Source organism: Streptomyces sp. NPDC046887 (assembly GCF_040644755.1).
Classification (GTDB): Bacteria; Actinomycetota; Actinomycetes; order Streptomycetales; family Streptomycetaceae; genus Streptomyces; species Streptomyces lichenis.
The window spans coordinates 1-230,686 of record NZ_JBEYXH010000004.1 but is presented as its reverse complement, the minus strand read 5'-3'; the positions used below and the strand labels follow the sequence as shown (position 1 = coordinate 230,686).

At 74.0% G+C, this 230,686-nt stretch carries 159 protein-coding genes, 2 tRNA genes, 6 pseudogenes and 1 riboswitch (1 of these 168 cut by a window edge); of the genes and pseudogenes, 88 read left to right on the top strand and 79 right to left on the bottom strand.

Annotated elements, in window-relative coordinates:
• The 15 genes from ABZ945_RS07020 to ABZ945_RS06950 form a co-directional block, all read left to right on the top strand.
• On the top strand, positions 1 to 305 hold the 3' portion of the coding sequence (locus ABZ945_RS07020; RefSeq protein ID WP_361265137.1) for an iron-containing alcohol dehydrogenase family protein. Its footprint begins 757 nt before the window's first position; the window shows 305 of its 1,062 coding nt (coding positions 758-1,062); its start codon lies beyond the left edge, outside the window; it ends in the stop codon at positions 303 to 305.
• Entirely contained in the window at positions 283 to 1,062 is a 780-nt protein-coding gene (locus ABZ945_RS07015; protein WP_361265134.1) for a CDP-alcohol phosphatidyltransferase family protein, read from the top strand. The genes ABZ945_RS07020 and ABZ945_RS07015 overlap by 23 nt, the downstream gene beginning before the upstream one ends.
• Positions 1,063 to 1,070: 8 nt before the next feature.
• Positions 1,071 to 1,964: a glycosyltransferase gene (locus ABZ945_RS07010; protein ID WP_361265131.1), complete on the top strand. Its 894-nt coding sequence runs from the start codon at positions 1,071 to 1,073 to the stop codon at positions 1,962 to 1,964.
• Between the two features lie 95 nt (positions 1,965 to 2,059).
• Entirely contained in the window at positions 2,060 to 2,989 is a 930-nt protein-coding gene (locus ABZ945_RS07005; RefSeq protein WP_361265128.1) for an ABC transporter permease, read from the top strand.
• Positions 2,982 to 3,791, top strand: coding sequence for an ABC transporter ATP-binding protein (locus ABZ945_RS07000; protein ID WP_361265125.1), 810 nt, complete (start codon positions 2,982 to 2,984; stop codon positions 3,789 to 3,791). Before ABZ945_RS07005 ends, ABZ945_RS07000 begins: the two co-directional genes overlap by 8 nt.
• 258 nt (positions 3,792 to 4,049) lie before the next feature.
• Positions 4,050 to 4,964 carry a squalene synthase HpnC gene (hpnC, locus tag ABZ945_RS06995; protein ID WP_361265122.1) on the top strand — a complete coding sequence of 305 codons (915 nt, stop codon included), beginning with the start codon at positions 4,050 to 4,052 and terminating at the stop codon, positions 4,962 to 4,964.
• Between the two features lie 8 nt (positions 4,965 to 4,972).
• The gene (gene hpnD, locus ABZ945_RS06990; protein ID WP_361265119.1) at positions 4,973 to 5,914 is read left to right on the top strand and encodes a presqualene diphosphate synthase HpnD; all 942 of its coding nucleotides are present in this window, start codon (positions 4,973 to 4,975) and stop codon (positions 5,912 to 5,914) included.
• 79 nt (positions 5,915 to 5,993) lie between these two features.
• On the top strand, positions 5,994 to 7,427 hold the full coding sequence (hpnE, locus tag ABZ945_RS06985) for a hydroxysqualene dehydroxylase HpnE (RefSeq protein ID WP_361265116.1): 1,434 nt from the start codon (positions 5,994 to 5,996) through the stop codon (positions 7,425 to 7,427).
• On the top strand, positions 7,424 to 8,524 hold the full coding sequence (locus tag ABZ945_RS06980) for a polyprenyl synthetase family protein (RefSeq protein WP_361265114.1): 1,101 nt from the start codon (positions 7,424 to 7,426) through the stop codon (positions 8,522 to 8,524). The genes hpnE and ABZ945_RS06980 overlap by 4 nt, the downstream gene beginning before the upstream one ends.
• Positions 8,525 to 8,682: 158 nt before the next feature.
• Positions 8,683 to 10,692 (top strand): squalene--hopene cyclase, encoded by a 2,010-nt coding sequence (gene shc / locus ABZ945_RS06975; protein WP_361265111.1) that lies wholly within the window; start codon positions 8,683 to 8,685, stop codon positions 10,690 to 10,692.
• Positions 10,689 to 11,360, top strand: a complete 672-nt coding sequence (locus ABZ945_RS06970) for a 1-hydroxy-2-methyl-2-butenyl 4-diphosphate reductase (RefSeq protein WP_361265109.1) — start codon at positions 10,689 to 10,691, stop codon at positions 11,358 to 11,360. Before shc ends, ABZ945_RS06970 begins: the two co-directional genes overlap by 4 nt.
• Positions 11,361 to 11,365: 5 nt before the next feature.
• Positions 11,366 to 12,382, top strand: a complete 1,017-nt coding sequence (gene hpnH, locus ABZ945_RS06965; RefSeq protein ID WP_361265106.1) for an adenosyl-hopene transferase HpnH — start codon at positions 11,366 to 11,368, stop codon at positions 12,380 to 12,382.
• Positions 12,383 to 12,390: 8 nt separating this feature from the next.
• The gene (locus ABZ945_RS06960; RefSeq protein ID WP_361265291.1) at positions 12,391 to 13,773 is read left to right on the top strand and encodes an aspartate aminotransferase family protein; all 1,383 of its coding nucleotides are present in this window, start codon (positions 12,391 to 12,393) and stop codon (positions 13,771 to 13,773) included.
• 73 nt (positions 13,774 to 13,846) lie between these two features.
• On the top strand, positions 13,847 to 14,476 hold the full coding sequence (locus ABZ945_RS06955) for an XRE family transcriptional regulator (protein ID WP_361265103.1): 630 nt from the start codon (positions 13,847 to 13,849) through the stop codon (positions 14,474 to 14,476).
• Between the two features lie 30 nt (positions 14,477 to 14,506).
• Positions 14,507 to 14,716 (top strand): DUF6126 family protein, encoded by a 210-nt coding sequence (locus ABZ945_RS06950; protein ID WP_361265100.1) that lies wholly within the window; start codon positions 14,507 to 14,509, stop codon positions 14,714 to 14,716.
• 6 nt (positions 14,717 to 14,722) lie between these two features.
• Here the strand turns inward: ABZ945_RS06950 and ABZ945_RS06945 are convergent, their stop codons facing one another.
• Complete coding sequence (locus ABZ945_RS06945) at positions 14,723 to 15,556, bottom strand: tyrosine-protein phosphatase (RefSeq protein ID WP_361265097.1); 834 nt, start codon at positions 15,554 to 15,556, stop codon at positions 14,723 to 14,725.
• A 580-nt stretch (positions 15,557 to 16,136) separates the two neighbouring features.
• Positions 16,137 to 16,291: riboswitch (cyclic di-AMP (ydaO/yuaA leader) on the top strand.
• Positions 16,292 to 16,294: 3 nt separating this feature from the next.
• Between ABZ945_RS06945 and ABZ945_RS06940 the strand changes: the two genes are divergently transcribed.
• The 4 genes from ABZ945_RS06940 (at position 16,295) to ABZ945_RS06925 (ending at position 22,103) form a co-directional block, all read left to right on the top strand.
• A complete protein-coding gene (locus tag ABZ945_RS06940; RefSeq protein ID WP_361265094.1) occupies positions 16,295 to 17,200 on the top strand; it encodes a LysM peptidoglycan-binding domain-containing M23 family metallopeptidase in 906 nt (301 codons plus the stop codon).
• A 220-nt stretch (positions 17,201 to 17,420) separates the two neighbouring features.
• Entirely contained in the window at positions 17,421 to 18,215 is a 795-nt protein-coding gene (locus ABZ945_RS06935; protein ID WP_361265091.1) for an SGNH/GDSL hydrolase family protein, read from the top strand.
• A gap of 292 nt (positions 18,216 to 18,507) precedes the next feature.
• Positions 18,508 to 19,719 (top strand): MBL fold metallo-hydrolase, encoded by a 1,212-nt coding sequence (locus ABZ945_RS06930; protein WP_361265088.1) that lies wholly within the window; start codon positions 18,508 to 18,510, stop codon positions 19,717 to 19,719.
• 203 nt (positions 19,720 to 19,922) lie between these two features.
• Positions 19,923 to 22,103 carry an NB-ARC domain-containing protein gene (locus ABZ945_RS06925; protein WP_361265085.1) on the top strand — a complete coding sequence of 727 codons (2,181 nt, stop codon included), beginning with the start codon at positions 19,923 to 19,925 and terminating at the stop codon, positions 22,101 to 22,103.
• On the opposite strand, the gene ABZ945_RS06920 is transcribed toward ABZ945_RS06925, so the two are convergent.
• The 3 genes from ABZ945_RS06920 to ABZ945_RS06910 all read right to left on the bottom strand — a co-directional run bounded on the left by ABZ945_RS06920 (position 22,039) and on the right by ABZ945_RS06910 (position 25,033).
• Complete coding sequence (locus ABZ945_RS06920; protein ID WP_361265082.1) at positions 22,039 to 23,808, bottom strand: CDP-glycerol glycerophosphotransferase family protein; 1,770 nt, start codon at positions 23,806 to 23,808, stop codon at positions 22,039 to 22,041. The genes ABZ945_RS06925 and ABZ945_RS06920 overlap by 65 nt on opposite strands.
• A gap of 209 nt (positions 23,809 to 24,017) precedes the next feature.
• Positions 24,018 to 24,428 (bottom strand): hypothetical protein, encoded by a 411-nt coding sequence (locus tag ABZ945_RS06915; RefSeq protein ID WP_361265079.1) that lies wholly within the window; start codon positions 24,426 to 24,428, stop codon positions 24,018 to 24,020.
• Positions 24,429 to 24,538: 110 nt separating this feature from the next.
• Positions 24,539 to 25,033 carry a hypothetical protein gene (locus tag ABZ945_RS06910; protein ID WP_361265076.1) on the bottom strand — a complete coding sequence of 165 codons (495 nt, stop codon included), beginning with the start codon at positions 25,031 to 25,033 and terminating at the stop codon, positions 24,539 to 24,541.
• A 159-nt stretch (positions 25,034 to 25,192) separates the two neighbouring features.
• Here ABZ945_RS06910 and ABZ945_RS06905 point away from each other — a divergent pair, with 159 nt between their 5' ends.
• Together ABZ945_RS06905 and ABZ945_RS06900 are read left to right on the top strand one after the other, a co-directional pair.
• A complete protein-coding gene (locus tag ABZ945_RS06905; protein WP_361265288.1) occupies positions 25,193 to 25,546 on the top strand; it encodes an ANTAR domain-containing protein in 354 nt (117 codons plus the stop codon).
• Positions 25,547 to 25,718: 172 nt separating this feature from the next.
• On the top strand, positions 25,719 to 27,383 hold the full coding sequence (locus tag ABZ945_RS06900; protein ID WP_361265073.1) for an alpha/beta hydrolase: 1,665 nt from the start codon (positions 25,719 to 25,721) through the stop codon (positions 27,381 to 27,383).
• Positions 27,384 to 27,446: 63 nt separating this feature from the next.
• Here the strand turns inward: ABZ945_RS06900 and ABZ945_RS06895 are convergent, their stop codons facing one another.
• The 6 genes from ABZ945_RS06895 to ABZ945_RS06870 form a co-directional block, all read right to left on the bottom strand.
• Positions 27,447 to 28,112 carry a response regulator transcription factor gene (locus ABZ945_RS06895; RefSeq protein WP_361265070.1) on the bottom strand — a complete coding sequence of 222 codons (666 nt, stop codon included), beginning with the start codon at positions 28,110 to 28,112 and terminating at the stop codon, positions 27,447 to 27,449.
• A complete protein-coding gene (locus tag ABZ945_RS06890) occupies positions 28,109 to 29,437 on the bottom strand; it encodes a histidine kinase (protein WP_361265067.1) in 1,329 nt (442 codons plus the stop codon). The genes ABZ945_RS06895 and ABZ945_RS06890 overlap by 4 nt, the downstream gene beginning before the upstream one ends.
• A complete protein-coding gene (locus ABZ945_RS06885) occupies positions 29,434 to 30,396 on the bottom strand; it encodes a hypothetical protein (protein WP_361265063.1) in 963 nt (320 codons plus the stop codon). Before ABZ945_RS06885 ends, ABZ945_RS06890 begins: the two co-directional genes overlap by 4 nt.
• 126 nt (positions 30,397 to 30,522) lie before the next feature.
• Positions 30,523 to 31,533, bottom strand: a complete 1,011-nt coding sequence (meaB, locus tag ABZ945_RS06880; protein ID WP_361265060.1) for a methylmalonyl Co-A mutase-associated GTPase MeaB — start codon at positions 31,531 to 31,533, stop codon at positions 30,523 to 30,525.
• A 14-nt stretch (positions 31,534 to 31,547) separates the two neighbouring features.
• Positions 31,548 to 33,800 carry a methylmalonyl-CoA mutase gene (gene scpA, locus ABZ945_RS06875; RefSeq protein ID WP_361265057.1) on the bottom strand — a complete coding sequence of 751 codons (2,253 nt, stop codon included), beginning with the start codon at positions 33,798 to 33,800 and terminating at the stop codon, positions 31,548 to 31,550.
• Entirely contained in the window at positions 33,800 to 35,638 is a 1,839-nt protein-coding gene (locus ABZ945_RS06870; protein WP_361265054.1) for a methylmalonyl-CoA mutase family protein, read from the bottom strand. Before ABZ945_RS06870 ends, scpA begins: the two co-directional genes overlap by 1 nt.
• A gap of 406 nt (positions 35,639 to 36,044) precedes the next feature.
• On the opposite strand from ABZ945_RS06870, the gene ABZ945_RS06865 reads away from it, so the two are divergent.
• Together ABZ945_RS06865 and ABZ945_RS06860 are read left to right on the top strand one after the other, a co-directional pair.
• Positions 36,045 to 36,824 (top strand): response regulator transcription factor, encoded by a 780-nt coding sequence (locus ABZ945_RS06865; protein ID WP_361265052.1) that lies wholly within the window; start codon positions 36,045 to 36,047, stop codon positions 36,822 to 36,824.
• Positions 36,825 to 37,098: 274 nt separating this feature from the next.
• Entirely contained in the window at positions 37,099 to 38,787 is a 1,689-nt protein-coding gene (locus tag ABZ945_RS06860) for a GAF domain-containing sensor histidine kinase (RefSeq protein WP_361265285.1), read from the top strand.
• Positions 38,788 to 38,802: 15 nt separating this feature from the next.
• Here the strand turns inward: ABZ945_RS06860 and ABZ945_RS06855 are convergent, their stop codons facing one another.
• Both ABZ945_RS06855 and ABZ945_RS06850 read right to left on the bottom strand, forming a co-directional pair.
• Positions 38,803 to 39,378 carry a pyridoxamine 5'-phosphate oxidase family protein gene (locus tag ABZ945_RS06855; protein WP_361265049.1) on the bottom strand — a complete coding sequence of 192 codons (576 nt, stop codon included), beginning with the start codon at positions 39,376 to 39,378 and terminating at the stop codon, positions 38,803 to 38,805.
• Between the two features lie 125 nt (positions 39,379 to 39,503).
• Positions 39,504 to 39,839, bottom strand: a complete 336-nt coding sequence (locus ABZ945_RS06850) for an STAS domain-containing protein (protein WP_361265046.1) — start codon at positions 39,837 to 39,839, stop codon at positions 39,504 to 39,506.
• A 393-nt stretch (positions 39,840 to 40,232) separates the two neighbouring features.
• Here ABZ945_RS06850 and ABZ945_RS06845 point away from each other — a divergent pair, with 393 nt between their 5' ends.
• Positions 40,233 to 42,614, top strand: coding sequence for a phosphoketolase family protein (locus ABZ945_RS06845; protein WP_361265043.1), 2,382 nt, complete (start codon positions 40,233 to 40,235; stop codon positions 42,612 to 42,614).
• A gap of 94 nt (positions 42,615 to 42,708) precedes the next feature.
• Here the strand turns inward: ABZ945_RS06845 and ABZ945_RS06840 are convergent, their stop codons facing one another.
• Both ABZ945_RS06840 and ABZ945_RS06835 read right to left on the bottom strand, forming a co-directional pair.
• The gene (locus tag ABZ945_RS06840) at positions 42,709 to 42,972 is read right to left on the bottom strand and encodes a GlsB/YeaQ/YmgE family stress response membrane protein (RefSeq protein ID WP_361265040.1); all 264 of its coding nucleotides are present in this window, start codon (positions 42,970 to 42,972) and stop codon (positions 42,709 to 42,711) included.
• Between the two features lie 95 nt (positions 42,973 to 43,067).
• Positions 43,068 to 44,777, bottom strand: coding sequence for an allantoin permease (locus ABZ945_RS06835; RefSeq protein WP_361265037.1), 1,710 nt, complete (start codon positions 44,775 to 44,777; stop codon positions 43,068 to 43,070).
• Positions 44,778 to 45,322: 545 nt separating this feature from the next.
• Here ABZ945_RS06835 and ABZ945_RS06830 point away from each other — a divergent pair.
• The 5 genes from ABZ945_RS06830 to ABZ945_RS06810 are packed head-to-tail and all read left to right on the top strand — an operon-like array spanning position 45,323 to position 49,336.
• Complete coding sequence (locus ABZ945_RS06830; RefSeq protein ID WP_361265034.1) at positions 45,323 to 47,296, top strand: ATP-binding protein; 1,974 nt, start codon at positions 45,323 to 45,325, stop codon at positions 47,294 to 47,296.
• 7 nt (positions 47,297 to 47,303) lie between these two features.
• On the top strand, positions 47,304 to 47,738 hold the full coding sequence (locus ABZ945_RS06825; RefSeq protein WP_361265032.1) for a roadblock/LC7 domain-containing protein: 435 nt from the start codon (positions 47,304 to 47,306) through the stop codon (positions 47,736 to 47,738).
• 2 nt (positions 47,739 to 47,740) lie between these two features.
• Positions 47,741 to 48,112, top strand: coding sequence for a DUF742 domain-containing protein (locus ABZ945_RS06820; RefSeq protein ID WP_361265029.1), 372 nt, complete (start codon positions 47,741 to 47,743; stop codon positions 48,110 to 48,112).
• The gene (locus ABZ945_RS06815; protein WP_361265026.1) at positions 48,090 to 48,767 is read left to right on the top strand and encodes an ATP/GTP-binding protein; all 678 of its coding nucleotides are present in this window, start codon (positions 48,090 to 48,092) and stop codon (positions 48,765 to 48,767) included. The genes ABZ945_RS06820 and ABZ945_RS06815 overlap by 23 nt, the downstream gene beginning before the upstream one ends.
• Positions 48,764 to 49,336, top strand: coding sequence for a GAF domain-containing protein (locus tag ABZ945_RS06810; protein ID WP_248633676.1), 573 nt, complete (start codon positions 48,764 to 48,766; stop codon positions 49,334 to 49,336). Before ABZ945_RS06815 ends, ABZ945_RS06810 begins: the two co-directional genes overlap by 4 nt.
• A 78-nt stretch (positions 49,337 to 49,414) precedes the next feature.
• Here ABZ945_RS06810 and ABZ945_RS06805 read toward each other — a convergent pair whose 3' ends face one another.
• Entirely contained in the window at positions 49,415 to 50,611 is a 1,197-nt protein-coding gene (locus tag ABZ945_RS06805; protein ID WP_361265022.1) for an acyl-CoA dehydrogenase family protein, read from the bottom strand.
• Positions 50,612 to 51,221: 610 nt separating this feature from the next.
• Between ABZ945_RS06805 and ABZ945_RS06800 the strand changes: the two genes are divergently transcribed.
• Positions 51,222 to 51,295: transfer RNA gene (locus tag ABZ945_RS06800), tRNA-Pro, on the top strand.
• 100 nt (positions 51,296 to 51,395) lie between these two features.
• Here ABZ945_RS06800 and ABZ945_RS06795 read toward each other — a convergent pair.
• Both ABZ945_RS06795 and ABZ945_RS06790 read right to left on the bottom strand, forming a co-directional pair.
• Positions 51,396 to 51,747, bottom strand: a pseudogene (locus ABZ945_RS06795) (site-specific integrase); the annotation flags it as partial.
• Between the two features lie 190 nt (positions 51,748 to 51,937).
• On the bottom strand, positions 51,938 to 52,363 hold the full coding sequence (locus ABZ945_RS06790) for a hypothetical protein (RefSeq protein ID WP_361265020.1): 426 nt from the start codon (positions 52,361 to 52,363) through the stop codon (positions 51,938 to 51,940).
• A gap of 372 nt (positions 52,364 to 52,735) precedes the next feature.
• On the opposite strand from ABZ945_RS06790, the gene ABZ945_RS06785 reads away from it, so the two are divergent.
• Positions 52,736 to 53,329 carry a hypothetical protein gene (locus ABZ945_RS06785; RefSeq protein ID WP_361265018.1) on the top strand — a complete coding sequence of 198 codons (594 nt, stop codon included), beginning with the start codon at positions 52,736 to 52,738 and terminating at the stop codon, positions 53,327 to 53,329.
• Between the two features lie 453 nt (positions 53,330 to 53,782).
• Here the strand turns inward: ABZ945_RS06785 and ABZ945_RS06780 are convergent.
• Positions 53,783 to 54,353: pseudogene (locus ABZ945_RS06780) on the bottom strand (LysR substrate-binding domain-containing protein); the annotation flags it as partial.
• 104 nt (positions 54,354 to 54,457) lie between these two features.
• On the opposite strand from ABZ945_RS06780, the gene ABZ945_RS06775 reads away from it, so the two are divergent.
• From ABZ945_RS06775 to ABZ945_RS06745, 7 genes and pseudogenes are all read left to right on the top strand, one after another.
• Positions 54,458 to 55,354, top strand: a complete 897-nt coding sequence (locus ABZ945_RS06775) for a LysR family transcriptional regulator (protein ID WP_361265015.1) — start codon at positions 54,458 to 54,460, stop codon at positions 55,352 to 55,354.
• Between the two features lie 198 nt (positions 55,355 to 55,552).
• Positions 55,553 to 56,746 carry a CoA transferase gene (locus ABZ945_RS06770; RefSeq protein ID WP_361265012.1) on the top strand — a complete coding sequence of 398 codons (1,194 nt, stop codon included), beginning with the start codon at positions 55,553 to 55,555 and terminating at the stop codon, positions 56,744 to 56,746.
• Positions 56,743 to 57,564 (top strand): crotonase/enoyl-CoA hydratase family protein, encoded by an 822-nt coding sequence (locus tag ABZ945_RS06765; protein WP_361265009.1) that lies wholly within the window; start codon positions 56,743 to 56,745, stop codon positions 57,562 to 57,564. The genes ABZ945_RS06770 and ABZ945_RS06765 overlap by 4 nt, the downstream gene beginning before the upstream one ends.
• Before the next feature lie 12 nt (positions 57,565 to 57,576).
• On the top strand, positions 57,577 to 58,311 hold the full coding sequence (locus tag ABZ945_RS06760; protein WP_361265007.1) for an acetoacetate decarboxylase: 735 nt from the start codon (positions 57,577 to 57,579) through the stop codon (positions 58,309 to 58,311).
• 25 nt (positions 58,312 to 58,336) lie between these two features.
• Positions 58,337 to 59,281 (top strand): 3-hydroxyacyl-CoA dehydrogenase NAD-binding domain-containing protein, encoded by a 945-nt coding sequence (locus ABZ945_RS06755; RefSeq protein ID WP_361265005.1) that lies wholly within the window; start codon positions 58,337 to 58,339, stop codon positions 59,279 to 59,281.
• Between the two features lie 53 nt (positions 59,282 to 59,334).
• Positions 59,335 to 60,525, top strand: coding sequence for an acyl-CoA dehydrogenase family protein (locus ABZ945_RS06750; RefSeq protein ID WP_361265002.1), 1,191 nt, complete (start codon positions 59,335 to 59,337; stop codon positions 60,523 to 60,525).
• A 158-nt stretch (positions 60,526 to 60,683) separates the two neighbouring features.
• Positions 60,684 to 60,851, top strand: a pseudogene (locus ABZ945_RS06745) (IS5/IS1182 family transposase); the annotation flags it as partial.
• 78 nt (positions 60,852 to 60,929) lie between these two features.
• Here the strand turns inward: ABZ945_RS06745 and ABZ945_RS06740 are convergent.
• From ABZ945_RS06740 to ABZ945_RS06690, 11 genes are all read right to left on the bottom strand, one after another.
• Positions 60,930 to 61,430, bottom strand: a complete 501-nt coding sequence (locus tag ABZ945_RS06740) for an NADPH-dependent FMN reductase (protein ID WP_361264998.1) — start codon at positions 61,428 to 61,430, stop codon at positions 60,930 to 60,932.
• A 26-nt stretch (positions 61,431 to 61,456) separates the two neighbouring features.
• Positions 61,457 to 62,515, bottom strand: a complete 1,059-nt coding sequence (locus ABZ945_RS06735; RefSeq protein ID WP_361264994.1) for an SDR family oxidoreductase — start codon at positions 62,513 to 62,515, stop codon at positions 61,457 to 61,459.
• 19 nt (positions 62,516 to 62,534) lie between these two features.
• A complete protein-coding gene (locus ABZ945_RS06730; protein ID WP_361264991.1) occupies positions 62,535 to 63,791 on the bottom strand; it encodes a beta-ketoacyl-[acyl-carrier-protein] synthase family protein in 1,257 nt (418 codons plus the stop codon).
• Complete coding sequence (locus ABZ945_RS06725; protein ID WP_361264988.1) at positions 63,788 to 64,111, bottom strand: acyl carrier protein; 324 nt, start codon at positions 64,109 to 64,111, stop codon at positions 63,788 to 63,790. Before ABZ945_RS06725 ends, ABZ945_RS06730 begins: the two co-directional genes overlap by 4 nt.
• Before the next feature lie 75 nt (positions 64,112 to 64,186).
• A complete protein-coding gene (locus tag ABZ945_RS06720) occupies positions 64,187 to 65,446 on the bottom strand; it encodes an aspartate aminotransferase family protein (protein WP_361264985.1) in 1,260 nt (419 codons plus the stop codon).
• A gap of 47 nt (positions 65,447 to 65,493) precedes the next feature.
• Entirely contained in the window at positions 65,494 to 65,979 is a 486-nt protein-coding gene (locus ABZ945_RS06715; protein WP_361264982.1) for an SRPBCC family protein, read from the bottom strand.
• A 62-nt stretch (positions 65,980 to 66,041) separates the two neighbouring features.
• Entirely contained in the window at positions 66,042 to 67,220 is a 1,179-nt protein-coding gene (locus ABZ945_RS06710) for a GNAT family N-acetyltransferase (protein ID WP_361264979.1), read from the bottom strand.
• Positions 67,210 to 68,343, bottom strand: a complete 1,134-nt coding sequence (locus tag ABZ945_RS06705) for an acyl-CoA dehydrogenase family protein (protein ID WP_361264975.1) — start codon at positions 68,341 to 68,343, stop codon at positions 67,210 to 67,212. Before ABZ945_RS06705 ends, ABZ945_RS06710 begins: the two co-directional genes overlap by 11 nt.
• Before the next feature lie 170 nt (positions 68,344 to 68,513).
• A complete protein-coding gene (locus ABZ945_RS06700; protein WP_361264971.1) occupies positions 68,514 to 69,758 on the bottom strand; it encodes a cytochrome P450 in 1,245 nt (414 codons plus the stop codon).
• Positions 69,759 to 69,975: 217 nt separating this feature from the next.
• Entirely contained in the window at positions 69,976 to 73,035 is a 3,060-nt protein-coding gene (locus tag ABZ945_RS06695) for a BTAD domain-containing putative transcriptional regulator (RefSeq protein WP_361264968.1), read from the bottom strand.
• 582 nt (positions 73,036 to 73,617) lie between these two features.
• On the bottom strand, positions 73,618 to 75,678 hold the full coding sequence (locus ABZ945_RS06690; RefSeq protein WP_361264965.1) for a BTAD domain-containing putative transcriptional regulator: 2,061 nt from the start codon (positions 75,676 to 75,678) through the stop codon (positions 73,618 to 73,620).
• A gap of 377 nt (positions 75,679 to 76,055) precedes the next feature.
• Between ABZ945_RS06690 and ABZ945_RS06685 the strand changes: the two are divergent.
• Positions 76,056 to 76,175: pseudogene (locus tag ABZ945_RS06685) on the top strand (Imm49 family immunity protein); the annotation flags it as partial.
• Between the two features lie 315 nt (positions 76,176 to 76,490).
• Here ABZ945_RS06685 and ABZ945_RS06680 read toward each other — a convergent pair.
• Positions 76,491 to 77,273, bottom strand: a complete 783-nt coding sequence (locus tag ABZ945_RS06680) for an MBL fold metallo-hydrolase (RefSeq protein WP_361264962.1) — start codon at positions 77,271 to 77,273, stop codon at positions 76,491 to 76,493.
• A 91-nt stretch (positions 77,274 to 77,364) separates the two neighbouring features.
• Between ABZ945_RS06680 and ABZ945_RS06675 the strand changes: the two genes are divergently transcribed.
• Positions 77,365 to 77,967 carry a TetR/AcrR family transcriptional regulator gene (locus ABZ945_RS06675; RefSeq protein ID WP_361264959.1) on the top strand — a complete coding sequence of 201 codons (603 nt, stop codon included), beginning with the start codon at positions 77,365 to 77,367 and terminating at the stop codon, positions 77,965 to 77,967.
• A gap of 253 nt (positions 77,968 to 78,220) precedes the next feature.
• Here the strand turns inward: ABZ945_RS06675 and ABZ945_RS06670 are convergent, their stop codons facing one another.
• From ABZ945_RS06670 to ABZ945_RS06660, 3 genes are all read right to left on the bottom strand, one after another.
• Positions 78,221 to 78,796: a thioredoxin domain-containing protein gene (locus tag ABZ945_RS06670; RefSeq protein WP_361265282.1), complete on the bottom strand. Its 576-nt coding sequence runs from the start codon at positions 78,794 to 78,796 to the stop codon at positions 78,221 to 78,223.
• A complete protein-coding gene (locus ABZ945_RS06665; protein ID WP_361264956.1) occupies positions 78,793 to 79,281 on the bottom strand; it encodes a peptidylprolyl isomerase in 489 nt (162 codons plus the stop codon). Before ABZ945_RS06665 ends, ABZ945_RS06670 begins: the two co-directional genes overlap by 4 nt.
• A gap of 247 nt (positions 79,282 to 79,528) precedes the next feature.
• On the bottom strand, positions 79,529 to 80,377 hold the full coding sequence (locus ABZ945_RS06660) for a LysR family transcriptional regulator substrate-binding protein (RefSeq protein WP_361264953.1): 849 nt from the start codon (positions 80,375 to 80,377) through the stop codon (positions 79,529 to 79,531).
• Between the two features lie 60 nt (positions 80,378 to 80,437).
• Between ABZ945_RS06660 and ABZ945_RS06655 the strand changes: the two genes are divergently transcribed.
• On the top strand, positions 80,438 to 80,842 hold the full coding sequence (locus ABZ945_RS06655; RefSeq protein WP_361264950.1) for a DUF5997 family protein: 405 nt from the start codon (positions 80,438 to 80,440) through the stop codon (positions 80,840 to 80,842).
• Between the two features lie 219 nt (positions 80,843 to 81,061).
• Entirely contained in the window at positions 81,062 to 83,233 is a 2,172-nt protein-coding gene (locus ABZ945_RS06650; protein ID WP_361264947.1) for an FUSC family protein, read from the top strand.
• On the opposite strand, the gene ABZ945_RS06645 is transcribed toward ABZ945_RS06650, so the two are convergent.
• Together ABZ945_RS06645 and ABZ945_RS06640 are read right to left on the bottom strand one after the other, a co-directional pair.
• Positions 83,226 to 84,167 carry a carbohydrate kinase gene (locus tag ABZ945_RS06645; RefSeq protein ID WP_361264944.1) on the bottom strand — a complete coding sequence of 314 codons (942 nt, stop codon included), beginning with the start codon at positions 84,165 to 84,167 and terminating at the stop codon, positions 83,226 to 83,228. The genes ABZ945_RS06650 and ABZ945_RS06645 overlap by 8 nt on opposite strands.
• A gap of 205 nt (positions 84,168 to 84,372) precedes the next feature.
• Positions 84,373 to 84,600, bottom strand: coding sequence for a hypothetical protein (locus tag ABZ945_RS06640; RefSeq protein ID WP_361264941.1), 228 nt, complete (start codon positions 84,598 to 84,600; stop codon positions 84,373 to 84,375).
• 294 nt (positions 84,601 to 84,894) lie between these two features.
• Here ABZ945_RS06640 and ABZ945_RS06635 point away from each other — a divergent pair, with 294 nt between their 5' ends.
• Entirely contained in the window at positions 84,895 to 86,256 is a 1,362-nt protein-coding gene (locus ABZ945_RS06635) for an alpha-lytic protease prodomain-containing protein (protein WP_361264938.1), read from the top strand.
• Here the strand turns inward: ABZ945_RS06635 and ABZ945_RS06630 are convergent.
• A complete protein-coding gene (locus ABZ945_RS06630) occupies positions 86,178 to 87,257 on the bottom strand; it encodes a DMT family transporter (RefSeq protein WP_361264935.1) in 1,080 nt (359 codons plus the stop codon). The genes ABZ945_RS06635 and ABZ945_RS06630 overlap by 79 nt on opposite strands.
• The gene (locus ABZ945_RS06625) at positions 87,254 to 88,120 is read right to left on the bottom strand and encodes a phosphatase PAP2 family protein (protein WP_361264932.1); all 867 of its coding nucleotides are present in this window, start codon (positions 88,118 to 88,120) and stop codon (positions 87,254 to 87,256) included. Before ABZ945_RS06625 ends, ABZ945_RS06630 begins: the two co-directional genes overlap by 4 nt.
• A 214-nt stretch (positions 88,121 to 88,334) precedes the next feature.
• Between ABZ945_RS06625 and ABZ945_RS06620 the strand changes: the two genes are divergently transcribed.
• Positions 88,335 to 88,985: a TetR/AcrR family transcriptional regulator gene (locus ABZ945_RS06620; protein WP_361264929.1), complete on the top strand. Its 651-nt coding sequence runs from the start codon at positions 88,335 to 88,337 to the stop codon at positions 88,983 to 88,985.
• A gap of 75 nt (positions 88,986 to 89,060) precedes the next feature.
• Here ABZ945_RS06620 and ABZ945_RS06615 read toward each other — a convergent pair whose 3' ends face one another.
• Positions 89,061 to 89,555, bottom strand: a complete 495-nt coding sequence (locus ABZ945_RS06615) for a DUF309 domain-containing protein (protein WP_361264926.1) — start codon at positions 89,553 to 89,555, stop codon at positions 89,061 to 89,063.
• 114 nt (positions 89,556 to 89,669) lie between these two features.
• Between ABZ945_RS06615 and ABZ945_RS06610 the strand changes: the two genes are divergently transcribed.
• Positions 89,670 to 89,743, top strand: a tRNA-Pro gene (locus ABZ945_RS06610).
• Positions 89,744 to 89,840: 97 nt separating this feature from the next.
• Here the strand turns inward: ABZ945_RS06610 and ABZ945_RS06605 are convergent.
• Together ABZ945_RS06605 and ABZ945_RS06600 are read right to left on the bottom strand one after the other, a co-directional pair.
• Positions 89,841 to 90,338 carry a tyrosine-type recombinase/integrase gene (locus tag ABZ945_RS06605; RefSeq protein WP_361265279.1) on the bottom strand — a complete coding sequence of 166 codons (498 nt, stop codon included), beginning with the start codon at positions 90,336 to 90,338 and terminating at the stop codon, positions 89,841 to 89,843.
• Between the two features lie 29 nt (positions 90,339 to 90,367).
• Positions 90,368 to 90,700, bottom strand: coding sequence for a hypothetical protein (locus ABZ945_RS06600; RefSeq protein WP_361264923.1), 333 nt, complete (start codon positions 90,698 to 90,700; stop codon positions 90,368 to 90,370).
• 621 nt (positions 90,701 to 91,321) lie between these two features.
• On the opposite strand from ABZ945_RS06600, the gene ABZ945_RS06595 reads away from it, so the two are divergent.
• Positions 91,322 to 93,511, top strand: coding sequence for a hypothetical protein (locus ABZ945_RS06595; protein WP_361264920.1), 2,190 nt, complete (start codon positions 91,322 to 91,324; stop codon positions 93,509 to 93,511).
• A gap of 293 nt (positions 93,512 to 93,804) precedes the next feature.
• Here the strand turns inward: ABZ945_RS06595 and ABZ945_RS06590 are convergent, their stop codons facing one another.
• Positions 93,805 to 94,938 carry a helix-turn-helix transcriptional regulator gene (locus ABZ945_RS06590; protein ID WP_361264917.1) on the bottom strand — a complete coding sequence of 378 codons (1,134 nt, stop codon included), beginning with the start codon at positions 94,936 to 94,938 and terminating at the stop codon, positions 93,805 to 93,807.
• A 161-nt stretch (positions 94,939 to 95,099) separates the two neighbouring features.
• On the opposite strand from ABZ945_RS06590, the gene ABZ945_RS06585 reads away from it, so the two are divergent.
• Entirely contained in the window at positions 95,100 to 95,516 is a 417-nt protein-coding gene (locus ABZ945_RS06585; RefSeq protein WP_361264914.1) for an ATP-binding protein, read from the top strand.
• A 422-nt stretch (positions 95,517 to 95,938) separates the two neighbouring features.
• Here the strand turns inward: ABZ945_RS06585 and ABZ945_RS06580 are convergent, their stop codons facing one another.
• Both ABZ945_RS06580 and ABZ945_RS06575 read right to left on the bottom strand, forming a co-directional pair.
• Positions 95,939 to 97,060: an epoxide hydrolase family protein gene (locus tag ABZ945_RS06580; protein WP_361264911.1), complete on the bottom strand. Its 1,122-nt coding sequence runs from the start codon at positions 97,058 to 97,060 to the stop codon at positions 95,939 to 95,941.
• Positions 97,061 to 97,112: 52 nt separating this feature from the next.
• A complete protein-coding gene (locus tag ABZ945_RS06575) occupies positions 97,113 to 98,570 on the bottom strand; it encodes an MFS transporter (RefSeq protein ID WP_361264908.1) in 1,458 nt (485 codons plus the stop codon).
• 78 nt (positions 98,571 to 98,648) lie between these two features.
• Between ABZ945_RS06575 and ABZ945_RS06570 the strand changes: the two genes are divergently transcribed.
• The 4 genes from ABZ945_RS06570 to ABZ945_RS06555 all read left to right on the top strand — a co-directional run bounded on the left by ABZ945_RS06570 (position 98,649) and on the right by ABZ945_RS06555 (position 101,927).
• Positions 98,649 to 99,206, top strand: coding sequence for a CGNR zinc finger domain-containing protein (locus ABZ945_RS06570; RefSeq protein WP_361264905.1), 558 nt, complete (start codon positions 98,649 to 98,651; stop codon positions 99,204 to 99,206).
• 191 nt (positions 99,207 to 99,397) lie between these two features.
• Positions 99,398 to 100,294 carry an ABC transporter substrate-binding protein gene (locus ABZ945_RS06565; RefSeq protein WP_361264902.1) on the top strand — a complete coding sequence of 299 codons (897 nt, stop codon included), beginning with the start codon at positions 99,398 to 99,400 and terminating at the stop codon, positions 100,292 to 100,294.
• Positions 100,291 to 101,178, top strand: a complete 888-nt coding sequence (locus ABZ945_RS06560) for an amino acid ABC transporter permease (protein ID WP_361264899.1) — start codon at positions 100,291 to 100,293, stop codon at positions 101,176 to 101,178. The genes ABZ945_RS06565 and ABZ945_RS06560 overlap by 4 nt, the downstream gene beginning before the upstream one ends.
• Entirely contained in the window at positions 101,175 to 101,927 is a 753-nt protein-coding gene (locus ABZ945_RS06555; RefSeq protein ID WP_361264895.1) for an amino acid ABC transporter ATP-binding protein, read from the top strand. Before ABZ945_RS06560 ends, ABZ945_RS06555 begins: the two co-directional genes overlap by 4 nt.
• A 58-nt stretch (positions 101,928 to 101,985) precedes the next feature.
• On the opposite strand, the gene ABZ945_RS06550 is transcribed toward ABZ945_RS06555, so the two are convergent.
• Positions 101,986 to 102,597, bottom strand: coding sequence for a TetR/AcrR family transcriptional regulator (locus ABZ945_RS06550; protein ID WP_361264892.1), 612 nt, complete (start codon positions 102,595 to 102,597; stop codon positions 101,986 to 101,988).
• 123 nt (positions 102,598 to 102,720) lie between these two features.
• Here ABZ945_RS06550 and ABZ945_RS06545 point away from each other — a divergent pair, with 123 nt between their 5' ends.
• The 8 genes from ABZ945_RS06545 (at position 102,721) to ABZ945_RS06510 (ending at position 109,688) form a co-directional block, all read left to right on the top strand.
• Positions 102,721 to 103,677, top strand: a complete 957-nt coding sequence (locus ABZ945_RS06545; RefSeq protein WP_361264889.1) for an alpha/beta hydrolase — start codon at positions 102,721 to 102,723, stop codon at positions 103,675 to 103,677.
• A gap of 182 nt (positions 103,678 to 103,859) precedes the next feature.
• Positions 103,860 to 104,873: a beta-ketoacyl-ACP synthase 3 gene (locus ABZ945_RS06540; protein WP_361264886.1), complete on the top strand. Its 1,014-nt coding sequence runs from the start codon at positions 103,860 to 103,862 to the stop codon at positions 104,871 to 104,873.
• 16 nt (positions 104,874 to 104,889) lie between these two features.
• Positions 104,890 to 105,195 carry an acyl carrier protein gene (locus tag ABZ945_RS06535; protein WP_361264883.1) on the top strand — a complete coding sequence of 102 codons (306 nt, stop codon included), beginning with the start codon at positions 104,890 to 104,892 and terminating at the stop codon, positions 105,193 to 105,195.
• Between the two features lie 52 nt (positions 105,196 to 105,247).
• Positions 105,248 to 106,147 (top strand): alpha/beta fold hydrolase, encoded by a 900-nt coding sequence (locus tag ABZ945_RS06530; protein WP_361264880.1) that lies wholly within the window; start codon positions 105,248 to 105,250, stop codon positions 106,145 to 106,147.
• Positions 106,148 to 106,184: 37 nt separating this feature from the next.
• Entirely contained in the window at positions 106,185 to 107,177 is a 993-nt protein-coding gene (locus ABZ945_RS06525; protein WP_361264877.1) for a ketoacyl-ACP synthase III, read from the top strand.
• 65 nt (positions 107,178 to 107,242) lie between these two features.
• On the top strand, positions 107,243 to 107,488 hold the full coding sequence (locus tag ABZ945_RS06520; RefSeq protein ID WP_361264874.1) for an acyl carrier protein: 246 nt from the start codon (positions 107,243 to 107,245) through the stop codon (positions 107,486 to 107,488).
• Positions 107,485 to 108,429 (top strand): alpha/beta hydrolase, encoded by a 945-nt coding sequence (locus ABZ945_RS06515; protein WP_361264871.1) that lies wholly within the window; start codon positions 107,485 to 107,487, stop codon positions 108,427 to 108,429. Before ABZ945_RS06520 ends, ABZ945_RS06515 begins: the two co-directional genes overlap by 4 nt.
• A gap of 32 nt (positions 108,430 to 108,461) precedes the next feature.
• Complete coding sequence (locus tag ABZ945_RS06510) at positions 108,462 to 109,688, top strand: glycosyltransferase (RefSeq protein WP_361264868.1); 1,227 nt, start codon at positions 108,462 to 108,464, stop codon at positions 109,686 to 109,688.
• Positions 109,689 to 109,761: 73 nt separating this feature from the next.
• Here the strand turns inward: ABZ945_RS06510 and ABZ945_RS06505 are convergent.
• Together ABZ945_RS06505 and ABZ945_RS06500 are read right to left on the bottom strand one after the other, a co-directional pair.
• Positions 109,762 to 110,718 (bottom strand): annotated as a pseudogene (locus ABZ945_RS06505) (M28 family metallopeptidase); the annotation flags it as partial.
• A 225-nt stretch (positions 110,719 to 110,943) separates the two neighbouring features.
• A complete protein-coding gene (locus ABZ945_RS06500) occupies positions 110,944 to 112,536 on the bottom strand; it encodes a M4 family metallopeptidase (protein WP_361264865.1) in 1,593 nt (530 codons plus the stop codon).
• Between the two features lie 606 nt (positions 112,537 to 113,142).
• Between ABZ945_RS06500 and ABZ945_RS06495 the strand changes: the two genes are divergently transcribed.
• Positions 113,143 to 114,462, top strand: a complete 1,320-nt coding sequence (locus ABZ945_RS06495; protein ID WP_361265276.1) for a hypothetical protein — start codon at positions 113,143 to 113,145, stop codon at positions 114,460 to 114,462.
• 103 nt (positions 114,463 to 114,565) lie between these two features.
• Here the strand turns inward: ABZ945_RS06495 and ABZ945_RS06490 are convergent, their stop codons facing one another.
• A complete protein-coding gene (locus ABZ945_RS06490; protein WP_361264862.1) occupies positions 114,566 to 114,907 on the bottom strand; it encodes a CU044_2847 family protein in 342 nt (113 codons plus the stop codon).
• A 232-nt stretch (positions 114,908 to 115,139) separates the two neighbouring features.
• On the opposite strand from ABZ945_RS06490, the gene fxsT reads away from it, so the two are divergent.
• A complete protein-coding gene (gene fxsT / locus ABZ945_RS06485) occupies positions 115,140 to 118,256 on the top strand; it encodes an FxSxx-COOH system tetratricopeptide repeat protein (RefSeq protein ID WP_361264859.1) in 3,117 nt (1,038 codons plus the stop codon).
• A 9-nt stretch (positions 118,257 to 118,265) separates the two neighbouring features.
• Here the strand turns inward: fxsT and ABZ945_RS06480 are convergent, their stop codons facing one another.
• The 8 genes from ABZ945_RS06480 to ABZ945_RS06445 form a co-directional block, all read right to left on the bottom strand.
• Positions 118,266 to 119,504 carry an MFS transporter gene (locus ABZ945_RS06480; protein WP_361264856.1) on the bottom strand — a complete coding sequence of 413 codons (1,239 nt, stop codon included), beginning with the start codon at positions 119,502 to 119,504 and terminating at the stop codon, positions 118,266 to 118,268.
• A 109-nt stretch (positions 119,505 to 119,613) separates the two neighbouring features.
• Entirely contained in the window at positions 119,614 to 120,375 is a 762-nt protein-coding gene (locus ABZ945_RS06475) for a glucose 1-dehydrogenase (RefSeq protein ID WP_361264853.1), read from the bottom strand.
• A complete protein-coding gene (locus ABZ945_RS06470) occupies positions 120,372 to 120,629 on the bottom strand; it encodes an acyl carrier protein (RefSeq protein ID WP_361264850.1) in 258 nt (85 codons plus the stop codon). Before ABZ945_RS06470 ends, ABZ945_RS06475 begins: the two co-directional genes overlap by 4 nt.
• 30 nt (positions 120,630 to 120,659) lie before the next feature.
• Entirely contained in the window at positions 120,660 to 121,907 is a 1,248-nt protein-coding gene (locus tag ABZ945_RS06465) for a pyridoxal phosphate-dependent aminotransferase family protein (RefSeq protein ID WP_361264847.1), read from the bottom strand.
• Entirely contained in the window at positions 121,904 to 123,820 is a 1,917-nt protein-coding gene (locus ABZ945_RS06460) for a condensation domain-containing protein (protein ID WP_361264843.1), read from the bottom strand. The genes ABZ945_RS06465 and ABZ945_RS06460 overlap by 4 nt, the downstream gene beginning before the upstream one ends.
• A gap of 10 nt (positions 123,821 to 123,830) precedes the next feature.
• Positions 123,831 to 125,093, bottom strand: a complete 1,263-nt coding sequence (gene fabF / locus ABZ945_RS06455) for a beta-ketoacyl-ACP synthase II (RefSeq protein WP_361264840.1) — start codon at positions 125,091 to 125,093, stop codon at positions 123,831 to 123,833.
• A complete protein-coding gene (locus ABZ945_RS06450; RefSeq protein WP_361264837.1) occupies positions 125,090 to 126,784 on the bottom strand; it encodes a thiamine pyrophosphate-binding protein in 1,695 nt (564 codons plus the stop codon). The genes fabF and ABZ945_RS06450 overlap by 4 nt, the downstream gene beginning before the upstream one ends.
• Complete coding sequence (locus ABZ945_RS06445) at positions 126,781 to 129,396, bottom strand: aldehyde dehydrogenase family protein (RefSeq protein ID WP_361264834.1); 2,616 nt, start codon at positions 129,394 to 129,396, stop codon at positions 126,781 to 126,783. Before ABZ945_RS06445 ends, ABZ945_RS06450 begins: the two co-directional genes overlap by 4 nt.
• Positions 129,397 to 130,038: 642 nt before the next feature.
• Here ABZ945_RS06445 and ABZ945_RS06440 point away from each other — a divergent pair.
• A complete protein-coding gene (locus tag ABZ945_RS06440; RefSeq protein WP_361264831.1) occupies positions 130,039 to 140,403 on the top strand; it encodes a hypothetical protein in 10,365 nt (3,454 codons plus the stop codon).
• Positions 140,404 to 140,527: 124 nt separating this feature from the next.
• Here ABZ945_RS06440 and ABZ945_RS06435 read toward each other — a convergent pair whose 3' ends face one another.
• The gene (locus ABZ945_RS06435; RefSeq protein ID WP_361264828.1) at positions 140,528 to 143,836 is read right to left on the bottom strand and encodes a right-handed parallel beta-helix repeat-containing protein; all 3,309 of its coding nucleotides are present in this window, start codon (positions 143,834 to 143,836) and stop codon (positions 140,528 to 140,530) included.
• A 199-nt stretch (positions 143,837 to 144,035) separates the two neighbouring features.
• Here ABZ945_RS06435 and ABZ945_RS06430 point away from each other — a divergent pair, with 199 nt between their 5' ends.
• On the top strand, positions 144,036 to 145,241 hold the full coding sequence (locus ABZ945_RS06430; protein ID WP_361264825.1) for a S8 family serine peptidase: 1,206 nt from the start codon (positions 144,036 to 144,038) through the stop codon (positions 145,239 to 145,241).
• Positions 145,242 to 145,314: 73 nt separating this feature from the next.
• On the opposite strand, the gene eccCa is transcribed toward ABZ945_RS06430, so the two are convergent.
• Positions 145,315 to 149,283, bottom strand: a complete 3,969-nt coding sequence (gene eccCa, locus ABZ945_RS06425) for a type VII secretion protein EccCa (RefSeq protein ID WP_361265273.1) — start codon at positions 149,281 to 149,283, stop codon at positions 145,315 to 145,317.
• Positions 149,284 to 149,507: 224 nt separating this feature from the next.
• On the opposite strand from eccCa, the gene eccD reads away from it, so the two are divergent.
• The 11 genes from eccD to ABZ945_RS06370 all read left to right on the top strand — a co-directional run bounded on the left by eccD (position 149,508) and on the right by ABZ945_RS06370 (position 189,113).
• The gene (eccD, locus tag ABZ945_RS06420) at positions 149,508 to 150,908 is read left to right on the top strand and encodes a type VII secretion integral membrane protein EccD (RefSeq protein ID WP_361264822.1); all 1,401 of its coding nucleotides are present in this window, start codon (positions 149,508 to 149,510) and stop codon (positions 150,906 to 150,908) included.
• A 29-nt stretch (positions 150,909 to 150,937) separates the two neighbouring features.
• The gene (eccB, locus tag ABZ945_RS06415; RefSeq protein WP_361264819.1) at positions 150,938 to 152,437 is read left to right on the top strand and encodes a type VII secretion protein EccB; all 1,500 of its coding nucleotides are present in this window, start codon (positions 150,938 to 150,940) and stop codon (positions 152,435 to 152,437) included.
• A 273-nt stretch (positions 152,438 to 152,710) separates the two neighbouring features.
• Positions 152,711 to 153,046: a hypothetical protein gene (locus ABZ945_RS06410; RefSeq protein WP_248633740.1), complete on the top strand. Its 336-nt coding sequence runs from the start codon at positions 152,711 to 152,713 to the stop codon at positions 153,044 to 153,046.
• Between the two features lie 82 nt (positions 153,047 to 153,128).
• On the top strand, positions 153,129 to 153,452 hold the full coding sequence (locus ABZ945_RS06405; RefSeq protein WP_248633741.1) for a WXG100 family type VII secretion target: 324 nt from the start codon (positions 153,129 to 153,131) through the stop codon (positions 153,450 to 153,452).
• 179 nt (positions 153,453 to 153,631) lie between these two features.
• The gene (locus tag ABZ945_RS06400) at positions 153,632 to 154,102 is read left to right on the top strand and encodes a type VII secretion system-associated protein (protein ID WP_361264814.1); all 471 of its coding nucleotides are present in this window, start codon (positions 153,632 to 153,634) and stop codon (positions 154,100 to 154,102) included.
• Between the two features lie 91 nt (positions 154,103 to 154,193).
• Complete coding sequence (locus tag ABZ945_RS06395) at positions 154,194 to 157,724, top strand: AAWKG family protein (RefSeq protein WP_361264811.1); 3,531 nt, start codon at positions 154,194 to 154,196, stop codon at positions 157,722 to 157,724.
• A gap of 58 nt (positions 157,725 to 157,782) precedes the next feature.
• Positions 157,783 to 158,259, top strand: coding sequence for a YbaB/EbfC family nucleoid-associated protein (locus tag ABZ945_RS06390; protein ID WP_361264808.1), 477 nt, complete (start codon positions 157,783 to 157,785; stop codon positions 158,257 to 158,259).
• Positions 158,256 to 158,636: a hypothetical protein gene (locus ABZ945_RS06385; RefSeq protein WP_361264805.1), complete on the top strand. Its 381-nt coding sequence runs from the start codon at positions 158,256 to 158,258 to the stop codon at positions 158,634 to 158,636. The genes ABZ945_RS06390 and ABZ945_RS06385 overlap by 4 nt, the downstream gene beginning before the upstream one ends.
• A gap of 127 nt (positions 158,637 to 158,763) precedes the next feature.
• Positions 158,764 to 184,209 carry a hypothetical protein gene (locus ABZ945_RS06380; RefSeq protein WP_361264802.1) on the top strand — a complete coding sequence of 8,482 codons (25,446 nt, stop codon included), beginning with the start codon at positions 158,764 to 158,766 and terminating at the stop codon, positions 184,207 to 184,209.
• A 211-nt stretch (positions 184,210 to 184,420) separates the two neighbouring features.
• A complete protein-coding gene (locus ABZ945_RS06375) occupies positions 184,421 to 187,192 on the top strand; it encodes a hypothetical protein (protein ID WP_361264799.1) in 2,772 nt (923 codons plus the stop codon).
• Positions 187,193 to 187,601: 409 nt separating this feature from the next.
• A complete protein-coding gene (locus ABZ945_RS06370) occupies positions 187,602 to 189,113 on the top strand; it encodes an RICIN domain-containing protein (protein WP_361264796.1) in 1,512 nt (503 codons plus the stop codon).
• 98 nt (positions 189,114 to 189,211) lie between these two features.
• Here the strand turns inward: ABZ945_RS06370 and ABZ945_RS06365 are convergent, their stop codons facing one another.
• The 7 genes from ABZ945_RS06365 to ABZ945_RS06335 all read right to left on the bottom strand — a co-directional run bounded on the left by ABZ945_RS06365 (position 189,212) and on the right by ABZ945_RS06335 (position 202,751).
• Positions 189,212 to 190,927: an acyl-CoA dehydrogenase family protein gene (locus ABZ945_RS06365; RefSeq protein WP_361264793.1), complete on the bottom strand. Its 1,716-nt coding sequence runs from the start codon at positions 190,925 to 190,927 to the stop codon at positions 189,212 to 189,214.
• A gap of 46 nt (positions 190,928 to 190,973) precedes the next feature.
• Positions 190,974 to 191,540 carry a PadR family transcriptional regulator gene (locus ABZ945_RS06360; RefSeq protein ID WP_361264790.1) on the bottom strand — a complete coding sequence of 189 codons (567 nt, stop codon included), beginning with the start codon at positions 191,538 to 191,540 and terminating at the stop codon, positions 190,974 to 190,976.
• A 394-nt stretch (positions 191,541 to 191,934) separates the two neighbouring features.
• Entirely contained in the window at positions 191,935 to 192,855 is a 921-nt protein-coding gene (locus ABZ945_RS06355; RefSeq protein ID WP_361264787.1) for a DMT family transporter, read from the bottom strand.
• A 244-nt stretch (positions 192,856 to 193,099) separates the two neighbouring features.
• The gene (locus ABZ945_RS06350; protein WP_361264784.1) at positions 193,100 to 195,319 is read right to left on the bottom strand and encodes an NADP-dependent isocitrate dehydrogenase; all 2,220 of its coding nucleotides are present in this window, start codon (positions 195,317 to 195,319) and stop codon (positions 193,100 to 193,102) included.
• 138 nt (positions 195,320 to 195,457) lie between these two features.
• Positions 195,458 to 200,026: a thioester reductase domain-containing protein gene (locus ABZ945_RS06345; RefSeq protein ID WP_361264782.1), complete on the bottom strand. Its 4,569-nt coding sequence runs from the start codon at positions 200,024 to 200,026 to the stop codon at positions 195,458 to 195,460.
• Positions 200,023 to 201,690, bottom strand: a complete 1,668-nt coding sequence (locus tag ABZ945_RS06340; RefSeq protein WP_361264779.1) for an amino acid adenylation domain-containing protein — start codon at positions 201,688 to 201,690, stop codon at positions 200,023 to 200,025. Before ABZ945_RS06340 ends, ABZ945_RS06345 begins: the two co-directional genes overlap by 4 nt.
• Before the next feature lie 779 nt (positions 201,691 to 202,469).
• Positions 202,470 to 202,751 carry an acyl carrier protein gene (locus ABZ945_RS06335; RefSeq protein WP_361264775.1) on the bottom strand — a complete coding sequence of 94 codons (282 nt, stop codon included), beginning with the start codon at positions 202,749 to 202,751 and terminating at the stop codon, positions 202,470 to 202,472.
• Positions 202,752 to 203,050: 299 nt separating this feature from the next.
• Between ABZ945_RS06335 and ABZ945_RS06330 the strand changes: the two genes are divergently transcribed.
• Complete coding sequence (locus tag ABZ945_RS06330; protein WP_361264773.1) at positions 203,051 to 203,767, top strand: CAP domain-containing protein; 717 nt, start codon at positions 203,051 to 203,053, stop codon at positions 203,765 to 203,767.
• Between the two features lie 46 nt (positions 203,768 to 203,813).
• Here ABZ945_RS06330 and ABZ945_RS06325 read toward each other — a convergent pair whose 3' ends face one another.
• Positions 203,814 to 204,575, bottom strand: a complete 762-nt coding sequence (locus ABZ945_RS06325; RefSeq protein ID WP_361264770.1) for a peptidoglycan recognition protein — start codon at positions 204,573 to 204,575, stop codon at positions 203,814 to 203,816.
• 189 nt (positions 204,576 to 204,764) lie between these two features.
• Between ABZ945_RS06325 and ABZ945_RS06320 the strand changes: the two genes are divergently transcribed.
• Entirely contained in the window at positions 204,765 to 206,201 is a 1,437-nt protein-coding gene (locus ABZ945_RS06320; RefSeq protein WP_361264766.1) for a WGR domain-containing protein, read from the top strand.
• Positions 206,202 to 206,238: 37 nt separating this feature from the next.
• A complete protein-coding gene (locus tag ABZ945_RS06315) occupies positions 206,239 to 206,709 on the top strand; it encodes a hypothetical protein (protein ID WP_361264763.1) in 471 nt (156 codons plus the stop codon).
• 39 nt (positions 206,710 to 206,748) lie between these two features.
• Here ABZ945_RS06315 and ABZ945_RS06310 read toward each other — a convergent pair whose 3' ends face one another.
• Positions 206,749 to 207,171 carry a DUF350 domain-containing protein gene (locus ABZ945_RS06310; RefSeq protein ID WP_248633883.1) on the bottom strand — a complete coding sequence of 141 codons (423 nt, stop codon included), beginning with the start codon at positions 207,169 to 207,171 and terminating at the stop codon, positions 206,749 to 206,751.
• A 239-nt stretch (positions 207,172 to 207,410) separates the two neighbouring features.
• On the opposite strand from ABZ945_RS06310, the gene ABZ945_RS06305 reads away from it, so the two are divergent.
• From ABZ945_RS06305 to ABZ945_RS06280, 6 genes are all read left to right on the top strand, one after another.
• Positions 207,411 to 207,953, top strand: coding sequence for a DoxX family membrane protein (locus tag ABZ945_RS06305; RefSeq protein ID WP_361264759.1), 543 nt, complete (start codon positions 207,411 to 207,413; stop codon positions 207,951 to 207,953).
• Positions 207,954 to 208,746: 793 nt separating this feature from the next.
• Positions 208,747 to 210,021 (top strand): NAD(P)/FAD-dependent oxidoreductase, encoded by a 1,275-nt coding sequence (locus tag ABZ945_RS06300; protein WP_361264756.1) that lies wholly within the window; start codon positions 208,747 to 208,749, stop codon positions 210,019 to 210,021.
• A gap of 134 nt (positions 210,022 to 210,155) precedes the next feature.
• Complete coding sequence (locus tag ABZ945_RS06295; RefSeq protein WP_361264753.1) at positions 210,156 to 211,379, top strand: lycopene cyclase family protein; 1,224 nt, start codon at positions 210,156 to 210,158, stop codon at positions 211,377 to 211,379.
• Entirely contained in the window at positions 211,376 to 212,146 is a 771-nt protein-coding gene (locus tag ABZ945_RS06290) for a methyltransferase domain-containing protein (protein WP_361264750.1), read from the top strand. Before ABZ945_RS06295 ends, ABZ945_RS06290 begins: the two co-directional genes overlap by 4 nt.
• An 11-nt stretch (positions 212,147 to 212,157) precedes the next feature.
• On the top strand, positions 212,158 to 213,705 hold the full coding sequence (locus ABZ945_RS06285; protein ID WP_361264747.1) for an FAD-dependent oxidoreductase: 1,548 nt from the start codon (positions 212,158 to 212,160) through the stop codon (positions 213,703 to 213,705).
• A 35-nt stretch (positions 213,706 to 213,740) separates the two neighbouring features.
• On the top strand, positions 213,741 to 214,136 hold the full coding sequence (locus ABZ945_RS06280; protein ID WP_361264744.1) for a hypothetical protein: 396 nt from the start codon (positions 213,741 to 213,743) through the stop codon (positions 214,134 to 214,136).
• 14 nt (positions 214,137 to 214,150) lie between these two features.
• Here ABZ945_RS06280 and ABZ945_RS06275 read toward each other — a convergent pair whose 3' ends face one another.
• The 6 genes from ABZ945_RS06275 to ABZ945_RS06250 form a co-directional block, all read right to left on the bottom strand.
• Entirely contained in the window at positions 214,151 to 215,176 is a 1,026-nt protein-coding gene (locus ABZ945_RS06275) for a DUF5914 domain-containing protein (RefSeq protein WP_361264742.1), read from the bottom strand.
• On the bottom strand, positions 215,173 to 216,150 hold the full coding sequence (locus tag ABZ945_RS06270) for a phytoene/squalene synthase family protein (RefSeq protein ID WP_361264739.1): 978 nt from the start codon (positions 216,148 to 216,150) through the stop codon (positions 215,173 to 215,175). The genes ABZ945_RS06275 and ABZ945_RS06270 overlap by 4 nt, the downstream gene beginning before the upstream one ends.
• Positions 216,147 to 217,775, bottom strand: coding sequence for a phytoene desaturase family protein (gene crtI, locus ABZ945_RS06265; protein WP_361264736.1), 1,629 nt, complete (start codon positions 217,773 to 217,775; stop codon positions 216,147 to 216,149). The genes ABZ945_RS06270 and crtI overlap by 4 nt, the downstream gene beginning before the upstream one ends.
• Complete coding sequence (locus ABZ945_RS06260) at positions 217,772 to 219,100, bottom strand: polyprenyl synthetase family protein (protein WP_361264733.1); 1,329 nt, start codon at positions 219,098 to 219,100, stop codon at positions 217,772 to 217,774. The genes crtI and ABZ945_RS06260 overlap by 4 nt, the downstream gene beginning before the upstream one ends.
• 137 nt (positions 219,101 to 219,237) lie before the next feature.
• Entirely contained in the window at positions 219,238 to 219,855 is a 618-nt protein-coding gene (locus tag ABZ945_RS06255; protein WP_361264730.1) for a GNAT family N-acetyltransferase, read from the bottom strand.
• Positions 219,856 to 219,902: 47 nt separating this feature from the next.
• Entirely contained in the window at positions 219,903 to 222,014 is a 2,112-nt protein-coding gene (locus tag ABZ945_RS06250) for an MMPL family transporter (RefSeq protein ID WP_361265270.1), read from the bottom strand.
• A 101-nt stretch (positions 222,015 to 222,115) separates the two neighbouring features.
• Here ABZ945_RS06250 and ABZ945_RS06245 point away from each other — a divergent pair, with 101 nt between their 5' ends.
• From ABZ945_RS06245 to ABZ945_RS06235, 3 genes are all read left to right on the top strand, one after another.
• On the top strand, positions 222,116 to 222,634 hold the full coding sequence (locus ABZ945_RS06245) for a MarR family winged helix-turn-helix transcriptional regulator (protein WP_361264726.1): 519 nt from the start codon (positions 222,116 to 222,118) through the stop codon (positions 222,632 to 222,634).
• A gap of 90 nt (positions 222,635 to 222,724) precedes the next feature.
• Complete coding sequence (locus ABZ945_RS06240) at positions 222,725 to 222,973, top strand: DUF2945 domain-containing protein (protein ID WP_361264723.1); 249 nt, start codon at positions 222,725 to 222,727, stop codon at positions 222,971 to 222,973.
• Positions 222,970 to 223,314, top strand: a complete 345-nt coding sequence (locus ABZ945_RS06235; RefSeq protein ID WP_361264720.1) for a DUF3140 domain-containing protein — start codon at positions 222,970 to 222,972, stop codon at positions 223,312 to 223,314. Before ABZ945_RS06240 ends, ABZ945_RS06235 begins: the two co-directional genes overlap by 4 nt.
• A 57-nt stretch (positions 223,315 to 223,371) precedes the next feature.
• Here the strand turns inward: ABZ945_RS06235 and ABZ945_RS06230 are convergent, their stop codons facing one another.
• Positions 223,372 to 223,854 carry a hypothetical protein gene (locus tag ABZ945_RS06230; protein WP_361264717.1) on the bottom strand — a complete coding sequence of 161 codons (483 nt, stop codon included), beginning with the start codon at positions 223,852 to 223,854 and terminating at the stop codon, positions 223,372 to 223,374.
• Positions 223,855 to 223,983: 129 nt separating this feature from the next.
• Between ABZ945_RS06230 and ABZ945_RS06225 the strand changes: the two genes are divergently transcribed.
• Together ABZ945_RS06225 and ABZ945_RS06220 are read left to right on the top strand one after the other, a co-directional pair.
• Entirely contained in the window at positions 223,984 to 224,700 is a 717-nt protein-coding gene (locus ABZ945_RS06225) for a DUF2470 domain-containing protein (RefSeq protein WP_361264714.1), read from the top strand.
• A complete protein-coding gene (locus ABZ945_RS06220) occupies positions 224,697 to 224,960 on the top strand; it encodes a hypothetical protein (RefSeq protein WP_361264711.1) in 264 nt (87 codons plus the stop codon). Before ABZ945_RS06225 ends, ABZ945_RS06220 begins: the two co-directional genes overlap by 4 nt.
• A 66-nt stretch (positions 224,961 to 225,026) precedes the next feature.
• Here the strand turns inward: ABZ945_RS06220 and ABZ945_RS06215 are convergent, their stop codons facing one another.
• The 6 genes and pseudogenes from ABZ945_RS06215 to ABZ945_RS06190 form a co-directional block, all read right to left on the bottom strand.
• Positions 225,027 to 225,860, bottom strand: a complete 834-nt coding sequence (locus ABZ945_RS06215) for a class I SAM-dependent methyltransferase (RefSeq protein WP_361264708.1) — start codon at positions 225,858 to 225,860, stop codon at positions 225,027 to 225,029.
• A 52-nt stretch (positions 225,861 to 225,912) separates the two neighbouring features.
• Complete coding sequence (locus tag ABZ945_RS06210; protein WP_361264705.1) at positions 225,913 to 226,536, bottom strand: isochorismatase family protein; 624 nt, start codon at positions 226,534 to 226,536, stop codon at positions 225,913 to 225,915.
• A gap of 78 nt (positions 226,537 to 226,614) precedes the next feature.
• A complete protein-coding gene (locus ABZ945_RS06205; RefSeq protein ID WP_361264702.1) occupies positions 226,615 to 228,264 on the bottom strand; it encodes a (2,3-dihydroxybenzoyl)adenylate synthase in 1,650 nt (549 codons plus the stop codon).
• On the bottom strand, positions 228,261 to 229,466 hold the full coding sequence (gene dhbC / locus ABZ945_RS06200) for an isochorismate synthase DhbC (RefSeq protein WP_361264699.1): 1,206 nt from the start codon (positions 229,464 to 229,466) through the stop codon (positions 228,261 to 228,263). Before dhbC ends, ABZ945_RS06205 begins: the two co-directional genes overlap by 4 nt.
• 155 nt (positions 229,467 to 229,621) lie before the next feature.
• Complete coding sequence (locus ABZ945_RS06195; RefSeq protein ID WP_361264697.1) at positions 229,622 to 230,437, bottom strand: 2,3-dihydro-2,3-dihydroxybenzoate dehydrogenase; 816 nt, start codon at positions 230,435 to 230,437, stop codon at positions 229,622 to 229,624.
• 23 nt (positions 230,438 to 230,460) lie between these two features.
• A pseudogene (locus tag ABZ945_RS06190) lies at positions 230,461 to 230,686 on the bottom strand (hypothetical protein); the annotation flags it as partial.

Sequence of the window (230,686 nt, the reverse complement as noted above, 5' to 3'; positions counted from 1 at the left end):
CCTTCGACCTGCTCTTCCCCGAGCGCCGGGGGCTGCACGGCGAACAGGTCGGCCTCGGCGCCGCCTTCGCCATGCAGCTGCGCGGCGCCACCGAGCAGTCCGCGCACTTCGCCGAGGTACTGCGCCGGCACGGGCTGCCGGTGCTGCCCGAGGAGATCGGCTTCACCCCGGACGAGTTCGTCCGCGCCGTGGAGTACGCCCCGAACACCCGCCCCGGGCGCTACACCGTCCTGGAGCACCTCGACCTGTCCACCGACCAGATCAGGGACGCGTACGCCGACTATGCCAAGACCATCCGTAGCTGAACTCCGCCCGGTCGTGCACCCCGCCGGAGTCAAGGACCGACGCAGCGGAGAGCACTGGGGCGGCCGCCTGTACATGCGGGAGATCTCGCTGCGGATCACCCGTCTCCTGGTGGGCACCAAGGTCACCCCCAACCAGCTCACCTATGTCATGACGGTGGCCGGCGTGCTCGCCGCGCCCGCGCTCCTCGTCCCCGGCATCGTGGGCCCGGTCCTCGCCGTGATCGCCGTCCAGCTGTATCTGCTGCTGGACTGCGTGGACGGTGAGGTGGCCCGCTGGAAGAAGCAGTACTCGCTGGCCGGGGTCTACCTGGACCGGGTCGGCGCCTACCTCTGCGACGCCGCCGTGCTGGTCGGCTTCGGGCTGCGCGCCGCCGATCTGTGGGGGAGCGGCCGCATCGACTGGCTGTGGGCCTTCCTCGGCACCCTGGCCGCGCTCGGCGCCATCCTGATCAAGGCCGAGACCGACCTGGTCGGCGTCGCCCGCCACCAGGCCGGGATGCCGGTGGTCAAGGACGCCGCCGCCGAGCCGCGCTCCTCCGGCATGGCGCTGGCCCGCCGGGCCGCCGCCGCGCTGAAGTTCCACCGCCTGGTGCTCGGCATCGAGGCGTCCCTGCTGATCCTGGTGCTCGCCGTGCTGGACACCGTCCGCGGCGACCTGTTCTTCAGCCGCCTCGGCGTCGCCGTACTGGCCGGCATCGCCCTGCTGCAGACCCTGCTGCACCTGGTGTCGATCCTCGTCTCCAGCCGGCTGAGGTGAACGGAGCCATGACCGAAACCGCACCGCCGCTCAAGCTCGGCGCCGTCGTCATCACCATGGGCAACCGCCCCGACGACCTGCGCGCCCTGATCGACTCCGTCGCCAAGCAGGACGGCGACCCGATCGAGGTCGTCGTCGTCGGCAACGGCGCCCCCGTCACCGGCGTCCCCGACGGCGTCCGCACCATCGACCTCCCGGAGAACCTGGGCATCCCCGGCGGCCGCAACGTCGGCATCGAGGCCTTCGGCCCCGGCGGCACTGAGGTGGACGTGCTGCTCTTCCTGGACGACGACGGCCTGCTGGAGCGCGCCGACACCGCCGAACTGCTGCGCGAGGCGTTCACCGCCGACCCGCAGCTCGGCATCGTCAGCTTCCGGATCGCCGACCCCGAGACCGGGGTCACCCAGCGCCGCCACGTGCCCCGGCTGCGCGCCTCCGACCCGATGCGCTCCTCCCGGGTCACCACCTTCCTCGGCGGCGCCAACGCGGTGCGCACCGCGGTCTTCGAGCAGGTCGGCGGGCTCCCCGAGGCGTTCTTCTACGCGCATGAGGAGACCGACCTGGCCTGGCGGGCCCTGGACGCCGGCTGGATGATCGACTACCGGGCCGACATGGTGCTGCTGCACCCCACCACCGAGCCCTCCCGGCACGCGGCCTACGCCCGCAACGTGGCCCGCAACCGGGTCTGGCTGGCCCGCCGCAACCTGCCCGCCCCGCTGGTCCCGGTCTACCTCGGGGTGTGGCTGCTGCTCACCCTGGCCCGCCGCCCCTCGGCGGCCGCGCTGAAGGCCTGGCTGGGCGGCTTCCGGGCCGGCTGGAGCACCGACTGCGGTCCCCGGCGGCCCATGCGGTGGCGTACGGTGTGGCGTCTGACCGCACTGGGCCGGCCGCCCGTCATCTGACAAGCTCGTCTCCGTCACCACGGGCACCCGGGTCCTGTCCGCCAGCGCGTCCCGCGCCCGATTCACCGCGCACGTGAACACGAAAGTTTTCCCTCATGAGTGAGCAGACCCATGACGGAGCGGTCGCCGTGACCGCCCCGCCATCCCCGGACGCGGGCCTGTCCCGGGCGGAGCTGGCCGCCAAGTACGGACTCTCGGTCAGCGGCGCCCGGCCGAGCCTGGCCGCCTATGTGCGGCAGCTGTGGGGCCGCCGCCACTTCATCCTGGCGTTCTCGCAGGCCAAGCTCACCGCCCAGTACAGCCAGGCCAAGCTCGGCCAGCTGTGGCAGGTGGCCACCCCGCTGCTCAACGCGGCGGTCTACTTCCTCATCTTCGGCCTGATCCTGAACGCCGGGCGCGGCATGGACAAGGACGTCTACATCCCCTTCCTGGTGACCGGCGTCTTCGTCTTCACCTTCACCCAGACCTCGGTGATGGCCGGGGTCCGGGCGATCGCCGGCAATCTGGGGCTGGTGCGGGCCCTGCACTTCCCGCGCGCCTCGCTGCCGATCTCCTTCGCGCTCCAGCAGCTCCAGCAGCTGCTGGTGTCGATGATCGTGCTCTTCGCCATCGCCATCGCCTTCGGCAGCTACCCCTCCGGGAGCTGGCTGCTGATCGTCCCGACGCTGGCCCTGCAGTTCGTCTTCAACGTCGGACTGTCGCTGATCATGGCCCGGCTCGGCAGCAAGACCCCGGACCTGGCCCAGCTGATGCCGTTCGTGATGCGGACCTGGATGTACGCCTCGGGCGTGATGTTCTCCATCCCGATCATGCTCAAGGACAAGCCGGCCTGGATCGCCGACATCCTCATGTACAACCCGGCCGCGATCTACATGGACCTGATCCGGTTCTCGCTGATCGACGGCTACACCGCGAGCAATCTGCCCGACCACGTCTGGTTCGCGGCCCTGCTGTGGGCCGTCCTCGCCGGCGCCGCCGGGTTCGTGTACTTCTGGAAGGCGGAGGAGCGGTACGGCCGTGGCTGAGCGCATCGACAACCCCACCGGGCCCGGCGCGGACGCCGCACGGGTGCCCACCGTCATCGCCGACGAGGTGCACATCGTCTACCGGGTCAACGGCGGCGCCGGCGGCAAGGGCAGCGCCACCGCCGCGCTCAGCCGCATCCTGCGACCCGGCAAGGGCGAGGAGCGCGGGGTGCGCAAGGTGCACGCCGTGCGCGGCGTCTCCTTCACCGCGTACCGCGGCGAGGCCATCGGCCTGATCGGCACCAACGGCTCGGGCAAGTCCACCCTGCTGCGGGCCATCGCCGGGCTGCTGCCCACCGAGAGCGGCAAGGTCTACACCGACGGCCAGCCCTCGCTGCTGGGCGTCAACGCGGCGCTGATGGGCGACCTGACCGGCGAGCGCAACGTCATCCTCGGCGGGCTGGCCATGGGCATGTCCCGCGAGGAGATCCGCGCCCGCTACCAGGACATCGTCGACTTCTCCGGCATCAACGAGAAGGGCGACTTCATCACCCTGCCGATGCGCACCTACTCCTCCGGCATGGGCGCCCGGCTCCGCTTCGCCATCGCCGCCGCCAAGGACCACGACGTGCTGATGATCGACGAGGCGCTGGCCACCGGCGACCGCAAGTTCCAGATCCGCTCCGAGGAGCGCATCCGCGAGCTCCGCAAGGAGGCCGGCACCGTCTTCCTGGTCAGCCACAGCAACAAGTCCATCCGCGACACCTGCGACCGGGTGCTCTGGCTGGAGAAGGGCGAACTGCTGATGGACGGCCCCACCGACGAGGTGCTGAAGGCCTACGAGAAGGAGACCGGCCGGTAGGTCTTCACGGGTGCCCGGGCGCGCCGGGCACCCCCACGCCGTCCCGGACGTTGTGCACACGTAGGCTGTCCCGGTGCCGTTTCGCGGCAAGTGTGGGTATTTCCCGGCTCCACCGGTGGAAACGCCCGCGCGGGCCGGTTCGGCGTGTCCGAAATGAGATGTATTGGGTTGGCAGTGTAGAACGGGAGACGTGACGGCATTGACGGTTGATCTCCAGCTTCGCAAGAGTCCCGCCGTCCCCGCGCCGGGCAGCCCGCGATGACGGACCGCGGCCGGAGCACCACCGGCACCACCGCCCGCGCCACCCTCGACAAGGCGGCCCACGAGAACTTCCCCGTGGCGCCCTTCTTCCTGCCCCGCGCCTGGCGCGAGGACCTGATGGCGATCTACGGCTACGCCCGCCTGGTGGACGACATCGGCGACGGCGACCTTGCCCCCGGCGGCGCCGACGCCCGCCTGCTGGGCGTCGCCCCCGAGCAGACCGACGACCGGCTCGCCGTACTCGACGCCTTCGAGGCCGATCTGCGGCGGGTCTTCGACGGCGTCCCCGCCCACCCGCTGCTGCGCGCCCTCCAGCCGGTCGTCCGGCGCCACCGGCTCGCCCCCGAACCGTTCCTCGCACTGATCGAGGCCAACCGGCAGGACCAGCTGGTACGGCGCTACGAGACCTGGGACGACCTGCTCGCCTACTGCGAGCTCTCCGCCAACCCGGTCGGCCGCCTGGTGCTCGGCGTCACCGGCACCACCACCCCCGAGCGGGTCCGCCGCTCCGACGCCGTCTGCACCGCCCTCCAGATCGCCGAGCACCTCCAGGACGTCGCCGAGGACCTCGGACGCGACCGGATCTACCTGCCGGCCCAGGACAGGAAACGCTTCTGCGTCAGCGAGGACGACCTCGCCCGGCCCACCGCCGGCGCCTCGGTCCGCGCGCTGATCGCCTACGAGGCCGACCGCGCCCGCCGGCTGCTGGACGAGGGCGGCGCCCCGCTCGTCGGAAGCGTCCGCGGCCGGCTCCGGCTGCTGCTGGCCGGCTTCACCGCCGGCGGGCACGCCGCGCTCGACGCCGTCACGGCCGCCGGCTACGACGTGCTGCCCGGACCGCCCCGGCCCACCGGACCGAACCTGCTGCGCCAGATCGCCAACGTGCTGCGCGCGGCCCGCACAGAAGGGTGAGCGGGACCATGGACGCGCACAGCCCGGCCTCCCCCCAGGTGGCGGCCGCCTACAGCTACTGCGAGGCCGTCACCGGCGGACAGGCCCGCAACTTCGCCTACGGCATCCGGCTGCTCCCGGCCGGAAAGCGGCAGGCCATGTCCGCCCTGTACGCCTTCTCCCGGCGGGTGGACGACATCGGCGACGGCCCGCTCGCCCCCGACGCCAAGCAGCAGCGCCTGGAGGCCGCCCGCGCCCTGCTGGACCGGGTGCGCCGCGGCGAGGTCGAGCCGGACGACACCGACCCGGTGGCCGTCGCCCTCGCCGACACCGCCCGCCGCTTCCCGCTGCCGCTGGACGGACTGGACGAGCTGATCGACGGCGTGCTGATGGACGTGCGCGGCGAGACGTACCAGAGCTGGGACGAGCTGAAGGTCTACTGCCGCTGCGTGGCCGGCGCCATCGGCCGGCTCTCGCTGGGCATCTTCGGCACCGCCCCGGGCGCCCGGGAGGCCGCCCGCGCCCCCGAGTACGCCGACACCCTCGGCCTGGCCCTCCAGCTCACCAACATCCTGCGCGACCTGCGCGAGGACGCCCTGGAGGGGCGCACCTACCTGCCCGCCGAGGACCTTGCCAAGTTCGGCTGCTCGGCCGGCTTCCGCGACCCGCACCTGCTCGCCGACGCCGACTTCGCCGGGCTGGTCCACCACGAGGTGCAGCGCGCCCGCGCCCTGTTCGCCGAGGGCTACCGGCTGCTGCCGATGCTCGACCGGCGCAGCGGCGCCTGCGTGGCCGCGATGGCCGGCATCTACCGGCGCCTGCTGGACCGCATCGAGCGCGAGCCGGAGGCGGTGCTGCGCGGCCGGGTCGCGCTGCCCGGCCGGGAGAAGGCGTACGTGGCCGTCCGCGGGCTGTCCGGACTGGACACCCGGTTGGTCGCCCGGCCCCGCGACCCCGGGCGCGGCAGATGACCCGCCCGGCCCGGCCCGAGGCAACCAGGCGGCGCGCTCCGGCGTCCTCCACCACCGTGATCACCCGACAGGAGCCCGTATGAGCGAGCAGACCGACCGGCGGCGCCACGCCGTCGTGGTCGGCGGCGGACTCGCCGGCACCGCCGCCGCGCTGCGGCTGGCCGACTCCGGGCTGCGGGTCACCCTGCTGGAGGGCCGCCCCCGGCTCGGCGGACTGGCCTTCTCCTTCCGCCGGGGCGAGCTGACCGTCGACAACGGCCAGCATGTCTATCTGCGCTGCTGCACCGCGTACCGCTGGTTCCTGGACCGGGTCGGCGGCGCGGACCTCGCCCCGCTCCAGGACCGGCTGGATGTGCCCGTGCTGGACGTCGCGCACCCGCGCGGGCCCCGGCTCGGCCGGCTGCGCCGCACCGCGCTGCCGGTGCCGCTGCACCTGGCCGCTGGGCTGGCCGGCTATCCGCACCTCTCGCCCGCCGAGCGGCTCTCGGTGGCCCGCGCCGGGCTCGCCCTGAAGAAGCTCGACCCGGCCGACCCGGCGCTGGACGCCCAGGACTTCGGCTCCTGGCTGGCCCGGCACGGCCAGTCCCCGCGTACCGTCGAGGCGCTGTGGGACCTGGTCGGCGTCGCCACCCTCAACGCCCCCGCCCCCGCCGCCTCGCTCCAGCTGGCCGCCATGGTCTTCCGCACCGGGCTGCTGAGCGAGCCCGGCGCCGCCGACATCGGCTGGGCCCGGGTACCGCTCGGCGAGTTGCACGACACCCTGGCCGGCCGGGCGCTGGCCACCGCCGGGGTGCGGGTGGAGACCCGCGCCAAGGTCACCGCCGTGCTGCCGAACGGCCCCGGCGGCTGGAGCGTGGACATCCCCGGCGAGCGGATCGAGGCCGACACGGTCGTGCTGGCCGTACCGCAGCGCGAGGCGCACGGACTGCTGCCCGACGGCGCTCTGGACCGCCCCGGCGACCTGCTGGAGCTGGGCACCGCGCCGATCCTCAACATCCATGTGCTGTACGACCGCAGGGTGCTGCGGCAACCTTTCTTCACCGCGCTGGGCTCCCCGGTCCAGTGGGTCTTCGACCGCACCGAGGCGTCGGGATTGTCGAGGGGCGGGCCCGAAGGACCCTCGCACAAGGGTGGTGGCGGGCGACGGGTGGGCCAATACCTGGCGCTCTCCCAGTCCGCGGCGCAGGAGGAGATCGACGCGCCGGTGGCCGAGCTGCGCGAGCGGTATCTGCCGGAGCTGGAGCGGCTGCTGCCCGCCGCGCGCGGCGCGCAGGTCCGGGACTTCTTCGTCACCCGGGAGCGCACCGCGACCTTCGACCCCGCCCCCGGCAACGGCCGGCTGCGGCCCGGCACCCGCACCCGCGCCCCCGGCCTGCTGCTGGCGGGCGCGTGGACCGCCACCGGCTGGCCCGCCACCATGGAAGGAGCGGTCCGCAGCGGCCTCACCGCCGCCGACGCCGCTCTCACGGCCCTCGGCCGCCCCCGTGTACGACCGCTTGAGGAGGCCGCATGAGCCTGAGCACCCACACCCAAGGAGAGACCGTGCCGACAGTGCCCCCGGCCGACCCGGCCGTCGACACCGCGGAGGTCACCGCGCTGCTGGAGCGGGGCCGCACCCTGACCACGCCCGTCCTCAAGGCGGCCGTGGACCGGCTGGCGCCCCCCATGGACACCGTGGCCGCCTACCACTTCGGCTGGATCGACGCCCTCGGCAACCCGGCCGACGGCGACGGCGGCAAGGCGGTGCGCCCCGCGCTCGCCCTGCTGTCCGCCGAGGCCGCCGGGATGCCGCCGGAGACCGGGGTGCCCGGCGCCGTCGCGGTCGAGCTGGTGCACAACTTCTCGCTGCTCCACGACGACCTGATGGACGGCGACGAGCAGCGCCGCCACCGCGACACGGTGTGGAAGGTGCACGGCCCGGCGCAGGCCATCCTGGTCGGCGACGCCCTGTTCGCCCTCGCCAACGAGCTTTTGCTGGAGCTGGGCACCGTGGAGGCCGGCCGCGCCACCCGCCGGCTCACCGCCGCCAGCCGCAAGCTGATCGACGGCCAGGCCCAGGACATCTCCTACGAGCACCGCGAGCGGGTCACCGTCGAGGAGTGCCTGGCCATGGAGGGCAACAAGACCGGCGCCCTGCTGGCCTGTGCCTGCTCCATCGGCGCGGTCCTCGGCGGCGCCGACGAGCGCACCGCCGACACCCTGGAGGCCTACGGCTACCACCTGGGCCTCGCCTTCCAGGCCGTGGACGACCTGCTGGGCATCTGGGGCGACCCGGAGTCCACCGGCAAGCAGACCTGGAGCGACCTGCGCCAGCGCAAGAAGTCGCTGCCGGTGGTCGCCGCCCTCGCGGCCGGCGGGCCCGCCTCCGAGAAGCTCGGCGAACTGCTCGCCGCCGACGCCAAGAGCCCCGACTTCGACGCCTTCTCCGAGGAGGAGTTCGCCACCCGGGCCGCCCTCATCGAGGAGGCCGGCGGCCGCGAGTGGACCGCCCAGGAGGCCCGCCGCCAGCACGCCGTCGCCATCGAGGCGCTGCACCGCGTCGAGATGCCGCAGCGGGTCCGCGACCAGCTCACCGCGCTTGCCGACTTCGTGGTGGTCCGCCGCCGCTGACCCGTACCCCCGTTCACCGCCCCGGACGCCCCCTTCGGATCCCTCCTCGGATGATGACGACCTTCCTGATATGACGCGCCGTCGCCGGCCGGTGCCCCCGCGCACCGGCCGGTGGCCCTCCCGTATGAGCAGCACACCGACTGCACCGAGGGGAAGCCATGACAGCGAAAACCGAAGGAAGCACCGGGGCACCGGTGGCCGCCGCCACCGCACAGCCGGCCGCCGGAGCCGCCGAGGAGGTACGGCAGTCCGCGGCCCGCGCCGCCGAACGCTCCGTCGCCCATCTGCTCGGCCGCCAGGACGCCGAGGGCTGGTGGAAGGGCGACCTGGAGACCAATGTCACCATGGACGCCGAGGACCTGCTGCTGCGGCAGTTCCTCGGCATCCTGGACGAGGACACCCTGCGCGCCGCCGCCCTGCACATCCGCGGTGAGCAGCGCGAGGACGGCACCTGGGCCACCTTCTACGGCGGTCCCGGCGAGCTGTCCGCCACCGTCGAGGCGTACGTCGCGCTGCGGCTGGCCGGGGACCTGCCCGACGAGCCGCACATGGAGCGGGCCGCCGACTGGGTCAGACGGCACGGCGGGATCGCCGCCGCCCGGGTCTTCACCCGGATCTGGCTGGCCCTGTTCGGCTGGTGGCGCTGGGAGGACCTGCCCGAACTCCCGCCCGAGATCATCTTCCTGCCGTCCTGGTTCCCGCTGAACATCCACGACTTCGGCTGCTGGGCCCGGCAGACCATCGTGCCGATGAGCGTGGTGCTCGCCAAGCGGCCGGTGCGGCCCGGCCCGTTCACCCTGGACGAGCTGCACACCGACCCCCGCTGCCCCAACCCGCCCCGGCCGCTCGCCCCGCTCGCCAGCTGGGACGGCGCCTTCCAGCGGATCGACAAGGCGGTACGCGCCTACCGGCGGATCGCGCCGAAGACGCTCCGCCGCGCCGCCCTGCGCTCGGCCGCCCGCTGGATCATCGAGCGGCAGGAGAACGACGGCTGCTGGGGCGGCATCCAGCCGCCGGCCGTCTACTCGCTGATCGCCCTGCACCTGCTCGGCTACGACCTCGGCCACCCGGTGATGCGGGCCGGCCTTGCGTCCCTGGACCGGTTCGCCGTGGTCCGCGAGGACGGCGCCCGGATGATCGAGGCCTGCCAGTCGCCGGTCTGGGACACCTGCCTCGCGGTGATCGCGCTCGCCGACGCCGGGGTGCCCGCCGACCACCCCGCGCTGGTCCGGGCGGCCGACTGGATGCTCGGCGAGGAGATCGTCCGCCCCGGCGACTGGGCCGTACGCCGCCCCGAACTCACCCCCGGCGGTTGGGCGTTCGAGTTCCACAACGACAACTACCCGGACATCGACGACACCGCCGAGGTGCTGCTCGCGCTGCGCCGGGTGAAGCACCCCGACCCCGCCCAGATCGAGGCAGCCGTGCGGCGCGGCGCCCGCTGGACCGCCGGGATGCAGTGCGGGGACGGCGGCTGGGGCGCCTTCGACGCCGACAACACCAGCCCCTTCCCCAACCGGCTGCCGTTCTGCGACTTCGGCGAGGTGATCGACCCGCCGTCCGCCGATGTCACCGCCCATGTGGTGGAGATGCTCGCCTGGGAGGGCAAGGCCCGCCACCCGCGCACCCGGCGCGGCGTCGACTGGCTGCTGGAGCACCAGGAGGAGGACGGCTCCTGGTTCGGCCGCTGGGGCGTCAACCATGTCTACGGCACCGGCGCGGTCGTCCCCGCCCTGGTCGCCGCCGGACTGCCCGGCAGCCACCCGGCGATCCGCCGCGCCGTCGACTGGCTGGCCTCGGTGCAGAACGAGGACGGCGGCTGGGGCGAGGACCTGCGCTCCTACCGCGAGCCCCGCTGGGTCGGCCGGGGCGCCTCCACCGCCTCCCAGACCGGCTGGGCGCTGCTCGCCCTGCTCTCCGCCGGGGGGCGGGACTCCGAGGCCGCCGGGCGCGGGGTGCGCTGGCTGGTGACGTCCCAGCGGGAGGACGGCTCCTGGGACGAGCCGTACTTCACCGGCACCGGCTTCCCCTGGGACTTCTCCATCAACTACCACCTGTACCGGCAGGTGTTCCCGCTCACCGCGCTCGGCCGCTATGTGCACGGCGAGCCGCGCCCGGTCCACCTCTCCGCACCCGTACGGGCCGAGGCCGCCGGGGCCCGCCGGTGACGGCAGCCCCGCCGTCCGGCACGGGGGAGCCGCCGGCGCCCGCGCCGCTGCTGGTCGCCTGCGCCCTGGGCATCGAGCAGCTCGCCCTGCGCAGCGCCCGCCGGCCCGGCGCGGCCGCCCCGGGCCCGTACACCGTGCTCCGTACCGGCATGGGGCCCGACAACGCCCGGCGCGCGGTGTCCGGGGCGCTCGGCGACCCGGCGCTGGCCGGCGCCGCGGTGCTGGCCTCCGGCTTCTGCGCCGGGCTGCGGCCCGGGATGCACCCCGGGGACCTGGTGGTCGCCGAGGAGACCCGCGGCCCCGAGGGGAGCACCCGCTGTGTCGGTACGGAGGCCCTGGTCGCCGCCCTGGAGCGGGCCGCCCCCGGCCGCAGCGTGCACACCGGCCCGCTGATCGGCTCCGACCACGTCGTCCGCGGCCAGGAACGCGCGCTGCTGCGAGCCCGCGGCGCCCTCGCCGTCGACATGGAGTCCGCCGCCACCCTGCGGGCCGCGCTCGCCACCGGACCGCGGCCGGTTGCCGCCGTCCGGGTGGTCGTGGACGCCCCCGAGCACGAACTGGTGCGGATCGGCACGGTCACCGGGGGAATATCGGCCTTTCGCGTGCTCCGCTCGGTCATGCCCGCGTTCCTCGAATGGCACCGTTTCTCGCTGCTCCCCCGGAGGTGAGCCAGATGGCCATGCCGCTCCGCCAGACCATCAGGGTCGGGACGTATCTCTTCGAACAGAAGCTCCGCAGGCGGGAGAAGTTCCCGCTCATCGTGGAGCTGGAGCCGCTGTACGCGTGCAACCTCAAATGCGAGGGCTGCGGCAAGATCCAGCACCCGGCAGGGGTGCTCAAGCAGCGCATGCCGGTCGCCCAGGCGGTCGGCGCGGTGCTGGAGTCCGGCGCCCCGATGGTCTCCATCGCCGGCGGAGAACCGCTGATGCACCCGCAGATCCACGAGATCGCCCGGCAGCTGGTGGAGAAGAAGAAGTACGTCTTCCTCTGCACCAACGCCCTGCTGCTGCGCAAGAAGATCGAGAACTTCACCCCCTCCCCGTACTTCGCCTTCGCCGTGCACATCGACGGGCTGCGCGAGCGGCACGACGAGTCGGTCGCCAAGGAGGGCGTGTTCGACGAGGCAGTGGAGGCGATCAAGGAGGCCAAGCGGCGCGGCTTCCGGGTGACCACCAACTCCACCTTCTTCAACACCGACACCCCGCAGACCGTGATCGAGGTGCTCAACTACCTCAACGACGACCTCAAGGTGGACGAGATGATGATCTCGCCCGCCTACGCCTACGAGAAGGCCCCCGACCAGGAGCACTTCCTCGGCGTGGAGCAGACCCGCGAGCTGTTCCGCAAGGCGTTCTCCGGCGGCAACCGGGGCCGCTGGCGGCTCAACCACTCGCCGCTCTTCCTGGACTTCCTGGAGGGCAAGGCCGACTTCCCCTGCACCGCCTGGGCGATCCCCAACTACTCGCTGTTCGGCTGGCAGCGGCCCTGCTATCTGATGGCCGACGGCTATGTCCCCACCTACCGCCAGCTCATCGAGGAGACCGACTGGGAGAAGTACGGCCGCGGCAAGGACCCGCGCTGCGCCAACTGCATGGCGCACTGCGGCTACGAACCCACCGCCGTGCTCGCCACCATGGGCTCGCTGAAGGAGTCGCTGCGGGCGGCCCGTGCCTCCGCCTCGGCCAAGTGAGCACCCGCGTGGGCACCTTCGATCTGACGGCGCTGCTCGCCGCGCGCGGCGGTGAGCGCTACGAGCTGCACGGCCGCCACATCAACCCGCAGCTGCCGCGGATGCTGCGCACCATCGGCTTCGACAGGTTCTACGAGCGGGCCGAGGGCGCCTACTTCTACGACGCCGACGGTGACGACTACCTGGACATGCTCTCCGGCTTCGGGGTGATGGGCCTGGGCCGGCACCACCCGGTGGTCCGGCAGGCGCTGCACGATGTGCTCGACGCCCAGCTCGCCGACCTCACCCGCTTCGACGCCCCGCCGCTGCCCGGACTGCTCGCCGAGCGGCTGCTCGTCCACTCGCCCCATCTGACGCGGGTCTTCTTCTCCAACAGCGGCACCGAGGCGGTGGAGACCGCGCTGAAGTTCGCCCGCTACGCCACCGGCCGGCCGCGCGTGCTGTACTGCGCGCACGCCTTCCACGGGCTGACCGCGGGCTCCCTCTCGGTCAACGGCGAGCACTGCTTCCGGGACGGCTTCGCCCCGCTGCTGCCGGACACGGCCGTCCCGCTCGGCGACCTGGACGCGCTGGAGCGCGAGCTGCGCAAGGGCGATGTGGCCGCGCTGATCGTGGAGCCGATCCAGGGCAAGGGCGTCCACGAGGCCCCGCCCGGCTATCTGCGCGCCGCCCAGGAGCTGCTGCACCGCCACAAGGGGGTGCTGATCGCCGACGAGGTGCAGACCGGGCTCGGCCGCACCGGGGACTTCTACGCCTACCAGCACGACGACGGGGTGGAACCGGACCTGGTCTGCGTGGCCAAGTCCCTCTCCGGCGGCTATGTCCCGGTCGGCGCCACCCTCGGCAAGGAGTGGATCTTCAAGAAGGTCTTCTCCTCCATGGACCGGGTGGTGGTCCACTCGGCGAGCTTCGGCTCCAACGCCCAAGCCATGGCCGCCGGTCTGGCCGTGCTCGCCGTACTGGAGGACGAGCAGATCGTCGCCAACGCCCGGCGCACCGGCGAGGATCTGAAGAACCGGCTGGCCGCGCTGGCCGACCGCTACGAGCTGCTGCACCAGGTGCGCGGGCGCGGACTGATGATCGGCATCGAGTTCGGCCGCCCGTCCTCCCTGGGGCTGCGCGGCCGCTGGACCATGCTCCAGGCCGCCCGCAAGGGGCTCTTCGCCCAGATGGTGGTGGTCCCGCTGCTCCAGCGCCACCGCATCCTCACCCAGGTCTCCGGCGACCGGCTGGAGGTGATCAAACTGATCCCGCCGCTGATCATCGGTGAGCGGGAGGTGGAGCGGTTCGTCTCCGCGTTCACCTCGGTGATGGACGAGGCGCACAGCGGCGGCGGGCTGATGTGGGACTTCGGCCGCACCCTGGTCAAGCAGGCCGTGGCCCAGCGCTGAGCCTGCCTTCGCTGCGTATTGCCTCTGAGGTAAGAAATTTGCCTCAGAGGGAAGACGGTGGCGCAATGGTGCCATGAGCACCCCGGCCGATCCGCCCGGCCTTTCCGACGAGTCCGACCCGGCGCTGCCGGATGTGGCGCCCCAGCTGAGGGCGCTGCGCCGGCGCCGGGGACTCACCCTGGAGGCCGCCGCCCGGCGGGCCGGGCTCTCACCCGCCCATCTCTCCCGGCTGGAGACCGGCCGCCGCCAGCCCTCGCTGCCGATGCTGCTCGGGCTCGCCCGCATCTACGGTACGACCGTCTCGGAGCTGCTGGGGGAGAGCGCCCCGGAGCGCGACCCGGTGCTGCGGGGCGACCGGGCCGAGCCGACCGAGGCCGACGGCTGGATCTACCGCCGGGCCGGCGCCCGGGGCCGCGCCATGCAGGCGCTGCGGGTGGAGGTCCCGTACGCGACCCCGGCCGACCTGGTGCGGGTGCACCCCGGCGAGGAGTGGCTGTACGTCCTCGGCGGCCGGGTCCGGCTCACCCTGGGCGAGACGGCGCACGTCCTGGACCCGGGTGACTCCGCCCACTTCGACTCGCTGACCCCGCACCGTATCGCCGCGGCCACCGCCGGCGGGGCGGAGCTGCTGTTCGTCCACACCCTGATGCAGAGCCCCGCCGCCGAGCTGTGCCTCGGCGGCGGCACCGTCCGGGCCCGCTGAGCGGCCCGGCGCCGAGAGGAGCGATCCACCATGATCCAGGAACCGGCCGCGGACCGCGGCGAGACCTCGGGGACCCCCGCCCCGGCGCCCGGGCGGGCGGGAAAGGACAGCCGGGCGGACCGCGAGGAGCGGCGCTTCCCGACCGGCATCCTGGTCCGGCTCTTCGCCTACCTCATCGCCGGCCACCTCTTCGCGGCCTTCCTCTATCTGCTCTTCGTGCTCGGCGGCCAGAACCAGTAGCAGCCGTCAGACCCTCTCGACGCCGTCCCCGGAGTCGTCGAGCAGCCGCTCCCGCAGCCGCTCCCGGGTCTCCGGGGCCAGGCGCAGGCCCTCGGCCAGATAGCGGTCGGTGGTGCCCCAGGTGGCCTCGATGGTGTCGAAGGCCGTCCGCAGATACTCGATCCGGGCCTCGAACAGCGGGTTGAGCAGCTCCATCACCTCGGCGGACATCCCCGTCGCCGAGGTGTCGGTGCGGCGCACCTTGTAGCGGCGGCTCGGCTCGTTGGACTTCAGATAGTCCTCCTCGATCGCCTCCCGCTCCACCCCGAGGGCGAGCAGGGTGACCGCGACCGACAGCCCGGCCCGGTCCTTGCCGGCGGCGCAGTGCATCAGCGCCGGCACGCTCTCCTCGGCGAGGGCGTGCAGCACCCGGCTGTGCTCGCCGGTGCGGTCCGTGATGATCGAGCGGTACGAGGCGATCATCCGGTTCGCGCCCTTGCCGTCGTCCAGGATGGCGCGCAGCTGGTCGAGGTCGCCGTCCCGGACCATGGTCCAGAACTCGGCGCCGTCGGCCGGGTCGGAGAGCGGGATGTTCACGTTCCGCACGCCCGGCAGCGCGATGTCCGGCCCCTCCAGCTTCTGGTCGGCGGAGTTGCGGAAGTCGAAGACGGTGTGCAGCCCCAGCGTGGCGAGGAAGGCGGCGTCCTCCCCGGTGGCGTGTGCGAGGTGGCCGCTGCGGTAGAGCGTGCCCTGCCGCACCCGCCGGCCGTCCACCGTGGGCAGCCCGCCGACATCCCGGAAGTTGCGGACCCCGGTCAGCTCGGGCTCGGTGGACGGTGCCTGCGGCAGCTGCTGGGTCACGAAGGTCTCCTCCGCGTCTGCCGTCGGCGCCGGCCGCCGACGAGGTCGCGGCTCCGACGATACGGCACGGTCACGGCGTACCAGGAGGGGCCGTACGACCCCGGACCTGCGCGGACCCGCCGCGCGCGGGCTCGGCGCCCCGGGGAGCCCCCGGTCCGGATCGGCGACCCCTTTGTCCGTTTCGGCACCCATGCACGTAAGGCCCGTTGTGTCGGTGCGAAGTGCGTTCTCCGGTGCCCCAGGGGCTGACATGACCGTATCGACTCGCCCCTGACTGGGAGCATCTGTCCGAATTGCTTGTTTGGCTATGTTCCGGGCCAACCTGCCCTGGTCGTGGGGTAAATGGGCCGGAGCGCGTGAGCAGCGTCATAACCGTGACGGTCCGTGCCCGCCAAGGGCTCCCAATTGCCGTGCTGGGGACGGGAACTCATGATCCGTAATCCACACAGGGTGACCGCGATTCCGCTCCGTTCGCACCCCTAGGAATACCCACCGGAAAGCCGCGGCTTGTTCGCGCCGACTCCGCTCGCTTAAGTTCACGGCAATCCGGCCGGACCGCCGAATCCTGCCACCGGCCCGGAATTCACACTCACCCACGCGTGGCAGGAGCGGGGGACCCAGGTAGTACGCCGAACCCCGGGAGGGGCCCGGCTCGGGGTGAAGCCGTGTCAGTACACGGCCGGACATCTCCAGTCCGAACCCGACAGCTCACCTCGTAGGCGCCGGAGAGGATTCGCCATGCCCGGCAAGGGTAAGCACCGCCGTCCCAAGTCCAGCACCCTCACCCGCGGCTTCGTCGCCGCCGGCACCGGTGGCGCCGCCATCGCGCTGCCGCTGTTCGCCGCGAGCGGCGCCCACGCCGCCGAGCAGAGCGCCCCGGCCGCCGCCGCCCAGACCGCCGCCGTGCAGCAGGCCGCGCACAGCGCCGCGAAGGCCGCGCCCCGCAGCTACACCGTGGTCGCCGGCGACTACCTCGCCAAGATCGCCCACAACAAGAACGTCAAGGGCGGCTGGCAGAAGCTGTACGAGGACAACCGGAAGGTCGTCGGCGAGGACCCGGCGCTGATCATCCCGGGCATGAAGCTGACCCTCGGCGCCAAGTCCGGTGGAGCCGAGGCGGCTCCGGCCAAGCCGAAGGCCGACGCGGACCGCGCCTCCCGGAGCACCGCCCGCTCCGAGGCCCCCAAGCCCGAGGCCCCTGCCGCCGAGGCGCCCGCCTCCTCCGCCTCGACCAGCGGCTCGGGCTTCGTCGCCCCGGTCGACGGCGGCATCGGCACCCCGTACCACCAGTCCGGCTCCATGTGGTCCTCCGGCTACCACACCGGCGTCGACTTCGCCGCCTCCACCGGCACCCCGATCAAGGCGGTCGGCCCGGGCACCGTGGTCTCCGCCCAGTCGGGCGGCGCGTACGGCAACGAGATCGTCATCAAGCACGAGGACGGCAACTACTCGCAGTACGCCCACCTCTCCTCCCTCGGGGTGTCCGCCGGCCAGACCGTGAGCGCCGGCCAGCAGATCGGCCTGTCGGGCGCCACCGGCAACGTCACCGGCCCGCACCTGCACTTCGAGATCCGCACCAGCCCCAGCTACGGCTCGGACATCGACCCGCTGGCCTACCTCCGCAGCCACGGCGTCGGCATCTGATCCCTCTCGGCCTCTCCGCCGCCGCCTCCGCCCGGCACCCGCACACGGTGCCGGGCGGAGGCGCGTCCACTGCCTCCACCCCCCCCGCAATTCCGCCCCGTTTTTCCGCACCCCGCTTATTCCGCGCTTGGGGGAAAATTGACCGGTGGCAAACATCACGCCCCGTCAACCCCTCCTTACGGTCGCGTAGGTCACATCCCGCGTAGAAGGATGACCTGCCGTGGCAGACCATTCGACCTTCAGTGAACGTGACGTATGCGGGTCGTACGCGGCGATCGGTGACAGTTTCACCGAGGGCGTCGGGGACCCGGGGCCCGGTGGGGCCTTCGTCGGCTGGGCGGACCGCCTCGCGGTGCTCCTCGCGGACCGGCTGCCGGAACCCGAGTCGTTCCGGTACGCCAACCTCGCCGTACGCGGACGGCTGCTCGACCAGGTGGTGGCCGAGCAGATCCCCCGAGCCCGGGAACTCGCCCCCGACCTGGTGACCTTCTGCGCCGGCGGCAACGACATCATCCGCCCCGGCAGCGATCCGGACGATGTGGCCGAACGCTTCGAGCGGGCGGTCGCCGCGCTGGCCCCGGTGGTCGGCACGGTCCTGGTGACGACGGGCTTCGACACCCGGGGCGTCCCGGTACTGCGCCATCTGCGCGGCAAGATCGCCACCTACAACGGCCATGTCCGGGCGATCGCCGACCGGTACGGCTGCCCGGTGCTGGACCTGTGGTCACTGCGCACCGTGCAGGACCGGCGGGCCTGGGACCTGGACCGGCTCCATCTGTCGCCCGAGGGTCACACCCGGGTCGCCCTGCGCGCCGGGCAGGTGCTCGGCCTGCCGGTCCCCGCCGACCCGGACCAGCCCTGGCCGCCGCTCCCTCCGCGCCGCACCCTGGAGGGCCGCCGGGACGACATCAACTGGGCCCGCGAGTACCTCGTCCCCTGGATCGGCCGCCGGCTGCGCGGCCAGTCCTCCGGCGACCACGTCTCCGCGAAGCGCCCCGACCTGCTGCCGCTCTGAGGCGGGGGGCGGCGGCCCTGGGCTGGGGTCTGCGGTGCCGGGCTACGGCCCTGGGGGCTGGGGGCTGTGGTGCCGGGCTGCGGCCCTGGGCTGGGGCCTGTGTTTCCGGGCTACGGCCCTGGGGGCTGCGGTGCCGGGCTGGGGCTGCGTTTCCGGGGCCGGGCTGCGGCCCTGAGGCCGGGACCTGCGTTTCCGGGGCCGGGCCGCCCGGGGCCGCCCTCGCCGAGGGTGCCGCCTGCCCGCTGTCAGAGCCGCCTCCCATAATGGAAAGCCCCTCACCCGTGGAGGTCCTGTGACCGGCTCCCTGCCCCGCCCGGGGTCCCCCCTCCCGCCGCGCGCCCGGCTTCGCGCGATACGCCCGGCCGCCTTCGGCGCGGACGCCGGCGGGGAGCGCTGGGCACGCGTCCAGGCCTCGCCGAACTTCGCGGACGGCGTGTTCCGGAACCCGGTGGGCACCCGCCACCGGCCCTCGGGCTCGTCCCTGGAGTTCGCCCGGACGTACTTCGAGAAGGAGTCGAAGGCCCGCCGGGCCCCGGCCGGGCGGATCCCCGTGCACCCCACCACCGTCGCGGACCTCGCCCGGCCAGCGGCCACCGGCCTGCGCATCACCTGGCTCGGCCACTCCAGCGTGCTCGCCGAGATCGACGGCGTCCGGGTCCTGTTCGACCCGGTCTGGGGCGAGCGGTGCTCCCCCTTCTCCTTCGCCGGGCCCAAGCGCCTGCACCCGGTGCCGCTGCCGCTCGCCGCGCTCGGCCCGGTGGATGTCGTGGTGATCTCCCATGACCACTACGACCACCTGGACCTGCCCACCATCCGGGCCCTCGCCACCACCGACACCCTCTTCGCGGTGCCGCTGGGCGTCGGTGCCCACCTGGAGCACTGGGGCGTGCCCGTCTCCCGTCTGCGCGAGCTGGACTGGCACGAGTCGACCGAGGTCGGCGGGGTCCGGCTCACCGCCACCCCGGCCCGCCACTTCTGCGGGCGGGGACTGCGCAACCGGCAGCACACCCTGTGGGCGTCCTGGTCGCTGGCCGGCCCCGAGCACCGGATCTTCCACAGCGGCGACACCGGCTACTTCGAGGGCTTCCGCGAGATCGGCGCCGCGCACGGCCCCTTCGACGTCACCATGATCCAGCTCGGCGCCTACAGCGACTTCTGGCCCGACATCCATATGACCCCCGCCGAGGGCCTTCGCGCCCACCTGGACCTCCAAGGGGCCGCCCCCGCCGGGGTGCTGCTGCCGATCCACTGGGGCACCTTCAACCTGGCCCCGCACCCCTGGGCGGAGCCGGCGGAGTGGACGAGGGACGCGGGGGAGGAGGCCGGCCAGACCGTGGCGGCCCCCCGCCCCGGCGAGCCGTTCGAGCCCGGCGGGACGGTGCCCGTGGAGCCGTGGTGGCAGGCGGTGTCCCATCCGATCGCGCGGCCGTGGCGGGGTCGCCAGGACATGCCCGTGGTGTCTCTCGAAGGGGAGCCGAGCGCCGGGAGGACGGAAGTCGGGTGATCCGCGTGCGCGACGGCCTCGCATGATCGGCTGCTCGGAAGAGGCCGCCACGCGGGACCGGTGGCCGGCTCCGGGGAGCACGGCTCCGCGGCGTGGCGGAGCCACTCCCGTGCCCGCCTGGTGTCCAGTACGGTGGCCTTCGGTCGATCGGGAGGCACCGGCCGCGGAGCGGTGGGCGGGTGCGAGGGCGGAGGCGGTTACCCATGAGCGCGGCAGACGGCCCGGAATCCTCCGTGCGACCGGCGGTGCGCAACAGCATGGCCGGGGGCACCGTTCACGGACCGGTGGTCATGGCGGGCGCCGTCCACGGCGACATCGCCTTCAACTACCACCTCACCAACGCGTCGGGTACGAGCGATGGAAAGCCGAACCAGGTACCCCGGCCCCCGCGTCAGTACATCAACCACGAGGGCACGCTCCGCCGCGTCGACGCCTTATTCCGTTCGGGAACGGCTGAGGGGGAGTACGCCTGCCCCATCGGCGTGATCAGCGGTCTGCCCGGTGTCGGCAAGACGGCGACGGCCTCCCAGGTGGCCTACCGCAGCCGCGGGCACTTCCCCGACGGCCAGTTGTTCGTGGACTTCGCCACCGTGCGCAACGGAGCCGAGGCCGGTGTCTCGGACGCGCTGGCCATGTTCCTGCGCGCGTTGGGCGGAGAGAACACCGTCATCCCCCCGTTGCTCTCCGAACGTGCCGCCCGCTACCGCAGCCTGTCCTCGGAGAAGCGGCTGCTGGTGGTGCTGGACGACGTCAGCCGGGCCGCACAGGTCACCGCGCTCCTCCCGCACGGGCCGGGCAGCGCCGTACTCGCGACCAGCACCTCACGACTGGGTGAACTCGCCCTGGACGGCGCCGAACTGCTCCCGCTCGGCGTCCTGGACGACGAGAGTTCCGTCCGGTTGCTCGTGGCGCTCTGCGGTACGGAGAGACTCGGCAGCGACCAGGAGGCCGTCGTCGCCCTGGCCCGGCGGTGCGAAGGCCTGCCCATCGCCCTGCGGATCGTGGCGGCGCGGCTGATGACCCACCGGAGCCTGACCGTCCGGGAGCTGGTCGACGAACTGGCCGACGAGCACGGCAGGCCGAGCCGGGCGTCCGAGTCCGCCGAACCCGAGGAGCACGGCGCCATGGCAGCCCTCGACCTCGTGTACCGGGAGCTGCTCGCGGGAGCGGCCAGGCTCTACCGCGTTCTGGGCTGTCTCCCGGTGCGGACCTTCGACACCGGACTGGCGGCTGTCGCCGCCCGGCAGGAGCGGCAGGAGGTCCGGCGGCACATGGACGTGCTGCACGAGGCCGGTCTGCTCACCGCCACCGACGACGGCCGGCACCGGCTCCACACCCTCGTCGCACGGCACGCCCGTGCCGCCGCCGAGGAGAGCGAGCCCGCCGACTTCGAACGGCGCGTCGTCCAGCGGGCGGCCGGCCACTACCTGGCCCTCACCCTGCTCGCCGACCTCGCCATCCGGGAAGACCGTCTGCGCATCGTCGACGTCGCCGAAGTCCTCGGTGCTCCGGAACGGGAGCGGGGCACCAGCCCGTTCGAGCAAGGGGACAGCCCGAAGGCGGAAGCGATCAGCTGGCTGGTGGCGGAACGCCCGAACCTTATGGCGGTTCTGCGGGCGGCGGTCCGTTTCGGCCTGTACCGGCAGGCCTGGCAACTCGCGGAAGTGCTGACCGTGCTCTTCCTGCACCACCGGCACGTCGCCGACTGGCGCGAGTCCCTCGAACTGGGCATCGAGGCGGCGGCCCAGGACCGCCATCCGGCAGCGGAGGCGCGGCTGCGGAGCCTGCTCTCCCGGCCCTTGCTCGACTTCGACCAGGACGAGCCCGCGTACTCCCATCTGGAAGCCGCCGAGCGGCTCGCCGTCGAGTCCGGGCACCTGGTCCTCCAGGCATCGGTGCAGGAGTTCCTCGGGCGGTACTGGAGTCGGCATGATCCCGAGCTCGCGGTGGCGGCCTACCGGTTGTCGCTGTCCCTCAACGCCGAGGCCGGAGAGGTACGGGGCGAGGTCCTGGCCGCCTACTTCCTCGGCTGCGCGCTCAGCGCGACAGGCGATCACGGAACCGCGCTGGAAACGGTGAGCGAGGCCCGCCGCAGGTTCCTCTCCCTGGAGGACCGGCGCATGGCAGCCCGTGCGCTGGCCGATGCCGGGCGCATCCGCGGACGCCTCGGTCAGCGGGAGGAAGCACGGGACGCACTGGCCGAAGCGGCGGCCGAACTGGGCAAGCAGGAGGCTCTGGAGTACCAGGCGCAGGCCCTGGTCGATCTGGCGGAGCTCCAGGAGCGGGCAGACCGGGCGCAGGACCACCTCCGGGAGGCGCTCAGCCTGTACGAGAAGCTGGGGAGTCCCCGGGCCGCCGACGTCCGGGCACGCCTGGCCGGTTGACCGGTGAAGGCGGCGTCGTACGCAGGGTCAGGGACAGCTCCTGCCATCGCCTCCCGTGCCGCACGGCCACCCTGGCGCCATCCGGTTCCACACCGTACCGAAGGAGGCCGTACACCGCGGCCGCCGCGGCCGCCAGATCCGGGCTGCTCCCGTCGGCGGGCCGCGCCGCCACGATCCGCTGGTCCTTCAAGCGGAGCAGGCAGAGGCCGCCGACGGCCGCGGCCGCGACACGGACCCCCGGGAAGTCGGCGAAGGTGCGGTGGAGCAGGTCGGCGGCACCGTCCGGCGTCACCGCCGGCGAGGTGTGCAGCAGGACGGACGCGCCCTCGCTGAGACGGGTGTCCGGCTCGTCCAGGTCGCAGGCGAGGTGCCAGTACCGTCCTTCGCCCTCCTGTCCCTCCCGGCCCACGGAGGCGGGGAAGCGCCGCACCTCCACCCGCAGCCGCCCATCGGGACCCTCCTGCACGGAGGTCTCCACCAGGGTGGCGGTCAGGCGCTCCGCCTTCGCGGTGGGGGGACCAAAGGCCCGGGCGCCGCGCTCGCGGGCCGGCTCCTTCGGCGGGGCCAGGTCGAGCAGGTCGTAGACGAGACGGCGAAGACGCGGCATGGCGACGCCCGGTTCGGCGAACGCGCGCTCACCGATGGCCGCGAACTGTCCCGCTCGGTGCTTCTCCTCCGCCTCCTGGACCTGGGCCTCCAGTGGCGCGTCCGCGTCGAGCCAGCCGGCCGCGGAACGGAGCGCGAAGCCGGCGGTCCCCGGAACGGCCTCCGAGCCGAACGCGGCGAGAAGAACCGGCTTGTCGAGCGCCGCGGCGTACAGGGTCACCGAGCCGTTGTCCCCGATGACCAGGTCCGCGGCCGTCAGCGTCTGCTGCCAGCCGTCCGTCGGATCGATCAGCAGCAGGCCCGCCTCCATGGCGGAGCGCTGCATCGCCCGTATCTGCCAGGCGCCGTGCCCGGACCAGACATTCGGGTGCAGGACCAGCGCCACCCGTGCCTCGTCGACGGGGAGTTGCGACAGCAGCCGGTGGGGCAGGTCGGGAGTGCTCGCGATCAGCGACTCGCTGCCCCAGGTGGAGGTCACCATGATCAGGCGCTGCTCCGGACGGACGCCGAGCGCGGAGCGGTAGCGCTGCCTCCAGTGCGTACTGGCCCGCAACCGGTCGAAGCAGGGGTCGCCGATCAGCACGGTGCGGCCGGCGGTGTCCGGTCGTGCGGCGGCCAGTTGCCGCTCCTGGTCCGGGTGCGACACCGCCAGCCAGGCCCGCCGGCGTCTCAGCAGTTCGTCCGCGACCAGCCCGGACAACCGTGTGCCGAAACCGGCGGAGTCCGGTACGAGCTTCTGGAACCCCACTCCGTGCGGCAGCACCAGCACCGGGTATGTGCCCTCCGGGGCGCCGATGTTCTCACTGGCCGAGATCAGCAGGTCGGGTGCGACGTCGCCCAGTTGGTCCCAGGGGATCGTCCGGCATCGCAGGGACCGCAGCAGCTCCAGCACGCCGTCGTTGAAGGCGGAGGACGGGTCGTAGGCGAAGACCACGGCGACCCGGCCGTCGTCATGGACGATCTCCGGCACCACGTCGAGCAACCGGACCAGCGACGTGACCGTTCGTGCCGCCACCACAAGGGTGCGTTCGGTGCGGAAGGTGCGCCAGCGAGGCGCGTCCGGACCGACCGGGACGAGAACGCGCCTGTCAGACTCCACCGGGCACCTCCGCACGACCAGGTGCACTCCGACAGTCTGTCAGACAGTCTGAGGGCTCCCGGCTCCCGGCTCCCGGCTCCCGGCTCCCGGCTCCCGGCTCCCGGCTCCCGGCTCCCGGCTCCCGGCTCCCGGCTCCCGGCTCCCGGCTCCCGGCCAGTCTGCATATCGCGAATCACGTTCCTGATCAATCCTCTCGAACCCAGCGCCTCTCAGTTCGCCGGATCGGACCGCACGTTGAAGGTGAGGTTCGAGAAGTCCCGGCCCTGGACCACGGTCTCCTGCCTCCCACCGCTGATCTCGTTGTGCACCTGGCCGCCGGTGTCGACCGCTTGGGCCTCCCGCCACCAGGTGGCCAACGCGGAACCGAACTCGGCGTCCAGGGCCGCTCGTACACCGAGCGCCGTCACCAGGGCCTGCGCCCGCATCGGTTCCCCGGGCGCCTCCTGGAGGGACGCCACCTCGATCTCGCCGGTGCCGGGGCCTGCCTCGTCGGGTCCGGCCTCCCCTCGGCGGAAGGGGCGCCGGACGAGCGTCGTGAGTCCCTGCCATGCCTGGCGGCCGGCCTCTCCGCCGAGGCCTCCCGCCAGTGCCGCGAGCGCTGCCGCTGAAATCGGATCCATGGGTGAGCTCCCCGTGTCGACTGTAGGACCCACCTTAGGAGCAGCCTGCCCATCAGGGGCGGGTTGCGGGGATCTCGACGCCCCGGCCGGAGCCGTTCGACTGCTCGGGCTCACTCAGGACGGTGGCAGAGGAAGCAGCCCTCCCAGTACGGGAGCGCGCTGAGGACCCGATGCCGGGCGCAGGAGGCCACCGCGCGTTCCTCCAGCGGTGGGAAGACCCCCTCGGTGGAGGGGGTCTCGGGCGGTTCGAAGGACTCGACCATGGCGGCGAACGTCCGCAGATAGCCCGGGGCGAAGGGGGGTTCGTAGCCCAGCTCGTCCCACCGATGGCGGGTCAGCGCCAGCGCGGTGGAGCGCAGGACGAAGTCCTTCGACCGGGCACGCTCGGCCGCGGACGCGCCCCACTCGACGTCCTCCAGGTCGAAGCCGACGCCACCGCGCCCCATCATCTGCTGGTCCTGCAGGGCGAGCAGAGCGGCGAAGCGGTAGTCCCACTCGGCGTCGGCGAGATCGGACACCGCCAGCGTCAGCACGTCGACGAACACCGCGGTGCCGCCGTTGGACAGGTACAGCCTCTGTCCGCCGCCTTCGAAAACGTTCCCCATGCTCATTCACGGTAGGTGACTTCGTCGCCGCGTCGGTGGCCTTTTCCGCCGCCGCGACAGCGCCGCTCAGCGGTGCCGGCGCAGGCCTCGACGCGCAGCCCGGGGTGGTCGGGGCCATCGCCGACAAGCTCGCCTCCTGGGGCGCAGTCCTGCCCGCCCCTGAGCGGCGAGATCGCCGCCCTACGGGAGGAGATCGCCCAGCTGCGGTACGCCGCCGTCTCCCATGCCGTGATCGACCAGGCGATCGGTGTGGTGCCGGCCTATGGCGGACTGCGTTCCGACACCGGGTGGGAGGTGCTCCGCGAGGTCTCCCAGCACACCAACACCAAGCTGCGCGAGGTCGCCGAGTACCTGGTGCAGTGGCCGCACCGCGCGTGGCTGCCGCCGGAGATCCAGCACGGCCTGGACGCCGCGCTGGAGCGTCGGGGGCGGCCTCCGGACAGCGGTCGGCCGCCGTCGGGACCGGCCGGTCCCGCGGTGCCCGGCACGTACACACCGGTCAGCGGGACATGATGGTCCGAATATCGGCTTGGCAAAATCCGTGAGTGAGCACTGTCGGAGCGTCCGGGGTAGGCGAAAGGATCCCTCTGCGGTCGGCCGGGCCAGCTCGGCCGGGGCCGCGGACCCACCGCCGGACACGGCCCCCGCCGGCCGGCGGCAGACCTCACGCAGGGGGAACGACCACGTGATACGCACCGCGGCGCTGGGCAGCGCCGCCACTCTTGCCGCCGGGGCGCTCGCCGCCGGCCTGCTGCTCTCCCCGTCGGCCACCGCCGCTCCCGCCTCCCGGTCCGCCGGCGACGGGGCGCGGGAGGCCGTGGGAGTGAAGATCGCCGCGGCCCGTGCGGCCCGCGCCGGGATCGACTGGAAGGACTGCCCGGCCGACTGGGGCCTGGAGAAGCCCATCCAGTGCGGCTTCGTGAAGGTCCCCCTCGACTACGCGAAGCCCCTCGGCCGGACCATCGACATCGCCGTGGACCGGATCGGCAGCACCGGCACCAAGGACGAGCGCCAGGGCGCCCTCATCTACAACCCGGGCGGCCCCGGCGGCTCCGGACTGCGCTTCCCGCGCCGGGTCACCACCAAGAGCCCGCTGTGGACCAACACCGCCAAGGCCTATGACTTCGTCGGCTTCGACCCGCGCGGGGTGGGCCGCTCCACGCCCATCTCCTGCATCGACCCGCAGGAGTTCGTCAAGGCGCCCAAGGCCGACCCGGTGCCGGACAGCGAGGCCGACAAGCGGGCGCAGCGCAAGCTGGCGGCCGAGTACGCGGACGGCTGCAAGGAGCGCAGCGGCTGGATGCTGCCGCAGATGACCACCCCGAACACCGCACGCGACCTCGATGTCATCCGCGCGGCGCTCGGCGAGCGCAAGCTCAACTACCTGGGCGTCTCCTACGGCACCTACCTGGGCGGCGTCTACGCCACCCTCTTCCCCACCCATGTCCGCCGCATGATCGTGGACAGCGTGGTGAACCCCTCGAAGGAGAAGATCTGGTACCAGGCCAACCTGGACCAGGACGTCGCCTTCCAGACCCGCTGGAACGACTGGAAGGCCTGGGTCGCCCGGCACGACGCCGTCTTCCGCATCGGGAACACCCCGGCCAAGGTCGAGGCGAAGTACCAGGAACTGCGGGCCACCGCCAAGGCGAAGCCGATCGGCGGAGTGGTCGGCCCCGCCGAGCTCATCGGCTTCTTCCAGGGCGCCCCGTACTACGACTCCTCCTGGGTGCCGGTCGCCCAGACGTTCAGCGACTACCTCGCCGGGGACACCCAGGCCCTGGTCGACGCCATCGCCCCGGACATGTCCGACACCGCGGGCAACGCCGCCGCCGAGAACGGCAACGCCGTCTACACGGCCGTCGAGTGCGCGGACGCCAAGTGGCCCACCAGCTGGAAGCGCTGGGACCGGGACAACACCCGGCTGCACAAGGACCACCCCTTCCTCACCTGGTCCAACGCCTGGATGAACCTGCCCTGCGCCACCTGGAAGTCCACGCAGCACGAGCCGGTCGAGGTCGGCGCCAAGCGCGGGCTGCCGCCGGTGCTGATCGTGCAGTCGGAGCGGGACGCGGCCACCCCGTACGAGGGCGCGGTTGAGCTGCACCGACGGCTCGCCGGCTCGCGGCTGATCACCGAGAAGGACGCGGGCTCGCACGGCGTCACCAGCCTGGTGAACCCCTGCGTCAACACCCGGGTCGACGCCTATCTGCTCACCGGCAAGACCGACGCCCGTGATGTGACCTGCGCCCCGCACGCCACCCCGGTCCCGCCGGGCGCCACGGCGGGTAAGGCCTCGGCCCCGGCCTCCGCGCCGCTCGACCTGCCGGCCGTGCCCGCGGTGCGCTGACCCAGGTCTGATCGCATAGCGGGAACAGAGCGGCCGGCGCCCTCGCGGTAGGGCGCCGGCCGCTCACCGTACCGGGACGAATCCCGCCTCATAGGCGGCGATCACCGCCTGGGTACGGTCCCGGGCGCCGGTCTTCGCCAGCACGGCCGCCACATGGGTCTTGGTGGTCGCCGGGCTCACCTCCATCCGCCGGGCTATCTCCCCGTTGCTCAGCCCGGTCGACATCAACCGCAGCACCTCCGCCTCCCGCCCGGTCAGCCGTGCCATCCAGGCGGCCGGCGGGCCGGCCCCCCTCCGGTCGCCGTACGCGGCGGCCAGCGACCGCACAGCCGCCGGGAACAGCAGCGAGTCACTCCGCGCGACCAGCCGCACCGCCTGCACCAGCTCCTCCGCGGCGACCCGCTTCAGCAGGAAGCCGGCCGCGCCCGCGCGCAGCGCGTCATACACATAGGCGTCGTTCTCGAACGTGGTGACGACCACGATCCGCGGCAGCGGGCCGGGCCCGCGCAGGATCAGCTCGGTGGCCTGGATGCCGTCCACCCGCGGCATCCGCACATCCATCAGCACCACGTCGGGGCGCAGCTCACGCACCACCGTGACGGCCTCGTCGCCGCTGGAGGCCTCGCCGACGACGCTCAGCCCCGGCTCGGTGTCCAGGATGACCCGCAGCGCCGTACGCACCATCAGCTCGTCGTCGGCCAGGACGATGCGCACCCCCTCGCCGCTCACCGTGTCCCCGCTCCGTACGGCAGGACGACATGGAGCCGCCAGCCCGGCGGCGACCCGGCGCCGGCGGCGGTACGGGGGCCGGCCTCCATGCGGCCGCCCCAGAGCGCGGCACGCTCGGCGATCCCGCGCAGACCGCGACCACCTCCCGCCCGGGCGGCCCGCGGCGCAGGGCGCCGTTCGGCCATCGGGTTGTCCATCGTGATCTCCATTTCTCCGTCGCCTGCGGTGATCCGCAGCTCCACCGGGACCGCTCCGGCGTGCCGCAGGGCGTTGCCCAGCCCTTCCTGGACGATCCGGTACGCCTCCCGGGACACCTGCGCCGGGACCGCGAGCGGGTCCCCGGCCAGCCGGACGTCCACCGGGGCACCCCCGGCCGCCACCAGCGTGTCCAGGGAGGCCAGCGTCGGTGCCGTCGCGAGAGCCTCCGGCCCGGGCGGCCCCCCGTCGTCCTGCCGCAAAAGGCCCAGCACCGCGTCCAATTCGCCCACGGTCCGGCGGGTGGTCTCCTCGATGGCCGTCAGCGCCCGGGTGACGAAGTCCAGGTCCCGATGGCGCTCGTCCAGCATCCGCCGTGCGGCGCCCGCCTGAAGGGTCACCGCCGACAGCGCATGGCCGACCGAGTCGTGCAGCTCCCGCGCCAGGCGGTTGCGTTCGGCCAGCTCCGCGGCGCGCCGCTCGGCCGCCGCCAGCCGGTCGGCCGGGGACGGGCCGAGCAGCAGCGGCGCGCACCGGGCGAGCAGGGCTCCGGCAGCCGCGGACACCGCCACGAGCGCCATCAGCGACGCCACGCCGAGGAGCGGCAGCAGCACGGTCGTCGCGGGGAGGGAGTCAACGGCCAGATAGGCGCGGAGCCCGGGGCGGAAGGCGGCAGCCATCAGGGCGACCGCGAACGGCGGCACGGCCAGCGAGGCGCCCGCCACCGCCGCACCCACGCCCAGATGCAGGGTGAGCCAGCAGGCGGTACGCGCCCGTTCGGACCGGCCCCGGGCCGGTCCGTCGGCGAACCGCTCGGCGGGCTGCCCGCACAGGGACCGGGCCGCGGCCACCGACAGCGGGCGGGCCACGGGCAGCCGCCCCGCCACCGCGATGAGCGGCAGGGCGGCCGCGTAGGCCGCCAGCAGCAGGGTGGTGTTGCCCTCCAGGGCGTCGCGGCTGTCGGTCGCCGAGCCGATGACCACCACGCCCAGCAACCAGAACGGCATCAGCAGGGCACCACCCAGCACCAGATGGACCCAGCGCAGCCGCGCCTGCCGCCCGAACAGCGCCCGGGCCGCCGACCGGGCGGTGACGCCGGTGGTGGTGACGGTGGTGGCGGTGCTCGTCATGGGCGCCGAGCCGTCAGCACACGGGCCGGCACGCAGCTCAGCAGCAGACCGGAGATCATTTCCACAGCGTAGGCCGACACGGTCAGCGCCGAGGGCGGTTCGGCACCGCCCAGGGGTGTCAGCGCCGCGAACAGCAGCCATCCACCCCAGGCCGCCAGGGTGCTCGCGCCCACCCAGGCGGCCCCCAGCAGCGGCTTCAGCGGCAGCCTCGGCAACGGGCGGAAGACGAGGACCAGGACGCTCACCGCGGCCACGGCGGCGAACGCCGCCCGTGATCCATGCAGCGCGCCGAAGTCCGCGGTGCGCCGGGCGATCTCGTCGGCCGTCAGACCCACCGTGGAGCCCAGGGCCCAGGACAGATGCGCGGCACCGGCCAGGGTGGCGGTCACCGCCCCGGCGACCGCGCATATCCGGATGGACGGGGGAGTGGCCGCCCTGGGCAGTCCGCCGACCGTCCCGCGCCACAGATGGCCCCAGCGGCGCCCGGTGTACAGCAGGAACAGCCCGCCCAGGGCAAGGCCCTGGGCGATGAAGCCCCCGTAGACCACGGCGAAGACCCACTCGTCGAGGAACGGCCGCGAACCCCGGATGCCGCCCTCGGCCTCGGAGAAGGCGAGTTGCAGGGGATAGCCCACCATGATCGGGGTCAGCAGACCGGTCGCCGCCCAGCCGGGGAGGGTGAGCAGCCACGGTCTCACCCGAAGCCCCCATGGGCGGGTCAGCAGCAGGGCGAGCACCACCACGGTCGCGTCCATCAGCAGGGTGACCGTGTTGGCGGCGAGCAGCAGCGTCCGGTGCTCCAGCAGCACACTGCCGTCCGGGATGCCGACCCTGCCGTCCGCTATCCACACCACCTTCAGCACGACGTAGGGCAGACAGGCGGCGATCGCCACGGTACGCAGCACCACGGGCAGCCCTCTGGACGGAGCGTGGGCGGCGGACAGGGCGTCGGAGGTCATGGCACCACCCTGCCGCCGCTCACCGGCCCTGCCATCCCGCGCGAGAGCGATCCGCCTCCCCCGGGCGGGGGAGGAACCCGGACCGGGGGAGGAGCCGGGGACCATGCCCGCCCTCGCCACCCGCGGTCAGTGCGACGTACCGCCCGAGCTGCCGCCCGAACCGCCGTTCAGGGCGCGGAGGATGCGTTCGGCGGCCAGGGTCGCCGTCAGCTCGCCGTCGCGGACCCGCCGCTCCAGCTCGGGTGCCAGGGCGCGGACGGCCGGGTCGGCGCGGAGCCGGCCGAGGAGTTCGTCGCGGACCATGGTCCAGGTCCAGTCGACCTGCTGGTCCCGGCGGCGGGCCGCCAGCCGGCCGGTGGAGTCCATCAGGGTGCGGTGCTGCTCCAGCCGGTCCCAGACGGTGTCCAGGCCGGTGGTCTCCCGGGCGCTGCAACTGAGCACCGGAGGCGTCCAGAAGGCGTCCTTGCCGTGCATCAGCCGCAGGGCGCCCGCCAGTTCGCGGGCGGCGGTCTGGGCGTCGCGCTCGTGCGGGCCGTCCGCCTTGTTGACGGCGATCACATCCGCCAGCTCCAGCACGCCCTTCTTGATGCCCTGGAGCTGGTCCCCGGTGCGGGCGAGGGTGAGCAGCAGGAAGACGTCCACCATGTTGGCCACGGCCGTCTCGGACTGGCCCACGCCGACCGTCTCGACCAGCACCACGTCGTAGCCGGCGGCCTCCATCACCACGATCGACTCACGGGTGGCCTTGGCGACCCCGCCGAGCGTGCCGGAGGTGGGGGAGGGGCGGACGAACGCGGCCGGGTCCACCGCCAGCCGCTCCATCCGGGTCTTGTCGCCCAGGATGGAGCCGCCGGTCCGGGTGGAGGACGGGTCGACCGCCAGCACCGCCACCCGGTGCCCCATACCGGTCAGCATGGTGCCGAACGCGTCGATGAACGTCGACTTGCCCACGCCCGGCACACCGCTGATCCCGATCCGGCGGGCACTGCCGCTGTGCGGGAGCAGTGCGGTCAGCAACTCCTGTGCCAGCGCGCGGTGCTGGGGGCGGGTGGACTCCACCAGCGTGATGGCGCGGGCGATCAGCGCCCGCTTGCCGTCGAGCACGCCCTTGACGTACGCGTCCAGATCGATCGCCATACCGCCCCCGGCCCTCAGTCGCCCTGCCCCGCGGCGGCCTCAGCCGAACCGGTACCACCGGAACCGGCCGCGCCCAGCTCGCCGTGGCCGAGGTCGGCCGCCAGCCGGAGCACCAGGTCGTACGCCGCGTCCGGGATGACCGTACCCGGCGGGAAGACCGCCGCCGCGCCCATCTCCAGCAGGGTCGGTACATCCTGCGGCGGGATGACCCCGCCGACCACGATCATGATGTCCTCGCGCCCCTCCTCGGCCAGCTGCTCGCGCAGCGCCGGGACGAGGGTGAGGTGCCCGGCGGCCAGCGAGGAGACGCCCACGATGTGCACATCCGCCTCCACCGCCTGGCGGGCCACCTCGGCGGGCGTCTGGAACAGCGGGCCGACGTCCACGTCGAAGCCCAGGTCGGCGAAGGCGGTGGCGATCACCTTCTGGCCCCGGTCATGGCCGTCCTGGCCCATCTTGGCCACCAGGATGCGGGGACGGCGGCCCTCCTCCTCGTCGAAGGCGTCCACCAGGGCGCGGGTGCGCTCCACGGACGGGGACTCGCCTGCTTCGTTGCGGTACACACCGGAAATCGTACGGATCTGGCCGGCGTGGCGCCCGTACACCTTCTCCAGGGCGTCCGAGATCTCCCCGACGGTGGCCTTGGCGCGGGCCGCGTGCACCGCCAGCTCCAGCAGGTTGCCGTCCCCGCCGGCCGCCCGGGTCAGCGCGTCCAGCGCGTCCTGGCAGGCCCGCTCGTCGCGCTCCTCGCGCAGCCGCCGCAGCTTGGCGAGCTGCCGTTCGCGCACCGAGGAGTTGTCGACCTTGAGCACCTCGATCTGCTCGTCGGTGTCCACCCGGTACTTGTTGACCCCGATCACCGGCTGGCGCCCGGAGTCGATCCGGGCCTGGGTGCGGGCCGCGGCCTCCTCCACCCGCAGTTTGGGGATGCCCGCGTCGATGGCCTGCGCCATGCCGCCGGCCCGCTCCACCTCCTGGATGTGCTGCCAGGCCCGGCGCGCCAGGTCGTAGGTCAGCCGCTCCACATACGCGCTGCCGCCCCACGGGTCGATGGTCCGGCAGGTGCCCGACTCCTGCTGGATCAGCAGCTGGGTGTTGCGGGCGATCCGCGCGGAGAAGTCGGTGGGCAGCGCCAGCGCCTCGTCCAGCGCGTTGGTGTGCAGCGACTGGGTGTGGCCCTGGGTGGCCGCCATCGCCTCCACACACGTCCGGGTGACGTTGTTGAACACGTCCTGCGCGGTCAGCGACCAGCCGGAGGTCTGCGAATGGGTGCGCAGCGACAGCGACTTGCTGTTCTTCGGCTCGAACTGGGCCACCAGCTTGGCCCACAGCAGCCGGGCCGCCCGCAACTTGGCGATCTCCATGAAGAAGTTCATGCCGATCGCCCAGAAGAACGACAGCCGGGGGGCGAACGCGTCCACGTCCAGACCGGCGTCCCGGCCGGCCCGCAGGTACTCGACCCCGTCGGCCAGGGTGTACGCCAGCTCCAGGTCGGCCGTCGCCCCGGCCTCCTGGATGTGGTAGCCCGAGATGGAGATCGAGTTGTACCGCGGCATCCGCTGCGAGGTGAAGGCGAAGATGTCGGAGATGATCCGCATCGAGGGCTTCGGCGGATAGATGTACGTGTTGCGGACCATGAACTCCTTGAGGATGTCGTTCTGGATGGTCCCGGCCAGCTTCTCCGGCGGTACGCCCTGCTCCTCGGCGGCCACGATGTACAGCGCCAGCACCGGCAGCACCGCGCCGTTCATCGTCATCGACACCGTCATCCGGTCCAGCGGGATGCCGTCGAAGAGCTGGCGCATGTCGTAGATGGAGTCGATGGCCACCCCCGCCATGCCGACGTCACCGGTCACCCGCGGGTGGTCGCTGTCGTAGCCGCGGTGGGTGGGCAGGTCGAAGGCGACCGACAGGCCCTTCTGCCCGGCCGCCAGGTTGCGCCGGTAGAAGGCGTTGGACTCCTCGGCCGTGGAGAAGCCCGCGTACTGGCGGATGGTCCACGGCTGGTTGACGTACATCGTCGGATAGGGCCCGCGCAGATACGGGGCGATGCCCGGGAAGGTGTCCAGGAAGTCCAGACCCTCCAGGTCCTGCCCGGTGTACAGCGGCTTGACCCCGATGCCCTCCGGGGTCTCCCAGAGCAGATCGTCCCCGCCGGCGGCCCGCTTGACGGCCGTACGCCACTCGTCGGCGCCGGCGGCCGGGGACGGCGACCCCAGCTCGATCCCGGAGAAGTCGGGGACGCCTCCGCTCGGACGGTCACCCATCACGACACTCCCATACGGTCGAGGGCGGCGGTGAGCACCGCGACGGCGTCACCGCCCGCGAAGACATAGCTGTCGATCCCCTGGTACCCCTGCTCCGAGGCCGGGCGGCCGGCCAGGAACACATGTCCGGCGCCCGCCGCGCGCAGCTCCGCGGCGACCGCCTCGGCCTGCTCTCCGTACACCGTGTCGCTGGAGCAGAGGCAGGCCTCGGCCGCCCCGCTGTCGGCGAACGTCCCCTCGGTGACCGGCTCGATGCCGCCGGCCTGGAAGAGGTTGGCGGCGAAGGTCAGCCGGGCGGTGTGCGCGGCGGCCGGGCCCAGGGCGGCCAGATAGACCCGGGGTCGGGCGCCGGTGGCGGCCAGATGCGCGTCGGAACGGGCCCGCAGCGCCTCGTACGCCTCGTCGCGCCGCACCCGCGGCAGCCCGCCGGACGGGAGCTGCGGCGCCGGCTCGCGGACCACCGGCTTCTCCGCCAGATACGGGAACTCGCTGACCCCGGTGACCGGTTCGCGCCGCTTGGCCAGCTTGGCGCTCCGCTCGGCCCAGGTCGCGGCCAGCCGCTCGCCGACCATCCCGGAGCGCAGGGCGGCGCCCTGGCCCCCGGCCCGTTCGATCTCCTGGAAGAACGCCCAGCCCGCCTCGGCCAGTTCGTCGGTGAGCCGCTCCACGTAGTACGAGCCGCCGGCCGGGTCGATCACCCGCGCCAGATGCGACTCCTCCACCAGGATGGTGGCGGTGTTACGGGCGATCCGCCGCCCGAAGGCGTCGGGGAGACCGAGCGCGTGGTCGAAGGGGAGCACGGTGACCGAGTCGGCGCCGCCCACCCCGGCCGCCAGCGTGGCGACCGTGGTCCGCAGCATGTTCACCCACGGGTCCCGACGGGTCATCATCACCGGCGAGGTCACCGCGTGCTGGACCTGCGCACCCGCCCCCGGAGCCCCGCAGACCTCGGCCACCCGGGCCCAGAGGCGGCGCGCCGCACGGAGCTTGGCGATGGTCAGGAACTGGTCGGCACTGGCCGCGTACCGGAACTCCAGCTGCCGGCAGGCCTCCGCGACCCCCAGACCGGCCCCGGTCAGCTCCCGGAGGTACGCCACCCCGGTCGCCAGCGAGCAGCCCAGCTCCTGCGCCGCCGAACCGCCCGCCTCGTGGTACGGCAGGGCGTCCACGGTCAGCGCCCGCAGCGTCCCGCCCCCGGCGCCCGTGCGGCCGAAGCGCTCGGCGCACAGCCGCGCCAGGCCGGCCGCCGCCTCGAAGTCCAGCGCCCGCCCGGTACGGGCCGCGTACCCGAGCGGGTCGGCGCCGAGGTTCCCGCGCACCGCCTCGTCGGCGACGCCCCGCTCCTCGTACAGCGCCAGCAGCGCGTCCGCCGCGGCCCGCGTCTCGGCGCCGGCGTCCAGCACGATCGGCGCCAGGTCCAGATAGACGCCGTCCAGCACCCGGCCGAGCCGGTCCACCGGGATGCCGCCCTCGCCCAGGACCAGCCAGAGCGAGGTGACACCGTTCTCCAGGTCGGCCAGGACCGCGGCGCCGTCGTCCGCGGTGTGCCGCTGGCGCACGTCCCAGCCGCCCACCGTGCCGCCCTCGACCCGGCCGCCGCGGACGAACGGCGCGAAGCCGGGCAGCCCGGGGTCGGGCGCGGAGTCCCGCGCGGTGTAGAGCGGGCGGGTGGTGAGCCCGTCCTCCAGCCGGGTGGACAGGGCGTCCTCCGCCTGGTCGGCGGGCACGTCCTTGCCCGACTTCAGCAGGACGCCCGCCACCAGGCGCTGCCACTGCTCGGGGGACGCGTCGGGGAACTCGGCGGCCAGCGGAAGGCCGTCGTCAGGCAGGACCGTCATGCTCGGATGCTAGGTCAGATGCACAAAGGTGCAGCAGGGGCCGCGAGTGTGACCTTGTTCTCTTGTCGCGGCACTCAGTGCCACCTAGGGGGTGTTTGTCCGGCTGAGGGCGGTGGCGGGCCGGTCCGGAGGCCCGCCCGTTCCGTGGTCGGCTCCGCTGACCAGCCGGTTTTCCGGCGCGGGTCGGTGGTCGGGCGGGGTGGACGTCCGTCCGTCGGGCGGGCACCCGGCCGGGCGCGGCCGTCCGGGGGCCGTCCGGGCCGCTTGACGGGAGCCGGGTGGCGGGCCGGGGAGGCCGGGGGTCGGGAGTAGGGCCGACCGGCCCTGGCGCCGGTCTGCCCGGGGCGGGCAAGGTGAGCGGGGCGGCTCCGACCGCGGAGCCCACCAGGGACCACGGAGCACCTTGATGACGCGAGACGCCGACGCCGATCTGGACACCGGAGCGCACGTACGTACGGGATCCGGCGACGGGGATCGTGGGCGCGGGCCGATCAGGGTGTTCCTGCTGGACGATCACGAGGTGGTGCGTCGCGGGGTGCACGACCTGCTCGACGGCGAGCCCGATCTGACCGTGGTCGGGCAGGCGGGCACGGCCGCGCAGGCCCTCGCCCGGGTGCCCGCCCTCCGGCCCGAGGTGGCCGTCCTCGATGTGCGGCTGCCGGACGGGGACGGGGTGGGCGTCTGCCGTGAACTGCGCTCGCGGATGCCGGAGCTGGCCTGTCTGATGCTGACCTCCTTCGATGACGAGGAGGCACTGCTGGACGCCATCATGGCGGGCGCGTCCGGCTATGTGCTGAAGCAGATCACCGGCACCGACCTGGTCGCCGCGGTGCGCCGGGTCGCCTCCGGGCAGTCCCTGCTCGACCCCGGCGCCACCGCACGGGTGATGGCCCGGCTGCGGGGCGGCGAGCGGCCTGAGGAGGGGCCGCCGGGGCTCTCGACGCTCACCGGCCGGGAGCGGGAGATCCTCACCCTGGTGGGTGAAGGGCTGACCAACCGCGAGATCGGTGAGCGCCTCTACCTCGCGGAGAAGACGGTCAAGAACAACATCTCCCGGCTGCTGGCCAAGCTCGGGGTGGAGCGCCGGGTGCAGGCCGCCGTACTGGCCGCCCAACTGCCCGGGCCCGGGCAGCCGGTCCGGCCGGGTGGAGGCGGCCGCCCGGCGCGGCACGGCCGTCCGGGATAGGGCACGGGGCGGGACGGCGGCTGCCGAACGGACCCGTTCAGCGGACCCGTTCAGCGGACCTCGCGGTGGATCGGGCAGTGGATCCGTCAGGGGATCCGGCGGTGGATCCGGCGGTGGATCCGGCAGTGGATCCGCCAGGGGGATCCGGAGGCGGAATCGGCGGTGGATCTGACGGAGGGTCATGACACCGCTACGCTGCTGCCCGTACCTGGAGGGCCGGCCGCGGGAGGAAGATTCAGTGGGCGTGGAGGAGCCGTGGTCCCGGATGCCCGGGATGCGGCTGGACGAGCTGCTGGAGGAGCTGCAGGCCCGTATCAACGCCGCCCGCGGCACCCGGGACCGGGTGCACAGCCTGCTGGAGGCCGTGGTGTCGGTCGGCCGGGAGCTGGACCTGGCGCAGGTGCTGCGGCGCATCGTGGAGGCCGCCGCGCTGCTGGTGGACGCGCGGTACGGGGCGCTGGGCGTCATCGGGCCGGACGGCCGCAGCCTCTCGCGGTTCCTGACCACCGGGCTCGACGAGGCCGGGATCGCGCGGATCGGCCAGCTCCCGGCCGGCCACGGGCTGCTCGGGGAGATCATCCGCAACCCGGAGCCGCTGCGGCTGCGGGAGTTGGGCGAGCACCCCGCCTCATACGGCTTCCCGGCGCACCACCCGCCGATGCGGACCTTCCTCGGGGTGCCGATCCTGGTCCGCGACGAGATCTTCGGCAACCTCTACCTCACCGACAAGCGGGGCGGGCTGGACTTCGACGCCGAGGACGTCTCGGTGATCTCCACGCTCTCGGTGGCCGCCGGGGTGGCGATCGACAACGCCCGGCTCTACGAGAGTTCGCAGCGCCAGCAGCGGTGGTTGCAGGCCAGCGCGGAGATCACCAGCAGTCTGCTCTCCGGCAGTCCGCGGCTGAAGGTCCTGGAGTTGATCGCCCGCCGGGCCAAGGAGATCACCGGGACCCGGCTCGCCGATGTGTCGGTGCCCATGCCCGGCACCGACGAGTTGGTGGTCGAGCTGGCGCTAGGAGGGGAGGAGGAGGCGAGGCGGGGCCTGGTCATCCCGGTGGAGGGCACCCTGTCCGGGGCCGCCTACCGGGCGGGCAAGCCGGTCACCACCATGACCGTCGCCGACGACCGCCGCTTCCCGGCCGGGCCCCGGCAGTTCGCGGGGGGACTGGGACCCGCGGTCGCGGTCCCGCTGGGCACCGGCGCCGAGGACACCCGGGGGGTGCTGCTGCTGGCCCGGCCGGAGGGCGAACCGGTGTTCACGGTGGGGGAGCTGGACCCGCTGCTCGGCTTCGCCGGGCAGGCGGCCCTCGCCATGGAACTCGCCGAGCGCCGGGACGACGCCGAGCAGATCGCCCTGCTGGAGGACCGCGACCGGATCGCCCGTGATCTGCACGACCTCGCCATCCAGCGGCTGTTCGCGACCGGGATGACCCTGCAGAGCGCGGCCCGGCTGGTGGACCACCCCGGCGCGGCCGAACGGGTCGAGCGGGCGGTCGGCGACCTGGACGAGACCATCAGGATCATCCGATCGACCATCTTCGGGCTGCGGGCCCGGGACGACGACACCGGGCCCAGTCTGCGCGCCCAGGTGGCCCGTGCGGTCGGCGAGGCCGGCACCGCGCTGGGCTTCCCGCCCCGGCTGAGCATGGAGGGGCTGCTCGACACCGATGTGCCGGGCCCTATCGCGGGCCATGTGATGGCGGTGCTCACCGAGGCGCTGAGCAACGCGGCCCGGCACGCGCACGCCACCCGGCTGGAGGTCGGCCTGCGGGCCACCACCGACGAGGTCGTGCTCACCGTGGTGGACGACGGCTGCGGTATCCCCGCGCAGGGGCGCCGCAGCGGGTTGCGGAACCTCCAGGAGCGGGCGGGCGCCGCGGGCGGGGCGTTCGAGGTGGACCAGGGCCCCGACGGCGGGAGCCGCCTGGTCTGGCGCGCCCCGCTCACCCGCGACCGGCACTGAGCCGGGGCCCGGCCCTCAGCGGCAGGACGGGGAGCAGAGCGTCCCGGCTCCGCGGGCGGACCCGCAGCTCCTCGGGGCCGCCGTGGGGTCCTGCGGTGCCGGCGCCGGTGCCGCGGCTTCGCCGTCCGGTACGTGGATGGGTGCCCCGGCCGGTACCGAGGAGGCCGGTACGGGTACGGAGAAGGCCGGTACCGAGGAGGCCGGCTCCTCCTCCAGCCGGGAGCCGGTCACGATGCCGGGACGGATCCGCAGCAGATACTCGTCGGACGCCGGCGAGGGGTACGGCAGCGAGCCATGGCCCGTAGCCGGGGTGGCGCACCCCTGGGCGTATCCGGTCACCACGATGCTCCAGCCCACCCGGGTCACCGGGTCGACCAGGTCCGCCTGGTAGGCGACGACGGTGCCCGGGCCCTCGGCCGAGGCCGTGAGCGAGGCGGCGGCCGCCCGGTCGTACAGCCGTACGAGGATCTCGTCGTCGACCACCACATGGTGGCCGACCAGCACCGCGGGCAGGGCGTCACGGGTGCAGACCAGGCGCCCCAGGGTGACCCCGGCCAGCAGCTCTATCGCCTCGGCCCGCGTCGGGTGCATACGCCGGGGGCAGGGCCATCGGCTCGGCGCCGTACCCCTTGCTCCGCCGGGGGAGCGGGTCCCGTTCGTTCCGTACACTCCGTACACTTCCGGCTCCTTCATGGCCGATGCGCCTGGTGGGCGGGCTAACCGAACGAGCAGGGGATGGCCTGGTCCACGCCGAGGATCCGGAAGACTCTGCCCGTCTGCTTGGGCACGCGGCAGAGGCGCAGCTCGCCGCGGCTGTCGCCCTCGCCCGCCCGGCGCCTGCGCAGCCGGAGGAACAGCTCGGCCCCCGAGGTGTCGCAGAAGGTCACCCCGGACAGGTCGAGCAGCAGCCGTTCGTCGGTCTGTCTGGCGACCAGCGCGAGCTCCGGTTCGATGCGGGCGGAGGTGTCGAGGTCGAGCTCCCCGCTCAGGGCGAGCGCCGTCGTCCCGTTGCCGCGGGAGATAACCGTCAGGGAAATCGGGGTGGTGGTCATGCGCTGGCCTTTCCGAGGGCGGTGCGAGGTGGCGGGGAGGAAGGAGCACGGGCGGCCTGCCTCCCCGCCACCGCCAGACCACCACCTCCCCGCCGCCCGGCGACAGGACCCCCGGGCTCCCGCCGAGGGCCGAAGGTCCCGACCTTCGCCGTCCCCGCCCTCCGGACCCAACGCCGCGCGACCCGCTCGTACGCCCCGGGCGGCGCGATCCGGTCGTACGGCCCTCAGACGGCGTGCGAGGCGGCCGGACGGGAACCCGCCCGGCGCCATCCCGCCCTGCGGGACCACCCGCCGCAGGGGCCTCGCGGGCGACCACCCACGAGCGGCGGCCACCGTGCGGACCCCCGCGCGGCGGCGGATACTCACCGTGTTCGACCCGGAACGGAGAACCGCATGAGCGACGACGCACCGGCCCGCACCACGCTGGCGCCGGAGGAGGCCGACGCCCTGGACGCGCACTGGCGCGCCGCCAACTACCTCGCGGTGGGGCAGATCTACCTGATGGCCAACCCGCTGCTCCGCGAACCGCTGCGGCCGGAGCACATCAAGCCGCGGCTGCTCGGCCACTGGGGCACGTCCCCCGGCCTCAACCTGGTCCACACCCACCTCAACCGGGTGATCAAGGCCCGCGATCTGGACGCGCTCTGCGTCTGGGGGCCCGGGCACGGCGGACCCGCCGTACTGGCCAACTCCTGGCTGGAGGGCAGCTACAGCGAGGCCTATCCGGACGTCAGCCGGGACGCGCCCGGGATGGAGGCGCTGTTCCGGCAGTTCTCGTTCCCCGGTGGCGTACCGAGCCATGTGGCCCCCGAGACGCCCGGCTCCATCCACGAGGGCGGGGAGCTCGGCTACTCCCTGGCCCACGCCTACGGCGCCGCGCTGGACAACCCGGAGCTGCTGGTCGCCTGCGTCATCGGCGACGGGGAGGCGGAGACCGGGCCGCTGGCCGGGTCCTGGCACGCCAACAAGTTCCTCGACCCCGTCAATGACGGCGCCGTGCTGCCGATCCTGCACCTCAACGGCTACAAGATCGCCAACCCCACCGTCCTCGCCCGGCTGCCGCAGGACGAACTGGACCAACTGCTGCGCGGCTACGGCCATGAGCCGCTCCATGTCTCGGGCGACCGGCCGGCCGAGGTGCACCAGGCGATGGCCGCCGCGCTGGACCGGGCCCTGGACCGGATCGGGGAGATCCAGCGCGCGGCGCGGGAGCAGGGCGCCACCGAACGGGCGCGCTGGCCGGTGATCGTCCTGCGCACCCCCAAGGGCTGGACCGGTCCCGCCGAGGTGGACGGCAAGCCGGTGGAGAACACCTGGCGCGCCCACCAGGTGCCGCTGCCCGGCGTCCGGGACGATCCAGGCCATCTGGCGCAGCTGGAGGAGTGGCTGCGCTCCTACCGCCCCGAGGAGCTGTTCGACGAGGACGGCCGCCCCCGGTCGCGGGTCCTCGCCTGCGTTCCGGACGGCTCACGCCGGCTGGGCGCCACCCCGCACGCCAACGGCGGGGTGCTGCTGCGCGCCCTGCCCCTGGCGCCGCTGGAGCGCTTCGCGGTCCGGGTGGACAAGCCCGGGGCGAGCCGCCACCAGCCCACCGAGGTGCTCGGCGACCTGATCGAGCAGATCATGGCGGACACCGCCGACCGCCGGGACTTCCGGCTGGTCGGCCCGGACGAGACGGCCTCCAACCGGCTCCAGGCCGTCTACGGGGCCACCGCCAAGGTCTGGGGCGAGGAGATCCTGCCCACCGACGAGGACCTGGACCGGCACGGCCGGGTGATGGAGGTGCTGTCCGAGCACCTGTGCCAGGGCTGGCTGGAGGGCTACCTCCTGACCGGCCGGCACGGGCTGTTCTCCTGCTACGAGGCCTTTGTGCACATCGTGGACTCCATGGTCAACCAGCACATCAAATGGCTGAAGACCTCCCGCACACTGCCCTGGCGCGCCCCGATCGCCTCGCTCAACTACCTGCTCACCTCGCATGTCTGGCGACAGGACCACAACGGCTTCTCGCACCAGGATCCCGGCTTCATCGACCATGTCCTCAACAAGAGCCCCGATGTCGTACGGGTCTATCTGCCGCCGGACGCCAACACCCTGCTGTCGGTGGCCGACCACGCGCTGCGCAGCCGGGAGCACGTCAACGTCATCGTCGCCGGGAAGAACGCCGCCTTCGACTGGCTGGGCCTGGACGAGGCCCGGGCGCACTGCGCGCGCGGGGTCGGCATCTGGGACTGGGCCGGGACCGAGCGCACCGGCGACGTGCCCGATGTGGTGCTGGCGTGCGCGGGCGATGTGCCCACCCTGGAGGTGCTGGCCGCCGCCTCGCTGCTCCGCACCGAGCTGCCCGAACTGGCGGTCCGGGTGGTCAATATCGTGGACCTGGCCCGGTTGATGCCGCACGAGGAGCACCCGCACGGGATGAAGGACGCCGAGTACGACGCGCTGTTCCCGCCCGAGAAGCCGGTGATCCTCGCGTACCACGGCTACCCCTGGCTGATCCACCGGCTCGCCTACCGCCGCCGGGGCCACGGCAATCTGCATGTCCGGGGCTACAAGGAGATGGGGACCACCACCACGCCCTTCGACATGGTGGTCCGCAACGACCTGGACCGGTACCGGCTGGTGATGGACGTGATCGACCGGGTGCCCGGGCTCGCGGTCCGGGCGGCCGTGGTGCGCCAGCGGATGGAGGACGTCCGCACCCGCCACCATGACTGGATCCGCGCGCACGGCACCGATCTGCCGGAGGTCGCCGCCTGGAGCTGGCCGAGCTGACGGCCGGGCGCCCGTACGACACGACCGCCGGCCGCCGCACCCGGGAACTCCGGGGCGGCGGCCGGCGGGAGGGCGAAAAGTACGGCCGGGGGCTTCAGCGGCGGCCCTTGAGCCGTTCCAGCGCGGCCACGCCCACGGCGGCCAGCCCGATCTGGATCAGCAGCTCGATCCAGTCGATCCCGTCGCTGTCGGCCACGCCCAGCGCGGCGGCGATGGCCGTGCCCACGAGGGCCGCGAGGATGCCGACGCCGATCGTCCACAGCACGCCGATGCGCTGGCGGCCCGGCAGCACCAGCCGGCCCAGCACACCGATGACGATGCCGATCACGATGGCGCTGATGATTCCCGAGATCTCCATCCCGCTTCCCTCCACAAAGGCACCCGCCGGCGAGCGGCGGTAGTTTCGAACAGCTGACGGATGCCCCGCGCCGACACCGGCACACGCCTCCGCTTCTACAGTTTTGTAAAAGGCGGCGGCAGTACATGGTCGCCGACCGCGTCCGTGCTCAGGCAGAGCGAGCAGACCACCGCATCGTGCGTCTGGCAGGCCGCCACATCCGGCCGCTCGTACGGGCGGCGGCAGACATGGCAGTCGTACACCGTCCCGCTGGGGTTGCCCTCCGCGTCGAGCAGCGGCTCGGCGATGCCGTCCCCGGTGCGCCGCAGGTAGTAGCGGCCCCGGGTGGCGAGCGCCATCAGCGGGGTGAGGGCGAAGGCCAGGACGACCGCGGCCACCGGGGAGTACGGCTGGAGCGTGTCGCCGAACAGCCCGAAGTACAGGGCGATCGACAGCCCGGAGGAGGCGGTGAAGGCGACCACGCCCACCGGGTTGACCGCGTACAGCATGCCCCGGCGGAACTCGGGCTGCTTCGGGGACAGCCCCAGCAGGTACTTGTTGACCATGATGTCGGTGGCCACGGTGACCACCCAGGCGATCGCGGTGTTCGAGTAGAAGCCCAGAATCGTGTTGAGGAAGCTGAACATATCGGCCTCCATCAGGATCAGCGCGAAGCCCAGGTTGACCAGGACGAACACCATCCGGCCCGGATAGCGCTTGGTGACGCGAGTGAAGGAGTTCGTCCAGGCCAGCGAGCCGGAGTAGGCGTTGGTGACATTGATCTTGATCTGGCTGATCACCACCAGCACCACCGCCAGCGGGATCACCAGCCAGGACGGCATCATCGCGTCGAAGGCGGCCTGGAACTGCCGGATCGGCTCGGTCGCCGCCACCGGTCCGGCCTGGGAGAGCAGATAGACGGCGAGGAAGACCCCGATGGCCTGCTTCAGCGCGCCGAGCACCACCCAGCCGGGGCCCGCCATCACCACCGCGGTCCACCAGGAGCGCCGGTTGGCCGCGGTCTTCGGCGGCATGAAGCGCAGATAGTCGATCTGCTCGCCGATCTGCGCGATCAGGGAGAGGCACACCCCGGCGCCCAGCAGCACCGAGGCGGTGTCCACGGCCCCCTCGCCGTCGGTGCCCGCGTAGGACAGGAAGGCGTCCACCGTGCCCGGGTCGGCGGCCACCAGGTACACCAGCGGACCGACCATCAGCAGCAGCCAGACGGGTGTGGTCCACACCTGGAGCTTGCTCAACGCCTTCATCCCGTAGATCACCAGCGGGATCACCATCAGCGTGGAGACCAGATAGCCCAGCCAGAGCGGCAGCCCGAAGCCGATCAGCAGCCCCTGGGCCATGATCGAGCCCTCCAGGGCGAAGAAGATGAAGGTGAAGCTGGCGAAGATCACGCTGGTCAGCACCGAGCCGTAGTAGCCGAACCCCGAGCCGCGGGTGATCAGGTCCAGGTCGATGTTGTACCGGGCGCTGTAGTACGCGAGCGGGAAGCCGGTCACGAAGATGACCACCGCCGCCACGGCGATCGCCACCAGGGCGTTGCCGCTGCCGTGCGCCAGCGCGATCCCGGCGCCGATGGAGAAGTCCGCCATATAGGCGATCCCGCCGAGCGCGGTGGTCGCCACCACCATCGGCGTCCAGCGGCGGTAACTCCGGGGCGCGAAACGGAGGGTGTAGTCCTCCAGGGTCTCCCGCACCGCCTGGTCGCCGGCCGCGTCCGGCGGAGGCGGAGACGGTGGGGCGGTGGACGGCGACCCGGCCGCCTCGGGGACGCGGTCCGCCTCGGTCGGCTGCGACTCGGTGGTGCTCATGCCGGCCCCCTTCGGGGTGCGGTGTGCGGGCTGCGGGTGCGGTACGCGCCGGGCATCGGCCTGCCGTGCCCGCGCGGACCGGCCCGTGTGGCGTCGTCGGCAGCACGGGCGAGCGGGGGCGGGGGTGCGGCGCCGGGCCGCGGGCGCCCACCCCGGCGGGGGCGCGCCATACGGCACGGTGGGGGGCGCGACCCCCGTCCCTGGCCGGACAGGCTAGGCAGCCCGTGTTACCGGCGGGTCCCGCCCGTTTGAACGGCCCGTCACCGGAACCTCACCGCGACGGGGCCCGCGCGGGTGGGCCGCAGCTGCCGATCATCCGTCCTCCGGATATCGCTCGGCCGTGCGAGCCCTCATACCAGAGCGGGAAGCCGGGTGGGCAACTTTCCCAACTGCGCACCGCGACCGGCTTCTTGCTGACTACCGTGAGTGCCCGGTGATCAACGGTCCGCGCACCGGTGTGCCATTCCGCATGCCCGCGCACGCCGTCGAACGCCCGTCCGCTCCCCGCCCGTGCCCGCACCCAGGACCCCGTACCAAGGACGTCGATGTCTCACCTTCGCGCCCCCGCCGCGCGACCGGACCGCCGTGAGGGCGGGCGGCACGGCCGGCCAGGCACCCGTTCCCTGCCCCACCCCGGCCGGCCGCGCACCCCGTCGACCACCCCGGACACCCGTATACGCCTCCGGCTGCTGCGCGCCGCCGGACTGCCCGTCGTCGCGGTCGCCCTGGGCGCCACCGCCGTGGTGCTGGTCACCCTCCGCACCACCGGAGCCCACCCGTCCGCCGGACTCTGGGCCCTGCTCGTCGGCTTCACGGCGCTCACCGTCGGCGCCGTCGGCCTCGCCGTGCTCGCCGCCAACCGGGCCGCCGCCTCCGTCCGCGACCGCTGCGACGCCCTGCGGCTCGCCACCGGCCGCGCGCAGAACGACCTGCGCTCCCTGGTGGAGCAGCTGCGGCGCGGCGAGAAGCCCCCCGCCCGCCAGCCCGCCATCCAGCCGACGGCCCAGTCGGACGAGTTCGGCATGCTGGCGTACGAGCTGACCCGGGCCCACGAGGCGGCCGCCACCGCCGTCGTCCAGGCCTCCCGGCTCTCCAGCAGCGTGGGCAACGAGCAGAAGGTCGAGGTCTTCGTCAACCTCGCCCGGCGCCTCCAGTCCCTCGTCCACCGCGAGATCCAGCTCCTGGACGAGCTGGAGAACGAGGTCGAGGACCCCGAGCTGCTCAAGGGCCTGTTCCACATCGACCACCTGGCCACCCGGATCCGCCGCCACGCCGAGAACCTCGCGGTGCTCGGCGGTGCCATCTCCCGCCGCCAGTGGTCCAACCCGGTCACCATGACCGAGGTGCTGCGCTCCTCCATCGCCGAGGTCGAGCACTACCCCCGGGTCAAGCTGGTCCCGCCGATCGACGGCACCCTGCGCGGCCACGCCGTCGCCGACGTCATCCACCTGCTCGCCGAACTGGTCGAGAACGCCACGGTGTTCTCCGCGCCCGGCACCCCGGTGCTGCTGCGCGCCACCCATGTCACCGCCGGGCTCGCCGTCGAGGTGGAGGACCGCGGCCTGGGCATGCCGCCGATCGAGCAGCACCGGATGAACGCCCTGCTCACCGACCCCGACCAGGTCAACGTCGGCCATCTGCTCCAGGACGGCCGGATCGGGCTGTACGTGGTCTCGGCGCTGGCCCGCCGGCACGGCATCGCGGTCCGGCTCCAGTCCAACATCTACGGCGGCGTCCAGGCCGTGCTGGTCCTGCCGCAGGAACTCCTCGGCGACGAACCGGCCGAGGACGCCGACGACCGCCGGCCGGCCCTGGCCGAAGCGGGCGACACGGCCCTCGGCTACGAGCGGGCCGCCCTCGGCTATGACCAGGCGGCCGCCTCCGCCGAACCCCTCCGCCCCCCGGTGCCCGCGCCCACCCAGGCGCCGGTGGCGGTGCCGGCCCCCGTGCCGGGCAGCGACGCCCCGGTACCCCCGGCCGACAGTCCCGCCGCCGAACCGCCCGGCCGCCCACCCGCCGTACCCGTGCCCTACCCGGCGGTGACCGCGGCAGCCGACACCGGCCGCGAACCGGCACCCGTCCCCGTACCGCCGCCCGCCCTCTCCGTACCGCCGCCGTCCGGCCCCCGGTCGGCTCCGCCCGGGCGGCCCACCGACGGGTACGGCCACGAGAACCGCTACGAGAACGGCTACGAAAGCGGCGGCCTCGTGGAGACCGCGGAGCGCCCCCGGCTGCCCCGCCGCCGGGCCCAGGAGCACCTCGTCCCGGAGCTCAGGGACGCCCCCGCCCCCCGGTCCCACGCCCAGGACGAGCAGGCCCTGCACGACCCCGAGCTGATGGCCGCCTTCCGGCGCGGCATCGGACTGGCCGAGTCCATGCCCGGGGTACGGGAGACCCCGGCCGCCCCGCCCGGAACGGTGCCGTACGACCTCCCGGCCCACGGCACCCCGCCGTACGGCGTCGCCGTCCCGCACCCCGCCCCCCACCCGCCCCAGCCCCACGACGCCCACAAGGAGTAGATGCACCATGGCGAGCGATGCGCCGAACGGCCACTCACCGGACCTGGACTGGCTGCTCAGCGGTCTCATCCAGCGCGTGCCGCACACCCGGAGCGCCGTACTGCTCTCCTCCGACGGACTGGTGAAGGCGGTGCACGGGCTGGACCCCGACCGCGCCGACCATATGGCCGCCCTCGCCTCCGGGCTGTACTCGCTCGGCCGGAGCGCCGGCATCCGGTTCGGTGACGGCGACGAGGTCCGCCAGGTGGTGGTGGAACTCGACACCACCCTGCTGTTCGTCTCCACCGCCGGCTCCGGCACCTGTCTGGCCGTACTCGCCGGCCGGGAGGCCGACGCCGCGGTCCTCGGCTACGAGATGACCATGCTGGTCAAGAGCGTCCGGCCCTATCTGGTCACCCCGGCCAGACACCCGGCGGCGGCACCCGGCGGCACGAGGCGCTGACCGTGCGACGCCGACACGACGCGCCCTGGCTCGACGACGCGGCGGGCCGGCTGATCCGGCCCTACACCGTCAGCGGCGGCCGCACCCGGCCCACGGCGGCCCTCGACCTGCTCTCCCAGGTCATCGCCACCGGGTCGGCCCCGCAGCCGCACCTCGGCCCCGAGCACTGCATGGCCCTCGGGCTGTGCGCCGGACCCACCTCGGTGGCCGAGGTCGCCGCGCACTTACGGCTCCCGGCGGTCGTCACCAAGGTGCTGCTCTCCGACCTCGTGGACTGCGGGGCGCTGGCCGCCCGCGCCCCCCGGTGCCACGACGGTCCCACCGACCGCTCCCTGCTGGAGGCAGTGCTCGATGGCCTACGACGACGCCTGTGACCACACCCTTGACGACGGCCTTGACGGTGGTTTCGGCCGGGCTCCGGACGCGTCACCCGGGGCGGCGCCCGACCCCTTCCCCCACGCCCTGAAGATCCTGATCGCGGGAGGGTTCGGTGTCGGGAAGACCACCTTCGTCGGCGCGGTGAGCGAGATCGAGCCGCTGAGCACCGAGGAGGTGCTCACCACGGTGAGCGCCGCCACCGACAGCCTGGAGGGCGTCGAACGCAAGACGACCACCACCGTCGCCCTTGACTTCGGCCGCATCGGCCTGGACGACCGCCACATCCTGTACCTCTTCGGCACCCCCGGCCAGGAGCGCTTCTGGTTCATGTGGGACGAGCTGTCCGAGGGCGCCCTCGGGGCCGTGGTGCTCGCCGACACCCGCCGGCTGGAGGCCTCCTTCTCGGCGGTGGACTTCTTCGAGCGGCGCGGCATCCGGTTCGTCGTGGCGGTCAACGAGTTCGACGGCTCCTACCACTACGACCCCGAAGAGGTACGCGACGCGATCGACCTCCGGCCCGAGGTGCCGGTGGTGCTGTGCGACGCCCGGATCGCCAGTTCCGGAGTCCAGACCCTGGTCACCCTCGTCCAGCACCTGCTGGACACCAACCCGGCCCCCGCCCCGGCGCCGACCTACGGAGCACCGACATGACATACGACCCGACCGGCCATCTGCTGCTCACCCCCGCCGATCCGGAGGCCCCGCAGCGCGTGCGCCGGCTGCGCGAACTGGGGCTGGGCGACCGCCCCGACCCGGCCTTCGACGCCTTCGCCGAACGGCTCGCGCAGGTGACCGGGGCGCCGTACTCGATGGTCAACTTCATCGACGAGAACCGGCAGTTCTTCGCCGGGCTGCACACCCCGACCGGGCTGCGCACCGCCGGCGACCTGGACGCCACGACCGCCGCCAGCGGGGCGGTGGGCCGGTTCATGGACCGCGACCACGGCTACTGCCCGCATGTGGTGGTACGCCGCAAGGCGCTGGTGCTGGAGGACGTCTGCGACTACCCGCGGTTCGCCGGCAACCCCGTGGTGGACGAGATCGGCATCCGCTCCTATCTGGGCGCGCCGCTGATCGACCGCACCGGCACCGCGCTCGGCACCATCTGCGTGGTCGACACCGAGCCCCGCCCCTGGGGCCGGGCCGGACTGGAGACGATCAAGTCCCTGGCGGCCGAACTGGTCGAGCAGATCCACCGCAGGGAGGACGGCACCCGGTAGCCGCGCCCGCCCCGCTGTCCCTCCGCCCGGCCCCGGGTCTCCCGGGCCGGGCGCATGCGTGAGTCGGCATGGGAGGGCCTACCGCACCGGCTCGGCCCGTACCAGCTCCGAGAGCCGCTGCGACCACTGGCCCTTCGCGGTGCCGAGCGCCACCTCCCCCAGTCGCAGCAGCTGGACGTCGGAGGTGCCCGCGGGGGCGAAGATATGGTGCGCGTCGCGCAGATGGCGTTCGACGGGGCGGTCGGTGAACAGCCCGGCCGCCGCGTGGATCTCCATCGCGTCGCGCGCCGAGTCCAGCGCCGACTCCACATTGACCAGTTTGGCGTTCATCAGCTCCGCGTCGCACGGCAGCCCCGCGTCGAGCAGATGCACCGCGTGGTAGGCGGCCAGCCGGGAGGTCATCAGCCGGGACTGCATCCGGCCCAGCTTCAGCCGTACCGAGGGCAGTTCGTGCAGCGGCTTGCCGTAGCGCACCCGCTCCGCGCAGAAGCCGGTGGTCTCCTCCAGGACCGCCTGGTGGATGCCGAGCGACACGGCGGTCAGATTGGCCCGCCCGTACAGCACACTGGAGGAGTACGCGACCGCCAGCCCGTCGCCCTCCTCGCCCAGCCGATGCCCCGTCGGCACCCGGCAGTCCTCGAAGACCAGCTCGCCGAAGCTGAAGCCGTGCAGCCCCATCGCCTCCCGCTGCTCGGCCACCCGTAACCCGGGCCGGCCGGCCTCCACCAGGAAGGCGGTCAGCCCCCGGGAGCCCGGCCCGGTGCGCACCACCACCCCGTGCAGATCCCCCACATGGCTGTTGCCGACATACACCTTGTGGCCGTTGAGCACATAGTCGCCGCCGTCCCGTACGGCCGTCGCGGCCATGCCCAGCACATGCCCGCCCGACTCCGGCTCGGTCACCGCGATGGTCGGCAGGCACTCGCCCGCCGCCACCGCCGGCAGCCACGTCTTGCGCTGTTCCTCGCTGCCGAAGTGCACGATCTTGGCCGCCCCCAACTGCGAGGCCTGCACCATCGCTCCCATCGCGGCGCTGACCCGGGACAGCTCCTCGATGATGATGGTCTTGCCGAGGTGCCCGACGCCCATCCCGCCGTACGCCCGGCCGATGGTCGCCCCCAGCCAGCCCTGCCGCGCGATCCGGCGGGACAGCTCATGGTGGACCGACCGGGCCGACTCCATCGCCGGTATCAGCGGTCTCACCTCGTTCTCGGCGAACTCCCGCACCGTGCTGCGGAGCTCATGATGGAGTCGACTGCTGAAGTATCCGTCCATGCGCGCGCCTCCTCGCGGAACGCCTGCTGGTGGCTCGGCCGGGCAGCGGTGCGTCGGCGTGCTCCCGTGCCGGTGCCCGCCCACCCGCCCGTACGAGGTCCGCATGACCGGAAAGAGGGAGCGCGTGGATGGGGCTGTCCGTTCTTCACCGCAAGCCTTTCCCTTCGCGCTTCTTTCTGCCACATGCCAACGGCATCGCGTTGACGCCTCTTTGGCCCAGGTGCCGCCCCGGCGGCCCATCGGGTCACAGCCGCCCCACCCGCCCCACCGGTCCGCCCGTCCGGACCCCCTCCGCCACCCCGGAACCGCCGGGCCCGGCCCGCCCCCACTCCGGCCGGAATCCGGCCAGGGCACGGCGGTACGGCGCCATCGGACGCCTGGCATATGCCTCCTCCCGGCCCGGCGCCGCCCCCGCCTCGGGCGCGTGGTGGTGCCCGACGGCGCACACGGCGCCCCCACACCCCGCGCAACGCGCCCCCGGGCCCTCGAACACCACGGACGCCGTCCTGGCCGGCGGGGCCCGGGGGAAAGCGGTTCGTGATCACCCGCCGGAGTGGGGTATGGTTTTCCTGCACGCAGGGCCGAGGGAAACCGCAGGTCAGACGGGCAACGGGACGTGGCGCAGCTTGGTAGCGCACTTGACTGGGGGTCAAGGGGTCGCAGGTTCAAATCCTGTCGTCCCGACGTGAGAGAGTCGGTTATCGAGGGCCGGTTTCGGAGACATCCGAAACCGGCCCTCGGTCGTTCTCGGGGATCGGTCGGAGACCGGCGTGCCTGACCGGGGTCAGCGGGTTCTGGCAACGGGGCTGGGCAGCGAGCGCGGGGCGCGCAGTGCGCTGTCGTGTGCCGAGAGCGCCACCTCAGCCGCCGTGATCTTGTGGACGCCCGGGTGCAGGTAGCGTTGGGTGGTGGGTCAGCGACCCGTGGCCGGCGATCCTGCGGAGGACGTGCACCTGCGCCCCGGCGTCGGCGAACCAGGTCAGTGTGGTGTGCCGGAGGTCGTGGCGCCGCAGGTGCTCGTAGCCGAGCTCGGTGACCACGTGGTCCCGGTGTGTGGCGTCGCGTAGGACGGCGGTGGAGATGCGGCCGCCTCGCGGGCCGGTGAACAGGCGGGCGTCGGGATCGGGCCCAGCGGTGGCCGCCCTCCGGACGGGCCAGCAGAGCGCGCAGGGCCGGCCGAACGGAGGAGCTCCTCGCTGTCCATCCTGCCGCAGTCCTCACCGGCCGCCGCATCCACCGGATGGTGGACGCGAACGGCTCGACCGAGCCGAACTTGTCCTGCTGTCCCTGGCCTTTGTCATGTGTGCGGGGATGGTCGGGTGCGCCCTAGGCGGCGTCGAGTTGCTGGGGTAGCGCGGTCTGGCCGTCGAAGGTGAGAAAGACGTTGGTCCACCCGCGGTGAACCTCGGCGTTGGCGACGCTGGTGACCTCCCAGCTGGCGTCGACTACGCCGGGGCCGCAGGGCAGGGAGCCGACGCCGGAGGGCATGGCCAGCGGCAGGATCTGCATGGCGGTGAAGGACACGTCCACCGTGGTGCCCGTCGGTTCTGTGCAGGTGTAGGTGCCGCCGATGGTGAGGTAGCCGTTGAGGTGTGGTGGATCGGCCGGCGAGGCGGAAGCCCACTGCAGCTGTATCGACTTGACGCCCTGCTCCGTGGCGGGGGTGGCCGAGGCGGCGGGCGCGGCCGTCGCCAAGGCCGCCGCGGTAAGACAGGTCAGGGCGGAGACAGCGCGGCGAGCGAACGGTGACATGGTGACCTCCCGCGGTCGGCTGGGCGCTCACAGGCTGTCCGTCCTGTGCGGTGGGGCGGCAGTCGCATGGGGCGGCGCGTGGACGCAATGCCCGGGGCGCATGCCGGGTGGAGAGCAGGCGGAAGGGGCCGGGCGGTGGTGGGCCCGCCGAGGGCCGGCCTGGGGAGGTGACCGAGTGTGGCGTTCCAACTCGGCGTTCCAGGGACCTTGCGTATGCCCAGGCCAGAGGGCGTTTCCGCGTTCCACCGTCCCGGGTTGCCCGGAATTCCTGGCTGCGTGGAGGAAGTGCCGCACATGCTTGGGGCGTTCACACGTGACCCGTATGTACGGCATCACTTGCACCTCGACATCGGCATCTCAGGGAGTCTCTGTATGTCTCGTTCCGCCACCAACTCGCGCCGCCGCACGGCCGGCGTGGCCGCCGCAGCCTTACTGCTTCTGGGGCTGCTGACCGCGTGCGACTCCGGGTCCTCGGACGCCGGCGCGCCGCATCCCAGTGCCTCCCCGAAGGTCAGTTCGCCCACCGGCCCGCCCGACGCGGGTGCGAAGGGCTCCTCGACGCTGTCCCAGCCCGAAGGCGGCGAGCTGAAAATCCAGGAGGGCGAGGAGCTCGCCCCCCGGCAGCTCCGGCTGAGCGTCGACGGCGGCATCGACACCCTCACCGAGGTCTCCGCGATCACGCTGGACCAGCCCACCCAGCAGAACCCGGCCGACGGCCTCCGGCTCATCCCCGGAGAGCAGTCGCAGGCGGGCACGGTGACCGTGACCCGCGGTTCCGAGCAGTCCCAGCAGTTCACCGACCTGATCGACGGCAAGACCCAGCCCGGGTCGGCGTCGCTCGAACAGTTGGACTTCGCGGGCAACGTGATGAAGCAGTTCATTCTGCAAGAGCCCAGGGTCGTCAAGGTCGAGAACGGCAGCACCCAAATCGTCACCCTCCACTTCACGAGCCTGACGGTCAGCTAGGGCCTGTGGTGTCGGTGGCGTCGTCAGTCGGGGTCGAAAGCCGACCAGCGTGGTCGGCGCTGCCGGAGCTGTCGGCGCGGATCGTCGGCCACTCCTTTGGGACGACGGGTGGGCGCAGGCGGCGGCTGCCGACGGATACCGGGCGGCGCCGGTGGGGCGCTGGTCGCCTGGGGCGAGTTCTCGGTCGTGATCGCCGGTCTGGCCGCCGCCACTGAACCCCGGATCGGGTCGCCGGCCACCGCGTATGTGCTGCTGGTGCTGCTCGGCCCGCTCACCGCCCGCTGGTGGCGGCGTGCGGGCGCCGGCGGGACAGGTCTCCACGGCCGGTTCGGTGGCCGTCCCCACGACCGTCGCCACCGCTGCCGCTTGCCGGGCCGGAGGCCGGGGCGCGGCGGCTTCCCCCTCCTCGGACTTCTCGGACCCGGCCGACTCCTCGGGGGAGCCCGCGGCGACTCAGTGAGCCGCGGCGTCCGGGCCCGCGACCTCGGGCCACAGGTGTACCAGTGTGCGCACGGTCTCGGTGATGGCGGGGCGGCGGGCCGCGCCGGTGCGCCACAGGGCCCGCAGCCGCCGGCTCGGCACCGGGTCCAGCCGGACGGCCCGTACCCCCACCGCAGCGGACCTCAGCCCGACCGGGGCGCCAGGGCGATGCCGGGGCCCGCCGCGACCAGGGCGAGCTGGGTGTGGTTCTCCTCGGCGCGGTGGACGATCCGGGGCTCGCCGCCGGTCGCCCGCAGGGTGCGCACCAGCCAGTCGTGGCAGACGGTGCCCGGGGGCGGGGAGATCCACCGCTCGGCGGCCAGTCCTCCCGGCATACCGACGCCCGGTGCGCCGGCGGATGGCCGGCCGGCACCCGGAGGTCGCACAGGTCCCCCCCGATGTCGGCCGCCGCGACGCCTGGCGGGACCGGCACCGGTGCGATGTCCCCGTCATGGGCCACCGCCAGGTCGACCGCCCCGCGGGCCACCAGCTCCACCGACAGACGGGGGTCGATCTCCTGGAGGCGGGCGTCCGGCTCCGGATGGCGGCAGGAAAGGTGGCCGGCGCCTCACCGCCCCGTACGCCGGCAGTGCGTGGGCCACTTGGTCCCACCCCGCGGGTATCGGAACCTCGTGTAGGGTGCGCGCGATGGAGATCTTCCATTTGCGGTACTTCGTGGCGGTGGCCGAGAAGCTCAGCTTCACCAGGGCCGCACAGCAGCTGCATATGGCGACATCACCGCTGAGCAGGCGGATCCGGGACCTGGAACAGGACCTGGGCACGGTGCTGTTCGAGCGGGACACCCACAGCGTCCGGCTGACCCGCGCGGGTGTGGCTCTGCTGCCCATCGCGAAGAACGCCCTGTCGGCGTTCGACAGCGTCCCCTGGCGGTTGCGGGAGGCGATCGCCGAGGAGGGCCGGACGGTGGTCTCCATGGGGATAGCGCCGGGCATCCACCTGAGCGTCCGTGAGCGGCTCCAGCAGCTGCAGGAGCGCGGCTCGGGGGAGTACCTGTTCAAGCGCTGGCCGGGCGGCAGCAGTGATCTGCTGGCTTCCGTGCGCCGCGGCCGGCTCGACTTCGCCGTGGTGCACCTTCCCGTGCACGCGCCCGGCATCCAGGTGAGGCGCGTGTTCGAGGAACCGCTGGGCGCGCTCCTGCCGGCCGCCGAGTTCGGGAGCAGGACGTCGGTCTCGCTGGGTGACCTCCTGGACCTGACGTACGTCACCATGTCTCCCGGGTTCGTCCCCACGTACTTCGAGCAGATCTCCGTACGGCTGGCCGCGGCGGGCATCAACCGGAGGATCACGCTCGACAGCGCGGACTACGGCAGCGTGCGGGAGGTCATCGCCAACGGATCCTCCTTCGCCCTCACCATGCTCGACCCCGGGAACCCGATCAGGGAACTCGACAAGGGTGAGTGCGTCATCCTGCCCTTCGACGACTTCCGTCCCATGCTGGCGACGGGCCTCATCTGGCCCGAGGAGCGCGCCGCGGACGGCGGCGACCTGCGGGCGCTCGTGGCCCATATCGAGGACGTCTTCTGACGGTATCGGCGCCCCGTGCCGTGCCGCTCGCCTCCGCGCCGGCGGTGTGACCGCGCCGGTCATACCGTTCTCCCCGAGTCGGTATCACCTAATGATTGCCTGAGGCAACTGGAATTCCTAGCGTGGACGGTGAAGGCGAGAGGGCACCGCCGGACCGTCCCGGCGGGTGCCACCCGAGATTCCGCGCAAGGAGTGGTAATGGCTACGCACGAGAGCGGGACGAACGAGGAGGGGAGCGGCGGGCCGCTGGCCGGGGTCCGCGTCATCGACCTGGCCACCGTCGTCATGGGTCCCTACGCCGCGCAGGTCCTCGGAGACCTCGGCGCCGACGTCGTCAAGATCGAGTCACCCCGGGACACCGTCCACAACGGCATGACATACCGCCACCCCGGAATGACACCACTGCATCTGAACGTCAACCGCAACAAGCGCAGCATCAGCCTGAACCTCAAGGAGGAGGGCGACCGCGACCGGGCCCTGCGGCTGATCGCCCGCTCCGACATCCTGATCTGCAACATGCGCGTCGGTGCTCTGCGCCGCCTCGGCCTGGACTACGACAGCATCGCCGAAGCGAACCCGCACCTCGTCTACGTGCACGCCCAGGGCTTCCGCCCCGACTCCGACCGCGCCCGGCTCGCGGCCTACGACGAGACCGTGCAGGCCGCCTCCGGTTTGGTCGACCTGGCCGAGCGGGCCGGAGACATCGGTGTGCCGACCGTCCTGCCGAGCATCCTCGCCGACAAGGTGGCGGCGCTGACGATCGTCCACTCGGCACTCGCCGCCCTGGTCCACCAGCGCGCCACGGGCGAGGGCCAACTCGTCGAGGTCCCCATGACGGACGCCCTGCTGGCGTTCAACCTCGTCGAGCACCTGGACGGGCACACCTTCGACCCGCCGCTCGGCCCGACCGGCTTCCCCAACTCCCTGCTCAAGGGCCATGGGGCCCGGCGGACGAAGGACGGCCACGCGATGGTCATCCCGTACAGCCCGCAGGACTTCCGCACCCTCTTCCACGCGGCGGGCCGACCGGACCTCGCGGAGGACCCGCGGGTCAACGCCGAACGCCTTGACGTACGCAACGACGCCGCCGACCTCCTGGACCTCCTCGAATCCGTCACCCCGGCCCTCACCACCGACGAGTGGGCCGAGGTGTGCACCGAACACAGCATCCCCTTCGGGCCGGTACTCCGGCTGGAGGAGGCGACCGGCGACCCCTACGTCCAGGACGGCCATCTGCTCGACGTCGCCGAACACCCCACCGAGGGCAGCTACCGGGTCATCGGCATCCCGACGGCCTTCTCCGCCACCCCGGCCTCCGTCCGGCGGCACGCGCCCCGGCCCGGCCAGGACACCGACGACATCCTCAGCGAACTCGAAGGCAGCCGCTCATGAACACCTCCGGCACCACTGGCACCTCCGACCCCCGCGCCGGCGGGGAGAGCACCGCGACCGCGGCCGTCACCACCGAGCAGGCCGGATCCACGCTCGTGATCACCATCAACCGCCCCGCGGCCCGCAACGCGGTGGACGCCGCGGTCGCCCAGGGCCTCGCCGGGGCCGTCGACCGGCTGGAAGCCGACCCGGCACTGCGGGTGGGCGTGATCCAGGGCTCGGGCGGCACCTTCAGCGCCGGCATGGACCTCAAGGCCGCCGCCCGCGGCGAATCCGCCGAGATCCCCGGCAAGGGGTTCGCGGGCCTGGCCGAAACCGAGACGCACAAGCCGCTGATCGCCGCGGTGGAGGGCTTCGCCCTCGGTGGCGGCTTCGAGATCGCCCTCGCCTGCGACCTCGTCATCGCCGCCGCCGACGCCGTGTTCGCGCTCCCCGAGGTCAAGCGAGGACTGATAGCGGGCGGCGGAGGAGCCATCCGGCTGCCCCGGCGCATCCCCCACCACCTCGCCATGGAACTGCTGCTCACCGGCCGCACCGTCACCGCCGACCGCGGCGCCGAACTGGGTTTCGTCAACACCGTCACGCCACCCGGCCAGGCCCTGCCCGCCGCGCTGCGCCTGGCCGAGGAGCTCACCGGCAACGCCCCCCTCGCCCTGGCTGCCGTCAAGACCGTGGTCCGCCTCGCCGACCGGCTGGACGAACCGGCCGCGTTCGCCGCGCAGCGCGAGCAACTCGCGGCCCTGGGGCGGTCCCAGGACCTCGCCGAGGGCATCCGCGCCTTCACCGAGAAGCGCGCACCCCACTGGACCGGACGCTAGGAGGACCGCGCCATGCGCGCCGAGGACGTTCCGCAGGCGGCGATCACGCCGCTGACCCGGCCGGCGTACGCACCGGTCACCCCCCGGTTCACCGACCGGGAGTACCTCAACATCGTCTACCGCACCGACCCCGAGGCGCTGCGGGCCGTGGTGCCCGAGCCGCTGGAGATCGACGAGCCGCTCGTCCGGTTCGAGATCATGAAGATGGGCGACGCCACCTCCTTCGGCCCCTACGTCGAGGGCGGCCAGGCCATCCCCGTACGCCTCGGCCGGGAACGCGGCGAGTACCTGCACGCGATGTACCTGGACAGCTTCGCCGCCACCGCCTCGGGCCGGGAGGCCGGCGCCTACCCCAAGACCATGGCCCGGCCCGCGCTCTTCGCGGAGGAGGGCGCCCTGGTCGGAGTCCTGGACCAGGGCTCCGTCCGCGTCGCCACGGCGACCATGGGCTACAAGCACCACGCTCTCGACCTCGGTGCGGCACGCGCGCAGATCACCGTGCCGACGTACATGCTCAAGTTCGTCCTCGGCTACGACCAGCGGCCACGGGTCGCGGACCTGGTGCGCACCGAGATCTCCGACATCGTCGTCAAGGAGGCCTGGACCGGTCCGGCCCGCCTCCAGCTCTTCGCGCACGTACTCGCCCCGCTCGCCGACCTGCCGGTACGGGAGGTCGTCTCGGCCAGCCACATCATCGCCGACCTCACCCTGGCCGGCGTCCGGCCGGTCCACGACTACCTCGCCTGAGCTGCCGGAACGAGAAGGACTCATCATGAACCACCACAGCACCGCACACCCCGGCGACACCATCTCCACGGTGGCCGTGGTCGGCGCCGGAACCGTCGGACTGGGCTGGGCGGCCCTGTTCGCCGCCCACGGGCACACCGTGCGCCTCACCGACCCGCGCCCCGACCTGGCGGAGACCCTCGACGAGGCACTGCCCCTGCCGGCCGCGAGCCTGCACACGACCGCGCGGGACCTGCGCGAGCGCATCCAGGTCGTCGCGAACCTCGCCGAGGCGGTCCACGACGCCGACCTGGTGCAGGAGAACGGCCCCGAGCGGCTGGAACTCAAGCAGGAGCTCTTCGCCGACATCACCCGGCACGCGCCCGGCCACGCCGTCCTGGCCTCCTCCAGCTCCGGCATCGTCCCCTCCGCCATCGCCCGGCGGCTGCCCGACGAGGCCGCGGCCCGGATGCTGGTCGCCCACCCGTTCAACCCGCCGCAGGTCGTCCCCCTGGTGGAACTCGTGCCCGGGACGCGCACCAGCGAGCGGACCGTGGCGCGGGCCGCCGGGTTCTACCGGTCGCTGGGACGCGTCCCGGTGCGCCTGCGCAAGGAGATCGAGGGCTTCGTGGCGAACCGCCTGCAAGGCGTGGTGCTCCGGGAGGCGTTCCGCCTGGTGGCCGACGGCGTCGTCACCGCCGAAGAGCTCGACACCATCATGAAGACCTCACTGGGCGGACGCTGGGCGGTCGTCGGCCCCTTCGAGAGCTACCACCTCGGCGGCGGCCCGGGCGGCATCCGCCACATGATCGAACACCTCGGCAAGGGCCTGGACCAGGCGGACGGCACCCCCGCGATCGGCGAGGCCGCCCTCGCCCGCGTCATCGAGCAGACCGAGGCCGCCTACGGCACCGGCCCCGCCGCCTACCGCGCCCGCGCCGAACGACGCGACCGCGGGCAGCTCGCCGTGAACACGGCGGTCGCCGACTGACGCCGCCCGCCGGCACACCTTTGACGGACCCCCACACGGAGAGGGACACACCCATGGCACGGCATGTCACCACCGACCCCGACTTCTTCGGCTTCGCCGCCCTGCTCAGCGAGGCGGAGCGCGCCGAACTGGCCGACATACGCGCCTTCCTGGAGCGGGAGCTCGCGCCGCTGGCGGACGAGGCCTGGCAGAAGGCGGAGTTCCCGGACGGCGTCTTCGGGAAGTTCGCCGAACTCGACCTGGCCGGCCGGTCCTACCCGGAGTACAGCGGCACCGGCAAGAAGCGCCGCAGCGCCCTGTTCCAGGGCTTCCTCAACCTGGAGCTGAACCGCGTCGACCCCTCGTTCGCGGTGGCCGCCGGCGTCCACACCGGACTGGCGATGGGCAGCATCGACGGCGGCGGCAGCCAGGAGCAGCGCGACCGCTGGCTGCCCGACATGGTGGCCTTCCGCAAGATCGGCGCCTTCGGCCTGACCGAACCGGAAGGCGGCTCCGACGTCGCCGGCGGCATGCGCACCACCGCCCGCCGAGAGGGCGACACCTGGGTGCTCGACGGCGCCAAGCGCTGGATCGGCAACGGCACCTTCGCCGACCTGGTCGTCATCTGGGCCCGCGACGAGGCGGACGGCAACGTCAAGGGCTTCGTCGTGGAGAAGGGCACCCCCGGCTTCACCGCCGAGAAGATCGACGGCAAGATCGCCCTGCGCGCGGTGCAGAACGCCGACCTCGTACTGGACGGCGTACGGGTGCCGGAGGAGAACCGGCTGCAGCGCATCGGCAGCTTCCGGGACACCGCCGAGGTACTGCGCGCCACTCGCGGCGGTGTCGCCTGGCAGGCCCTCGCCATCGGCGTACGCGCCTACGAGCTCGCCCGCCGGTACGCCACCGAGCGCGTCCAGTTCGGCCGGCCCATCGGCGGCTTCCAGCTCGTCCAGGACCTGCTGGTGAAGATGCTCGGCAACATCACCGCCATGTTCGGGGTCGTCACCCGCCTGGCCCAGCTCGCCGACGCCGGCCAGGACACCCCCGAGCAGGCCGCACTCGCCAAGGCCTTCACCACCACCCGGATGCGCGAGGTCGTGGCCTGGGCGCGGGAGCTGTTCGGCGGCAACGGCATCGTCCTGGAGTACGGGGTCGCCAAGCTCTTCGCCGACGCCGAGGCGGTCTACTCCTTCGAGGGTTCGCGCGAGATGAACACTCTCATCGTCGGCAAGGCCATCACCGGGCAGAGCGCCTTCGTGTGACGAGACCCCCGCCCGGCCGCCTGCGGGCATCGCGCGGACCGGTTCCCAGCCGCATACCGCACCCCTGCGGCCCGTCGCTGCACGCCGGGCCGCAGGGGTACGACGACGGCATCGAAGGTTGTCCCGTAACTGATGGTCAGAGGTGAGTCGATCTAGCCGTGGCTGGTGTGGTCCCGGCGTCGGGGCCCGTGTGGACAGGTCCGTTCACCGGGCCGAGTCCGCGGCGGTTCAGCAAGCGGATCACCGCGTAGCGGCGCGAGGGAGCCGATCCGGTCCGCAAGGGCCGGCCATGGTCGCTGCCGCTCAAGGATCGGGCGCTGCTGGTGCTCACGACGCCCGGCCGGGAACCGCTCCCCGGCCGGGCGCCGCGGTGTGCGGTACGGGCCGGACCGCCGCGGGTGGGGTCAGGGGAGGCGCAGCATCGTGGCGCAGCGGTGGAGCTCGGCGGCCAGGGTCCGGCAGCGGCGGAGCAGCGGCTCGTCCGGGGTGGGCGCGCCGTGGTCGCCGGTGGTGAAGTCGGCGGGGCAGGACGCGACCTGGGTGGGCACCACCCAGCCGCCCAGCGCCTTGGCGACCGTCCGCAGGTGTTCGCAGACCACGCCGCCGGTGCGGGGGCCCGAGCCGTGGGCGAGGAGACCGACGGCGGTGTCGGCGAGCCAGTCCCCGGGCACCTCGTCGAGGGCGGACTTCAGCAGACCGGAGTAGCTGGCGTGGTGCACGGGGCTCGCCAGCACCACCGCGTCGTAGCGCCGGGGGACCTCGTGCAGCCGGGGCGCCGAGGGCGCCGCGAGTTCCAGCGTGGTCACGGTGGCACCCCGGCCGTGCAGGGCGGCCCCGACCACCGAGGCGAGCGCGGTGGTGCCGGAGGCCGTCCGGGGGCTGCCGCTGATCAGCAGGGCGTGCATGGCGGGGGTGTCCGCTCCTCGGTGGCTCACGCCGCGCCGACGCGGGTCCACGGCGCCGGGCGGCCGAGCGCCTGGCGGGGCTTGCTGTGCGCCCAGTGCCGTACGGAGGCGGCCATCACGCCGTGCGGGTCGGCCACCGTGCGGGTGGGGGTGAAGGGCTCGCTCATGCTGGTGTAGCTCTGGAACATGGCGAGCAGCCGGACGGCCTGCTGCTGGACGGGGGAGAGCCACTGCTCGGCCAGCGGCAGGAAGAACCGGTTCCAGCTGTCGGTGGAGACGGTCGGCGGGACGGCGATGGGCTCGACGCCGTGTTCGGCGCGGAAGGCGTTGAGGGTGTCGCAGGTGACGCGGACCAGTTCCGACAGCCGCATGCTGCCCTGTCCGGCGGCGATCACCTCGGTACGGGGCGTGGCGGGCGCCGGGCCGAGGGCGGCGCCGGCGACGACCTCGGCCACCTCGTCCACCGGGGCTATCTCGGCGAAGCCGTCCGGGTCGCCCACGACGACCGCCGCCAGCCCGGAGACCAGGGCCGGGAAGAGGCTGTACGGGCCGGAGAAGCGGCCGATGGCGCCGTCGGCGCGGCTGCCCAGCACCAGCGGAGGCCGGACGACGGTCACCGGCCCGCGGTGCTCGCCGGTCACGATCTCCTCGCACACGGCCTTGGACCACTCGTAGCCGTTGCGGTAGCCCTCGAACTCCTCGCCCCGCAGGTCCTCGGCGGCACGGACGCCGCCGACGTAGGCGGTGGAGACATGGACGACATGGGTGCCGGGTCCGGCCAGGCCGAGTACGGAGCGCAGGGTGCGGACGTTGGCGTCGGCGGCCTCCTCGCGGGACATCGTCCAGCGGGTGGAGGCGGCGGTGTGCACGATGACGTCCCAGGGCCGGTCGGTCAGCTCGGCGGGGGCGAGTGCGGCGCCGATGTCCCAGGCCACGGGCGCGGGTTCGGCGGCTGGTGCCGCCGCGGGCGTGGCGCGGCGGGCGGTGCGGACCAGTTCGTGGGCGCCGCCGGGGTTCGCCGCGGCGAGGCGGGCGGCGACGTCGGCGCCGACCACACCGGCGGCGCCGGTCAGAAGGATGCGCATGAGGGGGACTCCCGGTGGTTCAGGTGGCGGATCGCAGGACGAGGCAGGCGTTCTGCCCGCCGAAGCCGAAGGAGTTGGACAGCACCGGAGCGCTTCCCACCCGCCGGGGGCTCCCGGCCACGACGTCGATCCGGTCGGACTCGGAGGAGGTGGCCAGGTTGGCGACGGGCGGTACGACACCCCGTTCGGCGCAGGCCAGAGCGATGACCGCCTCCAGCGCGCCGGACCCGCCGATCAGGTGCCCGGTGACGCCCTTGACGGCGGTCACCGGGGGCGCCTGGCCGTTGAAGCAGCGGTGGATGGCGGCGGCCTCGGCACTGTCGTTGGCCTGGGTGGCGGTGCCGTGGGCGCTGATCTGGCCGATGTCCCCGGGCAGCAGCCCGGCGTCGGCGATGGCGTCCGCCATGCACGCCGCGGCGACCGCCCCGTCCGTGTGCGGGGCGACGATGTGGTGGGCGTCCGCGTTGGTGGCGTACCCGGCGATCTCGCCGAAGATCGGCGCGCCCCGGCGCAGCGCCGAGTCCAGGCGCTCCAGGACGACCATCGCGGCGCCTTCGCCCATGACGAAGCCGTCGCGGCCGGCGTCGAAGGGGCGGCTGGCCAGCAGCGGGGCGTCGTTGCGCTGGGAGACGGCCTGCATCCGGGCGAAGCCGCTGAGCATGAAGGTCGTCACGGCGGAGTCGAAGCCGCCCGCGACGGCGACGTCCAACTCCCCGTACTGGACGCGGCGGGCGGCCTCGCCGATGGCGGTGGCGCCGCTGGCGCAGGCCGTCGCGTAGGTGTTGCAGGAGCCCTGGAAGCCCCAGCGCATGGCCACCCGGGCGGCGGCCGAGTTGGCCATGGTGCGGGGCACCGAGAAGACGGGCATGGCGGTGGGCTCGGCGTCGTGGTCGCGCACCAGCCCCTCCATCGTGGGCAGTCCGCCGATGCCCGTGCCCAGGTGCACGCCGACCCGGTTCGGCGCGAGGGCGGGCAGCCCGGCCTGCTCGACCGCGTCCACGGCGGCGCACAGGGCCAGTTCGGTGGGGCGGTCGATCTGGCGCAGCTCCCGCCGGGTGATGTAGGGGGCGAGGTCGAAGTCCGGCACCCGGCAGGCGATGTGGACCGGTGACCCGGCGGCCACCAGGTCCTTCTGGACGGCCGCGGCGGTGGACCGGGCGGCGAGCACGGTCTCCATCACCTCGTCCAGGGTCAGGCCGGCCGGGCTCTTGACGCCGATGCCGGTGACCACGACCCGCGGGCGGTCCGGCCCGGACCCGGTACGGGGCCGGCTCACGACCGGCCCGCCGTACGCTCGGCGAGCAGGGCGGCTGCCTCACCCACGGTGTCGGCCCGCACCAGGTCCTCGACCGAGATCTGCACATTCAGGGAGCGTTCCAGCTGGGCACCGATCGACATCAGTTCCAGGCTGTCGATGCCGTAGTCGGCGCGCAGGTCGGTGCTCTCCACGATGGCGTCGGGGGAGGTGCCGAGCACCTCGGCGATGGTCTCGCGGAAGACCGTGAAGACGTCGTCACCGGTGCGGTCGGCTGCCGGGCCGGCGCTTTCGGACGAGGTGGGAGCGCCGGAACCGGCGGGGTCAGTGGGCTTGCTCATGGGGGTCCTCCGTGCGTGCGGTGGGGAGAGGGGGCCCGTCGCCGGGCCGGTGGCGGCTGGAGCGGGGAGGGGGTGTCAGGCGGTCAGCCCGCTCCGGGCCGCGCTGAGGGCGGAGTCGAGGATGTCCAGGGCCTCGTCCAGCTCGGCCTCGGTGGTGACCAGCGGCGGCAGCAGCCGCACGGTGGTCGGGCGGCCCAGGCAGGGCGAGACCAGCAGGCCCTTGTCGGCCAGCGCCACCACGGCCTCGCCGGCCGCGCCGGGGCCGGTGAAGTCGATCCCCCACAGCAGTCCGCGGCCGTGGTGGCCGGCCATCACCTCGTCATGGCGCTCGCCCAGGTCGCGCAGGCCGGCGGCCAGCCGGTCCGCCAGCGCGGCGCCGTGTTCGGCCAGTTCCTCCACGGCGTCCAGGGCGGCGGGCAGCGCGGCGCAGCTCAGCGGATGCCCGCCGAAGGTCGCCGAGTGCAGGAACGGGTCCTGCTCCAAGGGCCGGTACAGCTCCTCGGTGCACGCCACGGCCGACAGCGGGACCACCCCGCCGCCCAGCGGCTTGCCGACCAGCACGGCGTCCACGGGCAGGCCGTCGGCGAGGGCCACCGAGCGCTCGCCGCAGCGCCGCAGCCCGCACTGGATCTCGTCGGCGATGGCGAAGGCGCCGTGCGCGTGGGCGTCCTCGCACCACTGCCGCAGCACCTCGGTCGGCAGCGGCACCGCGCCGTTCTCGCCCTGCACGGGTTCGAAGACCACCGCGGCCACCGGCGCCCGGTCCAGCTCCGCCCGGACGGCGCCGGGGTCCCGCGGGTCGATGTGGACGGTGTCGATGTCGGCACCCCGCAGCCCGGCCCGGAACAGCGGGCTGTGCGTGAGGGAGAGGGCACCCAGCGTCTTGCCGTGGTACCCGCCGGTCACCGCCAGTACCCGGTCCCGGCCGGTGGCCAGCCGGGCGAGCTTCACCGACACCTCCACGGCGTCGGCCCCGTTGAGGCCGAAGTAGACCTTGGGCAGGGACCCGCCGAGGTAGTCGGCCAGCCGGGCCGCCGCCCGCGCCGCCACCGGGTTGGCCAGGCTGCGGGTGGAGGTGGGCATCCGGTCGAGCTGCCCGGCCACGGCGGCGACCACTCCCGGGTGGCGGTGCCCGAGGAGGGCGACGGCGTAGGAGCCGAAGTCCAGTGCCGTACGGCCGTCGGAGAGCGTGACACGGGCGCCGAGCGCGCTCGACTCCACCGCGCCCCGGCCGGCGAACTTGCCGGTGAGCGCGAGCTTGGGGGACTGGTGGCGGCGCAGCTGGTCGAACACCTCGCCGGCGTCGGACGGGGTGGTCGTGGACGGGGATGCCAAGGCAGCCTCCTGCGGGCCGGAACGGAACGGGGGTACGGGGTGGGGGCTCATGAGCCGGAGACGCCCGGGGCGCCCGTGCCAGAGGCTCCCGAGGCACCGGTGAGCCGCTGCTCCAGGGCGTGCAGCATCTGCTCCGCGTTCTCGCGCAGGGCGGTGGCGGCGACCGGGTTGAGCATCTCCGCGAGCAGCGGGATGCCGATGTCGAACTCGACGGTCAGGGAGACCAGGCTGCCGCCGTCCTCGGACGGGCGCACCCCCCAGTGGCCGACGAAGTGCGCGAGGTCGCCGCTGACCTGGTGGAAGTCGAAGCGCCGGGCGGTGTGGTCGAGCCGCTCGGCCTCCACCCACTCCAGCTGCGAGCCCTTGAGGAAGACGGACCAGGCGGTGGTCCGCTCGTCCGCGCCGGACTGCTCGACGACCGTGACCGAGCGGACGCTGTCCATGCAGCCGGGGTAGCTCTCGACATCGACGACCGCCCGCCAACTGGCTTCCGGCGGAGCGGCGATGGGGATCTCGACCTGGACGAGGGGCATGGGGCTCTCATTTCGTGTGGAGGGAAGGGAAACGCTGGGAGGGAAACGGCGGCGCGCCGGAGTCAGGACCTCGGAGCGAGCGCCTCCGCGCGGGCCTTCTCCAGGGCGGGCGGCAGCAGCCGCCGCAGCACGGCCCGGGGCAGCCGGCCGGTGTGGGTCAGCGCGTAGCTCTGCTCGACCAGTTCGCAGCCCAGCTCGCGCTTGGGCTCGTACGCGGTCTGCGCGAAGCGGATGTGCCGGCAGCCCCGGGAGATGGCCAGCTCGATCGCCGCGTAGTGCAGGTTGTGGTAGAGCCGCGCCCGGTGGGCCAGCCGGTAGTCCAGGCCGATCCGGGCGCCGACCGCGCCGTCCCCGCGGAACAGGCAGTGCAGATAGCCGACCAGCTGGTCGCCCTCGAAGCAGGCCACCAGGCGCTGTTCGGTGCCCTCCTGCTCGGCCAGCGCCCGGACGAACGCCTCGTCGAGCACGTCCAGGGTCTGGTCGGCCCGCTCCATGACCTGCCCGTACAGACGCATGATGTCGGGCACCAGCGGCAGGAAACCCGCGGGCTCCAGGACCTCCATGCGCAGCTCGGCCTCCGCCTGGAACTTGCGCAGCTTGCTGCGGGCGTTGCGGCGCGCCTTGGCGGGCAGCGCGGTCAGATACGCCTCGAAGTCCTCGTACGGGAGGGGGAGTTCGGTGTCGGGCAGCGAGGCGACGGTGAAGAATCCGGCGCGCTCCAGTTCCGGGGACAGCGCGGCCAGGCCGTCCGGGGCGAAGTCCTTGAACACCACGGTGCCCAGGCGGTGCCGCCGGGCGTAGGCCATCACCCCGTCCACCAGCAGCCGCGCCACCGGCGCGGGCAGCGGCCGGCCCCCGCTCGCCACATGCCCCTGGCCGACGAAGTTGCCGCAGAACAGCATCGGCACGCTCACCAGTCCGGGGAGGACGCGGGCCACCGGGGCCAGCAGCTTCCGCTCGGCGGGTCCCACCACCCGGTCGAGCCGCAGCCCGCGCACCGCGCTGAGCGGCAGCATCGCCACCGGCTGCCCGCCGGCGTCGCGCACCAGCAGGAAGGCGTACGCGTCCGGGCCGATCCGCGCGCGCCGCATGGCGGTGAACACCCCCCGGTCCCACATCGGGTCGTCGGCCGGCGCCAGGGCGTCCCACACCGGCCCGGGGATCGCCTCGGCCGCGTCCAGCAGCTCCACGCTCCATCCGGTGGCGGCCGGATCCGCCGCTGCCGAAGACTCAGCCGACACGGAGCGGCTCGCCGTCCAGTGCCGCGCACAGCGGTTCCGCCATCCGCCCGCGCGACGGCGGGTGGAAGGCCAGGCCCGCCGACGCCGACGCCAGATAGGCGCCCTCGTCGGAGCCGATGAACGCCATCCCGCCCAGGGCCTCCTGCGCCGCCGCGGTGGTCCGGGCGATGGCGTCCTGCGCCGCGTAGCGCGCGGTGAGCGCGCCCACCAGCAGCTCCTCACCCCAGTCCGGGGTCTCCCGCATGCTCCGGGCGACGGCCTCCACCGCGAGCATCGCGGCGTCCAGGTCGGTCACCAGGGCGGCCCGTACGGCGGCGGGGGCGCGCCCGGCCCGCAGCACCCGTTCCACCAGGGCGCTGGCCGTGCCCAGGTAGCCGGCGCTCATCAGCAGCTCGAACCAGAGGAAGCCGGCCACGTGCAGGGAGTCCAGCACCGCGTCGGCGGTGACATCGGTCAGCACGACCATCTGCGGGTCGAGCCGGACGTCCGCCAGGACCACCTCCTCGCTCTCGGCCCCGGCCAGCACCGTGCTGCGCCAGAACGGGCGGACGGAGACGCCCTCGGTCTCCGCCGGGACGATGGCCACCGCGAGGCGTTCGGTGCCGTCGTCGTCCGCCATCAGCACGGAGGCGGTCAGCAGGTCCATGGAGTGGGCCAGGCTGCACGGCTTCTTGCTGCCGTTGAGCACCACCTCGCCGCCCCGGCGCTCGGCGCGGATGGACGGGCGCAGGATGGACTGGCCGGTGTGCCCCTCGGCGAACCCGGACGCCAGCAGCATCCGTTTGCCGACGACCGCCTCCAGCAGCATCCACTCGAACCCGGCGCCGTGCTTGGCGGTCTCCACCAGGCTCGCGACGGAGAAGTGGTGCATGGTCGTGGCGACGGCCAGGGAGGGGCAGCGGGCGCCCACGGCCCGCTGGAGCCGTACCGCCTGCAGGGGGTCGGCGCCGATGCCGGTGTTCTGCCGCGGCACGAGCAGGGCGGCGCCGCCCGCCTCGCGGAACGCGGCGACCGCCGGGCTGCCGGGCTGTTCCAGTTCGGCCAGCGGGTGGCGGGCGAGTGCCGCGTCCAGCCCGGGGAGCAGTGCTTCGAGCACGGCGCGCTCGGTGTCGAGGAAAGCCATCGTCTCGGTCCTTCGCGTTCGGTCGTGGGGAGGTTCGGGGCGCGCGGGCGCGGCGCGCGGCGGGTACGGGGCGCGGGTACGGCGTCGCCACGCGGGGCGGCGCACGGGGTACGGCGCGGGTACGGGCCGCGGGCGGAGTGCGCGCGGGTACGGCGGCGCCGCGCGGGGTGTCAGGAGGCGGTCAGCGGGAGGTGCTCGTACACCCGCAGGCTGAAGGACTCGCGCCGCACCGGGGGAGCGGCCAGGGCCAGTCCCGGGAAGCGGGTGAAGACGCGGTGCAGGGCCACCGACCCCTCCAGCCGGGCCAGCGCCGCGCCGAGGCAGTAGTGCGGTCCGGCGCTGAAGCTCAGCACCCGGGTCCCGGAGCGGTGGAGGTCGAAGCGGTGCGGGTCGGGGAACTGCTCCGGATCGCGGTTGGCGGCGGCCAGCACGGTGGTGACATTGCCCCCGGCCGGGATCTCCACGCCGCCGATGACGGCGGGCGCGCCGGCGATCCGCTCAGTCATCTGCACGGGCGTGTCCCAGCGCAGCGACTCGTCCACGGCCCGCTCGGCCAGCGAGGGATCGGCCGCCACCTCCGCCCGCTGCTCCGGATGCAGCAGCAGGGCGTGCACGGCCTGGCCCAGCATCGCGGTGGTCGTCTCGAAGCCCGCGACGAACACCAGCAGCAGGGTGTCCACCAGCTCCTTGCGGGTCAGCCGGTCGCCGTCCTCCTGCGCCGCGAGCAGCACGGTGGCGAGGTCCTCGCGGGGTTCCGCCGCCCGGCGCAGCAGCAGGTCCTCGAAGTAGCCGCGCAGCGCGGTCACCGCCGTGTCGGCGCGCTGCCAGTCCTCCTCGGTGCGCACCGGCTCCAGCAGCCGGCTGGCGTCACCGCCCAGGCCGCGGAAGCGGGGCCGGTCGGCCGCCGGCACACCGATCAGCTCGCCCACCACCGCGACCGGCAGCGGATATCCCACCAGATCCTGGAAGTCGGCCGTGCCGCCGTGCGCGGTGGCGTCGGCGAAGGTGTCGAGCAGCCCGTCGGTCAGCTCCTCGACGGCGCCGCGCAGGGCCGCCACCCGCCGCGGGGTGAAACCGGCGCCGACCAGCCGCCGCAGCCGCGTATGGTCGGGCTGGTTCGCCCGGAGCATGGAGGAGTAGAAGAAGTCGGCGGCCGGGTGCTCGCGCCAGTCCGGCAGATGGTCCGCGCACCACTCCAGGTCGGGGGTGCGGAAGGCGGAGTCGGAGAGGACCGCCTGGCAGTGCGCGTAGGTGGTCAGGAAGTAGGTGTCGAGGTCCCGGTCGTGGTAGACGGGCTCGGTGGAGCGCAGCGCCTCCAGCGCTGGGAACGGGTTCTCCCGCCCCTCGGGTGTGAAGAGCGAGAACAGCAGCTCCTGGGAGGAGGGGCCGGGGTCGAGCGGGGTGTGGGGGTCCAAGGGGCAGTCCTCAGCGGATCGGCGTGCGGTCCCGGGTACCGCGGGGAGTCCGGGCCGCCGCGACGGTACGGACCGGCGGTACGGACGGGTCCGGGAACCCGTACCGGGGCGGTGCCAGGAGCCTGTCACCGCTCTGCTCGTACGAGCTCAACAGCGCGTCAACACAAGATCAACGCCGTTCGCGCACCGCCGGGACCCACCGGGCCGCACGGGTGGGTCACGGGCCGAGCCGCGCCTCCAGGTCGCCGGCCTCCGGCATGCCCAGCCGCCGGAAGATCCGCAGCGCCTGCCGGTGGTAGAAGGCCGCCTGCTCCGGGCGCCCCCGCGCCCCCACGGCGTTCCCGAACTCGGTGAGGATCCGGCCGAGCAGGTAGTCGTCGCCGTGCCGGGTGGCGAGCTCCCGGCCCCGCGCCGCGTGTTCCAGGGCCTCCTCCGGCCGGCCCGCCAGGTTGTACGCCTCGGCGAGCCCCCCGAGCACCAGCGCCTCCCGGAACGACGACCCCGTCCCGCGCCACAGGTCCAGACTGCCGTGCAGGCACCGCAGCGCCTCCTGGTGGCGCCCGGTGTGCAGCAGGACCTGGCCGAGCGCGCGCAGCGCGTTCGCCTCCCCCGCGCCGTCCCCGCAGGACCGCGCCAGCGCGACGGCCGCCCGGGCCGTGCGCACGGCCTCCGCCGCGCGGCCGGTGGCGAGCAGGGCGATGCCGAGGTACCCGAGGGCCACCGCCTCGCACGCCGGGCTCTCCGTCTCCCGGGCCAGCTCCAGCGCCTCGCCGAGGTGGCGCAGCGCGGCGGCGAAGTCCCGGTGCGCCAGGGCGCATCCGCCCAGGGCGTTCAGGGCGTGGGCGAGCAGTGCGCCGCGCCCCTCGCGCCGGAAGACCTCCGCGGCGCCCCGGAGCAGCGGCACCGCCGATCCCATCTCGAACCGCATGGCGAAGGAGCCGCCCAGCATGTACGAGGCGATGGCCCAGGCCACCGGGTCCCCGGCCCGGTCGGCCGCCGTCCGTACCGCGCGGGCCGCCCGCTCCAGCGCACGGCTGCGCGAGCTGTCCCGGCCCAGCGGGTCGGTCGCGACCAGCAGGCGCGCGCACAGGGACACCGGGACGCCGGGGGTCTCGGCGCCCTGCTCGACCAGGGCGAGATGGGCCGCGCGTTCGTCGAGCAGCCAGCCGGCGGCCGCCTCCTGGGCCGCCGCACGGTCCACCGGCGGCGCACCGGCCCCCGGACCCGGCGCCGTCTCCGCCGGGTCGTCGGCGGGGAAGGCGTCCCCGGCGGTCGCCAGCCGGTACGCGTCCCGGGCGAGCGCCGCGCAGCGGCGCAGCAGCCGCAGCAGCGCGGCCGCGCGCTCCCCGGCGGACCCGTCCGCGTCGGGGGACCGGGCGAACAGCCGCAGCAGGTCGTGGTAGCCGTACCGACCGGGAGCGGGCGACTGGAGCAGGCTGGCGTCCACCAGTTCCTCGCACAGCCCCTCCGCCACGGCCTCGGACCGCTCCAGCAGCACGGCCGCGCTCTGCCGGGAGAGCACGGGCACCTGCGGGACGGACAGCAGCCGGAAGGCGCGCAGCTGCTCCGGGCCGAGCAGCGCGGTGCCCAGCCGGAAGGTGGACTCCACCGCCGCCGCGCCGTCGTCGAGCTCGCTCAGCCGCAGCCGCTCGTCCGCCAGTGCCCGCGCCGTCTCCGCCACCGGCAGACCGGGCCGGGCGGCCAGCCGGGCCGCCACCACCCGCAGGGCCAGCGGCAGCCCGCCGCACCCGGCCACCACCTCCCGCGCGGCCGCCTCCTCCGCCCGTATCCGCTCCGGCCCCGCGATCCGGGCCAGCAGCTCCAGGGCCGGCCCCTCCGCCAGCTCCTCCAGATGCACCAGGGCGGCGCCGCCGAGCCCGGACAGCCTGGCCCGGCTGGTCACCAGGGCGCCGCACCGCGGCCCGGCCGGCAGCAGATCGCGTACGTGCTCCGCGTCCCGGGCGTTGTCGAGGACCAGCAGCATCCGGCGGTCCGCCAGCAACGAGCGGTGCAGCGCCGCGCGTTCGGCGGTGGCCGCCGGGAGGTGCGCCGCTGCCACCCCCTGCGCGCGCAGCAGTTCGCGCAGCACCTGGTGCGGGTCCGCGGGCCGCGCCTCCATCCCGCGCAGGTCCAGGTGGAGGATCCCGTCGGGGTAGTGGTCCCGTACGGCGTGGGCGACGCCCACCGCCAGCGCGGTCTTGCCGACCCCGCCCATTCCGCTGACGGCACCCAGCGCGGTGACGGTGCCGTCCACCAGAGCCCGCGTCAGCCGGGCGGCCACCGCGTCCCGGCCCACCAGGTCGGCGGGCGGCGGCGGCAGCCGCAGTGCGGCCGGCACCGGTACCGGCACGGTCCGGGCCGGGGTCCGCCGCGCGTCCCCATCGGCCGACGCGCCCGTTTCCGGCGAACGGCCCGCCGTTTCGCGGACCGGGCCGGCCTCCGCCGGGGTGGCGGCCGGGTGGGACCCGGGTGCTGCGGAGTGGGTTCCCGCCGGTCCCAAGCGGGTCCCCGTCGGTCCGGGGCAGGCCTCGGAGCCCGGATGCCCCGGGGCGTCCGGCCGGAGGGTGTCCGCCCCGTCGCCCACCCCCGGACCGGCGAGTATCCGCTCCCGGGCCCGCTCCAGCGCCGGACCCGGCCCGGACCCGCCGGCCTGGAGCAGCGCGTGCCGGGTGCGGTGGTAGACGTCGAGCGCCTCCGTCTGCCGCCCCGACTCGTACAGCGCGGTCACCAGCAGCTCCTGCGTCCGCTCGCGCCGGAGGTGGGACGGCGCCAGGGTACGGAGCTGCTCCAGGGCCGGACCGTGGGCGCCGAGCCGCAGCTGCACCGCACACCGCGCCTCCACCGCCGCCAGCCACCGTTCGCGCAGCAGGGAGCGCTGGGCGGCCGCGAACGGGCCGGGGACTCCGGCCAGCGGTTCGCCGCTCCACAGGTCCAGCGCGGTGCCGTACAGGGTGAGCGCATCCCCCAGCCGCCCCGCGCGCAGGGCGCGTTCGGCACCGCCGATGTGCCGCTCGAAGACGGTCAGGTCCAGGGCGTCCGGCAGCAGGCGCAGCGCGTAGCCGCCCGGCCGGGTGACCAGCACCCGGGCGGCGGTACGCGGAGGGCGCCCGGGCTCCAGCAGACGGCGCAGCCGGGCCACATGGCCGCGCAGGGCGGCGGGCGCCCCGTGGGGTACGGCTCCGCCCCAGACGGCGTCGATCAGCGTGGTGGTGCTGCCGGACCGGCCGTGGCGCAGCAGCAAGGCGGCGAGCAGGGCCGCGGTCTGGGGCGGTCGCACCTCGCTCTCCGCTGCTCCGGTCGCGACTCGCAGGGGGCCGAGCACGCGGAATTCCACGGTCGTCGGAGCCGTGGCGTCGGCACCCTCCGGCCCGGGGACGCGGTGCGATGACGGCATGGGGACTCCAGGTGACGGGATGACGGGAAACAGGGGGAGAAACGGGGAGACGGGAAACGGGGCCCGTCGGAGGGGCAGCGGGGCGGCGCCCGGAACGCAGGCTCCGCCGAGCGCCGAGCGCCGAGCGCCGAGCGCCGAGCGCCGAGCGCCGAGCGCCGAGTGTTGGAGGCCGGTGCCCGGCGACGGCAGGCGGTGCCGGTGGCGCCCGCCACGCGGGGGCGCGCTGCGGCGGCCTCCCGGCAGCGGCGCGGCCCGGGCGGCGTGGCCCACCCCGGGCGGAACGCGCCCGGGCCGGGCTGTTTGCGCCCGCCGGAGCCGTGCCGTGCCGTCCCACGCCGATGCTGCCGGCGGAAGGTGGTGCCGCCGCCCGACGGCGATGCCGTGCCGTCGGAGGGCGATGCCACCGTCCGACGCCGTGCTGTGCCGTGCGACGCCGTACCGTGCCGTGCGACGGTGATGCCGACGTCAGGAGGCGATGCCGTCGCCGGCGTTGTGGCGGACCGGCGGGTCCGGGGGGAACAGCGGTGTGGCGGGCAGGTCGGCGCGGGCGGGCGGCGGGGCGTCCTCCCATCGGACCGTCACGGCGAACTCCCGCAGCAGCGCGTGGACGTGGTACCGGCCGGGGGTGGGAGACTCCAGCCAGCTCAGGTCCACGAGCTGCTCGCACAGTTCGCGCGCCTGGTGCGAGCCGACCCCGAGGACCGGTGCGACCGCCAGCGGGCCGAACCGGCCGTCGGGTTCCCGGGCCAGGGCCACCCGGGCGAACACCGATCGCAGCCGCTCCGGTAGTCGCGTGTAGTCCCGGCGCAGGGCCCCCTCGACCGACAGCTCGGCGAGCGCCAGCCGGGACAGCCCGTGTCGGTCCGTCAGTTCCGCCGTGACCGCCGCGACCGCCCACGACGGCCGGGTCGCCAGTCGGGCGATCGCGACCCGCAGGGCCAGGGGCAGCCCGGCGCACCGGTCGACGAGCTGTGCGCAGGCCAGTGGCTCGGCCGCCACCCGCTCCGCCCCGAGGGCCGTCTCCAGCCAGCCGAGCGCCTCCGCGCGGGGGAGCACGCCCAGATGGACGTGGTGGGCGCCGGCCAGCGCGGTGAGCCGGGTGCCGGCCGTGACGAGCGCGGCGCAGCCCTGACCGCCCGGCAGCAGCGGGCCAAGGGCGGCGGTGTCGGCCACGTTGTCCAGCAGGACTAACACCCGGCGGGCGGCCAGTTCGGAGCGGTAGAGCGCGACCAGGTCGGCCAGGTCCTCGGGAAGCCGCCGCCCGGGGGAGGCGAGCGAGCGGAGGAAGGAACTCAGCACGGCCACCGGGTCCTTCGGGACCTCGTCGGGCCCGCGCAGGTCCGCGTACAACTGGCCGTCGGGGAAGGCGTCGCACACCCGGTGGGCGGCGTGCACGGCCAGCGTGCTCTTGCCCACCCCGGTGGTGCCCGAGACCACCACCACCGGCGCCGCATAGCCGGAGCCGGCGGTCAGCCCGTCCACCACGGAGCGGACCTCCTCGGACCGTCCGGTGAAGTCCGCGATGTCGCGCGGCAGTTGTGCCGGACGCGGAAGCCGGGTCGGCGGCGGCGCGGTGCCGTCCGCACCGGGTGGCGGTCCGTCGCCTCCGGAGGGCGTGTCCGCCGCACCGGTCGCCGTCCCCGGGCAGCCCGCTCCGTCCACCGCCGCCCACGCCTCGGCAGGCGTTCCGCACCGTGCGCCGCCCGCTGGGCCGAAGCCGGCGGCGGGACCAGGGCCGGCCGGGTAGCCGGCGCGGGTGATGCCCTCAGCCAGCGCGGACATATGGCGGCCGGGGTCGAGGCCGAACTCCGCCGCCAGCATGCGCCGGGTGCGGTCGAACACCGCCAGCGCCTGCCCCTCCCGGCCGTTCAGTACCAGGGCCCGCATCAGCAGGGCCGCCAGGCGCTCCCGCAGCGGATGGCGCTCGGCCAGTTCACGGAGCTCGCCCAGGACGGCCGCGTGCCCGCCCAGTTCCACCTCCAGCTCCAACCGCGCCTCCAGCGCGTCCAGTCGGCGCGCTACCAGCCGGGACCGCTCCTCCTCGATGCCCGGCCCGGCCAGCCCGGCCAGCGGCTCGTCGCCCCACAGGTCCAGCGCGGCGCGCAGCAGGTCCCGCGCCTCCGCCGGCCGCCCCGCGGCCCGGGCGCGGTCGGCGGAGGCCACGTCCCGCTGGAACCGGCCCAGGTCCACCGCCTCCGCGGGGACGCGCAGCGCGTACCCGCCGCGCTCCGACACCAGCAACCGCGGTGTACGCGGTGCACCTTCCGCCGTGGCATCCGGCGGCTCCAGCAGTTTGCGCAGCCGCGACACATAGGTCCGCAGGGTGCCGACGGCCCGCGCCGGCGGATCCTCGCCCCACACGGCGGCCACCAGCGTCGCCACCGGTACCCGCGCGCCCTGCCGGGCCAGCAGCAGCGCCAGCAGGGTCTGTTGCTGGCGTGAGCCCAGATCGAGTTCCCGCTCCCCGCGCCAGCCGCGCAGCCGATCGAGCAGCGCGAATCGCGGTGTGTCGGTCCCAGTGGTCATGTCGTGCCCCCTCGAGTCGTACTGCCCCACCGGTCGGGGACGGCCCGGTCACGGCCGCCCCCTCCTCCCGTGTCCCCCCACACGAGAAGGAGCGGAGCATGGCGGGGGCCCCACACGCCGGTGCGGGGTGGAGAGTTCTTGCACCGTGCCGGCGCCGAGTCTCACCGCCCCTCCGACAGGAGGCCCCTGATCAGCCATTTTCACCCATGCCAGGCGGTGACCGATCCCTGGTGCGCTGCGAACGTGCAGCCTGCACCCGGGCAAGGCCATCGACGACGTCTGGAAGACGCTCCCGGCCTGCATGACCGACCGGGCCCGACGGCGAGTACGTCTACGTCGGTGGCGGTGCCAGGGTGCCAAGGCGGGCAACCCGGCTCATGCCGCCGGCCGTGCTGCTGTCGCAGCTCGTGGAGGGCGATGAGGAGAGCTTCAACTTGGCTCTGGCCGACGCGCTCGAAGCCCACCGCGACTACTGCCGAGTCGCCGACCGCGCCGACGAACACGCCGACCGCAAGCCGTCGTGTGCCTGACCCCGGCTGACATCAAAGCGGAGCCCGACTCGCGACCAGTGGCCACCGAGCGCGGCCCCCGCGCGGGTCCACCCTTGCCGTAGCGGAGGACCCTGCTGTGCTGTCCGTCGGGAGCCAGGCCCGACTCGTCCGTCGGAGGGGGCCGGATTCTCCAGCGCCCGGGGGAGGGAGGCCGGTAGTGACCGCGACTCTCCCCGGACGCCGGCTCCCCTTCTCCGTAGCGGCTTCAGCCCCCACGCCCAGGGGCACCTCGCCGCGACTCGGCCCGTCAGCGCGGTCCGGTCATGTGGTCAGGTCCAGCCATTCGCCGATGGCCAGCACGCGTGCGCGTGGTCCGGCGTGCTTGCGCAGTTCCTTCTCCGGGTCGGAGACTTCGACGTAGCCCGCGATCTTGTCCGGCTGCTCCGGTTCGTAGTGGATCGGTACCACGTACCGGGCGTCGAGGATCTCCGCCGCCGCAGCCGCCTGCCTCGGGTCCAGCGCGGCAAGGACCGGGCTCGGTGGCTGCAGATGCGGCGCGTCGACGACGGGCCCGTTGGCGGGCAGGAACGCCGCGTGGAACGGGCTGAACCGGCGCGCGATGAGCCACCAGTACCCGTGGAACATGGTGTCGCCGCCGTGGAAGAGCTTCTGTCCGTCGGCCTCCACCACCCAGTTCACCTGTGGGTCGCCCAGCCCGTCCACGGCCGGAACGGCGGTGACACGGAACGGCCCGATCTCATGGGTGGACCAGACGTCGACGACGGTCGTCGCCAGTCCGTGCGCGGTCAGCTCGCTTTCCGCCAGCAACGTCGTCACGTTGTCCACGTCATCACCATGACCGGGAGCCGGCCGCAGCACCGGCGCCCCCGGTGTCAGCACCTCCGCGAGCGCGGGCGCGTCGGTGTGATCGCGGTGCAGGTGGGTGACCAGCGCGGTATCGACCTTCCCGGTCGGTGCCGCCAGCGATCTGCCGGGCTTCCATCCGGTGAACAGCGGCGAGAGGTCCCGCACGTAGTCGATCACCAACCGCTTGCCATCGGCCTCGATCTCCAGTCCCGCCCAGCCCAGCCGTCGCACTCGCATCTGACTACTCCCTGCTCTCGGTGATGCCGCACAACTTAGCGTACGAACGTTCTCTAAAATATAGCGGACGGCCGTACGCTATGATCGTCGTATGTCGCCACGCCGCTCAGTAGCCGAAGCGCAGGCCACCAGGGGCCGGATTCTCAGTCGTGCCGCTGAGATCGCTTCCGAGGAAGGGTTGGACGGCATTACCATCGGTCGGCTCGCCGAGGTACTGGAGATGAGCAAGTCCGGCGTGCACAAGCACTTCGGCACCAAGGAGTCGCTGCAGATCTCCACGCTGGACAAGGCGTTCGTGGACTTCTGGCATCGGGTGGTCGAGCCCGCACTGGGTGAACCCCCGGGCCTGCGGCGGCTGCGCGCGGTGTGCGCCAACTCCGTGGACTACCTGGAAGCGCCACTGCTGCCCGGCGGCTGTCTGATGACCGCGGCGCTCACGGAGTACGACGGCCGCCCCGGCCGGGTCCGCGAGGCGGTGGCCGAGGTGTGGTCGCGCTGGCAGGAACAGTTGCGGGCGGATCTGACCGCGGCGGTGGAAAACGCCGAACTGCCGGAAGGGTTCGACGTCGACCAGGCCCTTTTCGAGATCGTCGCCGCCGGGCTGGCACTGAACGCCGCCATGCAACTCCAGCACGACCGCGCGGCCGCGGGCCGGGCCCGCCTCGCGATCGAACGGGCGCTGAGCCAGCCCTGACAGCACGACAGGTGGTGCGGTCCTGCTGGACAACGGCCACGGAGGTCGTGGTGGTGTGCCCAATCGCTACTGGCGCCGTGAACGATGATCTCCTCGGCCTCCCGCCGGGCAGCGCGCTGAACCAGTGCGGCGGCGCGGAACTCATGCGCCAGACCAGTTTCAGCAACAAGGGCGCGAACCGCGGAGAGGCGCCGCACGGCCATGGGCTCACCGAGCCGGTCGGCGACCGGCGTGCCCGACCGGGGTCAGCGGGTCATGGCGAGTGGGCTCGGCGGAAGCGAGCCGGGCTGGGTGACCGCATCCCCTGGACGGTGCCGCCGGCGTACCAACGGGTCCGTGGCCGGCCGCCGGCTGAGGTGAGGCGGTGGTCGGACCACTCCTGGTCGAACAGCGAGCTGGACTGGTTTTCGGTGACCTGCCGGCCGTTGACGACGACGGTAGGGGTGCCGGGTCCGCGCGGGTTGTCACCGCCGGCTGCCTTGTGGGCATTCTCCGAGGCGGTGACGACGTCGCGGTACTTCATCGTCGTCACAGCGGAGTCGAAGGACTCACCCCGCAACCCCGCCACCTGGTTGGCCGGTTCCAGCAGTGGGGCCGTGGTGTGGCCGCCCACCTGCTCGCTCTTGGCCATGTTCGCGAACGCCACCGCGTGGTACTCGGTGAACGTGCCTTCGTTCAGCGCCGCGCGCAGGGCGTTGACCGCCCTCTTCGACCCGTCCCTCGTACAGCCGGACCGTCGTCGCCGCGGACGACCGAACGGCCCGGGGCGAGTGCGTGACGCACTCGCCCCGGGCCGTTCGACGCTGAACCGGTATCGGGGGCCGGTCAGGCCGCGGGGACGACCTCGGCGGCGGTGATGGCGACCTGCTCGCGGGGCACGTCCTGGGCACCCGTCGGGACCTTGGCGATCCGGTCCACGACGTCATGGCCCTCGATGACCTGGCCGAAGACCGCGTAGCCCCAGCCGTCCTGGCCCGGGTAGTCGAGGAAGGCGTTGTCGACCGTGTTGATGAAGAACTGCGAGCTCGCCGAATGCGGGTCCGAGGTGCGGGCCATCGCCACGGTGTACTTGAGGTTCTTCAGGCCGTTGCGGGCCTCGTTCTCCACCCGGTGCGGGGCGGGCTTCTGGCGCATGTCGGTGTCCATACCGCCGCCCTGGATCATGAAGCCGCTGATCACGCGGTGGAACACGGTGCCCGCGTAGTGGCCGCTGTTGAGGTACGTGAGGAAGTTCGCGACCGACTTCGGAGCCTTGGCCTCGTCAAGGGAAAGGACGATGTCACCCATCGTCGTCGAAAGGCGGACGTCGGTCATGACTACTCCACTCGGCGCGGCTCGGGCGCGCGGGTAACGGTCGACAGGGCAGAGGGCAGCCTACTCCAGCGGGGTGGCGCGCGACCGCCGGGGGCCACCAGTCGGGCCGGCCCGGGTGTGCGGCGGCCGTGGCCCGGGCCGTGCCGAGGCTCGGGCGCGTGCGGGGCACCGTACGGCGCGAGGCGCGGGATTCGTCGGACGGCTGCCCGCGGCACGGGCACGCTCCTCCGTCCCGGCGGCCGGACGGCTAGCCGCGGCCCCGGGGCTTGCCGCGGCCGCCGCCACCGGGCCGCCCGGCCGTCCCACGGCGGCCGCCCCCGGTGTTCCTCGCCCCGCCGGTGCCCCGGCCCGAGCTCTTGGCGCCACCGGAAGCCTTGGCGCCGCGCGAGCCCCCGGCGGCCGACGCTCCCCGGCCGCCTCGCGGCGTGTCCTGGCCCTTGCCGCCCGACGGTGCGCCGTCCCGTCGTCCGGCGGCCGGCTCCGGGCGGCGGCCCCGGCTGCTGTTGACGGTCCGGCCGCGGACGATGCCGATGAAGTCCTCGACCAGGTCGGTGGTCCGCTCCTCGGGCCAGGACAGGGCCACCCGCGACTGCGGGGCGTCCACCACCGGCCGGTAGGTCAGGTCCCTGCGGTGGTGCAGCCGGGCCAGCGACTGGGGCACCACGAGCAGCCCCACCCCGGCGGCCACCAGCTCGATCGCGTCCGCGGTGGTGGCGGGCCGCTCGATCGCCGGGCGGCCGGGCGGGCGCTCCCAGTCGAAGACGTCGTCCAGCGGGTGGAACAGCACCTCGTCGGCCAGATCCGCCAGCGAGACCCCCTCGACCGCCGCCACCAGATGGTCCTTGGGCACCACGACCACGGTCGTCTCGGTGTAGAGCGGGATGGCGCTCAGCCCGTCGCGGTCGCAGGGCAGCCGCAGCAGGCCGGCGTCGGCCTCCGCCCGGCGCAGCAGGTCCGGCGTCTCCGCGTTGGCGCTTTGCGCCAGTTCCAGCGGGACGTCCGGCTGCCGCTCCCGCCAGATCCGCACCCACTTGGCGGGTGTCACGCCGGGAACGTAGGCGAGGCGGAACGAGGGGGAAGCTTCCGAGCCTGTCACCGGGCCAGGCTACCCGGGCGCCGGACAAACCCGCGCGCTCGCCCGGGTAGCCTGGAGCCCATGACGTCAAGCAAGACCACCCAGACCATGAAGCCCGCGACCGCGGCGAAGAAGCTGGGTGTGTACCTGGAGGCCACCCCCGCCGAGTTCCGCGAGGGCACCGTCTCGCGCGAGCAGTTCAACGCCCTGCAGGCCGACCCGCCCGCCTGGCTGCGCGACCTGCGGCGCGACGGACCGCACCCGCGCCCGGTGGTCGCGGCGAAGCTGGGGATCTCCATCGCCGGACTGGCCCGCGGCGGGGTCACCGAACCCCTCACCACCGAGCAGATCGAGGCGCTGAAGCAGGAGGACCCCGAGTGGCTCGCCAAGGAGCGCGCCACCCAGGCGGAGGTCCGCAAGGAGGCCGTCCGCCTCAAGGAGCTCAAGGAGAAGCGCGCCGCCAAGGACGCCGCCGCCCGCGACTGACCCGGTCTGACTGACCCGGTGTAGGTGTCGCCGTCCCGCTCCGGGCCTACCGTCCCGCCCCGTTCGTGCTGCCGGGCGGCCGGGAGCGGTTCTACCCTGGACGGGACGGACGGGGGCGGTCGAGCCGCCGCCGTGACCACCGGGCCGGAGGTGGCTGGGGCATGGCCGTGGAGCGAGATCGGATGACGCCGGGTGCGCCCGGTGTGTCCCATGCGGCCCGTGCCTTCGTCTGACCTGCGGGCGGAGCGCGGCGCGGCCGTGCGCAAGGCGGTGCGGATCACCCTGGCCGTCTCGGCCGGTTTCTATCTGTGCCGCTATGGGCTGGACCGGCCGGTCATGGCGGTCTACGCGCTTTTCGGGGCGATCGCCCTCGGTGCGCTCTCCCGGGTGGCCGGCTCGGGGCGGGTGCGGGCTGCCACGGTGCTCGCGGCCCTGCCGGTCGGTCTGCTGCTCACCGCGCTGGGCACCCTGCTCGCCGCCCGGACCTGGTCGGCGGTGCTGGGCATGCTGGCCGTCGGCTTCGCGCTCACCTTCTTCGGCGCCGTCGCCGGCCCTCGGGCCTCCGGACCGGCCCCGGGTCTGCAACTCTGCTACATCCTGGCCTGCTTCCCGCCCTTCGCGCCCGGGCAGCTCACCGACCGCCTCGCCGGGCTCACCCTCGGCATGGTGCTGCTCGCCTGCGCCGAGCGATGGCTGTCGGAGGAGGACAGGGAGCCCGGCTACCCGGCCCGGCTGGCCCATGCCGCCCGTACGGCCGCCCGACTTGCCACCCGGCTGGCCGAGGGCCCGCCCGGGCCCGCCGCCAGGGGCCCGGATGACCTCGCGCCTGACGCACACCCGGCCGATGACACGCCCGCCCCGTCCCCGGCCGAGGTCCGGGCCGCCGCGGACGGGTTGCGGCCGGATCTGCTGCCGGCGGGGGAGCGGCCCGCCTCGCCCTCGCGGGCGGATCGGGCCTACGCCCATGCCGGGGCCTCCGCCCGGACGCTGCTGCACCAGCTGGGGCGGCCGGCGCCCGCGGTGGCCGCCCGCGCCGGGGCCGACCCGCTCTCGGTGGGGCTCCTCGGCCGGGTCGCGGAGGCCTGCGAGGAGACCGCGGCGGCCCTGGGGGAGGGGCGGGACCCGGGGCCGGATCGGCTGCATCCGGCGATTTGGCAGTTCCAGGAGGTGCGGCGGGGGGAGGGGCCCCCGGGCGGGCGGAGCGAGGACGCCCAGGTACGGGCGGCGGTGCTGGCGGCGGCCGAGTCGGCGCGCAACCTCCAGGTCGCCGTACGGGTGGCGCTGGCCGGCCGGCTGCCGGAGCCGGTGGAGCCCCGGGCGCTGTTCTGGTACGCGGGGACGCCCGCGCCCCGGCTCTGGGCCCGGCGCGTGCTCGGCCATCTCACCCCGCGCTCCGTCCTCCTCCAGAACGCCGTGCGGGTGGCCGTCGGACTGGCCGCCGCCCGGCTGGTGGCCGGGGCGTTCGACCTGGCCCACGGCTTCTGGGTGCTGCTCGCGGTGCTCACCCTGCTGCGGACCACGGCGGTGCAGACCTTCCGGGCGGTGGCCCAGGCGCTGGCCGGCACCCTGGCCGGGGCGCTGGTCGCGGCGGCGCTGCTGACCGTGCTCGGGCCGGCGACCATCGCGTACGCCGTGATCCTCCCGCCGCTGATGCTGCTGGCCTTCACCCTCGGCCCGCTGCTGGGGCTGGCCTGGGCGCAGGGCCTGTTCACCCTGCTGGTGTCGGTGGTCTTCGCCCAGCTCGCCCCGGCGACCTGGCAGCTGGACGAGGTCCGGGCGCTGGATGTGCTCACCGGGAGTGTGGTCGGGCTGGTCTGCGGGCTGCTCGCCTGGCCGCGCGGCGCCCGGCACGAACTGGGCGCCGCCATCGCCCGGTTGCTGAGGGAGAGCGGCTCCTTGGTCACCTCGGTCACCGCGTTGTTGGTGCGCGGTCGCGGCTCGGGGCCGGAGGGGGTGAAGGACGGGGTGGGGGAGCGCGGGCAGGCCGCGGCGCATGCGGCGGAGCTGGCCCAGCGGGCGTACGCCCAGTACCTCACCGAGCCCTCGGCCGGCCGCGGCGGCGATCCGGTCGACTGGCACGCGGCGCTCATGGTGGGCCAGCACACCCTGAACGGCGGCTACTGGCTGCCGCTCTACGACGCTCCGCGGCCGGAGGCCCTCGCCGAGCAGGACCGGGCGCGGGTGTCCGCCCAGGCGGCGGGGCTGGCGGGGACGCTGACCGCCGAGGCGGCGGTCGCCGCCGGTGCCGCGGTTCCCGACGGGGTCCCCGTACCGCCGCACCGTGCCGCACTGGTCCGCGCGGTGCCGGAGCTGGTCGACCTCCAGCAGTGGCTGAGCGTGCTGGACCATGACGCGGAGCTGCTACGGGCCCCGCCCGCCGCCGCTAACTGACCCCGGCGTCGGCGGCCAGTTCGGAGGCATACGGCGGCTCCGCGCCGGCCCGGGTGCAGGTGACGGCGGCCGCCCGGGCCGCGTACCCGAGGACGTCCAGCCACCGTTCCCGATCCAGCGCCGGAGCGGGGTCGAGCGCGCCATGGTGGTCGAGCCGGTGCAGCAGGGCGGCGTTCACCGTGTCGCCGGCGCCGATGGTGTCCAGCACGGGCACCCGCTGCCCGGGGACGTCGAACCGCCCGCCGGTGCGGTCCAGCACGGTCAGCCCGTCGGTGCCGCGGGTGACCACCACCGCGTACGGACCGGCCGCCAGCCACCCCTCGACGGCGGTGTCCACATCCTCGGACCCGGCCAGCCAGGCGGCGTCCTGGTCGGAGAGCTTGAGCAGGGTCACCGACGGCAGCCAGGAGCGGAAGCGGGCCCGGTAGGCGCCCGCGTCGGGGATCAACCCCGGCCGCACATTGGGGTCCAGCGCGGTGAACAGCCCCCGCCGCGCCTCCCGGTGCAGCAGCTCCTCGTAGGCGCTCGCCCCCGGTTCGAGGATCAGCGAGCAGGTGCCGAAGACGATCGCCCGGGCCTCGGCGGGCAGCGCGCCGGGCAGGGCGAACAGCCGGTCCGCGGTGCCCTCGGCATGGAAGCGGTACGCGGCCGCGCCCGAGGCGGCGATCTCGGTGACCGCGAGGGTGGTCGGCTCCGGCCCGCGCTGGACCAGGGAGGTGTCCACGCCGTCGGCGGCCAGTCCGGCCAGCAGCGCCTCGCCGAACTGGTCGGTGGAGATCCGTGAGCAGAAGGCGGTTCGTGAGCCGAGCCGGGCCAGGGCGATCGCGGTGTTGTACGGGCCGCCGCCGCGCTTGGGCAGCAGTGCGGGCAGCCCGTCCGCGACCGGCCCCTCGGGTACCAGGTCGATCAGGGCTTCACCGGCGGAGACGATCATGCTGAGGCCTTTCCCGGAGGCGGACGTCGGGCAGCGGACTTCCCTTCGGCGGCCGGCCCTTGGCTGCGGTGGCCCTTCGCTGCGGTGGCTCTGCTTCGCGGGGCCGGGGCCGAGCGTACGGCGGGCGGGCGGTGCGGACCCCGCCGGGGTCCCGGTCCCGGGCTCGGTGCCGACGGGGTTCTTCGGTCGCGGCTCCGGGCCCCGGTCAGCTTCCGGCGGGGCGGACCTGGCGGGCCTCGTACAGGCCGCCCAGACGCTCGTACGCCTCGGCGACCACGGCCTCCGCCTCTCGTACCACCACCGGTGTCCGGTGCCGGCCGTCGCCTGCTCCGGCCTGCGGGTGGCGCCGCAGCCACCAGGTCTCCGCGAGGGCGTACAACCCGGAGGCGCACACGATGAGCGGGATCGAGAGGGCAAGCAGGATGTCACCCACGGACGGGCCTCCTTCGCGACAATCGGGCTGGTGTGCCCCGTGTACCCGGCGGACGGGTGAAGATGGCGCCCGTCCGCCGGGGTAACGCCCGACCCGGCCCGGGGGTGTTGGGTGCTCCGCCTTCGAAGGCATGTCCATCGCCGGATCGGGCGTCACGAGGCGGTGCGCTGTTACGCCGCATGGCCGGTGCCCGCGCCTCGGTCGAGCCGAAGAACCGGTGAACGCACATCGCGGGACGTACCGGCGGAAACACCTCAGGTTCGCAGTCCCCATCCGAACCGAGGTGATCACCCGATGCTCCACAGACACGCCCTGGCCGCGTGCACCGCCCTGTCGGCGGTCGGCGCGTTCGCACTGGCCCAGCCGGCCGGCGCCGCACCGGCCGACCCGCCCGCAGCGACCGTCCCGGCCTCGGCTCCCTCCGTGAGCGGTCCCGCCGACACCGACGGGGCCGCCCCCGGAGTGCTGGACGCCCTGCGGCGCGATCTGGGGCTGACCGACGAGCAGGCCCGCGCCCGGCTGCGCAACGAGGCCGACGCTGGCGCCCGAGCGGGCCGGTTGCGCAACGCGCTGGGCAGCCGCTACGCCGGGGCGTGGGTGAGCGGGCAGACCGCGGCCACGCTGACCGTCGCCACTACCGACGCCACCGACTCCGCCACCATCAAGGCGGCCGGTGCCGAGACCAGGGTGGTGCGCCACGGGCTGGCCGCGCTGGAGTCCGCCAAGGCCCGGCTGGACCGGCAGTCGGCGCGGACCAAGACCGCCGAGGCGCCCGTCTGGTACGTGGACCCGCGCACCAACACCGTCACCGTGGAGGCCACCCGGGCGGCCGCCGCCGAGGTGCTGCTCGACGCCGCCGGGGTGGACCGGAGCCTGGTGCGGACCGTGGCCGTCAAGGAGCGCCCGCGCGCCCTGTACGACCTGCGCGGCGGCGACGCCTTCCACATCGGCGGCGGGCGCTGCTCGATCGGCTTCTCCGTGGTCGCCGGCAGCCGCCAGGGCTTTGTCACCGCGGGGCACTGCGGCAGCGCGGGCGACGCCACGACCGGGTTCAACAAGGTCGCCCAGGGCAGCTTCCAGGCGTCCACCTTCCCGGGCAAGGACATGGCCTGGGTCGAGGCGAACGCCGACTGGACCGCCACCCCGTACGTCAAGGGCCAGGGCGGGGCGAACGTCGAGGTCAGCGGCTCCACCGAGGCCCTGGTGGGGGCCTCGGTCTGCCGCTCGGGCTCCACCACCGGCTGGCACTGCGGCACCGTCGAGCAGCACGACACCAGCGTCTCCTACCTGGAGGGCACGGTCCGCGGGCTGACCCGCACCACGGTGTGCGCGGAGCCCGGCGACTCGGGCGGCTCCTACATCTCCGGGGCGCAGGCCCAGGGGGTCACCTCGGGCGGCTCCGGGGACTGCGTCTCCGGCGGCACCACGTACCACCAGCCGGTCAACCCGATCCTCAAGGAGTTCGGGCTCACCCTGAAGACCGGTGCGCCGGACGCCGGGGACACCGGCAAGGCGGGCACCTGGGCGGCGGGCAAGGTGTACGACACCGGCGACCAGGTCACCTACGACGGCGCCTCCTACCGCTGCCTCCAGCCGCACCAGGCCCAGTCCGGCCGGGGCCCCTCGGCCAGCCCGGCCCTCTGGCAGCACGCCTGACGGCTCGCAGTCCAGCCCTCCTGCAGCGCGCCTGACGGCTCATGCGCTCGCCGGCCGCCGTTCCCTTCAGACGGCGGCCGGTTCGCCGTCCGCGTCGGGGTGCCCCGGGACCGGGCCGGACGCGCCCGCCTCCGCCGCCCCTCGGCCGCCGTCTCCATCCCCGTACCGCCGCAGCCCGCGGCCAGCAGCAGCACCCCGCGCCCGGCCACGACCGCGGCGGCCGCCGCCACCAGCCAGCCGACCGGGCCCGCCCGGAAGGTCTCGCCCAGCAGCGCCACCCCGATGATCGCCGCGGCGGCCGGATTGGCGAGGTTGACCACGGCCAGCGGGGCGGCGAGTCCGTCCCGGAACGCGAGCTGGGACAGCAGCATGCCCCCGGTCGCGAAGACCGTCACCAGGCCGCCCACCGCCACCGTCTGCCACCAGGGCACCGGCCCGCCGGGCAGGGCGCGGGTCAGCGCGACCGTCACCGTGGGCGTCAGCGCGGAGGCCACCCCGGAGGCGACCCCGGCGGCACTGGCGTACCGCAGCCGCCCCCGCCCCGTCGGCCGGCCCCGCAGCAGCGCGGCGATGAGCAGCGCGGTCGCCGCCCCGACGACCAGCGCCTCGGCCGTCGACAGCGCCTCACCGGGCGCGGCCGGGCCCACCACGGACACCAGGGCCAGCAGCCCGCCCAGCGTCCAGAGCGCACCCCGCCACTCCGCCCGGCCCACCCGCCGCCGCTCGTAGGCGGCGCCGAGCGGCAGGGCGGCGACCAGGGTCAGCGCGCCCAGCGGCTGGACCAGGGTGAGCGGGCCGTAGTGCAGCGCCGCCACATGCAGCAGCGCGCCCAGGCCGTTGAGGCCCACCGCCCACCACCACAGCGGCTGCCGGAGCAGCCCGTGCCCGGCCGGATCCCCGGCGGCCCGTACGGCGGCCAGGCGGGACTGGACCACCGCACCCAGCGCGTATCCCGCTGCGGAGGCCAGCGACAGCACCACCGCGAACACCAGCGCCCTCATGCCGGCACCGCCCTCGGTGCCGGGACCGCCCGGGCCCCGGCCGCGCGGAGCACCAGCAGCGCGCCGCCGAGCAGCACCGCGGCGGCCAGCGCGTCCAGCCAGTAGTGGTTGGCCGTGCCGACCACCACCAGCAGGGTGAGCAGCGGGTGCAGCAGCCACAGCCACCGCAGCCGGCCGCGGGTGGCCGCGATGACACCGACGGCCACCATCAGCGCCCAGCCCACATGGAGCGAGGGCATGGCCGCGAACTGGTTGGCCAGCGAGTCGGTCTCCGGGGCGGCGCCGTACACCGAGGGGCCGTAGCGCAGCGCGGTGTCCACCAGGTGGGTGGAGGCCAGCAGCCGCGGCGGGGCCAGCGGCAGGAGCAGATGGAGCGCCAGCGCGCCCGCGGTCAGCAGGGCCAGCGCCTGCCGGGCCCAGAGGTAGTGGGCCGGCCGCCGCCAGTAGAGCCAGACCAGGAAGGCCAGGGTGGCGGGGAAGTGGACGGCCGCGTAGTACGTGTTGGCCAGGTGCACCGCGGTCTCGTCGCGCAGCAGCACCCGCTGGACCAGGCCCTCGCCGGGGAGGTGGAGGGCGCGCTCCAGGTGCCAGACGCCCTCGGCGTTGCGGAAGGCCGGCCCGGGGTGCCCGTTCGCCAGCAGCCGCCCCAGCTTGTAGACCGCGAACAGCTCGGTGACCAGCAGCAGCTCGCGCAGCAGCGGGGGCCGGCCGGTCCCCGCCGGTCCGGGGCGGGTCTTCGCCGGTCCGGGGCGGGCGGGGGCGGTGGCGGTACGGGTACGGGGTGCGGGAGCCGCCGACGTCCGGCGTATCCCTCCGATCCCTCCGATCCCTCCGGCCCCTCTCAGAGCTGACCCGGCAGCCATCTGCGGCCCTTCGACGTGCGGTCACCCGGCCTCGGTGGGGCCAGGTGAGGTCCACCGGTCGGGTGGACCACGGAAGCGTAGATCCGTTCTTATCGAGACGCAAGCGTATCGGAACGTTTGCGTCTCGATTGAGCGCCGCCTACCCTCGTACGAGCGGGCCCGGACCGGACGGGCCCCTCACGCACCCCGGCGCGGCACCCACGGGAGACGACCGATGTCCACGCAGACGGCCACCGACACCACCCCGTCCCCCACCGCACCCCTCACCCGCCGCAGCAAGATCACCCCCCAGCGGGAGCGGGAGCTCTTCGACGCGGTCCTCGACCTGCTGCGCGAGCGCGGGTACGACGCCGTCACCATGGAGGGCGTTGCCGCGCGGACCAAGTGCGGCAAGGCCACCCTCTACCGCCAGTGGAAGACCAAGTCCCAGCTGGTCACCGCCGCGCTGGACACCAACCGCTGCTCCCTGTTCACCGGCGTCGACACCGGCTCGCTGGCCGGCGACCTGCGCGCCGCGGCCCGCGCCGCGAGCGACGGGCGGGGCCGGGACACCGCCCTGATGGAAGCGGTCGGCCACGCCTACCTCCACCACCCCGACCTGCGCCAGGCCCTCCGGGAAACGGTGATCAACCCGGAGGTCGCCGCCCTGGACGCCATGCTGGGCCGAGGCGTCGAACGGGGCGAGATCACCGCCGACAACCCGGCCGCCGCCTTCGTCGCCCCCGCGTTCCTGGGCGTCCTGCGGGTCGAACGGCTCTTCGAGGACCGCTTCGCCGACCAGGACGCGCTGCCCGCCTTTGTGGAGGCGGTACTCCTCCCGGCCCTGGGGCTCGGCGACGCCCCGGAGGCGGCCCCCGGCGTCTGAGCTGCCAGGGAGGGGTGGCCACCGCCCGCGTGCCCGGCGGGTGAGGGCGCCTGAGTCTCCGCCGCCGTGGCGGGTCTACCCCCCGGTCAGCGAGGGCGCCTCCGCGCCCGGGTCCACCGCCCCGCCGGCCGGGCCGTCGTCCAGCCGTTCCGCCAGCGCCCGCGCCCACTCCGCCAGCCCGGGCACATCGAGCCCGTAGGGCGAGGGGTACGGGATGATCCGGTCGGCGCCGCGCCGCAGCAGCCGGGCCCCGCCCGTCAGGTTGCCCCGGGCCCCGTGGGTCAGCCCCACCGCCAGCTGGGCCAGCCCGCGCCACAGCTCCCGCTCCCCGGGCCGCCGCTCGGCACACCCCTTCCAGGCGTCCTCGAACACCTCGTGGGCGTGGAACGGCGCCCCCGCGTCCAGCAGCCGCTGCGCCTCGCGCACCGTCTCCTCCGGGGTCCGCTCCACCCCCTCGGGCTGCCGTTCCACCCCTCGGGCGCCGTACGGCAGCGGCCGCCCGAGTCCGTCCCGGGGCCGGGCACTGCGGGCCCGCCCCTCGGCATCCCGGTCCCTGCTGGTCCTGTCCACCCGGCCATTGTCCGCCGCCCCCGCCCCGGACCGCCGCCCTGCGTGAACCACCTCGGTGGGTGAGGTAGTGTTGGCGTGCGCGCTCACCACGGCGGACAGCCGGTCGGCGCGCATCGGGACGTGGCGCAGCTTGGTAGCGCACTTGACTGGGGGTCAAGGGGTCGCAGGTTCAAATCCTGTCGTCCCGACTTGTGAGAGTCGTGGTTCAGGGCCGGTTCGGAGACATCCGAACCGGCCCTTGATCGTTCTTGGGGGCCAGTTGGGGACCAAACCGCTCTGAGGGGATCACACGGCAGTCATTGCCGTGAGTGGCAGTGAACGAGGTGTACGGAGCACCATGAGGTGCGCAGACAATGCGGCACGCGCTGCCGTGATCTGGTCAGCGTCGGGGTGCAGGTAGCGCTGGGTGGTGGTCAGCGAACCGTGTCCGGCGATCTTGCAGAGCACATGAAGCGGGACGCCGGCGTCGGCGAACCAGGTCAGTCCGGTGTGGCGGAGGTCGTGTCGCCGGAGGTGCTTGAAGCCGAGCTCGGTTACGACGTCGTCCCAATGGGTGGCGTCGCGCAGGACTGCGGTGGAAATGCGTCCCCCGCGTGGGCCATAGAAGATCCGGGCATCGGGATCGTTGCCGACGGCTAGCAGGCGCTGGGCAACCATCGGCCGCACCTCCTCGATGAGGGGTACTGTGCGGGCACGCTTGCCCTTGGTCGCCTTGTCGACGAGACCTCCTGGGGCAGGGGTGGTCCGTCGGCGCACGGTCCAGATCCAGTTGTAGGTGTCGATGTCCCTTACGCGGACTCCGGAGACCTCGCCTATCCGGGCGGCGGTGGAGGCGGCGAGGTGACCACGTCCCCCCAGCCCTGGTATTCGCCGTGTGATCGGACTACTAGAGCCTTCGCGAGGGCCTGAAGAGGTTCCCAGTTTGGCAGGGCCAACGCTCGCGGGTCATTGAGTTCGTCCTCGACCAGCTGGTACTGGCGTTGCCAACCGCTGACCCTGGCAGGGGTGACCTTGATGAGCCCGTCTCGAACGGCTTGCTCCATCACGCGAACGAGGAGGGCAATGGTGTTCTTGACGGTGGAGCGGCTGTGCTCGTCGGCGATCCACCGGTAGATCGTACGGTCCACCGCGCCATTGGCGATCATCCGGATCGAGTAAGTGAGCCGATGGAGCTGCTCGGCGTGCAGCGGACGGCGCGCCTCTACCTCGCCGACGAACGAGATCGTTGTGGCAGGTGGAGCAGGCCCGGCCGTGGACGACGGCACGGGTACCCGCAGCCGCTGCGGGGTGGGCTGGCCCCCACCCCGTCACGTTGATCGACTTGACTGCTCGCGCCCAGTGGACACGGCCCTCGCTAAAGTCATCACTTGAGAGCCGCCAGTAGTCCATACCGATGGCGATCAGTGCTGGGCCTCACAGCGCCGGGGTGACGGCGGTGTCCGGCGTCGCAGACGCCGAAGAGCCAGTTGCCGGGTGCCTGCGGGTCGTCGTTGGTGAGGTAATCGATGCCCCCGCTAGGGCGGCAACCGTGAGCTGAAGAAGGTGATCGAGGGGTACTCGAAAGGCGCATCACCCCACCATGGTCCTTGGCGCCTGGAAAAGCCCACGAACTGACGTCAACCGTGTGGCTGCAGGCATGGCCGCCACCACGGCCGAGTGACAACTGAGCGCGAGAGTTGGCCGATCGTAGGGATGGAGACTCTCTGTCCATCGGCGGGTGTCACTGCTCGGCCGTAAGCTCGCGAGACACGAGAAGGGGGCCTTACGTGCGCGACCGCATGCTGACAACCGACGTACCGCTCGGGCCGTTCGAAGGGACTGAGATCACTGTCCACTCGGCCAAGGGGAAGAACGCGAAACTGCACGTCCGCAGGGAGTGCGGCCAACTGCGAACGTCCAACGTAGTGACTGCTGAGGTCCCGCTGAACGCGGCCGTCGTGGACAGATTCTGCTCCGGGTGCGCGGACTGGGGGCCGAGCGTCCGGCCGACGACGGGGCTGGGCATCTTCATGGGCGCACTCGGTGGAACGGGACTGCTCCACCAACTGCAGGCCTATGCAGGGCCGGATGAGGACGTGTACTGGACCCAGGAAGAAGTACGAGCCGCAGCCGAGCTCCTGCGCGCGAAACCGGATCCGGAAGAAGATGACGACGACAGCCGGTGGGAGGCGCGCCGGGAAGCCGAGGAGCTCCAGGACCGGGTCTTGTCCCGCTGGCGTCACGCAGCCGAGAGCCTATACCGGTCACAGGCTGTCATCGCTCACTTCCGATGGCTCACGGACTGGGCAAGGCCGAAGGTGGTTGTGAAGGAGAACTACCTCGCCACTCTGCGGGAGCAGGCGGCTCTCTTCGTGGATCCGGCAGGGCTTGTCGTCGCTGCTGCCGCTGCGGCACTGGAGGTGCCTCAGTTGCCGGCTGACGACCCGGCCTTCGCGGTGCTCGGCGACTGCAAGAAGATCTCCGCCGGGCTGAGCGCGCTCTGGAGGCGGTGGCAGTACGACGCCGAGCGAGGGTGGGAAGGACCGGACTCACGGGAGATCGTTCGCTACCACCTAGTACGGGACATCAGGCCCAACAAGAAGGGGCACGACGAAGCCCTGGCCGGTGCCGCCCGTCTGATTCGGTCCTGGGAGGAGAAAGCCCGGGCAGTAGCCGAGTCGACGGTCATGGAACCGACGCTGTTCATCACGGCACGTCTACCGGAGCGCGAGGAGGAGCCTGCGCGCCCGGGTGAGGGCGTGGCGGACATCCTCAAGGGCATGGATCCGTGGACCACGGGCGTGCTGGTGACCTGGGCCGTCCATGCCGACTGGAGCCGCGGAATCCTGACTCTGAAGGTCCCTGCACTCGTTGCCGACCGGCTCCTAGCCATGTCGGGCGGCATCACTTGTGTCCCGGGCGGCACCGAAGACGCACCAATCGAGGTCGATGTCCGGGAACAGGCCGATACCCTCCGCCCCGGGATCTTTGACGATTCCGAGGTCTTCACCCGCCAGCCCGTCACGCTGGCGCACCTCCGGGCCCTGCGTGTCTACTCGTACGCGGTCGACCAGCTGTGCATCGTCTTCTCGACGAGCGGCGGCGCCGAAGTCCTGTCTCTCGACGCCATCGAGCGGAGACTGGCCCAGGGCTGGACCGGGGTCATCGTGGCCAGCGCTTCGGACCTCCCGAGCAGCGTGATCAGCCCGTGGGTCAAGCAAGTCGCCCTCGCGCCAGACACGTCAGACCCAAGCGACGCACGGCAGCCTGGGTTCGGCGCCGCCTTTAGCCTCACGGCCGGAGCCCAGGACGCGGTGCGCTGGCCACACGGGGACCGGGCCAAGGAGCACAACCTGCGCCTGCTTGCCATGGCACGCGGCGTCTCCGATCTGCGAACCCTCGACACGGGCCGCTCCGCAACCCTGCCCCCAGCCGTTTGGGAAGGCCTCCTCGCGCCTGCTCGGCTTGACCTCGCCCCATTCCGCCCGCCCAACAGCGACCGCTGGCGCAGCGGCAGCGGTCTTCCTCTCGGCGTGCTCCGCCACGCTCAGATCTACACCACGAACGCGGACCCGCGGCTGGAGGGCAAGGGCCACTCGCCGCTGTGCCGGCATACACGGGAGCGGGGCGTTGCTGCGAGCGACGACCTCCTGTCGGTGGCCGATCTGCTGGCCCGTGACGACTTCGACTGGTGCAGCAAGTGCGGCGGCTACGCCGTACGCCGACTGACCGACACCCAGCTCTCGTACTACCGGGCAGCGCACAGCCTGCACGACATCACCAGGCAGCTGGACGACAGTCGGCCACACCGAGCTCCGGTCGACATCGAGGCCGTCGTCAACCAGCTGGAAGAGCTCGCTGACTGGGAACCCGGGAGCCGTGAGGGCTGGGGTGTGGAAGGCCACTGGCCCTGGCGTGAGGCTGTCCGAGAGCAACGACGCCGAGCCGAGAAGCTGCGATGCGCCGATTCGTCCTGACCCTCTTCCTCCTGGCTCCCCGCCCGTTTGCGAGCAGGCGGGGAGCCACGCGGCACTGATGAGGATCTCCCCGGTCGGCCGCAGTGGGGCCTCCGACCGAACATCATGTACGAGGCGGAGAACCGGGCTCTGGACGCCTTAGAGCTGACGGTCGCGCAGCGCGCCCGCGTGCCCGAGGTGATGGCCGGTCCCCTGCGGGGCATGGCCACCGAGGGGCGGCCCGAACTCCCCGCCGCCTGAACGCCAGGAAGCCACAGCGGGTAGGGGCTGCGGCTTCCTGGCGTGCAAACGGCCTACCCGGCTGCTGCGACCTCGCGGGCCGTATCCGCGAGCCACGCCGGGGCGTCCCGGCCGATGGCGCGCAGCGTGGACCGTAGACGGACGCGGGTCCGCGACGACGTGACCGCGCGCAAGATCGGTTCGAGCCGGAGCAGCGGTGCCTCGGCCTCTCGCCACGCCCCCAGCCGCACGAGGGCGGTCAGCTCCGCAAGCACGTTGCCGAACTCCCGGCGGCCCCCGCCGCCCGAGGCCGCCGAACTGCGCTGGAGGTGAGGCAGCGCCGCACGCGGGTCTCCAAGGCTCAGCAGCGCCTCACCGGTGTGCAGCTCCACTTCCGTGGTGTCGATCCACCACGTGAACGCAGGGTCGTTGGACTGTATCGAGTCCTGGAGCGCCCCTGTGGCCCGCTCCAGCGCATCCAGGGCGCGGCACCGGTCTCCCGCCTGCGCGAGGCTTCGCGCGCGGCGTACGCGGGCCATGAGCGCTACGCGGCCGGTTACCTCGCGGCCGGTCAGCATCTCGTCCGTGATTGCCATGGCCTCACCGGCGCGGCCGGTGTGCACGTCGATCATGGCGATCAGATCCAGGATGAACCACTCCAGCGGGGCGTCCCCGGCGAGCCGGGCCAGAGTGTGCGCCTCCGCGAGCGTGGCGCGTGCCTCGCGAAACCGGGCGGCGTCGTGGAGCAGCCACCCGGCTACCTCCCCGATCTCCGCCACCTGAGCGAGGTGCTGCTTGTCCTCGCCGGTGATCCGGCCGCGCTCCGCCTCCCACACCTGCACGGCCGCGTCCGCCACGTGGTCCCCGCCGTGGCGGTTGTCGTGCGCGAGCAGCCACCCCACGGCGTCCTGCGCGTACGTGTCCGGCTCGCGGATGGCGCAGCCCGGCGGCTCAGCCTCCCCCCGGGCTCGCGCAGCCTGCCCGTCCAGGTCATCCAGCGGCACCCCGAGCACCTGCGCGAGCGGGGGCAGCCACGCGTCCGGGATGCGCCCACCGCGTTCCCACCGGGAGACCTCGTTGCGCGTCAGGGTGGTGATCCCGGCGACGGCACACAGCCGGAGTGCCAGGGAGCGCTGCGAGAGGCCCGCACCTCTGCGCAGGCTCGCCAGGTGCGCGCCGAACTGAGCGCGTTTCGCTTGGTCGTTCACGTGGTGCCTCCCTGCTACCAAGCTACTCGCCGCTGGCCCCTCCCCTGGCCCCCCGCGCGGCCCCTCCCACCGATCGGGGACGCCGGTTACCTGAACGCGAAGCGCCCCGGCGACCGCGCGAACGGCCCCGGGGCTGGCCGATCTGAAGGAAGCAGACCGACATGCCGCAACTTACAATCCGGGCTTGCCGGGTTGGGCACCCGGGGTACAGCGAGAAGCTGCCGAGGCAGCCCGAGAGTGCAGCCGCCGCCCGGCGTCTGCTGCGTACCGCCTGTGCTGTCTGGGCGCTGGACGACTTGGCCGAGGACGGGACGCTGATCGTGTCCGAGCTGGTGGCCAATGCCGTGCGGCATGCCCGGCGAGAGTCCATTCGCGTGGTGGTGGAGCGCACCGCGCCGCGCACGGTCCGTGTGGCCGTGGCGGACTTCTCCCACGTGCGGCCCGAGCTGCGTACGCCGAAGGACGACGAGGAGGGCGGACGCGGTCTGGCCCTCGTGGCGGTGATGGCGGCCGACTGGGGGACGGACATGCGGCGCTGGGGCAAAATTGTGTGGGCGGACCTGGAGGGGCGCGGGTGACCACGGGAGAAGCCCCCGGCCGCAGCGCGGCGCGCGCCCATCTGTCTCAGTTGATCGAGCTGTTCGGTGCGGACGGGTGCCTGCGGATCAGTACAGCCCCTGCTGAACCCGGGCCGCCCGTCGGCGGCGGAGATTCCGAGGGCGACGAGCAGGACTGACCGCCTCAGGACGCGGCGAAGCCCCGGCCGGTGAACTCCACCGCGCCGGGGCTTCGCCGTCTCACCCTCGTCTCACACAGATCTCACAGACTCGGTGCACTCCCCTGGAGATGACGGCCCTGACCTGGACGGTTCCGCGTCTCCCGGGCTCCACGAGACCCCCTGGACGGTGTTTCGTTCACTGGGGGTCGAGGGTCGCAGGTTCAAATCCTGTCGTCCCGACTTGTGAGAGTCGTGGCCCTTGATCGTTCTTGGTGCGGACCGTCAGCGGAACAGGCGGAAGAACCCGCGGACCTGCTCCACCAGCGACTCCGGCTGCTCCAGCGCGGCGAAGTGGCCGCCATGCGGCAGCTCCTCGAACCAGCGCAGGTCGGTGAACCGCAGCTCGGCCTCCCGCCTCGACGGGCGGGTGATGTCGCGCGGGTAGACCGACAGCCCGGAGGGCGCGGTCACCTTGTCCCGGAAGTGGGCGAAGCTCTCCCAGTACAGGCGCGCCGACGACGTGGCCGAGGCGGTGAACCAGTAGACCGAGATCTCGTCGAGGATCGTCTGCCGCGACAACGCGTCCTCGGGATGGCCGTCGTTGTCCGTCCACGCCCAGAACTTCTCGGCGATCCAGGCGGCCTGCCCCGCCGGGGAGTCGGTGAGACCGTAGCCGAGCGTCTGCGGCCGGGTGGCCTGGAGCGCCGAGTACCCCCGGCCGGTGCGCCGCATTTCCTGTTCGGCCTGGAGATTTGCCAGCTCCGCGGGCGTCGGGTCGTCGAAGGTGCCCGCCGCCACGGATCCCAGGTTCAGGTGCACGCCGGCCACCCGCTCGGGCGCCACCTCGCCCAGCGCCCCTGACACCGCTGAACCCCAGTCACCGCCCTGCGCGCCGTACCGCTGATAACCGAGCGAGACCATCAAGGTGTCCCAGGCGCGCGCGGTGCGCGTGATGCCCCACCCGGTCGTCGTCGGCTTGTCACTCCAGCCGTACCCGGGCAAGGACGGCGCGACCACGTGGAACGCGTCCGCCGGGTCACCGCCGTGTGCGCGCGGGTCGGTCAGCGGGCCGAGGACCTTCAGGAACTCCAGCACCGAACCCGGCCACCCGTGCGTGAGCACCAGCGGGAACGCGTCCGGCTCCGGGGAGCGGACGTGCAGGAAGTGGATGCCCAGCCCGTCGATCGTGTCGCGGTACTGCGGAAACGCGTTCAGCCGCTCGGCGAACCCGAAGTCGTACTCCTCGGACCAGCTGCGGCACAGCTCCTGCGCGTACGCCAGTGGCAGACCCTGCGACCAGTCGTCCACCGGCTCGCGCTCGGGCCACCGGGTCCGGCGCAGTCGTTCACGCAGGTCCGCGATCTCGGCTTCGGTGATGCTGACCTCGAACGGCCTGGCGGGCATGGCAAGGCTCCTTACTGGTCACGGTGTGAGGGGAGCGGGTGCGGGTGACCCGTCATCGCGGGCTCTTAGGCGTGGCGTCGGGGTCGGGTTCGGGGTGGCGGTCGGCGGCAGGGCGCCGGGTCAGGCTGAGGACGAGACCGGCCAGGGGGAGTGCCGCGAGCACGGCGAGGGCCACCGGCACCGGCACGATGCCGGACAGACCCGCGACAGCGGCCGGACCGATCCCGCCACCCAGGGCGTTCATGAAGTTCAGCAGCCCCTGTGCGGTGTCGCGGTCGTCCGCGGCGACCAGGTCCGGCGCGAGGCCCACCAGTACGGCTTGGGCGCCGGCGAACCCACACACGGTCAACGCGGTGCCGAGGACGATCAGGATCGGCCCGGTGGAGATCGCGACCACGAGCACGCCGATGACGGTGAGTGCCGCAAGCCCGGCCGACACCTGCCAGCCGGTGAACCGGTCGGTCACGGTGGGGACCAGCCGCCCGGCCACCAGCGAAAGGGCGGCGGCCGGGACCAGGAGGACGCCGGCTTCCAGCGGGCCACCGCCGGTGGCCTGCTCGATCAGGTACGGGGCGCGGAACAGCACCCCGTAGTAGCCGGCGAAGACGGTCCCGCCGATGAGCCCGGCCGCCAGGAAGCCGCGGGATGCGATCACCCGCCGGGGCACGAACCCGTCGGGGGTGCTTCGCACGCGCCACCGCAGTCCCACGGCGGCGAGCGCCCCGGCGGCGGCCACGGCGAGTGTGACCGAAACGGGCAGGCCGACCGAGTGTGCCTGCAGCAAGGTGATCAAGGAGCCGGCGGATACCGACAGCAGGGCCGCGCCGACGATGTCGAGTCGTCCGGTCGAGCCGTTCCGCTCACCGTTACTGCTACCGCTCCGCGTCAGTGCGTGCCTGCTGGGCCATGCGGCCAGCAGGAGGGGTAGTGCGAGGACCGGGATCGCGAGCACGGCACGCCACCCGAGCCATGCGGTCACCGCTCCGCCCAGCAGTGTCCCGCACCCCGACGCCGTCGCGCTGGCGGCCGCGATGATCCCCAGGGAGCGGATCCGCTGCCGCCCGGGAAGGGCGGTGGCCGCGGCGAAGACGGCGATCACGGTCGCGCCCGCCCCGGCGCCGCCGATCAGTCGGCCGACGATCACGACGGACAGTGTCGGTCCGGCAGCGGCGAGCACGGAGCCCGCGGCGAGCGCCACGACCCCGGCGACGAGGACCTGGAAGGGGTTGTAGCGGACCAGCAGCCGACCGGCGACCGGCATCGCGAGCGCGGAGGTCAACGACCAGGCGGCGAGAATCCACGCGGTGGCCCCGAACGGCACCCCGAGTGCGCGGCCGATGGCCGGCAGGGCCACCGACGGCGCTCCCAGTGCCACGTACATCGGCAGCACCAGCATCCCCAGAGTCAGCCCCAGCCGGCGCCCGCTCGGGGCGTCGGTTCGCTCCGGTGCCGGGCGCCCACCAGGCGGGATCGTCTGCTTCGTCGTCACCTGCCGCGTGCGTTGTGACATGCTAATCCTCCCTTGCGTGTAACGTTACGAGGGAGTGAGGAGACACGTCAAATGCGGGATGCGTATTACAGCCCATCGGTGGTCCAGACAGCCGTCGACCTGGCCAACACCCTGAGGCCGATCAAGGGAGAGGACGCCCTGGAGACCGTGGAGCAGCTCCGGGGCTTCCTGGACGACCATCCCGAGGCCGAGCCTCCGGGTGCGGCCGCGGACCAAGGGGCCGGTCCGCGGCGTCTCACGGGCGCCGACCTCGCGGAAGTCCGCGCGGTGCGCGAGACGGTGCGCACGGTGCTCGAACGGGCGAACGCGGACGGGGCCGAGGCCATGGCTCTGATCAACGACGGTCTGCGCCGCAGCCGCGCCACCCCGGTACTGCGCCGTGAAGGCGATCGCTGGTGGACCGAGGTGACCTCCGACACCGACCGCTGGGCGGCGCACCTTGCCGCGACCACGCTCAGCGCACTGGCCTCCGTGATCGCCACGCTCGGTCCCGCTCGTCTCGGCGTCTGCGCCGGGCCGACCTGCCGGGCCACTTTCGTGGACCTCTCGCGCAATGGCTCGAAGCAGTACTGCACCCGAACCTGCGCACACCGGGCCAGCGTCGCGGCCTACCGGAGCCGGCGCAGCCCCCGTTGAGCGCCGACACCGCAATCGCGCACTCTCGGCTGTCCTGCCGGCCGGTCCCGGCGCCCGACGCGGGAGTCCGGTACGGGGTGAACAGCTCCTGGTGAGCGGCGTGTTCACATCCTTGCAACACCCGTTCCCACTATGCGGACACCTGCGGGAATATCTCGACAGGGCGGCCCGGGCACTGCGAGTCTCCCGCTATGCATCTCGCCAACCGTCGTTCCCTGGTCACCGCGGTCACCGCCGCCTGCTCCGCCGTCGCCCTCTGCGCCGCCCTGACCGGCTGCGCCCCGCAACCGGAGGAGAAGACGAAGACTTCGGGCCAGGCCGGCGCGACGACCGGGGCCTGCGCGCCGGGCGGGCTCGCCACCGAGATCGAGGGGAAGCTGACCGTCGGCACGGACAAGCCCGCCTACGCGCCCTGGTTCTCCGACGACGAGCCGTCCAACGGCAAGGGGTTCGAGTCGGCGGTGGCGTACGCCGTGGCGAAGCGGCTCGGGTACGCGCGCGACGCGGTGGTCTGGCAGCACGTGCCGTTCAACAGCGCCTTCGCGCCCGGGGCCAAGAAGTTCGACTTCGACATCAACCAGGTCTCCATCAGCGAGTCCCGGAAGAAGGCCGTGGCGTTCTCCTCTGGCTACTACGACGTGCGCCAGGCGGTCGTCGCGCTCAAGTCGTCGAAGGCCGCCGGGGCAAAGAGCACGGCCGATCTCAAGGACGTCAAACTGGGCGCCCAAGTGGGCACCACCAGCCTGGAGTTCATCAACGACCGGGTGAAGCCCACCACGAAGCCGGCCGTCTACCAGCGCAACGACTTCGCCAAGTCGGCGCTGAAGACCGGCCAGGTGGACGCCATCGTGGTGGACCTGCCCACCGCCTTCTACATCACGGGGGCCGAGGTGCCGGAGGCGAAGGTCGTCGGCCAGTTCACGAACTCATCCGATGATGCGGAGCAGTTCGGCCTGGTCCTGGACAAGGAGTCCACGCTGACCTCCTGCGTGAGCGGTGCGGTGGACGCCCTGCGGAAGGACGGCACGCTCGCCGCCCTGGAGAAGGAGTGGCTCTCCGACGCCGTCGACGCGCCGGTGCTCAAGTGACCCTGCACAAGACGTACAAGACGCTCCCCGAGGAGGACACCTACGTCCCCTCCGAGCGCCGGATCACCCGCGAACGCCACCGGCGGGCCCGCACCCGGCGGGCGACGGCGATCGCCGCCACCAGCACGCTGGTGACGGGGGTGGTGCTGTTCCTGCTGATCACGGGCTCGCCCGGCTGGGACCGTACGCGGGAGACGTTCTTCGACCCGCACTACGCGCGCGTGGCGCTGCCCCAGGTCCTGGAGGGCCTGTGGCTGAATCTGCGGCTGCTGGCGGTGTGTGGCTGTGCCGTGCTCGCGCTCGGCCTGCTGCTGGCCGTGGCCCGCACACTGCGCGGACCGGTGTTCTTCCCGATCCGGGCGCTGGCCACCGTGTACACGGACTTCTTCCGCGGACTGCCGCTCATCATCTGCCTGTTGATGGTGGTCTTCGGGGTGCCCGCGCTGCGCCTGCAGGGGGTCACCAACGATCCGGTGCTGCTGGGCGGCGCGGCCCTGGTGCTGACGTACTCGGCGTACGTCGCGGAGGTCTTCCGGGCGGGCATCGAGTCCGTGCACCCCTCGCAGCGGGCCGCCGCCCGGTCGCTGGGGCTCAGCAGCGGCCAGACGCTGCGGTTCGTCGTACTGCCCCAGGCGGTACGACGGGTGGTGCCGCCGCTCCTGAACGACCTGGTCTCCCTCCAGAAGGACACCGGTCTCGTCTCGATCGCCGGGGCGGTGGACGCCGTCTACGCGGCGCAGATCATCGCCAGCAAGGACTTCAACTACACCCCGTACGTCGTGGCGGGCCTGGTCTTCGTCGCGCTGACCATCCCGATGACCCGGCTCACCGACTGGGTGACGGCCCGGATGGACCGGCGGCGGGCCCAGGGAGGACTGGTATGAGCACAGCGCCCGTGCTGCGGATGGAGGCGGTCCGCAAGTCGTTCGGCACATCGCTGGTGCTGCGGGACGTGGACCTGGAGGTCGCCCCGCACACCGTGACCGCGCTGATCGGCGCGTCGGGGTCCGGGAAGTCGACCCTCCTGCGGTGCGCCAACCTCCTGGAGGAGATCGACGACGGGGCGATCTGGCTGGAGGGCGAGGAGATCACCGACCCCCGTACGGACGCGGACGCGGTGCGGCGGCGGATCGGGGTGGTCTTCCAGGCGTACAACCTCTTCCCGCATCTGACCGTCCTGCAGAACATCACCCTCGCCCCGCAGCGCGTCCACGGCCTCTCCCGCTCCCAGGCCGAAGCGCGGGCGCGCGAGCTGCTGGAGCGGCTCGGGCTCGGCGCGAAGGCGGACGAGTACCCGGACCGGCTCAGCGGCGGCCAGCAGCAGCGGACGGCGATCGTACGGGCGCTGGCGGTGCGGCCCCGGCTGCTGCTCCTGGACGAGATCACCGCCGCCCTGGACCCGGAGCTGGTGGGGGAGGTGCTGGGCCTGGTCCGCGAGGTGAAGGACGAGGGCATGACGATGGTGATCGCGACCCATGAGATGGCCTTCGCGCGCGAGGTCGCCGACCAGGTCTGCTTCCTGGACGCCGGAGTGGTGCTGGAGCGGGGGACACCGGAGGAGGTGTTCGGCGAGCCTCGGCAGGAGCGTACGCGGAGGTTCCTGCGGCGGATCGTGGAGGCGGGGCGGTTGTGAGGTGTGCCGCGCCGCCGGCGGGGAGCCCGACCTGTCGGGAACTCGCCGGACGCACCCGCTACTCCGCGGCGACGCTGTCCGCGGTGGCCGGTGGCCGGGTGCTGCCGACCGTTCGGGCGGCGAGCGCGGCCACGGTCCGCAGCTCGGCGGCCGGGGACCCGGCCCGGCTCAGCACGGCCAGGGACTGGTTGACCGCGACGACGTACGTGGACAGATCGTCCAGCACGTGCGGCTCGGCCCGTAGACCGGTGAAGGCGGCGCGCAGACGCGAGCGCTGTGCCTGGAGCAGGTCGCGCACATGCGCGGCGCTGTCCGGCGTGAGCACCGGCAGTTGAGCGAGGGACTGCGCGATCAGGCAGCCGGCCGGAACGGCCGGATCGGCGATACGGCGCAGAGTGACGTCGAGAAACGCCTCCACCAGACGCGCGGGCTCTCCAGGATGGGCCATGAGGGCATGGTCGTACCGCGCGCCGTAGTGAGCCGCGTACCGGTCAAGGCATCGGCGGAACAGGGCGTCCTTGCTGCCGAAGGTGCCGTAGAGCGAGCCGCGCCCCAGTCCGGTCGCGGAGCCGAGAGCGTCCAGGGACGCGTCGGTGTAACCCTGCTGCCAGAACACGAGCATGGCCCGCTCGACGGCCGCGTCGACGTCGAACTGCTTGCGTCCCGCCATGGCCGGCACCTCCTCGTCTCCGACTCCGCGTTCGGGTCGACCCTATCTCCATCTTGGACTGATCGGTACAGTCATCTTGTACTGTTCGATACAAGATGATGGGACGACCGGAGGAGTGCTGTGATGAGTCTGTCGTCAGAGAAGTGCGCCATGATCGCGGGGCGCGGTTCCGTCCAGGGGGCGCCTCACCTGCCCGACGGCTTCGCCGACACCTTCACCAGCCGCTACGTCGACGTCGGCGGTGTGCGGCTGCACGCCGTGACCGGCGGGGAGGGGCCGCCTGTCCTGCTGCTGAGCGGCTGGCCCCAGACCTGGTACGCGTGGCGCCTGGTGATGCCCGCCCTGGCCGCCGACTTCCATGTCGTCGCGGTGGACGCGCGGGGGGTGGGACTGTCCGAACGGCCCGCGACCGGTTACGACACCGCCACCCTCGCCCGCGACATGGCCGGTCTGATGGCCAGTCTGGGGCACGAGCGCTTCGCCGTGGTCGGCCATGACGTGGGCATGTGGACCGGCTACGCGCTGGCCGCCGATCATCCCGGGCGGGTCGAACGGCTGGCGGTCGCGGAAGCCGTCATCCCCGGCCTGACCCCCTCACCGCCCCTGTTCGGCAGCGAGGAGGGCAACAACCGTCTGTGGCACTTCGCCTTCAACCGTCTCGACGGCCTCAACGAGCAACTGGTCCGGGGGCGCGAACACCTCTTCTTCGGTCATCAGTTCGCCACGAAGGCCGCCCGCCCGCTGCCCGACCACGCCGTCCGGCACTACATCGACACCCTCGCCGCCGACCCCGACGCGCTACGCGCCAGCTTCGCGTTCTACCGCGCGCTCGACGAGACCATCGCGCAGAACCAGCGGCGCGCGGCCCGGCGTCTGACGCTGCCCGTCCTGGCGGTCGGCGGTGGACACAACCTCGGTCCGGCCGTCGGTGCGACCATGGAACGCGCGGGGGACGACGTCACCACGGTGGTCATTCCGGAGTGCGGACACTTCCCGGCCGAGGAGACCCCCGAGGAACTGCTGATCGTCGTGCGGTCCTTCCTCGCCCCCCGTCGGGACCGCCGCTCGGCGGCTTCCTGACCGCCTCCGGGGGGCGCCACCGTGTGCGCGCCGGACGATACGGGGCCCATTGGATAGGTGCACGTGTGCGAGTCGTACTCCCTATGGGCTACTGATCGTCAGGGCTGGGACACCCCCGTGGAATTGCCCCTACGGTGGCGCGCAGCCGCCTGGATCACGGCGGACGGCCAGCTGGAGGTGTCATGGCGTCACCGCCCGTCGCGGTTCTGACCGGTGTGGGCTCGTGCCTGCCGGAGCGGGTCGTGCGCAACACGGACGAGCCCTTCGCCCGGCTGGACACCAGTGACGAGTGGATCCGCAGCCGTACCGGGATCGAGTCCCGGCGCTGGGTGGGGGAGGGGACGAGCACCGGGGACCTGGCGGTGCGGGCCGGTGCCGCGGCACTGCGCAGCGCCGCCGCCGAGTCGGTGGACCTCGTGGTGGTCTGCACCACCACGCCCGACCACCACTCCCCGGCCACCGCACCCTGGGTCGCGGCGCGACTGGGGCTGGGACCGGTCCCCGCCTTCGACCTGGCGGCGGCCTGCTCGGGCTTCACCTACGCCCTCGCGGCCGGCCGCGCCTGGATCACCGCCGGTATGGCCCGCACGGTGCTGCTGATCGGGGCGGAGACGCTGTCCACCATCACCGACCAGGACGACCGGGGCACCGCCGTGGTCTTCGCCGACGGCGCGGGGGCGGTCGTCCTGCGGGCCGGGGAGGCCGACGAGCCCGGCGCGGTGCTGGCCACCCGGCTCGGCAGCGACGGCACCCAGGTGGACCTGGCGGTCATCGCGGCCGGCGGGTCCCGGCGGCCCGAACCCGAGCGGCCCGAGGAGCGGGGTGAGCGGTGCCTGCGCATGCGGGGCCCGCAGATGTTCTCGCACGCGGTGCGCCGGATGACCGAGGTCTCCCGGGACCTCCTGGCCGGCGTCGGCTGGTCGGCCGGGGAGGTCGAGGCGTTCATCGGGCACCAGGCCAACCAGCGCATCCTCGACAAGGTCGCCGAACTGGTCGGCGTCCCGGCCGCCGCCTGCCTGGGCAACATCCGCACCGTGGGCAACACCTCCTCGGCGTCCATCCCCCTGGTCATGGACGAGGCGGTGCGCGACAAGGCCGTCCCGCCCGGCGCCCGGACCCTGCTCACCGCCTTCGGCGGCGGCGCCGTCTGGGGTGCCGCCGCACTGACCTGGCCCGACATCCCACCCACCCTCTGACGTGAGGACCCCGGACATGGACACCGCCCCCGTGGACACCACCGGCGAGGACCCGCTGGACTTCGTCACCCGCTACCTTCAGCGCGAATTCCAGGTGCCCGCGCACGAAGCACGGCCGGAGGCCACCTTCTCCAGCCTCGCCCTGGACTCGATCGCCCAGGTGGAGCTGTTCGTCACCCTGTCCGACCACTACGGCATCGAGCTGGACGACTCGCACGCCTCCGACCAGCTCACCCTGCGGCAGACGGCCGAGCTGGTGCACGACGAACTCGGGCGGGCCGGCGGCGGGCGGACGGCGTCCACGGCGACGGCCCGCGACTGAGGGCCGGGGAGGGGTGGGGCGGATGGCGGGCCGGACGGAGGGGGAGGACCGCGTGGGCGGGACCAGCACACGGGAGCTGCACCACGACGGCCTGCGCTTCTCCTACCAGCGCATCAGCGGGGAGACTTCGGCCGTCGAGCCGGTGCTCGTGGTGGGCGGAGTGCTGCAGTCCATGCGGAGCTGGTCCATCCTGCACCGGCACGTCCTGCCATACGCCGACCTGGTCACCGTGGACCTACCGGGGGCGGGCGATTCCACTCCGCTCCGCGCCGAGCAGGACATGGACACCATGTGCCGGGTGCTCGACACGGTCCTGGACGACCTCGGGGCAGAGCGGGTCAACCTCCTCGGCTACTCCTTCGGTTCCGCCGTCGCCTACCGGTGCGCCCAGCGCCGGCCGGAGCGGATCGCCCGGCTCGCCCTCGGCGGGGTGCCGGTCCGCATCGGCGACAAGCTGAGCGGGCTGTGGCGCCGGGGTGCCGAGCGGATGGCGTCCGGCGACCCGGGCGCCCTGGTCGACACCCTGATGGAGATGTTCCTCTGCCCGGCGGGCGAGGCGACGGTCCGCAACCGGGACATCGTCCGCCGACTGGTGCGGCGCATGACCCTGCGGACCGTGACCGACACCGCGTACGGCCTGCGCACCATGGAGCGGTCGGTACTGGAGAACCTCGACCCGGTCGGCGGTCTCACCGGGGTGCCCACCCTCGTCTTCTGCGGGGAGCACGACACCATCAGCAGCGCGGCCGAGCAGCGCGCGTTCGCCACCACCATCGACGGCAGCCGTTTCGCGGCCATCGGCGAGGCGGACCACTGGCTGTTCCTCCAGCGCCGCGACGAGGCCGGGGACCTGGTGATGCGCCACTTCACCGGCCGTCCCCTCGACGGCCTGCCCTATCTGGCCGGGTCCGGCGGCGGCCGCCCGGCGGTGACGGCGGACGCCGTCCGCTGACCGCTCCTCCGACCGGCCCCGAGAGAGAAGAGTTCCCGTGCGACAGGCAGTCCTGTGCGGACTGGGCGGCTGGCTGCCGCCGGACGTGGTGGAGAACGAGGACATCATGGCCGCCGAGACGGCCGCGTTCGTCCGCCGCCGGATCGGCATCGCCCGGCGGCACCGTGTCGCACCGGGCACGGCCACCGTGGAACTCGCCACCGAGGCCGCCCGGCGCGCCCTGGACTCGGCCGGGCTCGGACGGGCGGACGCACTCGTCCTGGCCACCACCACCCCCGACCGGCTCTGCCCGGCCGGAGCGCCCGAGACGGCCAGCCGTCTCGGTATGACCGGCATCCCGGCCTTCGACCTCAGCGCCGGCTGCTCGGGCTTCCTCTACGCCTGCGAGGTGGCCCGGGGCCTGATCGGCACCGGAGCCGCGGCCACCGTCCTGGTGGTCGCCGCGGAGAACGCGTCGGCGATGGTCCGCCCCGACGACCCCAACACCGCCCCGCTGTTCGGGGACGGCGCCGGGGCCGTGGTGCTGCGGGCCGCCGAGGAGGGGGAGCCGGCCACCTTCGGCCCCACGGTCTGGGGCAGTGACGGCGAGCTGGCCGACATCATCGCCATCCCGGCCGGCGGCACCCGGCAGCGGCAGCCCGGGGACGGCACCCGCGACCTGTACTTGAGCCTCCGGGGCAGCGAGGTCCTGCGGCAGGCGGTCCGCCGGATGACCGGAGCGGTACGGGAGGCGGTGGCCGCGGCCGGCTGGACCCTGGACGAGGCGGAACTGCTCCTCGCCCACCAGGCCAACGCCGCCATCACCCACGCCGTCGCCGCCGCACTCGACTACCCGGCCGCACGGATGCCGTCCAACATCGCCACCGTCGGCAACACGGCCGCCGCCTCCGTCCCGCTGCTGCTCGCCCAGAGCGCCGCGGACGGCACGCTCAAGGGCGGCCGGCGCATCGCCCTGGTGTCCTTCGGCAGCGGCCTGTCCTGGGCCGCGACCACCGGCGTCTGGCCCGAGGACCTCACCGCCCTGGTGTGATCCGCCCACCACCCTCCACCCCGTACACCTCGTCCGAGAACTCATCCGAGAAGGAGACACCGGCCATGGCCGCCCCCATGCTCAGCACCGTCATCGACATCCTGACCCGGCAGGCCGCGCTGCCCGCGGGCCCGGTCACGCCCACGGCCACGCTGACGGAGGCCGGGGTGGACTCCATGGCGGTCGCGGTGCTGGCGATGGTGCTGGAGGAGGAGTACGGCCTGGTGTTCACCGAGACCGTGCTGTCCGGCCAGTCCACCGTCGCCGAACTGGCCGCCTACATCGAGAGCCACCGGGCGGCCGCCGCGTGACGGCCGCCCCGCCGGCCCTCGCGACCGTGCCCGCCTCCGCGGACACGCCGTTCACGGCGGACGACCGGTTCATCGCCTGGCGGGGCCGCGACTTCCCGTGCCGGGTACTCCACCCCCTCGACACCCCCGCGTCCGTACCGCTGCTGGTCCTCGGCGGCGGCCTGCAGGACCGCCGTTCCTGGGCCCGCCTGGAACGCCGACTCGGCCACCGGCACCCCCTGGTCATCCCCGACCTCCCGCCCGCCCGCACCCCCCGCCGCGCCGGGGACCACTCCGGTGGGGACCACCTCGGCTGGGACGACCTCACCGACGCCGCCCTGCACGCCGCCGACCAGACCGGCCCCGGCCACTTCGCCGTACTGGGCGTCTCCTCCGGCTACCCGGTCGCCTACCGCCTCGCCCAGCGCCACCCCGAACGCCTCACCCACCTCCTGCTCTTCGGCGCCGCCCCCCGTCCCGGACCGCGTCTGCGCACCCTCATCCACGAGGGACTGGCCCGGGAGGCCGCGCCCGGCCCGGGCCCGCACCGGGAGGCCGCCGGGCGCCTCGTCGACCTGCTGACCAACCCCCGGGCCGGAGCGGACCGGTTGATGATCCGCGCGGCCGCCCGGATGCTGCGCAACCAGCTCACCGCCTCACCGCGGGACCCGCTGGCACGCTATGTCGCCGACCGCGGCCACCTGCTCCTGAACGACCCGCTGCCCGCCGGGGGCGTCACCGGCGTCCGCGCCCTCGTCGGGGTCGGCGCGCACGACAGCGTCACCACCGTCGAGGACAACCGGGCCGTCGCCGCGACCATCGAGCACGCCACCCTGGCGGTCATGCGGGACGCCGACCATCTGCTGCACATGGAACGCGACGCCGACTTCGCCGACCTCATCGGCCGCTTCCTGCACCGGCGGCCGCTCACCACCCCCGGCACCCTCGTCACCCGCCCCTGACCGCCCACCGCCACCACGCCGGGGAGGCCGCCGTGCACTCCGTACCCGCGCCCGCCCTGCGCGTGCTGCTCGCCACCTGGGGCACCATGGGCGACATCGCCCCCTACACCGGTGTCGCCACCGGCCTGAGCGCCGCAGGCCACCAGGTCACCGTCGTCACCTCCGCCCGGCACGCCCCGCGCTTCACCGCCCTCGGACTCCCGGTGCGCGTCATGCCACTGGACGGCCAGGAGGAACTGATGGGCCGGTCCAAGCCGTTGGGGGCGCGGGTCCGCAACGGTCAGGACATCGCCCGTACCGCCTCCGGCACCCTGCTGGACGCCGCCGCCGACGGCACCGACCTCATCCTCGCCCACCCCCTGCTGCACCCGCTGTGCGCGGTCGTCGCGGAGGGGCTGGAAACGGCGTGCACCGGGCTCTACACCGTCGGCCACGCCATGGTGCTGCCGCGACTCGCGGCGCTCGCCCCCTGGCGCGGCCACGCCCTCGCCGACCTCGGCACCCGGCTCCTCCTCGCCCCGATGCACGCACCCGCGCTGCGCCGGCTGTGCCGCACGCTCGGCCTGCCCGACCGGCCCCGGGCGCTCCTCTCCCACCTGATGCGCCGCCACCGGGCCTACTACGGCATCAGCGGCGTACTCCTCCCGGCCCGCTCCCCGCTGCCCTCGCCGCACAGCGCGCTCGGGCACTGGACACCGTCCCGGCCACCCGGCTGGCGGCCGGACCCGGCCCTGCGGGACTTCCTGGACAGCGGGCCGCCCCCGGTCTTCTTCGGCTTCGGCAGCATGCGCACGCTCGACGGCGCCCGGCTCGGCCGGATGATCGCCGAGGCCGCCGCCGCGCTCGGAGTGCGCGCGCTGGTCCAGTCCGGCGCGGCGGGGCTGTCCGCGGCATCGGACCGCGTCCTCACCATCGGGGAGTGCCCGCACGACTGGCTGTTCCCCCGGGTCCGCGCCGCGGTCCACCACGCCGGTCCCGGCACCGTCCATGCCTCGCTGGCCGCGGCCGTCCCCACGCTGCCCGTCCCGGTCGGCCTGGACCAGCCCTACTGGGCGCGCCAGGTCGTGCGCCTGGGCCTCGCCCCCGGAGCCCTCCCCGCGCGCCGCCTCACCACCGCCGGTCTGGTGCGCGCACTGGAGCCCCTGCTGCGGGACGACCGCTACCGGCGCAGAACCGAGGCGGTCTCCCGCGCGATGGCCGAACAGGACGGCGTCGCCGCACTGCTGGCGCGCTTGGCCGAGGAGACACACCACGGGTGAGGGGGACGGCGCCCCTGCGGCGGCCGGGACGCGACTCGTCAAGGGAGCCGCGTCCCGGCCTGGCGGCGGGTCAGGAGGACAGCGCCCAAACGGCGTACGCGGCCGCGTCGCTGTTGCGGTTCAGCGCGGTGTCGCTGATGTTCGCCGTGGAGTCGCACGAGGAGTGGTAGCAGCGGTCGAAGGCCTGCCCGGAGGTGCCGCCCCACTTCTGCGCCTGGGCCGCCGTCTTCCTGCTGCTGGCTCCGGTGAAGAGGCCGCCGACGGGGATGCCCGCGTTCTTGAAGGAGGCGTGGTCGGAGCGGCCGTCGCCCTCCGTCTCGATCTCGGTGGGCACCCCGAGGCCGGCGAAGTAGTCCTTGAACGTCTTCTCGATGGTCGGGTCGTCGTCGTAGACGAAGTAGCCGGGGTTCGGCGAGCCGATCATGTCGAAGTTGAGATAGCCGGAGATCTTGGCCCGCTCGGTGCGGGGCAGGTTGGCGACATAGTGCTTGGAGCCGACGATGCCGAGCTCCTCGGCGCCCCACCAGGCGAACCGCAGGTGCTTGGTCGGCTTGTACTGGGTGCGGGAGACGGCGAGCGCGGTCTCCAGGATGCCGGCCGAGCCGGAGCCGTTGTCGTTGATCCCGGCGCCCGAGCTGACGGAGTCCAGGTGGGCTCCGGCGAACACGACCTTGTTGGGGTCGCCGCCGGGCCAGTCGGCGATCAGGTTGTAGCCGGTGGCACCGTTGGAGGTGAACTGCTGGATGCTGGTGGTGAATCCGGCCGCGTCCAGCTTGCCCTTGACGTAGTCGATGGAGGCCTTGTAGCCGGGGCGGCCGTGGGCGCGGTTGCCGCCGTTGTTGGCGGCGATGGTGGAGAGCTGGTTGAGGTGCGCCTTGACGTTGGCCACCGGGATGTCCGGCGCGACGGCGGTCGCCGCGGTCCCGACGTCGGCCGGGACCGCCTGGGCGGCGGGGACGAGCAGGGTGGCCAGCAGACCGGCGGCTATGGCGAGGGCGGGGGTGGTCCGCGTGGCGGTGAGGGTCGTCATGGGGTCTCCCTGTGCGGTGGGGGAAGCGGGCGGAGCCGCGGTGGCCGGATCAGGCCCGGTTCCGGTGGGGGTGGGGGTGAGGGTGGTGGGGACGGCCGGGCTGGGTGGCGGCCGGCCGTCCCCGGCCACCCGGGGGTCAGGCGCGCGGCGGCGGCATCACGGGGAGCACCGTCGCGCCGTCACGGCAGCCGGGGGACGGGGCCTCCCGCGCGTGCCGGAAGGGCGTCACTTGACGTTGACGGCCGTCCAGGCCTTGCCCACGGCGGCGACCTCGGCGCTGCCCGCGCCGTAGAGACTCGCGGCGGCCTGCAACGTCCCCTGGCGGGCGCCGGCGTAGGTGGTGGTGGAGGTGAAGTACGAGGTCAGCGCCTTGTACCAGATCTTCACCGCCTTGTCCCGGCCGATGCCGGTGACGGTGGAGCCGTCCTTGCTGCGGCTCTCGTGGCGGACGCCGTTGATGACCTTCGACCCGCTGCCCTCGGAGAGCAGGTAGAAGAAGTGGTTGGCCACGCCGGAGGAGTGGTGGACGTCCAGGTTCCGGGTCCCGCTGTCCCAGTAGTCGGCCGACTCGCCGTCCCGGCTGGGGGTGTCCATGTAGCGCAGCGGCTTGCCGTCGCCGAAGTAGTTGATCTTCTCGCCGAGGAAGTAGTCGCCCTTGTCGGCGGTGTTGCCGGCGTGGAACTCGATCGCGGTGCCGAAGATGTCCGAGGTGGCCTCGTTCAGGCCGCCCGACTCGCCGCTGTAGACGAGGCGCGCGGTCGCGGCGGTGACGCCGTGGCTGAACTCGTGCCCCGCCACGTCGAGCTGGGTCAGCGGGCTCTTCCCGTCGCGGCCGTCACCGTAGTAGATCGAGTAGGTGGGGTCGTCGTAGTAGGCGTTGGCGTGCTTGACGCCGTAGTGGACGTGCGAGGTGGGCGCCGTGCCGTTGTTCCGGATGCCGTCGCGGCCCAGGACGCTCTTGTAGAAGTCGTGGGTCTTGGCGAAGCCGTGCGCGGCGTCGACGGCGGCGGTCTGGCGGTTGGTCGGCTTCCCGTCGCCCCAGACGCCGTCGGCGTCGGTGAACAGGGTGCCCGAGCCGCTGGTGCGGCCGCCCAGATCCACCGTGCGGTGCCCGCCGCGGGTGCCGTCCACGAGCTGGTAGCCGTTGGCGCCGCGGGTGTCGACGAGGTCCACGGTGCCGCTGTACTGGCTGGTGTCGTCGGCGACGTTGTCGATCGCCTGGTACTCGTACAGCTTCTTGCCGGTGGTGGCGTCGGTGATGACGTGCAGGCGGCTGGGCGTGCCGCCCTCCTGCACTCCGCCCACCACCGTCTCGTACGCGAGGACGGGGGTCCCGCCCGCCGCCCAGATCACCTTGCGCGGGGCCTGGTCCTTGCCCGCGGTGGTGGGCTTCTCCACGTCGGCGGCCACCGCGGCCTCGACGGCGGCCGACGCGGCGCGGCCCGGGCCGAGCTTCGGCGTCAGGGAGCCGACCGCGACGGAGCGTTCGGTGGCCTTGGTGACGCCTCTGAGCGTGCCGTCCTTCGTGCGGTGGACGACGAGGTCTCCGCCGAGGACGGGCAGACCGCCGTAGGTGCGGTCATAGCGGGTGTGCACGGTGCCGTCGGCGTCCCGCACGACATCGCGGACGACCAGCTTCTCCTGGGCGTCCAGCCCGAGGGCGGCGGCCGTGCCCGCGAGCGAGGTGTCCGGGGTTCCCGCGGGGGCCAGCGCGTCGGCGGAGTTCGCGCCGCCGACCGCCAGCAGGGCCACCGCCACGGTGGCGGCTCCGCCGGCCAGGGCGAAGCGCTTGCGGGATATCGGTATGGAGGATGACACGTCTGCTCCATTGCGTAAGTGGGGGGTTGGCGGGCGTGGGTGGCGCCCGCCGGCCGGGGCGGTTCGTCCCGGAGGTGGCAGGAGACTAGCCAGCGCTGCATGGGCATGCCAAGCACGGATGTCCGATGTGTGGCCGTTCGCGAACTTGCTGCTGGACCACTTCACACACCTGCAACGCTGACGACTCGTCTGCACCTTCGATCACACGCGCACCATCTGGCAAGACGCGTGGGTCGCCGAAGAATTAACAGAACTCCCGGCCAACTGTGCCGAAGCCGCGCGTCCGTCAAGGCCTGCCGGGCCGGCCGGCGCCGCCGGCCGCCGCCGACGGGAACGGGGACGGGGACGGGGACGGAGGAATGGAGCGGCTGGTGGAGGTTGCGGGGTGCATCGACCCGGTCCCCGCAACGGGAGGTGGTGAGGTCGCGGTTGGCCGAAACGCGGATGGGCTGTGGTCTCACGCCGGGGAGACGTATGACCACCTCTTGGTCATTTCTGGCCCGTTGTCGTCTCCTGACGGGTCCGTTCCGCGAACTACAGTCACCCGGGCCCGACCGACCCACCACCACCGGCCCGACCCGGCCGGGAAACAGGGGGATGACAGCAATGCGCCGTAGAAACGCAGTTGGACGCTTAGGGCGAGCCGTCACCGCGGCCGCCGTGCTCACCGCCATGGGCCTTGCCGCCCAACCGGCCCTCGCCCAACCGGCCCTCGCTCAACCGGCCGCGGCCCCACCGGCCAAGGCCGCGCCCGCCGCCGGGCCTGTCGCGGGGCAGGGGTGTGCGGCGGCCGACCTGGGGAAGCGCCATCCGTTCATCAAGACCACCGAAGTCTCACCGACGATCACCCACTTCAAGGGCTGGTACGTCACCGAGGGCACGACCGGCACCCACACCGTCTCCACCAGCACCCAGACCGTCATCGCGGTCTCGGTCGGCGTCAACGGCAATGTGGAGGGCGGCTTCGGCTCCGAGGTCCTCGGCAAGGTCGGCGCGAGCCTGGGCCTGAACGTGAAGGTCGACTACACCTCCACCAGCGAGGTGTCGGACTCCATCGTCTGGAACTTCGTCCAGCCCGGCTACTACGGGCTCTACAAGGGCACCAAGAAGGTCACCGGCACCTACGGCAGCCTGCACTGCAACCGCGTCCAACAAGGCGGCGGCAGCTACACGTTGCAGTGGGTCAAGGGCTCCGACAGCGGCAGCTACACCACCTACACCACCCTTGAGGAAGGCGCGGTGCGCTGCGAGGACAGTGTCCCCGCCCACAGCATCATGGCCAAGGCGCAGACCCTGCTGGACTGCGGCAGCGCCACCGCCACCGCCGAGCACGCGGCGGGCCCGGTCCCCTCGGCGAAGGCGGAGGCGAAGGCGAAGGCGGAGGCCACCGCGGCCCGGCACACGGCCGGGAGCGCCACCGAGGCCACCAGGAGCGCGAAGGCCGGCCCGGCCACCGCAGCCACCGCACGGGCCGCCCTCACCTGCGGCACCGACGTCTACAAGATCGCCGTGCCCGGCAAGCCCCTGTCCTTCGGCGCGCCGCTGCTGGCCAACGACGGTGTCCGCCTGCGGCCTTCGACCATCTTCAGCGCCCACCTGGACCACTGGCGGCTGTGCGATGTGACGGAGAACAACGGCGTCCTTGAGGCGACCCTGTGGAATTGGGGCAACGGCGGGTGCGCGACCATCGCCCCGCAGAACCCGGCCACCGAGCGGGCGGTCCTGATGACGGCCGCCTGCGCGGAGGACGACCTCCAGCGCTTCTACGTCTACCGCGACGTCCCCGGCTCCGGGAAGATCGGCCTCCAGAACAAGTACACCGGCTCCATGATCGGCCATGACCGCTACGCCGACGGCGAGTTCCTCCGCCAGTACAGCAGCGGCAGGCAGGACGGCACCGGCACCTACGACCTGGTGAAGGTCTGACCGCCGACCAGCCGCAGACGCTCGGGCCCCGGCGATTCCGGCCAGGGCCCGAGCCGTGTGCGTTGACGCGGGGACTCCGGGGCGGTCGGTCGGTTGCGGTGTCTCAGCCGGCGGGGGGCCCGGACGCGCTGCCGAAGAGCAGGGTGACCTTCAGGGTGCCGGCGGCGCCGGCCTTGGCCACCGTGGCGCTGCCCTCGGCGGTGAACCCGACGCCGAACTCGACTGTATAGCCGGTGGGGCGGTCGGATTCGGGGAGGTCCCGGACCCCTTGGGCCACCTCCTGGGCGATGCGGGTGACGACCGAGCGGGTGCGGACGACCGCGGCGTCCACGCGTTCGGCGACCCGGTCGGCGACGGACGTGTGCTCCGACCCGTACGGGGTGGTGGGCGGGGGAATCTCTATCAGCACCCTGCCGTCACCGGCCGGGATCTCCATGACATCCATGGAAGAGGCATCGTAGGGACAGCCGCAGTCGGCGCGCAGGGAAACGGTCCAACGACGCGGTGCGGGGGGAAAAGGAGGAGAGGGAGGGAGGAGGAGAGGGAGGGAGGAGGAGAGGGAGGGCGGGGGGACGCGGTTCGCGGAAAGCACTCCGGCTCCCGATCCGGGCTGGATACCATCGCCGGACGACCGTCCAGGGTGTCGCGGGTGGATGTGTTCGAGAGGCCGGAGGCTGATGCGGGAGCCATCTCCGAATCCGGGTGTCGCGCCGTTCGCGGGGCGGGTGCTGTGCGGCGGTGAGGCCGTCGGCTCCGGTGTGGTCGTGCACAACAGCGGGCTGATCGCCACCTGCTGGCATGTGATCGCGGCTCGCCCCGGCGGGGGAGGGCTGGGGTTCACCACTCTCGACGGGCGGTACTCCTTCCCCGTCATGGTGGACGGGGAGCCCGACCGCCGCCATGACCTGGTGCTCTTACGCCCGGCCGACCAGGTACGCCTTCCGGCTCTGGAGGCCGCGTGGCTGGTCGCGGCGGACTGCGTGCCGGCCGCGGAGCCGTTCACGGTCCAGGGGACCGGCACGGTCAGGGACCCGGGGCATGTGTACGAGTTCCTGTCCGCCACCGGCAGGATCATCGGTCCGGCCCAGCGCGACGGGGCCACCTGGCTGGCGGTCGAAAGCCGCCAGCTGCTCCGCGGCATGAGCGGCGGCGCCCTCGTCAGCGGCACCCATGGTGGTGTGCTCGGCCTCCTGGGTGAGCGCTACAACCCGCCACCGGGGGAGACCTGGATGCGTGACACCGGCTGGGCCATCCCCGCCGACCGGGTCGCGGCGCTCCGACCGGAGCTGCTCACCGCCATCCGGCTGCGCCGCGCCCCGTCCACGCCTCCCGCCCGGCTGGCCGTCTGGCACACCCGCAACCAGCGCCGAGCCTCCGCCTTCACCGGGCGGGAGGACGAACTGCGGGCGGTGCGGGGCCTGCTGGCGCCGGGAAGGCCCGGGACCGTCGCCGTGTGCGGGGTCGGTGGCAGCGGAAAGACCCGGCTGGTCCTGGAGCACGCCCACCGCCGGTCCTCCGACTACGACGTGGTGTGGCTGGCGCGCGCCACCTCCCTCGACTCCGACCTGCGGGAACTGGCCTCGGCGCTGGCCCTGGAGGACAGCGCGGGCGACCCGGCGGCCGCGCTGCGCGGATGGCTGGCCACCCACAGCCGCTGGCTGCTCGTCATCGACGGCGCCGACGACCCGCCGGCCGTGCTCGACCGGATTCCCGGTGGGGCCGGGCATGTCCTCATCACCAGCAGGGACACCCAGTGGGGCAGCGCTGCCGAACGGGTGAGTCTGGGCGCCCTGGACCGGCCTTCGGCTGTCGCGTTCCTGCGCCGGCGGGGTCTGACGGCCGGGGAGGAGGAGCTGCAGGGCCTGGCAGCCGCCGTCGGCGACCTGCCCCTCGCACTGGAACACGCGGCCTCCTTCCTCCTGGCCACCGCCCGGCCGCTGAGCGAGTACCGCGCGCTCCTCGACGAGCGGGCGGCCGAGTTGCTGGCCGACTCCAGCAGCCCCGACTACGCGACACCGATCGCCACGACCTGGTCGATCTCCTTCGACCGCCTGCGCACCGAGGACGCGGCGGCCTGGGAACTGCTGCGCCTCCTCGCCTTCCTCGCCCCCGACGACCTCCCCACCGAAACGCTCACCGCCGACGGGACGCTGCCGCCACGCCTGGGCTTGGCGCTGGAGGACCCGCTGCGGCTGGCCCGCACCCAGGCGCACCTCGCACGCTACTCCCTCGCCCATGTCACCTCGGATTCCATCAGCGTGCACCCCCTCGTCCAGACCGTGGTCCGGGAGATAGCCCTCGGCAGCGCCCAGCGGGCCCAGTGCGCGAGCCACGCCGTCGCCCTGCTGCGCCGCTCCTTCCCCGCCGAGTCCCATGACGTCGACCACTGGCCGGCCTGCGGGCGCCTCGCGGCCCATGCGATCAGCGCCGCCCGCTACGCGGAGCAGTCGAACGTCACCCTGACCGAGGCCTCCTGGCTGCTGGACCGGGTCGCCACCTACCTGGAGCGCCGGGTGGACAGCCAGACGGCCTTCCCCCATGCGAAGAAGGGCTTGGAACTGCAGGAACGCAGCGGGGAGACGGACACCGACGAGGCAGCCGCCCGCTACAACAACCTGGCGATGACCTACTTCAACCTCGATGACCTGCCCCGGGCGCGTGAGCTGCTGGAGCGCGCCCTGGCCATCGACGGGTTCCGCCGGCGCCGCCACCGGCAGCCGCCGCACGGCGGACGCCTGGTGAACTACGGCGTCGTCCTCTACTTCCTCGGCGAGGAGGGCGGGGACCCGGACCTGCACCAGCAGGGTGTCGAGTTCATGAAGCAGGGCGTCGCGAACGCGGATCCCTCGGACGAGTACTTCGGGCTGATGCTGCTGAACCTGGCCGCCGGACACCGCGAACACGGTCTGCTGGACCAGGCCGCGGAGCTGCTGGAGGTGGCAGAGCAGGCCGAGCGGCAGCGCTTCGGCACCGACCACCCCTCCTATGCGGCGGTCCTTGAGGAGTCCGCCCGTCTCGCCGAGACCCGAGGGCTGATCGACCAGGCCGTCGACTCATGGCGAACGGCGGCCGCCATCCTGCGGGAGCGCCTCGGTCCTGACGCGCGGCAGACACACCGCGCGTTCCTGGGCTACTTCCAGACGCTCGTCGGCGACGGCCGCACCGAACAGGCCCTGGAACTCGCCGACCACCTCCGCACCCACCTCGTGTTCGGCGACGGCGGCACCGGCGGCGAGGACCCCTCCGACCTCCTGGGCGCCGTCGGCATCTTTCTGCTGCGGTCCGGCCGCCCCGCCAAGGCCCTTGACTGGTTCTACGACCAGGCCGCACTGCTCGAAGCGTGCTTCGGCCCCCAGTCCTGGGAACTCGCCCTGGCGGAGAACAACATCGGCCTCACCCTGCTGGACCTCGGCCGAAAGGCGGAGGCGCGACAGGCCCTGCACCGCGCGGTCGAGCTCGCCCAGCCCCGACTGGACCGGGCGGTGCCCGTCTACCACGTCAACTACGCCCTCGCCCTGGCCCTGACCGGAGACACCGACGGCGCGCTCTCCCACGTTCACACGGCGCTGGAGACCGACCGCCGGAACGACTCCAACGACCGCGGACAGGTCCTGGTCAAAGCAGCGCGAGCCGAGATCGCGGCCTCCCGTCCCCACGCCGCCCGGGCTCATCTCCGAGAAGCACTCGACCTGCTGCCCACCAGCCCGCTGCCCGAAGCACTGCGGGAGCAGCGGCGATCCGACGCCACCCGGCTGCTCGCCGCACTGGACACCGCTGCCGAGGGAGGCGGGTGACCGGCACGCTCAGCGCAGGGCGCGGATCGCCGGGCTGACGGCGACCACACCGGCGCAGGCCAGTACGGCGCCGCCGCAGACCAGGAACAGCGCGGTGGTGCCATACGGGAGGAGCACACCGGCGACCACATAGGACAGAGGGTCGAACGCCACCGTGGCCAGCACCACCAGGCTGGTCACCCGGCCCAGCAGCCGGGTGGGCACCCGCTCCTGAAGGGTGGCCACGATGACCACCCCGAGGAACGCGGACCCCAGGCCGATCAGCCCGACCACCGCCGTGGCGGCGGCGACCTGGGTGGTGGCGGCCAGCCCGGCCATGCCCGCGCCGATCGCCGCGACCCCGCCGACCACGGTCCAGCCGCGCCGGGTGGGCGGCCACCAGCCGGCCAGCAGCGAGCCGGCCAGCGAGCCGGCGCCGAAACCGGAGAGCACGATGCCGAAGGAGCCCGCGCCACCGAGGCGTTGCTCGGCGAGCACCGCCCCGCCCACCAGTACGGGGCCCACGACCGCGATGTTGATCAGGGCGACGGCCGCCAGCATCGCCCGTATCAGCGGTTCGTTCCAGGCGTAGGCCAGGCCCGCGCCGAGGGCACGCGGGCTGCTGAGCTGCTCGGCCTCGGCCTCGGCGTCGGCGTCGGCGTCGGCGGTGTCCGGAGGGGCGCCCCGCACCGTGCGGACCAGCGTGCTCAGGGCTACGGCGGCCAGCGCGGCCAGCGCCGCGATGCCGCCGAGCGTCGCGTCGAAGCCGACCGCGGCGATGACTCCGGCGGCCACCGCCGGGCCGATCAGATCGCCCCCCGACTCCGCGCCCTGCACCAGCGCGTTGACCCGGGAGAGCTTCCCGGTCGGCACCACGGCGGGCACCAGCGCCAGGGCGGCCGGGAAGTACGCGGCGTCGGCCACCCCGAGCAGCGCGGCGAGCAGCGCGACGGTCGTCAGCGACGGTGAGGTGAGGGTGACCACGGCGACGAGCGCGAGCAGGACGGCGACCCGCAGCCAGCAGGCCACGGCCGTGACCCGGGCGGCGCCGAGGCGGTCGACCAGCACCCCCGCGGGCAGCAGCAGCGCCGCCCGCGGCAGCGCCACGGCCACCAGGACGAAGCCGGTGGCCAGGCCTGGCTCGGACAATTCGAGGACGAAGAGGGTGAGCCAGACCAGGAACAGCGCGTCGACGGTGGCGGCCAGCCCTTCCCCCACGACCAGGCGGCGCAGCCCGCGATCAGGGCCATGGGTCGGCTCCGTGGTCACGGCCGGCTCCCCGGACGGGTGCTGACGAACATGCACGAACGGTACAAGAGCGGGATACCACCCTGGTCTGCTGAGGGAAAGGCGTCTGTCGAAGGAGGAGTGCGGGCCGCTAGGCGATGTGGGTGCCCCCGTCGACCAGCAGGGTGGTGCCGGTGACATAGGAGGCCGCGTCGGAGACCAGGAACACCAGGGCGGCGGCCAGCTCTTCGGGGCGCCCGACGCGGCCCGAGAGCACCCGTTCCCTCACCGTATCGAGGTAGCCCTCGGGGTAGCCGTCGGTCATCGGAGAGGTGAAGAGGCCCGGCGCCAGGGCGTTGACGCGGATGCCCCGGCCGGGGGTCCACTGCTGGGCGAGGTCCCGGGTGAGGCCGAGGAGCCCGGCCTTCGACGCCGTGTAGGCGGCCTGCGGCAGACCGCCCGTGACCAGGGCGAGGACGCTGGAGACATTGACGATGGCACTGCCGGGCAGCATCACCGCGCCCGCGGCCTGGGCCGTCCAGTAGGAGCCGTGGAGGTTGGTGTCCAGGACCTCGCGGAACTGCTCGGGGGTCTCCTCCTCCGCCGGCCGCTCACCGCTGATCCCGGCGTTGTTGACCAGGATGTCCACCCGTCCGAACGCCTCCATGGCCGCGTCGATGAGCGCGCGGCAGTCCTCCGGACGGGTCACGTCGGTGCGTGCCGCGACGGCCCGGCGGCCCAGCCCTTCGACCGCCGTGCGCACCGCCTCCAGCCGCTCGGCACGGCGGGCGCCGAGCACCACATCGGCACCGGCCTCGGCCAGCGCGTGGGCGAAGGCGGTGCCCAGCCCGGAGGAGGCGCCGGTGACCACGGCCACCCGGCCGTCGAGCCGGAAGCGGTCGAGAACGCTCACGGCAGCCCGGCGCCGCGGTGCTCGGCGAGATGGTCCACCAGATCGCCGACCGTCCTCAGCTCCGGGACCCGGTCGTCGGGGATCCGCACCCCGAACCTGTCCTCGATCGCCACGGTGATCTCCACCATCGACAAAGAGTCGATGTCGAGGTCCTCGGTGAAGGACTTCTCGGCGGTGACCTCGGCGGGGTTGAGACCGGTGACCTCTTCGACGATCTCGGCGACGGCATCGAGGATGTCGGTGGCGTGGGGCATGGGCTCCTCCTTCTGGGTGCGGCTCCGGCGTCAGACGCCGAGGTGCCGTCGGTAGGTGGTGAGGGTGCGCAGAAAGCCGTCCAACTGCTCCTCGGTGTGGCCGGCGTGCGGGAAGAGGCGCAGCATCGCCTGGTTGCGGGAGACGGCCGGATAGGAGAAGACCGGGACGAGGTAGCCGTCCGCCACGAACCACTCCCGCATCTGCAGGGCGGCGGCGTCGTTCCCGATCGGCACCGAGAGCATGTACGACTCGGTGGGCGTCGTCGCCGTACCGGCCTCGTGCATCTGCCGGCGGAGCCGCGCGGCGTGCGCCAGATAGTCGTCCACGATGGCCGGATCGGCGGCCAGGGCCTCGATCGTGCGGGTGGCGGCGTGGGCGGTGGGCGGCTGGATGGCGGCCGTGAACATCGAGGTGCCGGAGAGCAGTTCAAAGGCGTCGATGGCCGCCGCCGGCCCGGCGATCGCGCCCCCCTCCAGACCGATGGCCTTAGACAGGGACACCATCACGAAGTCGGCCCGCTCCCGGATCGCCGCCGCCTCCCGGGCGTACGGGCGGTGCTCCGGCCCGTAGACCATGAAGCCGTTGGCGTCGTCGATCATGCTGATGGCGCCATGGCGGTCGCACTCGTCCAGGATCTCCGTGATCGGCCCCATGGTGCCGTCGGCCGAGTAGATGCTCTCGGCGATCACCACGGTCTTACCGGCCCGGACCCGGTCCAGGATCCGCGCCAGGTCGGAGACGTCGTTGTGCCGGAAGGCGTGGACGTTGCGGCCGTAGCCGAGGCCTTCCAGGCCCTTCCAGACGCTCCAGTGGACATCGCGGTCCACCACGAACACGGTGTCGTGGTTGCGCACCTCGATCCCGGTGTCGAAGTGCGCGGAACTGCTCATGGCGTTGACGAACCCGATGTTGGCCAGCAGTCCGGTGGCGAAGCTGATGGCCCGCTCCTTGCCGGTGCGGCGGGCGATCGTCTCCTCCAGCACCTGGTGCGGCCGGCAGATCCCCTGGGTCATCCGGGAGCCGCTGGTGCTCAGACCGTGGGCGAGCGCCCCCTCGGCGAAGTGCCGCCGCACCGGGATGTGGCGCTCCAGGTCCAGGAAGCTGATGCTGGCGAAGTTCACCAGCTCGCGGCCGCCGCGGACGATGGTCGGCCCCACCGGGCCGTCCACCACCGGCGGGCGGTACGCGGTGTCATGGGTGTTGGCCTCGACGAAGGCGGCGAAGGCCCAGGGGGCCAGTCGGTCCGCGGACGGTACGGGGGTGTGGGACACGGTCATGGCGGGGTGTCTCCTCCACGAGGGGCGCGGGTCGGTAAGGGCTCCAGTGCCGCGGCGAGATGGCCGAGCGAGGCCGTCCCGGCCAGTTCGTCCGAGGCGATCCCGGTGAGGCCGCGGTGGTGGAGCAGCGCCAGCAGACGGGGGACGGCGACCAGGGTGACGCCGTGGTCGGCGAGGCAGCGGCCCATGTCCACGACGCCGGGGCCGTGGAGGGACCCCACGGCGGCGACGGCGGCGGCCAGGGCCCGTTCGGGGGCCGTCGCGGGCGGGCGGGACGGGGCCCGTGCGCTTCCCACGTCGGTGGTCCTGGGGCCTTCGCCTTCCGGGGTCAGCACATAGCGGTCCGGGGTCATCAGATCGGGCACCTCGCCGAGGTGGTCCAGGACATGGCGGTGCAGGTCCTCGGCGGTGGTGCCGGGGGCGGTACGGGCGTGTGCGACGAGTTGCCGTCCACCGCCCGGCCCCCTGGCCCCCCGGTCGGGCGCCACCGTCGCCTCCAGAACTCCGGGATGGCCCCGTAGCACCTCCTCGACCGCGGGCAGGCGCACCCATCCGCGCGGGGCGCGCCACCAGCCGGGAGCGGCCGGTGCGAGTGGGCGGGCCGGGACCGGGCAGTCGGCCCCGTCGGCGAGCGCCCGCAGCAGAGCGCAGAGGCGGACCGGCAGCGCGGCGGCCTGCCCGGCGTCGAGCAGCTGGTCCCCGACCGTGACATCGAGGGTGAACACCCCCGCGTCCAGGGCGAGATCGGCGTAGAGCGTGTCGCAGGGCTCGTCGGGCGCACTGCGAATCCAGCCGGCGGGCCCCTCGGGTGGGGTGTACTGCTCCGGCAGCAGATAACCCCGCGGCCACGAGTAGCAGTTGTACTCGATGGTGGGGACGGCCACCACACCGCGCCGGCGGTCCATCCGGGCCTGCGCGGCGACCAGTCGCGCGGGGTGGTAGCGACCATGCCGGTACGCCGTGGCGCAGGCGGCCGCGACCGAGGCGGCCACCTCGCCGAACGCCGCGCCCGGGCGCAGGTCGATCTGCACCGGAACGGTCAGGGCGCGGACGCCGACGCTGCCGCGCAGGGCGGCCCGGGCCCGGTTGGCCACCACCACCGAGGCGAGGAACCGGTGTTCACCGGTGCGGGTGGCGACCTCATGGGCCAGGGCCGCCAGGACCGCGGTCTCCGGGCTGACCCGGTGCCGCCGGGCGACCCGGTCCAGGTCCCCGTACGCCTCCACCGAGCGGTGCTGGAGGCGGTGGCGCCCGGCGCCGTCCGCACGGCCGCCGAACGGGGCCAGCACCCCCGCCGGGTTGGCCGCGAGCCGGGTGAGCCACTCGCGCTCCGCCGCCCGGGCGCGCTCCGAGGGCCGGGCGGCGGTCATGTCCAGCGGACGTACGAACGACTCCGCCGGTACCTCCTTACCGCGCAGCAGGTCGTGCAGCTGGCTGAGGAGCGCGGCCAGCCCCCAGCCGTCGATCACCACATGGTGGGCGGTCAGCAGCACCGCGCGCGGGGTGCCCGACTCCAGCAGTACCCGGGCGCGCCAGGGCGGTTCGCGTTCGGGGTCGATCGGGAGGGCGGCCAGCGCCGCCGTGGCGGCCTCCAGGGTGGCGGTGTCGGCGAGGGGGACGTCGAGCCGGTCGATCGGCAGCGGGGCCCAGTCCGCCCGGTGCACATACCGGACCGGGCGCAGCGGATCGACGGTGGTGCGCAGCTCCTCATGGCGGGCGGTGAGGGCCGCCAGCGCCGCGTGGACATCGGCGACGGTCGCCGGGGGCGGGATATGGCAGTGGTCGGCGAGCGGTGTCGGGTTCACCCGCCGGGGCGCCGGAATGGTCCGCTCGTACCAGTGCCACTGCTGGACCCAGTCCAGCGGTCGGCCGCGCGGGGCGGGGGCGGTGGCCCGCTCGGGGAGGTGGTCCACGCCCGGCACCTCACACCGCCCGGACCACAAGGGCGGCGTTGTGGCCGCCGAACCCGAAGGAGTTGCTGAGCGCGGTCCGCAGCCGCTCATGGCGCTGCGCCCGGTGCGGGACGAAGTTGATGTCCGGGTCGATCGGCTCCGCGCAGTTGATCGTCGGCGGGACGTCCCCTGTACGGAGGGCCAGGATCGACGCCACCAGCTCCACCGCCCCGGCGGCACCGATCATGTGCCCGGTCATCGACTTGGTGGAGCTGACCGGGATCCGGGTCACCCGGTCGCCCAGCACCGTGCGCAGCACCGCCGTCTCGGTGGCGTCGTTCAGCAGCGTTCCGGTGCCGTGCGCGTTGACGTAGTCCACGTCCGCCCCGGTGATCCCGGCGTCCCGCAGCGCCGCCTCGACGGCCAGCCGCGCGCCCCGGCCCTCCGGGTGCGGGGCCGTCCAGTGGTGAGCGTCGGAACTCGCCCCGTACCCGATGAGCTCGGCCAGGGCCGCCGCCCCCCGTCCCTCGGCCGTCTCGGCGGCCTCCAGCACCAGCACGGCGGCTCCCTCGCTCATCACGAACCCGTCGCGCCGGGCGTCGAACGGCCGACACGCCGCGGCGGGATCGTCGTTGCGCCGGGACAGCGCACGGGCGTTGCCGCTGCCCGCGAGGTCCACGGCGGTGACACAGGCGTCGGCGCCCCCGGCGAGGACGACATCGGCCTCCCCGTACGCGATCATGCGCATCCCCGCGCCCAGCGCGTCGGCGCCACTGGCGCACGCCGTGCTCTGCGCCCGGCTGGGCCCCTGCGCGCCCAGCCGCATGCTGATCTCCCCGGCCGCGCTGTCCATGGCGGTGGTGACCTGCGCGAACGGGCTGATGGCCCGTGGCCCCCGGTCGCGCAGCGTGTCGGCGGCGCGGTAGATCGACCCGACCGGGCCGTAGCCGCTGCCGATGACCACGGCGACCCTCGGCGCCAGCCGCTCGTCCACCACCAGCCCGGCGTGCTCGCAGGCCTCCAGCGCCGCGGCCAGCGCGTACTGCGCGCACGGGTCGGCCCGGCGGCTGACCGTCCGGGGCATATAGCGGCCGGGGGTGAACCCGCGGACCTGGCCGCCGATCCGGACCTCCAGGCCGGTCACATCGATGGCGTCCACCGTGTCGATGCCGCTGCGCCCGGCCAGCATCGCCGCCCAGGTCTCCGCCACGCTGTGGCCCAGCGGTGTCACCGCCCCGTACCCGGTGACCACCACCCGGCGCCGGGCAGCCCCTCCGCTCTCGGTGTCCGTCACTGGGGGACCACCTCGGCGTCGCGGAGGGGCGGGGCGATGTCGTCGGGGGCGACCGGCACCATCAGCACGGCCGTACCGCCCCCCGAGCAGAACTGCCGCGCGGCACGGATCTCCTCGGTCAGCGCGGCCTTGTCGCGCAGCACCCGGCAGTGCAGGCCCGGCCCCTGGTCCACCGCGGGCGGCGGCGCGCCGGGGCGGGCGAAGGCATGGCGATCGGCGTCCAGGCCGAGGCGGGCCCGCTGGGCGTCCAGCCAGCCGTAGCCGCCGTTGCACAGCACCACGTACAGCACCCCGCCATGGGAGGCGGCGGTGACGGCGATGTCCGCGCGGGCCGCCAGGAACGCCCCGTCCCCGACGAACGCGGTGACCTCGTGGTCCGGGGCGGCCCGCTTCACCCCGATGGCCGCGGCCGCCCCGAAGCCCAGCGGGGTCTGCTCCGAGGGCACGATGGAGCCGCCGCCCGCGTGGAAGGGGAAGCAGTAGGACCACATGTCCTGTAGCCCGTTCTCCTGGACCAGTACGCGGGGTTCGGCGGCGGTGGCGTCCAGCGCGGCGAGTAGTTCGGCGACCCGGATCTCCGGCAGCGCCGCCGCGCGGGCCAGTTCCGCCGCCACCTCCTCCGACATGGCCTGACGGGCGTCCGCGATCCGCTCCACCCACCCCTCGGCCGCCTCCCCGCCGTCCCCTTCCCGTTCCAGCGCCCGGGACCAGCCGAGCACGGCCTGCCGGGCGTCCCCGAGCACCCGAGGGCCCGGGAACTCGGCCGACAGCCCGGCCGGATCGGTGTTGACCTGCACCACCGTGACCGGGGGCCAGGGCGTCCCGCCCTCGACGGCCGTCTCCTCCAGCCGCCCGGCGAGCGACACCACCAGATCGCAGGAGGACCACAGTTCACGGGCGGGGGCGGCGGCGTAGAGGCCCGCCAGTCCGCAGAACAGCGGATGGCGCTCGTCCACCGCGCCACGGCCGGAGGCGGTGGTGAACAGCGCCGCGCCGAGCCGTTCGGCGAAGCGCTCGACCACCCCGCCCTCGTTGCGGTGCCGCATTCCACCGCCCACCAGCACCACCGGGCGCCGGCTCGCGCGCAGCGCCGCCAACGGCGGTCCAGGCAAGCCCGGTACGGGCTCGACGGCCAGCGCCTCGGGCAGGGTCGGCCGCACTCCGGTGACCGGGAACTCCGCCGTACGGACGTCGTCGGGCACCTCCAGATACACCGGTCCGGCCGGCGGCCCCATGGCCCGGGTCAGCGCCGTCACCGTCGAAGGGACCACCCGGACGGGATGGCCGATCCGGTGCGCCCACCGCACCAGCGGCGCCGCCACCGCGACCTGGTCCAGCTCCTGGAAGCCACCGCTGCCCCGGCGGCGTTCGGGCGCCCCGGCGGCCAGCACCAGGACCGGCGCGCCGGACTCCCGCGCCTCCAGCAGCCCGGTGGCCGCATGGGTGACGGCCGGCCCCTTGCCCAGGGCGCAGACCGCGAGCCGGCCGGACTGCAACGCGTAACCGGTCGCCATGTACATCGCGTTGCGCTGGTCCCGGCACGGTACGAGCTCCAGCCCGGCCGCGTCGAGGGCGCGCAGCAGCTCCAGGTCGTCCCCCGGCAGCCCGAAGCAGGTGTCCACCCCGTTCGCCACCAGCAGGTCGACCACCGCGGACCACGCGTCGGCGTACCGCTTGCCCACCCCGGTCACCTCCCACCTCCCACCGCGACGGGGCCGGCCGCCGGAAGATTCCGCGCCACGGCCTGCGACATGAGGAGCGGTTCGGCGTGCCGCTCGCCCCCGTACGAGACGTAGTTCGCCGTCAGCCCGAAGCCGCCGAACGGGCGGTTGCCGTCCTCGGCGTCGAGCAGGGTGTGGTCGACACAGGTCTGATGGCGCTTGGCCAGCACCCGCACCGTCTCCGGGTCGTTCCCGTAGACCATCGCCCCCAGCGCGCGTTCGCTGAACGGAGGCCCTGCCAGCCGCTCACGGAGCCGTCGCGCACTGGGATAGGCCACCACGTTGAACACCGGGGCGAACATCTCGTCCAGCGGCAGCTTGTCCTCGAACTCCCACAGCAGCACGGTCGGTTCGACCCTGCGGGACGGCAGATCGATGCGGCCGCCGTGCCGGATGTGGCGTGCGTGGCGCACCAGGTAGTCGGAGCAGTTCACCAGCGCCGAGTCGTAGTAGATCGGACCGTAGTCGGCGCCCGGGTCGTCGTTCCGCCCGAAGCGCAGTGACGCCAGGGTGGCGGACAGCAGGCCGACGAACTCCTCGGTGCGGCGCTGGGGCGTGAACACCACATCGGGGCCGAAGCAGTCCTGGCCCGAGTTGTGCAGCCGGATCCTGATCAGGTCCCGCGCGGCGCGGGTGAGATCGGCGTCGGGAGCGATCACGAACGGGTTGACGCCATGGCCGAAGAAGAGGAAGAGCTGGTCCTCCGCCAGCCCCTCGCGGACCGTCTCGGCGTTGGCGTAGTCGCCGGTGAAGACGATGAGGTCCGCCTCGCGCACCGGCCCGGTCACGAATTTGCGCTGGCTGAGGTCGACCAGCTCGATGGGCAGTCCGTGCACCGGTGCCAGGAGTTCGTGTAATCGCCGGATCTGGTCGCCGATCTGAGAAGACGGCCGAAAGGCGATTCTCTCGCAGTAAAGGGACGCCACGAGCAGATGGAGCGCATAGGAATAGAGCGGGATGTTGGAAGGCATGAAGACCGTGGCCAAGGGCACCCGGCCGGGCCGGACCCGGCGGATCTCCTCCTCCGCTCCATCAAGGGTGGCGAGGAACGAGCGAATCTCCGAACCGGCGGTACGGTACGGAGAGATGTCGGTCAGAATTCCCCGTACCGCGTCCTCGTTGCCGGCCACAAAACGGCGCACCGCACGCAGTGCCTCCAGCCGGTCGGCACAGGGGACATGGTATTCGGTGGCGGGGGAGGGTGTACCGGCGGTCGAACCGGGCGCGGTCGCGCCGGATGCCGGATTCTGCGGGGTGGGCAGCGAGGTCATGGCGGTCTTCTCCAGAACGGCCAGGTCCGGCTTTCCCGTGTGCGAAAGGGGAAAGTCGGCGAGCACCACGATGTGGTCGGGCTGCTCGTAGCGGGCGAACACGGGGCGCAGCTCCCGCTTCCAGTGCGCGGGCGCCCGGCCCTCCGGGTCGGCGATCACAAAGACCAGACGAGAGCCCAGACGCTCGTCGGGGAGGGCGACCACCACCGTCCGCGCGCCGGCGGACGCGGCCCGCTCGGCGAGGTGGTCGGGGTAGAGGGTGTGGCCGTCCCGGTGCACCGCGCGCTTGCGCCCGATCGGGAAGACCCGGCCGGCGGCGTCGAGCAGGCCGATGTCACCCGTGCGGTGCACCGGATCCGGCGCCGGGACGATCTCCCCGTCGTCGGCCAGCCGACCGGTCATCAGCCCCTCGCTGCGGACCACGAGTTCGCCGAGCCGGCCGGGGGGAAGCGGGTGGCCGTGGTCGTCGTGGACCTCGACGGCCACGCCGGGCAGCGGGGTGCCGCACCCGACCGGATCGGCGGCGGTCGCCAGCGCGATGTTCCCCACCTCGGTCGCCCCGTAGCCGTCCAGCAGCGGCCGGCCCGTCCTGGCCCGGAACCGGGTCGCCAGGTCGCGCCCCAGCGGCGCGCCGCCCACACACCAGGCCCTCACCCCCTCCAGCTCGTCCACCAGGGCCGGACGGCGGTCGAGCAGATTGAGCAGGCTGTAGTACGTGGACGGGGCCGCGTCCACGATGGAGAGGCTGTGCTCCACGCCCACCGCGAGCGCGCGGTCCAGGCGGGTGGTCGGCCCGTACACCACCAGCGTCCCCCCGCCCAGCCACCAGCACAGCACCAGCGACAGCCCGTACTGGTGGGAGTACGGCAGGACCGGCAGGAAGACGTCGTCGGACCGGTACCCCATGCGTTCCGCGCTGAGCGCGAGGTTGTCCAGGATGGAGCGGCCGGAGCGGACGATGCCCTTGGGGCTGCCGGTCGTCCCCGACGACCACGAGATGGCGGCGTCCTGGCGCCGGGCCCAGGCCGAGACCTCGGGCCCGTCCACCGGGTGGGAGCCGGGCCGCGATACCGCGCCCCCGCCCGTACCGCCGTCGCCGATGTCCAGCACCACCCGCGCCTGGGCGTGGATCCGCGAGCGCTGTGCCGGGGTGGCTCGGTGATCGGCCAGAACGACCGAGGCGTCGAGATGAATGAGCGCGAGCAGTGCGACCACCCATTCCGGGGAATTGGCGCCGCTCATCATCACCCGTGAACCCGGTTCGACACCGCGCCGGGCAAGAAGTTCGGTGGCACCGAATACACGGGCCACGATGTCGTCTGACTCCCAGATACGTCCCTCGGGCGAGATCAAGCGCCTGAATACCGGCAACTCGTGCTCCTTGGTGCCGGCGGGGGTGTTCGGCTCCTCGGGCGTACATATGTTCGTGAAGCCGTATCCCGCGACAATGCCTGCTGCCGTCGAGCAGGTCTGACGAAAATGACTATCGCATACCCGTTGAGCCGTGTCGACAGTGCCTCGGGATTCCGCGGAATGGCGTGAGTGGAGCTGCTGGGCAATATCGTGACGGAAGGGGGGTGTGGCGCCGTGGGAAACGCATGTGACGGGTGATCGGCTCCGGGTGGAATCCTTCGGGGTGTGTCCGTTGTGCGGCGGTGAAACGTTTCAGTTTCCTTATGCAAGTAAATATTGCGAGGGAGGGGGGATTTCCGGACCGTGTCCGCGGGCGCCCTGTTCGGCCGGTCGGGGGAGTGGCGGAGGCGGGGAGGTGAACCGCCGGGGAAGCGTTCCGGAAGACTTGTCGGACCGAATCGCCACAAGGTCCCGCAAGGTCGTGCGAAACGGTACCGATCGGCCTCGGATGTCTCCCTACGATGCCCACGCGTCGGACAGGGCCACGCGGGAGCGGAGTTCTGAGTGCAGGAGATCAACTTTCCGGAGGATGTCCGGAAGATGCTCTGGATCCTCATCGGTGAGATGCCGTTGGAGGCCAGGGAGAACCTCGCCTATGAGAGCCGCGAGCTGTACCACCGCTACGGTCGCGGTCTGAAGTCCCTCCAGGAGGAGATCCGGGCGTCGATCGCGGAGGCGGCGACCGCGTTGCCGAAGGAGGTGGCGGACCCCTACATCAGCGCCCTGTCGGTGCTGGTGGATGACGCCGGGGTGAGCCATATCGACCAGATGGTCGACCAGTTGGACGAGATCTCCTCGGGTCAGATCGATCACTCGATCAAGATCCAGGGGGCGAAGTGGGAGATCATCGCCGAGATCATCTCGTTGATCGCGGAGTTGGCGATTCTGGCGGCGTTGGCGGCGTTCACCGGAGGCACCTCGGTGACGCAGATGTTCCTGGCGCGGGCGCGCAGTCGGCTGGCGGTGCTGCTGATCGTGCAGCGGTTGCTGCGGATGTCGGGGCTGGGTCCGGCGCTGACGGGGGCGTTGACCGAGGCGTTGCAGGTGCTGGCGGTGCAGTTGGCGCAGATCGCGCTCAACGAGGGCCCGCGCAAGCCGAAGGGCATCGACTGGAAGGAGGTCGGCAAGGGCGCGGCCTTCGGGGCGCTGGCGGGGTTGTTCTCGGGGTGGCTGGGCGGGGCGTTCGACCTGTTCGGGAACTTCTTCAAGAACTATCTGAAGAAGAACGTGGACGGCTTCGACTCCTGGGTGAAGCGGAATCCGTTCACGGTGAAGACGCTGGATGTGCTGAACGACCTGCCCGAGGCCTTCGTGGTGGGCGCGGTGAGCGAGAGTGCGGCGGAGGTGCTGGTCCAGGGGATCTTCGAGGGGGTGTGGGAGTTCAAGTGGGAGACCTTCGTCGGCTCGGGGACCAGCTCGATGTTCCAGGTGGTGACCGACGCCGGGATCGGGGGAGGGGGGCTGTGGCTGAACAAGTGGCTGACCGATACACGGGCGTTCCCGGAGGTCAACCGGGTCGGCCCGGCCGGTGGAGGCCCGGGAGGCCGGGGTACCGGCGGCGTGGATGGAGCGCTGACTCGTCCTGCGCCCGCACCGATCGGCCCGGTGCCCCTCGTACCGCCGTCTCCGCTGCCCACGCCCGCCGGGGGCGGGGATACCGCCCGGTTCGGCGGTGATCCGTCCCCGGTGCCGCTGCCCGCGGGGTCGGTTGGGGGACCGCTCCCGGTCCTGCCGAGCGGTGGCGGGACCACCGCCCCGCGCCCCATCGGGCCGGGCCCGGGCCCCGAGGGGGCCGACGATGACCCGGGGGTGTCCGGCAGGACGGAGACGCTGTCCCGTTCCGGCAAATTCGAGGCCGGAGGCACCGGGCCGCTGACGACCCCCGGGGCTCTCGACCCGCCCCGTGTGCTGCCGTCCCCGTCTGCCCCGGTGGTCCGGCCGGATGCGGACGGCCTGCTCGGCGAGTACGGCGGAAGGCCGAGCGGTCCGCGCGGTACCGGAACCGTGGACTCCGGCGCCACCCCGCGCATCGGCGACGAGACCCTTGCCTCCGGCACCACCCCGCGCATCGGCGACCGGGCCCCTGCTCCCGGTACCACCTCGCGCACAGGCGACGAGACCTTTGCCCCCGGCGACACCGCGTCCTCGCTCACCCCCGGCGGGGGCCGCCCCCTGCCCGGCGGTGTCACCGGCCCTGCGGGCCCCCTCGGTTCGACCGGTCCGCGGCCCGGTGCCGGGGACGGCCCCGCCGATGCCTTCCTCCCGGAGGGGGAGCCCGGGGCGGCCGAGACGGGAGCGGACCGGGGCGCGCCGGACTCCGGCACCCTCCGTGGGGGGCCCGCCGGTGCAGGGTCCGCGGCCGGGCCCACGACCGGGTCCACCGGCGGGGACGACGACGGCACCCGGGTGCGTACCCCTGCCGCTTCCGGCACCGACGGCGCGGATACCGCTGAGGAATCCGCCTCGGAGGCGGCGGCCACCCCGGAGTCCGACTCCCTTCCGCCTCCCTCCGTACCGCTGACCGGGGACCCGGGCTGGGAGGCGGCGCGAGAGGCCGTGCCGCCGGTGACCCGGGAGCATGTCTGGGTCGATCCGGTGTCCACTCCGGCCGATCCCGCGCGGCCGGGGCAGACCACCCAGTACGTCGTCCGGTCCGGGTTCGAGGCCCGGCGGGTCTTCTACGGCGGCGAGTGGATCACCGATCTCACGGTACGGGTCTCCGGCGGCTCGGCGGAACTGCCGCCCGAGGTCTGGGAGAAGGTCCGGGCCGGGGTGGAGGAGCACTACAACGCGCCCCGGTACCGGCTGCCGGGCGGCGAGCTGCTGCACATCACCGTGGAGCCGGTCGGAGACGGGCCCGCGCCGCACGCGCTCACCGTGGACCTGGTCGGCAGGGACCATCCGATGACCCGGACGGCCTGGTGGGCGGACGCGGAGCCGATCGACTACGCCCATGAGATCGGCCACCAGCTGGGGTTGCGGGACGAGTCCCGCACCGGGCCGGACACCGCCCACCGGCCGGACGTACCCGGCAGCCTGCTGGGCGACTACACCCGGCCGGCGCCGGACGGGCTCACCCAGTCAGGACTGCGCGGCCGTCATCTGAGCCTGCTCGCCGCCCAGATCGGCGGCCTCGGCACGGACGGCGCCCAGCCGCCGAAGCCGTCCCCGGCACCTCCGCCACCCGGGCCGGTCCGGCCGGTGCGCACGGTCGGGGACGGGCCCGCCCGGACCCTGCCGGACACCTCACCGCCCGCCTCGCGAGGCGCTGAGCCGCGTACGCCCCGGCCCGCGACCATGACCGGCGGCGGTACGGATAGTGGTACGGGATGGGGTACGGGACCGGGGACCGGCACCCCGCTCCCCGCCCCCGCCGTCCCCGTGCCCGTACCGGCCGTGCCCGTACCGGCCCCGCCTGCCCCCGTGGTGCAGCCGGCGTCCACCACCGGCACCCGCAACCGGATGGACGGCGCCCGGCCGCCCCGGCTGGAGCGGGGCGCGCAGCCGCCGGCCGCCCGGCGTGGGCGGACCCGGTTCGCCGACGGCGGGGCCATCCCCGCGTATATCGACGACCTGGCCTCGCTGCTGGACGGGGCCGACGCCGCGCTGCTGGACGAACTGCTCACCCAGCCCGCCACGTTCGGCCAGAGCGCGGTGACGCTGCGGGGCGCGGAGCTGATCGTCGCCGAGGCGGCGGCGCTGCTGGACGGCGGCGAGGCGCTGCGGCCGGGGGCGCGGCGGCCGGGCTCACCACCCGGTACGGGGCCGGTGGCCGAGCTGCGCGCGGCCCTGCGGCAGCGGCCCCGGACACTGGTCGGCGGGCTGTCCTTCCCGTACACCAACGCCGCGGGGGAGGTACGGATACTGAAGGTCACCGCCCGCCACTACGGCCGCTGGCAGCGGTTCGAGGACACCTACGGCAAGCCCGCCAAGATCGACACCATGGACCGGGCCACCGTCCAGTCCGGCCGGGGCGCCAACGTCCAGTCCATCACCCAACTGGGCATCGGGGGCCCGTTCCTGGGGCCGCCGTCCGCGCTCGCCTTCGGTGGGCTGGGGCGGCTGGCGGTGCGCGGCGGATACGGGACCAAGGTCGGTTACGGGCTCGGCGACCAGGTCAGCAGCCAGGCCGAGACCCGGATGCTCGACGGCTCCCAGGTCTATTTGGACGACCTGTATGTCGAGCTGTCGGTCACCGACGCCGACGGGCGGGTGGTGACCGAGCCGCTGCCGCCCGGTACGGCAGGACCGGCCCAGGGCGCCCAGGCCGGGCTGGGGCTGCGCGACGGGCTGGCGCTGCGGCTGCCGGACAGCGCGGTGAAACCGCCCAAGGCGGGACGGATTCCGCGGTCCATCGCGCTGGACCAGGACTCCCAGTACCGGCTGGTGCGCACCGAGGGGTTCGGCCCGGTCACCCGTATCCGGGACTGGGCCGCCCAGCGGGTCGGGGCCGCGCCGGGCAGCTCCGCCTACCGGGAGCTGGACGCCTTCTTCTCCAGCGACTCCTTCCAGCGCCACGCCCGGATGCTGGCCGCCGGGCGGCTGACCACCGCCCCGCTCTTCGCCGACGACCGGGGGCACACCCCGCTGGGGGTGTTCGTGGTGGAACGGGTGGTGCCGGTGCGCGCCACCCTCATCGACGAGACCCCGGACGCCGAGCTGCGCGACATCATCACCTCCACCGTGCGCAGCGACCGCTCGCTGGCCCGGAACCTCAACTTCGGGCTGGACGGGGTGCTGGGACCCGCCTTCAACTTCCTCGACCTCGGCGACAGCGTGCTCAATCTCCGGCTCCAGTTCGGGCCCGCCTTCCGCTATCTGTTCGCGGTGTCGCGCTCCAACGGCCTGGGCGGTTTCGGCGGGTCGAAGACCTCCGGGCAGGTCAAGGGTGATCCGACCGGGCTGTATCTGGTCCGCAAGACGGTCCATGTGCGGCATGTGGGCAGCGGCGGCCCCGCGAGGGTCTTCCACACCTGGAGCGTGGACCGGATGACCCGTACCGAGGCGCGGCGGCTGGCCGGCTGGGACGACGGGACCACACTGCCCTCCCGGCATGGGCTGCCCGAGCCGTTCGCCCCCGCCTATCTCACGGTCGACCATCCGCCGACCCTCGGGATGCACCGGGTCGAGGAGTTCGCCCATGCCACCGGCGCGCGCACCCGCACCACCGGCGGCGGCCCGGCCCGTACCCTGCCGGACGAGTTCGCCGACACCCTGCTCACCACCCTGGCGGCGCAGTATCCCGGCATGGTCGCGCCGCTCGACCAGCTCACCCCGCCCGGCCCCGGCAGTCGCTGGACCAGCGACGACGCCTACCAGACGGCGCTGGCCAACACCCTGACGGTGCTCACCGCGCTCTCCCATCAGAGCCTCGCCGCCGCGCTGGAGGCGCTGACCACCACCGGCATCCGGGTGCGGCTGATCGAACCCGGCACCCTGGGGCGCGGACACCGCTACATCTGGGTGCACGGCGAGCTGACCAACCGGCGGTACGAGGGCCGGCAGGACGACCTCAAGCTGCGGCACAGCGCCCCGGGCGGCCAGCGGATGGACGGCCAGGAGAGCCGCAAACGCACCCTCGGCGGCGGCTTCGACCTCCAACTCGCCTTCCGCGACCCGGACCCCGGGGCGGGCGAGGCGATCGGTGCCCCGGACAACGCCGGGGTGCTCTCGCTCGGCTGGCGCTCCGCCGTCCAGCACGACTCCGAGTCGGGCCACGGCGCCTCCGTCACCAACGAGCCCATGTCGGTGAGTACCAAGGCCTCCCACCTCTACCGCTACGACCTCGCCCTCACCGTCAGCCACGGCGGCCACTGGCGGTTCCGGGGGCTGGTGCGCGGGGTGGCCACCCTGGGGCTGCTCGGCACCCAGCCGTTCGTCTTCCGCCGCCCGCAGGCCCTGCTGATGGGCACCGGCCCGAACGGCGCCCCGGTCGGCGGCGGCCCGGTCACCGGCCAGGTCCTGATCAGCGTCCCCGACCGGCACACCCCCGCCGTCGACCCGCACCGGCCCGGCTTCCCCAACCCGTACCGGACCCTCGGCGGCGCCCTGCCCAGCACCGCCCTGACCCGCCGCCAGGCCCATACCCTGGCCACCGGCGGACCACCGCCGCCCGGCGGGCCGGAGCACCGGCTCTTCACCGAGCTGCGGCAGCACGCCTTCCTCACCCTCACCGTGGTGGTGCCGCCCGGACTGGTCGAGACGGCGGGCACGGTGATGCGGAACGCCTCCGGCGGGAGCTGGCAGTTCTCCTACGAGGGGGCCCCGGCCCGGGAGGCGGTGCTGCGGTCCTTCCAGCCGCAGTTCGCCACCGCCTCCTTCGACCAGAGCTCCGGTCCGCTCGGCCTCACCACCGCCGGCCTGATGGGCAAACCCCCGTACGGCACGCTGTGGGGCACCTTCCGCCACTTCACCACCGTCACCGGCATCCACGCCCTGACCGGCCCGGTGGAGATGGACACCGAGATGATCCTCGGCAGCGGCACCCAGGCCACCGGCAAGACCGGACGGAGCATCACCCACTCCTTCGGCGGCCAACTCACCTACGCCAAACCGCACTCCGGCCCCCATGGGCCCTTCGGGGCGTACGGGCTGGTGGCCAACCCCTGGTCGGAGAGCGGCCAGCGGAGCCTGACCCTGAGTCGCGCCGTGGTCGCCGACCTCAACCTCAAGAGCTTCGGCCACCAGGTCCTGGTCAGCGGCACGGTCGAACACCGACTGGCCATGATCTCCAGCATGCTCGGCACCACCGCCGCCCATCTCCCGCTCGTTCCCTCCTCGTTGGCCGGTGCCGCCGGTTCGGTGGTCTCCGTCCCCGGCGGCTGGCTGGCCCATGTCCCCGAGAAGAGCGCCCATCTGCTGGGCATCCTGGACGACGGCCTGGGGCCCGTACCCCGCTACACCGCCGACGCCTGGTCGCCGCAGCCCTGGATGCGGGGGAACACCTTCGGCACCTACCCGGTCAACGGCCTCGATCCGACCGCCGTCCTCGCCGACTTCCAGGCGCAGGTGGCCGCGCTCGGGTTGGACGACCACGCCCTGGAGCACATCCGCCAGCAGGTCACCGCCCGGGTGCTGCGGGCCCTGCACCGGGAGCTGACCGGGACGGGCGCCAGCACCGCCACCCGCTCCGGGGGCTGGGGGTGGCGGCAGGTCCGGATCGGCGGGCGGCGGGCCCGGGTCCGGGTCGAACTCCTCCCCGGTGCCCCGTCCTTGGAGATGCTGGACCACTCCCAGGAACGGGAGGAGAACCGGCGCGCGGTCCAGTCCGTCCAGGAGGGCGCCGACTTCACCTCCGGCAAGGACTTCGGCATCCTGGTCGGCGAGGCCGTCCACACCGGCGACCCGACCGCCGTCGCCGCCGGGCCCGTCTACACCGAGACCGGCACCTCGCGGCGGTCCGTCTCCGCCGCCCATGCCACCGCGAGCAGCACCACCTACCGCGCCGCCTCCACCGAACCGCACGCCGAGATCACCACCCCCTACCGGCTGCGCCTCACCCTGGAGTTCGACGACGAGGCCCCGGGCGGCACGACCGATGGCGGCACCCCGACCGCCGTCCAGCGGGCCGGGGCACGCGCGGGCGAGGCGGTGCGGCGGTTCACCGGGCGGCAGCGGATCACCGCCACCGGTGACGCCGGCGCGCTGCGCGAACACGTACCGCTCAGCCTGATGGCGCCCGGTCCTGCCCCGGGTGGCCCCGCCCCCGACCCCCGGCTCGCCCCACCCGACCTCAGCCCCACCACCCCGCCCCGCTCCGGGGCGCGCCCAGGGCTGCTCGGTGGCGGCGCCCGCCACACCGACGGCAGCCTCCGGCCGTTCACCGTCCCGGAGAACGGCTTCCATGTCCGCCGCGTCCTCGGCCTGGAGCACATCCGGGAGGCGAGCCGCCGGGCCATCGCCGAGGCGTACGGAACCGACCTCCGCGGCCTGGACGGCGACGGGACCGGCGCCCCCGACGCCGCCCGCCGGGCCGCCCTGCTGCGCCGCGCCTCCACCACCACCCTCACCCACCCCGGCGGCGGCCCCGCCCAGACCCTGGAGGACGCCACCACCAACACCGCGCTGTCCACCTTCTACGACCAGGCCGCCACCCTCGGCGGCTACGAGGTGCCCGGCCTCACCCACCGCAACCCGGTGGGCACCGACTCCGCCCGGCTCTCCCTGCACGCCGTGCCGGACTTCTCGGGGGCGGTGCTGCTGACCGTCGCCGACGGGATGAAGATGGAGGTGCTGCGGGAGACCGCCGAGGGCGTGTCCACCTCCGTCTCCCAGGAGAACACCCAGGACTCGGCGTTCGGCGGCGGTGTGGCCATCCGCACCGAGCAGACCGGACTCAACCAGCCCGCCGCCACCCTCACCGGCCCCTACACCGCCGACGGGGACGGCGCACCGGTGGGGGAGGACCACCTCTCCTCCCTCAACGTCAAACCCAAGACCGGCCGCGGCTTCCTCTTCGCCGTCCCCACCGACTGGCTCGCCGTCGCCGAGGTGCACCGAGGCGTCAAGGACAGCGCGCCCGGCCGCCTGGCCCGCTATCTCACCGGCCCCTTCGCCAAGCACCCGCCCCGCGGCCCCAAGGCCGTCTCCGCGCGGACGCACGCCCTGGTCTGGATCCGCGACGACATCGCCCGGGAGCTCGGGCTGATCGACGACACCGTCTTCCCCGCCCGGGTCTCCGCCGCCTGGGACGCCGTCAGCGCCGCCGCCAAGGCCTGGACCGACGCCGACAAGGCGTACTGGAAGAAGCGCCGCGCCTCCGCCGGGCTGCGCGAGGAGCGGGACGCCGCGGCCGCCGCGCTGGACACCGCCCGCACCACGGCCCGGGACACCGCCCGCCGGCTCACCCCGCTGGTCGACGCCCTGGAGGAGGCCGACACCGCCCTGGCCGACGCCGAGTCCGCCGGGCGGACCGCCCACACGGCCGCCGACGCGCTGGAGACGGCCGCCGGGCAGCTGGAGACCGCGGCCACCTCGGTCACCCGGGCCGACGACACCGCCGCCCAGGTCCGCCGGTCCACCCGCCGTACCGTGGAACGCGCCCGGCACACCCTTGACGACCTCACCCGCTGGGCCGCCCTGCCCGGCGGCGGACCCCGCCCCGCCGTCCTCCGCCGGGCCGAGGAACGCCTGCGTACGGCCCAGGCCTCCGCCGCCCGCCACACCGCCGAGGCCGACCGCCGCGCCGCCGACGCCCGTACCGCGTACGGAGCCGCCCTGGCCCGGGTCACCGCCGCCGAGGCCGCCGCACCCCCCGCGCCGGTGGCGGGCCCCGCCCCGATCGCCTCCGCCGCCACCCCGCCCGAGGCCGGGCGGGCCCGGCGCACCGCCGCCGCGCTGCGCACCGCAGCCGACCAGCGGACCGCCGAGGCCCGGCGGCGGCAGCGCATCGCCGCCCGGACCGTCGAACGGGCCGCCCGGGAGGACACCTCGGCCCGGGCCGCCCGCGACCGCGCCATGAACCGCTCCCGGACGGCCGGCCGCGCCCTGCACGCCCGCCGCGCCGAACTGCGCGCCCTCGCCCACACCGCCGAGGCCGCCGCCACCGAGCTGCACCGGGTGCGCGCCGCCACCGACCTGCTGACCCGCTGGCACCAGCTCGGCGCGACCCCCGCGGGCCGGGCCCTGCGCGCCGGACTCGCCGAACCGCCCCCGGTGACCCATCGGCCCGTGTCCGGCCCCCGGCCACCGGCGCCTCCCGCCCCGCCGCGCCCCCGCTACCTCGCATCCCCGGACGGCACCGGGCTCACCGCGCCCGACGGCACCGGCCACACCCTGCTGGACGTGCCCCGCGACGGCGACGCCTTCTTCCACGCCCTGGCCCATGGGCTGGCCGTTTCGGCCCCCGCCCTCGCCGCCCAGCACGACATCGACCCGACCGACCCGGACACCCCCCGGATCCTGCGGGCGCTGCTCGCCGCCCGGCTCTCCGACCCCGCCGACGCCGACCTGCTGGACGCCGTCGCGCCGGACGACACGGACACCTTCGCCGCCGCCGAGATCGACGCCACCGGGCCGGTGGCGGCGCTGGCCCCGGGGACGCCGGGGCGCCGCGAGTTCGACCAGCTCGCCGTGGTCCCGCACGCCGCCGCGCTGGACTCCACGGCCCGTTCCCGGCTCGCCCAGTCCCAACTGCTGCGGCCGGGCAGCGCGCCCGGTGACACCGGCTGGGACCACTCTGCCGCCGACCTGCTGCCGCTGCTCGCGGCCCGCACCTTCGGCGTGCAGGTCACCGTGGTCCGCGGCGACGGCACCTTCCAGACCTTCACCCCGGGACGCCGACCCGGCCCGGCGCTGCCCCCCGCGCTCGGCGGCGGCACCCCGGGCCCGTACCCCCCGATCGTCCTCCACCTGGACGACCGCCACTACCGGCTCGCGGTCCCCGACGCGCCGGCTCCGCCGTCGGTCCCTCCTCCTCCGCCGCCCTCGCGCCCTGCCCCTCCAGCGCCATCGCCGCCCGGCGGTACCGGTGCCGTGTTCGACGGCTTCGAGGCGGCACTGCTCACCGCGCTGGGGCCGGACCGGCGCTCCGCGCTGCTCGACCGCCGGCAGCCGGTGCCGGTGGCGGAACTCGCCGACGCGGGCATCACCGTGTCCGCCGCCGCCTCCGTCCAGGCGGTGCTGACCGGCGGCACGCTGAGCGTCGAGGAACTGGGGCTCACCCCCGAGGAGCAGCTGCGCTGGCTGCTCGCCCGCCGGGTCGCCGCCACCCAGGCCGCGCCGGGCGGGGCGGACGCGGCGGCCCTGGCCGTGGTGGTGGCCGCCGCGGAGGCCCTGGGCCTTGACGTCGATGTGGTCCTGCCCGGCGGCGGGGTGCGCGCCTACCGGGCCGGGCCGGGCGGCACCGGCACCCTCACCTTGCGACTGCTCCCGGACGGCCGATGGCAGGTGGACCCGGCGCCCTGACCGGCGGCCCGGCCCTGTATGGCCGTGGCAGGCGGGCCCTGACCGGCGGCCTGGGGCTCGTACGGCCGGTGGCAGGCCCGGGGCCCGTACGGGACTTCGGCGTCCGGGCCCCGTACGGTCGGCGTCACACCGGGGAGGGGCGGGCCCCCGGCAGGTCTTCGGGCAGCAGCAGCCGCAGGTCCTCCAGACCCGGGGTGGCGATGGTGCCCAGCCGGCGGGCCTGCTGGGTCATCATCTCCTCCACCAGCTGGCGGCCGGTACGGGCGTTGCCGAAGGAGCGGTCCCGGGGCAGCGCCGCCACATAGCCGCGCAGGGCCTCCACCGTGGACGGCGGGCAGTCGTAGCCGGAGTCCGCCGCCTGGGCGGTGATGATCCCCACCAGCTCGTCGGTGGTGTAGTCCTCGAAGACCACGGTACGGGTGAACCGCGAGGTGAGGCCAGGGTTGGAGTCCAGGAAGCGGCGCATCTCCGCGGTGTACCCGGCGGCGATCACCACGATCTCGTCGCGGTGGTCCTCCATCAGCTTCAGCAGCGTCTCCACGGCCTCCCGGCCGAAGTCCGAGGGCGACCCCTCCGGTGTGAGGGTGTACGCCTCGTCGATGAACAGCACGCCGCCCAGGGCCCGTTCGAAGACCTCCTTGGTCAGCTGCGCGGTGTGCCCGACATAGCGGCCGACCAGGTCGGCGCGGGCCACCTCCACCAACTGCCCCTTGGGCAGCACCCCGAGGGAGTGCAGGATGTCCGCGTACAGCCGGGCCACCGTGGTCTTGCCGGTGCCGGGCGGCCCGGAGAAGACCAGATGCTGGCTGATCCGGGGGGCCGGCAGCCCGGCCGCGCGCCGCTGCCGTGCGGTGGCCAGCAGATGGACCTGGTCGGTCACCGCCCGCTTCACCGCCGAGAGTCCGACCATGGCCTCCAGCTTGGCCAGCAGCTCGTCCGAACTGCCCGCCGCGTCCTGCGCGTCGGCGCCCTGGCCGGCCGGCACGTCCTCGGGGAGCAGCAGCGACAGATCGCTCTCGGCCGGATCGCGCATCGAGCCCAGCCGGAACGCCTGCCGGTCCACCATCTCCTCGAACACCCGCCGCGCGGCACGGCCGTTGCCGAAGGTGGCGCCGCGCTCCATCCGGCCGTAGTGGCGGGCCAGCGCGTCCAGGGTGCCCGGGTCCAGCGTGTAGTGGTGCGCCTCGCACATCTGCTCGGTGATGGTGACCAGCTCCTCCACCGAGTAGTTGGCGAAGTCGATGGTCCGGGTGAAGCGGGAGGCCAGACCCGGGTTGGAGTCCAGGAAGGCGCCCATCTCGTCGGTGTAGCCGGCGGCGATCACCACCACCTCGTCGCGGTGGTCCTCCATCAGCTTCAGCAGGGTGTCGATGGCCTCCCGGCCGAAGTCCGCGCCGCCGCCCTTGCCGTCCGACAGCAGGGTGTACGCCTCGTCCAGGAACAGCACCCCGCCGAGCGCCTCCTTGAACGCCTCGGTGGTCTTGATCGCCGTCCCGCCGATCACCTGCGCCACCAGGTCGGCCCGGGAGACCTCCACCAGATGCCCCGAGCGCAGCACCCCCAGCTCGGTCAGGATGCCGCCGTACAACCGGGCCACGGTGGTCTTGCCGGTGCCGGGCGGCCCGGAGAAGACCAGATGGCGGCTCATCGGCGGCACCGGCATGCCGAGCCGGGTCCGGCGCTGCGCCAGCTGGTTGAGGTTGACCAGGGTCCGCACCTGGTGCTTGACGTCGGCCAGTCCGATCAGCGACTCCAGCTCCTCCAGCGGCCCCTTGGGGGCGGCCCGGCCCGGCCGGCCCCCGGCGCCCGCCGCCTGGGCCGCCACCTCGGCGCCCCAGAGGTCCGGCGCGCCGTTGCCCGCGCTGGTCAGGTCCTCCACGGTGAGGCGTTCGCCCGGCCGGGTCTGCCGCAGACCCGCGCCCCGGTTCTCCCGTACCGCGCAGCCGGTCGCGGTGATCGGTTCGGCGCTGTCCACCCGGATGCCGTCCCCGGTGGAGCCGCTGACCAGGCAGGCCGACAGGGTCACCCGGGCCCCCTCGGAGGCCAGCACCCCGTGCGCCCCGGAGTCGGTGATCTCACCGCGCAGCACGGAGAGTTCACCGCCGCCGTCCACTCCGACGCCGGACGCCCCGGAGGCGTGCACCCGGCAGTCCCGTACCGTGCCCAGGCCCTCCGCGGCGACCCGCAGGCCCACGTCGGCGGACTGGCGGATGGCGGTGTCCCGCAGCTGGGGGTTGCCGCCGGCGCCGATCCGCACCCCGTCCGCGCCGGCGCCCTCGATCTCGCAGTGCTCCAGCCGGCCCCGGCCGCCGTCCACGATCTCCACGCCCGTGCCGCGGGCGTCGAGCACCCGGGCCCGGCGCAGCAGCGGGTTGGCCCCGCCCCGGATCAGCAGCCCGGTGCCGGTCGCGTCCTGGAGGTGCAGCCGGTCGAACTCGGCGGCCGAGTCCTCGTCCAGCAGCACCGCCGCCAGCGGATCGGCGCAGTCCCGCACCGTGATGTCGGTCAGCGAGGGGGCGCTGGAGCCGATCACCCGGATCGCCGAGGCACCGGCCGAGTCGAAGGCGCAGCCCCGGAACATCCCCCGGGACCGCTCGGTGACGGCCAGTCCGTTGCCCTTGGTGCGCGAGGTGCGGCAGTCCACCAGCTCGGGGGCCGCGCCGGAGGCGATGACGATGCCGGGGCCCCGGGTGCCGGTGACCGTGACGTCCTCCAGCACCGGGCGGGAGTCGCTGGTGATGTAGACGCCCACGGCCGCGTCGTGCACCCGGGTCCGCGCCACCCGGGTGGCGCTGCTGCCCTCCAGGGCGATGGCCGGCTTCTCGGTGCCGGAGATCTCGCAGTCCTCCACGGTGCCGGTCGCCTCGCCGTTGGCCAGCACCCCGTTGCCCCGGGCGTCCCGGATGCGGCAGCCGCGTACGGCGGTACGGGCCTGCTCGCCGATGACCACGCCGGTGGTGCCCAGGTTCTCGATGACGCAGTCCGCCACCACCGTCCCGGTGGGCGCGGTGTCCACCACCCCCGCGCCGTCCGGGTTGCTCACCCGGCAGTCCCGCATGGCCAGCGAGCCGGAGTCCCGGGCGAGCAGCGCCGTCCACCCCGAACCGGCCACGGTGCAGCCGTCCATAGCGATCTGGCCGCGCGCCGCGTCCACCACCGGCACGTCCTCCGTGCCGCCGCGCAGGGTCAGATCGGTGAGCATCACCGCGTCCGCGACCAGGGACACGGCGCTGCCGCGGCGCGGGCAGATCTCCACGCTGCCGCGCTCGCCGTCGGCGACGATGGTCACCCGGGTGCGGACGGTGAGGTTCTCCGGGTAGCGGCCGGGGCGGACCCGGATCACGGCCCCGCTCCGGGCCTGGGTCAGGGCTTCACCGATGGTCCGGCTTCCTTGCGGCTCGTCCGGGCCCACGATGAGCAACTGCCGTGACACGCTGGTCCTCCCTCGTCCCTGCGCGGCCTCCGGCCCACGCGGGACGGCGCGGCGCACCTCTTGCAGGCTACGTGAGGCCGAAGTGATCTACCAGGTGGGACAGGTCAGTTCACCGGCCGTTCCCGCCGAGTCGGCCCGCCCGTGCGCCGACTCCGCCCGCCCGGCCCGGCCTTCGGCCGGACGACCTAGGATGCGCGGCATGAGACGCGCGCTTCCCGCGGCAGCCCTGGCGGCGGCCCTGACGCTGGCCGCCGTGCCGCCCCTGACGGCCGCCCCCGCGTCCGCCGCCCCCGTACCGCTGCCGGTGGTGCGCGCGCAGCTGCCCCCGGACGAGCCGTGCACCGGCGCCTCCGGGGAGACCGCCCGCACCGCGCCCTGGCCGATACGGACCCTGCAACTGTCCCGCGCCTGGCGGCAGTCCAAGGGCGCGGGAGTGACGGTCGCGGTGGTGGACACCGGGGTGGGTGCCGGCGTCCCGGCGCTGGCCGGGCGGGTGCGCACGCTCGCCTCGGCGGGGGAGGACTGCGTGGGCCATGGCACCTTCGCCGCCGGGCTGATCGCCGGGGCCCCGCTGCCCGGGGTGGGCGCGGTGGGGGTCGCCCCCGAGGCGCGGGTGCTGGCGGTGCGGTGCACCGACGAACGGGGCACCGCCACACCGGTGTCGGTGGCCACCGCGATCCGCGCCGCCGCGACGGCGGGCGCGAAGGTGATCTATGTGTCCCGGGCGCTGCCCACCGGCCGGGCCGAGCTGACCGGCGCGGTCGCCTACGCCCGGGCCAAGGACGCCCTGGTGGTCGCCCCGGCCGCCCCCGACGCGCTCCCGGACGACCCGCGCGGCGAGAGCCGCCCGCCCGCCACCTGGTACTGGCCGGCGTCCGCCCCGGGGGCGCTGTCGGTGCTGGACTACGGCCCCGACGGCAGCCGCCCGGCCAAGGCGCCCACCGCCGTGGGCGCCGATCTCGCGGCCCCCGGCGGCTCGGTGGTGGGCCCCGGCCCGCGCGGCGCCGGCCACTACATCGGCAGCGGCTCCTCGCTGGCCGCCGCCCATGTGGCGGGCGCCGCAGCGCTGGTGCGCGCCCGCCATCCGGAGCTGACGGCGACCCAGGTACGGGACCGGCTCACCGCGACCGGCTACCCGGCGAGCCCGCCGCGGCTGGACCCCTACGCCGCGCTGACCGCCGTCCTGGACGGCGCCTCCGGGTCGGCCCCCCGCCCCGCCCCCGCCCGGATGCCCGCCCCGGCACCCCACGAGCCCCGCCACCGCGCCCTGGTGGTCGCCGCGGGCGGCGCCGCCCTGATCATCCTCGTCGCCGCCGCGGCCGCCATCATCCCCCGCGGCCGCACCCGCCACTGGCGCCCCCCGACCCAACCCCCCACGGCACCCCCGAACCCACCGGGGCCCTGACCCTGGCCGCGGGGGCCGCGTGCGCGGCCGAGGGCCCCTATGCCGTGCGGCGGTTGACGCTGTACGGGCTCCCTCAGGCCCCGCCCGCCTCCTCCCCGCCACCCAGGTACGCCGTCTGCACCTGGACCGTCTTGCGGCGGGCGATGCGGGTGGCGCGGCCGGGAGGGAGCAGGCGGCCCTTGGCGTTGCCGAAGACATAGCCCTCGGAGGGCGGGCAGGAGAGCAGCAGGGCCGGGGTGTTGACCTCCTGGAGGCGGCGCATCAGGGGCTCGCCCATGCCTCGTCCGGCGCCGCTGGCGGAGCGGGCCACGATCAGATGGAGGCCGACCTCCCAACCCAGTGCCAGATGGGTGAGCAGCGGCTCGAAGGGGGCGTTCACCGGGCCCGAGCCCACCATGTCGTAGTCGTCGATCAGCACGAACAGCCGCGGGCCGTTCCACCAGTCGGCCAGCCGCATCCGGCCCGGGGCGATGTCCGGGCCCGGGACCCGGGTGCGCACCGCCCGGGCCGCGCCGTCCACCAGGTCGCGCAGCGCGTCGATGGAGACCGCGTGCCCGAGCCGGTACTCGTCGGGCACCGCCTCGACCAGCTCGCGCCGGTAGTCCACCACCATGATCCGCGCCTCGGCCGGGGTGTAGCGGTCCATGATCGCCTTCGCGGCGAGCCGCAGCAGATTGGTCTTGCCGCTCTCGGTGTCGCCGACCACGATCATGTGCGGGCTCTCGGCGAAGTCATGCCAGACGACCGACAGTTCGTCCTCCTCCAGGCCGATGGGCACCCGGAAGTCACCCTGGGGGGCGGGGAGGTCGGACAGGGGCAGTTCGGTGGGCAGCATGCGGACCTGCGGGGCCGGCGGGCCGGTCCAGGCCTCCCGTACCGCGGCAACCAGCGCGGCGACGCCCTCGCCGAGGTCGTCCGAGCGCTCGGCGCCGTCGATCCGCGGCAGGGCGGTGAGGTAGTGCAGCTTGCTTTCGCGGGTCAGGCCTCGGCCGGCCGTCCGGGGCACGGTGGCGGCCCGGCGGATGTCGATCTCGGAGTCCATGGCGTCACCCATCCGCAGCTCCAGATGGGTGCCCGCCTGGTCGCGCACGGCCGACGGCAGCTCGACCCAGCGGGCGGTGGTGACGATGAGGTGGATGCCGTAGTTGAGACCGCGCGCGGCGATCGCACTGAAGGTGGTGATGTGCCGGTCGTAGTCCTGCCGGACCGTCGACCAGCCGTCGATCACCAGGAACACATCACCGTGGTCCTGGTCCGGGAACTCCCCATTGGCCCGGCGGCGCCGGAAGTTGGCCATCGAGTCGATGCCGTGGTCCAGGAAGAACTTCTCCCGGGCCGCCAGCAGCGTGGTCACCTCCGCGATGGTCCGGCCGACCCGCTCGGCGTCCAGCCGGGCCGCCACCCCGCTCATATGCGGTAGTCCGGCCAGCCCGGCCAGGGTGCCGCCGCCGAAGTCCAGGCAGTAGAACTGCACCTCGCTGGGGGTGTGGGTGAGGGCCAGCGCGGCCAGCACGGTGCGCACCATGGTGCTCTTGCCGCTCTGCGGGCCGCCCGCGATGGCGATATGCCCGCCCACCCCGGACAGGTCCACCTCCAGCAGATCGCGCCGCTGGTCGAAGGGGCGGTCCACCACCCCGATCGGCACCTTCAGCCGCCCCCGCCCCGGGGCGTCCGCCGTGGTCAGGCCCAGCTCCGGATGGGGCGCCAGCGTGGGCAGGATCTGGTCCAGGGTGGACGGCAGGTCCAGCGGCGGCAGCCACACCTGGTGGGCCGGCGGCCCCGCCCCGAGCAGCCGGTCCACCGCCACCGAGAGGAGGGAGTTGCCGTTCTCCTCGGCCTCCGCCTCGGGCTGCGGGGGATCGGGTACCGCCCGGGGGACGACATAGCCGGTGCCCCACGGCACCGTCTGGCCGGCGGCCCGCGCCTGGCCCGCGCTGCCGCGCCGCTCGCGGTAGGGGCCCGAGACGTATGCCGCCCGGAACCGGGTCAGCGCCTCCACCCCGGACTTGAGGTAGCCGCCGCCGGGGGCCGACGGCAGCTCGTAGGCGTCCGGCACGCCCAGCACCCCGCGGCTCTCCATCGCCGAGAAGGTCCGCAGACCGACCCGGTACGACAGATGGCTCTCCAACTGGTGCATCCGGCCCTCGTCCAGGCGCTGCGACGCCAGCAGCAGATGCACCCCGAGGCTGCGGCCCAGCCGTCCGATCATCACGAACAGCTCCATGAACTCGCGATGCGCGGCCAGCAGTTCGCTGAACTCGTCGACGACGACGAAGAGGCTGGGCAGGGGCGCCAGCGGCGTCCCCGCGGCCCGCGCCTTCTCGTACTCCAGCGCCGAGGTGTAGTTGCCGGCCGCCCGCAGCAGCTCCTGGCGGCGGATCAGCTCACCGTGCAGCGCGTCCTGCATCCGGGAGACCAGCCCCGCCTCGTCGGCCAGGTTGGTGATCACCGCCGAGGTGTGCGGCAGCTCGTCCAGGCCCAGGAAAGTCGCCCCGCCCTTGAAGTCCACCAGCACGAAGTTGAGCGTCTCGGAGGAGTTGGTCAGCGCCAGCGCCAGCACCAGGGTGCGCAGCAGCTCGCTCTTGCCGGAGCCGGTCGCCCCGATCAGCATGCCGTGCGGTCCGGTGCCGCCCTGCGCCGACTCCTTGATGTCCAGCTCCACCGGCACCCCGTCCGCGCCCACCCCGATCGGCACCCGCAGCCGACTGGGCCCGGTGCCCCGCCGCCACAGCGGATCGGGATCGTGCCGGTGCAGATCCGCGATACCCAGCAGGGTGGTCAGCTCCACGTCGGTGGAGAGCGGTTCGGCGCTGTCGGTGCCGATGCCCATCCGGTACGGCGCCAGCCGCTTGGCCAGCGCCCGCGCGGTGTGCGGCCCGAACTCGTCCGGCACGCCCAGGAAGGTGGTCTGCTCCTTGCGGTCCCGGTCGGTGCGCACCAGCCGCAGCTCACCGTCCGCCACCTCGAAGCGGAGCGTCACCCGGCCGGGCCGCCAGGTCAGCGCGCCCGTCAGGTCCAGCACCACGGTGTTGCGCAGCCCGGGCCCGTCCAGCCGGTGCCCGCCCGGCACGGTGCCGCCGTCCACCACGATCACCGTGAACGGCTCCTCCCGGCCCGGCACCGCCTCCGGGTCGAACGCCGGCCGCTCCAGGAACTCCGGACCCAGCAGGTCCTCCAGCTCACCGAAGGCCGCCCCGGTCATCCGGGCCGGGCCCGCCCCGTCGGTCTCCTGCGGGTGCAGATGGTGCGGCAGCCACTTCACCCACTCCCAGTCCGCCCGCCGCTCGTCCGACACACACAGCGCGATCCACAGGTCGTCGGGGGAGTGGAACGCCGCCAACTGGCCCACCAGCGCCCGCGCCAGGGCCCGCGTCCGCTCCGCGTCCCCCCGGAACAGCACCCGCGCCCAGGCCCGCAGATACAGCGCGATCGGCTGGTCCGGGACCGTCCCGTAGGCCCGGATGAAGCTGCGCAGCGCGTGCGCGGCCAGCGGCTCCAGGTCCTCCACCGGGCTGGTCGCCAGCGGGTTCAGCCGCAGCCCCAGCTTCTGGTCCCCGACCGCCACCCGCACCTCGCCGAAGTCCTCGTCCTGCGGCCGGCGCTCCCACAACCGGGTGGAGCCGGCGATCGACCAGAGCGCGGCCGGCTCCGGATGCCGCCAGGCCAGCGCCCGCTGCTGGTCGATCACCGCGGCCCGCACCTTGCGCCGGGTCTGGGTGAGATAGCGCAGATAGTCGCGGCGCTCGCCCTTCAGCCGCTGCTTGCGCTCGCTGTTGCGGCGCATCACCTGGCCCAGCATCATCGCCCCCGAGGCCACCACCATCAGCCCCAGCGCCAGATAGATGAAGCTGCTGCCACCGGAGGACCCCGGCCGGATGAACATCAGCATCATCGACACCGACATCAGCGCCATCGGCAGATACGTCCACACCGCCGAGGAGTCCGGAACCACCTCCGGCAGCACCGGCGGCTCCTGGAGGGTCAGTTCCCCCTCCGGCATCTCCGGGCCCCGCCTGCGGGCCGGCCTGCGGAACAGCACCACACTCACCGTACGGACTCCTTCACCCGCCGGAACCGGTGACGGCCGGCGGTGGGTACCTCGGACAGATGATTGATACTACGATCGTCCGCGCCGCGTACCCAACGTCAAAAGGGGCCGCGACCAGGTCTGTTGGTCTGCCCGAACCGGGCGGAAGCGGGCGGACGACGCCGCACGCGAACGTACGGAGAACGCGTGGAGAACGCGGAAGGGCGTGAGCCAGCCCCATGAGTGACAACCAGGTGGCCGGTCTGTGCCGGGTGACGGTACGCGCCCCGGCGCGCACCGTCGACCTCGCCGTACCCGCCGACGTACCGGTGGCCGACCTGCTGCCGGCCGTCCTCGGCTACGCCGGGGACGACCTGGAGGAGACCGGCGTCGAACACGGCGGCTGGGTCCTCCAGCGCCTCGGCGGCGAACCGATGGACGAGGAACGCACCCTCGACTCCTTCGACCTGCGCGACGGCGAGACCCTCTACCTCCGCCCGCGCACCGAGGCCCTGCCCGAGGTGCATCTGGACGACCTGGTCGACGGCATCGCCACCACCCTCCAGCGCCGCCCGCACGGCTGGTCCCCGGCCGCCGCCCGCGCCGTGCTGCGCGGCCTGGCCGTCGCCACCCTGCTCACCGGCCTCGCGGTGCTGGCGCTGCCCGGCGGCTCCGGCACCGTCCGCGCCGTCTGCGCCACCGTCGCCGCGCTGCTGCTGCTGGCCGGCGCCGCCGCGGCGGCCCGCGCGGTCGGCGACGGCGGCGCGGCGGCCGCCCTCGGACTGCTGGTCGGCCCCTATATGGCCGTCGCCGGCTGGCTGCTGCCCGGCGGGTCGATCACCGGGGCGCACGGCCAGGAGGTGCTGGGCGCGCGGCTGCTCGCCGCCTCCACCGCCGGGGCCGGCGGCACGGTCCTCGCGCTGGCCGCCGTCGCCGCCTACGCGGCGCTCTTCCTGGCCCCCGCGGTGCTCGCCCTCTTCGGCGCGCTGACCGCCGCCGGCATGCTGGTGGCCGACCTGACCCCCACCGAGGCGGCCGGCGTCATCGCGCTGCTCGCGGTGCTCCTCGGCGCCTTCGTGCCCTCGCTCTCCTTCCGGATGTCCGGGCTGCGGATGCCCCCGCTGCCCACCAACGCCCAGCAGCTCCAGGAGGGCATCGAACCGCACGCCACCGCCGTGGTGGCCGCCCGCTCGGTGCTGGCCGACGGCTGGATGAGCGCCCTGTACGGCGCGGTCGGACTGGTCTGCGCCGGCAGCCTCACCGTGCTCGCCCACCACCCCGGCCTCGCCGAGGTGATCACCGCCGCCGTGCTGTCGCTGCTGCTCCTGCTGCACGCCCAGGGCCTCGGCAACGTCTGGCAGCGGCTGTCGCTGGTGGTGCCGGGCGCCTGGGGCCTGGCCCTGCTGGCCTGGGCCGCCGCCCTGGACTACAGCCCCTCCGGCCGGCTGCTGCTGGCCGTCGGGCTGCTCGCGGCCACCGCCGGGATCGCCATCGCCTCCTGGACGGTGCCGGGCCGCCGGCTGGTGCCCTACTGGGGCCGGGCCGGGGAGCTGCTCCACTCGGCGGCCGCCATCGCCCTGCTGCCCCTGGTGCTGTGGGTGCTCGGCGCCTACGGGGCCCTGCGGGCCCTCAACGGCTGACCTCGTACATCGGGAAAGGGGCGGGCGCGATGCAGTCCAAACGCGACCAGGTGCAGGCCCATATGTTCGTCATGGGCCGACTCACCTCCGCCATGCTCCGGGGCGACCCGGACGCACCGGAGAGCCCCCAGGGGCGCACCAACCGCGGGATCGCCATCGGGGTGGTGATCGCCGTGCTGATCTCCGCCGGAGCCTTCGTCTTCGGCCTGTTCAAACCCGGCAACAAGACCTCCTGGCGGGAGCCCGGAACCCTGGTCGTCGCCAAGGAGACCGGCTCGCGCTATCTCTTCCTCGACGGACGGCTGCGCCCGGTGCGCAACTACGCCTCCGCCCGGCTGCTGGCCGGCGCCGACCTCAAGACCGCCTCGGTGGGCGGCCGTTCCCTCGACGGCACCCCGCAGGGCTCACCCGTCGGCATCCTCGGCGCCCCCGACTCCCTGCCCGCCGCCGACCGGCTGGACACCGGCGCCTGGCAGGTCTGCTCCACCGCCGCCGGAGGACCGGCCGCCACCGTCCTGGCCATCGGCGCCCCCACCGCCGGCGGCGGACTGGGCCCCGGCGAAGCCGTGCTGGTCACCGGACCCGACGGCACCGACCACCTGCTCTGGCGGGGCAGCCGGCTCCGGCTGGACGGAAAATCCCGGGCCGCGCAGGCCCTCGGCTACGACGCCCGGCCCCGTACCCGGGTCTCCGCCGCCTTCCTCAACGCGCTGCCCGAAGGACCCGCCCTCGCCGCGCCGGACGTCCCCGGCCGGGGCGAGAAGGGCCCCTCCCTGGCCGGCGCCGACACCCGGATCGGCCAGGTCTTCCGGATCACCGTCCCCGGCTCACCCGCCCGCTACTACCTGCTGCGCCGCGACGGGCTCGCCCCGCTCACCGCGACCGGCGCCGCGCTGGTCCTCGGCGACCCCGAGACCCGCCGTACCGCCTACGCCGGGCAGGCGCCGGGCGCCGCCGAACTCGGCGCCACCGCCCTGGAGGGCCGTACCGCCCCGGCCCCGGGCACCGACCCGGCCGCCGGCCTGCCCGAGTCACCGCCCAAGGCGGTCGCCCCGCCGGACGGCTGGACCCCCTGCGCCCGGATCGACAGCGCGGGCGGCGGTACGCGGGTGAGCGTCGCCCTCGCCCCGCTCGGCGGCCTCGGTCCGGCCGCCCAGCCCGCCCCCGAGGGGCTGACCCCCGCCTGCACCCGGGTCGACCGGATCACCGTCCGCCCCGGCGGTGGCGCCCTGGTGCGGGCGCTCGGCGCGGGCGGCGGCGCGCTCGGCTCCACCGTCTACCTGGTGACCGAGGGCGGAACGAAGCACCGGATCGCCGACGAGGAGTCGCTGACCGCGCTCGGCTACGGCACCGGGCAGGCCCGCGGGCTGCCCTCGCCGCTGCTGGCGATGCTCCCCACCGGCCCCGACCTCGGCACCACCGCGGCCGTCACCGGGCGCTCCGCCACCACCGCCGCGCCCTGCCCCGAACAGGCCGGAGCCGAGGCGGAACCGGCGAAGGCGGCCGCCGCGCAGCAGGCGCGAAGGTGACGGGTTCATGTCGGGCCGCCGCCCGGAGAACCATCCGGAAGGAACGGGCGTCTGATCCGTGTAGTCGGTGTAAAAACCCGGGTACGTCACCGGCGCTGCTGGATTCTTGACGGCCCTTCACGCAGAATCCGACTGGTCACCTCTTTTGTCGGGGGTTCAACTGGGCTCATGCAGGGCTCGGTTGGCACCTCGGTACGAAGGGGTGCGACCCCCTTGTGCCCGCCGCCTTGGGCGACCGCGGGCCGACCGGCGTCAGCTGAGGAGTAGCGGTCCATGGCAGGCATGCAGCAGTCACAGGAACAGGCCACACGGAATGGTGTGATGGCCCTGGAGCAGGCGTTCACCGGCGTGCAGAACTGCCGCCAGGACGTGGAGAACATGAAGTTCAACCTGTCCTCCGGCCTCAAGGGCTCGGACGGCAAGGCGTTCCAGGACCTGCTCAAGCTCTGGGACGACCAGGCGGAGATCATCTCGCGCAACCTGCGCGACATGGTCGACACCCTCAACGAGACGCTGCGCACGCAGGGCCTCACCCAGGGCTCCAACAACGAGTCCATCAACACCGCGTACACCCAGTCGCAGTCCATCTTCGACACGCTCAGCGGCTGAGCCGCGCCCGGTCCCCGCCACCCGAGGCGGCGACCGGCCCACCCCCGCCCCCTTCAGCACCCGTTGCGAGACGAGGCCCACCATGAGCGACGACTTCACCGACGGACACATCTACGTCGACTACCGCCATATGACCAACGCGGCGGACGACATGGTCCAGCAGACCCGGGCGATAGCCACCATCCTCGCCAACCTGGACGCCGAGCTCCAGCAGCTCAAGCAGACCTGGGAAGGCGAGGACCGCCAGGTCTACAACGACAAGCAACTCGCCTGGAACAACGCCGTCGAGGCGATGCGCAACCTGCTGGAGAACCACTCCCGGCTGCTCACCGACGTGTCGGACAACTACCAGTACAGCGAGAAGTCCCTCACCCAGCTCTGGAGTGACGTGCGCATCGGCCGCTGACCCCCGGCCCCGCCCCCCATTCTCCGATCCGACCGGCTCCGCCCGCCGTCGCCGAGAGCGCTCTCCTGAGCCCTCCCGGCGGCCGGGCGGCCGGCCCAGGGCCGGTGGGGGCGGGCAGGGCGTGGTGGTGGGGAGTCCGAGAGCCGGCAGACCGACGACAGCAGGAGCAGGAGCCGTACATGGCCGAGAACAGCCCGGTCAATCTGGACAAGGCGTGGCTGCAGAACTTCCTCGACGTCGACGTCGCGGGGTTCATCGCCGAACTGGACAAGATCACCAAGGACGGTGTGGGCCCGACCGGCGAGGACGTGCCCGCCCTGGCCAACATCGGCGAGGGCGGCGCCCGCCCCGACTTCGTGAAGCCCGGCGCGGAACTCCCGCTCACCATCGGCATCATGAAGGACAACGACAAGGAGGTGAGCGGCAAGAACCTCCAGGACTCGGTGAAGAAGATGATCACCAACATCAAGACCATCCTGGAGGAGCAGAAGACCCTGTTCGGGGACATCGACGACAACCTCCGCACCAGCATCGAGAAGCTGTTCAAGACCCAGGGCGACAACCTGGCCAAGATCGAGGGCGACAAGTTCCTCGACATCTTCGAGGACGTGGACGAGACGCTCGGCGGCGGCGAGAGCGAGGACGACTAGCCCGCCCCGCCTCCCCTGTGACCCCAGCCGCCCCGCCCCGTACCCCGCCCGCGTAGCCCTCCCCGCCCCACCCGCACCCCCGGAGCCGACCGTGCGTCAAGAGAACATCAAGCCGCTCACCTCGGACAACGACGGCTGGCGCCAGGCCGTGGAGTTCTTCACCGGCTATCTCGCACCCGAGCGGGGCAAGCTCTTCGACGAGCTCAAGGGCAACGCGGACATCCCGCAGATGAAGGTCGAGATCAGCAAGCAGAACTCCGTCGACTACGCGGACCCCAATGACTTCAACTGGCGGGTGGAGAACGCCGGCTGGCGGATCGAGAACACCGACTTCGTCATCCCGTTCTATATGACCGGCGGGGACAACCCCAAGAGCGGCGACAAGATCAGCATGTACAAGGCGCGGATCACGCTGCTCGGCAACAAGAGCTCCGACGGCCCGCCCGTCGGCGGGGTCGTGGAGGGCGGCGAGTTCAAGAGCCAGTACGACAACCACCTCGGGCTGACCGGTGACGCGGCCACCTGGAGCACCAAGGACCTGACCCAGTACAGCTACGGCACCGGGCGCGCCCTGGAGGCGCTGCTCAACAACCCCGAGGGCACCTACAACTTCCACTGGAACGGCGCCAACGTCCTCGACCACAAGCAGGTCAGCCTGGCCTCCTTCGACACCGCGGCGGCCGCCTTCGACCGGGTGGCGCAGTTCTTCGCCGCCCGTCGCGACGCCGTCCAGGCGTGGGAGCGCCGGATCGGCACCGAGCAGAACGACGCCTGGCGCGGCCAGGCCGCCGGCGTCTTCTGGAACCTCGTGCACATCCTGAGCAAGCAGTACGAGGGCTACGCCAAGGACATGGCCGGCACCACCGGGGGCTCCAAGCAGGGCGACGAGATACGCCAGGCCAAGACCGACCTGCGCAACGCGGTCAGCACCCTGCAACGCAGCTGGGCCCACTGGGAGCTGTACATGGGCAACCCGCTGCGCTGGCTGCACGACGTGCTGGTGGAGATCACCGACCACGTCTGGGAACGCAACATCAAGATGATCACCTACAAGGTGAACGCGGGTGCGCGCGGCACGTACTACACCACGTACCACGCGATGTCCGGCTTCGACCAGAACGCCACCCGCTTCGGCAAGGGCGACACCTTCGGCCAGCTCGACGACCTCAGCACCTGGAAGAACGTCGGCGAGAAGGCCGTCCAGCTCTGGCAGGGCTCCGTCATCGAGAACCTGGTCGAACCCGCCCAGCAGGCCATGCGCGACGTGCAGAACGCCTGGGCCTCCTCCAGCTTCGTCCTCGGCTCCATCAAGACCCGCGGCAGCAGCGACCTCACCAGCAGCTACAAGGAGGACAAGGCCGACCTCAAGGAGGAGGAGGCCAAGCGCAAGGAAGAGGAGGCGGCGCGCAAGCAGGAAGAGTTCATGGCCTGGCAGAAGGAGCAGGCCGCCAAGGCGGAGGCCGAGGCCAAACGCCGTGAGGAGGAGGCCAAGGCCGAGGCGGCGCGCAAGGAGAAGGAGGCCGCCGAGAAGGAGGCCAAGGCCAAGGCCGAGCAGGAACGCAAGGAGAAGGAAGCCGAGGCCAAGGCCGCCGAGAAGGAGGCCGAGCAGGAGCGCAAGCAGGCCGAGGCGGAGGCCAAGCAGGAGCAGAAGGAGAAGGAGGCGGAGGCCAAGGCGGCCCAGAAGGAAGCCGAAGCGGAGCAGAAGCAGGCCGAGGCGGAGCAGAAGCAGGCGCAGAAGGAAGCGGAGGCACAGGCCAAGCAGGCCGAGGCCGAACAGAAGGCGGAAGCCAAGCAGGCCGAGCAGGAGGCCAAGCAGGAGGAGGCCCAGCGCCGCGCCGAGGAGGCTCAGCAGCGCCAGGAGCAGGTCCAGGCCGCCCAGTACGCCCAGTCCCGCGCCGACCAGGAGCGCCAGCGCAAGGAACAGGCCCAGAAGGAGGCCGAGGCCGAGGCCAAGGCCGCCCAGAAGGAGGCCGAAGCCGAGCAGAAGGCCGCCGAGAAGGAGGCGGAGGCCGAGCAGAAGCAGGCCGAGGCCGAGCAGAAGGCGGAGCAGAAGGAAGCCGAGCAGGAGGCCAAGCAGGCGCAGAAGGAGGCGGAGGCCGAGCAGAAGCAGGCCGAGGCCGAGAAGAAGGCGGAGCAGAAGCAGGCCGAGGCGGAGGCCAAGCAGGCCGAGAAGGAGGCGGAGGCCGAGCAGAAGCAGGCCGAAGCCGAGCAGAAGGCGGAAGAGCGGCAGGCCGAGCAGGAGGCCAAGCAGGAAGAGGCCCAGCAGCGCGCCGAACAGGCCCAGAACGAGCAGCGGGAGGAGCAGCGCCGGCTCCAGACCGAGCAGGAGCTGCGCCAGGACCAGCTGCTCACCGAGCAGGAGAAGCGCGAGGCCGAGCAGCGCGCCGAGGCCGAGGCCAAGCAGGCGGAGGCGGAGGCCAAGGCGGAGGCGCGGCAAGGGGAGCAGGACGCCAAACAGGCCGAGGCGGAGGCCAAGCAGGCCGAGGAGCAGGCTCGCCGCGAGGCCGCCTACGAGCAGGCCCAGGCCGAGTACGACCAGGCGCGCGGCGAAGGGCTCGCGGGCGGCGACCGCCCCGGACTCGACCGCCCCGGCTCGATCGACCCGATCACCGGCGAGCTGAACCCCGGCGACCTGCCCTCACTCGGCGGCGCCGACCTGCCCGTCTACTCCGGCGACGGGCTCACCATGCCCGACGGCAGCCACACCAGCATCGACGACCAGGGCCGCGTCGTCACCCGCCACCCCGACGGCACCACCGTCACCATCGACCCCGACCTGCACACCTCCACGGTCACCCGCCCCGACGGCACCGTCTCCACCGGCCCGCTGAACACCGGCGACCGGCTCCCGCATCCCGACGGCAGCGTCTCGCACATCGAGCCCGACGGCCGGGTGATCACCGACTACCCGGACGGCACGACCACCACCATCGACCCGCACACCGGCATCGGCACCACCACCCGCCCCGACGGCACCGTGATCACCGGCGACCTCAACGGGGGCGGCGCCCTGCCCGGCGGCTCGGGTCCCCACTCCTCCCTCCCCACCCTGGATCGTCCCTCCTACGACGGCTCCCTCGGCGGCTACGAGGAGGAGCTGTACGACGACGCCCCCTACGAGCGGCCCACGGTCGGCAGCGGCGCCGGCCCCCTGCCCGCCTACGGGGCGGCCGGCGGCGACTTCGGCAACCAGCTCAACACCGGCTCGCTGCCCGGCTCCAGCATGGGCGGCGGCTCGGCGCAGTCGCCGGGGGGCGGGATGCCCATGGGCGGCATGCCGATGGGCGGCATGGGCGGCGGCGGGGCCGGCGGTGGCGGCGCCAACAACGCCGAGCGGGTGCGCAACGTCATCGACGACGGCCGTCCGGTGGGCGGACCGCGCGGCGGACGCCCCCGGCCGGGCGGCCCCCGGGCTCAGCACGACGAGAACGACGTACGGGTCTCCACCCCGCGTACCGCCGCCACCACCGGCGGCTCGCCGTTCCTGCCCATGGGCGGACAGTCCCCCGGCCAGCAGCAGACGACCCAGAGCGGCGACCGCACCCGCGACGCCTGGGTGCAGGAGGAAGAGGACGTCTGGGGCACCGACGAGGGCGGCTCCCCGGCCGTGATCGGACGATGACCCCGGCTCCCATGATCGTCCCCCGCTCCCCCCGCCCCACCGACCGGAGGTGCCACCGGTGACCGAATCGATCGAGCAGCGCATCAAGAAGGCCATGGCCGAACTGGAGTCCGTCCAGGAGGCCGTGGCCCGTGCCGAGGACCGGATGGCGGGCGCCACCGAGACCGTGCGGTCCCGGGACCGCTCCGTGGAGGTCGTCATCGGCCCCCAGGGGGAGCTGGCCGGGCTGAAGTTCCTGGACAACAAGTATCGTTCGATGAACGCGGCCCAGCTGGCGGCCTCGGTGATGGAGGCGGCCGAGCGGGGCCGGGCCCGGATGGCCCGCCAGGTGATGGACGTCTTCGAACCGCTGACCCGCGCCGAGGGCGCGGCGTCGGGGGTGCGCGGGGTCGATCTCGACTGGGACCGGGTCTTCGGCTCCGCGCTGGCGGGCGAGGAGGAGGCGCCCGGACGGCCCCGCCGCTCCGCCGACCGGCTGCGGGACGAGATCCACGAGGACGGCTACGGCGGTCACCACGGAGGGAAGCGGTCATGAGCGGTGTCTTCGAGGCGTACCCGGCCGAACTGCGGTCGGCCATCGAGCGGATGAGGAACCTGCCCAGGATGGCGTACGCGCTGGGCCGCGACTTCCGCTCCGACGAGCAGAACTACACCGCCTGGCCCGGCTGGACCGACGACTACGCCCAGCAGAACCGCCCGGTCTACGAGCGGAACAACGAGTTCTGCACCGGCTCCAGCGAGAAGCTGTTCGACGCGCTCGACGGACTGGTGCAGGCCACCCTCGCCAACCTCAACAGCATCGAGCGCACCCAGTCGGACTCCGAGGAGCGGATCGCCGAACACCGGCGCAGGACACCCGAGTCCATCTTCGACAACGGTGAGACCGGGGGCGGCGGCGGAGGACGCCGCTGACCGGCGCCTCAGGGCGAAACGGGTACGGCGACGGGCAGGGAGTGCCGGCACCGGCACAGGCACGGTGCGGGCAGGGTGAGCGGAGTTCTGGGTGCAGGAGATCAACTTTCCGGAGGATGTCCGGAAGATGCTCTGGATCCTCATCGGTGAGATGCCGTTGGAGGCCAGGGAGAACCTCGCCTATGAGAGCCGCGAGCTGTACCACCGCTACGGTCGCGGTCTGAAGTCCCTCCAGGAGGAGATCCGGGCCTCGATCGCGGAGGCGGCGACCGCGCTCCCGAAGGAGGTGGCGGACCCCTACATCAGCGCCCTGTCGGTGCTGGTGGACGACGCCGGGGTGAGCCATATCGACCAGATGGTCGACCAGTTGGACGAGATCTCCTCGGGTCAGATCGATCACTCGATCAAGATCCAGGGGGCCAAGTGGGAGATCATCGCCGAGATCATCTCGTTGATCGCGGAGTTGGCGATCCTGGCGGCGCTGGCGGCGTTCACCGGGGGGACTTCGGTGACGCAGATGTTCCTGGCGCGGGCGCGCAGTCGGTTGGCGGTGCTGCTGATCGTGCAGCGGTTGCTGCGGATGTCGGGGCTGGGCCCGGCGCTGACCGGGGCGCTGACCGAGGCGCTGCAGGTGCTGGCGGTGCAGTTGGCGCAGATCGCGCTCAACGAGGGCCCGCGCAAGCCCAAGGGCATCGACTGGAAGGAGGTCGGCAAGGGCGCGGCCTTCGGGGCACTGGCCGGCCTCTTCTCCGGCTGGCTCGGAGGAGCCTTCGACCTCTTCGGGAACTTCTTCAAGAACTATCTGAAGAAGAACATCGACGGCTTCGACTCGTGGATGAAGCGGAACCCGTTCACCGTCAAGACGCTGGATGTGCTCAACGACCTGCCCGAGGCGTTCATCGTCGGTGCGGTGAGTGAGAGTGCGGCGGAGGTGCTGGTCCAGGGCCTCTTCGACGGGGTGTGGGAGTTCAAGTGGGAGACCTTCGTCGGCTCCGGGACCAGCTCGATGTTCCAGGTGGTGACCGACGCCGGGATCGGGGGCGGGGGACTGTGGGTCAACAAGTGGCTCAAGGACTCCAGCCAGTTCACCGACATCAACCGCATCCCCCCGCGCGGCTCGGGCCCCGACGGCACCCGGGGATCCGGCGGCGGTCCTGACGGCTTCACCCGCACCGCCCCCACCCCCGTCCCGACACCCGCCCCGGTGCCGCCCCCGCTGCCCGCGTCGGTAACCGGGACCGACCTCGACCGCACCGACCCGCCGCCGGTGACCCTGACGTCCACCACCCCGCCGCCGACCGGGTCTCTCACCCCTCCGCCGAACCCGCCCGCCCCCGTCCCGACCGGGCCGCCGCCCACCGCCTTCGACGACACCGCCGTCAACGACCCTGCCTTCGACGACACCACGGCAGCCGGCGGCCCACGTGACACCGCCGCTCACACCCGCCCTCACTCGCCCGCGCCTTTGTCGTCGTCCTCGCCCCTCACCGCCGGGCCGACCGTCACAGGCCCGGGGGCGCCCGCACCGCTGCCGGGCGGATCCCCGGAGGCCGAACTCCCGGGTACGGGACTGGGTACCGGCCTGGGCACGGGTACGGGCGCCGGCCGGACGGCCGACCTCGACACCACCCGTACCGGCATCCCGGACCCCTTCGCGGGCTCCGACACGGACCTGGCCGACCCCACCGCGCTCGGCGGCGACCCCCTGCCCCGCCCGCACACCCCCTCCGCGGGTGCTACGCACCTCCCGGAGCAGCAGACCTCCAGTACCGGAAGCGGGGGCAAGCAGACCGGCGCCGCACCCGCCACCGGGGAAGGCGACCCACGGGCGCGCACCCAGCCGACGCCCGGCGAGCAGGGGCAGGAGCACTCCCAGCAGGAGCTTCCGGAAGGGCGGGAGCTTCCGGGTGCCGAAGGGCAGTCGGTCGACCAGGCCCAGACGCTGCCGGGCACCCCCCGCCCCGCCCCGCTCACCGGCAACCCGCACTGGGAGGCCGCCCGGTCCTCCGTGGAGCCGGTGACCCTGGAGCACACCTGGACCGCCGACGACCCCTCGGTCACCGCCCCGGACACCCCCGCGCCGAGGTCGGGGGAGGCCGCCCCGCCGGTGCGGCGCTCGGTGTTCGACGTACGCCGGGTGGAGCACGAGGGCCAGTGGGTCACCGATGTCACCGTCCATGTCCCCACCACCGGCCCGGACGGCCTGCCCGAGGATGTCTGGGAGCGGATACGTACCGGCGTGGAGGAGCTGTTCAACGCCCCGGGCCACCGGCTGCCCGGCGGGGACCTGCTCCAGGTCACCGCCCAGCCGGCGGCGCCCGCCCCGGCCCAGCAGGGCTCTCCCGTCACCCTTGTCGGCCGCGACCGGCCCATGACCGCCACCGAGTGGTGGGCGGACGCCGATCCCCAGGAGTACGCCGAGCGGATCGCCGAACTCCTCGGCCTCGGCGAGGACGGTGCCGGGCGCCAGGATGTCACCGGCGTCCTGCTGGGGGAGAACCCCGGGTCCGCCGCCCCCGGGCTGACCGACAACCGACTGAGCCGGCTCGCCACCCGGATCGCCGACCTCGGCGGTCCCCAGGTCGCACCTCCCGCCACCGCCCCCGCCGCCCCGGCCGCGGTACGTACGGTCAGCGGCCCCTCCACGCCCGACCCGGTCCTGCCCGCCCCGCCGCGTCCCACGACCACCGAAGCGGCCGCCACCCAGACAGCGGAGACACCGGCCGTGGCGGAGAGCGAGCCCGCCGCTCCGCCGCCCCTCAAGACCGAGCAGCCCTCTCCAGAAGACACCCCGGCTCCCGCTCCCGTCCGCCGTGGTCAGTGGTGGCATCGCCGGGCGTCGGCTCCGGCGCGTGCGCTGCATCAGGACTGGTTCGATCCGGGGCGTGATCTGCTCGATCCAGGGCGGGCCCCGGGGACGCTGCACGGCCGGAACACTCTGGTGCGGGCGTGGGTGCGTCGGGTGCAGGCGGATGACGGCCGCTGGGTGCGGAGTGTGTCGGTGCATGTGCCGGTGCGGTTCGGTCCGGGCTTCGATGCCTCGGAACTCCCGGCGTTCCAGCGGCGGGTGGCGGGTTTGTTCGCCCGGCATGTGAACCATGGTCTGCTGCTGCCCGGTTCGGGTGACCAGGTGGATGTGGAGGTGGTGCTGACTCCCGCCCCGGAGCACGCCGAGGCGATCGAACTGAGCCGGACCGCCGACCCCGGTGACAGCGACCAGCTGCACATCCGGCTGGGTGGGGCCGAGGGCCGGGATGACGCCCAGACCCTCCATGAGCTGCTGCATTACGCGGCGTTGCGGGATCGCGGTGCGGACCGTGAGTCGTTGTTCCGGCAGTGGCTGACCGATGTCCAGCCCGGTGTGATGGCCGATGCCGGACGCTTGCCGGAGTCGGGTGCCGTGGTCGAGGCGGACCTCCGGGCCCTGGAGGCCGCGTTGGACACCGGCCCGGCCGTCCCCGACCACTCGTACGCCTCCGAGGTCGAAACCGAAGCGGCGGAGGTGATCGACCCGCTGCCACCCGACGAGCATGACGGCCGCTGGCAGGCGAGCAGCGCCCCGCGCGACTGGAGCGAGCCCCTGTCCACCTATGTCACCGGCTATGGCGCCGCCTATGACGGCACCGTCGGCCTGGTGCATGTCGAGCCGCTGCCCGCGGCCATGGTGGAGGCGTTGCACGGGCAGATCCTGCGGGCCCTCGGCATCGACCCGGCGACCGCGCCCGACGACCACCCGGTCCGGGTCCAGCTGCGGAAGCGGGTCGGTCCGGTGGAACTGGCCCGCCAGTTGCCGTATCTCCGCAGCAGCGGACGGCGGTTCACCGTCACCCACAACGGCCGCCGGCGCACCGTCGACATCCGGCTGGGGCTGAGCGACCCCGTCCGGTCCGAGCGGTACGGGCACAGCACCGAGGACCCGGAGGGGCGGGTCGAGCGGCGCGGCCAGGGCACGAGCGAGTTCTCCGCCACCCGGGGCTCCGGCAACGTCCGGACGATTCCGGTGACCTGGTCGGGCTCCTTCACGGTCGGCCGCGCCGGACCGGTCAGCCGGATCGACGGGGCGCTGTCCCTGGCGCTGACCCACAACCAGTTCTCGGCGGCCACCACCGTCACCACCGCCGTACAGACCATGACCGCCCAGCGCAGCAATGAGCTGTCCCAGCCGGTGGAGTTCACCACCGGCTGGAGCCTGCGGATCGACCACCCGGGCGTCCTGGACGAGGCAGACGAGAGCGACGGGAGCGGCAGCGAGTCCGGTCACAGCGACAGCGACAGCACCGCCTCGGTGGACGAGGGCTGGGGGCCGGGCCGCTCGCACGGGCCGGTGACCATCTGGTTCCCCGAACACCTCGCCGCCGCCGACCGGGCCGGCCCGCTGCCCGCACCCGCCGCGCTGGACGATCTGCCGGTGTGGGGCGTGGACACCGTCCAGGAGCCGGCCCGGCTGCTCACCGAGGTACAGGACGCCTTCGAGGACGACCTCGCCGACCTCTCGGAGGACTCGGCGGAGCAGGTGGAGGCGTTCCTCTCCGAGCCGGTGCTGCGCGGCACCCTGCCGCTCCAGCGCGGCGGGGGACTGTACTCGCCGGTGCTGCTGAACCGGCATGGCAAGGCGGTCGGGGTGCTGCGGCTGGAGGCGGTGGTGGAGCCTGGCAACACCGCCAGCCACCAGTCCATCGCCGGGAAGATCAACCTGGAGGCGCATGTCTCGCAGACGGTGAAGCTGGACAGCTCCGCCAAGTACAGCAGCGGGCTCGCCCTGGACGGCTCCCTCGCCCCGGTGTTCACCAACGACACCGCCGCCGGCCACCCGGACGCCTCCTCGCGGGTGCAGGGCCCGGTCACCTTCAAGGGCGGCGTGAAGTGGGGGACCAACGCGGCCCTCGCCTCCGGCGGTTCGGCCACCCTCGCGCACGCCGTCCGCAGCAACCGCGCCCATCTGCTGACCCCGGCCCGGGTCACCTACCGGGTCACGCTGTTCCGGGCGCGCGGCGGCAGCAGCACCCACACGGCCGGCCCCTGGGACGGCGGCCTTCGGCTGCGCCGACTCGAAGCGGGTGACGTCCAGGGGCAGGAGCACGCCCAGGGCGCCGGGACCCGGCAGCTCCCCGACGACCTGGAGAACCTCCGCTCGCTCGGCCTCTCCGCCGCGCCGCTCGCCGTCACCGGGGCCGACCCGATGTTCCGGCGGGCCGAGGCCTGGCTGCGCGCCGAGGGCTTCCTGCCGCCGCTGCGACGGCCGACGGCCCCGTATGTGGAGGACGAGGAGCGGGCGCAGGCCCAGCTCACCAATCTGCGCCGGTTCGAGCAGGCCCGCTCCGCGATCGGGCTGCGGGCCTCGGCCGACGCGCTGGTGGACGGCGGGCAGCCGATCTGGCTTGAGCTGCCCCGGCGCTCCGGCGGCACCCGCCGCGTCCAACTCCGGCTGAGCGCCGAGCGGGACCGGAGCGGCCGGACCCGGCACCGGCGCACCCTGCCGGACATCCAGGTGATGGGCATCTCCTCGTTCGGCGTACCCGGCAACGAGTCCCGGGGGCACGCCTGGGGCTGGGGCGCCGGCATAGGCGGCGGCCCGTCCGGTCCGGCGGGTGACCCGCCCTGGACGCTGGGCGGCGCGATCGACTACGGCTACGCCCGGCAGAGCGCCGACACCTTCTCCGCCGGGTCGGGCAACAACCAGGACCAGTTCTTCATCGGCAGCGGCGGCCAGTCCACCGAGGTCTTCGAGGTACCCGCACTGCTGGCGCTCGACCTGTACGAGGGGCCCGGCGGCCCGGTACGGCACTTCGCCGACCCGGCGAGCGCCCCGGGCGGCGCCTCCGACACGGCGGGCGGCGCCCGCCCCGACGAGGAGCGGCCCGTCACCCGTACCGTCTCCGGCCGCTTCACCCTCGCCGTCGCCCAGCACCGCACCCAGCCGGCCGGTGCCCGGCGCGACCGTGCCGCCGCCCCCCGGGTGCGCACCGCGACCCAGGCCGACCAGGCCCGACTGGCCCTGACCGACCGCAACGGCGTCCGGGTGCCCCACGTCGTACGGCTCCCGGACGACGCCATCATGGACACCTTCCGGGGCTCGGCCGCACTGGTCGAAGCCTTCGACTCCATCGCGGCGGGCACCGCCCCCGGCCAGCCGCCGCGCAACGCCGTCCAGCGCGCCTGGGACACCACCACCGACGTCGTCTCCGACCAGGCCAACAAGCTGGCCCATCTCTCCGACAACCTGGCCGGGGCGGACCCGGCCGACGAGTCCACCGCCTTCCGGGAGGCGCTGCGCTCGGCGCTCAGCCCGGCCAACCTGGCCGCCCGCTCGCACCAGATCTTCAAGGGCGGCTATGTGGTCGAGGGCCTGACCCTGCCGGGCATCGGCGCCGACCACGACTTCTCCATCGAGCTCCAGGGGTACCTCCTCGGCCCCGAGCATCTGAACACCGGTGCCCAGTACCTGGAGACGGATGTCGGCGCCACCGACACCGCCGCCCACCAGACCGCCACCAGCTCCACCCACCAGACCGCCGGGGCGTTCAGCGCCAGCCAGCGGCCGGCCCCGCCGCCCAACCCGGCCGAGCAGGTCCAGCAGGGCAACCAGGACGACCAGGACGACCCCGGTGACGCTCCGCGCAACCAGCCGCGCGCGGAGGCCCCCGCGCCCGCGCCCGAGCCGGGGGCCCTCTTCAACCCCTCCGGCCGGTTCGTCCACACCCGCCGCACCGACGAGTCCCGGGCCGTCACCGCCTCCACCGCGGTGACCCGCACCCCCACCGAGAGCGGCCCGATGCACCGCATCGGCAGCCGGGCGGTCATCCTGGTCACCGTCCGGCACGGCCGACGCACCATCGTGGGCAACACCGTCCGCGCCACCGGCTCGGCGCCCGTCACCGTGGCCGTGGAGATCCCCCGGGGCACCCAGTTCCTGATGAGCGACGCCCAACTCGCCCGGGACGCCGAATGGTTCGAGGGGCTGAGCGCCACCCTGCCCGTGCCCGCCCGGCCCGCCGCCACCCTGCCGCTGCCGGACCGTTTCGCCCGTACCCGGGAGCCCGGATTCGCCGGCATCCTCTCGGTACGCCAGCTCGGCCCCGCCCCCAACGCGGCCGCCGCCCCGGTCGCCACCGGCCCCGCCCCGGCCACCACCCCCACCGCCCCGGCCACCGCCGTCGCCGCCACCAGCGGTACGGCCGCCCCGGCCGGGAACCGGCTGATCGAGCGGCGCGACCGGCTGCGCACCGAGCTGACCCGGCTGGTGGAGGCCGAGGCCCCCGGCGCGACCACCCCCGGGCACACCTCCTACCTCTCCGGCGTACGCACCCGAATCGCCGACCTCACCACCCCCACCGCGCTGCGCGCCCTGCCCGGCCGAGGCCCCGGCCACCACCAGCGCTTCCACTTCCTGCATGTCGCCAGCGGCGGCGCCCGGCTGGTCGAGGTCTCGCTCACCGCCCAGCCCCGGCAGAACACCGCCGCGCTGCGCACCGTGCGCGGCCGGCCCGCCGGACCCGGCACCTCGGGCCACGAACAGGTCCACGCCCACGCCCCCTCCAACACCTCCGTCGCGACCACCACCAGCCGGCAGAACGCGACCACCTTCACCCCCAACGCCCGCTACCCGCGCCCCGCCGTGGACACCCGCACCGACCGCACCGGCCCCAACATCACGTACACCACCGTCAGTTCGGACACCGCCAAGAACACCTCCGCCGAGGAGGACCGCTACTGGATGCGGACCGACAACGGCGCCGACTTCGAGGTGGAGTACGAGTACACCGCCTCGGTCCGCTCCGAACTGGTTACCGACTGGCCGCTGGACATCCCCGGCGGCATCATCGAGGCCGGTCTGATCGGCCTCTCCGACGATGTCGGCTGGATCGAGTGGGCGCGCCGCACCCTGTTCGGCCGCCCCGAGCGCACCGTGACCGTGCCCGCCCTGGTCACCCTGCGGTTCACCGGCAGCGAGGCCGTGGACCCGCCGGCCACCGCCCCCGTCCCACTGCCGCCGGCCCTGTCCCGTACCGACCCCCGCACCGCGCGCACCGCCGCCGCGCCCACCGCTCCGAGGCCCCGCCGGATCACCGACGGCCAGCGCCTCGTCCCGTCCGGACCGGCCCCGGTCTTCCACTTCAACGCCTATCCCGAGCTGGCCCAGGCGCTCACCGAGGCCGCCCCGGCCCTCGCCCCCGGCCTGCTCACCGCCACCCCGCTCTCCAGCTCCGCCGAGGCCGCCGCGGTACGGATCGGGGAGCTGATCCAGGCCCGGCGCATCGGCACCGACCTGCCCCGCGCCGCCGGGGTCACCCAGTCGATGCCCGGCGCCTACCCGGCCGAGCAGGACCCCGACACCCCGCCCAGGATCGCGATCGAGATCCGCAACCCCCGGCGGATCACCGACGCCGGGGACGTCACCCTGGACCGGCTGCGGCTGCCCGCCCTGACCGCCTCCACCGCCCTCACCGTCGGCGGGGCCTCCGCCACCAGCCTCCAGACCGCCCACACGGCCGACTCCCTCGGCCCGACCCACCTCTTCGGCGTCGGCATCCCGCTGCTCGCCCAGCAGCCGGTGGTCCAGGGCGCCGGCTCGGCGGTCACCGCCACCCGCCGCGAGTGGTTCAAGACCGGCGGCACCGCGCTGCCCGGCGGTGGCGGACGCGGCACCCGCAGCTACGAGACCATGGTCGACGTCCTCGTCCAGGTCGACGGCCCGGGCGGCACCCGCTATGTCACCGGCAGCGCCGAACTGCGGCTCTCCGAACGGGATGTGCTCGGCTTCGGCATCACCGGTGCCCGCACCGACCCCCAGGTCTATGACCTGCGCTCCATGCTCGCCGGACAACCGGCCGCCGATCTGCGCGACTGGACCCGCCACCCGCTCGGCGACCTGCCCGGTGCGCTCGCCGCCGCCCTCGACCCCGACGAGGACGCCGCACAGCTCTGGCTCGCCCCCGGCCCCGACCCGGACGGCGCGCTCCTCGCCCGCGCCCTCTACGCCGCCTCCCGCACCGCGCAGCTCGCGGACCGCCCCGTCGAACTGGTGCTGCGGACCGACGACGGCCTGCGGCAGTGGATGTTCGCCGAGGACGGCTCACTGCTCACCCACGACCCGGCCACCGCCGACACCTGGGACGACCTGGCCACGGCCGTGACCGCACACGGCGACGCCGTCCGGCGGCAGGCCGCCGCCCGGCGGCGGGAGACCGACCGCAGCGGGTCGCGGAGCCCCGCCGAGACCCGACTCGACACCGCCGAGAAGCAGTTGTCCGCCGCCGAGACCGTCTACCGCCAGCGTGACGGCGCCTGGCAGAAGGCCGTACGCACCCACCGCGCCGCCCACTCCGCACTGGACGGCGCCCGCCGCACCCAGGCCCGGCTGGACGGGCGGATACGGCGGCTGGAGCACGATCTCGCCGCCGTGGAACGGCGGTCGTCGGCGACCGAGCGGCGCTCCTACGAGACCCGGCTCGTCCTCGCCGGTCTGCGCCACGCCACGCGGATGGTCCGGCCGTCCACCCCCGCCGAGCATGTCCGCCGGACCGCCGAGCAGCGGCAGCGGGCCGAACAGACCCTGACCTCGCTCCGTGCCGGGGTGGCCAGGCTCCGTGCCCGGGAGGCCGAACTGCGGGACGAGCTGGCGGCTCTGCACACCGAGGCACAGGACACGGCCCGGCGCCTTCCCGCCCTCGCCCAGGCGGTCATCGACGCCCGCTCGGTGGCGGCGACCCGCCACTCCGAGCGGGCCGAGGCTCGGGCCCGCCGCGACGAACTGGCCAGGGAGCGCGACGACCGCCGCGGGGACCTCGCCGCCATCGACGCGGCCATCGCGGCCGACCGCAAGGAGCAGCTCCGCCAGGCCGCGCTGGCGACCAAGGCGGCCGGGCGGCTGCCCGCCCTCGCCACCGGCGTCGGCGACGCCCGCCAGGACAGCGGCGAGGGACTGATCGGCGCCACCGTGGCCTCGGTGACCGCCAACCCCGCCCTGGGACCGGCCACCGCCCAGGCCGCCCTCTCCCACACCACCCCGGCCACCGGCACCACCCCGGCGGCGACCACCGGCACCACCAGCGCCCCGCCGGCCTCCACGACTCCGAAGAAGCCCGAGACCGCGAAGACCTCCAAGGCCCCGAAAAAGCCCGAGACGTCGAAGAAGCCCGAGGCCGCGAAGCCGACCCCGAGCAGCACCAAGAAGACCCCGAAAGCGGACCCGAAGAGCACGAAGCCGTCGAAGAACGCAAAGACCCCGACAACCGCCAAGACGCCAAAGCCCTCCGCGAAGACATCCGGCACGACCCCCGTGAAGGACTCCACCACCAAGGGCTCGCCCCCGGCACCGCCCGCGACCGACACCGCCAAGGGCAAGGGGAAGGCCATCACCACCCCCTCCGGCACCGCCCCGCCCGCGACCGGCACGGGCAACCCTCCGGCCGCCGGAAACCCGATCAGGACCGTCGCCAACGGCGAGTGCCTGCTGTACGCGCTGCTCGCCAGCGCCCCGCAGGTGATCCGCGACCGGTTCACCGACCTGCCCACCACCCATCCGGCCTACGCCTGGCTGTCGGACACCGCCCGGGTCCGCAGCGACCTGGTCGCCCAGGCCACGGCGCTCTCCGAGGACGGCACCCTGCCACCGCACCTGCCGTCCCAGCGGGTCATCGGGGCGATGCGGGCCGTCGTCACGGAGTACGCCCTCGGGGCCGTCGGCGGCGTTCCGCTGCCCGACCAGGTCATCCTGCAACTGCGCGCCTCCATCGCCGACGAGTTCACCGCCCACCTGTACGACCCCGCCGTCACCCGGGCCGATCTGCTGGCGCTCGCCCATGACCACGGGGTCACCGGTGCCGCCGCGCTCAACGACGCGGAACTGCGCGAGGCTCTGGAGGCCGCCTATCTGACCAGCACCGCACCGCCCAGCGCCCAGGAACTCCAGGGGCTGCTCAACGCGGTGCAGGACTGGGAGACCGGCTGGGCGAGCGACTACGGGGACGCCTTCCTGGCGCTCACCGCGCACGCCTTCGGCATCGCCGTGGACATCGCCCGTCCCGGTCACCTCGGCGCGCCCGCCTCCGTCCACGACCGGCTCGGCCCCTCGGGCGGCCCCGTGGTGGAGGTCTACCTCCACCGGCGGCACTACAGCGCCAGCGACGGCACACCCGGGCCCTCCGGCGGACTGCACCCCGCCCCCGTACCGCCGCCGTCCACCACGGACACGGGCCGGGCGCACGCTTCCGGTGAAACCATCACCCTGCCCAGGGCGGTGGAGCCGGCCGACGCCGAGCAGGCCAACCGACTGCTGGCGCGCCTCACCCGGCTGCCCGCCCGTGAACTGATCGACACGTTGCCCCTGCTGGAGCCGGGCCTGCTGCGCTGGCTGGCGGGCCGGGCGGACTTCACCTCCGCCCTGCGCTCCCGCCTCACCCCAGGTGAGTTCGCCGAGGCCGCCGCCCGGCTGCTGGTCGTGGTCCCGGCTGCCGTCTCCCGTCCGGCGTCCGCGCGCCAGGAGGCGTACCGCTGGACCGCGCGGATGCTGCGCGACCCGGACGCGGCGACCCGGCTGCTCGGCTCGGGCGCCATGGTCGTCGTCCTGCCGCAGGGCGTGCCGCTGGGCTCGGTGAACGCCTTCGCCCACGCCCACGGGGCGGCCGGACACCCGGTCGACGACCTGCGCGGCGCGACCTCGGGCGCGCTGGTGGCGGCGCTGCCGGAGGAGAACCTGCTCGGCGAGCGGACGCCCATCGGCCCCGTACCGCATCAGCCCGAGGGCTACTCCTCGGCCACCCATGAGCTGGCCCATCTGCTGCACGCCGCCGCGCTCTCCGCCGCCGAGCGGGAGCTGATCGGCCTGCGCTACCGGACGCGGTACGCCCAGGGCCCGGACACGCCCTGGCCCGACGGCCCCCGCCGCCACACCGACGGACGGGTGGTCGACAACCACTCCGCCCTGACCGCCGAGGAGTTCTTCGCCCAGCTCAGCAACGCCTACCTCGGCACCAACCAGGGCGCCGACCCGCGCACCGGCCAGCCCCGCAACAACGGCGCCGCCTGGGTCCGCGCCCACGAGCCCCGGCTGCTGCCGATCCTGGAGCGGCTCTACGGGGCCGCCGACCCGCTGGCGGATGCCACGGTCAACCCGGTGGCGGACACCGACGCCGACAACGCCCGCTACGAGGCGTTCCGCGCGTTCATGGCCGGGCTCCCGGCACCCGCTCCCGCTCCCGTCCACCGTGGTCAGTGGTGGCATCGTCGGGCGTCGGCTCCGGCGCATGCGTTGCATCAGGACTGGTTCGATCCGGGGCGTGATCTGCTGGATGCGGGGCGGGCTCCGGGGACGCTGCATGGCCGGAACACTCTGGTGCGGGCGTGGGTGCGTCGGGTGCAGGTGGATGACGGCCGCTGGGTGCGGAGTGTGTCGGTGCATGTGCCGGTGCGGTTCGGTCCCGGCTTCGACGCCTCGCAACTCCCGGCGTTCCAAAAGCGCGTGGCGGAGTTGTTCGCCCGGCATGTGAACCATGGTCTGCTGCTGCCCGGTTCGGGTGATCAGGTGGATGTAGAGGTGGTGCTGACTCCCGTGCCGGAGCACGCCGAGGCGATCGAGCTGAGCCGGACCGCCGACCCCGGTGACAGCGACCAGCTGCACATCCGGCTCGGCGGGACGGACGGCCGGGATGACGCCCAGATCCTCCATGAGCTGTTGCACTACGCGGCGTTGCGGGATCGCGGCGCCGATCGTGACTCGCTGTTCCGGCAGTGGCTGACCGATGTCCAGCCCGGTGTGATGGCCGACGCGAGCGCCCTCCCCGCATCCGGTCCAGCGGTGATCGAGGCGGATCTACGGGCGCTGGAGGCCGCGTTGGACACCGGCCCGGCCGTCCCCGACCACCCCTACGCCTCCGACACCGCGACCGAGACCGAGACTGAGTCGGCGGAGGTGGTCGACCCGCTGCCGCCCGACGAGCACGATGACCGCTGGCAGGCGAGCAGCGCCCCGCGCGACTGGGGCACCCCGCTCTCGGCGTATGTCACCGGCTACGGTGCCAGCTATGACGGCACCGTCGGCCTGGTGCACGTCGAGCCGCTGGACGACACCGCGGTACGGGGGCTGCATCGGCAGATCCTGACCGCCCTCGGTATCGACCCCGACACCGCGCCCGAGGACCACCCGGTCCGGGTCCAGCTCCGCGAGCGGGCGGACGCGGTGGAGCTGGCCCGCCAGCTGCCGTATCTCCGCAGCAGCGGACGGCGGTTCACCTTCACCCACCAGGGCCGCCGGCGCACCGTGGACGTACGGCTGGGCCTGCACGACCCCCAGCGGTCCGGGCGGTACGGGGAGCACAGCACCGAGGACCCCGAGGTACGGGTGGAGCGGCGCGGCCAGGGCAGCACCGAGACTCCGGTCACCCGGAGTTCGGGCAATGTCCGCACCGTCCCGGTGACCTGGTCCGGCGCCTTCACCGTGGGCCGCGCGGGACCGGTCAGCCGGGTGGACGGGGCGATGGCCCTGGCCCTCACCCATAACCAGTTCTCGGCGTCCACCACCGTCACCACCGCCGTGCAGACCATGACCGCCCAGCGCAGCAACGAGCTGTCCCAGCCGGTGGAGTTCACCACCGACTGGCAGCTGCGCGTGGACGCCGAGGCTCCCGGCGACGAGAGCGACGGCGGCTGGGGGACCGGTGAGCGGCACGGCCCGCTCACCGTCTGGTTCCCCGAGCACCTGGCGGTGGACCCGCCCGGAACCCTGCCCGACCCGGCTGCTCTGGACGCGCTGCCGGTGTGGGGCGTGGACACCGTCCAGGAGCCGGCCAGGCTGCTCACCGAGGTGCGCGGCGCCTTCGCGGAGGACTTCTCCGACCTTTCGGAGGACTCGGCGGAGGAGGTCGAGGCGTTCCTCTCCGAGCCGGTGCTGCGCGGCACCCTGCCGCTCCAGCGCGACGGCGCGCTCTACTCCCCGGTGCTGCTGGACCGCCACGGCAAGGCGGTCGGCATCCTGCGGCTGGAGGCGGTGGTGGAGCCCGACGACACGCCCAGCCACCAGTCACTCGACGGCAAGATCAACCTGGAGGCACATGTCTCCCAGACCGTGAAGCTGGACAGCTCCGCCAAGTACAGCAGCGGCCTGGCCTTCGACGGCAGTGTGGCACCGGTGTTCACCAATGACACCGCCGCCGGCCACCCGGACGCCTCCTCCCGGGTGGTGGGCAGCACCACCTTCAAGGGCTCCGTGAAGTGGGGGACCAACACGGCCCTGAACTCCGGCGGTTCGGCCACCCTCACGCACGCCGTCCGCAGCAACAAGAGCCATCTGCTGACCCCGGCCCGGGTGACCTACCGGGTCACCCTGTTCCGGGCCCGGGGCGGCAGCAGCACGCACACGGCCGGCCCCTGGGACGGCGGCCTGCGGCTGCGCCGGCTCGCCGCCGCCGACGCCCTTGGCCAGGCCCCCGGCGCGGACGTCCGCCAGCTCCCGGACGACCTGGAGAACCTGGACTCGCTCGGCCTGTCCGCCGCCCCGCTCGGCGTCACCGGCACCGCCGAGATGTTCCAGCGGGCCGAGGCCTGGCTGCGCGCCGAGGGCTTCCTGCCTCCGGAGAACCGCCCGCTGGCCCCCTTCGTGGGGGACGAGGAGCGGGCGCAGGCCCAGCTCACCAATCTCCGCCGGTTCGAGCTGGCCCGCTCGGGCATCGGGCTGCGCGCCTCCGCCGACGCCCAGGTGGACGGCGGGCAGCCGATCTGGTTTGAGCTGCCCCGGCGCACCGGCGGCACCCGCCGCGTCCAGCTCCGGCTGAGCGCGGTACGGGACGCCCGGAACCAGGCCCGCCATCTGCGCACCCTGCCCGGGATCCAGGTGATGGGCATCTCCTCGTTCAGCGTGCCCGGCAACGAGTCCAGGGGGTACGCCTACGGCTGGGGCGCGGGCTTCGGCGGCGGCCCGTCCGGCCCCGCCGGCGATCCGCCGTGGACGCTCAGCGGCTCGCTCGACCACAGCTACAGCCGGACCACCGCCAGCGGCTACACCGCCGGGTCGGGTAACAACCAGGACCAGTTCTTCATCGGCAGCGGCGGCCAGTCCACCGAACTCTTCGAGGTGCCCGCGCTGTTCGCGCTGGACCTGTACGAGGGCGCCGGCAGCGCGCCGGTGCGGCACTTCGCCGACCCGGCCAGCGCCCCGGGCGGCGCCTCCGACACGGTGGGCGGCGCCCGGCCCGACGAGGAGCGGCCCCTGACCCGTACCGCCGCCGGGCACCTCACCCTCGCGGTGGCCCGGCACCGGACCGAACCGGCCGGCACCCCCCGCCCGCCGGCCGCCCTCGCCCAGCTCCGGGCCGCCACCCCCGACGACCGGGCCAAACTGGCCCTGACCCGCCCGGACGGCACCCCGGTACCGGGCGTGGTCCGGATGCCCGACGACGCCATCCTGGACACCTTCCGGGGCTCGGCCGCGCTCATCGGCGCCTTCGACCGGATCGTCGCCGGCACCCAGCCCGGGCACCCCGAGCGAGGGCTGATCGCCCGGGGCTGGGGGGCCGTCACCGGGTTCCTCACCGACCAGGCCAACAAGCTGGCCCAGCTGGCCGACAACCTGACCGGGGCGGACCCCACCGACGAGTCCACCGCCTTCCGGGAGGCGCTGCGCTCCGCGCTCAGCCCGGCCAACCTGGCCGGCCGGGGCCACCAGATCTTCAAGGGCGGCTATGTCATCGAGGGCCTGACCCTGCCGGGGCTCGGCGCCGACCACGAGTTCTCCATCGAGCTGGAGGGCTATCTGCACGACGGCGAGCACCTGAACAGCGGCGCCCAGTACCTGGAGACGGACGTCGGCGCCACGGACACCGCCGCCCACCAGACCACCACCAGCACCACCCACCAGACCGCCGAGGCGTTCACCGCCAGCCAGCGTCCCGCCCCGCCGCCCAACACCGCCGAACAGGTCCAGCGGACCGACGAGAAGCAGCCCGGTCCCGGCGACGGACCGCGCAACCAGCCGCGCGCGGAGGAGGCCCCCGCCCCCGCGTCCGCACCGGAGGCGGAGCCGCTCTTCAACCCCTCCGGCCGGCTGGCCCACACCCGCCGCACCGACCAGTCCCGGGCCGTCGCCGCCTCCACCGGGGTGACCCGCACCCCCACCGAGAGCGGTCCGCTGCACCGGGTCCGGGGCGGGGCGACCATTCTGCTCACCGTCCGGCACGGCCGGCGCACTCTGGTGGGCAACGCGGTGAACGTCACCAGCTCCGCACCGGTCACCGTGGCCGTGGAGATCCCCCGGGGCGCGCAGTTCCTGATGAGCGATGCCCAACTCGCCCGGGACGCCGAGTGGTTCCAGGCGCTGGTCGCCACCCTGCCGGTGCCCGCCCGGGCCGCCGCCACCCTGCCGCCCCCGGACCGCTTCGCCCGCACCGGGCAGCCCGGCTTCGCCGGCATCCTCTCCGTACGCCAGCTCGGCCCGGCCCCCGGCACCGCGGGCGGCACCTCCGCCCCCGCGAACCGGCGGATCGAGCGGCGCGACCGGCTGCGCACCGAGCTGACCCGGCTGGTGGAGGCCGAGGCCCCCGGTGCGACCACCCCCGGGCACACCTCCTACCTCTCCGGGGTACGCACCCGGATCGCCGACCTCAGCACCCCCACCGCACTGCGCGCCCTGCCCGGCCGAGGCCCCGGCGCCACCCAGCGCTTCCACTTCCTGCATGTCGCCAAGGGCGGCGCCCGACTGGTCGAGGTCTCCCTGCGGGCCCGGCCGGTGCAGGACACCGCCGCCCTGCGCACCCTGCGCGGCCGACCCGGCGGCCCCGGCACCGGCCAGGAGCAGGTGCACGCCCACGCCCCTTCCAACACCTCCGTCTCCACCACCAAGACCCGCCAGACCAACCCCGTCTTCACCCCCAACGCCCGCTATCCGCGCCCCGCCGTGGACACCCGCACCGACCGCACCGGCCCCAACCTGGCGTACACCACCAGCTCCTCGGTCACCACCAAGAACGCCTCCACCGAGGAGGACCGCTACTGGATGCGCACCGACAACGCGGCCGACTTCGAGGTGGAGTACGAGTACACCGCCTCGGTCCGCTCCGAACTGGTCACCGACTGGCCGCTGAACATCCCCGGCGGGCTGCTGGAGGCCGGGATCATCGGCTGGGCCGAGAAGGACACCGGCTGGGGCGAATGGGCCAAGCGCATGCTGTTCGGCCGCCCCGAACGCACCGCCGCCGTGCCCGCCCTGGTCACCCTGCGGTTCACCGGCAGCGAGGCCGCCGACCCGCACACACCCCCGGACCCGCTGCCCCCGGCCGTCTCCACCACCGACCCCAGGACGGCGGCCCCCGCCCCGGCCGGCCGCCACATCACCGACGGCCCCCGGCTGCTGCCCACCGGCCCGACTCCGGTCTTCGCCTTCAACGCCGCCGCCGAACTGGCCCACACCATCGCCGCCGTCGCCCCCGAGCTGGCCGCCGACCTCACCTCGACGCCGGTGTCCGAGTCGGCCGAGGGCGCCGCGGTGCGGCTCGGCGAGCTGATCCAGGCCGGCCGGATCACCGTGGACCTGGCCCGCGGCACCGGAACCACCGCCACCATGCCCGGCGCCTACCCGGTGGAGGAGGACCCCGGCGCCCCGCCCGGCCTGGAGATCGAGATCCGCAACCCCCGGCGGATCACCGACGCCGGTGACGTCACCCTGGACCGGCTGCGGCTGCCCTCGCTGACCGCCTCCACCGCCCTCACCGTCGGCGGCGCCTCCGCCACCACTCTGCAGACCGCCCACACCGCCGACTCCCTCGGCCCCACCCACCTCTTCGGCGTCGGTATCCCCCTCCTCGCCCAGCAGCCGGTGACCCAGGGCGCCGGCTCCTCGGTCACCGCGCTGCGCCGCGAATGGGTGAAGACCGGCGGCACCGCCCTGCCGTCCGGCGGCGGACGCGGCACCCGCAGCTACGAGACCATGGTCGACGTGCTGGTGAAGGTGACCGGCCCGGACGGCACCCGCTATGTCACCGGCAGCGCCGAACTCCGCCTCACCGAACGCGATGTGCTCGGCTTCGGCATCACCGGCGCCCGCACCGACCCCCAGGTCTACGACCTCCGCTCCATCCTCGCCGCACAGCCCGCCGCCGACCTGCGCGACTGGACCCGCCACCCGCTCGCCGACCTGCCCGCCGCGCTCGCCGCCGCCCTGGATCCGGCCGAGACCGCCGCACAGCTCTGGCTCGCCCCCGGCCCGGCCCCGGACGGGGCGCTGCTGGCCCGCGCCCTCTACGCCGCCTCCCGCACCGCCGTCCTGGCCGGACGACCGGTCGAACTGGTGCTCCGCACCGACGACGGGCTCCAGCATTGGCGGTTCACCGAGGACGGCGCCCTGCACAGCACCGACGCCGCCACACTCACCGCCTGGAACCAACTGGCCGACGCCATCACCGACCACGCCGACGCCGTACTGCTGGGGGCCCGCGCCCGGCAGCGGGAGACCGACCAGACCCGCCCCCGCCGGGAGGCGCTGCTCGCCCGCGACGCCCGCCAGACGGTGCTGGACCGGGCAGAGGTCGCCGTGACCCGGGCCGAACACCGACTGGACGCCGCGGTCGACCGGCACACCGCCGCCAAGACCGCCTGGGAGCGCGAGAACGCGGAGCTCACCCGGCTGGAGGACGAGGTACGCCGAAGGGAAGCGGCGGCGCTCGCCGCCGAACGCACGGTCACCCTGGCGCAGCAGCGGCTCACCCTCCTCTCCGACCGGGCCCGCCGGGCCGGCTCCGAACTGCGCCGCGCCCTGCGCGGCACCGGCCGGCCGACCCTCACCCGCATCGCCGAACTGCGGGCCCTCCGACGGCAGGCCACCGCCGCCCGGGCCGAGGCCCGCCACCGGCTGTCCGGACTCCGCACCCGCGCCGCCACCCTGCGGACGAACGCCGCGACCACCCGCACCCAGGCCCAGGCCGTCGCACAGCGGCTGCCCGACCTGGAGCAGCACGCCGCCCACGCCGACACCGCCGAAGGAGCCGCCCGGCTCGCCCTGGCGCACGCACTCCGCTACCGCGACCGCAGCGCCGAACGGCTCGCCCAGCGGCAGGACGCCCTGGACGCCGTGGACCGGATCATCGCCACAGCTCAACGGCACCAGACCGAGCAGGCCGCCGCCCAAGGCGCCGCCCAGGCCCGGCTGCCCGGACTCGCCCACACCCTGGGTGCCGCCCGCCGCGCCACCGGGGAGAGCCTGGTGCGCGCCCCGCTGTCCTCGGTGACCGCCACCCCGGTACGCGGCCCCCGCCCCGCCCTGGCCGCCCGCTCCACCGCCACCCCGGCGCCCGCCACCACGACCCCGGCCGCCCTCGCGGCCCCGCCCGCGCAGCCCCCGGCCGCCCCGCTCCCCGCCTCCCACGGCACCCGCGGCCTACTGCCCCCGCCCGCCACCCAGCCGCCCACCCCGCCCCAGCCCCCGACCCCGCCCCAGTCCCCGCCCCCGACCCCGAAGCCGTCCCCCGTCGGCCATACCCCACCGCCCTCCGGCGGTCAGTCCTCCTCCGGAGCGGCCCTCACCGCCCCCGGCAGCAGCACCGCGCAGCACCGCACCCCCGCCGCGGGCAACCCGCTGCGCTCCGTCGCCAACGGCGAGTGCATGCTCTACGCCCTGCTGATCGGCGCACCCCGGGCGGTCGGCGACCAACTCGTCCCGGCGACCGGAGCCGGCCGCACCATCCGGGCCTGGCTCGCCGACACCGCCCGGGTCCGCGACGAGGTGCGCCGCCGCGCCGAGGGCCACTCCCTCACCGGGACGCTGCCCCGCCACCCGCTGGCGGACCAGGTGATCGCCGCGATGAAGGCCCGGATCAGGGCGTACGTGGAGCAGACCACCCGCGGCGGCGGACGGCTGCCCGCCCAGGTGGTGCGCCAGCTCCGCGCCACCCGGATGCAGGACTTCGCCGCCCGCGTCGGCAACCCGGCCCGCACCGACCGGGCCCAGCTCCTCGCCCTCGCCCGCGCCCATGGCGTACCGCACCCCGACCCGCTGGCCGACGCGGAGTTGCGCACCCAGGTGGCCGCGGCCTACTTCGAGAGCGACGCCCCCCTCACCGACGAGGAACGCCGCGGGCTGCTGTCCGCGGTCCGCACCTGGAACCAGAGCTGGGCGGGCGGCTACGGCGATGTCTTCCTGACCCTGGCCGCACACGCGCTGGGCCTCGCCGTGGACGTCGCCCAGTGGGACGACACCTCCTTCTCCACCATCGTCACCGACCGCTACGGCCCCACCGGCGGCCCGGTGGTGGAGGTCCACTACGACCATGAGCACCAGCACTACCGCGGCAGCGACGCCATCCCCGCCGGGCCCGCCACCCAGTCCGCCCCCGAGACCGCCGAGGAGGCCGAGACTCCTGAGGCAACCGAGATCATCGAGACAGCTGAGACGCCCGTACGGCTGCCTCGCCCGGTGGCTCCACCCGACGCGGAGGAGCTGATGGCGCGTCTGGCGGCGCTGCCCGGGCCGGAACTGCTGGACGCGCTGACGCTGCTGGACCCGTCGCACCGCCGCTGGCTGGCGGACCGGGCCGACTTCACCGCCGCGCTGCGCTCCCGCCTCCCGGCCGCCGAGTTCGCCGAGGCGGCGGCCCGGCTGCTGGTCGCCGTCCTGGACGGCACACAGCGGCCCGCCTCGGCCCGCCGGGAGGCGTACTCCCAACTGGCCCGGCTGCTGCGGGACCCGGACACCGCGCTGCGGCTGCTGGCCGCAGGCGGCGTGGTCGCGCTGCTGCCCACCGGGCTGCCGCTGAGCGCCGTGGAGGGGTTCACCGCACACCGGCACGGCACGGACGGCCGCCCGGTGGACGCCACCCGGGGCATGACCGCGCTCACCACCCTGGTCGCCGCGGTGCCGGAGGAGAACCTGCTGGGCGAGCGGACCGGCATCGCCGGGGTCGCTCCGCAGCCGGAGGGGTACTCCACCGCCGTCCACGAGGTGGCCCATCTGCTCTACGAGGGCGGGCTGACCCCCGGGGACCGGGCCCTGGTGGCCCGCCGCTACCGGGAGCTGCGGGACGCCGGGCCGGACGCCCCCTGGCCGGACGGGCCCCGCCGCCACCGGGACGGCGAGGAGCGGGACAACTACTCGGCCACCGACGAGCACGAGTTCTTCGCCCAGCTGACCGCCGCCTATCTCGGTACCAACCACGGCATTGACCCGCGCACCGGGCAGCCCCGCAACAACGGCGCCGCCTGGGTGCGGGAGAACGAGCCCGCACTGCTGCCGCTGCTGGAGCGGCTGTACGGCCCGGACCCGGACGCCACCCTCTCCGCGCCGGTGAATCCGCTGGCGGCCACCGCCGTGGACAACGCCCGATACACCGCCTTCCGCGACTTCATGGCCGCCCTGGACGACCTCCCGTCCGCGCCCGAAAGCCCGTACGGCCTGCGGTTCACGGCCTCCTCGGCACCCCTGCTCACCGTCCCCGGCGCCCCGGGTCCGCACAGCGCCGAGGAGGGGCCCGGCACCGGCACCCCGGACGACGGCCCACTGGAGGTCCCCCCGGCCGAGGAGCCCGACGACCCCTACGCCGTACTGCGCCAGGTGGCCGGTCTGCCGATCGACGAACTGCTCGCATATCTGGCGACGCTCGACCAGCGGCAGCTGCGGTGGCTGGCGGAGCAGCCCGACCTCCGGCAGAGCCTGCGGGCCGACTCGACCGCCCGGCGCTTCGCCCAGGTGGCGGCCCGGCTGCTGGTGGTGGTGCCGGAGGGCCCGAACGGCCCGCCGCGGACACCCCGGGTACCCCTGGACGTCCATGAGCGGGTGGCGCTGATGCTGGCCGACCCCGAGACGGCGGAACGGCTGCTGGCGGCCCGGGCCGCCCTGCTGGTCCTGCCCGACGGCCTGCCGCAGGAGGCCGAGGACGAGCTACGCGACCAGGCCGCCGGTGCCGTCGACAGCAGCGGCACCCGGGCGGTGCCGATGACCGTGGTCCGCCGCTCGGACCTGCTCGCCGACTGGCCCGGCCCCGGCCGCCGCCCGCGGGGCACGGCCCGGGCCGACGACGCCGTCCGGGACATCGCCTGGTCGCTGTACCACCACGCCCTGGCCGAGGAGGACCGCGACCTGGTCGACCGCCGGTTCCGCGAGCTGCGCCGGGCGGGCGAGGACGCGCCCTGGCCGGACGGGCCGCTGCACGACCGGGACGGCTGGCCCGCCGCCAACTCCTCCTCGCACAGCGGAGCCGAGCTCTTCGCCGCCCTCAGCAGCGCCTACCTCGGCACCAACCACGGCACCGACCCGGGAACCGGCCTGCCCCGCAACAACGGCACCGCCTGGGTGCGGGAGCACGAACTCCTGCTGCTGCCGCTGCTCCAGCGGCTGTACGGGCCCGAGCCGGTGCCGCCCCCGCCCGCCACCGGCACGGTGCACATCCCCCCGCCGCGCGCGCCGGAACATCCGGCCCGGACACTGCGGGAGCTGGAGTCCCTGGAGTACGAGCAGCTCATGGCCCGCCTGCCGCTGCTGGACCACGGCATCCGGCGGTGGCTGGCGCGGCAGCCCGCGTTCGTACGGGAGTTGCGGGCCCGGCTGACGGCGGAACGGTTCGCCGCCGTGGCGGCCCGGCTGCTGGTGGGCGTGCTGGACGGGGCCGGGAGCCCGGCGTCGGCGCGCTGGACCGCGTACACCTGGCTGGAGCGGATGCTGAAGGACCCGGCGGCGGTGGAGGCCCTGCTGCTGGCCGGTGGGGCGATCATGGTGCTGCCCCGCGATCTGCCGCTGGACTCGCTGCGCGGGTTCCACTTCTCCACCCGCACCCCGCGCCGCTACCGGGCGACCCGAGGGGCCGCCGCCCCCGAACTGGCGCTGGCCGTGGTGCCCGAGGAGAACCTGCTCGGTGAGGCCTCCCCGGTCTCCTGGTACGGCGCCGACCACGACGGGACCTCCACCCTCGTCCATGAGACCGCCCATCTGCTGCACCGGTCCGCGCTCTCGGACGAGGAGCAGCAGCTGATCGCCCGGCGGTTCCGCGAGCTGCGCCGGGCGGGCCGGGACGCGTCCTGGCCGGACGGGCCCGCCCACGACCTCCAGGGCCGCGACGCGGCCAACTACTCGGCCACCGACGAGGACGAGTTCTTCGCCCAGCTGACCATGGCCTACCTCGGCGTCAACACCGGCACGGACGGCACCACCGGGCAGCCCCGCAACAACGGTCCCGCCTGGGTGCGGCAGCACGAACCGCTGCTACTGCCGCTGCTGGAGCGGCTTTACGGCCCGGACCCGGATACCGCCCCGGCGCCGCCGGCCAACCCGCTGCGGGCGGTGGCGGCGGAGAACGAACGGTACGAGGCGTTCCGGGAGTTCATGACCGGTGCGGCCGACGCGGCGGACCCGGCCGACCCGGCCCCGGGATACCCCGCCTCCGCCGACCCGGCCCCGGCGGACCCGTCCGCCCCTGCCGTCTCCGACCCCGACCCCGACCCCGAACCCGAACCGTCCGCCACCCCGCTGCTGCTCGCCCCGCCCCGGCCCGGCGGACCCGCCGGTACAGCCCCCACGGCCGTCAGCGACACCTCCGCCACCGGGGAGCTGTCCGGGCCCAAGCCGCTGGACCGGCGGGAGTTGGCCAAGCAGGCCATCAGCCGCCCCCTGCCCGGCACCCGGCACCGGCCGCCGCTCACCGCGCACGCCTCCGAACCGGCCGCCCGCACCGGCCGGCCCGATCGGCACATGGTGCCGGACGCCCAGGACCTGGAACGGCTGCACGCCGCCCGCACCCCGGGCGACCCCGCCCACCGGGACGGCTGGGAGCACCTCACCCCCAGCCAGTCCTGGGCCCTGCTCGCCGCCGAACAGCGCGGCGAACTCTTCCACGAACGGGAACGCGCCGCCTTCGCCGCCCGGATCGCCCACGTCAACCGCACCCTCGGCACCCGCTACCCGGTCCACGACCCGGTGCTGATGGCCGAGATCACCCAGGCCACGCACGACCATGTCCGGCGGCTGCCCATCGCCACCAACCAGGACCTCGCCGCCCGCCCGGTCGGCGGCACACCCCGCCAGGACGGCACCGTGCCCACCCGGGCCGAGGCACTCACCGCCGACACCGCCTTCCGCTCCTTCTGGTCCACCGGCACCACGGACGGCACCGCGAGCCGCCCCGGCCGGGGCTGGGTCGAGGAGCTCCAGGGCTATGCCGCCGCACTGCGCCGCACCCGCGGCACCCCCGAAGACGGCCCAAGTGGCGGCGAGTTCGACCCGCCGGACCCGGACGAGCTGCCCCTCTACGCGGCCCTGGTCTCCCCGGCGCAGGCCGGTGGAACCTATTCCTACGGAAGTGCCGTCCTGCATTGGAAGGAGTCGGTGCGTGCCCGGGTCACCCACACCCCGGGGGACAGCGCCGCCTGGGAGGAGAGAGGCGTGCTCTCGTACACGGACAACGCCCATGTCTTCCCGCTGCTCGCCCACGGCGAGGAGCAGCGCGTCCGGCTGGCGCTCGCGGAAGCGACCGGCTTCCGCCACGACCCGGAACTGCGCCGCGAGATCGCCGAGTCGGGCTACGCGGCGGTCGGCCACTACTTCGAGACGCAGATCCACGGCGGACTGAGCTGGCAGGACCTGGACCGGGTGGTCCTCAACTGGGGCGAACTGCACGGCTCGGCACGGCGCTTCACCACCCGCGCCGAGGCCGAGGGCATGGCCGCCTATCTACGGGCCTTCGCCGAGGAGAGCGGACTGGGCTTCACCGTCGAACTCGGCCGCGAGATCGGTGAATCGGACGGGGCCGAGGCCGCGGCCGACCGGCGGACCGCCCGGCTGTACGGGATCGAGGAGCACGAAGTCGGACCCCGGGAACGCGCCCTGAGCCAGGCCCTGGACCGGCTGGCCGCCCCCGCCCCGTTCCCGGCGCGCGCGGACGAGCCGGCACTGCTCGCCCTCGCCCGGGCGGCCGGCATCACCGCACCCGACCCGGACGACGCCCTGGAGGAGCTGTGGCGGGCCGCCGAACGCGCCCGCGACCTGCTGCCCGACGCCCCGCATGGGACGGAACCGGCCCTGACCCTCGACCTGCTGACCACCCCGGTCCCGGTGCCGGAGCCGGTCCCGGAAGCGCCCCCGACCCCGAAGCCCGAGCCGGCGCGCAACGGCGCCCCCGCCCCCGTACCCGCCCTCGCCGCCGTACCACTGCCGCACGGTGACGCCGCCCCCGTGCCCTCGCCGCCGCCCGGAGGCGAGCCCTTCGAGGAGGCGCTGCTCGCGGCGCTGGAGGCGGCCGGGGCCGCGCCGCTGAACCGGGACCATGTGGTGCCGGTGGCCGACCTGGCCGGCACCGATGTGGTCCTGAGCGTCGGGCAGAACGCCCAGGCCGTGCTGCTCGGCGGCTCGCTGACCGTCGAGGAGTTGGGCCTCACCCCGCTCCAGCACCTGCGCTGGCTGCTGGCCCGCCCGGACGCCGGGCACCTGCGCCCCGGCGCCGACGAAGGCCCGGCGGCCCTGTGGGCCTTCGCCGCCCGGACACTGGGCGTTCCGTTGGAGGTCACCGGCCCTGACGGGCGCGTTCACCTCTACGGTCCCACCGAGGAGGGCACGACCGTCCGGCTGCGCTTCGACGGGACGCGGTACCTCGTCCTGGGAGGTTCATGATGACCTTCCGGCCGTCCCAACCGGTACCATCCGGTCCGGACAGACTTCTCACCTGGCAGGCAACTACCGTGCGAATAGGTCATGTTGGCCAAAGTCCCCGAAATCACCGATCAGCGGCACCCGTCGAAGGCGACCGGCCCGGAGGCGACCGGCCCGGAGACGGCCGGCTCGGAGGCGACCGGCTCGGAGACGACCGGCTCGGAGGCGACCGGTGAAGCGCTGGACCCGCCGACCGGGCGAGGCCCCACCACCGGCCACCGCAGGCACCGGCACCGGCACCGGGGGAGCGGGCGCCCGCACCGGCTTCCTGGTCGAGGAGTACGACCGGGTGGTGCTGCTGCGCCAGCCCTCCGACGAACTCCTCGGCCCCACCGAGATAGCCGACCTGGTCCGCTGCGCCGAGGCCGACGACCCCGGCATCATTACCTTGGTCGCCGGGGCGGACCAGGACTCCGCCCCCGAGCTGTGGCCCCGACTGGGCGCCCTGCTGGACCAGTTGAGCGACGAGGGGTTCACCACCGTCCGGCTGGTGATGTCCGGCTCCGGTGACGACCGCCCGGGCGACCGCTCGGCGCTGGCCCGGCGGATAGCCGACGCCTGGCAGCTGGATGTGCTCGCCCCCGACGGGACGGTGCTCTGCGTCCCCGGCGGCGGCCTGTTCGTCCACCACCCAGGGGATCCCGACCCTGGCAGCGGAAGCGGCACGGAGCCCGGGAACACCAGGGCACGCCCCCGCACCGCGACCGGACGGAAGCCGTCCCGGGCGGCCGCCGCGCCCACCCCCGCCCACCGGGGCTGGTGGCACTTCCGGCCCGGCGCGGCCCCCGTGCCGCTCGGCCCCCGGCAGCCCGCCCCCGGCTGGCAGCCCGGACCCGGGCGGCTGCCGAGCCGCACCCGCGGCGGCAGCGTCGTGCAGGAGATCCCGGCCGGGGTGCTGATCCGCCCCGGCGGCGTCCGGGCCCCCGCCCCCGACGACCTCTGCTACGCGGTCCCCATCGACGCCCAGGGTCCCCTGCTGGTGCTCGGTGTGCCGGAGGGCGACGACCTCCCCGCCGAGGACCTGGCCGACGTCCTCACCGCCCTGCCCGAAGAAGCCAGATCCACCGTGCGCCTCGCCCCGGGCGGCCGCCGGGACGTGCTCCCGGCCGGCCGGTCCGCCGCCGAACTGGTCGGCTCCGACGTGGTGGTCTACAGCGGGCTGCCGCTGCTCACCGGTACGGACGCGGCCGGTACCGAGACCGTGCGCTCCGTGCTGCTCGGCGCCGACGGGGCACCCCGCTGGCAGCCGTATGTGGACGCGGTGCTCTGCCCGTCCGGCGCCGACGAACCGCGGCTGCTGCGCTGGAGCCCGCCGCTGCCTGGCTCCGGCGACCTCGACGACGGCGTCATCCATCTGTCCGACCACTGGCAGGTCACGGTGAGCCGGGCCGGCCTGCTGGTCGGCCGCCGGGACGCACCGCCGCCGCCCGCCACCCGCCCGGTGGACGCCGAGGGCCCCGCCATCGAGGTGGGCAGCCCGGGGGAGGCCCTGGACGACTCCCTCTACCCGGCGCTCACCCGGCTGCTCGACGCCCTGCCGCCCGAGACCCGCACCCGGGCCCGGCTCCATGTGCACGGCAAGGCCGAGGACGGCGGCCGGGAACTGCGCCGGCTCGCCACCGACCACGCCCTGCGCAGCGTCCGCTTCGGCGGCTTCGGCCGCCCCGCCGCCCCCACGACCCCCACCCCGGCCACCCCATACGGCCTCCCCGCCCCCGTCCCCGCCCCCATTCCCGCCCCCGCCCCTGTGCCCATCCCGACCGCATCCGGGCCGGTCGGCCGTCCGGAGAGCGCTCCCGGCGCACCCGCTCCGACCGCCGCGTCGCCGGTGAGGGCCCCGGAGGCCGAGGAGCCGCCCGCGCCCCGGCCGGTGCCGACCGCCACCACCGGGAGCATGCCGCCCCGGTCAGCCGACTCCTCCGGACGGCGGCCCACGACCCCCGCCCCGGCAACCAGTGCACCCGGTACACCGGGTACGCACACCGCCACCGCTGCCGCTCACGCGTCCGCCACCGGCGCACCCGCGCCCCGGCCCGGATTCCGCCGCACCCCGCCGCCCGCCTCCCCGCCGTCCCTGTTGACGGCCCCGTCCACACCCCTCGCCACCACGCCTCCGGCCGCCACCCCACCCCCCATCCCCACACCGCCCTCGCCAGTGGTGCCGCCGGCATCCGAGCGCCAGAGCACCGACGCCGAGCGCGCGGCGTTCCTGCTGCTCGCCGAGGAGGTCTGGGAACGCCACTCGGCGACGGTGGCCAGGACCCTGACCCGGCTGCCCGCCCTCCGCGACGCCGAAGAGGTCGCGGTCCGCACCGACCTGGTCGCCCTGCTGCTCTACCTCGGCGTGACGGACGGCCCGATGGGCCACCGGGAACTCGACCGCGAGCTGCGCGCCGGCGGCGAACGGCTGCTGCCCTACGCGGCCTGCCTCTCCTCCGCCCTCCACCGCCTGCCGTACTTCCAGGGCCCGGCCCTCCGGGGCGCCCAGCCCGCAGCCGCACCCGAGCCGCCCCGGCCCGGGACCGTACTGCGCGATCCGGCCGCCGTGACCGCTCTGCCCGTCGGTGGGGTGGACGGCCCCGGTCCGGCGCACGCCGCGTACGCCATCTGGTCGGTCACCGGACGGCGGATACCGGCGGTGCCCGGCGCGGCCGGGGCCGACGAGGTCGTGTTCCCCCCGGGCAGCGCCTTCCGGGTCCTGGACGTGCGTACCGACCGCCCCACCCCGCTCGTCCTGCTCCGCCAACTGCCCCCGACCACCACACCCCCGCCCTCCGCCCCATCCGCCGACGACACCGATCTCGACGAAGAGGACCGCGCGGTGCTCGCCCGCCTGGACGAGGCCCTGCGCCCCGACCCGACCACCACCCCCGCCCTGCCCACCTTCGTCTGGCCCGACCGGTGCGCGGGCCCCCTGGGAACACCCGGCCCCCCGGCCGGATGACCCACCTCCCAAACCACCCCACCCCACCCCCGATCCCCTCCGTAGCAGCCCACCACCCACCGCTCTCACAAGAGTTGGAGACCCAGGAGTGTCGATGCCCGAGCAAGAAGGCGGCTCGCAGACGTCGAGCCCGGCCATACGACGCGCGGCGGTCCTGCCCGCCGTGCCAGGAGACCCAGGCGCGGCGCTGGGACCGCGCGGTGCGGCCGCCGCGGCGAGCGGAACCGCCACAGCCCAGCAGCTCGCGGCCCCCGCCCCCACGGCACCGGTCGCCGAAACCGCTGCCGCGACACGCACCGGCACGGCGAGCGCCACCCGCTCGCGCCCCGAGGGCCGCGCCGGGGCCCGTCCCCGGACGCGTTCACGGGGCGCCGGGGCGCGTGCCGCCTCAGCCTGGGGCGCCGCCTCGGTGGTGGAACCGTCCACCTCCCGTACCGGGGCGGCCGCGGCAGCCGCCGGCGGCGACGAGCCGCCCAACGGACGCCCCAACAAGCCGCTGCTCGCGGCGGCCGCCATCGCCGGCACCGTGCTCATCGGAGCGCCGTTCCTGCTGCTGGGCGTCGGCAACGACGACGAGCGCAACGAGGCGTCCATCCAGCAGGTGCCGGTCGGCGGTGCCGTGGTGGAGACCCTGGAGCCGCAGGACGACAACGGCGACGGCGGCGGCGAGGCGAAGCAGGCGCCGCCCGTCGGCGACACCGTCCTGGGAGAGGACCCGGCTGCCGCCGCCGACCAGCCCGGGGACGACTACACCGCCGCCCAGCCGTCCTCCAAGCCCTCCCTGAAGCCCTCTCTGAAGCCCTCGCTCCCCGGAGTGGCCGACGACGGTACGCAGCAGGTCCGCAAGCCCGGCACCGAGGAGCGCCCCTCGGTCGTGGCCCGGCCCGAGACCGAGTCGCCCAAGAAGCCCGCCACGGACCCGGCGAACGACCGCGACCGGCCGGCCGGCCCCGAGACCCAGCCCGAGCGGACCGCCGACACCCCGGCCAAGCCGGCCTCCAAGCCCGCCACCGAGCCGGAGGCCCGTGACGAGGAGCCGGCGAAGAGCCCCCGTAAGGCCCCCGCACCGGTGACCGAGGTGAAGGACTCCGAGCCCGCCCCGAAGGCCGACCCCCAGGACAAGGCCGAGCCGGCAGCCGAGCGGAAGGCCCCGAAGCAGACCGAGCCCGAGAAGGCCGAGCCCGAGAACGAGACGCCCAAGAAGGCCGAGCCCAGGAAGGCCCCGAAGACGGAGGCCCCCCAGCCCGAGGAGGCGCCCAAGGAAGAGGCGCCCAAGAAGGAAGAGCCCCAGAAAGAAGCCCCCAAGGAAGACGCCCCCAAGAAGGAGGAGCCGAAGCCGGAGGAGCCCAAGCCGGAGGAGCCCAAGAAGGAAGAGCCGAAGAAGGAGGAGGCGCCCAAGGAGGCACCGGCGACCCGTCAGGGCGGCGCCCTGCCCCAGAGCGCGAACTTCGCCTCCGTCGGCAACGTCCAGCTGAAGAACGCGATGACGGGCATGTGCGCCGACGTCCCCGGCTACGACAAGGGCGCGGTCGACGGCCCGGTCAACCAGTTCGACTGCAACCCCACCGGTGCCGACAACCAGCTGTGGGACTTCACCGTGGCCGCGCCCGGCGCCGGCCCCAACGGGGCGGACCTGTTCACCATCCGCAACGGCAAGGACGGCCTCTGCCTGGACCTGCCCGACTTCGGCGGCAAGCCGGCCGGTACGAACGTCTCGCAGTTCCACTGCCGCCCCGGCTCGGCCGACAACCAGCTCTGGTACCTGGAGAAGAAGTCCGACGGCAAGTTCTGGATCCGCAACTACTCCAGCGAGGGCCGCTGCCTGGACGTCTCCGGCTACGACGGCAGCGGCGGCCGGGACTCCCGGCTGACCATCTTCGACTGCAACCTGCGCGACGACCACCTCTGGTCGTTCTCCTGACCCCGCCGAGGGTCCCCTGACCCTCCGAGGGCGATCAACCGAACACCGCCTCGCCGCCGTCGCACCCCCGACGGCGGCGAGTGCCGTTTTCCAACCCCTCAGGGACGCATCTCGTAGGCGCCGGAAAGAGCCTCCACCCGGGTCCAGACGCGGGCGGAGCGGGCCTCGTCCACGACGGGGCGGCGGACCGCGCCGAGCGCCCAGGACTGCTGGTCCTCGGTGGCGGAGTCCTTGCCGTGGAGCTCCACGGCGTGTGCGGAGAAGTCCCGTACCAGGACGGCGAAGAGCTCGTCCAGGACGTCCTCGTCCAGTCCGGTCAGGGCCGCCTGCTCCAGGACCAGCTGGGCGTGGACGACGAGCGCGAAGAGCTGGCCGACGGCCAGCAGCAGGTCGAGGTCCCGGCTCTGCGCCTCGTCGGGGGCGGCGGTGCGGACGAACTCGCACAGCGCGTCCGCCTGTTCGCGGAACCGAGCGACATTGTGCAGCCGGTCGTACGCGTCGAAGGCCGGCCGCCAGTCATGGAAGCGGACCGAGCCGAGGCCGCGGGCCGGGCCCTGCCGGAAGAGGAACGCGTCATCGGCCGCGTCCAGCCGGGTGGGGACGGCGGGGTAGTCGACCGGCTCCAGCAGATGGTTGCGCATGAACTTCAGGATCAGCGCCAGGTTGACGTGGACCGTGCCCTCCAGCTTGGGCAGACCGCGGATCTCGACGGCCGCCTGGGCGAAGTAGTTGTCCTTCTCGAAGCCCTTGGCGGCGATGACGTCCCACATCAGGTCGATGACCTTCTCGCCCTCGGTGGTCACCTTCATCTTCGTCATGGGATTGAAGAGGAGGTAGCGGCGGTCGTCGGGGCCGGCGGTGCGGAAGTAGTCGACGGCGCGGTCGCTGAACAGCTTCATCCCGACCAACCGGACGTACGCGTCGGCCAGTTCCCGCCGTACATGCGGGAAGGCGGTCACCGGGCGCCCGTACAGGACGCGGTTGGCGGCATGGGTGACGGCCTCGTACATCGCGTGCTCGCAGATGCCGATCGAGGCGGTGCACAGGTTGAACTTGCCCACGTTGACGGTGTTGAGGGCTGCGTCGAAGGCGGCGCGACCGGTGTGCAGGACGTCCTCGGGGGCGACCGGGTAGCCCTCCAGTCGGAACTCGCTGACGAACTTCGACGAGTCCACGACGTTCTTGACCAGCTGGTACGAGGAGTGGCGGCTGTCGGCGGCGAAGAAGACGTACCCGTCGGGGCCCTCGACATCGGTCCGGCGGCCGAACACGGAGACCAGCCCGGCCGCGTTGCCGTTGCCGATGTAGTACTTGGAGCCGGTGGCGCGGAAGCCGCCCTCGCCGTCGGGCTCCAGGAGCATGTCCGTGGAGTAGATGTCGGCGCCGTGCGACTTCTCCGAGAGCCCGAAGGCGAACACCTCGCCCTCGGCGAGCAGTTGAGCGGCCCGGGCGCGGGCGGCATCGTTTCCGCTCTGCCAGACCGGGCCCAGGCCGAGGATGGTGACCTGCCAGGCGTACCAGTAGTCGAGACCGTAGAAGCCGAGTATCTCGTTGAGGGCGGCGATCCGGGCGGTGTCCCACCGCTGGTCACCGGCGCCCTCGCCCGCCGGGGTGAGGAAGGTGGCGAAGAGCTTCTCCTCGGCGGCGAAGGCGAGGAAGTCGCCCAGCCACGCGCGGGTGCGGTAGTCCTCGATGATCCGGCGCTTGCCCCGGTTCTCGAACCAGTCGACGGTGGCGCGCAGCAGCCTGCGGGTCTCCGGATCGAAGTGCGCGGGGTCGTAGGTGCGCGGGTTGAACAGCAGCTCGTCGGCCATGGGGTACCGCCTTGCGGGCTTGAGGGTTGTCGGTTGGTTTGAGGACTCAGCGCCCGGGTCCGAACCGGCGCAGAGTGGTCAGGACGTCATCGAGCCAGGCGATCATCATCCGCTCGTACGCGATGCCGCCCCGCAGCACGACATGCTGCAACTCCCGCTCCGCGTCCGGCTCCACTCCTGCCCCTGCTCTGTACTCCCCGGGGAAATCCCGTTCCTCCCCGGCCAGGTAGTGGGCGAGCCGGTCGGTGTGCACCTGCCGGTGCCGCTCGACCTCGCGGACGAGGGCGGCCGGGTCGTCGAAGGCGGCGCCCCGGATCTTCACGGCCAGGTCGTGCCGGACACTCTCGGGTTCGATCGGCTCATGCAGCCAGGAGCTGAGCGCCGCCTGACCGAGGTCGGCGACGGAGTACTCCTTCTTGTCCGGCCGCCCCTGCTGGGGCACCTCCCGGGCGGCCACCCAGCCGTCGGTCTCCATCCGCTTGAGGACGCGGTAGATCTGCTGGTGGGTGGCGGTCCAGAAATAGCCGATGGACCGCTCGAACCGCCGGGCCAGCTCATACCCGGACCCCGGCTTCTCCAGCAGGGACACCAGAATCGCGTGTTCGAGCGCCATGGCCTTCATCCTGCTATGCAACTGGTTGCATAGCAACGCTTCCTCTCCCTGATGAGACGCGGCTCACCCGGTATGCACGACTTCCCCGCCAAGTGCCTCGGCCGACTGCTTCCCGGTCAGGGAGCCCCGGACAACTGAGAGGAGCCGGGCCCATGGTCCGTCAGGACGCCGACCGGACCTCCGTACGGTGGTCGAAGTACGCCCAGACGGCGATGGCGAGCAGACCGACCGCCCCCGCGGCCACCACGCGCACGGCACCCGAGGTGGCATAGGCGACGAAACCGGTCGCCGCGCCGGCGGTCGTGAGCGCCGTATGCCCCGCCGACGAGCCCGCACGCCGAGCGACCGGAGAGGCCGCTCGGCCTCTCGGCCCGAGGCCCGGCTCAGGGGTGGCTCAAGGATGGCTTTCGGATGGGCGGGGCCGGTCCTCGGGTGGGGAGGGTGGTGCGGGGGGCGCGACGAGTGAGGCGGTGAGGGGCAGGCGGGCCAGGGCCACCGCCCCCGTCGCGATCAGGGCGAGCCCGATCAGCTCGGGCACCAGCCACCAGCCGGTGCGGATGTGCTCCTCGTAGAGGACCACCCCGAGGGTGAGGCTGACCAGTGCGTCCCCGAGGGTGATCGCCGGCTGGGAGGCGACCAGCGGGCCGGACTGCAGGGCGTGCCCCAGCAGGAACAGCGCCGCCGTGCCGGCGATCGCGAACCCGTAGGTCTGCCAGGCGGTCAGAAAGGCCCCGAGCCCCTCCAGGTCCAGGGTGTGCATGGACTGCTTCATCAGCGCGGCCGTCAGCGCGTAGCTGATGGCGGTGGCGAGGCCCAGGCAGGCCGCCCTGGTCCGGCCGTGCGGTCGCCGCAGTCCGACCGAGATCAGCAGGGCCACCACCCCGGCGCACACCGGGAGGGTGATCACCCAGCGGTCCAGTGGGACATGGGTGCGGTTGCCGGTGGGGTCGGCGGCGGCCAGGCCCATACCGAGCCCGGCCACCACGGCGGCGACAGCGGCCCAGGCGGGCCGGGGCAGCGCGCTGCGGCTGATCAGCGAGGCGATGACCAGGGCGAAGGGGAGTTCCAGGACGAAGAGCGGTTGCACGATGGTCAGCGGACCGGTGGCCAGGGCAGCGGCCTGGCAGACCGCCGACACGATCACCGCCACCATGCCGCCGAGCCAGACCGGGCGGTGGGCCAGGTCCCGCAGCAGCCCGAGACGCAGCCCCTGGGTGCTGGGCACGCTCAGCGCCGCCATCCGCTGGAGCACGGTGGCGAGGGCGTTGGCGAACGCGGTGCACAGGGCGAGGACCACCGGGAGCAGGGTGTGCACGGTGCTGACCTCCGGCGCTCGGCGGTCGCCGCGGGGGCGGCCCGGGCGAGAGGCAGGCCCCGCGATCACCCGGGGGCGCCGTCCTCCGTGCCATGGTGGCCCGCACCCGAGGCGCCCGCGATCCGGCCTCCGCCGCGCGGGGAACGCGGTACGACGCGGCACCGCCCCGGTCGGGGGTCCGACCGGGGCGGTGGTGGGGCTGTCGACTCAGCGTCGGGTCTGCCCAGGGGACTGCCTGGTGGCGTCAGCCGAGGGTGGCGAGGGCCTGGTTGAGGGCCTTGGAGGGGCGCATCACGGCGGCGGCCTTGGCCGGGTCGGGCTGGTAGTACCCGCCGATCTCGGCGGGCGAGCCCTGGACCGCGATCAGCTCGTCGACGATGGTCTGCTCCTGCTCGGTCAGCGTCTTGGCCAGGGCCTCGAACGGCTTGGCGAGCTCGGCGTCGTCGGTCTGCTTGGCCAGCTCCTGGGCCCAGTACAGGGCCAGGTAGAAGTGGCTGCCGCGGTTGTCGATACCGCCCAGGCGGCGGCTCGGCGACTTGTCCTCGTTGAGGAAGGTCGCGGTGGCCCGGTCCAGGGTGTCGGCCAGCACCTGCGCGCGGGCGTTGCCCGTGGTCTGCGCCAGGTGCTCGAAGCTGACCGCGAGGGCCAGGAACTCGCCCAGGCTGTCCCAGCGCAGGTAGTTCTCCTTGACCAGCTGCTGAACGTGCTTCGGGGCGGAGCCGCCCGCGCCGGTCTCGAACAGGCCGCCGCCGTTCATCAGCGGGACCACCGACAGCATCTTGGCGCTGGTGCCCAGCTCCAGGATCGGGAACAGGTCGGTGAGGTAGTCGCGCAGCACGTTGCCGGTGACCGAGATGGTGTTCTCGCCGCGGCGGATGCGCTCCAGGGAGAAGCGGGTCGCCTCGACGGGCGACTTGATCTCGATGGTCAGGCCCTCGGTGTCGTGCTCCGGCAGGTACTGCTTCACCTTGGCGATGAGCTGCGCGTCGTGGGCGCGCTCCTCGTCCAGCCAGAAGACGGCCGGGTCGCCGGTGGCGCGGGCGCGGGTGACGGCGAGCTTCACCCAGTCCTTGATCGGGGCGTCCTTGGTCTGGCACATCCGGAAGATGTCGCCGGCGCCGACGACCTGCTCCAGCACGGCCTCGCCGTTCGCGTCCACGACGCGCACGGTGCCGGTGACCGGGATCTCGAAGGTCTTGTCGTGGCTGCCGTACTCCTCGGCCTTCTGCGCCATCAGACCGACGTTCGGCACCGAGCCCATGGTGGACGGGTCGAAGGCGCCGTTCGCCTTGCAGTCGTCGATGACGACCTGGTAGACGCCCGCGTAGCTGCTGTCGGGGATGACGGCGAGGGTGTCGGCCTCCTGGCCGTCCGGACCCCACATGTGGCCGGAGGTGCGGATCATCGCGGGCATGGAGGCGTCCACGATGACATCGCTGGGCACGTGCAGGTTGGTGATGCCGCGGTCGGAGTCGACCATCGCCAGGGCCGGGCCCTCGGCCAGCTCGGCGTCGAAGGAGGCCTTGATCTCGTCGCCGTTGGCCAGCGACTCCAGGCCCTTGTAGATGCCGCCGAGGCCGTCGTTCGGGGTGAGACCGGCGTTCGCCAGGTCCTCCGCGAAGCGGGCGAAGGTCTTGGGGAAGAAGGCGCGGACCACATGGCCGAAGACGATCGGGTCGGAGACCTTCATCATCGTCGCCTTGAGGTGCACCGAGAACAGCACGTCCTCGGCCTTGGCACGGGCGATCTGGGCGGTGAGGAACTCGCGCAGCGCGGCGACCCGCAGCACCGAGGCGTCCACGACCTCGCCGGCCAGCACCGGTACCGACTCGCGCAGCACGGTGGTGGTGCCGTCGTCGCCGACCAGCTCGATGCGCAGGGCGCCGTCCTGGGCGACGGTGGCGGACTTCTCGGTGGAGCGGAAGTCGTTCTCCGTCATGTGCGCGACATCGGTCTTGGAGTCGGCCGACCAGGCGCCCATGCGGTGCGGGTGGTTCTTGGCGTAGTTCTTCACCGAGGCCGGGGCGCGGCGGTCGGAGTTGCCCTCGCGCAGCACCGGGTTGACGGCGCTGCCCTTGACCTTGTCGTACCGGGCGCGGATCTCCCGCTCCTCGTCGGTCTTCGGGTCGTCCGGGTAGGCCGGCAGCGCGTAGCCCCGCTCCTGCAGCTCGGCGACGGCCGTCTTCAGCTGGGGGATGGACGCCGAGATGTTCGGCAGCTTGATGATGTTGGCCTGCGGGGTCTTGGCCAGCTCACCCAGCTCGGCGAGCGCGTCCGGAATGCGCTGCTCCTCCTTGAGGTACTCGGGGAAGCTGGCGATGATCCGGCCCGCGAGCGAGATGTCCCGGGTCTCCACGCCCACCCCCGCGGTCGAGGCGTACGCCTGGACGACCGGCAGGAACGAGTGCGTGGCGAGGGCCGGGGCCTCGTCAGTGTGCGTGTAGATGATGGTCGAGTCAGTCACCGGGTGCTCCGCTCCACGTCTGCAACATTGCTCGACATCAAGATATCTCGAACGGGCGGCCATCTCGAAAGGGGCCCGGAAGCCTTTCCCGGGCGCCTCGGCCGGGCCCCTTCCGGGACGCCCGCCGGACGTGCCCTCCTACGCGCGCGGCGCGGGCAGGAACCCCTCCCGCACGAAGAAGCGGACGTATCGCTCGAACAGCTCCCGGTCGACCTCGGCGGGGGCCACCCGGGTGCCTCGGAGCGCTCGCAGTGCGGCGTCCGGGTCGAACCGCGGGAAACCACCGCCCGGACCGTCCGCGGCGGTACGCGGAAGAAGGCCCAGCAGCGGGTACGCGGCGTTCCCCGGCAGCCCCTCCACGGTGCGGTGCCACGCGTCGAGCGGCAGGTCCCGCAGGCGGTAGCCGAGGCGCCGCAGCTCCTCCACCCAGGCGGTGAACAGCCGGGGGCGCCCGCTCGCCAGATGGAAGGTCCCACCGGTGCCCCGGCTCGCGGGGGCGGTGGCGAGTGCCGCGATCGCCCCGGCGACATGGTCCACCGGTACGAGGTCGAACTCCGACACATAGTCCGACGGCGCCGCCCCGGCCTCCACGCAGCCCTTCAGCAGCAGCCACAGGAAGTCCGAGGACTGGCAGGCCCCCGTCACGCTGGAGCCGCTGATCCGCGCGGGCCGGTGCACCGACACCGGCAGACCGCGCTCCCGCGCCTGCTGGACCAGCCGCTCGGCCATCCACTTGCTCTCCGCGTAGCCGTTGCGCAGCAGCCCGACGTCCCCCAGCGGGTGGTCGGGCGCCACCGGCCCGGTGGGCGGACCGGCGGCCGGGAAGACACCCACCGTGGACACATGGTGGATCGGGACGGTCCGGTACGCGGCGGCCAGCCGCAGCACCTCGGCGGTACCGGCCACATTGGCCGCCCGCAGCTGCCGGTAGCCGTAGGTGAGATTCACCTCGGCGCCCGCGTGGACCACCAGGTCCGCCGTCCGCGCCAGCTCCTCGAACCGCTCCCGGCCGAGACCGAGCAGGGGCTGGGCGAGGTCGCCCGGGACCGCCCTCACCCGATGGGCGGAGGCCTCGTTCCACAGCCCGTACCGCTCCAGCACGGCCCGCAGCCGCTTGTGGCACCCGGGGTCGGACAGCCCTCCGCCGGGGGAGCGGACCAGGCAGTGCACCACGGCGCCGGTGCGTTCCAGCAGTTCGTGCAGGAGGAACGCGCCCAGGAAGCCGGTGGCACCGGTCAGCAGGACATGGCGGAGTGGGGCTTCGACACAGTGGCTGGGACCGGCCGGTGCGGGGCGGATGTCCTCCGGGAGGACCTCCGGGGGGAGGGCCGGCTGCGGGGCACTGCCCAGCGGCGGCCGGCCGCCCCGTACGCGCCGGGGTGAGGCGGCGGCCTGGCCGCGTACGGCGGCGAGCGCGGTCAGTGAGCCCAGGGTCGGTGCGGTGAGGATGTCGGCGGGCCGGATGTCCACCCCCAGCTCCTCGCGGAGGCGGACGGACAGCCGCACCGCGAGCAGCGAGTCCCCGCCCGCCCCGAAGAAGGTCTGGTCGGGTTCGATCCGGTCGCTGCCCAGGACCTCCGCCCAGAGCGTCGCCAGCACACCCGCGGGGCCGGTAGGGGGGAGGGCGGGCGCCCCGCCGCCGCCCGCGGCCGTGGCGGGACCAGCCGCCCCCGGCCCGTACCGCCGGTGCACCTCGGCCCGGTCCGTCTTGCCGGTCGCGGTCAGCGGCATCCGGGGCACGCGCACCAGCACGGCGGGGACCAGGTAGTGCGGCAGCCGCGCCCGCAGTGCCTCACGGATCGGGTCCTCGCCGGGGTCGGAGCCGTCCGCCGCGGTGTAGTACCCCAGAAGCCGCTGGTCGGCGGCGTGCACCACGGCGTCCGTCACCCCAGGCACCGTCTTGAGGGCGGCCTCCACCTCGCCGGGCTCCACCCGGTAGCCGCGGATCTTGACCTGGTCGTCGTCCCGGCCCAGGAAGTGGAGCGTGCCGTCGGCCAGCCACCGGCCTTTGTCACCGGTGCGGTAGAGCAGCCGCCTGCGGCCGTGGCCGGGTGTTTCCTCCGCGAAGGGGTCGGGGACGAAGCGCTCCGCGGTGCCTCCGGGGAGTCCTCCGCCTCCGAGGAGTTCTCCGCCTCCGGGACGTTCTCCGTCCCCGGCGGGGTCTCCGCCTCCGGACGACAGATACCCGGCGGCCACCGCGTCTCCGGTGACGCAGATCTGACCGGCGACCCCTATCGGGCAGGGCCGCATCCGGTCGTCCAGCACATGGACGGCGCTGCCCGGCACCGGGCGGCCGATCGGCGGACGGTCGGGCCAGTGGTCCGGCGCTCCGGTCAGCGGATGCCGGGTGACCACATGGGTCTCGGACGGCCCGTACTGGTTCTCCAGCCGCGCCTGTGGGCACGCCCGCGTGAAGAACGCCCGGATGGCGGGCGTCACATACAGCTGCTCCCCGGCGGTGACGACCTCGCGCAGGGCGGCGGCGCTCCGGCCGGTGGACACGGTGTGCTCCGCGAGCTGCTGGAGCGCCACATACGGCAGGAAGAGCCGTTCGACCGCGTGCCGTTCGACCAGGTCGAGCAGCCGGTCGGGGTCGGCGCGAGTGGCGTCGTCCGCCACTACCAGGGTGCCGCCCACCGCCAGGGTGGCGAACACCTCCTGGAACGCCACGTCGAAGCCGATCGGCGCGAACTGCAGGGTGCGCGAACCGGCCGACGCGGTGGAGTGCCGTGTCTGCCAGTCGAGCAGGGCCGCCAGCGACCGGTGCGGCATCGCCACCCCCTTGGGGCGACCGGTCGAACCGGAGGTGTAGACCACGTACGCCAAGTCCTCGTCCGCCGTCGTGACGGCCGCGCCCTCATGGTTCGCGCACCCATGGGGGAAGTCCTCCACCCAGAGCACCGGCAGCGCCCCGTCCTCCTCCTCCCCGCCCGGGGCGGTACGGGTGGTCAGCAGGGCCGCCATGTCGCTGTCCCGCACGATCAGGGCGCGGCGTACGGCGGGCAGCGCCGGGTCGAGCGGCACACTGGCCGCGCCCGCCCGGGCCACCGCCAGCAGGGCCACCACCGCCTCGGCGGACCGCCCGATCCGCACCCCGACCCGCCGACCGGTCGCCCCCAGGGCGGTCAGTCGCCGCGCCAGGGCGCCAGCCGCGGCATCGAGTTCCGCATAGGTCAGGGTCCGCTCGCCGTCCAGTACGGCGGGCGTGGCCGGATGACGGCGGGCCGCCCGCGCGACCAGCTCGTGGGCGTGCGGGGGCGGTACGGTGCCGAGCGCACCGCCCTGCGGCAACTCACCCGCCACCAGGGCGCGTTCCGCCTCCGGCAGGACGGGCAGCTCGTCCACGGGGGTGTCCGGGTTCCGTACCGCGTCGGCCAGCAGGACCAGCAGGCGCTCGGCCAGCCGGGCGGCCGTCGCGGCGTCCAGCACCCCGGTCGCGTACTCCAGCAGCCCCCGGTAGCCGCCGTCCCGGCCGAGCGGGACGAGTTCCAGGAAGACGTCGAACTTGGCGGTGCCGTTGTGCGGATGGAGCCGTTCGGCGGTGACGCCCGGCAACCGCAGCCCCGGCGCGTCGGCGTCGTCCACCGTGAACACCACCTGGAACAGCGGGAACCGCCCCGGGACGCGCTCGCCTGCCAGCTCGGCGACCAGCCGGCTGTGCGGAACATGCCGGTGCGCCAGGGCGCCGCGTACCGTCGCCGTGCTCTCCCTGACCAGCTCGCGGAAGGTCTGGCCGGGCCGGAGCCGGGCGCGCAGCGGCATCACATCACTCAGACAGGCGACGAGCGGTTCCAGCTCCAGCCGGTCCCGCCGGGTGACCGGGGTGCCGAGCACCACATCGTCCTGGCCGCCGAGCCGTACCAGCAGTGCGGTGAGCGCGGCGGTGAAGAACGTGAACGGGGTGGTACGCAGGGTACGGCAGGCCGCCCGCAGCGCCTCGGCGAGCTCCGGCGGAACGCCGAACTCCAGCCGGCCGCCCCGGTGGTCGGGTATGGCCGGGCGCGGCCGGTCCAGCGGGAACGCGGACTCCGCGGGGGCGCCCGCCAGGGTGCGGCGCCAGTACTCCAGAGCCGGGCCGGAGCCGGTACCGTCCCACCCTCCGCCGGCACCCGGGCCGGGCTCGGGGCGGCGGGACCGGGCGTAGGCGGTGAAGGTCGTCGGCAGCTCGGGGAGCCGGTGCGGGCGGCCCTCCACGGCCGCGGTGTACAGCTCGCCGAACTCCTCGTCCAGCAGCCGCAGGGACCAGCCGTCGATCGCCGCGTGGTGCAGGGCCACGGCGAGTACCGCGTCATCCGGCGCCGTGCGCAGCAGGGTTGCCCGGAGCAGCGGGGGCCGGTCGGCGGGCAGCGGGCCCGAGACCGCCGCCCGGACGGCGTCCGCCAACTCATCTGCAGAGATGGGCCGTACGGTGAGTGGGACGGGTGCGGGCGGGGCCACCCGCTGGACGGGGCGGCCGTCTTCCAGGATCAGGGCGGTGCGCAGCGGTTCGTGCCGGGCGACCACTCCGTCGAGTGCCGCCCGTACCGCGGACTCGTCCAGCCGCCCGTACAGCCGATGCGTCCAGGATTCGACATAGCGCCCGGTCCCACCCTGCTGGAACTGGTCGTTGAGCCAGATCGACTCCTGCTCGTACGACATGGGGGCGAGCGTGGAGTCGGAAGGGCTGGGGCCGGGGCTGTCGGGGACGGTGGGAGGGGTGCCGGTCATGTTGTCCGCTCCTCCGTGCCGCGCACCGGCCGTAGCGAGTCCAGCAGCGCCGACCGGTCCAGTTTGCCGTGGGCGGTGAGCGGCAGCGCCGTACGAGGGCGCACCAGCTCGGGGACGAGATGGCGCGGCAGCACCGCGGCCAGCGCCCGCCGTACGCTCCGGGGTTCCGGCGCCGCGTCGGCGGGGACGCTGGTGTAGAACAGGGCCAGCCGTTCGAAGCCGCCGTTCGCCCCGGGCACCGGGACCACCGCGCAGTCGGCCACCCCGGGTAGCGCGCGGGCCGCGGCCTCCACCTCGGCGGGCTCGACCCGGTGACCGCGTACCTTCACCTGGCGGTCCGCCCGGCCGGTGAAGTGCAGCACGCCCGCACCGTCCAGGAAGCCCAGGTCACCGGTCCGGTAGACGCGGGTAGGGACCCCCGCCACGGTGACGGTGGGGAACATCCGGGCGGTCAGCGCCGGATCGCCCAGATAGCCGAGCGCCACCCCCTCGCCGGAGACACAGACCTCGCCCTCGGCGCCCGGGGCGACGGGCCGGCCGGAGCCGTCCAGCACATGCACGGCCCGCCCGGGCAGGGCGGTGCCGACCGGTATGCCGTGCGGCAGCTCGCAGTCGGCGCGCCGCACCCGCCGGGCGGTGGTGAACACACAGGTCTCGACCGGCCCGTAGCCGTTGGTCAGGGCGATGGTGGGGTGGCGGTCGAGGAAGGCGCGCACCCGGGGCACCGAGAGCGTCTCCCCACCCGTCAGCACCTGCCGCAGCCCCGTGAAGCAGCCGGGGTCCTCGTCGACGAAGAGGTGGAACAGCGAGGCGGTCAGCCACACCGTGTCCACGCCGTGCACCGCGACCAGTTCGCGCAGGGTGCCCGGCAGCAGATAGCCGCCCTGGTTAAGGACGCAGGTCCCGCCCGCGAGGAGCGGCCCCCACATCTCCAGGGTGCACGCGTCCCAGGACACCGGCGCGGCCAGCGGCATGACGGGCCCGCGCTCCGGGGCACCTCGGCCACCGGCCAGTGGCCCTGGGCTTCCGCCACCGAAGAGGCTCACGGCCGCACGGTGTCCGGAGACCACCGCCTTGGGGCGGCCGGTGGTGCCCGAGGTGAAGTAGACGGTGGCGGCATCCGGGTAGGCCTCGCGACCGCCCGGAACACCCTCCGGCTGCTCGGCACCCGGTCGGCCGCCGACCTCGTCGCCGCTGCCGGTCGCGGGGCCCCGGATACCGTGCGCCGGGGGCGACCACACCACGCCGGGCCCGCCGTTCAGGTGCTCCATAACGCCCGCCGGGGCGACCATGACCGCCGGGGCCAGGGTGTCGATCACGGACGTCAGCCGCTCGGCCGGCCAGCCGGGGTCCAGCGCGGCATAGGCGGCGCCGGTCTTCAGCACCGCGAGGGCGGCCGTGACCAGCTCCGCGGACCGGGGCAGCAGCAGCGGTACGAAGGAGCCGGGGCCTGCCCCCAGGGCCGCGAGCGCGGCGGCCCAGGCCTCGGCGGCCGCGTCCAACTCCGCGTAGGAGTACCGCTCGGGCCCCGCGATGATCGCGACGGCGCCCGGTCGGAGCCCGGCCTGCCGTGCCACCGCCGCATGGATGGTCGTGACCGGCCGGTCAGCCTGGAGGTCGTCGGCCGTGCCGCCCTCGTTCCCCGGCGCGTGTGCCGCGCCCATGGCACCGGCTGCCCCGCCGGGAGCAGTCGGCAGGGACAGCGGGAGAAGAGCGCAGACGGTCCCGGCGACCGGGGCACCGGAGCCGACGACGGCCTCGGCCGTGGACCGGACGGGGCCGACCGCGGCCGGGGGCCGGTGGAAACCAGCGTCGGCCGTAAGGCGGACAGGACCGCTGTCGGCCGAGGAGCAGACGGAACCCGCGTCGGTCGAGAGCCGAACGGAACCGGTGTCCATCGAGGATCGGGCGGAACGGGTGTCCACCGAGGACCGGGCGGAATGGGTGTCGGCCGAGGACCGGGCTGGACCGTTGTCGGCGGCCGGAGGCCCGGCGGAACCGACGTCGACCGAGGGTCCGGGGGAGCCGGTGTGGGCGGAGGGCCGGGCGGAACCGGCCTCGGCCAAGGCCATGGAGTAACCGGCGCTGGCCAGGGATCGGGCGGAACCAGCGTCAACCGAGGGCCTGGGAGAGCCGGTGTCGGCGGAGGGCCGGGCGGAACCGGCCTCGGCCAAGGCCCTCGGGAAGCCGGCGGCGGCCGTGGACCCGGCGGAACCGGTGTCAACCGACGGCCCGGGGAAGCCAGCCTCAGCCATGGACCGGGCGAAGCCAGCGTCAGCCGAGCGCCGGACGGAACCCACGTCGGCCGGAGTCCGCGGGAGACCGGCTTCGGTCGTGGACCTGGCGGAACCGGCCTCGGCCAGGGCCCGGGCGGAACCGGCCTCGGCCAAGGGCCGGGCCGGATCGGCGGCGGCCATGGGCCGGGCGGGTCCGGCGGTGCCGGTCACCGGGCGTCCCGGGCGGCCGTCACCAGCGCCGCGAACTCCGCCAGGTCCTCGCTGTCGAGCAGAGTCTCGGGGGCGATCTCCACCCCCACCTCCCTGCTGACCCGCAGACAGACGCGGATGGCGTCCAGGGAGGTGCCCCCGAAGTCGTAGAAGCTCTCGGACAGCAGGTGCGGTCCGTTTCCGGTCACCTCGGCCACCGCCGAGAGGACGATTTCCGGCACATCGCCGCCCTGTCCGACGGGCGTGGTGCTCTCACTGTTCGCGTACGGGGATGCCACCTGGAAGTCCCTCCTGCTGCCTGCGGCCCTGAACCCTCCCCCACCGGACGGGTCTTGCCGACCGACCCGGACCCCGGCGGGCCACGCCCATCCTGCCCCATGGGTGATCCGTCCGGCACAGGTGTTCGGTGCGGGCCGCCGTGTCCCCGGGGCCGGGATGGAGGCCGTTCCCGCCTTCCCGGTCACCTCTTGCGGTCGTTTCACCGCGTGGGCGGTTTCCGGCCGTTCCCGCCACGGAAGCCTTCCTGCCGAGCGACCAGGGGATCAACTCCCCGAGACCGAGGGGATGTACGCGAGCGATGGCAGCGAAAGGGAACCGGCGGGGGAATCGGCGGGGCAGGCGGCGTCCGCCCCGCGCTGCCCGGCAGAACCGGACCGACCAGGGGGTCCCCACCCTGATCGCGGGAGTCGTCGCGCTGGCCGCCGTGGCGGTGGGCACCGTACTCACCGACGGTACGGGCGGTGGCCCGGCGGCCGTCCGCACCCCGGTGCCGCCGGCGCCGGTCACCCGGATCAGCGCCCCCGGCACTCCCGGCACTCCCGGCACCCCCGGCACCCCCGCGCCCGCCCCGCCGCCCGGTCCGCTGCCGTCCCGCTCCGATCGGGCCGCCGCGTTGTCCGGGGGCACCGCGGGGGAGTACGCCGGGCGGGTCGTCGCCCTGGTCAACACCGAGCGCCGCCGGGCGGGTTGTCCCGCGGTCCGGATGGACCGCCGGTTGCGTGCGGCCGCGCACGGCCATGCCGCCGACATGGCCGGCCGTGACTACTACGCGCACAGCAGCCCGGAGGGGAAGGACGCGGGGGACCGGCTGGACGCGGCAGGCTACCGCTGGCGCAGCTGGGGCGAGAACATCCACCGGGGGCCGGACGACCCCGCGCACGCGGTACGGGACTGGATGGGCAGCGCGGAGCACCGCAAGAACGTGCTGAACTGCGCGTTCAGGGACATCGGTGTGGGAGTGGATCTGAGCGCCAACGGGCCTTGGTGGGTGCAGGACTTCGGGGTACGGGAGTGAGTGCGCCAGCCCGTGGTCCGGGCCGTCCGGGGCGCCGTACGGCGGTTCAGCGCCGCTGCAGGCGGGCGGCCTGGGCGCCGATCTCGGGTAGCCGGGCGTACAGGGCGGCGCCCGGGCAGCGCGTCGGGTAGCCGTCGGAGTGCCCGCCGACCACCGGCAGCAGCGCCTCGGCGCCCTGGGGGAAGCGTGACTCGTCGCTGGTGGACACCAGCGCCACACTGCCCCGGGGGTCCGGCCCGTAGGGGCCCAGTTTCCACGCCACCAGCCGGGCGATCGAGTCCAGCATCGGGCGGGGCACCTCCGCGCCCTGGTCGAAGGCGCCGACGGCCGCGATGCCGACCGTCCCCTCGTTGAACCCCTTGGTGTGGGCGCCCACCACCGGCCGGTCGACCCCGCCCGCGCGCCCCTCGTAGATGGTGCCGCAGGCGTCGACCAGGAAGTTGTAGCCGATGTCGTCCCAGTCCCGGCCGTGCGCATGGCCCTCGTACAGCCCGCGCAGCATCCCGGGCACCTCGGCGCAGTCGTAGCCGTTGGGGGTGGAGGTGTGGTGGACGACCGCGGCCTTCACCGCCGGGGCGTACCGGGCGGCCGGGGCGGTGTCCACGGCCTCCGCGTGCCAGGCCGAACGCGACACGATGGCGGGCCGGGGGCCCTGGTGGACCGGGCGGGCGGCGGCCGGGCGGTCCGGAGGGGCCGCGGTGGTGTGGCGGCTGCCGCCGGACCTCAGCAGGGTGGAGGTGCCGGCGAGCAGCACCAGCACCGCGAGCGCGGCGGTACTCCGGTGGCGGCGCCCGCGCGTGAGTTGCATGCTCCACCCCTGGTCGGCCGCCGGCTCCGTCCCCGCCATCGTGCCCGCGGCGGTCGCGGGCCGCCCGCCGGAGCGTGCCGATCGGGCGACCGGGTCCGGGCGCGGGCGGCGTTGTCAGTGGTGGCTCGTACTGTTCAGGCAGTGGGGTTCGCGGACAGGCCGCGGACCGGCTCGGGGGAGAGGTGTGCCATGTCGGCGACGACGTATCTGGAGCTGTCGCAGGACGGCGGGGGCGCGCACAAGTTCTACGAGGTGACGGTCTCCGGTGAGACGGTGTCGGTGCGCTACGGGCGGATCGGCGCGGCCGGGCAGTTCCAGACCTCCACCTTCCCCACCGCCCAGAAGGCCCAGGCGGCCGCGGCGAAGAAGATAGGGGAGAAGGTCCGCAAGGGGTACGCCCCCGCGGTGCCCGGCGGTCGCGCGCCCCGGGCGGTCACCCGCCGGCAGGTGGCCTCCGCCCCGTCGACGGCACGGGCCGTGGCGCCGGTGCTGTGGCGCTTCCGCACGGGTTCGGCCGCCTTCGGCATCCATGTGGACGAGGAGCGCTGCTGGGTGGGCAACCAGGCCGGCGAGGTGTACACCCTGGCCCACGGCGGCGAGGTGCAGGCCAAGTACAGCCTGCCCGACGGGGTCAAGTGCCTGGTCGCGGACGACTTCTGGATCTACGCGGGCTGCGACGACGGCCGGGTGTACGACCTCTCCTCCAAGCTGCCCTTCGCCGCGTACGAGATCTCCACCGATGTCGACATCTTCTGGCTGGACATCCACGAGGGCGTGCTGAACGTGGCCGACCGGGCGGGCCGGCTCACCGTCATCGACCACGAGGACGAGCACCAGTGGGCGCGCGGCGGCCGCGGCGAGCACGCCTGGATGGTGCGCGCCGACGACCGCGCCGTCTACCACGGCCACACCGGCGGGGTGACGGCCTACGCCCCGGACGGCGGCGGCGAGCTGTGGCACACCCCCACCAGGGGCGCGGTGCTCTTCGGCTGGCAGGAGCCGGACGCGGTGTACGCGGGCACCGGGCACCGCACGGTGCAGCGGCTGGCCAAGGCGGACGGCGCCCTGGAGGCCACCTACGGCTGCGACAGCGCGGTCTACTCCTGCGCCACCTCGCCCGGCGGGCGCTATGTCTTCGCCGGGGACTCCGCCTCCTCGGTGTACTGCTTCGACCGGGACGGCACCCGGCTGTGGAAGCTGGGCACCGGCGGCGGTTCGGCGCTCTCCATGCAGTACCGCGACGAACGGCTCTACCTGGTCACCACGGACGGCGCCCTGGTCTGCGTGGACGCGAGCGAGGCGGCGATCGCGGCCGCCCAGCAGGGCACGGTCCCGGTGGCCCGGGACATCAAGCTGGCCGCCGCCCTGCCGACCTACGCCCCGGCCACCGCCGCGGCCTCGGTCGCCACGGTGTCCGCCGCGCCGGCCGGCTCGGTGGTGGTGGAGTGCGTCCAGGACGGCGCCCGGCTGCGGGTCCAGGTGGTGTCGCAGGGGTACGAGCCCTCCTGGCGGGTGCAGTTCCCCCGGGACATTCGGGAGGCGGGGGCCAGGTACGTGGTCGACGCCCTGCACCCCGCCACCGGCGGCTTCTACCGGGTGCGCGGCGACATCCGGCGGCTGCGGTGACCGGGGGCGGGCGTCCGGGCGGCGCCGGGGGCGCGCGGTGAGCGGGCAGGCCTTCGAGGCGGCCACCGGTGACGGACCTGCACTACCGGAGGAGGCCGCCGGGCGACGGGCCGCCGAGGTGCGCACCGCCTTCGAGGGGCTGCTCCAGATCCGCCGGCTGACCCGCACGGCGGGCGGCGACCCGAGGGCCTCGCCCGCCGACTGGGAGCGCCACCAGCCGGTGCGGGCGGTCGCCCTCGCCCTGGAGGCGGGTGGCGCCGCACCCTCGGCCACCGACCCGGAGGGCCGCCGGACCCGCACCGGCTACCGGGTGGCGGCGGGCGAGAAGCCGGGCACCGTCCGGGTGGAGTGGCTGGGCCCGACCGGCTCCGGCGCCGCGCACGAGGAGGAGCGGGCTCTCGGCGAGTGCGCCGCCCTCCTGGACCGGCTGGGCTGGGACGCGCTGCTCTACCGCGGCCCGCGCGGCCGCCGCTTCCTGGAGGTGGAGGCGGTCCGGCTCACCGGGTGACCGAGAGGCGTACGGAAGGAGTGACGGACTGGGTGGGCGTCAGGCGATGGAGGCGGACACGATGGCGGCCACCGCCAGGTTGCAGGACGCGGTCACCCAGACCGCGGGGTGCGGCTCCTGCTCCACCAGGGTCGCCCCCAGCTTGCCCGGCGTCAGCAGGTCCACCACCAGGAACGCCAGGGCCATCAGCAGCAGCCCGAGCACCCCGAACGCCGCGGTGGAGACCAGTCCCTTGCCGAAGTCGTCGTAGGTCGTCCAGATGGAGGTGAACACGATGCCCCCGATGCCCAGCAGGGCCGAGCTGAGCAGCAGCGCCGCGTTGCGGTTGCGCTCCTGCCAGATCTGCCGCCCCAGCTTGCCCGGGGTGAGCGCGTCCACCAGGAATATGCCGAGGATGAGCAGAACCACGCCCAGGGCGCCGTAGGCGGTGGCGCGGCCGAGGCCGTTGACGATGTCGCTCATGGATGCCGCTCCGAGTCTGAGTGGTCGTGAAGGACCGTCTGGGTGGTCGTGGACGATCGTCCGGGCCGCGTGATGGCGGTGGATGATCGCGGTCAAGGAGAGGCAAAATGTAGCGTACGGCCCCCGACGGCCGGTCACCCGTACGGCTCCGCAGGGCCGCCGCCCCGGGCACGGGACGCCCACAGTTGGTAGCGGCAGCTACAACACGGCACAGACAAGTCGCACCGACGGGAGACCCCATGACCCCCCTCAACCGACGAGACCTCGGCCTGCTCGCCCTCCGGGCCGGAGCCGGAGCGGTGCTGGTGGCCCACGGCACCCAGAAGCTGTTCGGCTGGTTCGGCGGCGGAGGCCTGGAAGGCACCGGCAAGGCGATGGAGGCCATGGGCTACCACCCCGGCCGGCAGAGCGCCCTGGCCGCGGGGCTCGGTGAGGCGGGCGGCGGTGCCCTGCTCGCCCTGGGCCTCGGCACCCCGGTGGCCGGTGCGGCCGCGGCGGGTGCCATGGCGGGCGCGGTGGCGGTGCACGCCCCGAACGGGTTCTTCGCCCAGTCCGGTGGCTTCGAGTACCCGGCCTTCCTCGGCTTCTCCGCCGCCGCCCTCGGTGTCGCCGGGGCCGGCCGCCTCTCCCTGGACCACCTCACCGGCTACCGGGTTGACCGGCCCTGGACGGTGGCCGCCGCCTTCCTCGGCGCCGCGGTGGCCGCCGCGGCGGTGGTCGGCAAGCGGGCCCAGGGCCAGCGGGCCGCCGAAGGGGACACGGCCGGAGGCGCCGAGAGCTGACCACGGCCCCCGATGCCCCGCCCCGCTGTGGCCGCCCGCGCCCCCGGTCACGGCGGTCGAGCCCACCTGACGTTACGTCGGCCGCGCGGGCCGTGGCTGCCGGTGCCCGGCGGGGCCTCGGCCGCAGCGCCCGCCGTGGGCCCGGCCCGCCACGAGCCTGGCGCGCGATCGGGCACGCCCGTCATCGGGCGTCCGCCGCAGTCGGGTTCGCTGCTACCGGCCGGGGCCGCCGCTCCCGGCCGGACGCACTGCCGGGGGCGCGTCCGCCGTGGGGTTGCCGGGCCGGGGCGGCGCCCGCCGTCGCCCGGGGCTGCCGCAGGTCGCCTTTGGCCTGCGGAGCCCTTCGTCTGGGGCGGCGGCTCCCCGCATGGGGCGGCGCGGGAGGGGTACGCGGCCCGCGAAGCCAACCAGGCCCGCGAAGCCAGCCAGGCCCGCGAGGCCAGCCCGGGCCGGGAGACCGGCCACCACCGAGCTCCGGGCCGGGAGGCCGGCCACCACCCCACCCGGGCCGGGAGACCCGGCCACCACCGAGCCCCGGGCCGAGAGCCGGCCACAACCGAGCCCGGGCCGGGAGACCCGGCCATTACCCCACCCGGGCCAGGAGGCCGGCCGCGACCGAACCGACGCCGGCCACGATCCGACCGGGCCGAACCCGGAGCGAGCGGTGAGATCGGGCCGGGACTGGTACCGCCCCGCCACGGCGCGGGTCCGGGGCTCGTCGCCCGGCGGGCGGACCCCCCGCCGCACACCAGCACCCACCCAGCCCGTCCCAGCCGTCGAGGAGCCTGTGCCCATGACCGTTCAGCGCCCGCCCGCTCCCGATGTCGTGGTCGTCGGGGCGGGCCTTGCCGGGCTCGCCTGCGCCCATGACCTCAGCCGTGCCGGACTCCGGGTCGCGTTGCTGGAGGCGTCCGACGGGGTGGGCGGGCGGATGCGCACCGACCGGAAGGACGGGTTCCTGCTGGACCGGGGCTTCCAGGTGTTCAACACCTCGTATCCGCAGGTGCGCCGGCGGTTGGATCTGAAGGCCCTGCGGCTGAGGCCTTTCACCCCCGGACTCATCGCGCACACCCCGGGCGGGCCGGTCCGGCTGGCCGATCCCACCCGGCGGCCCCGCGCGGCGGGCGCCCTGCTGCCCGGCCGGGCGCTGCCCGCGCGGGACCTGGCCGCGCTGGCCGCCCTCTCCGCGTACGACACCCTGCTCCCGGCGGCCGCGGTCAGGCGCCGCGCCGACCGCACCACCTCGGCCGCGCTGGACGCCGCCGGGCTGTCCCGGCGGACCATCGACGAGCTGCTGCGGCCCTTCCTCGCCGGGGTGTTCCTGGAGGACCGGCTGGAGACCTCGGCCCGGTTCTTCCATCTGGTGTGGCGGAGCATGGCCCGCGGCACGCTCTGCCTGCCGGCCGAGGGCATCGGCGCGGTCCCCGCGCAGCTCGCGGACGGGCTGCCGCCCGGCACTCTGCGACTGGAGACCCCGGTCACCGCGCTCACCGCCGACGGGGTCGTCCTCGGCGACGGCACCGAACTCCTCGCCGGTGCCGTGGTGGTGGCCACCGACGGCACCACCGCCGCCCGTCTGCTGCCGGGCCTGACCGCCCCGGGGACCCGGGCCGTCACCACGTACTACCACGCCACCGGCAGCACTCCGCTGGCCGAGCCGACCCTGGTCACCGACTCCACCCTGACCGTCCTCAACACCGTCGTCCTCACCGAGGTCTCACCCACCTACGCGCCGCCCGGGACCTCCCTGGTGTCCACCTCGGTACTGGGCGGCGACCGGCCCGAGACGGCGGCGGCCGTCAGGGGGCGGCTGGCCGAGCTGTACGGCACGGACACCTCTGGGTGGGAGCAGGTGGCCGCGTACACCATCCCGGGCGCGCTGCCCGCTATGCCGCCGCCCTGGCCGCTGAGCCGGACCACCCGCACCCCCTCCGGGCACTATGTGTGCGGCGACCACCGGGCCACCGGCTCGGTGCAGGGGGCGCTGGCCTCCGGCACCCGGGCCGCCCGGGAGCTGCTCGCCGACCATCCCGCCGCCCACCGCTCGGCCGCCCTCACCCAGCGGTAGCCACCGCCGGGCCTCGTCCGGTCGGGGGACGGGAGGCGGCCTCGCGCCCGTGCCGCCGTGGATGGCGCCCCGGCGCCCGCGATGATCGGGGGCCGAGCGGCCGCTCCCGCGCGCGCCGGGGGAGGAGGACGCCGATGCGGCACACCGCGGACGTGGTCATCGTCGGCGGGGGTGCGGCCGGACTCAGCCTGGCCCACTGGATCACCAGGACGGGAACCAGTGAAGGGGGCCTGGGTGTGGTCGTGGTGGAGGCGCCGGAGGGGCCGCTGCGGCCGGCCGAGCGGACCTGGTGCTTCTGGGACGACGGGCCGGGGGAGTACGAGCCGGCCGTCACCGCCGAGTGGGACCGGCTGCGGATCACCGGCCCGGACGGCGGTGCGATCGAGGCGGTCCCCGCTCCGCTGCGGTACCGGATGCTGCGCTCCGCCCCCTTCGAGCGGCTGGTGCACGGCCGGCTCGCCGCCCATCCTCGGGCGCGGCTGCTGCGGGCGGTCGTGCAGGATGTGCGGGGTGGTGGGGTGGACGGGGCCGAGGTGCGGTGTGTCGATGCGGCCGGGCGCCCGCTGACCCTGCACGGCCGGTATGTGTTCGACTCCCGCCCGCCCAGGCGGCTGCCGCCCGCGCGGACCACGCTGCTCCAGCACTTCCGCGGCTGGTTCGTGCACACCGCGCGGCCCCGCTTCGACCCCGGCACGGCCCAGCTGATGGACTTCCGCGTCCCGCAGCCGGACCACGGACTGGCGTTCGGCTATGTGCTGCCGCTCGCCCCGGACCGCGCCCTGGTCGAGTACACGGAGTTCTCCCGGCGCCCGCTGCCCGTCCCCGCGTACGAGGCGGCGCTGCGGCAGTACACCGGACGGGTGCTCGGGCTCGGGGCGTACACCGTGGAGGGCGTCGAGCAGGGGGTCATCCCGATGACCGACGCCCGCTTCCCCCGCCGCCGCGGACCCGCCCACTTCCTCATCGGCGCGGCCGGAGGCGCCACCCGGCCCGCCACCGGCTACACCTTCGCCGCGATCCAGCGGCAGAGCCGGAACATCGCCGCCGCCCTGGCCGCGGGCGGCGCGTCGGAAGCCGCCCTGGTGCCGCGGCCGCACGGGCGCCGGGCGCTCGCCATGGACGCCGTGCTGCTCAGAGCCCTGGACGCCGGGCGGATCGACGGCCCCCGGTTCTTCACCGGGCTGTTCGACCGCGCCCCTGCCGAACGGGTGCTGCGTTTCCTCGACGGCGGCAGCACACCCGGGGAGGAGTTCGGCATCGGGCTGCGCTGTCCCGTCGGCCCCATGCTGCGCACCGCCGTCGAACTGCCGTTCCTGCCCCGGCGGATCCCCGCCCCCCACCCTGAGGAGAACCGTTGACCACGCTGCTGCGGGACCACGATCTGACCCGCGCCTTCGACCACGCCGCGCCCACGTACGACCGGTTGACCACCCTCAACCCCGGCCATCTGGCCGCGCTGCGCCGATCCGCGCGCCGGCTGCGGCTGCCCGCCCAGGGCGCCGGGCTCGCGGTACTGGACCTCGGCTGCGGTACCGGTGCTTCCACCCGGGCCCTGCTGGCGGCGGCGCCGCAGGCCCGGATCACCGCGGTCGACGCCTCGGCCGGGATGCTCGCCGAGGCGGCCGCCAAGGCCTGGCCGCCGAACGTCACCTTTCTGCACCGCACCGCCGAGCAGCAGGCGGACGCCGGGCCGCGCGGGCCGTATGACGCGGTGTTCGCCGCGTACCTCTTCCGCAATGTCACCGACCCCGACGGCGTCCTCGCCGCCGTGCTCTCGCTGCTGCGGCCCGGCGGGCGCCTGGCGGTGCACGAGTACAGCCTGAGTGGATCGCCGGTCCACCGGGCGCTGTGGGGCGCGGTCTGCCGCGGGTTGATCGAGCCCGCCGGCGGTCTCACCGGTGACCGCGAGCTCTACCGCCACCTCCGGCACAGCGTCCTCGACTTCGACACCGCGCCCGCGTTCGCCGCCCGGCTGACCCGCGGCGGCTTCGCGGCGGTGCGCACCCTGCCGGTCGCGGGCTGGCAGACCGGGATCGTGCACACCTTCCTGGCCGCGCGGCCAGGTCCGGCGGCGGATCCCCGGACGGACCTCCGGACGGATCTCCGGACGGGGGCGGGGGCGTGAGAGGCCGGGCCGTGGGCGCCGCGCGGCGGGGGCGGGACCGCCGGGCCGAGGTTCTGCACCCGGCCCCCGGGCGGCCCCGGTTCTCCGGCGGGGAGCCGCCCTCCACCGCCGTGGTGGGTGGCGGGATCGCCGGGCTCGCCGCGGCCACCGCGCTGGCCGAACGCGGCATCAGGGTCACCCTCTACGAGCGGGAACCGCAGCTCGGCGGGCGGCTGGCCGGCTGGTCCACCCGGCTCGCGGACGGCTCCGAGGCCACCATGAGCCGCGGCTTCCACGCCTTCTTCCGGCAGTACTACAACCTGCGCGGTCTGCTGCGCCGGACCGATCCCGGGCTCACCCGGTTGACGGCTCTGCCCGACTACCCGCTGCGCCACCGCTCCGGGCTGACCGACGGCTTCGCCCGGGTGCCGCGCACTCCGCCGCTCAGCGCCGCCGGGTTCGTCGCCCTCAGCCCCAGCTTCGGCTGGCGCGACCTCGCCGCCCTGGACGCCCGGGCCGCGCTGCCGCTGCTCGACGTCCGGGTGCCGGAGGTGTACGAGCGGTACGACGGTGTCAGCGCGTACGACTTCCTGCGCGCGATCGAGTTCCCCGAGGCCGCCCACCATCTGGCCTTCGAGGTCTTCTCCCGCAGCTTCTTCGCCGACCCGCGCGAACTCTCCGCCGCCGAACTGCTGGTGATGTTCCATATCTACTTCCTCGGCTCCTCCGAGGGGCTGCTGTTCGATGTGCCCAGCGAGCCCTATCCGCAGGCGCTCTGGGAGCCGTTGGCCGGCTATCTGGCCTCGCTCGGCGTGGAGGTGCGCACCGGCGTGCCGGTGCACTCCCTGCGCCCGCTGCCCGGTGGGGACGACGAGCTGGAGGTGGCCAGCGGCTCCGGGAGCGAGCGCCACCAGGCCGCGGTGCTGGCCTTGGACACCGGGGGGCTGCGGGAACTGGTGGGCGCGTCGGAGGGGTTGGGTGATGCCGGATGGCGGGCGAATGTCGCCGGGCTGCGTACCGCGCCGCCGTTCCTGGTCTCCCGGCTCTGGCTGGACCGGCCGCTCGCACCGGACCGGCCCGGTTTCCTCGGCACCAGCGGTTACGACGGGCTGGACAACGTCAGTGTGCTGGACCGCTGGGAGGGCGAGGCGGCCCGCTGGGCGGCGCGCAGTGGTGGCTCGGTGGTGGAGCTGCACGCCTACGCCGTCGACGAGGGCGCCGAACGCAAGGAGATCCAGGAGCGGATGGTGGCCCGGCTGCACGAGGTGTACCCGGAGACCCGGGACGCCCGGGCCGTGGACGTACGGCATGAATGGCGGGCGGACTGCCCGGTGTTCCCGGTCGGCGGCCACCCCCGCCGCCCCGGGGTGCGCACCCCGCACCCGGCGGTGGTGCTCGCCGGTGACCTGGTCCGTACCGATCTGCCGGTGGCGCTGATGGAGCGGGCCGCCACCACCGGCTTCCAGGCGGCCAACGCCCTGCTGGCCCGCTGGGGGGTGAGCGGCCAGGTGCTCTGGACCGTCCCCCGGGCCGGCCGCTCCCGGTTGCTGCGCGCCCTGGCCCGCCGGGCGGGCGGCTGACGACACCTGGCCAAGGGGCTGTCAGGATAGGAGGCGTGGGGGAGTGGATGCGGCGGGCGCCTCGGGCGGTGGTGGCCGTGGTCTGGCTGATCGCGGCCCTGCTGCTTGCCGTGGGCACCACCGCCCATCTCACCGACCTGCTCCGCCACGGGCCGCGCCCCTATGACTGGGCGCCGCTCTGGCTCAACCTCTACTGGACCTCGCTGACGCTGCTCGACCCGCTGGCCGCCCTGCTGCTGCTCGGCGGCCACCGGCGCGGCCTGGACCTGGCCTGCGCCATCGCGGTGAGCGATCTGGCCGCGGGCGCCTATGCCGTATACGGCCCGCTGCACAGCTCGCTCATCGAACAGGCTGGGCTGCAACGGCTGCTGGGCTTCGCCCTGCTGGTGACCGGCGCGGCTCCGTTCGTCCGCCGCCACCTCTCCCGGTAGCTCACCCAGTCGGCTCAGCCCGGGAAGCGGCCGGTGGAGCGCAGGGCCCAGCGGCGTTCGGCGTAGGCCAGGTCATCGCGCCACAGCCGGCCGGCGGCGCGGCGGATCAGGGGGCGCAGAGCCGGGGCGGCGGCGCGGGCCAGGGCGAAGCCGCGGCGTTCGGAGGCGGCGACCACCGCCTCCACCACCGCGGTCCTGGGGTGCGGGTCGGCGCGGGCGGTGAGCGGGGTGGCGTGGGTCTCCACCACCGAGCCGGCGCCCTCCCCGTCGGTGATGTGCATGACGACGGTACGGGGCTCGGGGGCCGTGAACACCGCCCGCACCGGCACCACCAGGCGCTCCGCCACCCGGAACGACACCTCCACCGCGAAGCCGTCCTCCTCGCCGGAGCCGCCGCAGCCGCCGCCCCGGGGGGTGTCCACCACCCGCAGGTCCACGAAGGAGTACGGGTGGAACCAGGAACCGTGCCAGGGGTCCAGCCGGTTGGCGACCACGTCCTCCGGCTCGCACCGCCCGACCGCCGTGTAGACCGCGTCCACCGCGCCTGCGGGGGCCGGGCGGATCGGGACCACCGGGCGGTCCAGCGGCTCCTCGCCGCCCACCGCGTCCAGCCGCACCCAGGCCAGCACCCCGTCGTCGTACGCCGGGAAGGGCTCCCAGCCGGCGAACGGGGCGCCGTCCAGGGCCAGTCCATGCCAGTGGCAGACCAGCGTGCCGCACACCACCCGGCTGTCCTTCAGGGGGGCGCCCAGGTGGGGGCAGACGCCGGGACCGGCGCGGAGCGCACCGCCTCCGTCCCGCCAGACCACCACCTCCACCCCGGCGACGGTCCGGCCCGCCGGGCGCCCGTCGGCGGTGATGTCCCGGGCGGCGCCGACCGCGAACCAGTTGCCGGAGGGGCGGGCCGAGGCCCGTTTCAGGGCGTCCGCGATCAGGGCGGGCCTGGCCTGCCGCCAGGTCGGCTGCTGGGCCGCCCAGCCGGGGCCCCGGCGCAGCCGCAGCGGCGAGGTCCAGCGTCCCCGCCCCGTACCGCCGCTCACCGGGCGCCCTCCTCGCCCACCGCCACCGGGCGCGGGGGAGAGGGCGGGGTGGCGCGGGCGGCCAGGATCCGGAGCAGCCCGGCGGCCGCGGTCGCCGCCCGGCGCCGCCGGGGCACCACCGAGCGCCGGTGCAGCACCGCGTACCCGTCCTCGGCGATGGCGTCCAGGATCCCCCCGTACAGCACGAAGGCGGTACGGATGCAGGGGCGCGTCCGCGGCTCCAGCATGGCGATACCGGGCTCCGCCTCCCGGTAGACGCCCCGGGTCAGCTCGGCGGCGGCGACCAGCGCGGCCCGGATCCGCGGGTCCCGGCGGCCGGTGCGGCGGCTCCACTCCAGCAGCAGCCGGTCCACCCCGTGCGCGGCCAGAAGATCACCGGGCAGATAGATCCGGCCCCGCTGGAGGTCCTCGCCCACGTCCCGCAGGAAGTTGGTCAGCTGGAACGCCACCCCGAGGGCCGCCGCGTGCGGCGCGGCCTCCGTACGGTCCGTCACGGTGCCGAGGACGGGCAGCATCTGGAGGCCGATCACCGCCGCCGAGCCGTGCATATAGCCGCGCAGTTCCCGGTAGGTCGGGTAGTCGGTGACGGTGAGGTCGGCCCGCATGGAGGCCATGAAGTCGGTGAACAGTGCCGGGTCGATGGCGTACCGCTCGGCGGTGTCGGCGACCGCCCGCACCACCGGCTCGTCGCCGCCCCGCCGCCGCAGCCCCGTGGCCAGGTCCTCTTCCAGCACCTTGAGCAGCCGGTCGCGTTCGTCGGGGGTCTCGCGCCGGTCCAGCCCGTCCACGATGTCGTCGGCCCAGCGGGCGAAGCCGTACAGGGCGTGCACCGCGCACCGGCGCTCCACCGGCAGCAGCCGGGTGGCCAGGAAGTAGGTGCGGCCGTGCCGGGCGTTGAGCTTCCGGCAGGTGGTGTACGCGGTGCGCAGGGCGGGATCGGTGATGCCGGCGGCGTCCAGTTCGCGGCGGGTCATCGGCGCCCCCGGTCGGGGAGAGCCGGGGCCGCCGGGCCGGGGGTGGAAGGGGGCATCGCGCCTGCTTTCGGGGGCCGGGTGGCGGGCGGGGCCCAGGGGGTGCCCGGTGCCGTGGCGCGCCGGGTGCGGGCGGGGCGGCGGCGGTCGGCGCCGGTGATCCGGGCCGCGGCCAGCTTTCCGCTGATCAGTACGGTGGGGACGCCCACGCCCGGGGTGGTGCCGCAGCCTGCCAGCACCACGTTCTCCAGCCCGCGCACCAGGTTCCGCGGCCGGAACGGGCCCGTCTGGGCGAAGGTGTGCGAGACGGAGAAGGGGCTGCCCGCGCCATGCCCCTGGGCCGCCCAGTCGGCCGGGGTGACCAGCACCTCCCGCTCGATCGCCGCGCCGAAGCCGGTCAGCCCCCGGCGCTCCAGCTCGGCCACCAGGCTGTCCCGGTAGCCGGGCGCCAGCTCGGCCCAGTCCCGTACCGAGGGACCGGTCACCGTGTTGGGGCAGGGCGCCAGCACGTAGTGCAGATGGCGACCGGGCGGGGCGAGCCCCGGATCGTGCGCGGTCGGCCGGGTGATCAGCAGCGAGGGATCGCTCATCAGCCGCCCGGTGCGGGTCAGCTCCTCGAAGGTCCGCTCCCAGGCCGCGCCGAACGACAGGGTGTGATGGGCCAGTTCGGGCCAGGTGCGGTTGGTGCCGGCGTGCAGCACCACCGCCGAGGGGGAGTGCCGCAGGGCGAGGGGGCGGCGTGGCGCCCGGCCCAGCAGCCGGTGGACCACCGGCAGATCGGGGGTGAGCACCACCGCGTCGCAGCCGATCCGCTCCCCGGTGGACAGCCGCACCGCCCGCACCCGCCCGGCGGACCGCTCCAGCTCCGCCACCCCGGCCGACCAGCGCAGCTCGGCCCCGGCCCGCTCGGCCGCCTCGGCCATCGCCGTGGGCAGGGCGTGCATCCCACCGCGGGGGAACCACACCCCGGCCACCGTGTCCATATAGGCGATCACCGCGTACGCGGCCAGCGCCCGGGCCGGAGCCACCCCCGCGTACAGCGACTGGAAGGAGAAGATCCGCCGCAGCCGCTCGTCGGAGAGATGGCGGCCGATCCGCCGGTCCAGCCGGCCGAAGCCGCCGAGCGCGGCCAGCCGGGCCAGGTCCGGGTGGAGCAGCTGGGCGGGGGAGTCGAAGTTGGTGTCGATGAACCGGCGCATCTGCGCCCGGTACAGCCGCTTCAGCCAGGACCGCAGCTCCCGGTAGCCGGCCGCCTCGGCGGGGCCCGCGAACCGTCGGACCTCCTCCTCCATGGCGTCCCCGTCGGTGTGTACGTCGATCCGGGAGCCGTCGGCGAAGCAGGCCCGGTACGCCGGAGCGAGCGGCACCAGCTCCACGCGCCGGTGCAGACTGTCGCCGACCGCGGCGAACGCCTCGTCGGCCAGATGCGGCATGGTCAGCACGGTCGGCCCGGTGTCCGCCAGATAGCCGCCGAACTCCCGCCGCCCGGCCCGCCCGCCGGGACCGTCCGCCCGCTCGACCACGGTCACCCGCCGCCCCGCGCCCAGCAGATGGAGCGCCGCCGCCAGTCCGCTCAACCCGGCGCCCACCACCACGACATGGCCCGTGGGCCCCGGAACCGTCCTCATACGTCCTCCGTCCGGGGTCGGCCTGCGCTGGGAACCCGCACACCGGCGGCCCGTTCGACCAGGGCGGCGAACTCCCGGCGTACCGGCTCCTCGGCCCCCGACCCGGCGAAGTGGCGCAGACTCGCCCCGGCCAGCTCGGCGATCCGCGCCTCCACCGCCGCCCGCGCCCCGGTCCGCTCGATCGCCGCGCGCATCCGGGCCACATCCCGCGCCCCGGCGGACGCCCCGCCCGCCGCCAGCGCCTCGGCGGCGGCCGCGTCCCCGGAGCCGGCCGCCGACCGGGCGGCCACCGCCAGCAGATAGGTGAGCTTCCGTCCGCGCAGATCCTCGTCGGCGGGCTTGCCGGTGGCGGCCGGGTCCCCGAACGCCCCCAGCAGATCGTCCCGGAGCTGGAAGGCCAGGCCCGCGCACCGCCCGGCGGACCGCAGCGCCGCGGTGGTGGCCGGATCGGCCCCGGCGGCGGCCGCGCCGAGCGCCAGCGGCCGCTCCACCGTGTACAGGGCGCTCTTCAGACAGGCGATGCGCACCGCGTCGGCCGGTGAGGAGGAGCCCTCCGCCTGGGCCCGGATGTCCAGATACTGACCGGCCACCATCTCCCCGCGCATGGCCGCCCATTCGCGCTGGAGGGCCGCGCCGTGCGGCGAGCCGAGGGCCGTCTCGGCCAGCAGGTCGTCGGCCCAGGCCAGCACCAGGTCGCCGGCGAGAATGGCGGCGGAGGCGGCGAAGGCCTCCGGCGGCCCGAGCAGCCGGCCGGTGCGGTGCAGCCGGGCGAACTCGGTGTGCACGGCGGGCGCCCCGCGCCGCCGGGGCGAGCCGTCCATCACGTCGTCATGGATCAGCGCACAGGCCTGGAGCAGCTCCAGCGCCGCCCCGATCCGGACCACATCCGCCGCGCCGCCGCCGTCGGCGGGCTGCCCGACCCGATCCGCGCCACCACCGTCCGCCCGGCGGTCATCGCCCCCGTCCACCGCGCGGACGCCCGGCTCCGTACCGCCGCCGTCTGCCGGACTGCCGTCCCGATCCGCGCCGCCCCCGGCCGCCGGGCGGACGCCCAGGTCCGTACCGCCGCCGGCCGCGCGCCAGCCGCACCAGGCGAAGGCGCAGCGCAGCCGTTTGCCGCCGCGCCCGACGAAGGCGGTGACCCGGGTGACCAGCTCCTCGGCGAAGACCGGGTCCACCGCGCCGGCGCCGCGTCGCTTCCCGGCGAGATGGCCGGCCAGGAAGTGTTCGACGGCCCGGACGGCCTCGATGACGGGCGGGGCGGGTGGCGCGGGCGGGGCATGTGCGGCACCGGCGCCGGCGGGTGTGGTCCGCGGAGCAAGCATGCAGGCCCCTTTCGCGAGCGGCCCCCGGGGGCCGGGGCGCCTGACAGCCGCGGCCCCTGACCTCGGCTGTCGTCATGCCTGCCCTCTTCGCGGCCGTTCCCGGGACCGGTCACCCGGTCGGCGGAGGCCTCCGGCGGCTATCCGCCGGTCGCGGGGCGCGGCGGGCGCACCATGGCCCAGACCGTCGGGCCGTCCTCACCGAGCCGGACCTCTCCCCGTATGGCGAAGCCGAAGTGCTCGTAGAAGGGCAGATTGGCCGGCTTGGAGGACTCCAGGCAGACGGGCAGACCCGCCGCGTCCGCCTTGGCCAGCCCCGAGCGCAGCAGCGCGGCGCCATGGCCCTGTCCCTGGGCGGCCGGGTCGGCGCCGAGCAGCGCCAGATACCAGTGCGGCTCACCGTAGGCGTGCGCGGCGGCCGTCTCGACGGCCGCCCGGAACACCTCCACCCGGTCCCCGAGGATCTCCTGGAGTCGGCGGATGGTCTCCGCGTCCGGGACGGCCTTCTCCTGCCCCTCCGGCGCCACCCAGAAGGCGACCGCCGAGCCGGTGCGCTCGCACACCCCGTGCTGGGCGTACTGGCCGGTGAAGAGCGTGGCGAAGTAGCGGCCCAGCCGGTCCTGGCGGGTGGCGCCGTCGGGGAAGAACCAGCGCATCATCGGGTCGTCGTCGAAGGCCAGGGCCAGGGTGCGGCTGATCAGCGGGGCATCGTCGAGCGTCGCCGACGTCGGAGCGTTCATGATCGACATGACGATCATTCTGCCCACCCGGCCCCCGCCGCGACGAGGCGGGGGCCTCCCGAACGTCAGTCCTGAGCCCCGCGGTCGGTACGGGACAGCGCGCCGGGCCACCAGGCCTTGGGGCCGATGTCCAGCACCAGCGCGGGCACCAGCAGCGAGCGGACCACCAGGGTGTCCAGCAGCACGCCGAAGGCGACGATGAACGCGATCTGCGCCAGGAAGGCCAGCGGGATCACGATCAGCGCGGCGAAGGTGGCCGCCAGCACCACACCCGCCGAGGTGATCACCCCGCCGGTGGTGGTCAGCCCGCGCAGCACGCCCTCGCGGACCCCGTGGCGCAGGCTCTCCTCCCGTACCCGGGACATCAGGAAGATGTTGTAGTCCACGCCCAGCGCCACCAGGAACACGAAGCCGTAGAGGGGGACGGAGGCGTCGGTGCCGCTGAAGCCCAGCAGATGCTGGAAGACCAGTGAGGAGACGCCCAGGGTGGCCAGGAAGTTGAGCGCCACCGTCGCCACCAGCAGCACCGGGGTGAGCAGGGAGCGCAGCAGCAGGATGAGGATGAGCAGGATGATGGCGAGGACCACCGGCACGATGAGGGTGCGGTCCCGGGAGGCCGTCTCCTGGGTGTCGTACTGCTGCGCGGTGTAGCCGCCCACCAGCGCCTGCGCGCCCGGCACCGCATGGACGGCGGTACGCAGCCGGGCCACCGTCTGCTTGGCCGCCTCGCTGTCGGCGGGCGAGGCGAGGGTGGCGTCCACCCGCACCGCGCCCTCCACCACCAGCGGTTCGCCCTGGCCGGGCCGGCCGGAGGCGGTGCGCGGGACGGCCGAGGAGACGCCCTCGGTGGCGGCCGCGGCCTGGGCCACCTGCTCGGCCCGGTCCGCCCTGGCGATGATCACCGCCGGGTTGCCGGAGCCGGCCGGGAAGTGCCGGGCCAGGGTCTCCTGCGCGGCCACCGAGGGGGCGTCGTTGACGAAGATCTCGTCCAGCGGCACACCCTTGGAGGACAGTGAGGGCGAGAACGCGGCGAAGACCGCCAGCACCACGGCGGTGGCCGCCCACACCCGGCGCGGCGCCCGGCCCACCAGCGCGGCGACCCGCCGCCACACCCCGTGGCCCTCGGCCGTGGCGTCCGAGGGCTTGGGCTTGGCCGGCCAGTACGCGGCCCGGCCCAGCAGCACCAGCACCGCGGGCAGGAAGGTCAGCGCGCTGAGCACCGCGCAGACGATCCCGATCGCGCCGACCGGGCCCAGCGCCCGGTTATTGGTCAGATCGCTGGCCAGCAGCGCCAGCAGGCCCAGCGCCACGGTGGCCGCGCTCGCGGTGATCGCCCCGGCCGACCGGCGCACCGCGGCCACCACGGCCGCCATCCGGTCCTGCCCGGCCGCCAGCTCCTCCCGGTAGCGGGCCGCCAGCAGCAGCGCGTAGTCGGTGGCCGCGCCGATCACCAGGATCGACAGGATGCCCTGCACCTGCCCGTCCACCCGCACCACATCCCGGTCGGCCAGCGCGTACACCACCGCGCAGGCCAGCCCCAGCGCGAACACCGCGCCCAGGATGATCACGAACGGCAGCAGCATGCTCCGGTACACCAGCAGCAGGATCACCAGCACCGCGATCAGCGCTACGCCGAGCAGCAGCCCGTCGATCCCGGAGAACGCGTCCGACAGATCCGCCTGGTTGGCGGCCGGCCCGGCCAACTGCGCCCGCGCGCCCGGGACGTCGGACACCGCCTTCCGTACGCCGTCCAGCGCGGCCGGCAGCTCGTCACCGAGACCGGACTCCAGCGGGATGACGGCTTGGAGCGCCTCGCCGTCCTCGGACGGCAGTACGGGGGAGGGGCGCCCGGCCGCGCCCGGTGCCTCGGCCGCCTCGCGCACCGCGGCGGTGGCGGCGGCCCGCTGCGCGGCGTCGAGCCTGCCGCCGCCGTCGGCGGTCCACACCACGATCACCGGCAGCGTCTGCTCCCGGTCGAACGCCTTCTGCTCGTCCAGCACCCGGGTCGACTCGGCGCTGCGCGGCAGGAACGCGGCCTGGTCGTTGGTCGCCACCTCGCCGAGCTTCCCGGCGTACGGACCGAGGGTCCCGCCGATGCCCAGCCACACCAGCAGCAGCACCACCGGCACCAGCCACCTGACCCACCGCCGTGATCCGGCAGCCGTCCCCGAAGCCATCGCGTCCTCCTCCGTCCGGCCCAGCACCCTGAACCGGAGTGTGCCACTCATTGACTATCTCAATCATCAAGATATCGGTTCGGGGATCTTATGCTGGTCGGATGCACGGCTCCGACACGCCCCCGGCCTCCTTCCCGCCGAACGGCCCCACCGATCCGGTGGGGTTGCAGGGCTTCGCCGTGCTGCTGCGCCGGATGAACGCCGAGTTCAACCGCATCGCCCAGGAGTTCGCCCAGGCCCATGGGCTCCATCTGACCGACGTCCAGGCGCTGATCGCCATCCTTGACGCGGGGGCGCGGCCGGGCGGGGACGGTGACGACGAGGGGCCGATGACACCCGGACGGCTGCGCCGCCGGCTCAACCTCACCTCCGGGGCGATGACCGCCTGCCTGGACCGGCTCGAACGCTCGGGACACGTCCACCGGGTCCGGGCGTCCGACGACCGCCGGGTGGTCCATCTCCACTACGCCGAGGCGGCCCGGGAACTGGCCCGCGACTACTTCCAGCCCCTGGCCCGCTCCACCGACGCGGCCCGCGCCCACTTCACCCGGGCGGAGCTGCTGGTGGTGGTCCGCTTCCTGGACGCGATGAACGAGGAGCTGGACCGGTTGCGCCGCTGACCCGTCCGAGGTGCGGGTGCGCACCCCGCCCATGACAGTGGCGGAGCCGGGAACGCGCACGGCGATCCGGCGAGCGGAAGGACACCCGCCATGGCGAAGAAGCAGGAGAAGCAGGGCAAGAAGCTCTCGAAGGGCGATGACGTCAGCTGGCAGAGCCACGGCCAGGAGGTCGAGGGCACGGTGAAGAAGAAGGTCGAGAAGCGCACCGAGGCCGCCGGGCGGACCGTGGACGCCTCCAAGGAGGAGCCGCAGTACGAGGTGGAGAGCGACAAGACCGGCCGGAGCGCCGTGCACAAGCCCGAGTCGCTGCAGAAGAAGAAGGGTGGCGGCGGCTCGTGAGCGGTGATGGGGAGAAGGACCGGCAGAAGACGCTCGACGGGTTCGGCGAGGCCGTCAACATGACCGCCGGCGAGCTGGAGAAGTGGCTGAAGACCGACGAGTCCCGGAGCGTCGGCCAGAAGAAGGACGGCGGCGGCGAGTCCACCGGCCATGCCTCCGGCCGGCGGATCGTGGAGCTGCTGCGCGCCGGGAAGGGCGATCTGGACGCGGACGACCTCGCCCATATGCGCAAGGTCACCGGCTATGTGCACCGGCATCTGAAACAGCGCCCCTCGGGCGACACCACGAACACCGCATGGCGGTACTCGCTGATGAACTGGGGCCACGACCCCGGGAAGTAGCCGGGCCATCGACCGTGCGGGGCCCGATCACCGTGAAAGGGCCCCGCGCGCGGACGGCTACAGCGCCTGCTCCGCCGGTACCCGGGCCCCGTCGCGGACGCCCCCGCCGCCGTCCGCGCCGAGGGTCCCGCCCGGACCCGTGAGGGCCGGTGCCGCGTCCGGCAGGCGGCGGGCCCGCGCCCGGGCCTCCTGGGCCAGGGCGATCCGGCGGCGGCGTACGTAGTCCCGCACCGTGGAGTACGAGGCGGCGGTGAAGTCCTCCTCCACCCGCAGCCGTTCGACGATCCCGCGGATGGTGTGGCCGCGCCGGGCGGCCGCCTCCAGCTCCTGGAGCAGCATCAGCTCGATGGCCGGCTTCACCGGGTCCAGCACCGAGCTGCGCCGCCGCGCCCGGCGCTCGGGCAGCGGCAGCGACAGCGCCTCGGCCACCACCGCGCGGGAGACCTTGTAGCGCATGGCCAGCTCCTGGAGCCCGGTCTCCGGGGCCCGTTCATGGTCCCGGCGGATCCGTTCGAGGATCCACTCTCGCGATCTGTACACCGGCCCTCCTCGGGCGAAGCGGGGTGGCGGCACCGCCGATGCGCGGCCGACGGCCGGCGAGCAGGGATTCCGCTGCCCCACGGGGAATGTTAGATTAGGTGAGCCTAACCTAAGTAAGGGGTTTCCTGGATGGTTCTCGCCAAGCTCCGGCCCGCCGGGCCGAGCACCGCCGAGCGGATTCGGTCCGTCGTCGCCGCCGCCGGTTCGCTGAGCCTGACGACCGACGGCAACTGCTACGACCTGATCGCCATGCACACCGTGGACCGCGCCGGGGTGTTGCGGCTGCACACCCCCGCCGACAGCCTCCCGGCCGTGGAGGCCGTCTGCGCCCCGGACGGGGCCCTGCGGGCGCTGCTGGAGTTCACCGACCTGGCCCCGGCCCTCACCCGGGACCGGGTACGGGCCAAGGTCACCCTCGCCGGTGTCCTCACACCCTGTCAGACGCAGGACACCCCGGACGCGTTGGTCCTCCGGCTGGATCCGGCGCGGGCCGCCATCGAGTGCGGCGGGCTGGTGGAGCAGGTGGAGCCGGGCCCGCTGGCCGCGGCCGCCCCCGATGTGCTGGCCCTGGAGGAGGCGGCCATGCTGGTCCATCTGGACGAGGACCACCCGGACATCGTGGAGCGCCTCGCCCTGCTGGCCGGCCCGGAGCCGCGCCGGGACGCCCGGGTGCGCCCGCTGGCGATGGACCGGTACGGGATCGTGCTGCGCTTCGAGTACCCGGACCACCACGAGGACGCCCGGGTGGCCTTCCCGGTGCCGGTCCGGTCGGCCGGCGAGGTCCGCCGCCAGGTCGAACGGCTGCTGTCCCGCGCGTACGCCCCCCGAGAGCGGCGCCGGACATGAGCGGGACGGACACGGCGGCGCGGCTCCACCCGGTGCCCCGCGCCGCCGCGCCCGCCGCTCCCGTACCACCCGCCGTACCGTCCCCGTCCGTTGACGCCCCGCCACCGCCCGCCGTCCCGCGGCCGTCCCCGCTGCCGGTGACCGGCGGCCATGACCTGGTGGGCGCCATCATCCGGGCCGCGCCCCGGGCCGCGGCGCTCTACACGCCGCCCGCATCACCCCCGTACGTACCGCCGCCCGCCGAGGCCCCCGAGGAGTGAGGCGACCGGCGCCCCCGCGGCTTCCCGCCGGGTGCGCCGGTCGCTCGCCGACGTGCTGAGGCCCGCTCAGCCGGAGAACCGGAAGAGGTTGAACCGGTAGGACTCGGCGTCCTTCCGCTGGAGCACGGCCATCGCCCGCACCATCAGCCGGTAGTGGAGCGGCAGCCGGGCCCGTACCGCCGGGGGCAGAGAAGCGAAGGTGCGGGACTCGCGCAGCTCGACCGGGGCCCAGGAGGTGACCTCCGCCGGGTCGTCGCAGCGCCAGCGCATCCGCGCCGCCATCGCGGCCAGCACATCGTGGCCGTCCTGGGTGTCGATCATATGGGCGCTCGCGGTCTCGGCCGCCAGCCAGGCGCCCGGCAGCCGTTCGGCCACTGCCTCGAACACCCCGCGGACCTCCTCCTGTGGGAGGTAGAGGAGCACCGCCTCGGAGGCGATGAAGTACGGGCCCGGGGCGGAGGCCCGCACGTCCTCCAGCCAGGACGGATCGGTCACCGAGGCGGCGATCATCCGCCGCCGGTCGGTGTCCTGGAAGAACTCCCGGCGCAGCGCGATGACATCGGGCAGGTCCAGGTCGAACCAGTGGACCGTGCCGTTGTCGAGCCGGTCGAAGCGGGTGTTCAGCCCGGTGCCCACCTCGACCACGGTGCCGCCCGGGTGGCGCCGCAGGAATGCGGCCACCCAGGCGTCGAACAGCAGGGTGCGCAGGGTGGAGCCCGGCAGGCTGCGGGCTCCGTCCCACTTGGCGAAGTCGTAGTCGATCGCCTCGACCATCTCGACGGCCCGCGGGTCGTCGATCATGCCGCGCCGTTTGCGGGTCTCCACGGCCCGGCCGTACAGCGGGATGAGCAGGGTCTCCTGGACGTCCCCCAGGCGGGGGGCGCGCCGTTCCTCGGGCATGGTCCGTCCGTCCTCTCCTCGTTCCGCCGCCGGGCCCGTCCCGGAGGGGTTGTCAGAACACGTGGTCGGTGCGGGTGACGTAGGCGCAGCGGCCGGCCGCCCACTCCAGCGCCATCTGATGCTCCCGCTCGGAGAAGTCCGCCACCGCGTCGGCCACGACGAAGGCCTGGATGTCCTGCATCCAGGCGTCGCAGGCGGTCATCAGCACACCGATGTGGGCGTAGATCCCGGTGACGATCAGCTGGTCGCGGCCCTGCTCGCGCAGCCGCTCCAGCAGGTCGGTGCGGACGAAGGCGCTGTACTTCCACTTGGTGAGGAGGGTGTCGCCGGGCTCGGGGGCCACCTCGTCGGCGATGGCGGCCGCCTGCTCGTCGGCGGGGATGCCGGGGCCCCAGAAGTCCTGCTGGAGGCCGCGCTGTTCGGGGGTCTGGCCGCCGGGCTGGGCGGTGTAGACGACCGGGACGCCGAGCCGGGCGGCGTCCTTGCGCAGCCGGGACACATTGCCGAGCAGCGCGGTGACCGGCTCCGCCTCCCGGTCGAAGGCGGAGAGGAAGTAGTTCTGCAGATCGTGGACGAGGAGCACGGCGCGGTCGGGGTCGACGCGCCAGTCCACCCGGTTGGCCGGCAGGTCGCGGGGGCGTGGCATCGGGTAGGGGGCGACGGCGGGCAGGGCCATGGCGAGGGTTTCCGTTCGTGGGGCGGGAGGCCGCGGCCCCCGGGTGGGGGCCGCGGCCGTCAGCACTGGTGGGGTGGGTCAGGCCGCCGGGGCGGCGCGCAGGTCCTTCTTGGAGACCTTGCCGACACCGGTCTTGGGGAAGGCGTCGGTGAACACCACCCGGTCCGGCACCTTGTAGGCGGCCAGGCCCCGGCCGCGGACGAACGCCTTGAGCGCGGCGGCCTTCACCGGCTCCGCGTCGGCGCGCAGGATGACATAGGCGCAGGTGCGCTCGCCGAGGTACGGGTCGGGTTCGGCGACCACATTGGCGTCGTGCACGGCGGGGTGGGCCAGCAGGTGGTTCTCCACCTCCTCGGCGGCGATCTTCTCGCCGCCGCGGTTGATCTGGTCCTTGGCCCGGCCCTCGACCACCAGATGGCCGCTCTCGGTGAGCCGGACCAGGTCGCCGGTGCGGTAGAAGCCGTCCTCGGTGAAGGAGCGCCGGTTGTGCTCGGGCGCCCGCCAGTAGCCGCGGATGGTGTACGGGCCGCGGGTGAGCAGATGGCCGGTGGCGCCGGTGGGCAGGTCCTCGTCCTCGTCGTCCACGATCCGGATCTCGTCGTCGGCGGAGATGGGCCGGCCCTGGGTGGTGACGATGGTCTCCGCCGGGTCGTCAAGCCGGGTGTAGTTGACCAGGCCCTCGGCCATGCCGAACACCTGCTGGAGGGTGCAGCCCAGCGCGGGCGTCACCCGCCGCGCCGCCTCCTCGCTGAACTTGGCGCCGCCCACCAGCAGCACGTCCAGGCTGGACAGGTCGTGCGCGGTGCGGGTGGCGGCCTCCGTCCAGACCAGCGCCAGCGGCGGCACCAGACCGGTGATGGTCACCCGCTCCCGCTCGATCAGCGGGAAGGCGGTGTCCGGGGAGGGCGACGGGCAGAGCACCACCCGGCCGCCGGCGTACAGGGTGCCGAGGGTGCCGGGGGAGGAGAGCGGGAAGTTGTGCGCGGCGGGCAGCACGCAGAGGTAGACGCTCTCCTCGGTGACCCCGCAGAGCTCGTTGGAGCCACGCAGCGAGTAGATGTAGTCGTCGTGGGTGCGCGGGATCAGCTTGGGGGTGCCGGTGCTGCCGCCGGACAGCTGGAGGAACGCCAGCGCGTCCGGGGCCGGTTCGGTCAGCGCGACCGGCTCGGCCGGGAGGTCGGCCAGGCTCTCGAAGGCGCCCGCGTCCCCGCCGGCGACCAGGACATGGCGGACGGTCGGGGCCTTGGCGCAGACCACGGCGGCCAGGGTGCGGTAGTCGTAGCCGCCGTGCTCGGCCGGGATGACATAGGCCACCGCCTCGGCGAACGAGCAGAAGTAGGCGATCTCCGACTCGCGGTGCGCGGGCAGCGCGAAGACCGGCAGCGCGCCGATCCGGAACAGCGCGAAGACGACCTCGAAGAACTCGGCGGCGTTGGGCAGTTGCACCACCACCCGGTCGCCGCGCCCGATGCCCCGGGCGGTCAGTCCGGCGGCCAGCCGGTCGGCGCGCCGGTCGAGTTCGCCGTAGGTCCAGGTGCGCCGGCCGCCGTCCGGGCCGCCCGCCGGGTCCACGATCGCGATCCGGTCGGGGTGGGCGGCGGCCCGCTCGCGCAGCATCGCGCCGAAGGTCTCACCGCGCCAGTGGCCGGCCGCCCGGTAGCGCTCGGCGTACTCGGCCGGCCAGGTCGGCGCGTCGGCGTCCACCGTGGACGCGCAGGGCGTGCTCACAGCTCGGCTCCCACGGCGCTGAGGAAGGTGCGGAACTTCGCGGCGGTCTCCGCGGTCTCGGCCTCCGGCTCGGAGGCGGCGACCACCCCGGCCCCGGCGTACAGCCGCAGCGAGCTGCCCTCGGCCTCGGCGCAGCGGATGGTGACGACCCATTCGCCGTCACCGTCCGCGTTGCCCCAGCCGACCATCCCGGTGAAGAAGCCCCGGTCGAACGGCTCGGACTCGCGGATCACCTGGCGGGCCAGGTCGGTGGGTGTGCCGCAGACCGCCGGGGTGGGGTGCAGGGCGCAGGCGATCTCCAGCGCGGAGGCCTCCGGGTCCGCCAGCTCCCCGGTCACCGTGGTGGACAGGTGCCACATGGTGGCGGTGCGGATCAGGGTGGGGCGCTCGGGCACGGTCATGGCCGAGCAGTACGGGGCCATGGCCTGGTGCACCGCGTCCACCACCACGGCGTGCTCGTGCAGGTCCTTGGCGGACTGCAGCAGCGCGGCGGCGCGCCGGACGTCCTCGGCGAGGTCGGCGCTGCGCGGGGTGGAGCCGGCCAGCGGGTTGGCGACCAGCCGGTTGCCCTTGCGGGAGACCAGCAGTTCGGGGCTGGCGCCCAGCAGGGTGCGGCCCGGGTGGGTGGGCAGCGCGAAGGTGTAGCCGCCGGGGTCGCGGCGGGCCAGCCGCTGCACCATGCCGGGGATGTCCAGGTCGCCGGGGGTGGTCAGCTCCAGCGAGCGGGCCAGCACCACCTTGCTGAACTCGCCCTGCCACATGCGGTCCACGGCGTCCTTGACGGCCTGGCCGTACACCTCCGGCTCCGGGTCGGCGCGCACTACCCAGTCGACCGGCGGCGGGGTGGGCGAGGGCAGCGCCACCAGCGGGTCGGTGGTGAGCGCCGGGCCGGTGCGCAGCGCCTCGGGGACCACCAGCGCGGCGGGCGCGGTCTGGTCGAAGGGTATGGCGCCGATCACCACCGGTGCGGGGTGGCGCTCGGACCGGGCCTCGCGCAGGGTGCGGGCCACCCGCTCGGGCAGCGGCTCGGAGCCGTGCTCCACGGTCCGGTGGACGCCGTGCGCCAGCAGGGTGCGGGTGGGGGTCGCCAGCAGCCGGTCGGCCGGGCGGTAGGCGTCCAGCAGGGTGGTGGCCGCCCCCACGGCGGGGTGCGCCGGTGCGGCCGTCGGTCTGGGCGGGGCGACCTGGGGGACCGTCGACACGTCGGGCTCCTTCGGTTTCGGTATCGGTGGTGGGGCGTTGCGGGCAGAGCGCGCCCGGCGGCCGGCTGCGGCCTCGGGCGGTGGGGCGGGGAGGGGTCGGTGGGCGCGGCGGTGCCCCGGCTAACGGGGCCGGCCGCGCGGAACGGGCCCGCGGATCAGCGGAGGGTGGCGCCGCCGTCCACGTAGACGTCCTGCATGGTGATGTGGCGGGCGCGGTCGGAGGCGAGGAAGACCACGGCCTCGGCGACGTCGGCGGGGTCCGCGATCCGGCCCAGCGGGATGCCGGTGCGGTACGAGGCGAGGTCGCCGTCGACGACCCGGCGCTCCGCCTCGGGGGCCTCCCACAGCGAACGCTGCATCGGGGTGTCGGTGGAGCCCGGACAGACCACGTTGCAGCGCACCCCGTGCGGGGCGACCTCCAGGCCCAGGCACTTGGTGAACATCACCGCGGCGGCCTTGGAGGCGGCGTAGGCGGCCATCCCGGCGCGCGGGATGCCGGCCGCGTTCGACGCCACCGTCACCACCGAGCCGGCGCCGCGGGCGGTCATCCGGGTGGTGACGGCCCGGGAGACCTGGAAGACCCCGGTGGTGTTGACGGCCAGCACGTGGGCCCAGTCCTCGTCGGAGGTCTCGGCGACCGGGCCGGTGCGCAGGATTCCGGCCACGTTGACCAGCAGGTCCACCGGCCCGAGTTCGCGCTCCACGCGGTCCACGGTCTCCGTCACGGCGGCCGGGTCGGTGACGTCGAGCAGGTAGGCGGTGGCCGAGCCGGCCGCCGGGTCGTCCCGGAACTTCTCGTCGAGCGCCGCGACGGTGTCCCGTACGGCGGGGGAGCGGTCCGCCGCGGCCACTGCCGCGCCCTGGCTCGCCAGCGCCGCCACGACCGCCTCACCGATACCCTGGGCGGCACCCGTCACCAGGGCGACCCGGCCGGTGAACTCCCCCCGGAGCCCGCTGCTGTAGGACACCATCACACTCCTTCGTTTAGGTAAGCCTAACCTAAACCTGTCGTTGCGCCTACCAGGGGCCGGGTCCCCGCGACCTCCACCACCCCGGCCAACCGCCGCCCGGCCCGGTCGATTTGCCGTCCGGCGTGAGGACATGGACGTGCCGCGGTGCGCCGGGGCGGGATGGTGTTGGCCATCAGATGGTCGAAGCCGTAGTGGAGGAAGGCGGAGGGCACGATGTCGCGCAGCTCGCCGGTGTCCCGCGGGCTGACC

What these genes read in the sequence shown, in the direction of transcription:
- ABZ945_RS06260 (WP_361264733.1), bottom strand. Translation starts at nt 219,100, where the DNA reads ATGCTTGCTCCGCGGACCACACCCGCCGGCGCCGGTGCCGCACATGCC.
- ABZ945_RS06405 (WP_248633741.1), top strand. Translation starts at nt 153,129, where the DNA reads ATGAGCGACGACTTCACCGACGGACACATCTACGTCGACTACCGCCAT.
- ABZ945_RS06940 (WP_361265094.1), top strand. Translation starts at nt 16,295, where the DNA reads ATGCCCGGCAAGGGTAAGCACCGCCGTCCCAAGTCCAGCACCCTCACC.
- meaB (WP_361265060.1), bottom strand. Translation starts at nt 31,533, where the DNA reads ATGGCGATCGATCTGGACGCGTACGTCAAGGGCGTGCTCGACGGCAAG.
- ABZ945_RS06725 (WP_361264988.1), bottom strand. Translation starts at nt 64,111, where the DNA reads ATGAGCAAGCCCACTGACCCCGCCGGTTCCGGCGCTCCCACCTCGTCC.
- ABZ945_RS06300 (WP_361264756.1), top strand. Translation starts at nt 208,747, where the DNA reads ATGACCGTTCAGCGCCCGCCCGCTCCCGATGTCGTGGTCGTCGGGGCG.
- ABZ945_RS06430 (WP_361264825.1), top strand. Translation starts at nt 144,036, where the DNA reads ATGAGACGCGCGCTTCCCGCGGCAGCCCTGGCGGCGGCCCTGACGCTG.
- ABZ945_RS06925 (WP_361265085.1), top strand. Translation starts at nt 19,923, where the DNA reads ATGAGCGCGGCAGACGGCCCGGAATCCTCCGTGCGACCGGCGGTGCGC.
- eccB (WP_361264819.1), top strand. Translation starts at nt 150,938, where the DNA reads ATGCAGTCCAAACGCGACCAGGTGCAGGCCCATATGTTCGTCATGGGC.
- ABZ945_RS06850 (WP_361265046.1), bottom strand. Translation starts at nt 39,839, where the DNA reads ATGACCACCACCCCGATTTCCCTGACGGTTATCTCCCGCGGCAACGGG.
- ABZ945_RS06535 (WP_361264883.1), top strand. Translation starts at nt 104,890, where the DNA reads ATGGACACCGCCCCCGTGGACACCACCGGCGAGGACCCGCTGGACTTC.
- ABZ945_RS06770 (WP_361265012.1), top strand. Translation starts at nt 55,553, where the DNA reads ATGGCTACGCACGAGAGCGGGACGAACGAGGAGGGGAGCGGCGGGCCG.
- ABZ945_RS06955 (WP_361265103.1), top strand. Translation starts at nt 13,847, where the DNA reads ATGAGCACCCCGGCCGATCCGCCCGGCCTTTCCGACGAGTCCGACCCG.
- ABZ945_RS06870 (WP_361265054.1), bottom strand. Translation starts at nt 35,638, where the DNA reads ATGACGGTCCTGCCTGACGACGGCCTTCCGCTGGCCGCCGAGTTCCCC.
- ABZ945_RS06240 (WP_361264723.1), top strand. Translation starts at nt 222,725, where the DNA reads ATGGCGAAGAAGCAGGAGAAGCAGGGCAAGAAGCTCTCGAAGGGCGAT.
- ABZ945_RS06225 (WP_361264714.1), top strand. Translation starts at nt 223,984, where the DNA reads ATGGTTCTCGCCAAGCTCCGGCCCGCCGGGCCGAGCACCGCCGAGCGG.
- ABZ945_RS06765 (WP_361265009.1), top strand. Translation starts at nt 56,743, where the DNA reads ATGAACACCTCCGGCACCACTGGCACCTCCGACCCCCGCGCCGGCGGG.
- ABZ945_RS06675 (WP_361264959.1), top strand. Translation starts at nt 77,365, where the DNA reads ATGTCGCCACGCCGCTCAGTAGCCGAAGCGCAGGCCACCAGGGGCCGG.
- ABZ945_RS06885 (WP_361265063.1), bottom strand. Translation starts at nt 30,396, where the DNA reads ATGACCTCCGACGCCCTGTCCGCCGCCCACGCTCCGTCCAGAGGGCTG.
- ABZ945_RS06555 (WP_361264895.1), top strand. Translation starts at nt 101,175, where the DNA reads ATGAGCACAGCGCCCGTGCTGCGGATGGAGGCGGTCCGCAAGTCGTTC.
- ABZ945_RS06410 (WP_248633740.1), top strand. Translation starts at nt 152,711, where the DNA reads ATGGCAGGCATGCAGCAGTCACAGGAACAGGCCACACGGAATGGTGTG.
- ABZ945_RS06715 (WP_361264982.1), bottom strand. Translation starts at nt 65,979, where the DNA reads ATGCCCCTCGTCCAGGTCGAGATCCCCATCGCCGCTCCGCCGGAAGCC.
- ABZ945_RS06325 (WP_361264770.1), bottom strand. Translation starts at nt 204,575, where the DNA reads ATGCAACTCACGCGCGGGCGCCGCCACCGGAGTACCGCCGCGCTCGCG.
- ABZ945_RS06320 (WP_361264766.1), top strand. Translation starts at nt 204,765, where the DNA reads ATGTCGGCGACGACGTATCTGGAGCTGTCGCAGGACGGCGGGGGCGCG.
- ABZ945_RS06490 (WP_361264862.1), bottom strand. Translation starts at nt 114,907, where the DNA reads ATGGATGTCATGGAGATCCCGGCCGGTGACGGCAGGGTGCTGATAGAG.
- ABZ945_RS06365 (WP_361264793.1), bottom strand. Translation starts at nt 190,927, where the DNA reads ATGGCCGACGAGCTGCTGTTCAACCCGCGCACCTACGACCCCGCGCAC.
- ABZ945_RS06400 (WP_361264814.1), top strand. Translation starts at nt 153,632, where the DNA reads ATGGCCGAGAACAGCCCGGTCAATCTGGACAAGGCGTGGCTGCAGAAC.
- hpnH (WP_361265106.1), top strand. Translation starts at nt 11,366, where the DNA reads ATGGCCATGCCGCTCCGCCAGACCATCAGGGTCGGGACGTATCTCTTC.
- ABZ945_RS06825 (WP_361265032.1), top strand. Translation starts at nt 47,304, where the DNA reads ATGGCGAGCGATGCGCCGAACGGCCACTCACCGGACCTGGACTGGCTG.
- hpnE (WP_361265116.1), top strand. Translation starts at nt 5,994, where the DNA reads ATGAGCGAGCAGACCGACCGGCGGCGCCACGCCGTCGTGGTCGGCGGC.
- ABZ945_RS06550 (WP_361264892.1), bottom strand. Translation starts at nt 102,597, where the DNA reads ATGGCGGGACGCAAGCAGTTCGACGTCGACGCGGCCGTCGAGCGGGCC.
- ABZ945_RS06910 (WP_361265076.1), bottom strand. Translation starts at nt 25,033, where the DNA reads ATGGGGAACGTTTTCGAAGGCGGCGGACAGAGGCTGTACCTGTCCAAC.
- ABZ945_RS06835 (WP_361265037.1), bottom strand. Translation starts at nt 44,777, where the DNA reads ATGAGCACCACCGAGTCGCAGCCGACCGAGGCGGACCGCGTCCCCGAG.
- ABZ945_RS06195 (WP_361264697.1), bottom strand. Translation starts at nt 230,437, where the DNA reads ATGGTGTCCTACAGCAGCGGGCTCCGGGGGGAGTTCACCGGCCGGGTC.
- ABZ945_RS06790 (WP_361265020.1), bottom strand. Translation starts at nt 52,363, where the DNA reads ATGTCACCGTTCGCTCGCCGCGCTGTCTCCGCCCTGACCTGTCTTACC.
- ABZ945_RS06915 (WP_361265079.1), bottom strand. Translation starts at nt 24,428, where the DNA reads ATGGATCCGATTTCAGCGGCAGCGCTCGCGGCACTGGCGGGAGGCCTC.
- ABZ945_RS06380 (WP_361264802.1), top strand. Translation starts at nt 158,764, where the DNA reads ATGCTCTGGATCCTCATCGGTGAGATGCCGTTGGAGGCCAGGGAGAAC.
- ABZ945_RS06215 (WP_361264708.1), bottom strand. Translation starts at nt 225,860, where the DNA reads ATGCCCGAGGAACGGCGCGCCCCCCGCCTGGGGGACGTCCAGGAGACC.
- shc (WP_361265111.1), top strand. Translation starts at nt 8,683, where the DNA reads ATGACAGCGAAAACCGAAGGAAGCACCGGGGCACCGGTGGCCGCCGCC.
- ABZ945_RS06385 (WP_361264805.1), top strand. Translation starts at nt 158,256, where the DNA reads ATGAGCGGTGTCTTCGAGGCGTACCCGGCCGAACTGCGGTCGGCCATC.
- ABZ945_RS06845 (WP_361265043.1), top strand. Translation starts at nt 40,233, where the DNA reads ATGAGCGACGACGCACCGGCCCGCACCACGCTGGCGCCGGAGGAGGCC.
- ABZ945_RS06645 (WP_361264944.1), bottom strand. Translation starts at nt 84,167, where the DNA reads ATGATCGTCTCCGCCGGTGAAGCCCTGATCGACCTGGTACCCGAGGGG.
- ABZ945_RS06865 (WP_361265052.1), top strand. Translation starts at nt 36,045, where the DNA reads ATGACGCGAGACGCCGACGCCGATCTGGACACCGGAGCGCACGTACGT.
- ABZ945_RS06760 (WP_361265007.1), top strand. Translation starts at nt 57,577, where the DNA reads ATGCGCGCCGAGGACGTTCCGCAGGCGGCGATCACGCCGCTGACCCGG.
- ABZ945_RS06750 (WP_361265002.1), top strand. Translation starts at nt 59,335, where the DNA reads ATGGCACGGCATGTCACCACCGACCCCGACTTCTTCGGCTTCGCCGCC.
- ABZ945_RS06220 (WP_361264711.1), top strand. Translation starts at nt 224,697, where the DNA reads ATGAGCGGGACGGACACGGCGGCGCGGCTCCACCCGGTGCCCCGCGCC.
- ABZ945_RS06625 (WP_361264932.1), bottom strand. Translation starts at nt 88,120, where the DNA reads ATGGCTGCCGGGTCAGCTCTGAGAGGGGCCGGAGGGATCGGAGGGATC.
- hpnD (WP_361265119.1), top strand. Translation starts at nt 4,973, where the DNA reads ATGGACGCGCACAGCCCGGCCTCCCCCCAGGTGGCGGCCGCCTACAGC.
- ABZ945_RS06600 (WP_361264923.1), bottom strand. Translation starts at nt 90,700, where the DNA reads ATGATCGCCAATGGCGCGGTGGACCGTACGATCTACCGGTGGATCGCC.
- ABZ945_RS06465 (WP_361264847.1), bottom strand. Translation starts at nt 121,907, where the DNA reads ATGACCGTGTCCCACACCCCCGTACCGTCCGCGGACCGACTGGCCCCC.
- ABZ945_RS06255 (WP_361264730.1), bottom strand. Translation starts at nt 219,855, where the DNA reads ATGATCGTCATGTCGATCATGAACGCTCCGACGTCGGCGACGCTCGAC.
- ABZ945_RS06305 (WP_361264759.1), top strand. Translation starts at nt 207,411, where the DNA reads ATGACCCCCCTCAACCGACGAGACCTCGGCCTGCTCGCCCTCCGGGCC.
- ABZ945_RS06210 (WP_361264705.1), bottom strand. Translation starts at nt 226,536, where the DNA reads ATGGCCCTGCCCGCCGTCGCCCCCTACCCGATGCCACGCCCCCGCGAC.
- ABZ945_RS06830 (WP_361265034.1), top strand. Translation starts at nt 45,323, where the DNA reads ATGTCTCACCTTCGCGCCCCCGCCGCGCGACCGGACCGCCGTGAGGGC.
- ABZ945_RS06520 (WP_361264874.1), top strand. Translation starts at nt 107,243, where the DNA reads ATGGCCGCCCCCATGCTCAGCACCGTCATCGACATCCTGACCCGGCAG.
- ABZ945_RS06635 (WP_361264938.1), top strand. Translation starts at nt 84,895, where the DNA reads ATGCTCCACAGACACGCCCTGGCCGCGTGCACCGCCCTGTCGGCGGTC.
- ABZ945_RS06270 (WP_361264739.1), bottom strand. Translation starts at nt 216,150, where the DNA reads ATGACCCGCCGCGAACTGGACGCCGCCGGCATCACCGATCCCGCCCTG.
- ABZ945_RS06655 (WP_361264950.1), top strand. Translation starts at nt 80,438, where the DNA reads ATGACGTCAAGCAAGACCACCCAGACCATGAAGCCCGCGACCGCGGCG.
- ABZ945_RS06345 (WP_361264782.1), bottom strand. Translation starts at nt 200,026, where the DNA reads ATGACCGGCACCCCTCCCACCGTCCCCGACAGCCCCGGCCCCAGCCCT.
- ABZ945_RS06855 (WP_361265049.1), bottom strand. Translation starts at nt 39,378, where the DNA reads ATGCACCCGACGCGGGCCGAGGCGATAGAGCTGCTGGCCGGGGTCACC.
- ABZ945_RS06785 (WP_361265018.1), top strand. Translation starts at nt 52,736, where the DNA reads ATGTCTCGTTCCGCCACCAACTCGCGCCGCCGCACGGCCGGCGTGGCC.
- hpnC (WP_361265122.1), top strand. Translation starts at nt 4,050, where the DNA reads ATGACGGACCGCGGCCGGAGCACCACCGGCACCACCGCCCGCGCCACC.
- ABZ945_RS06340 (WP_361264779.1), bottom strand. Translation starts at nt 201,690, where the DNA reads ATGGGCGCGGCACACGCGCCGGGGAACGAGGGCGGCACGGCCGACGAC.
- ABZ945_RS06540 (WP_361264886.1), top strand. Translation starts at nt 103,860, where the DNA reads ATGGCGTCACCGCCCGTCGCGGTTCTGACCGGTGTGGGCTCGTGCCTG.
- ABZ945_RS06620 (WP_361264929.1), top strand. Translation starts at nt 88,335, where the DNA reads ATGTCCACGCAGACGGCCACCGACACCACCCCGTCCCCCACCGCACCC.
- ABZ945_RS07010 (WP_361265131.1), top strand. Translation starts at nt 1,071, where the DNA reads ATGACCGAAACCGCACCGCCGCTCAAGCTCGGCGCCGTCGTCATCACC.
- ABZ945_RS06890 (WP_361265067.1), bottom strand. Translation starts at nt 29,437, where the DNA reads ATGACGAGCACCGCCACCACCGTCACCACCACCGGCGTCACCGCCCGG.
- ABZ945_RS06805 (WP_361265022.1), bottom strand. Translation starts at nt 50,611, where the DNA reads ATGGACGGATACTTCAGCAGTCGACTCCATCATGAGCTCCGCAGCACG.
- ABZ945_RS06735 (WP_361264994.1), bottom strand. Translation starts at nt 62,515, where the DNA reads ATGCGCATCCTTCTGACCGGCGCCGCCGGTGTGGTCGGCGCCGACGTC.
- ABZ945_RS07005 (WP_361265128.1), top strand. Translation starts at nt 2,060, where the DNA reads ATGAGTGAGCAGACCCATGACGGAGCGGTCGCCGTGACCGCCCCGCCA.
- ABZ945_RS06250 (WP_361265270.1), bottom strand. Translation starts at nt 222,014, where the DNA reads ATGGCTTCGGGGACGGCTGCCGGATCACGGCGGTGGGTCAGGTGGCTG.
- ABZ945_RS06665 (WP_361264956.1), bottom strand. Translation starts at nt 79,281, where the DNA reads ATGACCGACGTCCGCCTTTCGACGACGATGGGTGACATCGTCCTTTCC.
- ABZ945_RS06330 (WP_361264773.1), top strand. Translation starts at nt 203,051, where the DNA reads ATGGCAGCGAAAGGGAACCGGCGGGGGAATCGGCGGGGCAGGCGGCGT.
- crtI (WP_361264736.1), bottom strand. Translation starts at nt 217,775, where the DNA reads ATGAGGACGGTTCCGGGGCCCACGGGCCATGTCGTGGTGGTGGGCGCC.
- eccD (WP_361264822.1), top strand. Translation starts at nt 149,508, where the DNA reads ATGAGTGACAACCAGGTGGCCGGTCTGTGCCGGGTGACGGTACGCGCC.
- ABZ945_RS06245 (WP_361264726.1), top strand. Translation starts at nt 222,116, where the DNA reads ATGCACGGCTCCGACACGCCCCCGGCCTCCTTCCCGCCGAACGGCCCC.
- ABZ945_RS06860 (WP_361265285.1), top strand. Translation starts at nt 37,099, where the DNA reads ATGCGGCTGGACGAGCTGCTGGAGGAGCTGCAGGCCCGTATCAACGCC.
- ABZ945_RS06950 (WP_361265100.1), top strand. Translation starts at nt 14,507, where the DNA reads ATGATCCAGGAACCGGCCGCGGACCGCGGCGAGACCTCGGGGACCCCC.
- ABZ945_RS06775 (WP_361265015.1), top strand. Translation starts at nt 54,458, where the DNA reads ATGGAGATCTTCCATTTGCGGTACTTCGTGGCGGTGGCCGAGAAGCTC.
- ABZ945_RS06680 (WP_361264962.1), bottom strand. Translation starts at nt 77,273, where the DNA reads ATGCGAGTGCGACGGCTGGGCTGGGCGGGACTGGAGATCGAGGCCGAT.
- ABZ945_RS06575 (WP_361264908.1), bottom strand. Translation starts at nt 98,570, where the DNA reads ATGTCACAACGCACGCGGCAGGTGACGACGAAGCAGACGATCCCGCCT.
- ABZ945_RS06360 (WP_361264790.1), bottom strand. Translation starts at nt 191,540, where the DNA reads ATGGCGCTCGAACACGCGATTCTGGTGTCCCTGCTGGAGAAGCCGGGG.
- scpA (WP_361265057.1), bottom strand. Translation starts at nt 33,800, where the DNA reads ATGGGTGACCGTCCGAGCGGAGGCGTCCCCGACTTCTCCGGGATCGAG.
- ABZ945_RS06310 (WP_248633883.1), bottom strand. Translation starts at nt 207,171, where the DNA reads ATGAGCGACATCGTCAACGGCCTCGGCCGCGCCACCGCCTACGGCGCC.
- ABZ945_RS06565 (WP_361264902.1), top strand. Translation starts at nt 99,398, where the DNA reads ATGCATCTCGCCAACCGTCGTTCCCTGGTCACCGCGGTCACCGCCGCC.
- ABZ945_RS06585 (WP_361264914.1), top strand. Translation starts at nt 95,100, where the DNA reads ATGCCGCAACTTACAATCCGGGCTTGCCGGGTTGGGCACCCGGGGTAC.
- ABZ945_RS06705 (WP_361264975.1), bottom strand. Translation starts at nt 68,343, where the DNA reads ATGGCTTTCCTCGACACCGAGCGCGCCGTGCTCGAAGCACTGCTCCCC.
- ABZ945_RS06470 (WP_361264850.1), bottom strand. Translation starts at nt 120,629, where the DNA reads ATGCCCCACGCCACCGACATCCTCGATGCCGTCGCCGAGATCGTCGAA.
- ABZ945_RS06815 (WP_361265026.1), top strand. Translation starts at nt 48,090, where the DNA reads ATGGCCTACGACGACGCCTGTGACCACACCCTTGACGACGGCCTTGAC.
- ABZ945_RS06630 (WP_361264935.1), bottom strand. Translation starts at nt 87,257, where the DNA reads ATGAGGGCGCTGGTGTTCGCGGTGGTGCTGTCGCTGGCCTCCGCAGCG.
- ABZ945_RS06440 (WP_361264831.1), top strand. Translation starts at nt 130,039, where the DNA reads ATGCTCTGGATCCTCATCGGTGAGATGCCGTTGGAGGCCAGGGAGAAC.
- ABZ945_RS06545 (WP_361264889.1), top strand. Translation starts at nt 102,721, where the DNA reads ATGAGTCTGTCGTCAGAGAAGTGCGCCATGATCGCGGGGCGCGGTTCC.
- ABZ945_RS06690 (WP_361264965.1), bottom strand. Translation starts at nt 75,678, where the DNA reads ATGACCACTGGGACCGACACACCGCGATTCGCGCTGCTCGATCGGCTG.
- ABZ945_RS06740 (WP_361264998.1), bottom strand. Translation starts at nt 61,430, where the DNA reads ATGCACGCCCTGCTGATCAGCGGCAGCCCCCGGACGGCCTCCGGCACC.
- ABZ945_RS06580 (WP_361264911.1), bottom strand. Translation starts at nt 97,060, where the DNA reads ATGCCCGCCAGGCCGTTCGAGGTCAGCATCACCGAAGCCGAGATCGCG.
- fxsT (WP_361264859.1), top strand. Translation starts at nt 115,140, where the DNA reads ATGCGGGAGCCATCTCCGAATCCGGGTGTCGCGCCGTTCGCGGGGCGG.
- ABZ945_RS06295 (WP_361264753.1), top strand. Translation starts at nt 210,156, where the DNA reads ATGCGGCACACCGCGGACGTGGTCATCGTCGGCGGGGGTGCGGCCGGA.
- ABZ945_RS07015 (WP_361265134.1), top strand. Translation starts at nt 283, where the DNA reads ATGCCAAGACCATCCGTAGCTGAACTCCGCCCGGTCGTGCACCCCGCC.
- ABZ945_RS06755 (WP_361265005.1), top strand. Translation starts at nt 58,337, where the DNA reads ATGAACCACCACAGCACCGCACACCCCGGCGACACCATCTCCACGGTG.
- ABZ945_RS06495 (WP_361265276.1), top strand. Translation starts at nt 113,143, where the DNA reads ATGCGCCGTAGAAACGCAGTTGGACGCTTAGGGCGAGCCGTCACCGCG.
- ABZ945_RS06840 (WP_361265040.1), bottom strand. Translation starts at nt 42,972, where the DNA reads ATGGAGATCTCGGGAATCATCAGCGCCATCGTGATCGGCATCGTCATC.
- ABZ945_RS06980 (WP_361265114.1), top strand. Translation starts at nt 7,424, where the DNA reads ATGAGCCTGAGCACCCACACCCAAGGAGAGACCGTGCCGACAGTGCCC.
- ABZ945_RS06810 (WP_248633676.1), top strand. Translation starts at nt 48,764, where the DNA reads ATGACATACGACCCGACCGGCCATCTGCTGCTCACCCCCGCCGATCCG.